Annotated in this window: 212 protein-coding genes and 4 tRNA genes (2 of these 216 running past the window's edge); 122 read left to right on the top strand and 94 right to left on the bottom strand. The window is 72.0% G+C overall.

Annotation, left to right across the window (positions count from 1 at the left end; genetic code table 11):
* Together ACIRQF_RS21880 and ACIRQF_RS21875 are read right to left on the bottom strand one after the other, a co-directional pair.
* On the bottom strand, positions 1–485 hold the start of the coding sequence (locus tag ACIRQF_RS21880; protein ID WP_404094205.1) for an AAA family ATPase. 805 nt of this gene lie to the left of the window's left edge; 485 of the gene's 1,290 nt are visible here — the first part of the coding sequence; the start codon lies at positions 483–485; its stop codon lies off the left edge, out of view.
* A gap of 112 nt (positions 486–597) precedes the next feature.
* Positions 598–2,160 carry a hypothetical protein gene (locus ACIRQF_RS21875; RefSeq protein ID WP_404094202.1) on the bottom strand — a complete coding sequence of 521 codons (1,563 nt, stop codon included), beginning with the start codon at positions 2,158–2,160 and terminating at the stop codon, positions 598–600.
* A 311-nt stretch (positions 2,161–2,471) separates the two neighbouring features.
* Here ACIRQF_RS21875 and ACIRQF_RS21870 point away from each other — a divergent pair, with 311 nt between their 5' ends.
* The 5 genes from ACIRQF_RS21870 (at position 2,472) to ACIRQF_RS21850 (ending at position 6,848) form a co-directional block, all read left to right on the top strand.
* Positions 2,472–4,058, top strand: a complete 1,587-nt coding sequence (locus tag ACIRQF_RS21870; RefSeq protein ID WP_404094199.1) for a 4-coumarate--CoA ligase family protein — start codon at positions 2,472–2,474, stop codon at positions 4,056–4,058.
* A complete protein-coding gene (locus ACIRQF_RS21865) occupies positions 4,055–4,789 on the top strand; it encodes an enoyl-CoA hydratase family protein (RefSeq protein WP_376633007.1) in 735 nt (244 codons plus the stop codon). Before ACIRQF_RS21870 ends, ACIRQF_RS21865 begins: the two co-directional genes overlap by 4 nt.
* Positions 4,777–5,355, top strand: coding sequence for a TetR/AcrR family transcriptional regulator (locus ACIRQF_RS21860; RefSeq protein ID WP_376633009.1), 579 nt, complete (start codon positions 4,777–4,779; stop codon positions 5,353–5,355). The genes ACIRQF_RS21865 and ACIRQF_RS21860 overlap by 13 nt, the downstream gene beginning before the upstream one ends.
* A 333-nt stretch (positions 5,356–5,688) precedes the next feature.
* Positions 5,689–5,763, top strand: a complete 75-nt coding sequence (locus ACIRQF_RS21855) for a putative leader peptide (RefSeq protein ID WP_376633250.1) — start codon at positions 5,689–5,691, stop codon at positions 5,761–5,763.
* A gap of 44 nt (positions 5,764–5,807) precedes the next feature.
* Entirely contained in the window at positions 5,808–6,848 is a 1,041-nt protein-coding gene (locus ACIRQF_RS21850) for an isopenicillin N synthase family dioxygenase (protein ID WP_376633011.1), read from the top strand.
* Here the strand turns inward: ACIRQF_RS21850 and ACIRQF_RS21845 are convergent.
* Entirely contained in the window at positions 6,818–7,927 is a 1,110-nt protein-coding gene (locus ACIRQF_RS21845) for a citrate synthase 2 (protein WP_376633012.1), read from the bottom strand. The two genes, ACIRQF_RS21850 and ACIRQF_RS21845, sit on opposite strands and share 31 nt — an antisense overlap.
* 237 nt (positions 7,928–8,164) lie before the next feature.
* Here ACIRQF_RS21845 and pdxH point away from each other — a divergent pair, with 237 nt between their 5' ends.
* From pdxH to griH, 4 genes are all read left to right on the top strand, one after another.
* Positions 8,165–8,791 carry a pyridoxamine 5'-phosphate oxidase gene (pdxH, locus tag ACIRQF_RS21840; RefSeq protein WP_376633252.1) on the top strand — a complete coding sequence of 209 codons (627 nt, stop codon included), beginning with the start codon at positions 8,165–8,167 and terminating at the stop codon, positions 8,789–8,791.
* A 398-nt stretch (positions 8,792–9,189) separates the two neighbouring features.
* Entirely contained in the window at positions 9,190–10,452 is a 1,263-nt protein-coding gene (locus tag ACIRQF_RS21835; protein ID WP_376633014.1) for an aspartate kinase, read from the top strand.
* 67 nt (positions 10,453–10,519) lie between these two features.
* On the top strand, positions 10,520–11,350 hold the full coding sequence (locus ACIRQF_RS21830) for a 2-amino-3,7-dideoxy-D-threo-hept-6-ulosonate synthase (RefSeq protein WP_376633016.1): 831 nt from the start codon (positions 10,520–10,522) through the stop codon (positions 11,348–11,350).
* A gap of 33 nt (positions 11,351–11,383) precedes the next feature.
* Positions 11,384–12,490, top strand: a complete 1,107-nt coding sequence (gene griH / locus ACIRQF_RS21825) for a 3-amino-4-hydroxybenzoic acid synthase (RefSeq protein ID WP_376633017.1) — start codon at positions 11,384–11,386, stop codon at positions 12,488–12,490.
* A 59-nt stretch (positions 12,491–12,549) separates the two neighbouring features.
* On the opposite strand, the gene ACIRQF_RS21820 is transcribed toward griH, so the two are convergent.
* From ACIRQF_RS21820 to ACIRQF_RS21780, 9 genes are all read right to left on the bottom strand, one after another.
* Complete coding sequence (locus ACIRQF_RS21820; RefSeq protein ID WP_404094194.1) at positions 12,550–13,803, bottom strand: MFS transporter; 1,254 nt, start codon at positions 13,801–13,803, stop codon at positions 12,550–12,552.
* 81 nt (positions 13,804–13,884) lie between these two features.
* Positions 13,885–14,805, bottom strand: coding sequence for a grixazone synthase (griF, locus tag ACIRQF_RS21815; RefSeq protein ID WP_376633021.1), 921 nt, complete (start codon positions 14,803–14,805; stop codon positions 13,885–13,887).
* A gap of 28 nt (positions 14,806–14,833) precedes the next feature.
* Positions 14,834–15,229: a tyrosinase family oxidase copper chaperone gene (locus ACIRQF_RS21810; protein ID WP_404094190.1), complete on the bottom strand. Its 396-nt coding sequence runs from the start codon at positions 15,227–15,229 to the stop codon at positions 14,834–14,836.
* 67 nt (positions 15,230–15,296) lie between these two features.
* The gene (locus ACIRQF_RS21805; protein WP_404094187.1) at positions 15,297–16,676 is read right to left on the bottom strand and encodes an aldehyde dehydrogenase family protein; all 1,380 of its coding nucleotides are present in this window, start codon (positions 16,674–16,676) and stop codon (positions 15,297–15,299) included.
* Positions 16,676–17,734 carry a phenazine biosynthesis protein gene (locus ACIRQF_RS21800; protein ID WP_404094184.1) on the bottom strand — a complete coding sequence of 353 codons (1,059 nt, stop codon included), beginning with the start codon at positions 17,732–17,734 and terminating at the stop codon, positions 16,676–16,678. Before ACIRQF_RS21800 ends, ACIRQF_RS21805 begins: the two co-directional genes overlap by 1 nt.
* A 146-nt stretch (positions 17,735–17,880) precedes the next feature.
* Positions 17,881–19,245, bottom strand: coding sequence for an MFS transporter (locus tag ACIRQF_RS21795; protein ID WP_404094181.1), 1,365 nt, complete (start codon positions 19,243–19,245; stop codon positions 17,881–17,883).
* A 236-nt stretch (positions 19,246–19,481) separates the two neighbouring features.
* Positions 19,482–20,858 (bottom strand): FAD-binding oxidoreductase, encoded by a 1,377-nt coding sequence (locus ACIRQF_RS21790; RefSeq protein WP_404094179.1) that lies wholly within the window; start codon positions 20,856–20,858, stop codon positions 19,482–19,484.
* 144 nt (positions 20,859–21,002) lie between these two features.
* On the bottom strand, positions 21,003–21,866 hold the full coding sequence (locus ACIRQF_RS21785) for a BTAD domain-containing putative transcriptional regulator (protein WP_382479168.1): 864 nt from the start codon (positions 21,864–21,866) through the stop codon (positions 21,003–21,005).
* A gap of 55 nt (positions 21,867–21,921) precedes the next feature.
* Positions 21,922–22,584 (bottom strand): NAD(P)-binding domain-containing protein, encoded by a 663-nt coding sequence (locus tag ACIRQF_RS21780; RefSeq protein WP_376633033.1) that lies wholly within the window; start codon positions 22,582–22,584, stop codon positions 21,922–21,924.
* Positions 22,585–22,849: 265 nt separating this feature from the next.
* Here ACIRQF_RS21780 and ACIRQF_RS21775 point away from each other — a divergent pair, with 265 nt between their 5' ends.
* The 3 genes from ACIRQF_RS21775 to ACIRQF_RS21765 all read left to right on the top strand — a co-directional run bounded on the left by ACIRQF_RS21775 (position 22,850) and on the right by ACIRQF_RS21765 (position 29,382).
* Entirely contained in the window at positions 22,850–23,989 is a 1,140-nt protein-coding gene (locus tag ACIRQF_RS21775; protein WP_376633034.1) for a LuxR C-terminal-related transcriptional regulator, read from the top strand.
* Positions 23,990–24,090: 101 nt separating this feature from the next.
* Positions 24,091–25,437: a PAS domain-containing protein gene (locus ACIRQF_RS21770; RefSeq protein ID WP_404094175.1), complete on the top strand. Its 1,347-nt coding sequence runs from the start codon at positions 24,091–24,093 to the stop codon at positions 25,435–25,437.
* 93 nt (positions 25,438–25,530) lie between these two features.
* Positions 25,531–29,382, top strand: a complete 3,852-nt coding sequence (locus ACIRQF_RS21765; protein ID WP_404094173.1) for a hypothetical protein — start codon at positions 25,531–25,533, stop codon at positions 29,380–29,382.
* A 65-nt stretch (positions 29,383–29,447) separates the two neighbouring features.
* Here ACIRQF_RS21765 and ACIRQF_RS21760 read toward each other — a convergent pair whose 3' ends face one another.
* On the bottom strand, positions 29,448–30,203 hold the full coding sequence (locus ACIRQF_RS21760; protein ID WP_376633041.1) for an SIS domain-containing protein: 756 nt from the start codon (positions 30,201–30,203) through the stop codon (positions 29,448–29,450).
* A 150-nt stretch (positions 30,204–30,353) separates the two neighbouring features.
* On the opposite strand from ACIRQF_RS21760, the gene ACIRQF_RS21755 reads away from it, so the two are divergent.
* Both ACIRQF_RS21755 and ACIRQF_RS21750 read left to right on the top strand, forming a co-directional pair.
* Positions 30,354–31,046 carry a metal-dependent transcriptional regulator gene (locus tag ACIRQF_RS21755; protein WP_376633043.1) on the top strand — a complete coding sequence of 231 codons (693 nt, stop codon included), beginning with the start codon at positions 30,354–30,356 and terminating at the stop codon, positions 31,044–31,046.
* Between the two features lie 430 nt (positions 31,047–31,476).
* Positions 31,477–32,328 carry an alpha/beta fold hydrolase gene (locus ACIRQF_RS21750; protein WP_382487952.1) on the top strand — a complete coding sequence of 284 codons (852 nt, stop codon included), beginning with the start codon at positions 31,477–31,479 and terminating at the stop codon, positions 32,326–32,328.
* A 99-nt stretch (positions 32,329–32,427) separates the two neighbouring features.
* On the opposite strand, the gene ACIRQF_RS21745 is transcribed toward ACIRQF_RS21750, so the two are convergent.
* The 4 genes from ACIRQF_RS21745 to ACIRQF_RS21730 form a co-directional block, all read right to left on the bottom strand.
* Positions 32,428–32,877 carry an SSI family serine proteinase inhibitor gene (locus tag ACIRQF_RS21745; RefSeq protein ID WP_389753672.1) on the bottom strand — a complete coding sequence of 150 codons (450 nt, stop codon included), beginning with the start codon at positions 32,875–32,877 and terminating at the stop codon, positions 32,428–32,430.
* Between the two features lie 409 nt (positions 32,878–33,286).
* Complete coding sequence (locus ACIRQF_RS21740) at positions 33,287–34,924, bottom strand: transporter (RefSeq protein WP_404094169.1); 1,638 nt, start codon at positions 34,922–34,924, stop codon at positions 33,287–33,289.
* A complete protein-coding gene (locus tag ACIRQF_RS21735; protein WP_382478775.1) occupies positions 34,921–35,760 on the bottom strand; it encodes an ABC transporter ATP-binding protein in 840 nt (279 codons plus the stop codon). Before ACIRQF_RS21735 ends, ACIRQF_RS21740 begins: the two co-directional genes overlap by 4 nt.
* Positions 35,761–35,868: 108 nt before the next feature.
* Complete coding sequence (locus ACIRQF_RS21730) at positions 35,869–36,546, bottom strand: bifunctional DNA primase/polymerase (RefSeq protein ID WP_376633051.1); 678 nt, start codon at positions 36,544–36,546, stop codon at positions 35,869–35,871.
* Between the two features lie 314 nt (positions 36,547–36,860).
* Here ACIRQF_RS21730 and ACIRQF_RS21725 point away from each other — a divergent pair, with 314 nt between their 5' ends.
* Together ACIRQF_RS21725 and ACIRQF_RS21720 are read left to right on the top strand one after the other, a co-directional pair.
* Complete coding sequence (locus tag ACIRQF_RS21725) at positions 36,861–38,243, top strand: transcriptional regulator (protein ID WP_376633053.1); 1,383 nt, start codon at positions 36,861–36,863, stop codon at positions 38,241–38,243.
* Between the two features lie 147 nt (positions 38,244–38,390).
* Complete coding sequence (locus tag ACIRQF_RS21720; RefSeq protein WP_404094166.1) at positions 38,391–39,740, top strand: hypothetical protein; 1,350 nt, start codon at positions 38,391–38,393, stop codon at positions 39,738–39,740.
* 41 nt (positions 39,741–39,781) lie between these two features.
* Here ACIRQF_RS21720 and ACIRQF_RS21715 read toward each other — a convergent pair whose 3' ends face one another.
* Complete coding sequence (locus tag ACIRQF_RS21715) at positions 39,782–41,044, bottom strand: ABC transporter substrate-binding protein (RefSeq protein ID WP_382478745.1); 1,263 nt, start codon at positions 41,042–41,044, stop codon at positions 39,782–39,784.
* 133 nt (positions 41,045–41,177) lie between these two features.
* Here ACIRQF_RS21715 and ACIRQF_RS21710 point away from each other — a divergent pair, with 133 nt between their 5' ends.
* Both ACIRQF_RS21710 and purU read left to right on the top strand, forming a co-directional pair.
* Positions 41,178–41,699, top strand: a complete 522-nt coding sequence (locus ACIRQF_RS21710) for a hypothetical protein (protein ID WP_376633059.1) — start codon at positions 41,178–41,180, stop codon at positions 41,697–41,699.
* 193 nt (positions 41,700–41,892) lie between these two features.
* Positions 41,893–42,744, top strand: a complete 852-nt coding sequence (gene purU / locus ACIRQF_RS21705; protein ID WP_376633061.1) for a formyltetrahydrofolate deformylase — start codon at positions 41,893–41,895, stop codon at positions 42,742–42,744.
* Positions 42,745–42,815: 71 nt separating this feature from the next.
* Here purU and ACIRQF_RS21700 read toward each other — a convergent pair whose 3' ends face one another.
* Together ACIRQF_RS21700 and ACIRQF_RS21695 are read right to left on the bottom strand one after the other, a co-directional pair.
* The gene (locus tag ACIRQF_RS21700; protein WP_404094162.1) at positions 42,816–44,198 is read right to left on the bottom strand and encodes a zf-HC2 domain-containing protein; all 1,383 of its coding nucleotides are present in this window, start codon (positions 44,196–44,198) and stop codon (positions 42,816–42,818) included.
* Entirely contained in the window at positions 44,195–44,788 is a 594-nt protein-coding gene (locus ACIRQF_RS21695; RefSeq protein WP_376633065.1) for a sigma-70 family RNA polymerase sigma factor, read from the bottom strand. The genes ACIRQF_RS21700 and ACIRQF_RS21695 overlap by 4 nt, the downstream gene beginning before the upstream one ends.
* 223 nt (positions 44,789–45,011) lie before the next feature.
* On the opposite strand from ACIRQF_RS21695, the gene ACIRQF_RS21690 reads away from it, so the two are divergent.
* The gene (locus ACIRQF_RS21690) at positions 45,012–45,386 is read left to right on the top strand and encodes an STAS domain-containing protein (RefSeq protein WP_376633067.1); all 375 of its coding nucleotides are present in this window, start codon (positions 45,012–45,014) and stop codon (positions 45,384–45,386) included.
* A gap of 111 nt (positions 45,387–45,497) precedes the next feature.
* Here ACIRQF_RS21690 and ACIRQF_RS21685 read toward each other — a convergent pair whose 3' ends face one another.
* Positions 45,498–47,003 (bottom strand): class I adenylate-forming enzyme family protein, encoded by a 1,506-nt coding sequence (locus tag ACIRQF_RS21685; RefSeq protein ID WP_404094557.1) that lies wholly within the window; start codon positions 47,001–47,003, stop codon positions 45,498–45,500.
* Positions 47,004–47,163: 160 nt separating this feature from the next.
* Here ACIRQF_RS21685 and ACIRQF_RS21680 point away from each other — a divergent pair, with 160 nt between their 5' ends.
* The 4 genes from ACIRQF_RS21680 (at position 47,164) to ACIRQF_RS21665 (ending at position 51,171) form a co-directional block, all read left to right on the top strand.
* On the top strand, positions 47,164–48,354 hold the full coding sequence (locus ACIRQF_RS21680; protein WP_404094158.1) for an amidohydrolase family protein: 1,191 nt from the start codon (positions 47,164–47,166) through the stop codon (positions 48,352–48,354).
* A complete protein-coding gene (locus ACIRQF_RS21675; protein ID WP_404094155.1) occupies positions 48,354–49,487 on the top strand; it encodes an acyl-CoA dehydrogenase family protein in 1,134 nt (377 codons plus the stop codon). Before ACIRQF_RS21680 ends, ACIRQF_RS21675 begins: the two co-directional genes overlap by 1 nt.
* 8 nt (positions 49,488–49,495) lie before the next feature.
* A complete protein-coding gene (locus ACIRQF_RS21670) occupies positions 49,496–50,362 on the top strand; it encodes an acyl-CoA dehydrogenase family protein (RefSeq protein ID WP_404094153.1) in 867 nt (288 codons plus the stop codon).
* Between the two features lie 374 nt (positions 50,363–50,736).
* On the top strand, positions 50,737–51,171 hold the full coding sequence (locus tag ACIRQF_RS21665) for an ATP-binding protein (RefSeq protein ID WP_376633075.1): 435 nt from the start codon (positions 50,737–50,739) through the stop codon (positions 51,169–51,171).
* Between the two features lie 175 nt (positions 51,172–51,346).
* Here ACIRQF_RS21665 and ACIRQF_RS21660 read toward each other — a convergent pair whose 3' ends face one another.
* The gene (locus tag ACIRQF_RS21660) at positions 51,347–52,297 is read right to left on the bottom strand and encodes a cyclase family protein (RefSeq protein ID WP_382478737.1); all 951 of its coding nucleotides are present in this window, start codon (positions 52,295–52,297) and stop codon (positions 51,347–51,349) included.
* Positions 52,298–52,399: 102 nt separating this feature from the next.
* On the opposite strand from ACIRQF_RS21660, the gene ACIRQF_RS21655 reads away from it, so the two are divergent.
* Positions 52,400–53,332, top strand: coding sequence for an SDR family oxidoreductase (locus ACIRQF_RS21655; RefSeq protein ID WP_389753654.1), 933 nt, complete (start codon positions 52,400–52,402; stop codon positions 53,330–53,332).
* Positions 53,329–54,378, top strand: coding sequence for a Zn-dependent alcohol dehydrogenase (locus tag ACIRQF_RS21650; RefSeq protein WP_404094148.1), 1,050 nt, complete (start codon positions 53,329–53,331; stop codon positions 54,376–54,378). The genes ACIRQF_RS21655 and ACIRQF_RS21650 overlap by 4 nt, the downstream gene beginning before the upstream one ends.
* Positions 54,379–54,536: 158 nt before the next feature.
* Here the strand turns inward: ACIRQF_RS21650 and ACIRQF_RS21645 are convergent, their stop codons facing one another.
* Positions 54,537–55,514, bottom strand: coding sequence for a GlxA family transcriptional regulator (locus tag ACIRQF_RS21645; protein WP_382478735.1), 978 nt, complete (start codon positions 55,512–55,514; stop codon positions 54,537–54,539).
* A gap of 64 nt (positions 55,515–55,578) precedes the next feature.
* Here ACIRQF_RS21645 and ACIRQF_RS21640 point away from each other — a divergent pair, with 64 nt between their 5' ends.
* Entirely contained in the window at positions 55,579–56,868 is a 1,290-nt protein-coding gene (locus ACIRQF_RS21640) for an MFS transporter (protein WP_404094555.1), read from the top strand.
* 67 nt (positions 56,869–56,935) lie between these two features.
* Complete coding sequence (locus tag ACIRQF_RS21635; RefSeq protein WP_404094145.1) at positions 56,936–58,267, top strand: MFS transporter; 1,332 nt, start codon at positions 56,936–56,938, stop codon at positions 58,265–58,267.
* Between the two features lie 55 nt (positions 58,268–58,322).
* Here ACIRQF_RS21635 and ACIRQF_RS21630 read toward each other — a convergent pair whose 3' ends face one another.
* The 4 genes from ACIRQF_RS21630 to ACIRQF_RS21615 all read right to left on the bottom strand — a co-directional run bounded on the left by ACIRQF_RS21630 (position 58,323) and on the right by ACIRQF_RS21615 (position 63,292).
* Positions 58,323–58,907, bottom strand: coding sequence for a flavin reductase family protein (locus ACIRQF_RS21630; protein WP_404094552.1), 585 nt, complete (start codon positions 58,905–58,907; stop codon positions 58,323–58,325).
* A 133-nt stretch (positions 58,908–59,040) separates the two neighbouring features.
* On the bottom strand, positions 59,041–60,267 hold the full coding sequence (locus tag ACIRQF_RS21625; protein ID WP_404094142.1) for an acyltransferase: 1,227 nt from the start codon (positions 60,265–60,267) through the stop codon (positions 59,041–59,043).
* On the bottom strand, positions 60,264–62,357 hold the full coding sequence (locus ACIRQF_RS21620; RefSeq protein ID WP_389753686.1) for a bifunctional polysaccharide deacetylase/glycosyltransferase family 2 protein: 2,094 nt from the start codon (positions 62,355–62,357) through the stop codon (positions 60,264–60,266). The genes ACIRQF_RS21625 and ACIRQF_RS21620 overlap by 4 nt, the downstream gene beginning before the upstream one ends.
* Before the next feature lie 113 nt (positions 62,358–62,470).
* The gene (locus ACIRQF_RS21615; RefSeq protein WP_404094140.1) at positions 62,471–63,292 is read right to left on the bottom strand and encodes a hypothetical protein; all 822 of its coding nucleotides are present in this window, start codon (positions 63,290–63,292) and stop codon (positions 62,471–62,473) included.
* Positions 63,293–63,955: 663 nt separating this feature from the next.
* On the opposite strand from ACIRQF_RS21615, the gene ACIRQF_RS21610 reads away from it, so the two are divergent.
* Complete coding sequence (locus ACIRQF_RS21610; RefSeq protein WP_404094138.1) at positions 63,956–64,855, top strand: chitosanase; 900 nt, start codon at positions 63,956–63,958, stop codon at positions 64,853–64,855.
* Positions 64,856–64,935: 80 nt separating this feature from the next.
* Here ACIRQF_RS21610 and ACIRQF_RS21605 read toward each other — a convergent pair whose 3' ends face one another.
* Both ACIRQF_RS21605 and ACIRQF_RS21600 read right to left on the bottom strand, forming a co-directional pair.
* The gene (locus ACIRQF_RS21605; protein WP_404094135.1) at positions 64,936–65,727 is read right to left on the bottom strand and encodes an enoyl-CoA hydratase/isomerase family protein; all 792 of its coding nucleotides are present in this window, start codon (positions 65,725–65,727) and stop codon (positions 64,936–64,938) included.
* A 9-nt stretch (positions 65,728–65,736) separates the two neighbouring features.
* Complete coding sequence (locus ACIRQF_RS21600) at positions 65,737–67,962, bottom strand: acetate--CoA ligase family protein (RefSeq protein ID WP_404094133.1); 2,226 nt, start codon at positions 67,960–67,962, stop codon at positions 65,737–65,739.
* Positions 67,963–68,123: 161 nt separating this feature from the next.
* Here ACIRQF_RS21600 and ACIRQF_RS21595 point away from each other — a divergent pair, with 161 nt between their 5' ends.
* Positions 68,124–69,800 (top strand): hypothetical protein, encoded by a 1,677-nt coding sequence (locus tag ACIRQF_RS21595; RefSeq protein ID WP_404094131.1) that lies wholly within the window; start codon positions 68,124–68,126, stop codon positions 69,798–69,800.
* Positions 69,801–69,843: 43 nt separating this feature from the next.
* On the opposite strand, the gene ACIRQF_RS21590 is transcribed toward ACIRQF_RS21595, so the two are convergent.
* Entirely contained in the window at positions 69,844–71,019 is a 1,176-nt protein-coding gene (locus ACIRQF_RS21590; protein ID WP_389753631.1) for a flavin-containing monooxygenase, read from the bottom strand.
* 179 nt (positions 71,020–71,198) lie between these two features.
* On the opposite strand from ACIRQF_RS21590, the gene ACIRQF_RS21585 reads away from it, so the two are divergent.
* Both ACIRQF_RS21585 and ACIRQF_RS21580 read left to right on the top strand, forming a co-directional pair.
* Positions 71,199–71,648: a DoxX family protein gene (locus tag ACIRQF_RS21585; RefSeq protein ID WP_404094128.1), complete on the top strand. Its 450-nt coding sequence runs from the start codon at positions 71,199–71,201 to the stop codon at positions 71,646–71,648.
* On the top strand, positions 71,648–72,061 hold the full coding sequence (locus tag ACIRQF_RS21580) for a Zn-ribbon domain-containing OB-fold protein (protein WP_404094126.1): 414 nt from the start codon (positions 71,648–71,650) through the stop codon (positions 72,059–72,061). The genes ACIRQF_RS21585 and ACIRQF_RS21580 overlap by 1 nt, the downstream gene beginning before the upstream one ends.
* On the opposite strand, the gene ACIRQF_RS21575 is transcribed toward ACIRQF_RS21580, so the two are convergent.
* Positions 72,039–72,932 carry a GyrI-like domain-containing protein gene (locus ACIRQF_RS21575; RefSeq protein ID WP_382478713.1) on the bottom strand — a complete coding sequence of 298 codons (894 nt, stop codon included), beginning with the start codon at positions 72,930–72,932 and terminating at the stop codon, positions 72,039–72,041. The two genes, ACIRQF_RS21580 and ACIRQF_RS21575, sit on opposite strands and share 23 nt — an antisense overlap.
* 282 nt (positions 72,933–73,214) lie before the next feature.
* Here ACIRQF_RS21575 and ACIRQF_RS21570 point away from each other — a divergent pair, with 282 nt between their 5' ends.
* On the top strand, positions 73,215–73,982 hold the full coding sequence (locus ACIRQF_RS21570) for a MerR family transcriptional regulator (RefSeq protein ID WP_376633108.1): 768 nt from the start codon (positions 73,215–73,217) through the stop codon (positions 73,980–73,982).
* A gap of 243 nt (positions 73,983–74,225) precedes the next feature.
* Here ACIRQF_RS21570 and ACIRQF_RS21565 read toward each other — a convergent pair whose 3' ends face one another.
* The gene (locus ACIRQF_RS21565; RefSeq protein ID WP_404094123.1) at positions 74,226–75,362 is read right to left on the bottom strand and encodes an alkene reductase; all 1,137 of its coding nucleotides are present in this window, start codon (positions 75,360–75,362) and stop codon (positions 74,226–74,228) included.
* Between the two features lie 71 nt (positions 75,363–75,433).
* On the opposite strand from ACIRQF_RS21565, the gene ACIRQF_RS21560 reads away from it, so the two are divergent.
* Positions 75,434–75,802, top strand: coding sequence for a MerR family transcriptional regulator (locus tag ACIRQF_RS21560; RefSeq protein WP_376633112.1), 369 nt, complete (start codon positions 75,434–75,436; stop codon positions 75,800–75,802).
* Here the strand turns inward: ACIRQF_RS21560 and ACIRQF_RS21555 are convergent.
* From ACIRQF_RS21555 to ACIRQF_RS21545, 3 genes are read right to left on the bottom strand one after another with little or no spacing between them, the layout of a single operon-like run.
* Positions 75,792–76,418: an HAD family hydrolase gene (locus ACIRQF_RS21555; RefSeq protein WP_404094120.1), complete on the bottom strand. Its 627-nt coding sequence runs from the start codon at positions 76,416–76,418 to the stop codon at positions 75,792–75,794. The genes ACIRQF_RS21560 and ACIRQF_RS21555 overlap by 11 nt on opposite strands.
* Positions 76,415–76,660, bottom strand: coding sequence for a DUF397 domain-containing protein (locus ACIRQF_RS21550; RefSeq protein ID WP_404094117.1), 246 nt, complete (start codon positions 76,658–76,660; stop codon positions 76,415–76,417). The genes ACIRQF_RS21555 and ACIRQF_RS21550 overlap by 4 nt, the downstream gene beginning before the upstream one ends.
* The gene (locus ACIRQF_RS21545) at positions 76,657–77,520 is read right to left on the bottom strand and encodes a helix-turn-helix domain-containing protein (protein WP_404094114.1); all 864 of its coding nucleotides are present in this window, start codon (positions 77,518–77,520) and stop codon (positions 76,657–76,659) included. Before ACIRQF_RS21545 ends, ACIRQF_RS21550 begins: the two co-directional genes overlap by 4 nt.
* A 91-nt stretch (positions 77,521–77,611) precedes the next feature.
* On the opposite strand from ACIRQF_RS21545, the gene ACIRQF_RS21540 reads away from it, so the two are divergent.
* From ACIRQF_RS21540 to ACIRQF_RS21525, 4 genes are all read left to right on the top strand, one after another.
* On the top strand, positions 77,612–78,034 hold the full coding sequence (locus tag ACIRQF_RS21540) for an ATP-binding protein (RefSeq protein WP_404094111.1): 423 nt from the start codon (positions 77,612–77,614) through the stop codon (positions 78,032–78,034).
* A 79-nt stretch (positions 78,035–78,113) separates the two neighbouring features.
* Positions 78,114–78,581, top strand: a complete 468-nt coding sequence (locus tag ACIRQF_RS21535) for a MarR family transcriptional regulator (RefSeq protein WP_404094108.1) — start codon at positions 78,114–78,116, stop codon at positions 78,579–78,581.
* Between the two features lie 319 nt (positions 78,582–78,900).
* Positions 78,901–79,773 carry an oxaloacetate decarboxylase gene (locus ACIRQF_RS21530; RefSeq protein ID WP_389753603.1) on the top strand — a complete coding sequence of 291 codons (873 nt, stop codon included), beginning with the start codon at positions 78,901–78,903 and terminating at the stop codon, positions 79,771–79,773.
* Positions 79,770–80,036, top strand: coding sequence for a hypothetical protein (locus ACIRQF_RS21525; RefSeq protein WP_404094105.1), 267 nt, complete (start codon positions 79,770–79,772; stop codon positions 80,034–80,036). The genes ACIRQF_RS21530 and ACIRQF_RS21525 overlap by 4 nt, the downstream gene beginning before the upstream one ends.
* A gap of 221 nt (positions 80,037–80,257) precedes the next feature.
* Here the strand turns inward: ACIRQF_RS21525 and ACIRQF_RS21520 are convergent, their stop codons facing one another.
* Positions 80,258–80,773, bottom strand: a complete 516-nt coding sequence (locus ACIRQF_RS21520; RefSeq protein WP_376633126.1) for a DUF664 domain-containing protein — start codon at positions 80,771–80,773, stop codon at positions 80,258–80,260.
* 23 nt (positions 80,774–80,796) lie between these two features.
* On the opposite strand from ACIRQF_RS21520, the gene ACIRQF_RS21515 reads away from it, so the two are divergent.
* On the top strand, positions 80,797–81,627 hold the full coding sequence (locus ACIRQF_RS21515) for an alpha/beta fold hydrolase (protein WP_389753597.1): 831 nt from the start codon (positions 80,797–80,799) through the stop codon (positions 81,625–81,627).
* Between the two features lie 16 nt (positions 81,628–81,643).
* Here ACIRQF_RS21515 and ACIRQF_RS21510 read toward each other — a convergent pair whose 3' ends face one another.
* The 4 genes from ACIRQF_RS21510 to ACIRQF_RS21495 form a co-directional block, all read right to left on the bottom strand.
* A complete protein-coding gene (locus ACIRQF_RS21510) occupies positions 81,644–83,593 on the bottom strand; it encodes a serine/threonine protein kinase (RefSeq protein ID WP_404094101.1) in 1,950 nt (649 codons plus the stop codon).
* A 120-nt stretch (positions 83,594–83,713) separates the two neighbouring features.
* Entirely contained in the window at positions 83,714–87,100 is a 3,387-nt protein-coding gene (locus tag ACIRQF_RS21505; protein ID WP_404094098.1) for a hypothetical protein, read from the bottom strand.
* Between the two features lie 112 nt (positions 87,101–87,212).
* Positions 87,213–87,623, bottom strand: a complete 411-nt coding sequence (locus ACIRQF_RS21500; RefSeq protein WP_404094095.1) for a DUF1992 domain-containing protein — start codon at positions 87,621–87,623, stop codon at positions 87,213–87,215.
* A 148-nt stretch (positions 87,624–87,771) separates the two neighbouring features.
* Positions 87,772–87,975, bottom strand: a complete 204-nt coding sequence (locus ACIRQF_RS21495; RefSeq protein WP_046908818.1) for a cold-shock protein — start codon at positions 87,973–87,975, stop codon at positions 87,772–87,774.
* 259 nt (positions 87,976–88,234) lie between these two features.
* Here ACIRQF_RS21495 and ACIRQF_RS21490 point away from each other — a divergent pair, with 259 nt between their 5' ends.
* Entirely contained in the window at positions 88,235–89,101 is an 867-nt protein-coding gene (locus ACIRQF_RS21490) for a menaquinone biosynthetic enzyme MqnA/MqnD family protein (RefSeq protein WP_376633136.1), read from the top strand.
* A gap of 13 nt (positions 89,102–89,114) precedes the next feature.
* On the opposite strand, the gene ACIRQF_RS21485 is transcribed toward ACIRQF_RS21490, so the two are convergent.
* Positions 89,115–90,179: an alpha/beta hydrolase gene (locus tag ACIRQF_RS21485; RefSeq protein WP_376633138.1), complete on the bottom strand. Its 1,065-nt coding sequence runs from the start codon at positions 90,177–90,179 to the stop codon at positions 89,115–89,117.
* 180 nt (positions 90,180–90,359) lie between these two features.
* On the opposite strand from ACIRQF_RS21485, the gene mqnC reads away from it, so the two are divergent.
* The 3 genes from mqnC (at position 90,360) to ACIRQF_RS21470 (ending at position 92,950) form a co-directional block, all read left to right on the top strand.
* The gene (mqnC, locus tag ACIRQF_RS21480) at positions 90,360–91,559 is read left to right on the top strand and encodes a cyclic dehypoxanthinyl futalosine synthase (RefSeq protein WP_376633139.1); all 1,200 of its coding nucleotides are present in this window, start codon (positions 90,360–90,362) and stop codon (positions 91,557–91,559) included.
* A gap of 17 nt (positions 91,560–91,576) precedes the next feature.
* Positions 91,577–92,176: a hypothetical protein gene (locus tag ACIRQF_RS21475; RefSeq protein ID WP_376633140.1), complete on the top strand. Its 600-nt coding sequence runs from the start codon at positions 91,577–91,579 to the stop codon at positions 92,174–92,176.
* 78 nt (positions 92,177–92,254) lie between these two features.
* Positions 92,255–92,950, top strand: a complete 696-nt coding sequence (locus ACIRQF_RS21470; RefSeq protein WP_376633141.1) for a demethylmenaquinone methyltransferase — start codon at positions 92,255–92,257, stop codon at positions 92,948–92,950.
* Positions 92,951–92,966: 16 nt separating this feature from the next.
* On the opposite strand, the gene ACIRQF_RS21465 is transcribed toward ACIRQF_RS21470, so the two are convergent.
* Positions 92,967–94,445: a phosphodiester glycosidase family protein gene (locus tag ACIRQF_RS21465; protein ID WP_404094089.1), complete on the bottom strand. Its 1,479-nt coding sequence runs from the start codon at positions 94,443–94,445 to the stop codon at positions 92,967–92,969.
* Positions 94,442–95,164, bottom strand: coding sequence for a peptidase inhibitor family I36 protein (locus ACIRQF_RS21460; RefSeq protein ID WP_376633144.1), 723 nt, complete (start codon positions 95,162–95,164; stop codon positions 94,442–94,444). The genes ACIRQF_RS21465 and ACIRQF_RS21460 overlap by 4 nt, the downstream gene beginning before the upstream one ends.
* A 144-nt stretch (positions 95,165–95,308) precedes the next feature.
* Here ACIRQF_RS21460 and ACIRQF_RS21455 point away from each other — a divergent pair, with 144 nt between their 5' ends.
* On the top strand, positions 95,309–96,595 hold the full coding sequence (locus ACIRQF_RS21455) for a geranylgeranyl reductase family protein (protein WP_376633146.1): 1,287 nt from the start codon (positions 95,309–95,311) through the stop codon (positions 96,593–96,595).
* Here ACIRQF_RS21455 and ACIRQF_RS21450 read toward each other — a convergent pair.
* Positions 96,561–97,538 carry a GlxA family transcriptional regulator gene (locus ACIRQF_RS21450; RefSeq protein WP_404094085.1) on the bottom strand — a complete coding sequence of 326 codons (978 nt, stop codon included), beginning with the start codon at positions 97,536–97,538 and terminating at the stop codon, positions 96,561–96,563. The two genes, ACIRQF_RS21455 and ACIRQF_RS21450, sit on opposite strands and share 35 nt — an antisense overlap.
* Before the next feature lie 84 nt (positions 97,539–97,622).
* On the opposite strand from ACIRQF_RS21450, the gene ACIRQF_RS21445 reads away from it, so the two are divergent.
* On the top strand, positions 97,623–98,516 hold the full coding sequence (locus tag ACIRQF_RS21445; RefSeq protein WP_404094082.1) for an NAD(P)-dependent oxidoreductase: 894 nt from the start codon (positions 97,623–97,625) through the stop codon (positions 98,514–98,516).
* 78 nt (positions 98,517–98,594) lie between these two features.
* Here the strand turns inward: ACIRQF_RS21445 and ACIRQF_RS21440 are convergent, their stop codons facing one another.
* Both ACIRQF_RS21440 and ACIRQF_RS21435 read right to left on the bottom strand, forming a co-directional pair.
* Complete coding sequence (locus ACIRQF_RS21440) at positions 98,595–99,419, bottom strand: C40 family peptidase (RefSeq protein ID WP_376633152.1); 825 nt, start codon at positions 99,417–99,419, stop codon at positions 98,595–98,597.
* Between the two features lie 330 nt (positions 99,420–99,749).
* Entirely contained in the window at positions 99,750–99,890 is a 141-nt protein-coding gene (locus ACIRQF_RS21435; RefSeq protein WP_404094079.1) for a hypothetical protein, read from the bottom strand.
* Positions 99,891–100,090: 200 nt separating this feature from the next.
* On the opposite strand from ACIRQF_RS21435, the gene ACIRQF_RS21430 reads away from it, so the two are divergent.
* The 16 genes from ACIRQF_RS21430 to ACIRQF_RS21355 all read left to right on the top strand — a co-directional run bounded on the left by ACIRQF_RS21430 (position 100,091) and on the right by ACIRQF_RS21355 (position 117,880).
* Positions 100,091–100,450, top strand: coding sequence for an NADH-quinone oxidoreductase subunit A (locus ACIRQF_RS21430; RefSeq protein ID WP_376633154.1), 360 nt, complete (start codon positions 100,091–100,093; stop codon positions 100,448–100,450).
* A gap of 17 nt (positions 100,451–100,467) precedes the next feature.
* Positions 100,468–101,022, top strand: coding sequence for an NADH-quinone oxidoreductase subunit B family protein (locus ACIRQF_RS21425; protein WP_265863904.1), 555 nt, complete (start codon positions 100,468–100,470; stop codon positions 101,020–101,022).
* Entirely contained in the window at positions 101,019–101,750 is a 732-nt protein-coding gene (locus ACIRQF_RS21420; protein ID WP_404094075.1) for an NADH-quinone oxidoreductase subunit C, read from the top strand. Before ACIRQF_RS21425 ends, ACIRQF_RS21420 begins: the two co-directional genes overlap by 4 nt.
* Entirely contained in the window at positions 101,747–103,072 is a 1,326-nt protein-coding gene (locus tag ACIRQF_RS21415; protein ID WP_376633158.1) for an NADH-quinone oxidoreductase subunit D, read from the top strand. Before ACIRQF_RS21420 ends, ACIRQF_RS21415 begins: the two co-directional genes overlap by 4 nt.
* Complete coding sequence (gene nuoE, locus ACIRQF_RS21410; RefSeq protein ID WP_376633160.1) at positions 103,069–103,812, top strand: NADH-quinone oxidoreductase subunit NuoE; 744 nt, start codon at positions 103,069–103,071, stop codon at positions 103,810–103,812. The genes ACIRQF_RS21415 and nuoE overlap by 4 nt, the downstream gene beginning before the upstream one ends.
* Positions 103,812–105,161, top strand: coding sequence for an NADH-quinone oxidoreductase subunit NuoF (gene nuoF / locus ACIRQF_RS21405; protein ID WP_404094072.1), 1,350 nt, complete (start codon positions 103,812–103,814; stop codon positions 105,159–105,161). Before nuoE ends, nuoF begins: the two co-directional genes overlap by 1 nt.
* Positions 105,158–107,641: an NADH-quinone oxidoreductase subunit G gene (locus ACIRQF_RS21400; RefSeq protein ID WP_376633164.1), complete on the top strand. Its 2,484-nt coding sequence runs from the start codon at positions 105,158–105,160 to the stop codon at positions 107,639–107,641. The genes nuoF and ACIRQF_RS21400 overlap by 4 nt, the downstream gene beginning before the upstream one ends.
* On the top strand, positions 107,638–108,999 hold the full coding sequence (gene nuoH, locus ACIRQF_RS21395) for an NADH-quinone oxidoreductase subunit NuoH (protein WP_404094068.1): 1,362 nt from the start codon (positions 107,638–107,640) through the stop codon (positions 108,997–108,999). Before ACIRQF_RS21400 ends, nuoH begins: the two co-directional genes overlap by 4 nt.
* Positions 108,992–109,606, top strand: a complete 615-nt coding sequence (nuoI, locus tag ACIRQF_RS21390) for an NADH-quinone oxidoreductase subunit NuoI (RefSeq protein ID WP_376633168.1) — start codon at positions 108,992–108,994, stop codon at positions 109,604–109,606. Before nuoH ends, nuoI begins: the two co-directional genes overlap by 8 nt.
* The gene (locus ACIRQF_RS21385) at positions 109,603–110,427 is read left to right on the top strand and encodes an NADH-quinone oxidoreductase subunit J (protein WP_376633170.1); all 825 of its coding nucleotides are present in this window, start codon (positions 109,603–109,605) and stop codon (positions 110,425–110,427) included. The genes nuoI and ACIRQF_RS21385 overlap by 4 nt, the downstream gene beginning before the upstream one ends.
* Complete coding sequence (gene nuoK / locus ACIRQF_RS21380; RefSeq protein WP_376633172.1) at positions 110,424–110,723, top strand: NADH-quinone oxidoreductase subunit NuoK; 300 nt, start codon at positions 110,424–110,426, stop codon at positions 110,721–110,723. The genes ACIRQF_RS21385 and nuoK (ACIRQF_RS21380) overlap by 4 nt, the downstream gene beginning before the upstream one ends.
* Positions 110,724–110,733: 10 nt before the next feature.
* A complete protein-coding gene (gene nuoL, locus ACIRQF_RS21375) occupies positions 110,734–112,629 on the top strand; it encodes an NADH-quinone oxidoreductase subunit L (RefSeq protein WP_404094063.1) in 1,896 nt (631 codons plus the stop codon).
* A gap of 5 nt (positions 112,630–112,634) precedes the next feature.
* Complete coding sequence (locus ACIRQF_RS21370) at positions 112,635–114,242, top strand: NADH-quinone oxidoreductase subunit M (protein WP_376633176.1); 1,608 nt, start codon at positions 112,635–112,637, stop codon at positions 114,240–114,242.
* Positions 114,239–115,903, top strand: coding sequence for an NADH-quinone oxidoreductase subunit NuoN (nuoN, locus tag ACIRQF_RS21365; RefSeq protein ID WP_404094060.1), 1,665 nt, complete (start codon positions 114,239–114,241; stop codon positions 115,901–115,903). Before ACIRQF_RS21370 ends, nuoN begins: the two co-directional genes overlap by 4 nt.
* A 161-nt stretch (positions 115,904–116,064) precedes the next feature.
* On the top strand, positions 116,065–117,009 hold the full coding sequence (locus tag ACIRQF_RS21360) for an AraC family transcriptional regulator (RefSeq protein ID WP_389753562.1): 945 nt from the start codon (positions 116,065–116,067) through the stop codon (positions 117,007–117,009).
* Positions 117,010–117,049: 40 nt separating this feature from the next.
* Positions 117,050–117,880 (top strand): carbohydrate-binding protein, encoded by an 831-nt coding sequence (locus ACIRQF_RS21355; RefSeq protein ID WP_404094056.1) that lies wholly within the window; start codon positions 117,050–117,052, stop codon positions 117,878–117,880.
* A gap of 97 nt (positions 117,881–117,977) precedes the next feature.
* On the opposite strand, the gene fahA is transcribed toward ACIRQF_RS21355, so the two are convergent.
* Entirely contained in the window at positions 117,978–119,210 is a 1,233-nt protein-coding gene (gene fahA, locus ACIRQF_RS21350) for a fumarylacetoacetase (RefSeq protein ID WP_376633184.1), read from the bottom strand.
* A 303-nt stretch (positions 119,211–119,513) separates the two neighbouring features.
* Between fahA and ACIRQF_RS21345 the strand changes: the two genes are divergently transcribed.
* Both ACIRQF_RS21345 and ACIRQF_RS21340 read left to right on the top strand, forming a co-directional pair.
* On the top strand, positions 119,514–120,782 hold the full coding sequence (locus ACIRQF_RS21345; RefSeq protein ID WP_404094053.1) for an LPXTG cell wall anchor domain-containing protein: 1,269 nt from the start codon (positions 119,514–119,516) through the stop codon (positions 120,780–120,782).
* Between the two features lie 87 nt (positions 120,783–120,869).
* Positions 120,870–122,153 (top strand): LPXTG cell wall anchor domain-containing protein, encoded by a 1,284-nt coding sequence (locus ACIRQF_RS21340; protein WP_404094050.1) that lies wholly within the window; start codon positions 120,870–120,872, stop codon positions 122,151–122,153.
* 112 nt (positions 122,154–122,265) lie between these two features.
* On the opposite strand, the gene ACIRQF_RS21335 is transcribed toward ACIRQF_RS21340, so the two are convergent.
* Together ACIRQF_RS21335 and ACIRQF_RS21330 are read right to left on the bottom strand one after the other, a co-directional pair.
* Positions 122,266–124,275 (bottom strand): CocE/NonD family hydrolase, encoded by a 2,010-nt coding sequence (locus tag ACIRQF_RS21335; RefSeq protein ID WP_404094047.1) that lies wholly within the window; start codon positions 124,273–124,275, stop codon positions 122,266–122,268.
* Positions 124,276–124,330: 55 nt separating this feature from the next.
* Entirely contained in the window at positions 124,331–124,507 is a 177-nt protein-coding gene (locus ACIRQF_RS21330; RefSeq protein WP_404094044.1) for a hypothetical protein, read from the bottom strand.
* A 300-nt stretch (positions 124,508–124,807) separates the two neighbouring features.
* Between ACIRQF_RS21330 and ACIRQF_RS21325 the strand changes: the two genes are divergently transcribed.
* Entirely contained in the window at positions 124,808–125,818 is a 1,011-nt protein-coding gene (locus ACIRQF_RS21325) for a polyprenyl synthetase family protein (RefSeq protein WP_376633194.1), read from the top strand.
* A gap of 165 nt (positions 125,819–125,983) precedes the next feature.
* The gene (locus tag ACIRQF_RS21320) at positions 125,984–127,216 is read left to right on the top strand and encodes an outer membrane lipoprotein carrier protein LolA (RefSeq protein WP_382478652.1); all 1,233 of its coding nucleotides are present in this window, start codon (positions 125,984–125,986) and stop codon (positions 127,214–127,216) included.
* A 95-nt stretch (positions 127,217–127,311) separates the two neighbouring features.
* On the opposite strand, the gene ACIRQF_RS21315 is transcribed toward ACIRQF_RS21320, so the two are convergent.
* The 3 genes from ACIRQF_RS21315 to ACIRQF_RS21305 all read right to left on the bottom strand — a co-directional run bounded on the left by ACIRQF_RS21315 (position 127,312) and on the right by ACIRQF_RS21305 (position 130,947).
* A complete protein-coding gene (locus ACIRQF_RS21315; protein ID WP_404094040.1) occupies positions 127,312–128,625 on the bottom strand; it encodes a M28 family metallopeptidase in 1,314 nt (437 codons plus the stop codon).
* A gap of 149 nt (positions 128,626–128,774) precedes the next feature.
* Positions 128,775–130,019 carry a serine hydrolase domain-containing protein gene (locus tag ACIRQF_RS21310; RefSeq protein ID WP_404094037.1) on the bottom strand — a complete coding sequence of 415 codons (1,245 nt, stop codon included), beginning with the start codon at positions 130,017–130,019 and terminating at the stop codon, positions 128,775–128,777.
* 31 nt (positions 130,020–130,050) lie between these two features.
* Entirely contained in the window at positions 130,051–130,947 is an 897-nt protein-coding gene (locus ACIRQF_RS21305) for an alpha/beta hydrolase (protein ID WP_404094034.1), read from the bottom strand.
* A gap of 118 nt (positions 130,948–131,065) precedes the next feature.
* Here ACIRQF_RS21305 and ACIRQF_RS21300 point away from each other — a divergent pair, with 118 nt between their 5' ends.
* The 3 genes from ACIRQF_RS21300 to ACIRQF_RS21290 all read left to right on the top strand — a co-directional run bounded on the left by ACIRQF_RS21300 (position 131,066) and on the right by ACIRQF_RS21290 (position 133,461).
* A complete protein-coding gene (locus tag ACIRQF_RS21300) occupies positions 131,066–132,112 on the top strand; it encodes a helix-turn-helix domain-containing protein (protein ID WP_404094031.1) in 1,047 nt (348 codons plus the stop codon).
* 107 nt (positions 132,113–132,219) lie between these two features.
* Positions 132,220–132,738: a DUF1203 domain-containing protein gene (locus ACIRQF_RS21295; protein WP_376633209.1), complete on the top strand. Its 519-nt coding sequence runs from the start codon at positions 132,220–132,222 to the stop codon at positions 132,736–132,738.
* 30 nt (positions 132,739–132,768) lie between these two features.
* On the top strand, positions 132,769–133,461 hold the full coding sequence (locus ACIRQF_RS21290; protein WP_404094028.1) for a DUF6882 domain-containing protein: 693 nt from the start codon (positions 132,769–132,771) through the stop codon (positions 133,459–133,461).
* 181 nt (positions 133,462–133,642) lie between these two features.
* Here ACIRQF_RS21290 and ACIRQF_RS21285 read toward each other — a convergent pair whose 3' ends face one another.
* The 3 genes from ACIRQF_RS21285 to ACIRQF_RS21275 are packed head-to-tail and all read right to left on the bottom strand — an operon-like array spanning position 133,643 to position 135,463.
* Positions 133,643–134,137: a nuclear transport factor 2 family protein gene (locus ACIRQF_RS21285; RefSeq protein WP_404094026.1), complete on the bottom strand. Its 495-nt coding sequence runs from the start codon at positions 134,135–134,137 to the stop codon at positions 133,643–133,645.
* A gap of 41 nt (positions 134,138–134,178) precedes the next feature.
* A complete protein-coding gene (gene dapB / locus ACIRQF_RS21280) occupies positions 134,179–135,006 on the bottom strand; it encodes a 4-hydroxy-tetrahydrodipicolinate reductase (protein WP_376633215.1) in 828 nt (275 codons plus the stop codon).
* A gap of 4 nt (positions 135,007–135,010) precedes the next feature.
* On the bottom strand, positions 135,011–135,463 hold the full coding sequence (locus ACIRQF_RS21275) for a VOC family protein (RefSeq protein ID WP_389753521.1): 453 nt from the start codon (positions 135,461–135,463) through the stop codon (positions 135,011–135,013).
* Between the two features lie 262 nt (positions 135,464–135,725).
* Here ACIRQF_RS21275 and ACIRQF_RS21270 point away from each other — a divergent pair, with 262 nt between their 5' ends.
* Positions 135,726–136,043, top strand: coding sequence for a DUF6401 family natural product biosynthesis protein (locus ACIRQF_RS21270; protein WP_382478633.1), 318 nt, complete (start codon positions 135,726–135,728; stop codon positions 136,041–136,043).
* Between the two features lie 88 nt (positions 136,044–136,131).
* Here the strand turns inward: ACIRQF_RS21270 and rarD are convergent, their stop codons facing one another.
* Positions 136,132–137,211, bottom strand: a complete 1,080-nt coding sequence (gene rarD, locus ACIRQF_RS21265) for an EamA family transporter RarD (protein WP_382478631.1) — start codon at positions 137,209–137,211, stop codon at positions 136,132–136,134.
* Positions 137,212–137,327: 116 nt separating this feature from the next.
* Complete coding sequence (locus ACIRQF_RS21260; RefSeq protein WP_382478628.1) at positions 137,328–138,194, bottom strand: NAD(P)H-binding protein; 867 nt, start codon at positions 138,192–138,194, stop codon at positions 137,328–137,330.
* A 95-nt stretch (positions 138,195–138,289) separates the two neighbouring features.
* Between ACIRQF_RS21260 and ACIRQF_RS21255 the strand changes: the two genes are divergently transcribed.
* The 4 genes from ACIRQF_RS21255 (at position 138,290) to ACIRQF_RS21240 (ending at position 144,047) form a co-directional block, all read left to right on the top strand.
* Positions 138,290–138,694 carry a winged helix-turn-helix transcriptional regulator gene (locus ACIRQF_RS21255; protein WP_376633225.1) on the top strand — a complete coding sequence of 135 codons (405 nt, stop codon included), beginning with the start codon at positions 138,290–138,292 and terminating at the stop codon, positions 138,692–138,694.
* A gap of 91 nt (positions 138,695–138,785) precedes the next feature.
* Complete coding sequence (locus ACIRQF_RS21250) at positions 138,786–139,613, top strand: hypothetical protein (RefSeq protein ID WP_404094020.1); 828 nt, start codon at positions 138,786–138,788, stop codon at positions 139,611–139,613.
* Positions 139,614–139,618: 5 nt separating this feature from the next.
* Complete coding sequence (locus tag ACIRQF_RS21245; protein ID WP_404094548.1) at positions 139,619–141,871, top strand: bifunctional serine/threonine-protein kinase/ABC transporter substrate-binding protein; 2,253 nt, start codon at positions 139,619–139,621, stop codon at positions 141,869–141,871.
* A 1-nt stretch (position 141,872) separates the two neighbouring features.
* Complete coding sequence (locus ACIRQF_RS21240; RefSeq protein ID WP_404094018.1) at positions 141,873–144,047, top strand: bifunctional serine/threonine-protein kinase/ABC transporter substrate-binding protein; 2,175 nt, start codon at positions 141,873–141,875, stop codon at positions 144,045–144,047.
* Positions 144,048–144,065: 18 nt separating this feature from the next.
* Here ACIRQF_RS21240 and ACIRQF_RS21235 read toward each other — a convergent pair whose 3' ends face one another.
* From ACIRQF_RS21235 to ACIRQF_RS21215, 5 genes are all read right to left on the bottom strand, one after another.
* Entirely contained in the window at positions 144,066–145,118 is a 1,053-nt protein-coding gene (locus tag ACIRQF_RS21235; RefSeq protein WP_404094015.1) for a 2-oxoacid:ferredoxin oxidoreductase subunit beta, read from the bottom strand.
* Entirely contained in the window at positions 145,111–147,048 is a 1,938-nt protein-coding gene (locus tag ACIRQF_RS21230) for a 2-oxoacid:acceptor oxidoreductase subunit alpha (RefSeq protein ID WP_404094012.1), read from the bottom strand. The genes ACIRQF_RS21235 and ACIRQF_RS21230 overlap by 8 nt, the downstream gene beginning before the upstream one ends.
* A gap of 315 nt (positions 147,049–147,363) precedes the next feature.
* On the bottom strand, positions 147,364–148,023 hold the full coding sequence (locus ACIRQF_RS21225) for a LuxR C-terminal-related transcriptional regulator (RefSeq protein ID WP_376635277.1): 660 nt from the start codon (positions 148,021–148,023) through the stop codon (positions 147,364–147,366).
* A 232-nt stretch (positions 148,024–148,255) separates the two neighbouring features.
* Complete coding sequence (locus tag ACIRQF_RS21220) at positions 148,256–149,542, bottom strand: sensor histidine kinase (RefSeq protein WP_382478620.1); 1,287 nt, start codon at positions 149,540–149,542, stop codon at positions 148,256–148,258.
* A gap of 308 nt (positions 149,543–149,850) precedes the next feature.
* A complete protein-coding gene (locus tag ACIRQF_RS21215) occupies positions 149,851–151,029 on the bottom strand; it encodes a sensor histidine kinase (RefSeq protein ID WP_404094007.1) in 1,179 nt (392 codons plus the stop codon).
* A 158-nt stretch (positions 151,030–151,187) separates the two neighbouring features.
* On the opposite strand from ACIRQF_RS21215, the gene ACIRQF_RS21210 reads away from it, so the two are divergent.
* The 13 genes from ACIRQF_RS21210 to ACIRQF_RS21150 all read left to right on the top strand — a co-directional run bounded on the left by ACIRQF_RS21210 (position 151,188) and on the right by ACIRQF_RS21150 (position 163,619).
* The gene (locus ACIRQF_RS21210; protein ID WP_376635283.1) at positions 151,188–151,631 is read left to right on the top strand and encodes an NADH-quinone oxidoreductase subunit A; all 444 of its coding nucleotides are present in this window, start codon (positions 151,188–151,190) and stop codon (positions 151,629–151,631) included.
* Positions 151,622–152,200, top strand: a complete 579-nt coding sequence (locus ACIRQF_RS21205) for an NADH-quinone oxidoreductase subunit B (protein ID WP_376635284.1) — start codon at positions 151,622–151,624, stop codon at positions 152,198–152,200. The genes ACIRQF_RS21210 and ACIRQF_RS21205 overlap by 10 nt, the downstream gene beginning before the upstream one ends.
* Positions 152,197–154,026, top strand: a complete 1,830-nt coding sequence (locus tag ACIRQF_RS21200) for an NADH-quinone oxidoreductase subunit C (protein WP_404094003.1) — start codon at positions 152,197–152,199, stop codon at positions 154,024–154,026. The genes ACIRQF_RS21205 and ACIRQF_RS21200 overlap by 4 nt, the downstream gene beginning before the upstream one ends.
* Positions 154,023–154,991, top strand: a complete 969-nt coding sequence (locus ACIRQF_RS21195; protein WP_382478613.1) for an NADH-quinone oxidoreductase subunit H — start codon at positions 154,023–154,025, stop codon at positions 154,989–154,991. Before ACIRQF_RS21200 ends, ACIRQF_RS21195 begins: the two co-directional genes overlap by 4 nt.
* Positions 154,991–155,587, top strand: a complete 597-nt coding sequence (locus ACIRQF_RS21190) for a NuoI/complex I 23 kDa subunit family protein (RefSeq protein WP_382478611.1) — start codon at positions 154,991–154,993, stop codon at positions 155,585–155,587. The genes ACIRQF_RS21195 and ACIRQF_RS21190 overlap by 1 nt, the downstream gene beginning before the upstream one ends.
* The gene (locus ACIRQF_RS21185) at positions 155,587–156,159 is read left to right on the top strand and encodes an NADH-quinone oxidoreductase subunit J (RefSeq protein ID WP_404094545.1); all 573 of its coding nucleotides are present in this window, start codon (positions 155,587–155,589) and stop codon (positions 156,157–156,159) included. The genes ACIRQF_RS21190 and ACIRQF_RS21185 overlap by 1 nt, the downstream gene beginning before the upstream one ends.
* Positions 156,159–156,530 (top strand): NADH-quinone oxidoreductase subunit NuoK, encoded by a 372-nt coding sequence (gene nuoK / locus ACIRQF_RS21180; protein ID WP_382478608.1) that lies wholly within the window; start codon positions 156,159–156,161, stop codon positions 156,528–156,530. Before ACIRQF_RS21185 ends, nuoK (ACIRQF_RS21180) begins: the two co-directional genes overlap by 1 nt.
* A complete protein-coding gene (locus tag ACIRQF_RS21175; RefSeq protein WP_404093998.1) occupies positions 156,527–158,539 on the top strand; it encodes an NADH-quinone oxidoreductase subunit L in 2,013 nt (670 codons plus the stop codon). Before nuoK (ACIRQF_RS21180) ends, ACIRQF_RS21175 begins: the two co-directional genes overlap by 4 nt.
* Before the next feature lie 27 nt (positions 158,540–158,566).
* Positions 158,567–160,120 (top strand): NuoM family protein, encoded by a 1,554-nt coding sequence (locus ACIRQF_RS21170; protein ID WP_404094542.1) that lies wholly within the window; start codon positions 158,567–158,569, stop codon positions 160,118–160,120.
* Positions 160,117–161,643, top strand: coding sequence for an NADH-quinone oxidoreductase subunit N (locus ACIRQF_RS21165; protein ID WP_404093995.1), 1,527 nt, complete (start codon positions 160,117–160,119; stop codon positions 161,641–161,643). Before ACIRQF_RS21170 ends, ACIRQF_RS21165 begins: the two co-directional genes overlap by 4 nt.
* Positions 161,644–161,682: 39 nt before the next feature.
* Positions 161,683–162,153 carry a large conductance mechanosensitive channel protein MscL gene (mscL, locus tag ACIRQF_RS21160; protein WP_376635297.1) on the top strand — a complete coding sequence of 157 codons (471 nt, stop codon included), beginning with the start codon at positions 161,683–161,685 and terminating at the stop codon, positions 162,151–162,153.
* A gap of 198 nt (positions 162,154–162,351) precedes the next feature.
* A complete protein-coding gene (gene htpX / locus ACIRQF_RS21155; protein ID WP_382478602.1) occupies positions 162,352–163,215 on the top strand; it encodes a zinc metalloprotease HtpX in 864 nt (287 codons plus the stop codon).
* Entirely contained in the window at positions 163,212–163,619 is a 408-nt protein-coding gene (locus ACIRQF_RS21150; protein WP_376635301.1) for a YccF domain-containing protein, read from the top strand. Before htpX ends, ACIRQF_RS21150 begins: the two co-directional genes overlap by 4 nt.
* Before the next feature lie 354 nt (positions 163,620–163,973).
* On the opposite strand, the gene ACIRQF_RS21145 is transcribed toward ACIRQF_RS21150, so the two are convergent.
* Positions 163,974–165,206, bottom strand: a complete 1,233-nt coding sequence (locus ACIRQF_RS21145) for an APC family permease (protein WP_404093991.1) — start codon at positions 165,204–165,206, stop codon at positions 163,974–163,976.
* 57 nt (positions 165,207–165,263) lie between these two features.
* On the opposite strand from ACIRQF_RS21145, the gene ACIRQF_RS21140 reads away from it, so the two are divergent.
* Positions 165,264–165,533 (top strand): GlsB/YeaQ/YmgE family stress response membrane protein, encoded by a 270-nt coding sequence (locus ACIRQF_RS21140; protein ID WP_376635305.1) that lies wholly within the window; start codon positions 165,264–165,266, stop codon positions 165,531–165,533.
* 7 nt (positions 165,534–165,540) lie between these two features.
* Here the strand turns inward: ACIRQF_RS21140 and ACIRQF_RS21135 are convergent, their stop codons facing one another.
* The 3 genes from ACIRQF_RS21135 to ACIRQF_RS21125 all read right to left on the bottom strand — a co-directional run bounded on the left by ACIRQF_RS21135 (position 165,541) and on the right by ACIRQF_RS21125 (position 167,237).
* A complete protein-coding gene (locus tag ACIRQF_RS21135) occupies positions 165,541–166,170 on the bottom strand; it encodes an alpha-ketoglutarate-dependent dioxygenase AlkB family protein (protein WP_404093988.1) in 630 nt (209 codons plus the stop codon).
* Positions 166,167–166,679, bottom strand: coding sequence for a methylated-DNA--[protein]-cysteine S-methyltransferase (locus ACIRQF_RS21130; protein ID WP_404093985.1), 513 nt, complete (start codon positions 166,677–166,679; stop codon positions 166,167–166,169). The genes ACIRQF_RS21135 and ACIRQF_RS21130 overlap by 4 nt, the downstream gene beginning before the upstream one ends.
* A 66-nt stretch (positions 166,680–166,745) precedes the next feature.
* Entirely contained in the window at positions 166,746–167,237 is a 492-nt protein-coding gene (locus ACIRQF_RS21125; RefSeq protein ID WP_376635310.1) for a YajQ family cyclic di-GMP-binding protein, read from the bottom strand.
* Positions 167,238–167,407: 170 nt separating this feature from the next.
* On the opposite strand from ACIRQF_RS21125, the gene ACIRQF_RS21120 reads away from it, so the two are divergent.
* Positions 167,408–167,489: transfer RNA gene (locus ACIRQF_RS21120), tRNA-Tyr, on the top strand.
* 176 nt (positions 167,490–167,665) lie between these two features.
* Here ACIRQF_RS21120 and ACIRQF_RS21115 read toward each other — a convergent pair.
* Positions 167,666–168,322, bottom strand: coding sequence for an NAD(P)H-binding protein (locus ACIRQF_RS21115; RefSeq protein ID WP_404093981.1), 657 nt, complete (start codon positions 168,320–168,322; stop codon positions 167,666–167,668).
* A 2-nt stretch (positions 168,323–168,324) separates the two neighbouring features.
* Positions 168,325–169,596 carry an amidohydrolase family protein gene (locus ACIRQF_RS21110; RefSeq protein WP_389753485.1) on the bottom strand — a complete coding sequence of 424 codons (1,272 nt, stop codon included), beginning with the start codon at positions 169,594–169,596 and terminating at the stop codon, positions 168,325–168,327.
* 196 nt (positions 169,597–169,792) lie between these two features.
* Between ACIRQF_RS21110 and ACIRQF_RS21105 the strand changes: the two genes are divergently transcribed.
* The 6 genes from ACIRQF_RS21105 to ACIRQF_RS21080 all read left to right on the top strand — a co-directional run bounded on the left by ACIRQF_RS21105 (position 169,793) and on the right by ACIRQF_RS21080 (position 172,462).
* Positions 169,793–169,865 (top strand) — tRNA-Thr (locus ACIRQF_RS21105).
* 44 nt (positions 169,866–169,909) lie between these two features.
* A tRNA-Met gene (locus ACIRQF_RS21100) sits at positions 169,910–169,982 on the top strand.
* Between the two features lie 89 nt (positions 169,983–170,071).
* A complete protein-coding gene (rpmG, locus tag ACIRQF_RS21095; protein WP_003956487.1) occupies positions 170,072–170,236 on the top strand; it encodes a 50S ribosomal protein L33 in 165 nt (54 codons plus the stop codon).
* 82 nt (positions 170,237–170,318) lie between these two features.
* Positions 170,319–170,771: a MaoC family dehydratase N-terminal domain-containing protein gene (locus ACIRQF_RS21090; protein ID WP_365337478.1), complete on the top strand. Its 453-nt coding sequence runs from the start codon at positions 170,319–170,321 to the stop codon at positions 170,769–170,771.
* A gap of 2 nt (positions 170,772–170,773) precedes the next feature.
* Entirely contained in the window at positions 170,774–171,202 is a 429-nt protein-coding gene (locus tag ACIRQF_RS21085) for a MaoC family dehydratase (protein ID WP_376635316.1), read from the top strand.
* A 153-nt stretch (positions 171,203–171,355) separates the two neighbouring features.
* A complete protein-coding gene (locus tag ACIRQF_RS21080) occupies positions 171,356–172,462 on the top strand; it encodes a UDP-N-acetylmuramate dehydrogenase (RefSeq protein WP_404093976.1) in 1,107 nt (368 codons plus the stop codon).
* A gap of 109 nt (positions 172,463–172,571) precedes the next feature.
* On the opposite strand, the gene ACIRQF_RS21075 is transcribed toward ACIRQF_RS21080, so the two are convergent.
* Positions 172,572–173,210 (bottom strand): NAD(P)-dependent oxidoreductase, encoded by a 639-nt coding sequence (locus tag ACIRQF_RS21075; RefSeq protein ID WP_404093974.1) that lies wholly within the window; start codon positions 173,208–173,210, stop codon positions 172,572–172,574.
* Between the two features lie 98 nt (positions 173,211–173,308).
* Here ACIRQF_RS21075 and ACIRQF_RS21070 point away from each other — a divergent pair, with 98 nt between their 5' ends.
* Positions 173,309–173,914 carry a TetR/AcrR family transcriptional regulator gene (locus tag ACIRQF_RS21070; protein ID WP_376635322.1) on the top strand — a complete coding sequence of 202 codons (606 nt, stop codon included), beginning with the start codon at positions 173,309–173,311 and terminating at the stop codon, positions 173,912–173,914.
* Positions 173,915–173,952: 38 nt separating this feature from the next.
* Positions 173,953–174,690 (top strand): hypothetical protein, encoded by a 738-nt coding sequence (locus ACIRQF_RS21065; RefSeq protein WP_404093971.1) that lies wholly within the window; start codon positions 173,953–173,955, stop codon positions 174,688–174,690.
* Here the strand turns inward: ACIRQF_RS21065 and ACIRQF_RS21060 are convergent.
* A complete protein-coding gene (locus tag ACIRQF_RS21060) occupies positions 174,635–175,666 on the bottom strand; it encodes an adenosine deaminase (RefSeq protein WP_376635326.1) in 1,032 nt (343 codons plus the stop codon). The genes ACIRQF_RS21065 and ACIRQF_RS21060 overlap by 56 nt on opposite strands.
* Before the next feature lie 123 nt (positions 175,667–175,789).
* On the bottom strand, positions 175,790–177,016 hold the full coding sequence (locus tag ACIRQF_RS21055) for a pyridoxal phosphate-dependent aminotransferase (RefSeq protein WP_376635328.1): 1,227 nt from the start codon (positions 177,014–177,016) through the stop codon (positions 175,790–175,792).
* Between the two features lie 226 nt (positions 177,017–177,242).
* Here ACIRQF_RS21055 and ACIRQF_RS21050 point away from each other — a divergent pair.
* The 9 genes from ACIRQF_RS21050 to ACIRQF_RS21010 all read left to right on the top strand — a co-directional run bounded on the left by ACIRQF_RS21050 (position 177,243) and on the right by ACIRQF_RS21010 (position 189,646).
* Positions 177,243–177,315, top strand: a tRNA-Trp gene (locus ACIRQF_RS21050).
* A gap of 110 nt (positions 177,316–177,425) precedes the next feature.
* Complete coding sequence (gene secE, locus ACIRQF_RS21045; protein WP_376635330.1) at positions 177,426–177,710, top strand: preprotein translocase subunit SecE; 285 nt, start codon at positions 177,426–177,428, stop codon at positions 177,708–177,710.
* A 44-nt stretch (positions 177,711–177,754) separates the two neighbouring features.
* Positions 177,755–178,654, top strand: a complete 900-nt coding sequence (gene nusG, locus ACIRQF_RS21040; protein ID WP_376635332.1) for a transcription termination/antitermination protein NusG — start codon at positions 177,755–177,757, stop codon at positions 178,652–178,654.
* 159 nt (positions 178,655–178,813) lie between these two features.
* A complete protein-coding gene (rplK, locus tag ACIRQF_RS21035) occupies positions 178,814–179,248 on the top strand; it encodes a 50S ribosomal protein L11 (protein ID WP_030494213.1) in 435 nt (144 codons plus the stop codon).
* A 106-nt stretch (positions 179,249–179,354) separates the two neighbouring features.
* Positions 179,355–180,083, top strand: a complete 729-nt coding sequence (rplA, locus tag ACIRQF_RS21030; RefSeq protein ID WP_376635334.1) for a 50S ribosomal protein L1 — start codon at positions 179,355–179,357, stop codon at positions 180,081–180,083.
* A gap of 499 nt (positions 180,084–180,582) precedes the next feature.
* Positions 180,583–181,113 (top strand): 50S ribosomal protein L10, encoded by a 531-nt coding sequence (gene rplJ / locus ACIRQF_RS21025; RefSeq protein WP_376635336.1) that lies wholly within the window; start codon positions 180,583–180,585, stop codon positions 181,111–181,113.
* A gap of 119 nt (positions 181,114–181,232) precedes the next feature.
* Positions 181,233–181,619, top strand: coding sequence for a 50S ribosomal protein L7/L12 (gene rplL / locus ACIRQF_RS21020; protein WP_376635338.1), 387 nt, complete (start codon positions 181,233–181,235; stop codon positions 181,617–181,619).
* Between the two features lie 544 nt (positions 181,620–182,163).
* Positions 182,164–185,646, top strand: a complete 3,483-nt coding sequence (gene rpoB / locus ACIRQF_RS21015) for a DNA-directed RNA polymerase subunit beta (protein ID WP_376635340.1) — start codon at positions 182,164–182,166, stop codon at positions 185,644–185,646.
* A 100-nt stretch (positions 185,647–185,746) separates the two neighbouring features.
* Positions 185,747–189,646, top strand: a complete 3,900-nt coding sequence (locus ACIRQF_RS21010; RefSeq protein ID WP_376635342.1) for a DNA-directed RNA polymerase subunit beta' — start codon at positions 185,747–185,749, stop codon at positions 189,644–189,646.
* Positions 189,647–189,716: 70 nt separating this feature from the next.
* Here ACIRQF_RS21010 and ACIRQF_RS21005 read toward each other — a convergent pair whose 3' ends face one another.
* From ACIRQF_RS21005 to ACIRQF_RS20940, 14 genes are all read right to left on the bottom strand, one after another.
* Positions 189,717–189,980 carry a hypothetical protein gene (locus ACIRQF_RS21005; RefSeq protein ID WP_376635343.1) on the bottom strand — a complete coding sequence of 88 codons (264 nt, stop codon included), beginning with the start codon at positions 189,978–189,980 and terminating at the stop codon, positions 189,717–189,719.
* On the bottom strand, positions 189,967–190,260 hold the full coding sequence (locus tag ACIRQF_RS21000) for a hypothetical protein (RefSeq protein ID WP_404093964.1): 294 nt from the start codon (positions 190,258–190,260) through the stop codon (positions 189,967–189,969). Before ACIRQF_RS21000 ends, ACIRQF_RS21005 begins: the two co-directional genes overlap by 14 nt.
* 42 nt (positions 190,261–190,302) lie before the next feature.
* Positions 190,303–191,211: a peptidoglycan-binding protein gene (locus ACIRQF_RS20995; RefSeq protein WP_404093962.1), complete on the bottom strand. Its 909-nt coding sequence runs from the start codon at positions 191,209–191,211 to the stop codon at positions 190,303–190,305.
* A gap of 133 nt (positions 191,212–191,344) precedes the next feature.
* Complete coding sequence (locus tag ACIRQF_RS20990; protein ID WP_389753461.1) at positions 191,345–191,734, bottom strand: ATP-binding protein; 390 nt, start codon at positions 191,732–191,734, stop codon at positions 191,345–191,347.
* 22 nt (positions 191,735–191,756) lie between these two features.
* Positions 191,757–192,329: a hypothetical protein gene (locus tag ACIRQF_RS20985; protein WP_376635351.1), complete on the bottom strand. Its 573-nt coding sequence runs from the start codon at positions 192,327–192,329 to the stop codon at positions 191,757–191,759.
* Positions 192,329–193,432 carry a hypothetical protein gene (locus ACIRQF_RS20980; RefSeq protein ID WP_404093958.1) on the bottom strand — a complete coding sequence of 368 codons (1,104 nt, stop codon included), beginning with the start codon at positions 193,430–193,432 and terminating at the stop codon, positions 192,329–192,331. Before ACIRQF_RS20980 ends, ACIRQF_RS20985 begins: the two co-directional genes overlap by 1 nt.
* 12 nt (positions 193,433–193,444) lie before the next feature.
* Positions 193,445–194,581, bottom strand: coding sequence for a hypothetical protein (locus ACIRQF_RS20975; RefSeq protein WP_376635355.1), 1,137 nt, complete (start codon positions 194,579–194,581; stop codon positions 193,445–193,447).
* A 46-nt stretch (positions 194,582–194,627) separates the two neighbouring features.
* Positions 194,628–195,842, bottom strand: coding sequence for a hypothetical protein (locus ACIRQF_RS20970; protein WP_404093955.1), 1,215 nt, complete (start codon positions 195,840–195,842; stop codon positions 194,628–194,630).
* 31 nt (positions 195,843–195,873) lie between these two features.
* Positions 195,874–197,070, bottom strand: coding sequence for a hypothetical protein (locus tag ACIRQF_RS20965; RefSeq protein WP_376635359.1), 1,197 nt, complete (start codon positions 197,068–197,070; stop codon positions 195,874–195,876).
* Between the two features lie 56 nt (positions 197,071–197,126).
* Positions 197,127–198,050, bottom strand: coding sequence for a phage distal tail protein (locus ACIRQF_RS20960; protein ID WP_389753454.1), 924 nt, complete (start codon positions 198,048–198,050; stop codon positions 197,127–197,129).
* Between the two features lie 46 nt (positions 198,051–198,096).
* Positions 198,097–199,344 carry a tape-measure protein gene (locus ACIRQF_RS20955; protein WP_404093952.1) on the bottom strand — a complete coding sequence of 416 codons (1,248 nt, stop codon included), beginning with the start codon at positions 199,342–199,344 and terminating at the stop codon, positions 198,097–198,099.
* Positions 199,341–200,537, bottom strand: a complete 1,197-nt coding sequence (locus ACIRQF_RS20950; protein WP_404093949.1) for a phage tail protein — start codon at positions 200,535–200,537, stop codon at positions 199,341–199,343. Before ACIRQF_RS20950 ends, ACIRQF_RS20955 begins: the two co-directional genes overlap by 4 nt.
* A gap of 29 nt (positions 200,538–200,566) precedes the next feature.
* Complete coding sequence (locus tag ACIRQF_RS20945) at positions 200,567–201,613, bottom strand: hypothetical protein (RefSeq protein WP_404093947.1); 1,047 nt, start codon at positions 201,611–201,613, stop codon at positions 200,567–200,569.
* 98 nt (positions 201,614–201,711) lie between these two features.
* Positions 201,712–201,930, bottom strand: a complete 219-nt coding sequence (locus tag ACIRQF_RS20940) for a hypothetical protein (RefSeq protein WP_376635368.1) — start codon at positions 201,928–201,930, stop codon at positions 201,712–201,714.
* A 302-nt stretch (positions 201,931–202,232) separates the two neighbouring features.
* Between ACIRQF_RS20940 and ACIRQF_RS20935 the strand changes: the two genes are divergently transcribed.
* The gene (locus tag ACIRQF_RS20935) at positions 202,233–203,030 is read left to right on the top strand and encodes a hypothetical protein (RefSeq protein ID WP_376635370.1); all 798 of its coding nucleotides are present in this window, start codon (positions 202,233–202,235) and stop codon (positions 203,028–203,030) included.
* 50 nt (positions 203,031–203,080) lie between these two features.
* On the opposite strand, the gene ACIRQF_RS20930 is transcribed toward ACIRQF_RS20935, so the two are convergent.
* The 4 genes from ACIRQF_RS20930 to ACIRQF_RS20915 all read right to left on the bottom strand — a co-directional run bounded on the left by ACIRQF_RS20930 (position 203,081) and on the right by ACIRQF_RS20915 (position 205,119).
* Positions 203,081–203,383, bottom strand: a complete 303-nt coding sequence (locus ACIRQF_RS20930) for a hypothetical protein (RefSeq protein ID WP_404093943.1) — start codon at positions 203,381–203,383, stop codon at positions 203,081–203,083.
* Positions 203,384–203,496: 113 nt separating this feature from the next.
* Positions 203,497–203,787, bottom strand: coding sequence for a hypothetical protein (locus ACIRQF_RS20925; RefSeq protein WP_389753435.1), 291 nt, complete (start codon positions 203,785–203,787; stop codon positions 203,497–203,499).
* Positions 203,788–203,905: 118 nt separating this feature from the next.
* The gene (locus ACIRQF_RS20920) at positions 203,906–204,517 is read right to left on the bottom strand and encodes a phage tail protein (RefSeq protein WP_376635376.1); all 612 of its coding nucleotides are present in this window, start codon (positions 204,515–204,517) and stop codon (positions 203,906–203,908) included.
* 194 nt (positions 204,518–204,711) lie between these two features.
* Positions 204,712–205,119 (bottom strand): hypothetical protein, encoded by a 408-nt coding sequence (locus tag ACIRQF_RS20915; RefSeq protein WP_376635378.1) that lies wholly within the window; start codon positions 205,117–205,119, stop codon positions 204,712–204,714.
* Between the two features lie 311 nt (positions 205,120–205,430).
* Between ACIRQF_RS20915 and ACIRQF_RS20910 the strand changes: the two genes are divergently transcribed.
* Entirely contained in the window at positions 205,431–206,258 is an 828-nt protein-coding gene (locus tag ACIRQF_RS20910) for a hypothetical protein (RefSeq protein ID WP_389753427.1), read from the top strand.
* A 163-nt stretch (positions 206,259–206,421) separates the two neighbouring features.
* On the opposite strand, the gene ACIRQF_RS20905 is transcribed toward ACIRQF_RS20910, so the two are convergent.
* The 3 genes from ACIRQF_RS20905 to ACIRQF_RS20895 are packed head-to-tail and all read right to left on the bottom strand — an operon-like array spanning position 206,422 to position 207,774.
* Positions 206,422–206,631, bottom strand: coding sequence for a hypothetical protein (locus ACIRQF_RS20905; RefSeq protein ID WP_365337547.1), 210 nt, complete (start codon positions 206,629–206,631; stop codon positions 206,422–206,424).
* Complete coding sequence (locus tag ACIRQF_RS20900; RefSeq protein WP_376635382.1) at positions 206,625–207,374, bottom strand: hypothetical protein; 750 nt, start codon at positions 207,372–207,374, stop codon at positions 206,625–206,627. Before ACIRQF_RS20900 ends, ACIRQF_RS20905 begins: the two co-directional genes overlap by 7 nt.
* The gene (locus ACIRQF_RS20895) at positions 207,367–207,774 is read right to left on the bottom strand and encodes a WhiB family transcriptional regulator (protein ID WP_404093937.1); all 408 of its coding nucleotides are present in this window, start codon (positions 207,772–207,774) and stop codon (positions 207,367–207,369) included. The genes ACIRQF_RS20900 and ACIRQF_RS20895 overlap by 8 nt, the downstream gene beginning before the upstream one ends.
* 245 nt (positions 207,775–208,019) lie before the next feature.
* On the opposite strand from ACIRQF_RS20895, the gene ACIRQF_RS20890 reads away from it, so the two are divergent.
* The 6 genes from ACIRQF_RS20890 (at position 208,020) to ACIRQF_RS20865 (ending at position 216,406) form a co-directional block, all read left to right on the top strand.
* Positions 208,020–208,472: a helix-turn-helix domain-containing protein gene (locus ACIRQF_RS20890; RefSeq protein WP_376635386.1), complete on the top strand. Its 453-nt coding sequence runs from the start codon at positions 208,020–208,022 to the stop codon at positions 208,470–208,472.
* A gap of 739 nt (positions 208,473–209,211) precedes the next feature.
* The gene (gene rpsL / locus ACIRQF_RS20885; protein WP_003948652.1) at positions 209,212–209,583 is read left to right on the top strand and encodes a 30S ribosomal protein S12; all 372 of its coding nucleotides are present in this window, start codon (positions 209,212–209,214) and stop codon (positions 209,581–209,583) included.
* A gap of 2 nt (positions 209,584–209,585) precedes the next feature.
* Positions 209,586–210,056 (top strand): 30S ribosomal protein S7, encoded by a 471-nt coding sequence (gene rpsG / locus ACIRQF_RS20880; protein WP_345486254.1) that lies wholly within the window; start codon positions 209,586–209,588, stop codon positions 210,054–210,056.
* 39 nt (positions 210,057–210,095) lie between these two features.
* Entirely contained in the window at positions 210,096–212,222 is a 2,127-nt protein-coding gene (fusA, locus tag ACIRQF_RS20875; protein WP_376635388.1) for an elongation factor G, read from the top strand.
* 150 nt (positions 212,223–212,372) lie between these two features.
* Positions 212,373–213,566: an elongation factor Tu gene (gene tuf / locus ACIRQF_RS20870; protein WP_365337558.1), complete on the top strand. Its 1,194-nt coding sequence runs from the start codon at positions 212,373–212,375 to the stop codon at positions 213,564–213,566.
* 254 nt (positions 213,567–213,820) lie between these two features.
* Positions 213,821–216,406: a peptidoglycan recognition protein gene (locus tag ACIRQF_RS20865; RefSeq protein WP_404093934.1), complete on the top strand. Its 2,586-nt coding sequence runs from the start codon at positions 213,821–213,823 to the stop codon at positions 216,404–216,406.
* A 60-nt stretch (positions 216,407–216,466) separates the two neighbouring features.
* Here the strand turns inward: ACIRQF_RS20865 and ACIRQF_RS20860 are convergent, their stop codons facing one another.
* Both ACIRQF_RS20860 and ACIRQF_RS20855 read right to left on the bottom strand, forming a co-directional pair.
* Positions 216,467–218,452, bottom strand: a complete 1,986-nt coding sequence (locus ACIRQF_RS20860) for a PIG-L family deacetylase (protein ID WP_404093931.1) — start codon at positions 218,450–218,452, stop codon at positions 216,467–216,469.
* A gap of 75 nt (positions 218,453–218,527) precedes the next feature.
* On the bottom strand, positions 218,528–219,319 hold the full coding sequence (locus ACIRQF_RS20855) for an RNA repair domain-containing protein (protein ID WP_389753388.1): 792 nt from the start codon (positions 219,317–219,319) through the stop codon (positions 218,528–218,530).
* 120 nt (positions 219,320–219,439) lie between these two features.
* On the opposite strand from ACIRQF_RS20855, the gene ACIRQF_RS20850 reads away from it, so the two are divergent.
* From ACIRQF_RS20850 to rplP, 10 genes are all read left to right on the top strand, one after another.
* Positions 219,440–220,615, top strand: a complete 1,176-nt coding sequence (locus ACIRQF_RS20850; RefSeq protein ID WP_404093929.1) for a hypothetical protein — start codon at positions 219,440–219,442, stop codon at positions 220,613–220,615.
* A gap of 450 nt (positions 220,616–221,065) precedes the next feature.
* The gene (gene rpsJ / locus ACIRQF_RS20845) at positions 221,066–221,374 is read left to right on the top strand and encodes a 30S ribosomal protein S10 (protein WP_003948644.1); all 309 of its coding nucleotides are present in this window, start codon (positions 221,066–221,068) and stop codon (positions 221,372–221,374) included.
* Positions 221,375–221,387: 13 nt separating this feature from the next.
* Positions 221,388–222,032, top strand: a complete 645-nt coding sequence (rplC, locus tag ACIRQF_RS20840) for a 50S ribosomal protein L3 (protein ID WP_189974766.1) — start codon at positions 221,388–221,390, stop codon at positions 222,030–222,032.
* A 4-nt stretch (positions 222,033–222,036) separates the two neighbouring features.
* A complete protein-coding gene (gene rplD, locus ACIRQF_RS20835; protein ID WP_376635398.1) occupies positions 222,037–222,687 on the top strand; it encodes a 50S ribosomal protein L4 in 651 nt (216 codons plus the stop codon).
* Positions 222,687–223,004: a 50S ribosomal protein L23 gene (gene rplW / locus ACIRQF_RS20830; protein ID WP_282694359.1), complete on the top strand. Its 318-nt coding sequence runs from the start codon at positions 222,687–222,689 to the stop codon at positions 223,002–223,004. Before rplD ends, rplW begins: the two co-directional genes overlap by 1 nt.
* Positions 223,005–223,043: 39 nt before the next feature.
* On the top strand, positions 223,044–223,880 hold the full coding sequence (gene rplB / locus ACIRQF_RS20825) for a 50S ribosomal protein L2 (protein ID WP_376635400.1): 837 nt from the start codon (positions 223,044–223,046) through the stop codon (positions 223,878–223,880).
* 12 nt (positions 223,881–223,892) lie between these two features.
* Positions 223,893–224,174: a 30S ribosomal protein S19 gene (gene rpsS, locus ACIRQF_RS20820; RefSeq protein ID WP_023547380.1), complete on the top strand. Its 282-nt coding sequence runs from the start codon at positions 223,893–223,895 to the stop codon at positions 224,172–224,174.
* 44 nt (positions 224,175–224,218) lie between these two features.
* A complete protein-coding gene (rplV, locus tag ACIRQF_RS20815) occupies positions 224,219–224,566 on the top strand; it encodes a 50S ribosomal protein L22 (RefSeq protein ID WP_030359020.1) in 348 nt (115 codons plus the stop codon).
* Entirely contained in the window at positions 224,566–225,399 is an 834-nt protein-coding gene (gene rpsC, locus ACIRQF_RS20810) for a 30S ribosomal protein S3 (RefSeq protein ID WP_365337568.1), read from the top strand. The genes rplV and rpsC overlap by 1 nt, the downstream gene beginning before the upstream one ends.
* 5 nt (positions 225,400–225,404) lie before the next feature.
* Positions 225,405–225,530 carry the 5' portion of a 50S ribosomal protein L16 gene (gene rplP / locus ACIRQF_RS20805; protein WP_030494257.1) on the top strand. 294 nt of this gene lie beyond the right edge of the window, so the window shows 126 of its 420 coding nt (coding positions 1–126); the start codon lies at positions 225,405–225,407; the stop codon falls past the right edge of the window.

Below are 225,530 nucleotides of genomic sequence, written 5' to 3'. Positions count from 1 at the left end.
AGCGACCCGATGCGTCGCTCCAGGACGAGCCGGAGCAGCGCGGCCTGCACGGCGGGCGTGGCCGTGGACAGCTCGTCCAGGAACAGCAGCCCGCGCCCTTCCCGTACGAGCCGGACGGCCCAGTCCGGCGGCGCCAGCGGCACGCCCTGCGAGGCGGGGTCCTCGCCGACGATCGGCAGCCCGGAGAAGTCCGAGGGTTCGTGCACGCTGGCGATGACGGTGGTGAGCGGCAGGTCGAGCTCCTCGGCCAGCTGCGTCAGCGCGGCCGTCTTGCCGATGCCGGGCTCGCCCCAGAGGAGCACCGGCAGGTCGGCCGCCACCGCCAGGGTCATCGCCTCCAGCTGGTCGTCGGGGCGCGGTTCGGTGGTCGTGTCGCGGAGCAGGGCCAGCAGGTCGGCGGCGACGTCGAGCTGGGCGTGGGGGGCCGGGGCAGCGGCCGCGGGCGTGGACGAGGACGAGAAGACGGAGGGCGCAAAAGTGTTCATAAGGGTCACCTGTGGGTGTGGAGTGGCGGGGCGGTGGGTGTCGGCCGGCGTGCCGGGCGGGCGGTCGGCGGGCGCGCGGGTCATCGCGGACCGCCCGGCGCGCCCGGCCCGGTCAGGGGGCGACGGCGAGGCGTGGGCGGGTGCGGACGGCCTTCTTCTCCGTCGCGCGGACCCGGGGGGCCGAGCGCGGCGGTTCGCTCAGACCGGTCCGGTACAGCCCGTACGCGATCCGCCGCCGGGCGGCGTCCTCCAGGGCGTCCCGGAGCGGGCCGTCGCGGAGGACCGCCTCCGGGCCCAGCAGGCCCTCGACGACCGCCAGGGCCCCGGCGGTGTCGCCGTGGGCCAGGCGGTCGCGGACGCCGTCGAGGGCGTCCGGGCGGCGGTGCGTCGCGTCGATGGCGCGCAGGCAGGGCAGCGGCGGCCCGCCCAGCGCGACCAGCAGTTCCTCCCGCCGGAGTTCGGCGGGCTCGTGGTCCAGCGGCGACAGGACGCCGTCGACGAGCGCGATCCCGTGCAGCGCCCCGCGGCACTCCACGATCCGGGGGCGTCCCGGGTCGTGGGGCGTCGGGGACGGGTGCGCGGGTGGCGTGAAGCCGGGCACGAGCGCGGCGGCGACCAGCGGGTGCAGCCGGTCCGCCTCGATCGCGCCCGCCCGCAGCAGTTCCAGGTCGGGCAGGGCCCGGGTCGCCGCGTCGGGCAGCACGGGCAGCGGGGCGCCGGTGCCGCCGCGTGGCGCGTCGGCGATCCGGACGGCCCCGGGCGCGGGGCCCAGGTCGAGGACGAGGCGCCGGCCCGCGGCCCGTACGCCCACCGGGCCGCACGGCCCTTCGCCCGATGGCCCTTCGCCCGACGGGCCTTCGGCCGCCAGCAGGATCCTGGCCTCGGCCTCCCACCGCTCGACGGCCCAGGGCAGGCCGTAGGCGCGCCGCGGCGCGTTCGTGAACCCCAGCGCGTCCTCCCAGGTGGGATCGGCGCCCTCGGGGCCGGCGCCGCCCAGGGTGGCCGCCACCCGGGCGAACTCCGCCCACGCGGCCTCCGCCGGAGTGGACTCCGCCCGCACCGACGGCAGCTGACCGGGCGGGTCCGGAGCGAGGTCCGCCGGACCCGCGTCCGCCCCCGACCTCGCCCGCAGTTCGCCGGCCCGCCGCGCGTCCCACAGGTGGCGGTGCAGGTCGAGCCGGAAGCGGCGGCTGGGGCGGGGGTGCGGATGGCGCGCGGTCGCGGCCACGCCCAGGGGCGACGCGGTGGCGGCGTCCCAGAGCGCGAGGCCGATCCGCTGGCCGCCGTCCGCCCAGGCCGGTGCCGTCCGCGCCACGAGGTGCAGGTGACCGGGCGGGCCGTCACGATCCGGCAGCTCGTACCGGGCCAGGGGGAGGGTGAGGCCCGGGCGCAGGAGCCCGTCCGGGGCGATCCGCGGCATGTGCCAGCGCAGCAGGTCGGGCGCCAGGTGCCGGAGATCGGACCGGATCCGGGTCGCCGCGTCCCGGCCGTGGGTACGCGCGAGGGACCTGAGGTCCAGGTCGACGTCGAAGCCCGCGGCGGCGCACGCCCCGGCCCAGTCGCCGACGAGGCGGCGGGCGGTCGCGGTTTCGATCATGGAGGCCGGCACGGCGAACTCGCGCACGCGCGGCCAGAAGGAGAAACGGGTCTCACCGTTCGCTTCATGAGTGAGCATCAGCACTCACCTTGAGCGGACGGGACCCCCAATCTGTGAACAGAATGAGTGGTCATCGCTGTGATCGTAGCCCGCCCCGACCGCCGCCGCCAGGCACTTCGGGGCGAGGGTACGGTCGCTGCTCCGGCGCACCGCGGCTGGCCGCTCCCCGTCGGGCGCCGGGCCCTCGCGGCGCTTCCGCCTCCCCACCCCGCGAATCATGCAGGCACGCTTGATTGTTTCCTCCCGTACTGCCAGGGTCTCCCCAAGCCGCACCGGTTCGAGCCATCCTGTCGCCACCGTCGTCACCGTCCGACCTCGAAGGGCCACGCATGGTGTTTCACAGCGAGTTCGCGGATGTTCCGGTCGTCTCCCTCCCCATCCACGACGCCGTCCTCGGCCGGGCCGCCGAGTTCGGCGACCTGCCGGCGCTGATCGACGGCACCGGCGGGGACGGGGCGCTCACCCTCACGTACGGGCAGATCGACGCCTTCCACCGGCGGGTCGCCGCGGGGCTCGCCGAGGCGGGGGTCCGGCAGGGCGACGTGCTCGCGCTGCACAGCCCCAACACCGTGCTGTTCCCGGTCGCGTTCTACGCCGCCACCCGCGCCGGGGCGTCCGTGACCACCGTGCATCCCCTGGCCACGCCCGAGGAGTTCGCCAAGCAGCTGCGCGACTCGGCCGCCCGCTGGGTCGTCACCGTGTCGCCCCTGCTCGCCACCGCCCGCGCGGCGGCCGAACTCGCCGGCGGCGTCGAGGAGATCTTCGTCTGCGACACCGCGCCGGACGGGGACGGGACCCGCTCGCTCCAGGCCTTCCTGGGCTCCACCGCGCCCGAGCCGGAGCTCACCGTGGACCCCGCGACGGACGTCGCGGCGCTGCCGTACTCCTCCGGGACCACCGGAGTCCCCAAGGGCGTGATGCTCACCCACGCCTCCATCGCCACCAACCTCGCCCAGCTCGAACCGTTCATGCCGATGGGCCCCGGCGACCGGATCCTCGCGGTCCTGCCCTTCTTCCACGTGTACGGGCTGACCGCGCTGATGAACGCGCCGTTGCGGCGCGGCGCCACCGTCGTCGTGCTCCCCCGCTTCGAGCTCGACGGCTTCCTCGCCGCCATCGAGCAGCACCGCATCAACGCCCTGTACGTGGCGCCGCCGATCGTCCTCGCGCTCGCCAAGCACCCGGCGGTCGCGCGGTACGACCTGTCGTCCCTGAAGTACATCGTCAGCTCCGCCGCACCGCTCGACGCGGCACTCGCCGAGGCCTGTTCGGCACGGCTCGGGCTGCCGCCGATCCTCCAGGCGTACGGCATGACCGAGCTGTCCCCGGCCACCCATCTGGTGCCGCTCTCCACCGAGAACCCGCCGCCCGGCACGGTCGGCAAGCTGCTGCCGGCCACCGAGATGCGGCTCGTCGCCCTCGACGACCCGGCGAAGGACGCCGGGCCCGGCGCGGAGGGCGAGATCGCCATCCGCGGCCCCCAGGTCATGAAGGGCTACCTCGGCCGGCCGGACGCCACCGCCGCCATGGTCGACGAGGACGGCTGGCTGCACACCGGGGACGTCGGGCGGGTCGACGAGGACGGCTGGCTGTACGTCGTCGACCGGGTGAAGGAGCTCATCAAGTACAAGGGCTTCCAGGTGCCCCCGGCGGAGCTGGAGGCGCTGCTGCTCACCCACGAGGGCATCGCCGACGCCGCCGTCATCGGCGTGACGGACGCGGACGGCACCGAGATACCGAAGGCGTTCGTGGTCCGCCAGCCGACCGCGGCCGGCCTGGGCGGCGAGGACGTCATGGCGTACGTGGCCGAGCGCGTCGCCCCGTACAAGAAGATCCGGCAGGTGGAGTTCATCGACACCGTGCCCCGAGCGGCGTCGGGCAAGATCCTGCGCCGGGAACTGAGGGACCGCGCATGAGTACGGACACGAGCCTCGTCGGCATCGCCACCGAGCGGGGGATCACCACCCTGACCCTGGACTCGCCGGCCAACCGCAACGCGCTCTCGGCGCCCCTGGTGACCGAGCTCGCGGACGCGCTCAGCGCGTGCGGCAAGGATCCCGGCGTCCGGGCGGTGGTCCTCGCCCACACCGGCGCCACCTTCAGCGCGGGCGCCGACCTCAAGGCCCCGCCGGGGCCGTACGCCTTCGTGGACCTGCTCCGGCAGATCGTCGCGCTGCCGAAGCCGGTGGTCGGCGTCGTCGACGGGCACGCGCGGGCCGGCGGCCTGGGGCTCCTCGGCGCCTGCGACATCGTCGTGGCGTCGGAGGGCTCGGACTTCGCGCTCACGGAGGTGCGGATCGGGGTGGCGCCCGCGGTCATCTCGCTGACGCTGCTGCCGAAGCTGGAACCCCGCGCGGCCGCCCGCCACTACCTGACCGGCGAACGGTTCGGTACGGCCCAGGCCCGCGCCATGGGCCTCGTGACGGCGGGCACGGAGGAACTGGACGCGATCCTCGACGGGCTGCGCGCGGCCTCCTCCCAGGGGCTGCGCGAGGCGAAGCGGCTGGTCACGGCTAAAGTCCTGGAGACCTTCGAGCGCGACGCGGAGGAGCTGGTCCAGCTCTCCGCCTCGCTGTTCGCCTCGGCCGAGGCGCGCGAAGGGATGACGGCCTTCCTCGAACGACGGGACCCGACGTGGCGGCTCTGACCGGCCCCAAGCAGGACAGGAGCCGCGCCACCCGGCAGCGGCTCCTGGAGGCGGCGGTGGCCTGCCTGGCCGAACACGGCTGGGCCGGCTCCACCGTCTCGGCGGTCGCCGAACGGGCCGGGGTGTCCCGGGGCGCCGCCCAACACCACTTCCCGACCCGGGAGGACCTCTTCACGGCCGCCGTCGAGTACGTCGCCGAGGAACGCTCCCAGGCCCTGCGCACCCTGCCGACCCAGAACCGCCGGGCGGTCGTCGGGGCCCTGGTCGACCTCTACACCGGCCCCCTCTTCCGCGCCGCCCTCCACCTGTGGGTCGCCGCCTCCAACGAGGACCAGCTCCGCGCCCGGGTCACCGAACTGGAGGCCCGGGTGGGCCGGGAGTCCCACCGGATCGCCGTCGAACTCCTGGGCGCGGACGAGTCCCGCCCGGGTGTGCGCGAATCCGTGCAGGGCCTCCTGGACATGGCCCGCGGTCTCGGCCTCGCCACCCTCCTCACCGACGACCGCGCCCGGCGCGAACGGGTCGTGGCCCAGTGGGCGGCCCTCCTCGACGAGGCCCTGGGCTGACCGCCCGCCCCGCCCCGTCCCCCCGCCCGGCACACCCCCGTCCGGACCCGCCCACCGCGTGGGCGCCCGCCCTTCCGGCGCGGCGGACCCGTGTCCGCCGTAGCGCGGACCGATCTCCTCCGGCGCACCGCCGGCCCGCCCCCGCCGCGCGGCCGACCGGCCTCCGCCGCGCGGCCGGCCGGCCCCTCCGGCACCGCCGGCCCGCCCCTCGCGTACCGCCCCGGCGCCCCGTCCCGCCACGCCCGCCCGCCGGCACGGCGGGGTCCTTCGGCGTGACGGGACAGACACCGCGGGACCGCCGCCGCCCCTCCGGCCCCGCAGTACGCTTGTCGCATGCTTTCGCTCGTACGTCGCCGCCACGTGGATCTCCTCCGCGTCGCGAGCATGGGCTGTCCGGGTTCTCACTGACCCCTCGCCCCACCCCTCTCGTACACCCCCCGCGGACGCACACCATGAGTTATCCCTCGCAGCTCCCCATCGTCGACCTCTCCGCCGCCGACCGAGGCCCCCAGGCCCGGCGTCTGCTGCACGCGCAGCTTCATTCCGCCGCCCATGACGTGGGCTTCTTCCAGCTGGTCGGGCACGGCGTGACCGAGGCCGAGAAGCAGGCGCTGACGTCGGCGATGCGGGCCTTCTTCGAGCTGCCGGAGGCGGAGCGGCTGGCGCTCGACACCACGTACTCGCCGCACTTCCGCGGGTACACCCGGATCGGCGACGAGCGGACCGGCGGGGCCCGGGACTGGCGGGACCAGCTGGACATCGGGGCCGAGCGGCCCGCCCACGTGCCGGCGGCGGGGGAGCCCGCGTACTGGTGGCTGCAGGGCCCGAACCAGTGGCCCGAGTCGCTGCCCGAACTGCGGCTCGCCGCGCTGAACTGGATCGAGCGGCTCTCCGGTGTCGCCGAGCGCCTGCTGCACGAGCTGCTCGCCTCGATCGGCGCCCGGACGGACTACTACGACGCCGACTTCGGCGCGCACGCCCACCCGCACCTGAAGCTGGTCCGCTACCCGGGCAGCAGCGGCGAGGGCGACGACCAGGGCGTCGGCGCGCACAAGGACTACGGCTTCCTGACGCTGCTGCTCCAGGACGACGTGGGCGGTCTCCAGGTGCAGCGGGAGGACGGCCTCTTCCACGACGTGCCGCCGTTGCCCGGGGCGTTCGTGGTGAACCTGGGCGAACTGCTGGAGGTGGCGACGAACGGGTATCTCGTCGCCACCAACCACCGCGTGGTGTCACCGCCCGGGGCGACGAAACGGTTCTCCGTCCCGTTCTTCTACAACCCGCGGCTCGACGCCCGGATCGCCCCGCTGGAGTTCCCGTACGCCGCCGCCGCGCCCGGTGTCACGGCCGACCCGGCGAACCCCCTGTTCGCCGAGTACGGCTTCAACGAGCTGAAGGGCAAGCTGCGCGCCCACCCGCTGGCGGCGGCCCGGCACCACGCGGACCTGCTGGTCAAGGACGGTCAGCCGGCGATGTCCGTGATGTCGGAGTAGCCCTCGATCTCGCGCGGGTTCCGCTGGCCGGGGCCCGTGTAGCGGGCGGACGGACGGACCAGGCGGCCGGTGCGCTTCTGCTCCAGGATGTGCGCCGACCAGCCGGCCGTCCGGGCGCAGGTGAACATCGACGTGAACATGTGCGCCGGGACCTCGGCGAAGTCGAGGACGATGGCCGCCCAGAACTCGACGTTGGTCGCCAGGACCCGGTCGGGGCGCCGGTTGTGCAGCTCCTCCAGGGCCGCCTTCTCCAGGGCCTCCGCCACCTCGAAGCGCGGCGCGGCGAGCTCCTTGGCGGTACGGCGCAGGACGCGGGCGCGGGGGTCCTCGGCGCGGTAGACGCGGTGGCCGAAGCCCATGAGGCGCTCGCCCTTGTCGAGGGCCTGCTTCACGTACGCCGTGGCGTCGCCGGTGCGCTCGATCTCCTCGATCATGCCGAGGACGCGGGACGGCGCGCCGCCGTGCAGCGGGCCGGACATGGCGCCGACGGCGCCGGACAGGGCGGCGGCCACGTCGGCACCGGTGGAGGCGATGACGCGGGCGGTGAACGTGGAGGCGTTCATGCCGTGCTCGGCGGCCGAGGTCCAGTAGGCGTCGACGGCCTTGACGTGCTTCGGGTCCGGCTCGCCGCGCCAGCGGATCATGAAGCGCTCGACGACGGACTGCGCCTTGTCGATCTCGCTCTGCGGCACCATCGCCAGGCCCTGGCCGCGCGCGGACTGGGCGACGTAGGAGAGGGCCATGACGGCGGCGCGGGCGAGGTCCTCGCGGGCCTGCTCGGCGGAGATGTCCAGGAGCGGTTTCAGGCCCCAGACGGGCGCGAGCATGGCGAGCGCGGACTGCACGTCGACGCGGATGTCGCCGGAGTGCACGGGGATCGGGAACGGCTCGGCGGCCGGCAGACCGGGGTTGAAGGCGCCGTCGACGAGCAGGCCCCAGACGTTGCCGAAGGAGACGTGACCGACCAGGTCCTCGATGTCGACCCCGCGGTAGCGGAGGGCGCCGCCCTCCTTGTCGGGTTCGGCGATCTCCGTCTCGAACGCGACGACTCCTTCGAGCCCGGGTACGAAGTCGGACATGAGGCGGCTCCTGATTTCACGAGAACGACTGATCGATGATCAATCATTCGGGCGTTGGCTGGTGGAGGGCAACAGCGATCCAGGGGAAGAGTCTGTACGGTTCCGATGATGCGGGGAAAGGTGACATCCGGCACACTGCGCCGAACCGGCGAGGAAGGATTGGCGCCACGCGATGCGGGGCACACTCCGCCGCTACGGCAGGATGGGCCCGTGACCGACGCTCTCGATCCCGCCGACATGCGCGAGGTGTACCGGACCATGGAGCTGACCCTGGCCGACCTCGCACCCGAACCGATCGAACAGTTCGCGCGCTGGTTCAAGGAGACCGCCGACAGTCCGGCGATCCACGAGCCCAACGCGATGGTCGTCTCCACCGCCACCCCCGACGGCCGCCCGTCCTCCCGCACGGTGCTGCTCAAGCACTACGACGAGGACGGATTCGTCTTCTACACCAACTATGCCTCGCGCAAGGGCGAGGAGCTGGCGGCCAACCCGTACGTCTCCCTGCTCTTCCCCTGGCACCCGCTGGCCCGCCAGGTCATCGTCACCGGCCGCGCCGCCCGAACCGGCCGCGACGAGACGGCCGCCTACTTCCGCACCCGCCCGCACGGCTCGCAGCTGGGGGCGTGGGCCAGCCACCAGTCCTCGGTGATCGAGTCGCGCGCCGAGCTGCTCGCCCGCTACGAGGAGCTGGCCGCCCGCTACCCGGAGCGCGAGCAGGTGCCGGTGCCGCCGGAGTGGGGCGGCTTCCGGGTCGTGCCGGAGACGGTGGAGTTCTGGCAGGGGCACGAGAACCGCCTGCACGACCGGCTGCGGTACGTACGGGAGGGCGGATCCTGGCGCGTGGAGCGCCTCGCGCCCTGACGGGCCGCCCCGCCCCGGGCCCCGGAAACGCAGGCGACCCGTGGGCCTGGGTCCCGTCCGCCTAGGTTCGGACGGGAGCCGGCCGGACTGACCGGCGGCCCACGGGTCGGGTGACTGCGTTGGTGTTCGGCAGAAGGCCTGCCGAGGTGCACAGAGTGCGACGGCAGGCCTTAGCCCGCAGTCACCTCACGAGTCCGAAAAGAAACCATTTTTTCGGATCACCTCCTTTCGCGTGTGACCACACCATAGGAACCGCTCCGCTCCTCCTTCAACCCCTTTTTTTCGGTGTCACGCTCCGATGCGACCCCGATGCGCTCCGGATAGCCCGCGCAATACGGGGCCCGATACGGCGCTCGGGTTGGCTCGGTGGCACGAGTTCACCGACGAGCGGGGGAGTCATGGGCAGCACAGTGGTGCAGAAGTTTGGCGGCAGCTCGCTGGCCACCACCGGACACCTGCGCCGGGTCGCCCGCAGGATCGCCCGCGTCGCCGCGTCCGGCCGGCGCGTCGCCGTCGTCGTCTCGGCGCAGGGCAAGACCACCGACAACCTCCTCGGCACCGCCGGCGAGATCAACCCCGACGCCGACGGCCGCGAGCTCGACCAGCTCCTCGCCACCGGCGAGGCGGCCTCCGCGGCCCTCATGGCCATGGCCCTGCAGCGCCTCGGCACCCCGGCGACCGCCCTCGCGGGCGCCCAGACCGGGATCCTCGCCTCCGGACCACCGGGCGCCGGCGTCATCGTCGCCATCGACACCGAGCGCGCCGTGCGGCTCCTCGACGCCGGCCAGGTCGTGGTCATCGCCGGCTTCCAGGGCGTCGACGCGGCCGGCGACATCATCACGCTGGGCCGCGGCGGCTCCGACACCACCGCCGTCGCCGCCGCGGCCGAACTCGGCGCCACCCACTGCGAGATCTACACCGACGTCCCCGGCGTGCTCACCGCCGACCCCCGCCTGGTCCCCACGGCCCGGCTGATGCCCCGGCTCGACATGGACGTCATGGCGGAAATGGCCTTCGCCGGCGCGAAGGTCATGCACTCCCGAGCGGTCGAACTCGCCGCGCTCTGCGGCCTGGACATCCACGTCGGCCACTCCGCGGCCCCCGAGGTCGGCACCCGTATCCACGCCACGGACGGAGACACCATGCTCGAGACCCAGGCCGCCGTGATGGCGGTCGTCCACGACCAGGACGCGGCCCGCGTCACCGTCCGCACCGCGCGGACGGCGGAGAACCCGGCGCTGACCGTCTTCCGCGCGCTCGGCCAGCAGGCCGTACCGGCGGACATGACCTCGGTGCACGAGGAGCGCGGCGGCGGCCACACCATCGGCCTGACCGTGCCGCACACCCGGGTCGCGGCGGTACGGGAGTTCCTCGCCGCACACGCCGCCGACAGCGCCGACGCGCTCACCGTGGACGACACGGTCGCGAAGGTGTCGATCGTCGGCAAGGGCCTGCTCAGCCGCCCCCAGTACGCGGCCCGGATGCTGTCCGCGCTCACCGACCGCGGTATCAGCGCCGGTGCCTTCTCCGCCTCCCAGCTGCGCATCTCGGTGACCGTGCCGCGCGCCGAGGTGGACCGGGCGGTCCGGCTGCTGCACACCGAGTTCGAGCTCGACGGCTCGCCGGACGACACCCCGCTGACCCTCGCGAGCCGCACGTGAGCCACACCCGCGTGAGCCGCCCGCATCCGAGCCACCCGCACCCCGCCCCCCTCTGGGAGAAGAACCGATGACCGAGCAGTTGTCCTTCGCCCGCCGCTTACGGCTGCGGAGGCTGTACCGCCACGCCCCGGACCGGCTCCTCGTCGTGCCGCTCGACCACTCCGTCACCGACGGCCCCGTGACCGGCGGCAGCCGGGTCGGCGCGCTCGTCGGCGACCTGGCCCGCCACCACGTGGACGCCGTCGTGCTGCACAAGGGCGCGCTGCGGCGGATCGACCCCGAGTGGTTCGCGCACACCTCGCTGATCGTGCACCTGAGCGCCAGCACCGTGCACGCCCCCGACCCCAACGCCAAGTACCTGGTGGCGGGCGTCGAGGAGGCGCTGCGGCTGGGCGCCGACGCGGTCAGCGTGCACGTCAACCTGGGCGCCGACGAGGAACGGCAGCAGGTCGCGGACCTGGCGGCGGTGGGCGACGCCTGCGACCGCTGGAACGTGCCGCTGCTCGCGATGATGTACCCGCGCGGCCCCAAGATCGACAACCCGCGGGACCCCGCCCTGGTCGCCCACGCGATCCAGCTCGCCGCCGACCTCGGCGCGGACATCGTGAAGAGCCCGTACGTCGGCTCCGTCGAGGCGATGCGCGACGTCACCGCCACCGCCGCGGTCCCGGTCATCGTGACCGGCGGCCCCCGCAACGACGACGAGGCGGCCACCCTCGCCTACGTCGAGGACGCCCTCAGCGGCGGTGCCGCCGGCATCGCCATGGGCCGCAACGTCTTCCAGGCCCCGAACCCGGGCGCCCTCACCGACAAGCTTTCCGACCTCGTACACGGACGGCGCACCACCGCCTCCACCCCGCCGCACCACCCGCACCGCGTTGCTCAGACGACTCGCTGAAGCGCAAGCAGACCGACAGATCAGGAGAGTTCCGTGAAGATCAGCTGGCTCGACATCCGTTCGCTCGGCGAGGCCCGTGAGGCGATCCTCCAGGAGGCCCTGCACCACCGTGTGGAGGCGGTCGTCGCCGACGACACCGCGCACCTCAAGGACCTGCCGCCGACCATCACCAAGGTCCTGTTCCCGCAGAACAAGCCGCTGCCGGAGGACTTCGGCGACGCGACCGTCGTCATCGTCGACCCCGCCAAGCACGGCGTGACCCCGGCCGAGCTCGCCCTGAAGCACCCCGAGGTGGAGGTCGGCCGCTTCGTCGAGATCATCGACGCGCCCACCCTGGAGGACGCCTGTGAGTCGGCGCGCACCGAGAAGTGGAGCGTGCTGCTGTTCCGCGACCCCACGAAGATCCCGCTGGAGATCGTGATCGCGGCGGCCGCCCGGTCCACCGGTTCGCTCGTCACCGTCGCGCAGGACGTCGAGGAGGCCGAGATCATCTTCGGCGTCCTGGAGCACGGCTCGGACGGCGTCATGATGGCCCCGGCGAAGGTCGGCGACACCGCCGCCCTGAAGCGGGCCGCCGAGGCCGACGTCCCGAACGTCAACCTCACCGAGCTGCGCATCGTGGAGACCACGCACATCGGCATGGGCGAGCGGGCCTGCGTCGACACCTGCACCCACTTCCGCGAGGACGAGGGCATCCTGGTGGGCTCGCACTCCAAGGGCATGATCCTGTGCGTCAGCGAGACCCACCCGCTGCCGTACATGCCGACCCGCCCGTTCCGGGTGAACGCCGGCGCGATCCACTCGTACACGCTGGGCAAGGACGAGCGCACCAACTACCTCAGCGAGCTCAAGGCCGGCAGCAAGGTCACCGCGGTCGACGTGAAGGGCAACACGCGTCTGGTCACGGTCGGCCGGGTGAAGATCGAGTCCCGTCCGCTGATCTCCATCGACGCCGAGGCCCCCAACGGGCAGCGGGTCAACCTGATCCTCCAGGACGACTGGCACGTCCGGGTCCTCGGCCCCAACGGCGTCGTGCTCAACAGCACGGAGCTGAAGCCGGGTGACGTCGTGCTCGGCTACCTGCCGAGCGAGGACCGCCACGTCGGCTACCCGATCGACGAGTTCTGCCTGGAGAAGTAGTCCCGCGCGGTGAGCTCCCGGCCGTGCCACCCCTCGCGGGTGGCACGGCCGGGGCCGTCTCACACGGTGGCCGAACCGGCCCGCACCTCAGCCGCCGGTACGGCCGGCGAGCGCCGCACCGCCCGGCTGAGGAGCACCGCGACCGCGCCGAGCAGGCCGGCCGCCGCGAAGACGAAGAAGCCCCAGCGCCCGTGGCCGTGGGAGAAGAGATAGCCGCCCAGCCAGGGGCTCAGGACGGCGCCGAGCCGGCCGACCCCGGCCACCCAGCCGAGCCCCGGGGCCCGCAGAGCCGCCGGGTAGAAGCCACCCGCCACCGCGTAGACCATCGTCGAGGCGCTGTAGAGCCAGATCCCGGTCACGGTGACGACGACGTAGGTCACCGGCACCGGCATCCGCACCGAGAGCAGCAGCAGGGAACCGGCCGTGAGCACGAACCAGGTCCCGGCCACCGGTACGGCGCCGAACCGGGAGGCCACCCAGCCGGCCAGCAGCATGCCGACGATGCCGCCCGCGTTGACCGCCATCAGGAAGCCGACCGAGGAACCGAGGCCGTAGCCCGAGACCCGCATCAGCTGCGGCAGCCAGGTGCTCAGGCCGTACACGAGCATCAGACCGCAGGCGGAGGCCAGCCACAGCAGCAGCGTGGACGCGCGGTGCTCGCGGCCGACGAGCGCGGCCACGGCCCGCCGCCGCTCCCCGGACCGCCCCTGCTCCGCCCGGCCCTTGTTCGCCAGGACGGTGGGCGACTCGGGCAGGAAGCGCAGCAGCAGCGGTACGGCGACGAGCGCGGGCAGCACGCCCGCGGCGAAGGCCCAGCGCCAGCCGTACGCGGGGGCCAGCGACAGGCCGACGCCCGTCGCGGTCATGCCGCCCGCGTGGTACGCCGACATGAGGATGCCGGTGGCCAGCGGCACCCGGCGCTCGGGCGTGAACTCGGCGACGACGGCGAGGCACACGGGGATGAGCCCGCCCAGGCCGAGGCCGGTGAGGAAGCGTCCGGCGCCGAACACGCCGATCGAGCCGGCCGCCGCGCAGACGCCGGAGCCGGCGGAGAAGGCGAGGACGCAGCCGACGAGCACCGGGCGGCGGCCGATGCCGTCGGTGAGGCTGCCGCAGCCGAGGGCACCGATCAGCATGCCGAAGGTGGTCCAGCTGCCGATGGTGCCGGCGGTCGCCGCGTCGAGACCGAACGCGGGGTCGTCGAGCATGTACGGCAGGCCTGCGCCGTACACCATGACGTCGAAGCCGTCGAAGAAGACGGCCGCCCAGCACAGGGCGAGGACGGCCACGGGGGAGTGTCTTCGGGCGAGCACGATTACCTCCACAGGGTGGGGAGACACGAAGGCGCCGGACTCCGGCCTCCGGGGAGACCGAGGTCCGGCGCCTGCCGGGTGTCACTTGTCGTAGCGGTACCACTTGGTGTGGTCGATCAGGTCCTTGGGCGTCATGGTGTGCCAGGGACCCAGCGAGGTGTTGAGGTCGGGGACGTCCTGGGTGGGCTGGATCGGCAGGTAGGGCGGGACCTCGGGGTTCCGGGCCTGCCAGAGGGCCCAACAGCGGTCGATCATGCAGTGGTTGAGGAAGAACACCGGGTCGTTGGGCGAGCCGATGTACATCATGTGGCCGCCGACCCACACGTGACCGGCCGCGTGCAGCTTGCCGGCGCTCTCCTCCCAGGCGAACTTGGTGTAGCCCTCCAGGTGGTTGCGGAAGCTCGCGTACGGCGGCTCGCTGCCCGCGGTGTGGTTGAACGGCGCCGAGTCGTACACCTTCAGGTTCAGGGTGTCGTCCAGCTGCTTCGGGGTGGGCAGCTTGTCGGTCAGGGTGCCCATGTCGCGGACCAGGAAGTCCCGGTCGTCATGGGTGTAGTTGCCGTTCAGGGCCGGGTTCTCGTCACCGACGGGGATGACGCTGACGTTGAGGACCCAGCCGTTGTCACGGGCGAACGGGCCGGTCATGACCCGGCGGTCGCCGGGGCGCCCGTTGCCGCCCATGAAGTTGTCGGCCCACAGCGGGGAGTCCACGCCGTGGTCGATGGACCAGTCCCAGTAGGGGAGGGTGACCCGCGGGTCGACCTTCTGCAGCTCCCGCTCGAAGCGCAGCAGGTACTGCCGGTGCCAGGGCAGGAAGCCGGGGTTGATGTGGCCGAGCCGCTTGCCGGTGATCTTGTCCAGGTAGTCCTGGGAGTTGACGCGTATGTGCAGGTCGACGAAGCGGTCGTAGATGCCTCTCCGCTTGATCTCCTTGACCGCGTGGATGAATCGGCGCTTCTCCTCGGCCGTCATGTCGAGGTGGTTCTTGCGTACGTGCACCATGGCGGAGCTCCGTTTCGGGACGGGCGGGTCAGGCGGGCGTCGTGGCGTCCATGACGTGGGCGCCGTGGACGTTCGGGAGCAGGTGGGCGCCGCGGAGCTCCTCGACGGCGCGACGTGCGGCGACCAGCGGGGTCGGCGCCATCTCGTAGTGGCACAGCGAGCTGAGGTAGGCGTCGTCGGCGAACTTCATGAGGTGCAGCGGGCGCCCGTCGATGTACACGCCGCCGCCGGCCGCGGCGGACGCGACCCGGATGGTGCGGCCCTGGTACGTCTCGGTGTACTCGCCCCCGGCGGCGGCGCCGGCGGCCTGGGCGGGGACCTCGTCGGCGCCGACGGCGCCGGTGGCGAAGGGGACCGCGGCGGCGGAGGCGGCGAGGGCCGCGCCGGCGGTCAGTTTGACCATGTCGCGTCGCTTGATGGACACGCGTGATTCCTCTCTGAGGGGGACGGATCCGGAGGGAACGATTCAGCGGGAGCGGTGCGCGGGCGGGTCAGGAGGCCGCGGCCACGACGCCCTTGGGCTCCAGCAGGAACTGCGTGTAGTTGTCGTCGTGCGGGATGCCCGGCACCGCGGTCCACGGCAGGACCGCGCCGCGCGTGACCTTGCGGACGCTCGGCTCGCGCACGGCCGCGTCGACCAGCTCCTCGTCCTCGGTGAGCAGGTTGAGGGCCAGCGACCCGCGCAGCGGGGCGACCCCGTCGGCGGGCGTCCAGGGCGCCACGACCACGAACGGGAACGGCAGCTCGGTGCCGACCGCCGGATGGTCCACCCGGTCGACGGACAGCACCAGCGGCCGCAACAGCTGCGAGCCGTCGGCGAGTTCGACGACGGTGTCCTTGCCCGCCGGGTCGTGGCCCGCGCTGTGGTCGGTCACGCCGGGTGCCGCCCGCAGCTCGTCGACCTGGCGCCGGATCCGCGCCGCCCGCTCCCGGTCGGCGACCAGGAGGGTGGCGCCGGCGGTGGTCACGGGCACGCTGGGCAGGGCGGCCAGCCGCCGGGCGAGCGCGTCGGCGACCTCGTGCACCGGGCGGGTGGTCAGGACCGCCGAGAGGTTGGTGCAGCGGGTGCCGCCGTCGAAGGACGCCGAGAGCGCCAGGTGCGCGACGGTCGGCTCGTCGGCCTCGGCGTCCAGCAGCGCCTTCGTACGGCCCGGGCCGCGCACGGCCACGGACTCGTCGCCCTGCCAGCGGCGTACGGCGCTGTCCCCGCCGTAGACGATGCCGCGGTCGGCCTCCTTGAGCAGGAACTCGCCGGTCTCGTGCGAGGCGGGCAGGAACGCCAGCTTGTGCGCGGGCAGTCCGGCGGTGAGCAGCGCCCTGGTCAGGCGCAGCGGGGTGAACGGGTCGCGGCTGCCGGGCTTCACGGCGACGCTGTAGCCGTGGAAGAGCGCCTGCGCCCACGTGACGTTGGGCGTCGGGTGGTTGCTGGCCATGACGGCGGCGAAGACCCGGCCGCGCGGCACCCAGCGGGTCGCGAAGCCGGCGCCGAAGCCCGTACCGGGCAGCTCGGCGGCGGTCGTCTCGGACAGCTCGCGCAGCTCGTCCACGAGGTCGCGGACGGACTGGGCGACGGCGGCGGCCGTGAGCCCGGTGGCGTACGAGACGCGGTCGGCGTAGGCCTCGGGCGACTCGCCCTCCAGGACGGCCTCCTCGAAGAGCTCGGCCGCCCGGTCGAAGACCTCCTGGGCGACCGGGACGCCGTCGGCGTGGGTACGCAGCTCGCGCAGCGCGGCGAGCGCCATGAGCCGGGGGGCGGCGCCGACGTCGGCGAGGTCGCCGCCGCGCACGTCGGGCAGCCGGCCTCGGTCGGAGCTGGTGACGGACCGGCCGCAGACGAGCGGGTCGACGGCCAGGAGCGGCTCACTTGTCATCAGTAGACCCCCTCGATGACGCGCACGTCGTCGACGGCGCGGTAGGTCTGCACGTCGGCGAGTCCGTCCACGGGGGAGCCGGGGCGCGGGGCGATCCGGATCGCGCTGTCGCGCTCCAGGACGTTGGGCAGGAACATCTCCTCGGCGACCAGGTGCAGCCGGACCCGGCCGCGCTCCCCGTAGGCCACGGGCTCTCCCCGGTCGTCGACGAGTTCCAGGCGGGTGGTGGCCGGGTACGGCTCGAAGACGCACGGGTGGCTGTCGCCGGGGGCGGCCGGGCGCTGCGGGGCGACGCCCATCAGGCTGTTGCCGTAGACGCCGACGACGGCGGCGTCCGGGAAGAACTCCTGGTCGAGCATCCGCAGGCTCTCGGCGCTGATGGAGGTGCCGGCCCAGATGACCGCCTTCACGTTGCTCCGCACCAGCTCGTAGAGCTCGGGGCGGGCGCAGATGGCCTCCAGGAGCGGCGGGGTGGAGCTGAGGACGGCCACCTTCTGGCTGGTGAGGATGGTCTCGGCCTGGTCCAGCAGGTGCTGGACGTAGCGCTCCGCCTCGTCCTCGCGGCCGTCACCGAGCAGCCGCTTCACCCAGCGCGGGTCCAGGTCGACCGTGTGGAAGAGGGCGCCGGACAGGGCGGCGTAGCGGGACACGTCGTAACCGATGACGTGCGGGCCGCTGGGGCCCAGGTGCAGCCAGTCGCCCTCGGCGGGCACCCCGCTCTCGATGAGCCGCTGCCGGGCCCACACGAGGAGTTCGGCGCGGGCGGCGCTGTCGACGATCCGCTTCGGGGAGCCCGTGGTGCCGCCGGAGTCGTACACGCGGAAGACGCGGTCGGAGACCCCGCGCGGGATGAGGTCGCCGACGGGCACCGTGCGCAGCTCGGCGCTGACGTCGGGGAACCGGGTCAGGTCGGCCAGGCCGCCGACGTCGGTGAGCGGGTCGAAGCCGAGGCTGTCGCGCTTGGCGAGCCAGAACGGGGAGCCGGTGTCCGCACCGAAGTGCCAGGACATCAGCTTCCGTATGTGCAGGTCGAATTCCGTGGTCGGGGAGTCGGTCATGACGAGTACTGGTCTCCTTCAACGCGAAGAGGCGCCGACGAGCCCATCCTTCGGTCGGCGCCTATCGCGGCTGTATTGGTGGTGTTTCGGCGCCGGGCCCCGTGAGGGACCCGGCGCCGGGTGGGACGTCGGAGCGGGGCTCCGGATCAGGCCTTGGCCGTGCCGCCCCCGGAGCGCAGGGTGAGCGCGGACACCGCGGCGATCAGCGGGAAGACCGCGACGACCGCGAGCACGGTGGTCAGGTCCATCGACTTGACCAGCGCGCCGGCGGTGGCGCTGCCGACGCCGCCGCCCACGAAGAAGGTCAGGTTGAGCAGGCCCATCGCGCCGCCGCGCAGGGCGGGTTCGACGTGCGCCGACATCAGGGCGGTGGTGATGACCTGGGTGACGGCGAAGCCGGCGAAGCCGAGCGAGGCGCCGACCAGCAGCGGCGTCGGGTTGGTCGTGGCGGCGGTCAGCGCCAGCACCACGGCCATCGCGAGGGCGATCAGGCTGAGCATCACCGCACCGGCCTGCCCGCCGGCGAACTTGCCGGCGAAACGGGACAGCACGGCGCCGACGGCCGCGCCGGGCAGCAGCCAGGAGCCGACGGCGAGGACGCTCCAGCCGTGCCCGCCGACGAGGATCTGCGGCACCAGGTACATGGCGGCGAAGAGGCCCGCGTAGGCGCCGACGCCGGTGATCGAGGCGCGCAGGAACACGCTGTCGGCGACCAGGCGGCGCGGCACGAACGAACCCTCGGTGGTCCGCACCCGCTGGATCAGGCCACCCAGGGACACCAGGAGCGCGGCGGCGAGGGCGATCACGACCGACGTGGTCAGGCCGAGCGAGTACGACTGGATGAGGAGCAGGAAGGACATGGCGGCGACGGTCAGGAGCACCGCGCCGGGCAGGTCGAGCTTGCGCCCGCTGCCGGCCCGGACCGAGGCGGCGCGCAGGCACAGCGGCACCGCGAGCAGCGACAGGGCGGGCAGGACGAGGGCGATCCGCCAGGTCACCCACTGCGTGAACACACCGCCGGCGAGGGTGGCGCTGGCGGAGAAGACCGCCATCGTGGCGCCGAATCCGCCCAACACCTTGGGCCGGTCCTCCGGCGGAGCTCCCGCGGACAGGGCGAGGGCGCCGGAGGTCATGGCGCCGGAACCGGCGGCGAGCACGAAGCGGCCGCCGACGAGGACGCCGATGTTCGGCGCCAGCAGGCAGATCACGGTGCCGACGGCGAGCACCACGGAGCCGATGAGCAGCGAGGTGCGGACGCCCTTCGAGTCGGCGAGCCGTCCGAAGAGGGCGGTGCCGACGCCGAGCGCGAGCGCGTGGGCGGTGAGCACCCAGGCGGCGGTGGCCGGGGTGGCGGACAGGGCCTTGGCGACGTCGGGCAGGGCGACGCCGGCGGCGGTGACGCCGAAGACGGCGGGCCCGAACAGGGCGCCGTAGCGGAGCCCGGCTGACCGGGCGCTGAGGACGGCGGCCGGCTGTCCGGAAGTGGTGGACACGGCCTGGTCGGTGGTCATGGGTCTCCTCCTACGGAGACGAGCGGGGTCGCGGGTCGGTGGACGGGGAAGGGACGGGAACTGCGGGGGAGCAGGGGGAGCCGGTGGTGCGGAGGCGGCAGGGGAAGCCGGGGGAGCCGGTGGTGCGGAGGCGGCAGGGGAAGCCGGGGGAGCAGGGGAAGCAGGGGAGTCACGGGGGAAGGGGGCCGGGGCGGGCCCGTCCGGGGGTGCGGGCCCGGCCCGGCCGGTCGGAGGGCTCAGGCGGCGCCGTCGGGGAGCAGCGCGTGCCCGAGCCGGAACGTGTTGTGCGGGTCGTAGTGCTTCTTGACCTGCAGCAGCCGGGCGAAGGTCGCCCGGTCGAAGCACTCCGGGGCGGAGCCGGAGGTGTCGGCCCCGGCGAGGAAGTTGAGGTAGCGGCGCCCGGTGGACCAGCCGGAGAGCGGCCGCAGCACGACGTCGGGGGAGCCCGGCAGGGAGAGCGTGGACAGGGTGTACGCCCCGTCGCGGCCCACCGCGTTGGCCACGGCCGGCGGCCGGGACAGCGCCCCGCCGAGGTGCCGGAGCTCCACCATCGGGTCGGTGCAGCCGCTGTCCGGGCCGGCCGCGGCGAGCAGGGCGTCCAGGGCGTCCTCGTCGAGGTCCCGCAGCACGATGTTGCGTTCGTGGTACGGCAGCGGCTCGGTCGGGTCCTGGTGGATCTCGGCGACGTCCCGGTAGGGCATCTCGGCGACGGTGTCCGCGAGCAGCGTGCCGGCCTCGCGCAGCGGGCGCAGCAGCTCCTCGCCGTCCTCCTGGGTGCCCGTGAACGCGATCCGGATGTGGACGGCGAGTTCGCCGGCCGGGTGCCCGGGAACCTGGTGCAGTTCGGGCAGCCGGAGCAGGGCCACGGAGGAGGTCAGGGTCTCGGGCACGGTCCGCGTCCAGGTCCGCCAGGCGTCGAGCACGGCCGCGGCCTGCGCGCCGGAGAAGTAGAGGCCGCCGCCGTAGAGCCGGGCGACGGGGACCAGGCGGAACTCCAGGGCGGTGACGATGCCGAAGTTGCCCTTGCCGCCGCGCACCGCCCAGAACAGGTCGCCGTCCGACTCGGGGGTGACCGTGCGGTGCCGGCCGTCGGCGGTGACGAGGTGCACCCGGGTGACGTGGTCGGCGGCGTAGCCGTAGAGCCGGCCGAGCGGGCCGAGGCCGCCGCCGAGGGTGTAGCCGACGACGCCGACCAGGTGCGAGGAGCCGTTGAGCGGCGCGAGGCCGTGGTACGCGGCGGTCGCGATGACCTGGTGCCACTGGGCGCCGGCCTCGACGCGGGCGATCCGGGCGATCGGGTCGACGGCGACGGCGTTCATCCGGTGGGTGGTGACCAGGAGCGCGTCCTCGGCGGGGGCGGCGATGCCGTGGCCGGTGGCCTGCACGCCGACGGGCAGCCCGAGTTCGGTGGCGATGCGGACGGCGGCGACGACGTCCTCGGCGGCGACCGCGCCCACCACGATCGCCGGACGGTGCCGGCCGATCCGGTTGAAGCCGTCGAGCTCGGCCTCGTACCCCGGGTCGTCCGGGAGGAAGACCTCGCCCTTCACCTCGGAGACGAGCCGGTCCACCGCGCTGTCCGGGATGACGGAGTACTGAGGCTGGCGAGCCATGGACGGCCCCTCTCTCTGCGTACGGCCCTTGAGTGCCGTGCCTGGATGCGCCTCCGAGTCTTTCCGGGACGGGCGGGGCGCCCCATCCCCTGCGGAGGAGGGACTTCGCGCCGGCCGCCCCCCTCAGCTGAGGGGGGAAGCCGGTCAGCGGCGGATGCGGCCGGCGGCGGCCGGCTGCCCGAAGAGGAGGGCCTCGTCGGGGTAGGGGTGCTGGGCGGGCCCGTCCAGCAGCCCGCCCCGGTCGGTGGTCGTCTTGTCGGTGGCGCCGAGGATCAGGCTCTCGATCGACTGGAGCCGTTCGCCGGGGACGATGCCGAGCTCGTCGCGGAAGCGCCGGTGGGTGTCGCGGAACAGTGCGAGGGCGTCCGCGGTCCGTCCCGAGCGGTAGAGGGCGATCATCAGCTGGGCGATGAGCGTCTCGCGGAACGGGTGCTCGGAGACGTGGTGGGTGAGCTCGCCGAGGACCCGGCGGTGGTAGCCGAGCCCCAGCTCCAGCTCGTAGCAGTCCTCCAGGGCGGAGTGGTAGTCCTCGTGGTACTTGAGGGCCACCGTGTCGAGCAGCGGGCTGCCGAGCCCTTCGCCGAGAGGCCCCCGCCACAGGGCGAGGGCCTCTCGGTAGAGCAACGCCAGTTCGAGGTCGGGGCGGTCGGCCGCCTCGCCTCTGGCCCGGGATATCAGCTGTCCGAAGCGGTGCAGGTCGATGCCGGACTCCGGGGTGCGCAGCCGGTAGCCGGTCTTGTGGGTCTCGATGGTCGCGGGCACGTCGCCGGACGCGAACTGACGGCGCAGCGAGGACACGCAGATGCGGATCTGGCTCCGGGCGGTGGCGGGCGGCGCGTCCCCCCAGATCGCCCGGATGAGGCGGTCGACGCCGACCACGCGGTTGCCCTCGAGTAACAGCATCGTCAGCAATATGCGCTGCCGGTTTCCGCTGAGCTTCACCTCGCCGTGCGCACCGTGCACGACAAGGGCCCCCAGGGCGTGAAAAGTCGTCGGTTCTCTGGTCATGGATCTTCCCCCAAGATCGGATTGCCAGTGGAATGGACGTTGGTCTGACGGCCGTTCACCAGCTGGGCAGCAACTTTATTGCCCAGCCTTCCGGCGTAGCCAGTCTGTGGCTGATTTCCCTACCCAAAGATGTCAATTCGTCGAGAACCCGTGCGCGGTCGAGCGTTCCGGCGTCCAGCGCCCGCAGGCCCGATCGATTGGCCAGCTCGATCACCCGGATCTTGGCCGGTTCGTCGTCGGCCGCGACGAATATGTCGACGGGATGCCCGTCGATCAGGCCACGGTAGATCGACTCCGCGTCGCCGGCGGCGCAGGCCCGCACCCAGGAGGCGCCGGGCACCGCCGCCATCAGGTCGCACATCTCGGTGCCGTACGGCTCGGAGCCGTACGCCCCGGTCCCGTACGCGTCCGTCCCGTGGGCATCGGTCCGCGGTGCCGTCACCTCCACGAGCACCTTCCCGGCGAGCAGACCGTGGTGGGAGCGCAGGAACTCCAGGGACTCGGCCCGGTCCACGGCCAGGATCACCAGTCCCGGCTGCAGCGCGGCCCGGACGGTGGCGGCCACGACGGACCCCGGGGCGCCGGCGGACGTCTCGCGGGCGACCCGGCGCGCCCGGCCGGCGCTGCCGTCGGCGAGCCGCACGACCGATCCGGCCAGCGCGGCCCGGCGGGCCATGGCCCTGCCCATCGCGCCCGCGCCGATGATGCCCACCCTCATACGTGTACCCACCGCCTGCCGAGAAGTCGCTGTCCGAAAGAGCTTCGTAGAGTCCCGTCGGTGCCCTGCCGGAATGCGTGCCCATGAATTTTCTCGCAGGGGGTCCTCCGTTTCATCCCCCCTTTCGAGGGGGTTGCGCGAGAACCCGTCCGGTCTTCAAATGGACGCCCTTGCGGCGGCTTAATCCCGCGTTAACGCCGGCCCGGTTTCGAACCCCCTCAAGTGAGGGGTTGGCGCTCCGCCCCGGTCCTGTCAGGATCGGGGGGTGACCAGTGCCGGCCGCGTTTCACGCGCCTCCCGAATCGAGATCGGTCGCGCCGAGCTGCTCGCGCGGGCGGCGAAGAGCGACGACGCCCTCGGCATGTTCGCCGAGGCGTCCCAGCACGTCCGCCGGCTCATCCCGTACGACGCCGCCGTCTGGCGCGTCACGGACCCGGAGACCGGCATGATGGCCGCGCCCATCCGCGCGGAGAACCTGGACGAGCACGGCTGCGCCGTCTACTGGGAGACCGAGCTCTTCACCGAGAACGTGAACCTGTTCCGCGACCTCGCCCAGGCCAAGGTGCCGGTCGCGGGCCTGCGCCAGGTCACCGGCGACCTGCCGGCCCGCAGCAGCCTCTACCACTCCTTCATGAAACCCCGCGGTCTGCAGGACGAGTTGAGGGCCGTGCTGCGCATCGGCGGGCGCCCGCACGGTCACATCAGCCTCTTCCGCGCCCACGGCAGGCCCGCCTTCGGCCCCGCCGAGACACGGCTCGTCGAGAGCCTGGTCACCCCGCTCGCCCGCCGGCTGCGCTCCTTCGCCGGCACCGCCCCGCAGCAGCTGCCGGACTCCCCGCACGGCCCCGGCCTGCTGCTCTTCGACGCCTCGGGCGCGCTCCTCTCGGCCAACGACGACGCCCGCGCCCACCTCGCGGACCTCCCCGAGGGCCCGGCCATCGCCGCCGCCGGACTCCGCGTCCCCGCCTGGGTCCAGGCCACCGCGCTCAAGGCCCGCGCCATCTCCCAGGACCGCGACCGCGGCCACGCCCGGGTCCGGGTACGTACCCGGACCGGCCACTGGCTGGTCTGCCACGCCTCCTGCCTGCGCGAGGCGGACGGGCGCCTCGGCCCCTCGGCCGTCGTGATCGAGCCGGCCAAGACCTCCGAGATCGTGCCGCTGATCGTGGACGCCTTCGAACTGACCGAGCGGGAGACCGAGGTGACCCAGTGCATCGCGCGCGGGCTGCCCACCGGGAAGATCGCCGAGCAGCTCCACCTCTCCCCGCACACCGTCCGCGACTACATCAAGGGCGTCTTCGAGAAGGTCGGCGTCTCCAGCCGGGGCGAGCTGGTCGGCAAGCTCTTCACCGAGTACTACGCGCCGTTCGCGGAGAAGGGGATCGTCCGCGTCCACGGCGAATGACGTCGTGCGGCGGGGAGTTGGTCCCCGTTTCCCCTCGGTTTCCCCGAAAGGCCTGTGTCCTGGGTCACGTTCCAGTTGAATGAGGCCCGGGGGGTGCCCGGATGAGTGGCTCTGCGAGTGACACGGCCGATACGGCGAGGGTTCCCGGGGTGCCGGGGGCCGACCTCCTCGCCGCCCTGCTGGACGGGATGGACGCGGCGCTCTGCGCGCTCGACGCCTCCGGGACCGTCACCCACTGGAACCGCGAGGCCGAACGGATCCTCGGCTGGACCGCCCGGGAGGCCGTCGGCCGGCCCGGCTTCGACGGCTGGGCGGCCCGCAGCGCCGACGCCGAGGAGATCCGGGCCCGGCTGCTGCGCGCGATGAGCGCGCCCGGCCGCCAGGTCCACGAGTTCGCGTTGCTGCGCAAGGACGGCGGGCGGGTCCTGGTCCGCACCCAGACCGCCGGCGTCCGCGCCGCGGACGGGCGGCCGGCCGGCGTCTACTGCGCGTTCAGCGAGGTCCACACCCAGATCGACCTGGAACGCTCCCTCGCCCTGAGCGAGGCCCTGTTCACCGACGCCGCCTGGGGCGTCGTCCTCGTCGACGTCGACCTGCGCCCCGCCGTCGTCAACGGCTACGCGGCCCGCGCCCTCGGCACCGCCCGCGGCTCGCTCCTGGGCCGCCCGCTCGGCGAACTCGTCACCCAGGGCGTCGAGGAGCTGGAGAGCGCGCTCCAGCACGTCCTGGCCGCCGGCTCCCCGTCCGAACCGGCCGACATCTGGGTGACCCTGCGCGGCGCCCGCGGCGAACGCCGCCGCTGCTGGCGCTGCGGCTTCGTCCGCCTCGCCTCCCCGCTCGCCGAGGAGCCCGAACCCGTCCCGCTGGGCGTCGGCTGGCTCTTCCAGGACGTCACCGAGGCCCGCCTCGCCGAACAGGACGCCGACCGGCTGCGGTTCCGCTGGAGCCAGCTGCACCGGGCCGGTGCCGCCGCGGCGGAGTGCGAGGACCCGGCGCGGGCCGCCGCCGTCCTCCTCGACTTCGCGCTGGCCGGCTTCGCCGACCACGTCCTCGTCGACCACGCCACCCCCGAGGGGCGCCTGGTCCGAGTGCTCGCCAGCCCCACCGGCGCCCCCGGCCCGGTCGCCCCCGTCGCCAGCGGCGGCATCCCCCTCCGCTACCCGACGACCCACCCCGCCCTCCAGGCCCTGGGCCGTCAGGGCCCCATTCGCGCCAGCGCCACTCCCGGCTCCCCCCGCTGGTCCACCGACCGTCTCTGGCCCTCCGACACGGCCCACGCCCTCTGCCTCCCCCTCCGCGCCCGCGCCCGCACCCTCGGCATCGCCACCTTCCTGCGCACCCCGTCCCGCCCGGCCTTCGAACGCGAGGACGCGGTCTACGCGGAGACGGTCGCGGCCCGGGTCGCGGCGGCGCTGGACGTGGGGGTGGGGTGGGGGGAGGGCGGTTAGCCCGAGGCCGCCGAAAACCGGAGGGGCATGTCGTACGCCTGTGCGATCATCACGGCGAATCAGACGACTCCACCGCTCCGGGGGGACCGGTCCATGTCTCTACCTTCGGCTACGCCGCCCAGATCCGCGCCGTACGCCGCACTTCTCGCAGTCCTCACCCTGCTGTCTTCCCTGCTGCTCCCGGTGTTCTCGGCCGACATCGCGCAAGCCGCGCCCGCCGCCGGGAAGCCGAGCGCCCCGGCCGCCCCGGTGGCGGAGAAGCCCGCCGCTCCCGCGGCCGAGGCGCCCGCAGCCGAGGACTGCGCGCCGCTCGCGCTCGCGCACTTCGGCGACCCGGGCACGGCGGTCGGTACGGCCGCGCTGGCCGGCAACGGCACGGCGTGCTTCACCTTCACCGCCGAGCAGTCCGGCATGCACCGGGTGCTCCTGGGCGCCCACTACAACACCAGCGCCACCGTCTACGACGGCGAGACGGCCCTCGACTGCTACGACTACGACCGGGGCGCGGGCTGGTGCCGGCTGCCGCGCGCCGGTGCGTTCACGCTCCTTCTCGACAACAGCTCGATCGATCCCGACGAGCCGTCGGTGACCGTCACCCCGCTGGTGTCGACCGAGGGGTGCCTCCCCGAGGCCCGCACGTCGTGGGACCAGCAGCCGCTCTCGGGCACCCTCCACGCACTGGGCCTCGTCTGCCAGCCGTTCGCGGCCGAGCCGGGCGAGCGCATCACGCACGACTTCGCGATGGTCGTCTACGGCGACGAGCGGGCCTGGATCACCGACGAGACCGGCGCTCCCGTCTGCGACCTGCGCGCGGAGGGCGAGGGCTGCGTCCTGCCCGGTGACGGCCCCTACCGGATCATCGGCGAGGGCAGCTACGCCTCGGAGGGCTACCCGGCCGCCTACCGGCTCGCGATCCGTCGCCTCTCGGACCCCGAGGGCTGCGCGACCGTGGCGCCGAACACCTACGGCGCGGCCCCCACGGCCGTGTCGCCGCCGACGGGCTGCAAGACCTTCACCGTGCCGAAGGCGGCCACGTACGACGTCTACGGGGTCGGGCAGGAGGGCCAGCGCTCGCACCTGAGGGTGTACGACCGCGCGGGCACGATCGTCTGCCAGACCTACGACCCCTGCGTGCTGACGGACGGCGTCACGTACACGGTGACCACGGACGGCCCGACCCTGATCCTGGCCCGCGCCGCCACGGACGGCTGCGTGACCGCCGGCCTCGGCCCGGTCGACGGCTCGTTCGCCGCGCCCGGCGAGATCGACTGCCTGACGCTACCGCTGCCCGAGAACGCCCACGTGGCGCTCCTCAAGCCCCTCGGCGGCCCCGAGCCCCGGCCGGACGTCGTGGTTCGCAACAGGGACGACGGCTACGTCTGCGGCGAGGAGAAGCTGCTCGACGGCAGCTGCGTCCTTACCGGCCCCGCGCCGTACCGCGCGATCGTGTCGACCGACGACACCCAGCCCCCGACCGGCGCCTACCGGATGATGCTGTACCGCACGGACGCCGCCAACGACTGCCTGGTGTTCACCGCGGGCGACTTCACCGACGCCGGCGCCGTCGCCCGCCTGACCACCGGCGGCGGGGTCTTCTCCCACTGCCTCACCATCCCCGCCGACGCGCACTCCGCCAACGAGAACCTGCAGATCAGGGCGGGCGCGGCGCCCGCCGCCCAGTACGCGGTCCTCGACTCGACCGGCAAATCGATCTGCAACGGCTGGTCCAACTACGGCAGTTGGACCACCTGCGCGCTGACGCCGGGCCTCGCCCACACCGTGCTCTTCGTGGGCCGCGACACCCCGGCGGCGTACACCCTCGCCCGCCGGGACGTCACCGCGACGGCGAAGGGCTGCCCGGCGACCCCGGCCACCGCGGTCGGCGGTCCCTCCTCCGGCGGCGACCTCGGCGCCCCGGGCGTGCTGACCTGCCGTCAGGTGACGACCGACGCCGCGGGCGACGTGCTGCACCTCAACGTCCGCGACGCACTCGGGACGGCGAACATCCTGGCGTACGACGCGACGGGCGTCGCCGTCCCCACCTGTGGCTACCGCAACAAGTCCTGCTCGGTCACCGGCTCGACCGCCTACCAGGTGGTGCTGTACGTGCCGGCGAACCTGAAGGCCGCCACGGCCTACCGCCTCGATGCGCTGCGCATCGGCACGGCCGCCGGCCCGGCCCCGGAGTGCACCAGGGTCCCCAACATCACCTACGGGTACGGGCCGATCGCCGGCCGGCTCGACGAGCAGCACACGGCGGTCTGCCTGACGCTGCCCACCGCCGCCAAGGACCGGTTCGACCTCACGGTCGCCGACACCGCCGGCCGGCCGGACACCGCGGTGCCCGCGCTGTACGACGCGAGCGGTGACACCTGGTGCACGGGCACGGGCGCGGCGACGTACCAGTGCTACCTGCAGGAGCCGGGGTACGACGCCGCCTCGCCCAGCACCTTCGTCCTCGGCCTGCCCGAGAAGGCGTCGGTGACGGACTACAGCACCCGGCTCGACTGCACCTTCGGCCGTTGCGGAACCGAGAAGCTCTCCCTCGGGACGGTCTCCCCGACGTCCGCCGCGAGCGGCAAGGCCACCACTCTCACGGTGACCGGCACGGCCCTCGGCATGAAGGACTACGTCAAGCTGTACAACGGCTCACGGCAACTGACCGCCACCACGGTGTCCGTCTCGCCGGACGCGAGGACCCTGACGGCGACGCTGGACCTCAGGTCGGCCGTCGAGGGAACCTGGAGCCTCAGCGTGATCGCGCAGGGCGTCGAGTACAGCCGCGGCACCTTCACTGTCACGCCTGCGGAGGCCGTGGCCGGCCTCGGCCGCTACGTACCGCTGGCCCCCACCCGCCTGATGGACACACGCAGCGGGATCGGCGTGGCACCGGGCAAGGTCGGCCCGAGCGGCACCGTCACCCTCCAGGTGACCGGCGCGAAGGGCATCCCCGCCACCGGTGTCGGCGCCGTCGTCCTCAACGTCACCGCGACCTCGCCCACCGCCGCCGGCTTCGTCTCCGTGTACCCGGACGGGACCACGCGCACGTCCGCCTCGAACCTCAACTTCACGGCGGGGCAGACCATCCCGAACCTGGTGGTCGTGCCGGTGGTCAACGGCAAGGTGACCTTCTACAACAGGGCGGGCTCCGTCGACCTGATCGCCGACGCGGCCGGCTATTACGCCACGGACGGCTCGGGTGCCACGTACCGGCCCGTGACGCCGACCCGGCTGATGGACACGCGGGCCGGCCTCGGCGTGCCCAAGGCCCAGGTCGGGGCCCAGAAGTCGGTGACCCTCAAGGTGGCCGGCAGCGGCGGGCTTCCCGCCACAGGTGTCACGGCCGTGGTCCTGAACGTGACGGCGACGGCGCCCACGGCCGCGAGCTTCGTCTTGGTCCATCCGGCCGACAAGCCGCGCACCTCCGCGTCGAACCTCAACTTCACGGCCGGGCAGACGATCCCGAACCTCGTGTTCGTCCCGGTCTCGGCCAACGGTGAGGTGACCTTCTACAACCACGCCGGGTCGGTGGACCTGATCGCCGACGTGGCCGGATTCTTCACCATGGACGGGACGGGCTCCGCCTACCACCCGATGACCCCCACCCGCCTGATGGACACCCGGTCCGGGACCGGCGTGGCCCAGGCGAAGGTCGGGGCGGGGCAGACGGTGACCCTCCAGGTCGCCGGGCGGGCCGGCATCCCGGACACCGGGGTCACGGCCGTCGTGCTGAACGTGACGGCGGTCGCGCCCACGGCGGGTGGGTTCGTGTCCGTCTTCCCGGCCGGAACCGTCCGCACCTCCGCGTCGAACCTGAACTTCACCGCCGGGACCACCATCCCCAACCTGGTCGTGGTGCCCGTGGTGAACGGCAAGGTGAGTTTCTACAACCACGCGGGGTCCGTGGACCTGCTGGCGGACGTCGCCGGCTACTACGTCTCCTAGGACCTGACAGAGAACGTGGGGGCCGCGGCGAGTGCTCGCCGCGGCCCCCACGTCGTTTTCCGGCCTCAGTGGCGGAAGAAGATCCGGTCGCGGTACTCCGTCATCACGCGGCCGTTCCACTCGTGCCCGCCGTCGACGTTCCCCGAGCGCAGCAGCGGCGGCTCGATGCCGCGCCGCACGAGTTCCTCGGCCGCCGCCGCCATCGTGGCCTGCATCAGGGCGCTGGTGACGACCGTCGACGCGGGCGCGAAGGGGGCCTCGATGCCCTCGTGGGTGAGCTCCGCGTCGCCGATGGCGATCCGGGAGTCGAGGACGATGTCGCAGTGGTCCTTCAGGTACGTGCCCGAGGCGTGCCGGGACTTCGTCTCCGTCGCGTACGCCACCGAGGTCACGCCGATCACGGTGAGGCCCAGGGCGCGCGCGTTCATCGCCATCTCGACCGGCAGGGCGTTGCGCCCGGACAGGGAGACGATGATCAGGACGTCGCCGGCCTTGGCGGGGGAGGAGTCCAGGACCGCGCTCGCCAGGCCGTCCACGCGCTCCAGCGCGGAGCCGAGGGTCGCGGGCATCACGTCGACGCCGACCACCCCGGGGACCGCGAGCAGGTTCATCAGGGCGAGGCCGCCCGCGCGGTAGACCACGTCCTGCGCCGCGAGCGAGGAATGCCCGGCGCCGAACGCGAACAGCCGGTTGCCGTTCGCGACCGCCTCGGCGATGGCGGTCCCGGCGGCCGCGATCTCTTCCGCGTCCTCGTCCCGCACCTTCTGGAGCAGGCCGATCGCGGCGTCGAAGAACTGTCCGGCCAGCTTGCTCTCGCCCATGGCGGCGGCTCCTTCTCGTCGTGGTCGCGGATCACGGTGCGGTCTGGACCATTGCTCTGTCAATACCACCTCGCCCCGGCGCGCCCCGGTTGTCGGTGGGATGCGCAAGAATTGGTGCAGGGCCAGCGCACGACTCATCGAGGGGCACGTATGTCCGGACTGATCGACACCACGGAGATGTATCTCCGCACCATCCTTGAGCTCGAAGAGGAAGGTGTGGTCCCCATGCGTGCCCGGATCGCCGAACGGCTGGACCAGAGCGGTCCGACCGTGAGCCAGACCGTGGCCCGCATGGAGCGCGACGGTCTGGTGGCCGTCGCGAGCGACCGCCACCTGGAGCTCACGGAGGAGGGCCGCCGTCTGGCCACGCGCGTGATGCGCAAGCACCGGCTCGCCGAGTGCCTGCTCGTGGACGTGATCGGTCTGGAGTGGGAGCAGGTCCACGCCGAGGCCTGCCGCTGGGAGCACGTGATGAGCGAGGCCGTGGAGCGCCGTGTCCTGGAGCTCCTGCGGCACCCGACGGAGTCGCCGTACGGCAACCCGATCCCGGGCCTGGAGGAGCTGGGCGAGAAGGCCGAGGCGGAGTCCTTCCTCGACGACTCGATGGTCTCGCTCGCCGACCTGGAGGCGGGGGGCGAGGGCAAGACCGTGATCGTCCGCCGGATCGGCGAGCCGATCCAGACGGACGCCCAGCTGATGTACACGCTGCGCCGTGCGGGCGTGCAGCCCGGCTCGGTGGTGTCGGTGACCGAGTCCCCCGGCGGTGTCCTGGTGGGCAGCAGCGGCGAGGCGGCGGAGCTGGACTCCGAGGTCGCGGCGCACGTCTTCGTCGCCAAGCGCTAGGCAGGAGGCGGCGACGCCGCGCCCGGCGGGCTTCCCGGCCCGTTTTACGGCGGAATCGCCACGCCCGCGCCCCCTCCCGTGCCACGCTGGGGGGATGAGGGCCACCCTTCATACGGAGAACCCCGGCGCCTCCCGGCGCCGGGGTCCGTCCTCCCCTGTGCTGACCCGGAGCCCCGAGCTCCCAGGGTCGTTCCCCTCGGACCGTCTTCCCCGAGCGGTCCGCCTCCCGCTGAAGATCTCCCCTCGGCAGCAGCCGTCAATCCTTGAGCGCCGTCACTCGAACGTGGGGTGTTGAGTGGCAGAAGCGCATTTTCGAATACAGGTTCGATAGTCTGGCGCAGTTCGTACGAGGCAGTTCCACGAGGCAGTTCCACGAGGCAGTTCCACGGGGTCAACCACGGGGCCATGGAAAGAGGGGGTGCCGAGCAGCATGGTGCGACGACTCGACGTCACGGGAGCCGACGGCGTACGCCTGGCGGCCTGGGACTTCACGGAACAGACCGCCCCGCAGGCCGGGCCCGGTGTCTTACTGCTCCACGGCCTGATGGGCAGCGCCTCGCACTGGGCGCCCGCCGCCCGCCGGCTCGCTCCGCGCCACCGCTCTGTGGCCCTGGACCAGCGCGGGCACGGCCACAGCGAGAAGCCCGCCGCCGGCCCCTTCACGCGCGAGGCGTACGTGGCCGACGCGATCGCCGTCGTCGAGCGGCTCGGCCTCGGACCCGTCACCCTCGTCGGGCACTCCATGGGCGCGCTCACCGCCTGGCAGCTCGCCGCCGAGCGTCCCGACCTGGTCCGCGCCCTCGTCATCTGCGACATGCGGGCCTCCGCGCTCGGCGCCGCCTCCCAGCGCGAGTGGCAGGACTGGTTCGGCCGCTGGCCCGTCCCCTTCGCCTCGCTGGACGCCGTCCGGCAGTGGTTCGGCGAGGACGACCCCTGGGTGGAGCGCCCCCGCCCCGCGCGCGGTGCGTTCTTCGCCGAGGTGATGTCCGAGCGGCCGGACGGCTGGCGGCCCGTCTTCGACCCGGACCAGATGCTGACCTCCCGCGAGACCTGGGTCCACGACGCCCACTGGGACTCGCTCGCCCAGGTCCGCTGCCCCACCCTCGTGGTCCGCGGCCTCGACGGCGAACTGGGCCGCGCCGAGGCCCAGGAGATGGTCCGGGTCCTCCCGCACGGCGCGTACGCGGAGATCCCGGACGCCGGCCACCTCCTCCACTACGAGCACGCGGACGCCTGGTGGGAGGCGGTGGAGCCGTTCCTGAACGGCGTCCTCACCTCCTGACCGGCCCGCCGGACGCGCGCGTGGCCCCGTCCGGTCCGGACGGGGCCACAAGGGCATGCCGGGTGGGCCCGTGAGCCGTCGGGTCCACCGTGGGCGGCGTCAGAACGAGAAGACCGCGCTCTCGCCCGTACGCGCCCGCAGCTCGCAGGTGTTGCCGTACGTGGCCGACCAGCGCACGCGCTTGCCCTGCCAGACGCCCTCGCTCGTGACCGTGACGGGGTTCCACTCGCGGGTACAGGGGCGGCTGTCCTCCGGTAAGGCCGTCAGGCGGGCGAAGTCGCCGTCGACGGAGGACAGTTCGGCGCACGCCGAGGCCGGGTCGGGGTGGCTGCCGGTGGTGGCGGGGCCGCAGGTGAGGGTGACCGCGCGGACGATCGTGGCCGTGGCGGGACGCTGGCCCTTGCCGAGGGTGAGGACCAGCGCCGAGGGCGCGTAGAGGCCCGTCGGTGCGGCCTGGGCGGTGCCGGTGCCGGCGATCGCGGTGCCGAGGAGGGCGAGGCCGCTCGCGGTGGCGAGCGCGGTGGCGCCGAATGCGCGGAAGTAGCGCACGGGGGAAATCCCTTCGTGTGGCTGCGGGTGCAGATGTGCACGCAGATGCGGGTGTGCACGGTTGTGCACGAGTTGTGGATGCGGACTGGAGTCTTGTCGACGCGGAGGGTGATCGCACATCCGTACGCCGCTTTTCGGCCGATCCGTCCCCCGCGAACCGACCGACTGGTCGTTCGGGCAGCTGAGGCGGGGAACGACAGCTTCCGGGGCGCTCCCCGGGCCCTTGGCCGTCCAGGCGGTTCAAGCCCGAACGACCCTCTGACCTGCGCCGATCCGAAACTGGTTCGGCCTTGTAGGACATCTGACCCGCTGGGCTCGACCGGAACACGCCGAAGGGCCGGACTCCCGCGGGAGCCCGGCCCTTCCACCGTCCGGGCCTCGGTGGGGCCGGTCGGCCCCCGCCGGGGCGTCAGCCCTTGCTCACCGCCGCCAGGATCTCCGGCAGGCGTCCCGACACGCGCGGCGCCGCCAGCTTCAGGCCGCCCCAGACGAGCAGGACGCCGTAGAGCGTGCCGCCCGGGAACAGCAGCCACAGCAGGGACTCGTGGTCCGCGAGGTGGAGGAAGAGGGTCAGGCCGATCACCGGGAGGCACAGCAGCGCCGAGGCGAGCATGCCGCCGAAGATGGAGATCCAGGCGAGCCCGCCCTGCCCCGGCGCCACGTTCTTGTAGCCGCTGTCCTGCGGGATCGAGTACGGGAAGTTCGCCGAGGCCACCGCGCCGCTCGCCACCATCGCGCCGAGCAGCGAGAAGGCGATGCCCAGGGCCTCCGGCAGACGGTCCCACTGACCGAGGAGCCCGGCCGTCACCGCCGTCACCAGGGCCGTGAACGGCACCGTGATCATCAGCAGGGCGAGGGCCCGGGCCCGGAGTTCGGCGTAGGCGTCGGCAGCCGTCGAGATGGTCTGCGCCACCATCCAGAAGGCGGAGGTGTCCTGGCCGAACTGGTTGTACATCTGCATGCCGAGCATGCCCGAGGCGAAGCAGGCGAAGTAGATCGAGCCCGTGCCCTGCAGGGCGTTGAAGAGCGGGACGATCGCGCCGATGGCGAGCGAGGTCACCCACGCCGCCTTCGTCTTCGGGTCACGCCAGATGTAGCGCAGACTCCGCTCCATCACCGTGCCCGTGCGCCCGCCCGGGAGCAGCCGGCCCAGCCGCCCGGACGAGGCCGACTTGTCCTTGGCGCCCGCGTCCGGGGACGCGCCGATGGTGGACCCGTCCGGCTCGGTCATCAGGCGGACCAGGCTGCGCTGCCACCAGTACAGCAGCCCGGCGACCGCGGCCACGGTGAGCAGCAGTTTGACCGCGGCGATCGCGTAGTCACCGTGGCCCGCCGCGTCGATCGCGGAGACCGCGGAGGCCGGCGGCAGCCAGCCCACCACCTCGGCGGCCGGCTCCAGCGAGGAGACCCCGCCGGCCCGGCCGAGCCGCTGCGCGCCGAAGTTGACGAACTGCATGCCCACGGCGATCACCAGGCCCGACAGGACGGCCAGGTCGCGGCCCTTGCGGGAGGTGAGCAGCCGCACGTTGGCGGCGGCCACCGAACGTGAGAGCGCCACGCACGTCACCACGACGAGCGGCACGGCGAGGACGGCGACGACCGTTCCGGCGGCGCCCACGGCGAGCGACAGGCCCGCGCCGACCGCCAGGATCGTGGTGAGGAGCGGGGCGATGCCGACCAGGGAGGCCACGAGCAGCGCCCGGACCAGCGGGCGGGGCCGCAGCGGCAGCATCACGAGCCGCGTCGGGTCGAGGGTCTCGTCGCCGCTCGGCACGAACAGCGGCATGACCGTCCACGAGAGCGCGATCACGCCGGCCAGCAGGACGGTGACGATCGGCGCGGCCGCGTGCCCGCGCATCAGGACGAAGGCGAAGAGCATGCCGAGGGCGAAGAGTATGCCGACGACGATGGAGAACACGAAGGCGGCGGTGCGGCCGCCCGACTGTTTCAGGCCGTTCCTCAGCAGCGACAGCTTGAGCCGTACGAAGACGGAGGTGAGGGAGGGGACGGCGGCCGCGGCCGGGGCCGGCGGGTTGGCGGTGGTCATCGGGGCCGACCGCCCAGCCAGTCCAGGGAGTCGCCGTTGTCCTGCCGGTGCGCGCCGACCAGTTCCAGGAACGCGGCCTGCAGGGACGGCGCCGAGCCCCGCACCTGCTCCAGCGGGCCCTGCGCGCGGATCTGGCCGGCCGCCATCACGGCGACCCAGTCGCACAGCGACTCCACGAGCTCCATGACGTGGCTGGAGAAGACGACGGTCGCGCCGGAGGACGTGTAGCGCTCCAGGACACCGCGGATGGTCTGCGCGGAGACCGGGTCGACCCCCTCGAACGGCTCGTCCAGGAAGAGGACTTCGGGGTTGTGCAGCAGCGCGGCGGCGAGGCCGATCTTCTTGCGCATACCGGTCGAGTAGTCCACGACCAGCTTGTGCTGCGAGCCGGCGAGGTCGAGCACGTCGAGCAGCTGGGTCGCCCGCTTGTCGACCTCGGCGCCCGGCAGCCCCCGCAGCCGGCCGCTGTACGCGAGGAGTTCACGCCCCGAGAGGCGCTCGAAGAGGCGCAGTCCCTCGGGCAGGATGCCGATCCGCGCCTTGACCTGGGCGACGGACTCGGGGTCGGCCCACACGTCGTGCCCGGCGACCCGGATGCGGCCGGCGTCGGGGCGGAGCAGACCCGTGATCATCGACAGAGTGGTGGTCTTGCCTGCCCCGTTGGGGCCGACCAGGCCGATGAACTTGCCCGCGGGCAGGACCAGATCGATCCCGTTCACCGCGATCTGCTGGCCGAAACGCTTCCACAGCCCCTCGACATGAACGGCGGGCACGGCAGGGGATCCCAAGCCGTCGCCCGCCGTTTCGAACACTCCGTCAAATGCCTGGTCAGGCATCATGTTGCGTCAACCCTTCGGTTGTCCCCGTTGTGACGGGCACCACCTTACGGCTGAGCTCCTTCCGGCCACCTGGCCGAAGGCCCCTGCCGCCCGGGCTCCAGCGCCTCAGGCCCGCCGCGCCCGCGCGTCCGCCGCCTCCCGCCCGCAGGCGTACGCGAGCGGGCTGATCAGCTCCTCGGCGTCCGGCAGCCAGCGGTTGGCCGCGGTGGGCTTGCGGGCCCACTGCACCGCGCCGAAGGCTCCGACCCGGGTCGGCGGCGCGGCCACGTAGTGCCCCTCGCCGCGTGTGGTGAGGTCGATCGAGGACGGCACCCAGCCCAGCTTGCGCACCAGGTCGGGGACCTTGACCGCGGCGCCGGGCAGCACGAAGAAGAACATGCGGCGGTCGGGCGTGCAGGTCACCGGGCCGAGCGTCAGCTCCATGCGCTCCATGCGGGCCAGGGCGAGGAAGCCGGCCGACTCGGGCACCTCGATCGCGTCGAAGGTGCGGCCGGTGGGCAGCAGGATCGACGCCTTCGGCTGCTTCGACCACATCCGCCGGGCCCCGACGGCACTGCCCGTCGCCTGGGTCGACCAGTCGGGCCTGGCCGGGTGCGCGCCGGGCGCCGGACAGGCGTCGGCGCCGCAGGAGCAGCGCTCCCCGCCCTCGACCGCCTCCAGCCAGGTCCCGGGGAACACGTCCCAGTGCCGCTCTTCCGCGTACCGCACGGCGCTGTCCAGGAGCAGCTCGCCTCGCTGCTTGGGGATCTGTGCGGCTTCGGTGACTCCGATGGTCTCTTCCACGTCGAACTCAACTCCCGCCGTCACCTGGGGTTACGGGCGTGGCCGAGAGCGGGGTGGCGCATCGATCCTGCATGTGGGGCGCACGGGTGCACGGGCGGGGGCGCGCGTGGGGCCGGTGAGCGGCGGCCGGGTACCCATCGGTGGGGGCGTCGGTGCGCGCCGTACCGGAGGCGGCGGCCGACGTGTCCGGTTTCGCGTGTTCACATCTGCATTGACCGGATATCCGCCGGGCAGTGATCAACAGTCCCGTCGATCAACGGCCGTTGACCGGCGGGTCCGACGTGATCACGCACCGGCCTCAGGGGGTAGTCATCATGGCAGCCAGGCCACTCGTCGCCCGCCAGCCCAACGAACGGCTGCAGGCGCTCATCCAGGAGGCCGGGTGCTCCAACGCCGGCCTCGCCCGCAGGGTCAACATGGTCGGCACGGAGCGCGGCCTCGACCTGCGGTACGACAAGACCTCGGTCGCGCGCTGGCTCCGCGGGCAGCAGCCGCGCGGCCGGGCGCCCGGCATCATCGCCGAGGCGCTGGGCCGCAAGCTCGGCCGTGCGGTCACCATCGACGAGGTCGGCATGGCCAACGGCCGCAACCTCGCCTCGGGCGTCGGGCTCCAGTTCGCGCCGACCGTGCTCGGGGCCATCGAGCAGGTCTGCGAGCTCTGGCGCAGCGACGTGGGCCGGCGGGACTTCCTGTCCGGCTCGACGGTCGCCGCCTCCGCGCTCGTCGAGCCGAGCCGGGACTGGCTGATCACCGCGGCCGACCCGCAGGTGGCGCGGGCCGCCGGGGCGCGGGTGGGTGCCTCGGACGTCGCGGCGGTACGGGCGATGACCACCGCCCTGGTCGACCTGGACCGGCGGTTCGGCAGCGGGCACGTGCGGCCCGTGGTCGTCCACTACCTCAACAGCGTGGTGTCGGGCATGCTCTCCGGCTCGTACCGGGAGACGGTGGGCCGGGAGCTCTTCGCGGCGGTCGCCCGGCTGACCGAGCTCGCCGGCTACATGGCCGTCGACACCGGCCAGGCCGGGCTCGCCCAGCGCTACTACATCCAGGCCCTGCGGCTCGCGCAGGCCGCGGGCGACCGGGCCTACGGCGGCTATGTGCTGGCCGCGTCCATGAGCCACCTGGCCGCCCAGCTCGGCAACCCGCGGGAGATCGCGCAGCTCGCCCGGGCCGCGCAGGAGGGGGCCCGGGGGCAGGTGCCGCCGCGGGCCGAGGCGATGTTCCTCGCGGCGGAGGCCCGCGGCCACGCGCTGCTCGGCGACGCGCACACCTTCGCGCGGGTCGCCGGACTCGCCGAGGAGGCCCTGGCGCAGGCCGACCCGGAGGCGGGCGACGACCCCACCTGGATCGGCCACTTCGACGAGGCGTATCTCGCGGACGAGCTGGCGCACTGCCACCGCGACCTCGGGCAGGCGCGGGAGGCGGCCCGTGCGGCCGAGCGCTCGCTGGCCGGCCACCCCGAGACCCGGGCCCGGCGGCGGGCGATCGGTCTGGCCCTGCTCGCCTCGGCGCAGCTCCAGCAGCGCGAGGTCGAGCAGGCCTGCCACACCGGCACCCGGGCCCTGGACCTGCTCGCCACGCTGCGTTCCTCGCGCGGTGCGGAGTACCTGGGCGACCTGCGGGAGCGCCTGGAACCGTACGCGGGGGAGACGGTGGTGCGGGAGTTCGGGGCGCGGCTCGACCTCTACGCGGCATAGGCCGCTCCGGCGGATCGGGGCCCGATCCGAAAGGCACGACCTACGTCACACCTCTGTCACACACGTGTGCGGGGCGCTGTGCGCACCGGGTAGCGTGGGCCGACGATTCCGTAGGTTCGGTCCAGCAGTCCATCAACAGGAGTCCCGGTGACGCACAGCGGACAGGGGCCGGAGCAGCAGTATCCGGCCGCTCAGCCCCTCCCCCCTGAGGTGACCCCTGGTGGCCCCTCGGACGCCCATGCGACGCAGTACCTGCCGCCGGTCCCGGCCCAGCCTCCGGTGGCGCCGCCGCAGCCCGGGTACGGCTACCCGCAGGCCCCCCAGGCCCCACAGCCCGGTTACGGCTACCCGCAGCAGGCCGCCCAGCCGCCGCAGCCCGGGTACGGCTACCCGGGCCCGGACGCGCAGGCGACGCAGTACATCGCGCCGGTGCCGCCGCAGGCCCCGCAGCCCGCGCCGGACGCCCAGGCCACGCAGTACATAGCCCCCGTGGCCCCGCAGGCCCCGCAGGACGCCCAGGCGACGCAGTACCTGCCGCCGGTCGCCGGCGGCCCGGCGCCCGTGGGCGGCCCGGACGCCCAGGCGACGCAGTACATCGCGCCGGTGCCGCCGCAGGCCCCGGCCCCGCAGGCCCCCGCGCCGCAGGCCCCGCACCTGCAGCAGGAGCGGCCGCCGCTCGCCGACTTCGACAACCTGTTCCGCAGCGAGACCCCGCAGCCGGCCCCGGTGCCTCCGGTCGCGCCGCAGCAGCAGTACCAGCCGCCGCAGCCGCCCCCGCAGCAGTACGGCTACCAGGACGCGTACCAGCAGGACGCCTACCAGGACGCGTACTACGACGACGAGCCCGAGCCGCAGCGCCGCCGGTCCCCGGCGGTGCTGATCGCGGCCGTGGTCGCCGGCTGCGCCGTGATCGGCCTCGGCGCCGGTGCCCTGCTCAGCGGCGGCGACGACGACAAGAAGAACGACACGGCCAAGGGCGGACAGAACGTGGCCGCCAGCTCCGCCGCACCCTCCGGGGAGGCGACCCAGAAGGCCGCCGACCCGGCGGAGGGGCAGGCGAAGGCGCTGGACAAGCTGCTCGCCGACAGCAACAACAGCCGCGGCGCGGTGATCCGCTCCGTCGAGGCGATCAAGAGCTGTGACAACCTCGACCAGGCGGCGAGCGATCTGCGCGGCGCCGCCGAGCAGCGCCGGGGCCTGGTCAAGCGGCTGGAGGGCCTCTCCGTCGACCAGTTGCCGAACAGCTCGGCGCTGACCGGTGCGCTCACCCGGGCCTGGCAGGCCTCGGCCTCCGCCGACGACCACTACGCGGCCTGGGCGGAGCAGGCGAAGAGCAAGAAGGTCTGCAAGGGCGGCCACGCCCGGTCGACCTCGCAGACGGTCGAGGCCACCAAGAAGAGCGGCGAGGCGACGACCGCCAAGAGAGAGGCGGCCGGGCTGTGGAACCCGACCGCCGAGAAGTACGGACTGACGAAGCGCGAGCCCACGCAGCTGTAGTCGCGAGCCCACCCAGCTGTGGCGAGGGGCGGTCCGGGCTGCTACGGCGCGGCCAGGACCGTACTGCCGACGTCGACGAAGCCGGGCTTCTGCGCCACCAGCCGCCCGTTCCGCACCACCTGGAACGTCACGTCGCGGTTGACGATCCGGGGGAAGTCGCGGGCGCCGAGGAGGTTGTCGTAGCGCCAGCGCAGCGGAGGCGTCAGACCGCCGGTGTCGATCTCGGCGCCCTGGTCGAGGGCGTGGCTGATCTGCAGGGCGGTGACCTTGTCGCCGTCCAGCGACTCGATCACCTGCTTGAGGACGGTGTACGCGATCCAGGTCGTCTGCACGCCCGCGTCGTTGGGGTCGACCCGGTTGTCCGCGAAGGCCTGCTCCTTGATCACCTTCCGCATCGGCTGCCAGGCCGAGCTCTCGGCGTCCGGGTACCAGCCGGTGACGTAGGCGCCCTCGAAGGGGCTGTGCGGGCCGCCGGTGCGGTCGATGAGCGGCTGCCCGACGCTGCCGAGGACGGAGGAGATGCGGACGGACTCGCTGTCCTCGCCCTCGCGCGCCGGGAGGCGCCGGAAGGAGTCGAAGAAGGTCTGGGTGCGCTCGCCGAGGACGGCGGTGACGCAGCCGTTCTCGCGGCCGGCCCGGGTGCGGGCCTTGTCGGCCTGATCCGTGTACTCGGCGGCGTCCTCGACGGCCGGGATGTCGACGGCCCCCCGGTGGCTGGCGTCGCGCAGGCCGGAGTTGAGCAGGTCCGGCAGCTTGTCGCCGGCGATGGTGTCGGGGCGGACCAGGGAGACCTTGCGGCAGCTCGCGGCGAGCTGCATGCCGTGGCCGGCGATGAGGGAGGCCTGGCCGCCGTTGACGGGATAGGAGAGCGGGCTGGTGAACTCGTCCTCGGAGATGCCGTAGCCGCCGATGTACGGGATGCCGGCGCCTTCCAGCGGGGCCATGAAGGCGCGCCCGTGCTGGCTGTAGGAGCCGACGACGGCGACGGCGCCCTCCTGGACGGCCCGGCGCGCGCAGGCCGCGGCGCCGGAGTTGCTGTTCTGCTCGTTGCAGGTGAGGACGCGGAGCTCGTGGCCGTCGATGCCGCCGTTGTCGTTGACCCAGCGGGCGTAGGCCTGGGCCATGGCGGGCATTCCGGGCATGTTGGTGGCGCGGGTCTGGTCGGGGGCCCACGTCATGACGGTGACGGGCTCCCTGGAGCCCCCCGTGGCACCAGGGAGTACGCCGCAGCCGGTGAGCAGCGACGCTGCGGCCGCCGCTGTCGGGACGTACGCGAGAAGTGGGGTCAGTCGCCTACCGGTCATGACCATGCACAATTCCGCCTCATGGGTAACGCGGGAGTGAGCAAGGTTCAACGCCGAGTGACGTGAAGGTGAATTACGGGGGTCGGCCGGGGCCGGGACCGGCGCTGTCAGTGGGGAAACGTACGATCGAACGATGTCCGGTACCCCGTCCACCCCGACCTCCGGTTCGGTGAACTCTTCCCGTCGCGGCCGTCGCTCCTCCACCATGGGCGGCATGCCGCTCAACGACATGCCGTGGTGGCGCTGGCGCGCCAATGTGCGCTCGGCGCTGCACATGCTCTCGGACCCGGAGTTCCACGAGACGACCTGGCTGGCCGGCCAGGACGGGTTCGGCGACGTCACCGACGCCGTCTACCGACTGGTCGAGGACACCTGGCTGGACAGCTGGTCAGCCGAGAAGTACGTGGGGACGATCTTCCGCGACTCCGGCGAGGCCGCGCTCGTCGACGTGGCCGTGCTGCGGGTGCTGCGCATCATGCACCAGGTCGGCGCGGACGCCCCGGTCTCCGCGTACCTGGAGCACCACGCCTGGCCGGAGGCGGTACGGGCGGCCCGCGAGGCGCACGTACGGCTCGCGACGGCGGACGAGGAGGACCCGGACGCGCCGCCGCGTTCGCTGGAGGTCCTGCGCATCATGACGACGGGCGGAGCCTGAGCTTCGTCCGGCGTCCGCCCGCCCGGGCCCCGGAGCCCGAGTGCGCCGTCCGCCCGCCGGGCACGCGGAGCCCCTGCGCCGTCCGCCCGCCCGGGCCCCGGAGCCCGTGTGCGCCGTCCGCCAGGCGTCCGCGCGACGTCCGTCAGACGGACGACGGGGCGGCCGGGCCCGCCCGGTGTGGCAGGCTGTCCGGATGACCGACCAGTACGTCCTGACCCTCTCGTGCCCGGACAAGCAGGGCATCGTGCACGCCGTGTCGAGCTACCTCTTCATCACGGGATGCAACATCGAGGACAGTCAGCAGTTCGGAGACCGTGACACGGGTCTCTTCTTCATGCGGGTCCACTTCTCGGGCGAGTCCCCGGTCACGGTGGAGAAGCTGCGGGCGAGCTTCGCGGCGGTCGGCGACGCCTTCCAGATGGACTGGCACATCGACCGGGCCGACGAGCCGATGCGAGTCGTGCTGATGGTGTCGAAGTTCGGCCACTGCCTGAACGACCTCCTCTTCCGCTCCCGGATCGGCGCGCTGCCGGTCGAGATCGTCGCGGTCGTCTCCAACCACACCGACTTCGCCGAGCTGGTCGCCTCCTACGGCATCCCCTTCCGCCACATCCCGGTGACGAAGGAGACCAAGCCGGCGGCGGAGGCGGAGCTGCTGGCCCTGGTCGAGGAGCAGAACGTCGAGCTGGTCGTCCTCGCCCGCTACATGCAGGTCCTCTCCGACGACCTGTGCAAGCGGCTCTCGGGACGGATCATCAACATCCACCACTCCTTCCTCCCGAGCTTCAAGGGCGCCAAGCCCTACCACCAGGCGCACACCCGCGGGGTGAAGCTGATCGGCGCGACGGCCCACTACGTGACGGCCGACCTCGACGAGGGCCCGATCATCGAGCAGGAGGTCGAGCGCGTCGGCCACGAGGTGACCCCGGACCAGCTGGTCGCCGTCGGCCGCGACGTCGAGTGCCAGGCGCTGGCCCGCGCGGTCAAGTGGCACGCGGAGCGCCGCATTCTCCTCAACGGACGCCGCACCGTCGTCTTCGCCTAGGTACGGCCCCGGCCCGGCCCCGGCCCGGCCCCGGCCCCGGCCCCGGCCCCGGCGGCCCTGCCGGGCCCGCCTCAGAGCCGGCTCAGCGAGGCCGCCGCGAACAGCACGTCCCGGATCGCCTCGCGGTCGCCGTCCTGGCCCGCCGCGGCCTCCTCCGGCGGGACGTGGCCCGCGACCAGCTGACAGAACTCGACCGCGTCCATCGCCACCTGGGCCACCGCGTGGTCACGCGAGCCGAGGGCCGCCGGGGAGTCCAGCGCGATGTACCAGTGGCCGCCGCCCGCGCCCTCGATCTCCAGATGGAGCGAGCGGCCGGGCGAGCCGGCCGTCACGAGCTCGCGGGCCGGGGAGGCCAGGCCCGCGCGGCGCCGGCCGGCCAGGGCCGCCGGGAGCAGCCGGGCCGCCAGGTCGATCATGCCGTGCATGTGGGCGCCGGCCGGCGGGTCGTACGGATACGCCACCGCCTGCGCGATGTCCTCCGCGTGCACCCAGCACTCGAAGGCCCGCTCCAGGAGCGAGTCCCGCAGCGGCAGGGCGAAGTCCCCGTACGTCACCGTGAGGTCCGCCACCCCGCGGCCCGCGAACGAGACGGTGCGGATCAGGGTGTGGCTCTGCTCCCGCCACGGCTCGCGGACGGTGCGGGTCGGCGGACGGCTCGCGGAGCCCCAGTAGACGTCCGTCCGCCGGGCCGGCGACAGCTCCTCCGTGCCGGCGCCCAGCGGGTCGTCCAGACCGAGGGAGGCGGCCACCAGGCCGTCCACGGCGAGCAGGTGTCCGATCACGCCGGCGACCGTCGTCTTCCGGTGCAGCCGGCGCTCGCCCTCGAACCACTTGAGCCGCACCGGCGCGTGCCACTCCGACTCGCCGATGTCCCGCAGCAGCGCGTCGAGCCGCGCGGTCTCGGCGTCGTACGGCGTCGCCCAGGTCGGCACGGGGATCCGGGCCGGGCGGCGCCCCAGACAGTTCTCCAGGACCCGGGAGCGCAGCAGCGGGTCGAGGTCCAGATCGCGCTCGGCGTGCAGCAGCCCGACGGCGTCGCGCAGCCGCAGCGCCTCGTCCGCGCAGGGCGCGCACTCGGTGAGGTGGTCCTCGACGGCCCGTGTCTCCTCGGCCGAGCAGGCCGACAGCGCCCACGCCCCGAGCAGCGACTTGAGCACGCGGTGGGGGAGTTCCAGGACCGGCTCGGGGGCCTCGGCCGGCGGTCCGGCGGGCGCACCGGCGTCCGCGACGTCCGGAAGTCCTCGGCCGTCCCCGGCGCCGTGGGCGTCGAGTTCGTCGCGTCCGTCCCGGGCGTCGCGTACCTCCTGGGCGTCCCGGCCGCTCCGGGCGTCCTGTATGCCCTGGATGTCCCGCGGCGGGGACGTCAGGTCGGCGTGGTCGTCCGCGGCCGGCCGCGGGCCCGGTATCCAGGGGGCGCGTGCGATCTCCTCGGGATCGTCGTTCGCCCCGGTCACAGTGCCCGTCCAAGGCCGCCGGTGCCGGGCGGCGAAGAGCCCTCCAGGGGACGGGTGTTGGCCGTCGAGAGCAGCTGCAGTCCGAGCCGCAGCCGACGCCGTGCCTCGTCCTCGGTCACCCCGAGGTCCGCCGCCGTCTGCCGGTAGTCCCGGCGCTGGAAGTAGGCCAGCTCCAGGGCCTGGCGCAGCGGGGTCGGCATGGACGTCACGATGTAGTCGGCGCGGGCCGCGACCGAGGCGCGGCGCACCTTCTGCTCCAGTTCCTCCGCCGAGCCCTCGCCGCGCTCCGCGTACGCCACGGCCTCGGCCTGCCGCAGCCGGTACACGGCCTGCCGCTGGGTCAGCCGGGCCACCCACGAGCGCAGGTTGCCCTGCTTGGGGTCGTACGCGTCGGGGTTCTCCCAGATGTAGCCGAAGACCTCGCGGGTGATCTGGTCGGCGGCCTCGTCGTCGTCGAGGACCCGGTGCGCGAGGCTGTGGACGAGGGAGGCGAAGCGGTCGTAGAGCTCGCCGAGGGCGGCCGCCTCACCGCGCGCCAACCGCTGCTGCATTCTGCGGTCCCAGCGCGGTGGTGTGTCCTTCGCCGCCATTCGAAGCCCCTCCCGACAGCCCTCCCGACCCGAGTTCACGTTCCAAAGTAATGCGCCCGGACCCGGCGCACCTCTCTTTGCCGCAAGTGCGCCCTTGACGGATCGCCCAATGGTAAGGAAAGCGTCAACCGCCGCGGCGGGGGTTTCGATCAGGTCGCAGCGGGCAGCGGGAGGGGGCAGGAAGCACTGCCTCCGCTTGCCCCCCGCTTGAAAGGCGCCGCTCGTGACGATCCGGGTCGACGAGGACGAGCAGGAAACGTGGACCGTGCTGCGGATCAGCGGGGAGGTGGACCTGGTCTCCTCCCCGCTGATCCGCAGACGTGTCCACGCGGCGGTGGCCGGCGGGCGCCACGACGTGGTCCTCGACCTGTCCGCGGTCCACTTCTGCGACTCCAGCGGCGTCGGCGTCCTCGTCGCCGCCCGGCGTCTCATGCGCTCCTGCGGCGGCCGTCTCCGGCTGATCCTCCCCGCCCGCGGTGCCGAGGACGGCGCGCACGTGAACCGCGTCCTCGCCGCGCTCGGCGTCCGCCGCCTCTTCGAGGTGTACGCGGACGTGCCGGCCGCCCTCGACGACACGGCCCCGCCCCTCTCGGCCTGACCCGCCGGCCCCGCCCCGGCCCTGTCGGCCCGACCCGCCGGCCCCGACCCGCCGACCCCGACCCGCCGACCTTGACCGGCCGACCCTGACCCGCCGGCCCGGACGCGCCCCCTAGGAGTCCGCGAACCGCTCGCGCAGCCGGTACTTGAGCACCTTGCGCAGGGTGTCGTTCCGCGGCAGCGCGTCCACGACCTCCAGCTGTTCGGGCAGTTTGAAGACGGACAGGCCGGCCGCGCGCAGGAAGGCGGTCACCGTCTCCAGGGTCAGCGGTGCCGCGCCCGGGGGCTGTTCGACCACCGCGCAGACGCGTTCGCCGCGCTCGGCGTCGGGCAGGCCGATGACGGCGGCGTCTCCGACGCCGGGGTGCTCGTGGAGGAGGTCCTCGATCTCCTTGGCCGAGATGTTCTCGCCCTTGCGGATGATGATGTCCTTGACCCGCCCGGTCAGCACCAGATGTCCGCTCGCGGTCAGGTGCCCCACGTCCCCGGTGACGAGGAAGCCGTCCTCGTCGAAGGCCGCGGCCGTCTGGGCCGGGTCGAGGTAGCCGCGGCAGACCGCCTCGCCGCGCAGCCGGACCTCGCCGCCCTCCGTGATGCGGATCTCCATGCCGGCGGGCGGGCGGCCCTCGGTCGTGGCGAGGTTCTCGGGGGTGTCACCGGGGTCGCCCATGGTGATCATGGGGACCTCGGTCATGCCGTAGCCGTGGGTGAGCTGGCAGCCCATCTCCCGGACGACGGCGTGGTAGATCTCCGGCGGCTTGGGCGCGCCGCCGCCCGCCAGCAGTCGCAGGGTGGGGATGACCGGCTCGTCCGGCTGCTTGCGCTGCTCGGCGAGGAACATCGAGTAGAAGGCGGTGGACCCGCCGGCGACGGTGACCCCGTGCTTGCGGTACTCGTCCAGGGCGTCCGGCAGCGCGAAGTGTTCGAACATGACGGCGGGAAATCCGTACAGCAGCAGCATGACCGTGTAGTCGGGGCCCGCGATGTGGGCGTAGGGGAAGGCCATCGAGCCGACGTCGGCCTCGCTCAGGTGCAGGGCGTGGGCCAGGCAGGAGCCGCCGGCGATCAGCGAACGGTCGGTGTGCAGGACGCCCTTGGGGTCGGAGGTCGTCCCGGAGGTCCAGTAGATCCAGCGCACGGAGGTCCCGTCGGCCGGCGGGGGCGGCAGGACGGCCGGGTCGCCCTCGGGCAGGGTCCCGTACGCCTCGAAGATCCCGCGCGCGCCGAGCCGGCGGGCCATCTCCGTGTGGTCGAAGCCGCGCCAGACCCCGGGCACCGCGAAGAACTCGGCACCGGACTCGCGCAGCGCGAAACCGACCTCCTTGTCCCGGTAGAAGGGGATGACCGGCGACTGCACGGCACCGAGCCGGGCCAGTGCGAAGGAGAGCACCGCGGTCTCGATCCGGGTGGGCAGCTGCCAGGCGACGACGCTGCCGGGCCGCACCCCCCTCGCGTGGAGCCCGGCGGCGCAGCGCTCGGCGCGGTCGCGGAGTTCGCCGAAGGTGAGGGTGCGGTCGCCCTGGAGCAGGACGGGCCGGTCCGGGGTGAGGGCGGCCCGGCGCTCGACGAGCTCCCAGAGCGTCCGGGACGCGCCCAGGGCCTGTGCGGTTTCGGTCACGACTTCGGTCACGACGGCTCCCCTAGCTGACGACTCCCGTAACTGACTGTCCGTCAGGTCGTGTGGAGAGCGTAGAGGGCCGGTCCTTGTCGGTCCAGGGGTGCGGGGCTAGCCTGATGCCGAGCCCGTATCTGACGGGTCATCAGAAACCGGAGGGGTCATGACGGAACTGCCCCGCATCATCAGCGTCGACGACCACGTGATCGAGCCCGCGCATCTCTTCGAGACCTGGCTGCCGGCCAGGTACCGGGACCGGGGTCCCCGGCCGCTGACCGCCGGGATCGGTGAGCTCGCGTACGTCGGCGGCAAGTACCGGATCACGATGGACCCCGACGGCCCGCCCACCGACTGGTGGATCTACGAGGACCTCATGTTCCCGTACAAGCGGAACATCGCCGCCGTCGGCTTCGACCGCGACGACATGACCCTGGAGGGCATCACCCGCGAGGAGATGCGCCGCGGCTGCTGGGACCCGAAGGCGCGGCTCGCCGACATGGACCTCAACCACGTCGAGGCCTCGCTCTGCTTCCCCACCTTCCCGCGCTTCTGCGGCCAGACCTTCGCGGAGGCGCACGACAAGGAAGTCGCCCTCGCCTGCGTCCGCGCCTACAACGACTGGATGGTCGAGGAGTGGTGCGGCGACAGCGGCGGCCGGCTCATCCCGCTGTGCATCATCCCGCTGTGGGACATCGACCTGGCGGTGGCCGAGATCCGGCGCAACGCGGCCCGCGGGGTGAAGGCGGTGACCTTCTCCGAGATCCCCACCCACCTCGGCCTGCCGTCGATCCACTCCGGCTACTGGGACCCCTTCTTCGCGGTCTGCCAGGAGACCGGGACCGTGGTCAACATGCACATCGGCTCGTCCAGCCAGATGCCCGCCGCCTCTCCCGACGCCCCGCCCGCCGTCCAGGCCTCGCTCAGCTTCAACAACGCGATGGCCTCGATGATGGACTTCCTCTTCAGCGGTGTGCTGGTGAGGTTCCCGCGCCTGAAGCTGGCCTACAGCGAGGGGCAGATGGGCTGGATCCCGTACGCCCTGGAACGCGCCGACGACGTGTGGGAGGAGCACCGCGCCTGGGGCGGCGTGCGCGACCTGATCCCCGAACCGCCGTCCACGTACTACTACCGGCAGATCTTCTGCTGCTTCTTCCGCGACAAGCACGGCATCGCCTCGCTCGACGTCGTCGGCCGCGACAACGCCACCTTCGAGACCGACTACCCGCACGTCGACTCGACCTTCCCGCACACCAAGGAGGTCGCCCTCGACCATGTGAAGGGCCTCGACGACGAGACGGTCTACAAGCTGATGCGCGGCAACGCCATCCGCATGCTCGACCTCGGCATCGTCTGATGGAGCTCGCGTACACGGAGGAAGAGGAGGAGTTCCGGGCCCGGCTGCGGGAGTGGCTGGCCGCCGAGCTGTCGGCCCTGCCGGCCCGGCCCGACCCGCTCGACTGGCCGGGCCGGCGCGCCTACGACTGCGGCTGGCAGCGGCGGCTGTACGACGCCGGGTACGGACACGTCCACTGGGACGCCTCCCCGACCCAGCGGCTGATCTTCCTGGAGGAGACCGAACGCGCCGGCGCGCCGTACGTCGGCGCCAACTTCGTCGGCCTCCTGCACGCCGGACCCACGATCGCCGCCGAGGGGACGCCCGCGCAGCGGGAGCGCTGGCTGGAGCCGGTGCTGCGCGGCGACGAGGTGTGGTGCCAGGGCTTCAGCGAGCCCGAGGCCGGCTCCGACCTGGCCTCGCTGCGGACCCGGGCGGTACGGGACGGGGACGCGTACGTCGTCACCGGCCAGAAGATCTGGACCTCGCACGCCGAGGTCGCCGACTGGTGCGAACTCCTCGTCCGCACCGACCCGGACGCGCCGAAGCACCGCGGCATTACCTGGCTCGCGATGCCCATGGACGCCCCCGGGATCACCGTCCGGCCGCTGCGGACCCTCGCCGGGTCGGCGGAGTTCGCCGAGATGTTCCTCGACGAGGTGCGGGTGCCGGTCGCCGACCGGGTGGGGGAGGAGAACGACGGCTGGCGGGTCACCATGGTGACCCTGTCCTTCGAGCGCGGCACCGCCTTCGTCGGCGAGGTCGTCGCCTGCCGCCGCGTCCTCGGCGAACTCGCCCGCGCTGCCCGCGAGAACGGGCGCTGGGACGACCCCGTACTGCGCCGCCGGCTCGGCCGGCTCGGTGCCGAGTTCCAGGCCCTGTGGCGGCTCACCCAGTGGAACGTCAGCGAGGCGCAGGCGACCGGCGGGGTCCCCGGCGTCGGCGGCTCGGTCTTCAAGCTGCGCTACTCGCACGCCCGCCAGGAGCTGTACGCCGCGGCCGCCGCGATCCTCGGGCCCGACGCGCTCGACCTGGGGCGCGACTGGAACCTGGACCGGCTGTCCTCGCTGTCGTACACCATCGCCGCGGGCACCTCGCAGATCCAGCAGAACATCGTCGCCGAGCGCATCCTCGGCCTGCCGAAGGGCCGGTGAACCGCCGCATGGACTTCCGACTCACCGAGGACCAGCGGGCCTTGCGGCGCGGAGTGCGGGAGCTGCTCGACCGCCGCTTCGACCGGGAGGCGCTGCGGGCCGCCGTCGACGCGGACGGGGTGCTCGACCGCTCCCTGTGGCGCGAGCTCGGCGCGGCCGGTTTCTTCGCGCTGCGGCTGCCGGAGGACGAGGGCGGGGTGGGGCTCGGCCTGCCCGAGGCGGTGCTCCTCTTCGAGGAGGCGGGCCGGGCCCTGCTGCCGGGACCGCTGATCGCGACGCACCTCGCGGCGGGCCGGGTGGCCGGGGCCGCGGAGGGCGAGGTCGTGGTCGCCGCGGCCGACGGGGAGCTCGTCGAGTGGCTGGACGCGGCGGACGTGGCACTCGGCCCGGTCGGCGGGGCCGCCCCGATCCGGTCGGTGGATCCGCTGACGCCCCTGCACCGGCTGCCCGCCGCGGCCGCTCCGCCGGGGGACGAGGCGTCCCTGCTCACCGCCGCCGAGCAGCTCGGCAGCGCCGCACGGACCACCGAACTGGCCGTCGGACACGCCCGGAGCCGCGAGCAGTTCGGACAGGCGATCGGCGCCTTCCAGGCCGTCAAGCACCTGTGCGCGCAGATGCTCGTACGAACGGAAGTCGCCCGGGCCGCGGTCTACGCGGCGGCCGTCACGGCCGATCCGGTCGAGATCGCCGGGGCCCGGCTGCTCGCGGACGAGGCGGCGGTGGACTGTGCCCGGGACTGCCTGCAGGTGCACGGGGGGATGGGCTTCACCTGGGAGGCGGACGTGCACCTGCATCTCAAGCGCGCGTGGGTGCGGGCCGAGCGCGGGGGGTCGGGCGCGGTGGCGGAGGAGTCGGTGGCGGCCGCGCTGCGGTGACCGGGTAGCCGCGGGGTCACGCAGCGTCGATATCGGGTTGTGTCCTTCGGCGGGGTCGTCACGGGCCGGAGTCGCCCCCCGGCTCGGGTACGCTCCCTGAGATGCGAGTGATTGCGTGTCCGGATCGCGCCGGTGCCGCCCCTGCGGCGGCTCCGCGGTCGGGAATGCCCGCCGCTCGCACCCCCTGGCGGCCTGCCGCGCGCCTCTGTTCGACTCCCCGCAACGCGCGTCGCACAGTATGGACCATGCGTACTCCTTCGCGCTGGAATATGCCCGAAGCGCTTGTTGCGGTGACTGTACGTCAACCATGCTGTCTCACAAGGGAATCACGTTCCGTTAGGTCGTCGAGGACGCCGGTTCGGATGGTGTGAACGGTGCAGGTGCTTCAGGTTCAGTTGGAGGTCGGGCCGGACCCGGCAGAGGTGGGACGCGCCCGGCGGTGGGCGCGGTCACGGCTGGCCGGCTCGGGGATACAGGACGACGAGCCGCTGGCGGAGACGCTGGTGCTGCTCATCTCCGAGCTCGTGACGAACGCCGTGGTGCACACGGGCTGCCCGGCCGTGCTGCGGATGCTCTTCGGCGGTGGCGGGGTGCGGGTCGAGGTCGCCGACACGAGCGACCGCCCGCCGCGGCCACGGCACGCCGGCGGCGGGGACACCAACGGACGCGGCCTGGAGCTGGTGGACGGCCTCGCGGACCGCTGGGGCTGGCAGCGTGAGGGCGCGGGCAAGAGCATCTGGTGCGAGGTGGACCGCGCCCCGGGCGCCGGGCCGGTTCCGCAGGTGTCACCCAGCCGGGTGCACTGTTGACGGTTCGTGGTGAATTGATCACCCTTGGGTGAGCGATTCGTTCTGCGAGGGGAGTCGAGGGGCCCGTCCCCTCGACGAGCGCGGGTCGTGACGGGTGGCGGCGGTCGTGCCGTGCTCGGGGCGCGCGCGAGTGCGCCGCCACCCGCCCTCCTTTCCGGCGCCGAGGGGCGCGCGGTCAGAAGACCGCTACCGGGGCCACCGGTGTGCCCGTGCCGCCCACGAAGGGTTCGGGCATCGCGGAGAGCAGGAAGGCGTGGCGCCGTTCCTGTGCACAGGTTGTGGACAACGTTTCCAGGTTCCAGTTCTGACCCTGGAGCATGCCCATCTCGACGAGGTCGAGGGCGTGTACCGGAAGCCACAGGTTCTCGATCTCGGGCGGGAAGATCTCGAAGGTGAGCGTGTCGTTGGCGACGGCCGCCACGTCCCGGGCGTGGAACCACTCGGGCGTACGGACGGACAGGCCGGGTGACGGGAAGGCGTAACCGTGCCGGTCGCCGGCCAGATAGGCCTGGATCTGCCCGGTCCGTACGAGCACGATGTCCCCGGCCCGTACGGTGACCCCGCCGAACTCGGCTGCCTCGTCGAGGTCTTCGGGGGTGACGGCGTGGTCGCCGGGCAGCCGGTCGACGCCCTTGGCCGCCGCCACGTCGAGCAGGACGCCGCGGCTCACGACGTGCCGTGCGGTGTGGATGCCACTGAACTCGGATCGCCCGTGCGGGGTGATGGTCGCGGCGGGGCGCCCGTTGTAGATCCGGCCCGAGTGCGAGACATGGGTGAGGGCGTCCCAGTGGGTGCCCGCCTGGAGGCCGAGGGTCACGGCGTCGTCGCTGGTGGCGACGGTACCGGGGCCGAAGAGTTCCTGGTTGATCTGCACCATGACGTGCAGCGGGTTGACCCGGCCGGGGATCATGCCGGTCTGTACGCCGTCCTGTTTGAGGTCGACGGCGAGCGGGACCCGCAGTCCGGTGCGGACGGTCGCGGCGGCCTCCCGCACCACCTCGTCGGTGATCAGGTTGAGGGTGCCGATCTCGTCGTCCTGACCCCAGCGCCCCCAGTTGTTCACCCGCTTGGCGATGTCGTGGAACGCGGGAGGGAGGGCCGGGGGGTGAGGGGTCGGGAAGGACATCGGGCGCCTCCGAGGTCTTGTTTTCCGGTATCTGACGGACCGTAGAATCCTGTCGACACCTGAATCTAACGGACCGTCAGAAATTGCGGGAAGGGGCCGGGCGTGGGGAACTTCTTGGCAGGAAAGGTCGTCGCCGTGACGGGGGCGGGCCGGGGGATCGGCCGTGCGGTCGCCCTCGCCTGTGCGGCGGAGGGCGCGAAGGTCGTCGTCAACGACTACGGCGTCTCCATCGAGGGCGGCGAACCGACGAGCGAGATAGCCGAGTCCGTCGTCAAGGAGATCGAGGCGGCGGGCGGCGCGGCCGTGGCCGTCGCCGACGACATCTCGACGATGGCGGGCGGGCAGCGCGTGGTGGACGTGGCGCTCGCCGAGTACGGACGGATCGACGGGGTGGTCTGCGTCGCGGGCATCCTGCGCGAGCGCATGCTCTTCAACATGTCCGAGGAGGAGTGGGACCCCGTGGTCGCCACCCATCTGAAGGGCACCTTCACCCTCTTCCGGGCCGCGTCCGCCGTGATGCGGCGACAGGGCTCCGGGGCGCTCATCGGCTTCACCAGCGGCAACCACCAGGGCTCGGTGGCCCAGGCCAACTACTCCGCGGCCAAGGGCGGCATCATCTCCCTGGTCCGCAGTGCCGCGCTCGGGCTGCACAAGTACGGCGTGACGGCCAACGCCGTCGCCCCGGTGGCCCGCACCCGGATGTCGGCCAACGTGCCCATGGAGCTCAAGGAGATCGGCGAGCCCGAGGACGTCGCCGCGCTCGTCGTCTACCTGCTCTCCGACCGCGCCCGGGCCGAGCGCGTCACCGGTCAGGTCTACACGATCGCCGGGCCCAAGATCGCGGTCTGGGCGCAGCCGCGCGAGCTGCGCGCCGGCTACGCCGAGGGCGGTGCCTGGACACCGGAGCGGATCGCCGACTTCCTGCCGGGGACGGTGGGGATCGACCCCATGCCGATGCTCCAGCAGCTGGAGGAGATGGCCCGCGCGGCGGCCGCCGGCGGCCGCCCCAACTCCGGTAAGGAGAACGGATCATGAGAGGAGTCGTCTTCGACGGCAAGCAGGTCCGGGTCGTCGACGACCTGGAGGTCCGTGACCCCGGTCCGGGCGAGGTGCTCGTCGGCGTCGCCGCGGCGGGGCTCTGCCACAGCGATCTGTCCGTCGTCGACGGCACGATCCCCTTCCCGCCGCCCGTGGTCCTCGGGCACGAGGGCGCCGGTGTCGTCGAGGCCGTCGGGCCCGGTGTCACCCACGTCGCCCCCGGCGACCACGTCGCCCTGTCCACGCTCGCGAACTGCGGCGCCTGCGCCGACTGCGACCGCGGCCGCCCCACCATGTGCCGCAAGGCGATCGGCATGCCGGGGCAGCCGTTCTCCCGGGCCGGCACCCCGCTGTTCCAGTTCGCCTCCAACTCCGCCTTCGCCGAGCGGACCGTCGTCAAGGCCGTCCAGGCCGTGCGGATCCCCGACACCGTTCCCCTCACCTCCGCCGCCCTCATGGGCTGCGGCGTCCTCACCGGCGTCGGCGCCGTCCTCAACCGCGCGAAGGTCGACCGGGGCGAGAGCGTCGTCGTCCTCGGCACCGGCGGCATCGGCCTCAACGTCCTCCAGGGCGCCCGGATCGCCGGCGCGACCACGATCGTCGCCGTCGACACCAACCCGGCCAAGGAGGGACCGGCCCGGCAGTTCGGCGCCACGCACTTCCTGACGTCCACCGACGCCGTACGGGAGATCCTGCCCACCGGGGCCGACCACGTCTTCGAGTGCGTCGGGCACACCGCGCTCGTCCGCGCCGCGGTCGATCTTCTCGACCGCCACGGGCAGGCGATCCTGCTCGGCATGACGGCGCCGAAGGCCGAGGCGACGTTCCTGCCCGCCGCGATGTTCCTGGACAAGTCCATCCTGGGCTGCCGCTACGGATCCTCCCGGCCCCAGAAGGACATCGCCCTGTACGCCGAGTTGTACGGCACGGGTCGCCTCCTGCTCGACGAACTGGTCACCACCACCTACCCGGTGGAGGACTTCGCCCGGGCGGTGGAGGACATGGAGCAGGGGAAGGTGGCGCGGGGCGTGCTCATCTTCTGAGGGCCCGCGCCCGGGCGGCCGGCCTGTGGGGCGGGTTCCGGATCACGCCGGACGTCCGCGCACCGGCCGCTCCGCCGGCCGTGGGGCGGGAACGTCCGCGGACCCTGGACTCCGACCGGTGACCGGCCCCGCTCACCACGGCGCGGGGGCGGTCCGCATCAGGCCGGTGAGCCCGCCGCACGGAAGGTGCGCCGGTAGGCCGTCGGGGTCACGCCGATGGCCGTCTGCAGGTGCACGCGCAACGACTGGGCGGTGCCGAAGCCGGCGTCGTGGGCGATCTGGTCGACCGGCAGGTCCGTGGACTCCAGCAGGTGGCGGGCGCGTTCCACCCGCTGCTGGGTGAGCCACTGGCCGGGGCTGACGCCGACCTCGTCGCGGAAGCGGCGGGTGAAGGTCCGTACGCTCATCGACTCCCGTACGGCCAGGTCCCGCAGCTGGATGGGCTCGTGGAGGTGGGCGAGCGCCCAGGCCCGGGCCGCGGTCGTGGTCGAGGTCCCCGGCTCGGGCACCGGCCGCGCGATGTACTGCGCCTGCCCGCCGTCCCGGTGCGGGGGCACGACGGTGCGCCGGGCCACCTCGTTGGCGACGGCCGTGCCGTGGTCGCGGCGCACGATGTGCAGGCACAGGTCGATGCCCGCGGCGACGCCGGCCGAGGTGAGCACGTCCCCGTCGTCCACGAACAGCACGTCCGCGTCCACCCGCACCTTCGGGAAGAGCCGCTGGAAGTGGTCGGCGGAGGCCCAGTGGGTGGTGGCCGGGCGCCCGTCGAGGAGCCCGGCGGCGGCGAGCACGTAGCCGCCGGTGCAGATGGAGACGAGCCGCGTGCCGGGCCGGACGTGCGCGAGGGCCGCCGCCAGCTCGGGGCCGAGCCGGCCCTCCTCGTACACCGGGCCGAGCTCGTACGAGGCGGGTACGACGACCGTGTCGGCGGTGGCCAGGATCTCGGGACCGTGCTCGACGTGCACGGCGAAGTCGGCGTCCGTCGGGACCGGCCCGGGGGCGGTCGCGCAGGTCAGGATCTCGTACAGCGGCCGGCCCGAGGGGTCCTTGGCGCGTCCGAAGATCCGGTGGGGAATGCCCAGTTCGAAGGGGAGGAGGCCGGGGAGGGCGAGGACGGCGACGCGATGGGGCCGCATGGGTCGCACAGTGAGATCCCTCCGTAAAAGAGTGGTGGTCCAGACCACGTCCTGGTACGTGTGTCTGTTCGTGACGGACAACACGTACAAGTCTGAGGCCACCGAGCGGATTCCCGTACCGGGGTCGGCCCCCGAAGCCGGACGGGACGGGCCGCCCGCCCTGTGGAACCGTAACTTCCGGCTCTTCTTCGTCGCCCGCGCGGTCGCCGTCCTCGGCGAGGGCATGGTCCCGGTCGCCTTCGCCGCCGGGCTCATCGGAGCCGGGCACTCCGGCTCCTCCGTCGGCTACGCGCTCGGTCTGTGGACCGCCGCCTTCGCGTGTTTCGTGCTCTTCGGCGGGGTGCTCGCGGACCGGTTCACCGCCCGCCGGATGATGATCACGGCGGATCTGGTCCGGCTGCCCGGCACCGTGCTCCTCGCGGTGACCTTCGCGCTCGGCAGCCCGCCGCTGTGGGCCGTGTACGCGCTGTCCGTGGTCAGCGGCGTCGGTGCCGCGCTCTTCCAGCCCGGCGTCGCCTCCACGATCCCCCGCATCGCCCCCGACGTGCAGCGCGCCAACGCGGTGCTGCGGGTCGTCGAGGCCCTGATGACCATGGCGGGACCGGCCCTCGCCGGTCTGCTCGTCGCCCTGTGGAACGCGGGCGCGGCCTGGGCCGTCAACGCCTCCGTCTTCGCGGTCAGCGCGGTCTGCTTCCTCCTCATGCGGATCGCCCCCGTTCCCTCCGACGCCGTCCGGCGCGGCTCGATGGCCTCGGAACTGGCCCTCGGCTGGCGTGAGTTCCGCTCCCGCAGCTGGCTGTGGGGCGTCATCGCCATCTGGACCGTCTACGGGCTGACCGTCGCCGGCCCGATGGTGCCGCTCACCGCGAGCCTGGTGACCGAGGACCACGGCTCGGCGACGTACGGCGTGCTGATGGCGGTCAACGGCGCGGGCAGCGCCGTCGGCGGCCTGCTCGCCCTGCGGCTCCGCCCGGTCCGCCCGCTCGCCGCCGGGGCGGTCGCGTTGCTCGGCCTGCCGGTCAACCTCCTGCTGCTCGGTACGGGCGCGCCGGTGCCGCTGCTCGGCGCGGGGCAGTTCATCGGCGGCGCGGCCTTCGCCTTCTGGCTGGTCATGTGGTCGACCTCGGTCCAGACCCACGTCCCGCAGGACGCGCTGAACCGCATGCACGCGTACGACGTGGCCGGATCCCTGCTGATGATGGGCGTCGGCCGGGCCCTGTCGGGTCCGGTGGCGGCCGTGGTGGGCACGCGGGAGGTGCTGCTCTCGGGGGCGGGCATCGCGGTGCTCGTGGTGACGGCGCTGCTGGTGGTGCGCCCGATCAGGACGCTGCCGAGGGCGACGCCGCGCGGGTGACCGGGGATGGCCCGATTCTTTGGAAAGCTGTCGTTCGGGCCAATGGTGGGGGTGGGGAGGGCTCGGGATGCTGGGTGACGTGACCCAGACAACCGAGACCCCCGCCGCCTCCGGCCCTTCCTCCCTCCGCACTCCCGGCGGTCCCGTCCGCGCGCCCCGCGTGCACCGGGCGTGGTTCGTCGCCGCCGTCACCTTCGTCACGATCATCGGCGCGGCGGCCTTCGCCTCCCTGCCCGGGCTGCTCATCGAGCCGCTGCACGGGGAGTTCCACTGGTCGCGCGGCGCGATCGGCTTCGCGGTCTCGGTGAACCTGGCCCTCTACGGCCTGACGGCGCCGTTCGCGGCCGCGCTCATGGACCGCTTCGGCATCCGCCGGGTCGTCGCGGGGGCGCTGAGCGTGATCGCGCTCGGCTCGCTCCTTACCGTGTGGATGACGGCCACCTGGCAGCTGGTCCTCTACTGGGGCGTCCTCGTCGGCCTCGGCAGCGGTTCCATGGCCCTCGCCTTCGCGGCGACCGTCACCAACCGCTGGTTCGTGGCGAGGCGGGGCCTGGTCACCGGCATCCTCACGGCGGCCGGCGCCTCCGGCCAGCTGGTCTTCCTGCCGCTGCTGTCCTGGCTGGTCGAGCACCACGGCTGGCGCCCGGCCGCCGTGACCGTCGCCCTCGCGGCGCTCGCCGTCGTCCCCTTCGTGTGGCTGCTGCTGCGCGACCATCCGGCCGACGCGGGCCTCGCCCCGTACGGCGGGGAGTACGCCGAGAAGCCCGCGCCCGTCACCGGTGCCGCGCGCCGCGCGGTCACCGTCCTCCTCAAGGCGGCCCGCACCGGCCCGTTCTGGCTGCTCGCCGGCACCTTCGCGATCTGCGGCGCCTCGACGAACGGCCTGGTCAAGACCCACTTCGTGCCCGCAGCCCACGACCACGGCATGCCCGTCCAGGCGGCGGCCGGACTCCTCGCGGTCATCGGCGTCTTCGACGTCGTCGGCACGATCGCCTCCGGCTGGTTCACCGACCGCTTCTCACCGCGCCGCCTGCTCGCCGTCTACTACGCCCTGCGCGGCATCTCGCTCCTCTTCCTCCCGATCCTCCTGGCCCCCTCGGTGCACCCGCCGATGCTCTTCTTCATCGTCTTCTACGGTCTCGACTGGGTCGCCACGGTCCCGCCCACCATCGCCCTGTGCCGCGAGCACTACGGTGAGGACAGCGCCATCGTCTTCGGCTGGGTCCTCGCCTCCCACCAGGTCGGCGCCGCCGTCATCGCCTTCGCGGGCGGCGTCGCCCGCGACGTCTTCGGCTCGTACGACCTCGTCTGGTACGCCTCGGGCGCCCTGTGCGCGGCGGCGGCCCTGATGGCCCTGGTGATCCGGCGTCCAGGGTCGCGGACGCTCCCGGCGGCCTGACCCTGCTCCCGGCGGCCGGTTCCGGGCCGTGGACGCGCGTTCCCGCGGGCCGGCGTCAGCCCTCGAAGCGTCCGAACCGGCCCCGGTGGAACAGCAGCGGGTCCCCGCCCCCGGCGGTGGCGCCCAGTGCCTCCACGCGGCCCACCACGATGAGGTGGTCGCCGCCCGTGTGGACCGTCGCGATCGTGCAGTCCACCCAGGCCGGGGCGTCCGGCAGGAGGGGCGAGCCGGTCGACGGGGCCGGGGTCCAGTCCACGCCCGCGAACTTGTCCGCCCCGCTCACCGCGAACGCCCGGCACAGCCCGCCCTGTCGCGCTCCCAGGATGTTGACGCAGAAGCGCCCGGCGCGGGCGATCCGCGGCCAGGTCGTCGACGTGCGGGCGACCATGAAGGCGATCAGCGGCGGGTCGAGCGACAGCGAGGCGAAGGACTGGCAGGCGAAGCCGGCCGGGCCGTCGGCGTCGAGCGCGGTCACGATCGTGACGCCGCTCGCGAAGTGTCCCAGCACGCGCCGGAACTCGGCCGGATCGACGGGCAGCCGCTCGTCGTCCCGTACCGCCCGGAGCGCGGGGCGGGGCAGGGGTTCCGCGGCCGTGGGCGCTCCGGCCGACCTGAGGTATCGGACGGCGGTGGCCGCCATCCCAGCATGTCCCATCACATCCGCCATTGAAGCTGACGGTGTGTCAGATGAGAAGGCTCGTGCGGGACCGCCGTGGGATCGGGACGGGCCGGCACCGGCAGGTCGCCGGTGTCGGCCGTCCCCCCGGCACCGACTAGGCGCGCCGGGCGCGGCGCGCGGCGGGGCGGGCGGCCCCGTTCGGCCACAGCCGCGGTCGCCGCCGCGCCGCGACGTCCTCGATCCAGCCGAACGCCAGGATCGCGAGCGCGATCAAGGGCCAGACCAGGACGAAGCTCCACAGCAGGTACGTCGCGTCGAGGGCCGCGTTCCCCCGGTCGCTGTCCAGGAACGGCAGCTCGTACCCCAGGTTGACGATCACCTCGGCCAGGCCGATGAGCAGGTTGTGCCACAGGTAGATGGTGACCGCGCGGTTGTTGGACAGGGTGACGAGCCCGTCCCACTTCGCCAGCCGCCCCGGCAGGCTCTGCCAGGAGGGGGCGTACTGGAGCAGGATCACCACGAAGCCGAACGACCAGGTCGCCTGCGCCAGCGGGATCTCGTTGAGGTCCCAGCCCTCGGCGGTCAGATGGCCCGACGCCCACCACAGGCCGAAGGCCATCACCAGGAAGGCCCAGGACACCGCGGCGTACCGCGGGATCCGCTGCAGCACGCCGTCGTGGTGCGCGAAGCCGAGCATCCAGCAGGAGGCGTAGACCGCGAAGTCGGTGACGCCCTCGCCGGTCTCGCCGGGAATGGTGACCAGGCCGGTCCCGATGAGCGCCGTCAGCCCCAGCGGGGCCAGGAGCATCGCCCACGGCACGCGGCGGAACGCCCGCAGCAGCAGGGGCGAGGCCACCACGAACCACAGGTAGGTGCGCAGGTACCAGAGCGGGCCCGCCGCCTGCATCGCCCAGTCGTCGTCGGACGGATAGGGCGGGGCGCCGACCGGCACCAGGTACGTCAGCAGCCGGACCAGGCCCCAGGTGCCGCCCTCGTCCGGGTCCTTCAGCGGATGCCAGCCGTCGACGAGGAGCAGGACCAGGGTCACCGCGCTGAACGCCCACAGGGGCGGCAGGAGACGCCGCACCCGGCTCATGATCACCTGGCGCGCCGGGCGGTCGAGGGAACGGGCCATCAGCATGCCCGCCAGCGCGAACATCACGCCCATGGAGGGGAAGACGACCGACAGCCAGCCCCAGCCGAAGATGTGGTACGCCACCACGCGGACCAGCGCGACGGAGCGCAGCAGGTCCAGGTAGCGGTCCCGGCCCGGCTTCGGGGCCGCCGGGACCGGGCCGGACCCGGCGACCGGGCGGCCCTGCTCCGGGAGGGACGCCGGCGCGGTCCGCGGCGGTGTCACCGCCCGCTCGTGCGTCGTCATCGGACCGCCCCCCGATCGCCCGCCGTGGTCCCCGCGGACTGCTGCTGCGGCACCGCACCCGGTGCCGCCTCCACCACTCCCGTGCGCCGCAGCTTCTGCCAGCGCAGCCGGCCGCCGGTGAGAGCGGTGATCCAGGACTGGAGCAGGACGACGTACATGAGCTGCCGGTAGAGGATCTGCTGGAGGGGCAGGGAGATGAGGTGGGTCATCTTCTCCCGGTCCAGCCTGAAGGCGTAGGCGGCGCAGACCGCCTGGACGGCCAGGACACCCAGCCAGGCGGTGACGGTCTTCCCGGTGGGGCCGAAGACGAGGCCGTACAGGAGGAACACGTCGATGAGCGGCGCCAGGAGCGGCGCCACGACCATGAACAGCGAGACCAGCGGCAGTCCCACGCGGCCGAAGCGGCCCGAGGGACCCCGGTCCACCACGGCACGGCGGTGCTTCCAGATCGCCTGCATCGTGCCGTACGACCAGCGGTAGCGCTGGGACCACAGCTGCTGCACGGTCTCCGGCGCCTCGGTCCAGGCCCGCGCGTTCTCCGAGTACACGACCCGCCAGCCGTCGCGGTGCAGGGCCATGGTGATGTCGGTGTCCTCGGCGAGCGTGTCGTCGCTCATGCCGCCGACCCGCTCCAGCGCCGTGCGCCGGAAGGCCCCGACCGCGCCGGGGATCGTCGGCATGCAGCCCAGCACGTCGTACATCCGGCGGTCCAGGTTGAAGCCCATCACGTACTCGATGTGCTGCCAGGCGCCGATCATCGAGTCCTTGTTGCCGACCTTGGCGTTGCCGGCGACCGCGCCGACCCGGGGGTCGGCGAAGGGCTGGACGAGTTCGCGCACGGTGGACGGCTCGAAGACGGTGTCGCCGTCCATCATCACGATCAGGTCGTGACGGGCGTTCGCCACGCCCCGGTTGAGCGCGGCCGGCTTGCCCGCGTTCAGCTGGCGCACGACGCGCACGTTCGGCAGCCGCATGTCCTCGACGATGCGGGCGGTTCCGTCCCCGGAGCCGTCGTCGATGACGACGATCTCGATGGGGTGCTCGCTCGTCATGAGGGAACGCACGGTGTTCTCGATGCACTTGGCCTCGTTGTACGCCGGCACCAGCACGGAGACGGGCTCGGTGACCGGTTGCGGACCCCAGCGGAAGCCCTTGCGGCGCACCCGGTGCGCATGGGCGCCGGACAGCACCAGCATCAGGCCGAAGCGGGTGAAGACCAGCACGCCGATGACCGCCAGCGCGACGACCAGCCCGTCGGTGAGGTCGTCCGAGGCCTGCACCATGCCGACCCAGGCCTTGCCCTTCCACAGCTCCACGCCCGTGACGGGGGTGTTGGCGCTGGGTGCGTCGAGCGCCTCGGTGAGGTTCTGGAAGCGGTAGCCCTCGTCCTGCATCCGGGGCAGGAACGTGTCCAGCGCCCGTACCGTCTGGCTGCGGTCGCCGCCGGAGTCGTGCATGAGGACGATCGCGCCCTCGCCGTGCTTCGGGGTCGCGTTGCGGATGATCCGGGCGACGCCGGGCCGCCGCCAGTCCTCGCTGTCGGTGTTGTTGACGACGGTGAGGTAGCCGCGGGTGCCGACGTACTCGGTCACCGGCCAGGAGGCGTCGTCCATGGCGTCGGCGAAGGAGGAGTACGGCGGCCGGAAGAGGGACGAGCGGATGCCGGCCGACCCGACGAGCGCCAGCTGGTTCTGGGACAGCTCCCAGTCGATGCGGCGCTTGGACTGGTACGAGAGGTCGGGGTGGTTGAAGGTGTGCAGGCCGACCTCGTGCCCCTCGGCCACCATGCGGCGGACGAGTTCGGGGTGCCGGGACGCCATGGTGCCGGTGACGAAGAAGACCGCGTGGGCCCGGTGCTTCTTCAGCACGTCGAGCACCCGGGGGGTCCAGGTGGGGTCCGGCCCGTCGTCGAAGGTGAGGACGAGGCTGTGGTCGGGCACGCTCAGGCTGGTCGGCCGGCCGCCGTCACGGGTGTCGATGACCGGTCCGCCCTCGAGCACCTCCTCGGGCACCGTGTCGGCGGCGGCTTCGCCACGGACGCGGTGGTCGGCGAGGATCTCGCTGTGCACGTAGCCGCGCAGCATCAGCATGGTCACCACGGCGACCAGGACCAGTGAGGGAAGGACGAAGCGGAGGGGCAGCGAGCGGCGCGGGCCGCCCCGGGCGGCGGCGCGGGGACGGCGTCTTCGGTTGCGCGGTGGGGTCACAGGATGTTCTCGGAGGGGGTGGGGGCGACGGCGTTGCCGTACCGGGTGGGTGCCGGGCGGCCGAGGCCGAGGGTCATGGGCGCGCCGTCGGCGGGGGACGCGGAGGTGTCGGGGGTGCCGAGGCCGGTGGGGGCGGTGGTCGGCGGGGTGGTCGCCGTGCGGGTGGACCCGGGACGCGGGCCCGGGGAGGTGCGGTCCGGGGTGGGGGCCGTGGCGCTCCTGGAGGGCGCGGCGGTGGTCGGACCGGGGGTGCGCGACGGGGAGGGCGCCCGGGTGGGGGTCGCGGAGCGCGTGCCGTCGGGGGTGGTGCTCGGCGTGGGGGCGCTGCTCAGGGAGGGGGACGGGGACGCCGTGTCGGTCGCCGACGGTGAGGCCCCGTCCTCCCCGGCGGGCAGGACCTTCTCCTGCTCCGGGACGGGTACCCAGGGCGCGGAGGAGTTGCCGGTCAGCAGCGTGACCACGATGACCACGGCGTAGACGGCGCAGACGATCCCGACCAGGGTGCCGATGCGCCGGTAGCGGCGGCTGCGGCGGCCGGACTCGTCGACGAAGACGGGGTTGGGCTCGCTGCGGAGCGCGGGCGCGGCCTCGGCCGGCAGGAGCCGGCCGCCGTCCTGCCCGCCTATCCGGATGGCGTCCATCTGGACCGTGACCTCGTGGGGATCGTGCGCGCGGTCGAACGCGTCGGTGTCCTCGAAGGGGGTCGCGGGGGCGTGCTCGAAGGGGGCCGTGACAGCGTGCTCGAAGGGCGTGACAGCGTGCTCGAAGGGGGCCGTGAGGGCGTGCTCGAAGGGGGCCGTGACCAACGGCGGTGTCATGCGCGTGTCACTTTGCGGCGGTGAAGCGACGGGCCGCGCGGCCGGGAGGACCGACGTCGCGGAGCCCTCACCCTCGAACACGGTGGGTGACGGGGGGAAGCCCGCGTGGAGTTGCGCGCCCGCGACGGCTTCCGGGGGCATGGTCGCGCCCGTCGCGAAGGGCGTACCGCTCCCCCCGGGGAAGAGGGGGTGTCCCTGCCCGTCGCTGACGGGGTCGCTTCCGTGAGCGAAGAATCGTCCGTCAGGTTGACTGTGATCCGGCCACTGTTCCACTGCGTCGCACATCCCCAAGAAACATTTTCGGGCGCACGTACGCTCCCGGGTCGACGTACCTGTTCACAGGATCGAACCCACGTTGGCTCGAACGCCCCCTCTGTCGCACTGTGCCCGGGGGCCATGAGGGTAGCGCATGGATCTGCCGAGGAGATGTTTCCCTCGACTGTGGAGTTCCTGTGAAGGATCGGGATGTGGCCGAAATCAGCCCAACCCGGATCCCTACCCGGCCGTAGCGCCGAGTCGTCATCCCCGTGGACGGCAATTCGCCCGTCCGCGGTTCCGCCGTCCTTCCCGCAGGACGCGGAGCGGGAAGCGGCCCGTTCCGGCCGGGAGGTGCGGCGCCGGACCCTGCCGGAGCCGCGACGGGCCGCGGTTACTCTGTGCGCCATGAAACGCGCCGGATGCCTTCTCGCCGCGGCCCTTCCCGTCGTGGTGACGGCGGTGGCCTACCTCTTCGCACCCGGACATCCGGAAGGTGGCGCACCGGCCGGAGCCGCGGCTCCGCAGTCGCGCCAGGAGGCCAAGGCCGCCGCGGAGAACCCCCCGGACCCGGAGGACGAGGAGGCGGTCGACGCGATGCCGGCCGGGCTGGCCGCCCCGGCGAAGAAGGAGCTGGCGGGGCGGATCGAGGCGAGCGCCGTGCACGCCACCCTCGACTGGCGCCGTACGTACGGCACCGTCAGGGACGTCGGGGACGGGCAGGGTTACACCGCGGGAATCGTCGGATTCTGTACGGGGACCCACGACCTGCTCAGCCTCGTGGAGCACTACACCGAGAAGCATCCGGGCAACGGCCTGGCCCGCTACCTGCCCGCCCTGCGCGCGGTCGACGGCACGGACTCGCACGAGGGCCTGGACCCCGGCTTCACCGCGGCCTGGCAGGCGGAGGCGAAGGTCGAGGCGTTCCGCGAGGCCCAGGACGCGGAGCGGGACCGGGTCTACTTCGAACCCGCCGTCCGCCTGGCCAAGCTCGACGGCCTCGCCACCCTGGGGCAGTTGGTCTACTACGACGCGATGGTCTTCCACGGCCCCGACATCACCGCGAACGGCTTCTACGAACTGCGCGAACGGGCCATGGCCGAGGCGGACACCCCGGCCGAGGGCGGCGACGAGGAGGCCTACCTCCACGCCTTCCTGGACAGGCACCGCGAGGCGATCCGGGCGAAGCGCAACGACAACGACACCAGCAGGGTCGACACGACGCTCCGGCGGTTCCTCGAAGAGGGCCGGCTGGAACTCGACCCTCCGCTCCGGTGGACGGTCTACGGCCGGGAGTACCGCACCTGACGCCCCCCGAGGGCTGTCTCACCGACCGGGCCGCCCGCGCCAGTACCGACCGGGCCGCCCCCGACCGGGCGGGACACCCGCTAACGCCCCTCGTACGTCGGCCTCCGGCGTTCCACGAAGGCCGCCACCCCTTCCTGCGCGTCCCGCGAGGTCATGCAGAGCTCCTGCGCCGCCGCCTCCGCCGCGAAGGCGGTCCTGCGGTCGGACTCCAGGGAGGCGTTCACCAGCTGCTTCGTCAGGGCCAGGGCGCGGGTCGGGCCCTGGGCCAGGCGCTCGGCCCACTCGCGGGCCGTCTTCTCCAGGTCCTCCGCCGGTACGACCCGGTTGACCAGGCCCATCGTCCGCGCCTCGGCCGCCGGCAGGGCGTCGCCGAAGAACATCAGCTCCTTGGCGCGCTGCGGGCCCACCAGGCGCGGCAGCAGATACGCCCCGCCGCCGTCCGGCACGATCCCGCGCCGGACGAAGACCTCCACGAACGTCACGGACTCCGCCGCGAGCACCAGGTCGCAGGCGAACGCCAGGTGCGCCCCGATCCCGGCGGCGGTCCCGTTCACCGCCGCGATCACGGGCTTCTCGCAGTCCAGTACGGCGCCGATGAAGCGCTGCGCCCCCTGCCGGATCATCCGGGCCACGTCGCCCGTGACGCGCTCCCGCGCCGGCGCGGACGGCCCTCCGCGCAGGTCGGCGCCGGCGCAGAAGCCGCGTCCGGTCGCGGTCACGACCACCGCCCGCACCTGCGGGTCGGCGGAGGCGTCCGCGAGCAGCGTGATGATCCGCTCCCGCTGGTCCCACGTCAGCGCGTTCATCGCCTCGGGCCGGTTGAGCGTGATCCACGCGACGCCGTTCTCGACGGTGTGCAGTACCTCGGCCATCGTCGTCTCCTATCGGCACACCGCGAGCGCGTCCAGGGCCACCGCCCCCTGCCCGCGCGGCAGCACCATCAGCGGATTGATGTCCAGTTCGGACAGCTGCCCGTCGAGTTCGAGCGCCATGCGCTGCACCCGCAGGACGACCTCCACGAGCGCGTCGACGTCGGCCGCGGGTGCGCCACGTACGCCGTCGAGCAGGGCCCGGCCGCGCAGTTCGCCGAGCATGTCCCGGGCCTCACGCTCCCCGAAGGGCGGTACGCGCACGGCCGCGTCGTTCAGGACCTCCACGAGGACCCCGCCGAGACCGACGGTGACCGTCGGCCCGAAGAGCGGGTCGCGGGTGACGCCGACCACCATCTCGACCCCGCGCCCCACCATCTGGCAGACCAGGATGCCGTCCAGGTCGATGCCCTCGTAGCGGGCGATGTCGGTCAGCTCCCGGTAGGCGTCCCGGATCTGGCTGGCGGAGGTGAGTCCGACCTTCACCAGGCCCAGCTCCGTCTTGTGGGCGAGCTGCGGACCGGAGGCCTTCATGACGACCGGGTAGCCGACCAGGCCCGCCGCACGTACGGCCGCGGCGGCGCTGGTCACCAACTGCTCGCGCGGCACCCGTATCCCGTACGCGCGCAGCAGCTGTTTGGCCGCGTGCTCGCTGAGCCGGTGGCCGGGCCGCATCAGGGCCTGGGCCTTGCGGAAGGAAGGGGAGGGGGTGCGCGGGGCGTCGTCGAAGGGGGAGCGGTAGCCGGTGGTGAAGCGATGGTGGTCGAGATACGCCTTCACGGCGCCGATGCAGTTGCCGAAGGTGCGGAAGGTGGCGACCCGCGAGGAGCCGAGCAGGGTCGTCCGGTAGGCCTCCTCGGTCCCGACGGGGGAGCCCCAGACCACGCAGATCAGCTTGTCGGTTCGCTCGGCCGCGTCGACGAGGTCCTGGGCGAGCTTGTCGCTCATGGGCGGGAAGGGGCCGGTGATGGGACAGATCAGCACCCCGACCGCCGGGTCGGCGAGGATCGCGTCGATGATCTTCGGGCCGCGCCAGTCGCCCACCGGGTGCCCGCCGTTGTCGACCGGGTTGGCCACGCTCAGGTAGTCGGGGATCCACTGGTGCAGTTCGTCCTGCCGGGCCTGCGAGAGCGTCGGCAGGGTGAGTCCGGCGGCGGTGGCCAGATCGGAGAAGTGGGCGCCGGTGCCGCCGGAGATGGAGTAGACGACGACGCCGTCGGCGACCGGCCGGCGGGCCCGGGCGAGCAGCGCCGCGGTGTCCTGGAGCTGGTCGAGCCCGTCGACCCGGATCACCCCGAACTGCCGCATCGCGGCGTCGACGACCTGGTCGGCGCCGGTGAGCTTTCCGGTGTGCGAGGCGGCCATCCGCGCCCCGGCCTCCGTGCGGCCGACCTTCACGGCGACCACCGGCACCCGGCGGCGGGCGGCCTGGTCGGCGGCGAGCAGGAAGGACCGCCCGTCCTTGAGCCCCTCGACGTAGCAGGCGATGGCGCCGACCTCGGGCCGGTGGGCGAAGTACGAGATGAAGTCGGCGGTCTCCAGGTCGGCCTCGTTGCCGGTGGGCGCCCAGTGGGAGAGGCGGACGCCGAGCTCCTGCATGGTGAAGACGGGCCGGCCCTGGTGGCCGGACTGGGTGATGAGCGCGACGGCGGGCCCGTCGAGGTCCTCGCGGAAGCGCTCGAAGGCGTTGAGGTTGGTGTTGGGGCCGAGCAGCCGGAGGCCGGACCGCTCGACGGCGTCGGCGAGGCGTTCCTGGGCCTGTTCGCCCGCCTCCCCGGTCTCGGCGAAGCCGGAGGCGAAGGCGACCGCGAACCTGACCTTGGACGTGCCCAGTTGCTCGATCACCGGCAGCGGGTCGGCGACGAGCAGGACGGCCAGGTCGACGGACTCGTCGAGGTCGGCCACCGATGCCACGCAGTCGATGCCGAAGACGGCGGTACGGGCCGGGTGCACGGGGACGACGCGCGCCCCCACCCGTTCGGCCCAGTCGATCAGCTGCCGGGTGATCCCGGTGTTGGGCCGTCCCTCGGTGTCCGAGGCGCCGACGACGGCGACGACTTCGGGCCGGAAGAACCGGTCGAGTTCGGGCACCGGCGCGTACAGCGGGCGCCCGCTGACGTCCGTGTCGCCCTCCAGGGCGGCGACGCCGTGCACGACGGCCCGGGCGGGCTGCTCGCCGCAGGCGTCGACGCGGGCGCGGAGGTCCGTGGTGAAGGTGCCGTGAGTGGATCCAAGCATCGTTTCGCTCCGCCCGTCCGTTCCGATTCCCGACCGAATCCCTTCTCTGACGCACAGTCAGATTACAGAACTGACGATGAGTCAGGAATGGGTGTGCGGGCAAAGGAGTGCAACCGAACCGCGTCGCGGAGAGTCATGAAACGGAACGAAAGGGGACGACGATGTCGATCCGTGTCCTGGTGGCCGCCGCCCTGGCGGCCCTGGCGCTGACCTTCGCGGGCTGCCCTGCCCAGGCGGCGCCACGGCCCGTGCCGTGGCCGACCGTGACCGCCGGCCAGATCACCGCCCGGCCGAAGCCGGGCGACGCCGTCGCCGTGCCGTTCACCGTGTCGGCCGGGGCGGGCGGGAACCGGGGCGTGGTGATCTCCTTCGACGGTTCCACGGGTCTGGACACCGCGGACCGCCCCTCCAACTGCTCCTACGGCCGCGCGGTCCACGGCGGCTTCCACGTGTACTGCGTCCTCGAGGGGACGACCCTCGAAGCGGGCGGGGTCTACGCACCGCTCCGTCCGCCGCGCTTCCGGCTCGCCGAGCGCGCCCTCAACGAGCGCGTCGAGATCCGGGCCGACCCGATCGACGGGCTGGAGTACGCGCGGGAGCGGGTCGGCGAGGTCGTCTCGCGGGGCGACGGACCGCCGCTGCGTCTCGTCCGGACCGACCGGCCCGCCGGCCCGGTCGGCCGCGTCCCGGGCACGACCACCGTCGATGTTCTCGCCGACAGTTCCACCGACCACGAGATCGTCCTGGCGGAGCGGACGTTCACGGGCGCCGTCGGGGACACCGTCCTGCTCCGTCCCGAGTGGCGCAAGGGCGGACCGGGGTTCTACCGATCCGGCGTCGATCCGTTCGCGGCGCCTCCGGTGGAGGTCGAGTACGTCGTTCCCGGGGGCATGAGCCCGGTCGAGCGGCGGGACCTGGAGCACTGCCGGACGAGGGACTCCGCGGAGGGCCACCGCTACCGGTGCCTGACGGCGGAACCGCTCGAACTGCGCATCGACAAGGCCCTCGAAGGGGCGCGGGGCAGTGTCTCGGTCGTGCCGGGGGCGAAGGAGGACGGGCTCGCCTTCGAGCGGGACCGGACGAACGACTCCGTCGTGTTCACCGTCACCGCGGCGCCCGCCCGGGGGGCCCTCGGCACGAACCGGTGGGCGGTCGCCGGCGCGGTCCTGCTGACCGCGGCCGTGGTCCTCGTGGGCGGGGTCCTGGTGCTGCGGGTGCGTCGCGGCCGGCCTGCCGCCCTGGCGGGGATCCTGGCCGGCGCCCTCGCCTGTGCGGTGGCGGGGACGGCCGTCCTGGTGGGCCCGGGCCGCCCCGACCGTCCCGCACGGGGGTTCCCGGCGCCCCGCTACCGGCTCGTCGCCTCGAACCTCTGGGACGACAGCCGCATCCACGAGCCCCGTCCCGCCGGGGTGCCGACCGTGACCACCTCGCGTGACGACGCCAACGAGCGCGGCATGACCCCGGTGTCGGCGTTCTTCTCGAGCGCGGCCGCGGGCGGCGGCATCGGCCCGGACCTGTGGATCGCCGTCGACGGCGCCTACGGCAGCATCCGGGACCCGGACCGGGCCCGGAGGCGCATGCTGGAGGAGGCGGCCCGGGCGGAGGGGGTCGTGCTCGTCAGGCCGCCCGTGGAGCGGACGGAGAAGGGCGTGGACGGGCGCAAGGTGACCTTGGCCTGCCAGTCGGTGACCGTACGGGGCGAGGGCTTCGACATGTGCGCCTGGGCGGACGGCAACACCCGGGCGGTCGTCACGACGGCCGCCTCGGCGCGGCAGGGCGGTGCGGCCGTCGCGGTGTCGGTGCGGGACGAGATGCGTCTCGAGTACGGGGTGGGGTGACGGGCCGGCCCGTCACGGCGACGGGCGCGGCCCCCGGCGGCCCTCAGCGCTTCCCGGAGTGGCTGCGGGCGATCCGCCGGGCGATGCGCTCCGCGTCGAGCGCCATCTCGCGGAACATCCCGCTGATCGGGTTGGTGAAGCCGGTGAAGTAGAGCCCGGGGGCCTCGGCGGGGCAGCGGGCACCCCGGGTCACCGGGCGCCCACGGGCGTCCAGGACGCCGAGGTGGCCGATCAGGGGCTCCAGGGCGCGCCGGTAGCCGGTCGCGGCGACGACCGCGTCCGGGGTGATGCGGGAGCCGTCGGCGAGGACGACCTCGGCGCCGTCGAAGGAGTCGACGGCGGCGACCGGTTCGACCTTTCCGGCCCGTACGGCGGCGACGAGGCCCACGTCCTGCACGGGGATCGCGCCCTGCCCCACCCGTGAGTAGAGGCCGCCCTCGGGCCGGGGCAGCCCGTGCTCCGAGAGGTCGGCGGTCATGAAGCGGCCGAGGAGCCCGGTCATCCGGTCCACCAGGCCCACCGGCAGCCGCCGCACGAGGATGCCGTTGCGCTGGGAGGGCCAGCCGAGCGTGGCGCGGCGCACGATGTACGGCGCGGTGCGCACCGCGAGGCGCACCCGCGCGGCGCCGCCCTCGGCGAGGTCCGCCGCTATCTCGGCCCCGGTGTTGCCCGCGCCGACGACGAGCACGTCCAGGCCCTGGTACGGCTCGGGGTTGCGGTACTCGCGGGCGTGCAGGAGAGTGCCGCCGCCGGTGCCGGTGTAGGTGTCGAGGCCGGGCCAGTCGGGGACGCGGGGCGTGTGGTTGTGGCCGGTGGCGACGACGACGGCGCTGCCGACGAGCCGCCGGCCCCCGGTGGCGTGCAGGATCCAGCGGCCCTCGTCCGGGGACTCCGCCCGCTCGACCCGGTCGACCTCCACACCGGTCACGATCTCCAGGTCGTGGAACTCGGCGTACTTCTCCAGGTAGCGCACCACGTCGGCCCGGGCGACCCAGCGCCCGAAGGAGCGGGGGATCTTGAGGCCGGGCAGGGCGGAGAGCCGGCGGGTGGTGTGCAGCCGCAGCCGGTCGTAGTGGTGGCGCCAGGAGTGGCCGACGGCGTCGGACTTCTCCAGGACGACGGCCCGTACGCCCCGCGCGCGCAGGGCGGCGGCGACGGCGAGTCCGCCGGGTCCGCCGCCGATGACGTAGACGGGGTGGGACTGGGGGGTGACGGTCATGACTGCTGAGCGTAATGACGCGTACACGCCGTGGGTCTCGGTCAAGAGGGAGTTCGGTTGCGAATCGATCACGCATGCAGAGGTTCGGCAGAGGTCTTGCGGAGAGGGGTGGCCATCCGCTGAACTGACGACTGAACTGACGGAGTGTCAGATTTTATATCCGAAGGGCGGTCGGGCACATGCAGACGATCTGGCTCACCGGCGCCGAATGGCTCGCCGTCCTCCGCATCGGCCTCGGCCTGTGGTGGCTGGAGAGCTGGCGTCACAAGGACCGCAAGGGCTGGTTCGAGCGCGGCACCGGCATCGCCTGGGCGGCCGACGTCGCCGCCAAGCACCGGTGGGCGGCGGTGAAGAACGGCTTCGACACGGTCGTCGCCCCGCGCCCCAGGCTCATGGCGTACGTGGTCGTCTACGCCGAACTCGCCCTCGGACTCGGCCTGGTCGCCGGTTTCCTCACGCCCGTCGCGCTCGTCGGCGGCCTGCTGCTCAACCTGCTCTACCTCACCCTGATGATCCACGACTGGGCCGAGCAGGGGCAGAACGCGATGATGGCGCTGATCTCCCTCGTCGCCCTCTTCGCGATGTCCTGGCAGACCTGGTCCCTCGACCACGCGATCGGACTCTTCTGATGACGGCAACCCCCGCGAGCCTCCCGGACGTGGACGCCTTCACCCGCCCCTACTGGGACGCCGCCGCCGAGGGGCGCCTCCTGCTGCGCCACTGCACCGCCTGCGACCGGCCCCACCACTATCCGCGCGAGTTCTGCCCGCACTGCTGGAGCGAGGCCGTCGAATGGCGCCCGGCGAGCGGGCTCGCCGTGCTCTACACGTGGTCCGTCGTGCACCGCAACGACCTCCCGCCCTTCGGCGAGCGGGTCCCCTACGTGGCGGCGGTCGTCGACCTGGCCGAAGGCCCGCGGATGATGACCGAGATCGTGGACTGCCCCGAGTCCGCGCTGCGCATCGGGATGGACCTGGACGTCGCCTTCCGGGCGGAAGGCGACGTCCAGGTGCCGGTGTTCACGCCCCGGCGCTCCCGCTGACCCGCTCGACCGGGATCCACAGCTGGGAGTCCGTCTCCGCGCCGATCTCCACCGGCCGGGTCCGCAGCAGCTCGGGGCCCGGCCGGCTCACGTACGGGCTGGACGGGAACCACTGGGTGAACACGTCGCGCCACAGCTCCTGCAGCGCGATCGGATAGGGCCCGTGGTTGTCGAAGACCGCCCAGGTCCCGGCCGGTACGTCGAGGGAGTCGAGCCCTTCGACGGGCTCCCCGGCGCCCGTGACGACACCGATCCAGTAGTCCACCTCGGCGCCCTCCTCCCGGCTGTCGGTCAGGTGCACCACCGCCGACAGGACCCCCTCCGGCTCCCCGTCGGCCAGCTCCTTCATCCGTACGATCGCCCGCTCGTCCAGGCTCTCCACGTGCGCCGCGGCGGCCGCGTTGACCCCCTCGTGCACGAGCGGGACCCGCGCCTTCCTGCCGGCGACACGGAACGCGTCCTTCTCGACGATCCGGTACCGCATGGTCGTACTCCCTTCGACGACGACACGGAAGGACATGCGCGGCTGCGCCGTGAGCGTCGCGCCCGTGCGCCGGGCCTCGCCCGGCCCGATGCCGTGCACCGACCGGAACGCCCGCGCGAACGCCTCGCCCGAGCCGTACCCGTACCGCACGGCCACGTCGAGCAGCGTCCGCTCCCCGCCCAGCACCTCGGCCCCGGCGAGCGTCATGCGCCGCCGCCGTACGTACACGGAGAGCGGCATCCCGGCGAGCGCCGAGAACAGGCGCCGGAAGTGGTACTCCGACGTCATCGCGATCCGCGCCACCTCGGTGACGTCGACCTCCCGGCCGCCGTCCGCGTCGAGGCACCGCTCGATGTGGTCGAGGGCCTGGTTGAGCTGTTCCAGCACGGGTGCGTGTCCTTCCTTCTGACGTCTTCACCGTAGGAACCACCGGCCTCCCGGGACCCGACCGTCGATGCCCGGAACGGTCGGGTGCCCGGACCGGTCCCGTGGCCCGGCCCGCGGCGGGTGACGGATCATTCCCCGCCTGCGTCCCCGGCCCGTCTCCCGTCACCAGTGTCGGTGCCGGAGTGACACGCTCGCGCCGGACTTGCGGTTGCCGCGGCGTCAACTCCTACGGTCTTGGTGTGGGGCCGGAAGGGCCGGCCCCGGCGAGGGAAGGACCCACCGATGACGGCCTGGTCGATCGCGGACGTGGCCCGGATGTCCGGGGTGACGTCCCGGACGCTGCGGCACTACGACGACATCGGCCTGCTGCCGCCCGCGTACGTCGCGGGCAACGGGCACCGCTACTACGAGGAGTCGCAGCTGCTGCGGCTCCAGCAGATCCTGCTCATGCGGGAACTGGACGTGGGACTGCGCGAGATCCAGGCCGTCCTGGACCGTCAGGCCGACCGGGTGTCCGTGCTGCGCGAGCACCACGCACGGCTGCTCGCGGAGCAGGACCGGATCGGGACCCTGGCCCGGACGGTGGCCCGCACCATCGCCGATCTGGAGGAAAGCGAGGACGAGGAGGACATGGTGAGGATCAACCGTCCGGAGAACCTTTTCGAGGGGTTCCAGCCGGACCCCGAGCTGGAGGCGGAGGCCCGGGAGCGCTGGCCCGCCGCGTACGAGGAGTCCCGGCAGGCCGTCGAGGCGCTGGACGAGGCGACCACCGAGGAGTGGCAGCGCGAGGTCACCGCGCAGATGATCCGCTTCGCGGAGTTCATGGCCGCCGGCACCCCGGTCACCGACCCGGCCGTGCAGGCCGAGGTGGACGCCCACTACCAGGGCGTCCGCCGCTTCTGGACCCCGAACGCCGAGGCGTACCGGGGGCTGGCGGCCACGTACGCCGAGGACCCGCGCTTTCGCGAGAACTTCGACAGGATCGCTGCCGGTCTTGCCGAGTATCAGCGTGATGCGATGGCTGTCTACGCGGACACCCGGCTGAGCTGACGCCCACCCGGGGCCGCGCCCGCCGCCGCCTCCTCGCCCGCCGACGGGCTGCAGACCGTCGACGGCGCGGACGGCGCGGACGGCGCGGACGGCGCGGTGCGTGCGTCGGCGTCGCCCCATTCCGGTCACGGCCGTGTCCCTCCCTGTTGGCAGGGTGGTCAACCTGGTGTTGACCACCCTGTCAACAGGGAGGGCTGATTTCCGCCCGTCCGGCGCCGTCGTCGTCGCGGCAGGCGCAGGGCGTCACACCGCCGCCGCGAGCGTGCGCGTCCCGTCGAGCGTGGGGTAGTCGTTGTAGCCCTCCTCCCCGCCCGTGTACATCAGGTACTGCTCCCGTACGGGGTTCAGCGGCGCGCCGGTCCGCAGGCGTTCGACCAGGTCGGGGTTGGCCAGGAAACCGCGGCCGAGGGAGATCAGGTCGGCCCCGGCGGCCAGCAACCGCTCACCGGCCGCGCGGCCGCCGTCGGCGGGCAGCGGCTTGCCCCAGCCCAGGTTCGGGTTGGCGATCAGGGTCCCCGGCCAGGCCTTCCGGACGGCCTGGAACAGCGGCTGCTCCGGGTCGGCGAAGATGATGTGCAGATAGGCGAGGCCCTCGTCGGCCAGCGCGGCGACCAGCGCCGTGTAGATCGCCTCCGTCTCGCCGCCCTCGTCGATGCCGTTGATCGCGATGCCGGGCGACACGCGCAGCCCGACCCGCTCCGGCCCGATCGCGTCGGCCACCGCGCGGACGACCTCGACCACGAAGCGGATCCGGTGGGCGACCGGCCCGCCGTAGGCGTCGGTCCGCCGGTTCGTGTTCGGCGCCAGGAACTGGTGCGGCAGCATGCCGTTGGCGGAGTGCACCTCGACCCCCTCGAAGCCCGCCTCGACCGCCCGCCGCGCGGCGGCTGCGTAGTCGGCGACGGTGGCCCGGACCTCGTCGAGGGTGAGCTCGTGGGGCACGACGGACGGGGTGTGCCCGGCACGGGTGTGGAGCCCGTCGGGGAGCGGCAGCGGTGACGGCGCGACCGGCGTCAGCCCGCTGTTGTCGGGGTGCCCGATCCGGCCCCCGTGCTGCAGCTGCAGGAACATGCGCCCGCCCGCCGCCCGGACGGCACCGGTCACCGCGCGCCACCCGTCCACCTGCTCCGGCGTGTGGATGCCGGGGATGTCGGGGTAGGTCTGGCCGACGGCGTTGGGCGTGGTGCCCTCGGCGATGATCAGTCCGGCGGAGGCGCGCTGGGCGTAGTGCGTGGCCATGAGGGCGGTCGGGACGCCGTCGGACGAGGCCCGGTTACGCGTCAGCGGGGCCATGACCAGCCGGTTCGGCAGGGGGAGCGGGCCGAGGCGGGTGGGCGCGAAGAGGGCGGATTCTGCGGGGGAGTTCACGTTGTTCGTCATGCCGGTACCGTAGAAGTTGACACCGGTGTCAGATTCAAGCGTCTTCGGGCGCCGAACGGGGAGGACGCACCATGCGGATCGGCGAACTGGCCCGACGGAGCGGCGTGAGCGAGCGCTCCCTGCGCTACTACGAGCAGCAGGGCATCCTCCGCTCCGAACGTACCCCCGGCGGCCACCGGGACTACGGCGACTGGGCCGTCGACCGTGTCATCCGCATCCAGTCGCTCTACGCGGCCGGCCTCAACAGCCAGAAGATCGCCCAACTCCTGCCGTGCATGCGGGACGTGGACGCCGGCCCGACCGCGCTGACCGACGGGCAGCTGGTCACCGAGCTGACCGCCGAACGCGCCCGCATCGACCGCCTCATCACCGACCTCGTCCGCTCCCGCGAGGTCCTGGACGAGTTCATCGACACCGCGTCGGCGGCCGTCAGCCGCTGACGCGCGCCAGGATCTCCGGCGCCGCCTCGGCCAGGGAGTCGAAGTGGCGGTGCGAACCATCGGCCGGCGAGGGCGTGTTGACGGTCCACACCGTCATCCCGGCCGCGCGCCCGGACCGTACGCCCGAGGGCGCGTCCTCGATCACGAGGCAGTCGGCCGGATCCGCGCCCAGTTTCTCCGCGGCCAGGAGGTAGGGCACGGGCGACGGCTTGCCCTCGCTGACGGAGGCCGCGTCCACGATCAGGCCGGGCATCGGCAGCCCGGTCCGGTCGAACCGCCCGCGCACCCGGTGCTCGTAGTTCGACGTGACCAGCGCCCAGCGGTCGGCGGGCAGCGCGTGCAGCAGCTCGGCGGCGCCGTCGAAGGCCGCGTACGTGCCCGTCCGCACGTCCTCGTCCTCCAGCTCGTGCAGCAGGGCGAGGCACGCGTCGGGGTCGGCCCCGGGCGCCACCGCCGCGAACGTCTCCACCGGCCGCGTCCGCAGCGCGACGGCGTACACCTCGTCCCCGTCGAGCCCGTGCCGGTCCGCCCAGGCGTGCCAGACGCGCCGCTGGTTCTCGACGGCGTCCATGAGGGTGCCGTCGACGTCGAAGAGTACGAAGTTCTTACTGGTCACGCGCCAGAGGTTACGCCCACGAACACGGCCCAGGCGGAGGGGGTGACGGCGAGCTGGGGGCCGTCGGGGTTCTTGGAGTCACGGATGTGGACGGTGGTGGGGTGGGCGGCGACTTCGACGCACTCGCCGCCTTCGCCGCTGCTGTAGCTGGACTTGCGCCAGTCGTAGGCGACTTCAATGCAGTTGCCGCCTTCGGAGTCGCTGTGACTGCTCTTGAACCAGGCCAGATCCGCGGTGTTCATCGCTCTCCCAGCAGTTTCTCGATCCAGACCAGGGACTCCCGCTTGGTGAGTGCCTGTGACCGCAGGATCCCATACCGCTCGGAGTACAAGCGGACCTCGTCGGGGTCGGTGATCAGCCGAGCGTGCCCGTACATCTCCGTGTACGCCACCTCCCGACGCCCTTTGGGGGTGAGCAGCGTGAAGGCGCCGCCGAGATAGGGGTGTTCCTCACTGTCCTGCGGAAGGATCTGGAGCTCCACGGTGCGGCGCTGGGCAACCTCCAGGATGCGCCGGAGCTGCTCACGGTGAACTTCCGCGCCGCCGAACGGCCGCAGGAGAACCGCCGCCTCCAATACGAAACTGATCGTCGTGACGGGCCACCTGTCAAACAGCGTCTGACGTGAGATCCGATCTGCCACCCGCTTTTCGATCATCGCTTCGTCAAGCATGGGGCGGCGGTGCTCGAAAAGTGTTCGGGCGTAGGAGGGAGTCTGCAGAATGCCCGGCACTGCCTGTACTTCGTAGTAGTGATTGGCGACGGCCTCCGCCTCCTCCTTCGCGAAGCTGCGGAACCAATCCGGATGCCGCACCCGCGCCCGCGCCAACGCCTCCCGCACGTCGTCCACCGCCGCCAGGAGCACCCCGTCCGCCCCCAGCACCGGATCCGCCCGCACCAGGAAGTCCGGCTGCGGGGTCCGTACCCCGCGTTCCAGCGCCGAGATCAGGTCCTCGCTGCAGTGCGTGGCCTCCGCGAGCTCTGCCTGGCTCAGGCCCGCGTTCCTGCGCAGCACTTTGATCATCTTGCCCAGCGCCCTGAACAGGTGCGCCGTGCCGTCGACTTCGGACGGCCGTTCCGGCCGTTCCTCCTCGTTGCCCGACATCCGTACCGCCCTCTTGGCGTGCTCGTACCGCTACGCAGCGTCGTGGTGTCGCCCCTGGTCAGGGTAAGTCCGGCGCCTCAGGCTCGGGGCCATGAAGACGGAAACGACCACCCCAACCGGTGAGTTCGGCGGCGAGTTCGCGCACCGGCTCTCGTCGACGCGCCGGGGCGCACGGCTGGCGCGACTGCTGGCCGTGCAGCAGATGCGCGACTGGGGGCTCACGGACACCGACGCCGCCGAGCTCGTCGTCGCGGAGCTGGCGAACAACGCGGTGACGCACGGACGCGTATCCGGCCGGGACTTCGAGGTACGGCTGGCGCTGGGGGACGGGCACGTCCGCGTCGAGGTCTCCGATGCCCGTGGCGAGCGGGAGCCGCAGCCCGCCCCGGTGGCTGTGCCCGGCCGTCCCGCCGAGAGCGGCCACGGCCTCTTGCTCGTGGCGGCCCTGTCCACCGCGTGGGGCGTGAGGAGCCGTTCGGTCGGCAAGACGGTCTGGGCGACCGTCATCGTCTAGCGCCGCACCTTGACCTCGACTTTGCTTGAGGTTCTACGTTCTCCGTATCCAGTGATCACCGTTCATGGGGAGCAGTCAGATGACGAACCAGCGGATCTCCGATGCCGAACTCGCCGCCCAGCCGGCGGCGTACTGGACCGGGGTCGCCTACGAGGCCCTGATCGCGTTCACCCGGGCCCAGCAGGCCGAACTCGGCTTCACGCAGCCCCAGTACTGGCTGCTCCGCAACCTGTCGGCCGCCGACCTCTCGCCTGACGGCCAGGGCATGACCGTCCCGGAACTCCGGCAGGCGATGAGCTCCTACCTCAGGGCGGAGGACGACCTGGAGAGCGAGGCGGAGGTCCTGCTGGAGCGCGGCTGGCTCACCCGTGACGACGCGGCGCGCCTGTGGATCACGGAGGCGGGGGACGGGGCGCGCGCCGACCTCAAGCGCCACGCCCCGGCCATCCGCGAGCGCATCCATCAGGGCATCGACGACGCCGACTACGTCGTCGCCCTGAAGGTGCTCCGCCAGATGCTCCGGAACACCGGCAGCACCCTGGTCTGACGAGAACCGGCGGAAGACGCGGCCGGCAGGGGGTGGGTCGGCGCCGCGTGGGCCCCCGGAAGTCCGCCGGCGCGGTGTCCTCGTACCTCCCCTGCCCCCGAGGAAGGGATCCCCTGGGGAAGTCCGGCCGCCGTCGTGCCGCACCGGGGGCTCCGGTCCCCGCGCGGGGCGGGGACGCGTCCGTGAGGTGAGACGTATCTGCGGGTGAAAGCCGTCCGCCTGGAGAGTGAGTAAAGCACTCGTATGGCGAAGTTCGCGCTTGTCTCCAGAAATCATCCCGTTTTGGCAAAGTGCCAGCGTGTTGATGAGGAGTCGGACGATGAGCCACACCAGTTACGGCAACGACCTGCGGGCGCGGATCGCCGCGCCCGGAACCACCCCGCTGATCGGGGTCCACGACATGTACTCGGCGTCCGTCGCCGCCGAGCACTACGACGGGATGTTCGTGTCCGGCTTCGGCTTCGCGGCCTCGTACTACGGGCTGCCGGACATCGGCTTCATCGCGTGGCCGGACATGGTGGCGTTCGTGCAGCGTCTGCGCGGGGCGTTCCCGCGCCACCACCTCCTCGTGGACATCGACGACGGCTACGTCGACCCCGAGGTGGCGTGTCACGTGGTGGAGGGCCTGGAGCGGATCGGCGCGTCGGGGGTGATCCTGGAGGACCAGAAGCGGCCCCGCCGCTGCGGGCACGCGGACGGCAAGCAGGTGCTGCCGCTCGACGAGTACCTGGCCAAGCTGGAGATGGTGCTGCAGACGCGGCGGGACCTGGTGGTCGTGGCCCGGACGGACGCGACGGACGGGGACGACATCCTGCGGCGGGCCGAGCGCCTGGCGGCCACCGACGCGGACGTCGTCCTCGTGGACGGCGTACGGAGCGTGGAATGGATCCACCGCATCCGTGAGGTGGTCGACGGCAAGCCGCTGCTCTTCAACCAGATCGCCGGCGGCAAGTCCCCACGCCTCTCCCTCTCCGAACTCGCCGAGCTGGGCGTGGACGTGGCGATCTACTCCACCCCCTGTCTCTTCGCCGCGCACTCGGCGATGGACTCGGCCCTCGCCGAGCTGAAGGCCGCCGACGGACGCCTGCCGTCCTTCGACCCGGAGAGCGGCATCGGCGTCGCCGCCTCGACCCGCCTCCTGGAGCGCAACATCGCGAGGCACCACGACGCCCGCGAGCGGGTAGGCGCGTGACCCCCCTGGTCCCCCGTCAGCGCACGGCCCTCCCGCTGCTGGGGGCGGTCATGCTCGTGGCCGCGGGGGCGGCGCCCGCGGCGGCGGGCGGCAGTCTGGTCACGGTCATCGACAACTCCCACGCGGACTCCGTCGTGGAGGTCGACCGCGCGGCCAACGTCCAGTACGGCAGCAGCGGCACGGCCGGCAGCGACCACGACGGCAGCGCGGTCGACGCGATCCAGGCCCTGCTGGGCGGCGTGGGCGCCCGGGGCCCCGCCTGACACCCCGAGTGCTGCCCCCGCAGCGCACGGCGCCGACCGACAGCGCATGCCGGGGGTCTCCGCGCATCCGAACGGCCGGACACCGCAGCCGTGGTGTCCGGCCGTGCCGGGCGAACGGACAGGCTCGCAGGCCGGCCACGGAGTGTGACACCGGGAGGGGGAGAGGCGCACGCTGCGTGCCCGAGCGCCCTCGGCGGGGAGGGCGGGCGGCGGCGGGCGGACTAGAGCGCCTCTCCGCGTTCCACCACGCCCCGTACGTACGCCGCCTGGCCCGCGTGCTGGTTGTCCTCGGCGATGACACTGACCAGGCGGACGCCCAGGGTGACGTGCGGGGTCCAGCGGGTGTCGACCACGCGGTCGAGGTCGGCGTCGCTCAGCGTGGCGACATGGACGAGGGTGCGGGCGTGGACCGCGTCGTAATAATCGAGGAGGAGGTCCGCGGGGGCGTGGACGGCGGCGACCTGCTTGGCGGTGTGGCCGAAGCCGGTGGCACCCTCGGGGAACGGGAGGCCGAAGCGGCCGGACCAGCCTTCGGACGTCCAGACCTGCTCGGTGCCGAACGCGTCCGCGACGTGGTCGTCCTGAATGCGGGTCAGGTGCCAGACGAGCCAGGCGATCGAGTTCGACCCGGAGTCGACGCGGGCCACCAGCTCCTTCTCCGACAGGCCCTCGACGGCCTGGTGCACGGCCTCCTGCACCCGGGCGAACGCGTCCGTCAGAAGCTCGGCGCTCTTCATGGCCCTCCTCGTAGGCTGGCGACGTGAGAGAGACGGATCTTGCTCTGGCGGACGGACGCTCGCTGCACGTCTACGACAGCGGCGGTGACGGACCCGTCGTCCTCTGGCACCACGGTACGCCGAACATCGGCACCCCGCCCCGTCCGCTGTTCCCCGCGGGCGACCGGCTCGGGGTGCGCTGGGTGGGCTACGACCGCCCCGGCTACGGCGGTTCCGGGGCGCGTCCCGGGCGGTCCGTGGGCTCGGCCGCCGAGGACGTACGGGCGGTCGCGGACGCCCTCGGGATCGGGCGTTTCGGTGTCCTCGGGCACTCCGGCGGCGGGCCGCACGCCCTGGCCTGCGCGGCCCTGCTGCCCGATCGGGTGACCGCCGCCGTCAGCGTCTCCGGCCTCGCGCCCTACGAGCCGGAGGCCGCCCGGGACTGGTTCGCCGGGATGACTCCGTCCGGGGAGGCCGGGCTGCGGGCCGCCGTCCGGGGGAGGGCCGCGAAAGAGGCCCACGAGGCCTCCGCCGGCTACGACCCCGAGATGTTCACCCCGGCCGACCACGCCGCTCTGGCCGGGGACTGGGCCTGGTTCGACGAGGTCGTCGGGCCCGCGCTCGCGGACGGGCCCGGGGGACTGGTCGACGACGACCTCGCCTATGTGGCGCCCTGGGGCTTCCGGCCGGAGGAGGCCGCCGTGCCGGTGCTCCTCCTGCACGGGGAGCGGGACCGCGTCGTGCCCGTCGCGCACGCGCACCGGCTGGCCGCCCGCTGCCCGGCCGCCGAGCTGCGGCTCGGCGCCGGCGACGGGCACCTGTCGGTGCTGCGGGAGGCCGGGGCGGCCCTGGAGTGGCTGGCCGGCCGCGCGTAGGCGGCCGGGGCGCGGCTCAGACCCGGTGGTAGTGGTAGCCCTCGCCGTGCGAGGGGCCCACGTCGTGGATGATCCCGCTCGGTACGGCCAGCTTGAACGCCGACGTGTCGCCGTTCGTGCAGTAGGGATAGGAACCCGAGTGCGCCTGGTCCACGGTGGTGGTGCCCAGGTTGATGCGCCCGCCGCCGTCGGTGATCGAGACCAGCTTGGCCACGTACTCGCAGTGGGCACCGTTGATGTCGGTGATCAGCCGGGCCGCGATCTGGCCGGGGGCCACCCGGTAGATGGAGACGGTCTCGGGCTGGCCGATGTTGTACGCGGCCGTGTACTTCCACGTGCCGACGAAGGCCGACGGGACGCGGTTGTCGCTGGTCGCCGGCGGCTTGGGCGCGGTCGTGGCGGGCGGCTTCGGCGCCGTACCGCCCGAGGACGAGGAACCGCCGCCCGAGGACACCGCCGAGCCGCCGCCCGTGTTCGTGGCCGAGCCGCCGCCCGAGCCCGTACCCCCGCCGGTCGCCGGGAGCCCCCCGCCGGAACCGCCGCCGACGGCCGCACCTCCGGCCGCACCGCCGGCCGCGCCTCCCGGTGGCGGCACGGCGGCCGTCGTCGGCGCCCCGCCGGGGGCCTTGGTGGGCGTGCCGGGCGGGGGCGCGGACGAGGGGCCGGTGACGGGCGGCGTGGTGGTGCCGGCCGTGGCGCCGGGGGCGCCCTGGAGGTCGCGCTCCCGCGCGCCGTCGTCGATCAGCTTCACGACCGTGCCGCTGATGCCGAGGACCATGAAGACGGCGGCCACGATCGCCCACACCCGGGAGGCCCGGCGCGGCTCACGACCGGCGTTCCCCGCGGTGGCCGGAGTCCCCACGGGCGTGGCGGGAGGTGTCCCGGCCGTCGCTCCCTCGCCCCCGGCCGGCGGGCGCAGCCCCATCGTGCCGGAGTCCGGAGCCTTCGCCGCCGTCTCGGCCGCCTCCCGCTCCAGCTCCTCCGACAGCGCCTCCGCGTCGAGCAGCCGGGCCGCCTGCCGTGCCAGCCGCGCCACGAGCTCCGGCGGCAGCCAGGCCCCGGCGGTCGCCCCGCGGCCCGACTCCTCACCCGGCAGGGCGGGATCCGCGAGCAGGGCGGCGATGGCCGGCCGCTCCCCGGGGTCCTTGGTCAGGCAGCGCCCGATGAAGGCACGCAGTTCCTCCGACTCCACCCGGTCGAGCTCCGGCTCGGCCTCCACGATCTGGAACATGATCGCGTGCTGGTTGCTCGCCCCGTGCCCGAACGGCAGCCGCCCGGTCGCCGCGTACATGAGCACGCAGCCGAGCGCGAAGACGTCGGCCGCCGGGCCCAGCGACTCGCCGCGGACCTGCTCGGGGGCCATGAAGCCGGGGGAGCCGACCACCATGCCGGTGCTGGTCAGCAAGGACTCGACGGACGGCTCCAGGGCCCGCGCGATGCCGAAGTCGATCACCCGGGGGCCCTCGACGGTGAGCATCACGTTGGACGGCTTGAGGTCCCGGTGCAGGATCCCGGCACCGTGGATGCCCTGGAGGGCCCGCAGCAGGCCCAGCGCGAGCGCCAGGATCGAGTCGGCGGGCAGCGGCCCGTGCTCCCGGACCACCTGCTCCAGGGAGGGGCCGGGCACGAAGCCGGTCACCACCCAGGGCCGGTCCGCCTCCGGGTCGGCGTCCAGGACGGGCGCCGTGTAGTGCTCGCCCACCTTCCGCACGGCGTCGATCTCCCGGCGGAAGCGGGCCCGGAACTGCGGATCCTGCGCGTGCTCCTCGTGCACGACCTTCACGGCCACGGTGCGCCCGCTCCCGGAGCGGGCCAGGAACACCCGTCCCATGCCGCCGGACCCGAGCCGGCCGAGCAGCCGGTACGGGCCGATCAGCCGTGGGTCGCCGGACCCGAGCGGCTCGAGCCCGCTGCCGCCGGCGCCGCTCCCCTTGCGCTGCCGTTCGTCGTTCCCGCCACCGCTCATGCCGGTCTGGTCCCCCTGGTCGTCCCTGCCCCGTTGGTCGCTCGAACGCGCACAGCGTAGATGAGTGCGCGTCACATGGACGCCCGGGGAAGGGACTTGGGTTCCGCCTCCACCTTCTCCCTACAGGAACCAGCCCTCCAGGTCCGCGATCAGCTGAACGGTGCCGGAGTGGTTGAAGAACGTCACCTTGCCGTCGACGACCGGGACGACGACCTGGTTCGGCACCGTCTGCCCGGCGCGGAAGTTCAGGCTCGACGCGCTGGTGCGCGGGGTGCCCGAGGGGTGCACGGAGACGAAGCCGGCGACCGTGGGCTGGGTCGCGGTGACGTTGAGGACGACGGCCTTGACCCCGGCGGGGACCGCGCCGACGCCCGCGACCGGCAGCGTCACGGACTGCCCGGCCCCGACGGCGCCCTTGCGGACGCCGAGGCCGGTGCGGGTGTCCATGAACCGGCGGCTCTCCGCGCCGGTGAAGGCGGATCCGGTCCCGCTCGTGTAGTAGCCGACGACGTCGCCGACCAGGTCCAGCGAGCCGAAGCGGTTGGTGAAGGCGACCTTGCCGTTGACGACCGGCACGACGACCAGACCCGCGAGGGTCCGGCCCGCGGGGACGTTCAGGTTCGACGTGCCGGGGCGGGCGGTGCCGTCCGGGTAGGCGGTGACGAAGGTCGACGAACTCACGTTGGTGGCGGTCACGTTCATGACGACGGCCGTGACGCCGCTCGCCGGGACGTCCTTGACGCCGGTCACCTGCAGCCGCGCGGTCCCTCCCGCGCCGACCTTGGCGCGGGGGACGCCGGTGCCGTTGCGGGTGTCCATGAAGCGCGTGGGGGTGAGCGGCTGGTACGCGGAGCCGGCGGTGCCGGCGGTGTAGTAGCCGGCGACGTCGGCGACGAGGTCGACGGTCCCGCCGGTGTTGGCCATCAGGTCCACCTTGCCGTCGACCACGGGCACCACCACGAGGTTGGACGTGGTCTGTCCGGCGGTGAAGTTGAGCTGCGAGGAGTGGTAGGAGTCGGCGGTCCCCGGTACCACGGCGATGTGCCCCGGCTTGGCGGCGTTGGTGACCGTCACGTTGAGCACGACGCTCGTGGCCCCGGTGGCCGGGACGCCCCCGGCGCCCGCGACCTTCAGCGAGACCCGCTGCCACGGGCCGACCTTCGCCTTGGGAGCGCCGACGCCGGTGCGGGTGTCGAGGACCCGGTCGGGCTGGAGCGGCAGGAAACCGCCGGGGAGGGTGGTCAGAACGGTGTTCCTGGCCTCGACGGAGCCGGTCGCCTCCGAGAGGAATTCGCCCCCCGCCTTCGGCGCGACGAGCAGCTCGTACTGGTAGGTGTCCGCGAAGACACCACGGCCGGCGTCGTCCTTGCCGTCCCAGCGCGCCGCGACGGTGGCGGCGGGGCCGCCCGCTCCCGTGAGCGTGCGCACGACCCGCCGGGAGCGGTCCCGGATCACGACCTTCCACTCGTCCACCGGGCGGGAGAGGCGGAACAGGGCGTCCCAGGCCGGGTCCTGCGCGGAGGCGGCGTCGAAGCGCTCTTCGGACGAGGCGTGGGTCAGGGTGGGGCTCTGCGGGGCGGCCGGGACGGTCTTCACGCGGATGTTCCGCTGCGCGTCCACGTAGGCGACGCCGCCGCCGTACTTGTCCACCGCCCAGTCGGTGCGCCGGCCCGCGTTTCCGGTGATGACCGGGACGTCGGCGAAGTCGGAGGTCGCGCCGGTGGCCGCGTCGGTGAGCAGCAGCTTTCCGGCCGTGTCGTCGCGCCGTATGACGTAGCCGTCGCCGAGCAACGCCTCGCCCGTCGGCACGGCGACGCTCTTGTGCTGCCAGCGGTCGTACACGCCGGCCTTGCCGTCGGGCCCGCAGACCCAGTAGAGCCAGCGCTCCACGGCCTGGAGCTCGGTGGGCACGCACCCGGAGCCCAGGTCGATGTCGGCCCCGGTCCACTTCCCCACCAGGTCGTAGGCGTTCACCTTGCCGGTGGCCGCGGCGGGCTTCCACAGCTTCGTGCCCCAGAGGGCGGCGGCGGTGCGGGCCCGGGTGAGCAGGACCCCCTCCGTGCCGGGGCGTTCGCCGAGGTCGCCGACGTACTGCTGGTCGCCGGACTCGGCGACGACGAAGCGCCCCGCGGCGTCCGTGAGGCGGTCGGTCGTCGGGAAGTTCACCTGGCGCGAGGTGCCGGGGCCGGACGGTGACACCGCGGAGCTGCCGTGGAAGTAGGTGCTCTGCCCGTCGCCGAGGGCGCGCAGTCCCGCGGCCGAGTAGGGCTCGGCCCGCCGCCTCACCTCGCCCGGTGCGCTGGTGTCGGCCTCGTAGAGGCCGGTCCTCGGCCCGCTGTCGGCGAGGAAGTTCACCCGGCCGCCGGCCATGTCGAGCCCGGCGTAGTTCACGGGCATCCGGGGCAGGTCGCGGAGCTTCGTGAGCCGCGGCGTCCCGTCCTCGCCGAGGGTGATGCGGTGCACGGCCCAGTCGGTCGCGCCGCTGCCCCCGGCGACGAGCACGCTGCCGTCCGCGGCGACGGTCGGCCGTCCCACGGCGGCGGGCAGGAGTTCCCTTGCGGTTCCGCCCCCGACGGGGACGGCGTAGAGCTTCCCGCCCACGTGCTCGGGCGAGGAGCCGTTCACGTCGTGGTGCGTGACGATCCAGTCGCCGATCACGGCGTGGGAGCCCCAGCCGGCCTCGTACGGCGCGGCCGGCGGCAGGGGCGTCGACTCCGGCGTCGCGGCCGGGTCGTTCCGGCGGACGGTCAGGACCTCCTGGTAGCTCTTGGTCACCAGGAGGCGGTCGGCCCCGAGGCGGGCGGCGGCGTACGAGGTCACCGGGAGGGTCGGGGTGAGAGTGGCGGTCTCGTAGTCCAGGAGGAACGAGGTGTACGGCGCGGTGGGCGTCGCCTTGGTGCTCAGGACGGCACCGCGTGCGTCCTGGGTCGCGATCACCAGCGTGGTGGCCTCGCCCAGACCGGCGACGGGCCGCTCGGTGACCTCGCCGTTCCCGGCCGTGCGCAGGTAGAGCCCGGTGATCCTTCCGTCGGCCGCCTTGGTGGAGGTGAGGACGGTGTCGGCGTTGTAGGCCTGCGTCCACTCCTGGTCCGCGGGAACGGGGACGTAGGTCCTGGTACCCGTGGCGATGTCGGTGATCAGCACCTTGCGGCCGGTGGAGAACGTGTGGATATCCGCGTCCAGACCGGAGTGAGCTCGGCCCGAGACTGTGTCGCGCGGCGTGTCGGCGCCGGTGGCGTAGTCCGTCCACACGGGCTTCCCGTCGCCCTCCGGGGTGTGCAGGAACCCGGTGGCGCCCGCGGTGTGGACGGCGTCGGCGCGCGGCTTGAACCGCCCCGCGTCCGGGATCACCACCTCCTCGCCGACCGGCGACGGCGCAGGCTCCTCGGCGAAGACCGGGCCGGTCGTGGCGAGGCTCAGGCCGGTCGTGGCGGCCAGGACGGTGGCGGTGGCGAGTGCGGTGCGCGAGAGCGCGGCACGGCGGACTCGGCGGGCATGACGAAGCATCGGTGGGGTCCCCTCCCTGGTGCACGGGAGGAGACCTCGCCCGGTCACGCCCGTGTGGCGCGCCCGCGGCCCCCGATCGCCCCCCGGATCGGGGGATCCTAGCCGAACGCGTTCAAGACTGCGGAGGGGGATGCGCCCGCCGCCACTCCGCCACCGCCGCCTCCACGTCGAACGGCGTCAGCCGCAGCGGCGGCCCGGCCGGCGGGCGGGCCAGGGCTTCGGCGATCCTCGTGTTGACCTCACCGAGGATGCGGCGCAGCTGGGACTCCGAGACGGCCGTCCGCGCGGCCTCCGCCGCGTCCTCGGCCTCCTTGCGCAGGGTCAGGGCCGGCGGCAGCACCGACGCGCCCTCCCGGTGCATCTTCCGCTTGATCCACCACAGCTCGTCATAGGGAGCGGCCTCGTCCGCGAGCGGCTTGCCGAAGCCCTCCAGGCGGGAGAACTCGCCGCGCTCGGTCGCCTCACGGATCTGTTTGTCGACGAACGACTCGAAGCTCACTCCGGGCGGTTTCCGTTCGGTCATGCGTCCAGCGTACGGAGCCGCTCACCCGAACGGCTGCGGGCGGAACGGGTGGAAAAACGGCAGGAGCCCCGCCCCGTGCGCTCGACACGCACGGAACGGGGCTCCTTGGGTACAGCTTCTAGAGGTCGCGATCGTCGACCCGGGTCACTCAGACCGGGGTGACGTTCTCCGCCTGCGGACCCTTCGGGCCCTGCGTGACGTCGAAGTTCACCTGCTGGTTCTCCTCGAGGGAGCGGAAGCCAGAGGCGTTGATCGCGGAGTAGTGGACGAAGACATCCGGGCCGCCGCCTTCCTGGGCAATGAAGCCAAAGCCCTTTTCAGCGTTGAACCACTTCACGGTTCCGGTAGCCATGAGCCCTCCTATGGGCCAAAGGGTCGCCCTGCTCCAGAACCTGCATACCAAGTCTGAAAACTACAAAAGCCTGCGGGTTACATGCTCCGCAGGCTCTGTACTGCAAGGGAAACCAAACTGCAACTTGCGTCGAGCGTAGCACGCAGCGTGGTCGAAGCGGTAGAGGGAAAGATCACGTCACCCACAGGTTTGATCCGCCCATACACGCTGACGCGCCCCCGGCGATGTCCACCGTACGAGACGGGTCTAGCCTCGCGATGTGGACAATGCAACCGACGACCACCAGCGCACCCGGCCCCGCGTCGGACACATCCAGTTCCTGAACTGCCTGCCCCTCTACTGGGGCCTCGCCAGGACCGGGACGCTTCTCGATCTGGACCTCACGAAGGACACCCCCGAGAAGCTCAGTGAGCGGCTCGTCCGGGGCGATCTCGACATCGGGCCCGTCACCCTCGTCGAATACCTCCGCCATGCCGGCGATCTCGTCGCCCTCCCCGACATCGCCGTCGGCTGCGACGGTCCCGTGATGTCCTGCGTGATCGTCTCCCAGCGCCCGCTGGAGCAGCTCGACGGGGCGCGGGTGGCGCTCGGTTCCACCTCCCGCACGTCCGTGCGGCTGGCGCAGCTGCTGCTCGCCGAGCGGTACGGCGTATCGCCCGAGTACTACACCTGCCCGCCCGACCTCGGCCTGATGATGCAGGAGGCCGAGGCGGCGGTGCTGATCGGCGACGCGGCGCTGCGGGCCTCGCTGCACGACGCGCCCCGGCTCGGGCTGCAGGTCCACGACCTGGGCCTGATGTGGAAGGACTGGACGGGCCTCCCGTTCGTCTTCGCCGTGTGGGCGGCCCGCAAGGACTTCCTGGCCCGCGAGCCGGAGACGGTCCGCGAGGTGCACCAGGCCTTCCTGGCCTCGCGCGACCTGTCCCTGGAGGAGGTCGCCAAGGTGGCCGAGCAGGCGGCGCGCTGGGAGTCCTTCGACGCGGAGCTCCTGGAGCGGTACTTCCGTACGCTCGACTTCCGCTTCGGGCCCGAGCAGCTCGCCGGCGTGCGGGAGTTCGCCCGCAGGACCGGCCCGACCACCGGTTTCCCGGCGGACGTGCGGGTGGAGCTGCTCGGGGCCCGCTGAGGGGCGGAGCCGGTCAGGACGAGGGGATCGGCGCCTGGAGCTGCTTGCTGATCCAGGCGATGGTGCCCTCGTCCATGCCCCTGACGTAGCTGACCGCGTTGTGCCCGCCGTTCTGGATGACCTGCAGATGGGCCTTCACCGGGCCCTTGTTCGTGTACGCCTTCATGAAGGCGTTCATCTTCGCGCGGGTCTTCTCCTTGGTGCCGATCTGGAAGCCGAGGTAGACCCGGTTCCCCGGCGTGTCGGGCTTCTGGTTCAGGGCGGCGGCCAGCCTTTCCGGGTTGTTCGCCTGGAGCTCCTTCCGGTGCCCCTTCCAGAGGGGGGAGTCCGGGACGTAGTCGGGGCCGGAGGCGATGGCGGCCTTGAACTTGTCCGGCTTCTGCAGCACGGACTTGAGCGCGACGAAGCCGCCCGAGGACGAGCCCATGAACGCCCAGCCGTCCCGGGACTTGAAGGTCCGGAAATTGGCCCGGACGAAATCCGGCACGTCCTCGGTCAGCCAGGTGCCCATTCTCGGCTGGCCCGGGATATCACTGCCGTCGTAGTAGTGCTTGTCGTCCGGGTTGAGCACAGGCATCACGAGAATGAACGGAAGGCTCTTTCCCTCCTCCGACCACCGCGCGACGCTCGACTGGAGTTTGAGGTCCGTGCCCATCCAGTAATTCGTCGGATAGCCGACGCCGCCGGGCAGCGAGATGAGGACCGGGAAGCCGCTGTCCGCGTACTTCGGGTCGAAATACTGCTTGGGGGCCCACACCCACACCTTGCCCGTGAACCCGGACTTCTCGCCGTGGAGCTCGGTCACGCCGATCTTCGTGCCGTCCTCGACCGTGCTGGCGGTGACGAAGCTCGCCTTCGGCCCGGTGGGGAAGACGGTCTCGGGCACCTTGGCCCCGCCCTGCCCGCCCTTGCCCCTGTGCTGCTGGGCGACCTGGTGGTTGGCGGTCCGGTTGCCGTGCGGCGTGTCGAAGGAGACCGGCTCGTCCTCGTCCTTCGAGCACCCGGTCACCGCGGCCAGGGTGGTGCCGAGGGCGAGGGCGGCCGCGAGGGTCCGGGCGAGCGGGCTGCGACGTGTCATGACGGGTCTCCGGTGCGGTTCGACGTGCGTTGCGGGGAATACGGCGGATTCCGGTGAGGGAGAGGGATCCCGGCGTCGTTCGGTTGGCTCGGGACCGGGACGAATCCGCGCGGAGGCCCTGGCGTAGGCTGGCTCGGTCCGTTCAGTACGCGTCCGAACCCTCCGAAAGGGACACACCCGGTGACCGAGAAGGCCGAACTCCAGTCCGTTCTCGACCGCGCCGCCGCGGGTGGCCGGATCACTCCCGAGGAGGCGCTCGACCTCTACCGCTCGGCGCCGCTGCACGCCCTCGGCGCAGCCGCCGACGCCGTGCGCCGCCGCCGGTACGCGGGAACCGAGCACATCGCGACGTACATCATCGAGCGCAACATCAACTACACGAACGTCTGTGTGACGGCGTGCAAGTTCTGCGCCTTCTACGCGCCGCCGAAGGACACCAAGAAGGGGTGGACCCGCGACCTCGACGACATCCTGCGCCGCTGCGCGGAGACCGTGGAGCTCGGCGGCACCCAGATCATGTTCCAGGGCGGGCACCACCCGGACTTCGGCGTCGAGTACTACGAGAAGCACTTCGCCGCCATCAAGGCCGAGTTCCCGCAGCTGGTCATCCACTCCCTCGGCGCGTCCGAGGTCGAGCACATGGCCCGCATCTCCGGCGTCTCCGCCGAGGAGGCCATCACCCGGATCCACGCGGCCGGCCTCGACTCCTTCGCCGGCGCCGGCGCGGAGCTGCTCCCCGCGCGCCCCCGCAAGGCCATCGCGCCGCTCAAGGAGTCCGGCGAGCGCTGGCTGGAGATCATGGAGATCGCCCACAAGCTGGGCGTAGAGTCCACCTCCACGATGCTCATGGGCACCGGCGAGACCAACGCCGAGCGCATCGAGCACCTGCGGATGATCCGCGACACGCAGGACCGGACGGGCGGCTTCCGGGCCTTCATCCCGTACCTGTACCAGCCCGAGAACAACCACCTGAAGGGCCGCACGCAGGCCACGATCTTCGAGTACCTGCGCATGATCGCCATCGGCCGCCTCTTCATGGACAACATCGCCCACATCCAGGGCTCCTGGCTGACCACCGGCAAGGAGATCGGCCAGCTCACCCTGCACTACGGCGCCGACGACCTCGGCTCGATCATGCTGGAGGAGAACGTCGTCTCCTCGGCCGGTGCCAAGCACCGCTCCAACCTGCGCGAGATGATCGACATGATCCGCACCGCGGACCGCGTCCCGGCCCAGCGCTCGACCACGTACGAGCACCTGGTCGTCCACGACGACCCGGCGAACGACCCGGTCGACGAGCGCGTGGCCTCCCACATCTCGTCCATCGCGATCGAGGGCGGCACGGCCCACCCCGAGCTGAAGCTGCTCGACGCGAACTGACCGGGAACCGAGGCTCCATGCTGACGCTGCACGTCGCCGACGCGTCGCCCGAGAACGCGGTCCTCGTCGACGGCGCGCTGCTCGCGGCCGTCGGCCCGTACGAGGAACTGGCCGCCGCGCACCAGGACGCGCGGCTGCGCCGGTGGCCCGGCATCCTCACCCCCGGGCTGCTCAACCCGTACGGTCCCGAACTCCTCGAACAGACCTACCATCCCGACCCGCGCGAGGCCGACGTGTACGGCACCGAGCCGATCACGGGGGAGCGGGCGCGGGAGCTCTTCCGCGCCGACCCCGCGCGGCTCGGCGCCAGCGCCCGGCGCGGCGTGCAGCGGCTCCTCGCGCACGGCACGGTCGCCGTCGCCGGCGAGTTGCGCGGACGGCCCGCCCAGGACGCGGTGCGCCGGGCCGGGCTCGCCGTGGGGCAGCGCCCGCCGAACCTGCCGGGCCCGCCCTCCCTCGCGCCGGCCCCGCTGGTGCTGCTGCCCCGCCTCGCGGCGGGCGGCCCGGCCCGGTTCGCCGTCTTCGACGTGCCCGACCGGGCCGCGCTGGTGCGGCGGGGCCCCGCCACCTGTGTGGCCACTGTCGTCGCCGGCCGCCTCGTCTACCGGGCCCGCTGACCGGCGGACCCGGCGCGCCCTGCGACAATGCGGGCGTTACGTCAGCCCGGCAGTACGACACAAGTGAGGCGAACCCCAGTGACCCGCGCCACCCTGGACAAGCAGCCGCACGAAGTCGCGTCGATGTTCGACGACGTGGCGGCGAACTACGACCTCACGAACGACGTGCTCTCCCTCGGGCAGGACCGCCGGTGGCGCAAGGAGGTCGCCAAGGCGGTCGACGCGCGCCCCGCGCAGCGGATCCTGGACCTCGCCGCCGGCACCGCGACCTCCTCGCAGCCGTTCGCGCGGGCCGGGGCCTACGTCGTGCCCTGCGACTTCTCGCTCGGCATGCTCCGGGTCGGCAAGAAGAACCACCCGTGGATGCCGTTCACGGCCGGCGACGGCACCCGGCTGCCCTTCAAGGACGACGTCTTCGACGCCGTCACCATCTCCTTCGGGCTGCGCAACATCCAGGACACCGACCAGGCGCTGCGCGAGCTGTACCGCGTGACGAAGCCCGGCGGCCGGGTCGTCATCTGCGAGTTCTCGCACGCGACGTGGGCGCCCTTCCGCACCGTGTACGAGGAGTACCTGATGCGCGCCCTGCCGCCGGTCGCGCGCGCCGTGTCGTCCAACCCGGACGCGTACGTCTACCTCGCCGAGTCCATCCGGTCCTGGCCCGACCAGCCGGCCCTCGCGGGAATGCTGCAGAAGGCCGGCTGGGAGCGGGTCGCCTGGCGCAACCTGACGGGCGGGATCGTCGCGATGCACCGGGGCTTCAAGCCCGCGTGACGCGGCGCGTTGCGGGCTACTTCCTGTACATGCCGTAGCCGCTGATCCCGGCGTACACGGCGTCGGCGACGGCCCGGTGCACGTACACGCCGTTCACCCGGTCCGTCGGCGGCGTTCGTACGGTGGTGGTGCCCGCGGTGGTGGCGGTGATCAGGGTCGCCGAGCCGCCGCCGTCGAGGTTGAGCGCGTCGATCAGGCCGAGCTCCTCGGAGTCCAGGAGTTCCGCCAGGTCGTGCAGCCAGGCGCCGTCCTCGTGGGTGGTGGCACTGCTCGCCTGGGGCTGCCCGGTCAGGGTGACGAGGACCGTGTGGCCGCGCACGTTCGTGCCGAGGGCCACGCGCGAGTCGGTGCAGATCGGGGTGCCGTCGACGCCGGAGTCCGTGTCGCCGCAGGTGTCGGGCAGTTCGGCCGGGATCTCGCCGTTGCGCAGGAGCTGGTGGAAGGAGCTCACGACGTCGACCGAGGGGTCCAGCGGGATCTCCCGGCCGAACCGGGTGTCGGTCAGCCTCTGGGAGACCTTGAGCGTGGTGCCGAGGAGTGCGTGGTCGCGCAGCCAGGTGGCGCCGGTGCCGACGCCCTGGAGGATGCGGCCGCCGGACGGCACCTTGACCTGGACGGTGCTGCCCTTGCCGCCGCCGCGGCTCGCGCGGGCGGCCGTCACCTTGCCCGTGGCGTCGAGGACGACCTCGAAGCCGGGGTCGTCGTCCGTGACGACGGTCGGGGCCAGGTCGGGCTTGGGCACCGGGTACCTGTAGTCGGAGGTGAACAGGACGATCTCGTCGGGGTCGGTGTAGACGCCCTTCTGCCCGGTGACCGACTCGGCGACGAGCTTGTCCTCGCCGTCACGGGCGCAGCCGCGGGCGCGCCCGGGGTCCCGGTTGACGTCGTCGAGGCGCGCGGGCGCCCCGTCGGCCGCCGTCAGGCCGAGGTCGGTGCGCAGCCTGGTGATGTACGGGACGCCGTACTGGATGACGGCGCCCGACGTGCCCTGGCCGCCGCCCCAGCAGCTGGAGCCGTGCAGGACGCCGTCGGTGACCGAGACGCCCATGTGCTGGAGGGTGACGGGCGCCGCGGCCGCCAGGTCGGGGTGCGGCTTCTCCGATTTGAACAGGCTGCCGTTGACGCCGGCCACGGGGTGCCGGGAGGGCGCGCCGGCCCCGGCGAGCTGGTCGGCGACCGTCTCGGCCAGGCCGTCGCCCGCGCCGACGGTGCCCGACAGGTCCAGCGGGGCGGCCGTGGGGTCGATCTCGACGACCTGGAGGAGACGGGATCTGCTCCGGTTGGCCTTGCTCGGATCCTTCTCGGTCCAGTTGGTGACCGTGATGCCGGCGGGAAGCTCGGTGGCGCCCGGCACCGGAGTCGGCTGCCAGGAGGTGGCGAGCGGGCTCTCCACGACGTCCACCGCCGTGGAGGAGGGGGCGTTCGAGGTGGTCAGGGCGAGGGTCGCGGTGAGGGCGACGGCGACCGCGAGGGCCGGGCGCAGGGGCGTGTTCACTGGCACTCCGAGGTTCCGTCGACGAGCTCGTGGGAGCGGAACGTGCCCGTGAAGGGCGAGGGGACGGTGACGCTCTGGCCGCGCAGCACGACGTACGCGCCGTAGGTCGTGGTGCCCTGGGTCCAGCTGCCGCTGTAGTCGGCGTTCGGGTAGAAGCAGAGGTGCCCGGCCGTCCGGTTGAACACGGAGACGGGGGCGACCTCGGGGCCGTAGCTGCTGCCGTGGTTCCCGGTGGCGGCGTCGAGTCCCGGCGTGTGGACGGTCAGGGCGCCGCGCCCGTTCTTCTCGGCGAAGGTGCAGACCTGACCGTCCTGGCAGCGCTCGTAGCCGGTGAAGCACAGGGCGCGGGTGGGCACCAGCTTGTACGAGCCGACGACCCAGCGGACGCCGGCGGTGACGTACTCGTCGCCGTTGCCCGGCTTGACCGTCTGGAGGCCGCCGCCGTATTCGGGCCTGCCGTACATGCAGGCCCACATGCCGGTGGTGTTCTTCACGGAAAGGACGGTGCCGGCGTCCCGCTCCGCCTTGCCGCCCTCGGCGACGTCCACGCGGGTGCCGGACCCCTGGCTGCCGTCGTAGAGACACAACCGTCCGGTGGGGCAGTCCTCGAAGGGGAGGGGATCGGCGTTGGCGGGCAGGACGAGGAACGCCGAGCAGAGCAGGGCGAGGAGGGCCGCGAGCAGCGAGCCCCTCCTTATTTGTGTACGAGTGATGGTCACACCGGATGATCTTGCACGTACGGTCCGTGGGCGGCGAGCCGTTTACGCCCGGGGCGGACGGTCTGCGCCCGGCGACGACGGGCGGAACCGGCCCCCATAGACTGCGAAGCGTCCTGAATCGCCGCATCCCCGGGAGCCTCCGCCGTGACCGAGCAGCCTCTCTCCGAGCACACCGCAGATGTGATCGTCGTCGGGGCGGGCCCGGCGGGCTCGACCACCGCGTACTACCTCGCCAAGGCCGGACTCGACGTCCTGCTCCTGGAGAAGACCGCCTTCCCCCGCGAGAAGGTCTGCGGTGACGGTCTGACCCCGCGCGCCACCAAGCAGCTCGTCGCCATGGGCATCGACATCTCCGAAGAGGCCGGCTGGCTGCGCAACAAGGGCCTGCGGATCATCGGCGGCGGCGTCCGGCTCCAGCTGGACTGGCCGGATCTCGCCTCGTACCCGGACTACGGCCTGGTCCGCAAGCGGGACGACTTCGACGAGATGCTGGCCCGCCAGGCGCAGAAGGCCGGCGCGCGCCTCTACGAGCGCTGCAACGTCGGCGCACCGATCGTCGACGACCGCACCGGGCGGATCACCGGCGTCCACGCCAAGCTCGGCGAGGACAAGCGCGAGGTCACCTTCCACGCCCCGCTCGTCGTCGCCGCCGACGGCAACTCCACCCGCCTCTCCCTGGCGATGGGCCTGCACCGGCGTGAGGACCGGCCGATGGGCGTCGCCGTCCGGACGTACTTCACCACGCCGCGGCACGACGACGACTACCTGGAGTCCTGGCTGGAGCTGTGGGACCGGCGCGGCCCGCAGGACCGGCTGCTGCCCGGCTACGGCTGGATCTTCGGCATGGGCGACGGCACCTCCAACGTCGGCCTCGGCATCCTGAACTCCTCGAAGGCCTTCCGCGAGCTGGACTGGCGCGAGGTCCTCAAGGCCTGGTGCGCGTCCATGCCGGAGGACTGGGGCTTCACCCCGGAGAACATGACGACGCCGATCCGCGGCGCCGCCCTCCCGATGGCCTTCAACCGCCAGCCGCACTACACCAAGGGCCTGCTGCTCGTCGGCGACGCCGGCGGCCTGGTCAACCCGTTCAACGGCGAGGGCATCGCCTACGCGATGGAGTCCGGCCAGATCGCGGCCGACGTCATCGTCCAGGCCCACGCCCGTCAGACCCCCGCCCAGCGCGAACTGGCCCTCCACCACTACCCGAAGATCCTCAAGGACACCTACGGCGGCTACTACACGCTGGGCCGCGCCTTCGTGAAGATCATCGGCAATCCGAAGATCATGAAGATCGCCACGCAGCGCGGACTGTCCCACCCGGTCCTGATGAAGTTCACCCTGAAGATGCTGGCCAACCTCACCGACCCGACGGGCGGCGACGCGATGGACCGCGTCATCAACGGCCTCTCGAAGGTGGCCCCGAAGGCCTGAACCCCGCCCGGTAGGCGGTCGGGGACACCCCGACCGCCCGGGTGAAGTGGCGGCGCAGATTGGCCGAGGTGCCCAGCCCGCTGCGCTCGCCGATCTGCTCGACGGGCAGGTCGGTGGACTCCAGCAGCGCCTGGGCCCGCGCCACGCGCTGCCCGAGCAGCCACTGGAGCGGTGTCGTGCCCTGCGTCTCGCGCACCCGCCGGTGGAAGGTCCGCGGGCTCATGTGGGCCCGGCGGGCCAGCTCGTCGACGCTCAGCGGCTCGTGCAGGTGCTCCAGGGCCCACTGGAGGGCCGGGCCGAGCGTGTCGGGCTCCTCGGCCGGCGACAGCGGGGCGGCCAGGGACTGCGGCCGGTCGCCCGCCCGGTGGGCCGGCACCACGAGCCGGCTCGCGAGCGCGCCCGCGACCCCGGCGCCCAGGTCCTTCCGTACGAGATGCAGACACAGGTCCAGGCCGGCCGCGGCGCCCGCGCCCGTCAGCACCGTCTCCTCGTCCGTGTAGAGGACGGACGCGTCGACCGTCACCTCCGGATGCCGGGCCGCGAGCTCGGCCGCGTACGCGTGGTGCAGCGTCGTCCGGCGCCCGTCGAGCACCCCCGCCGCGGCGAGCGCGAACGCCCCGCTGCACATCGACACCATCCGCGCTCCGGCCTCCGCCGCCGCGCGCAGCGCCCCGACCAGGTCGGCCGGCAGCTCCTGGCGGCCCTCGACCACCGCGTCCGGCACCGACGGCACGACGACGGTGTCCGCGCCCGCGATTCCGGCCAGGCCGTGGGTGCCGTGCGGGGCCGGGCCGCAGACCCGCAGGGTGTACCAGGGGTCGGCCAGATCGGTGTGCGGGATGCCGAAGACCATGGACGCGACGGAGAGTTCGTACAGGTCCCAGGGGGAGATCCCGGCCCGCTCGTCGGGCACGAGGACGACGGCCACGGTTCCTGCGCTCATGTCCGCGACCCTATGGCAGGAATCGTGCGCCGGGCGGCAGTCCTTCCGCTGTCGGCCGGATCCCGCCGCTGCGAGCGTGGAGCCATGACCACGAACCAGCCCGCCCCCCGGCCCGTCACCGTCATCGGCCTCGGCCAGATGGGGACCGCCCTCGCGGCCGCCTTCCTCGACGCCGGCCACCCCACCACCGTCTTCAACCGCAGCCCCGAGAAGGCCCGCCCGCTCGTCGAACGCGGAGCCGTCCACGCCGCCACCGTCGCCGAGGCGGTCACGGCGAGCGAACTCGTGGTGGTCTGCGTCCTCGACTACCCGGCGGTCCGCACCCTCCTCGACCCCGTCGCCGCGGACCTGCGCGGCCGGACCCTGGTCAACCTCACCTCCGGCTCGCCGGAGCAGGCCCGCGCGGAGGCCGCGTGGGCCGCCGGGCACGGCATCGGCTACCTCGACGGCGGCGTCATGACCACCCCGCCCGGCATCGGCGACAGCGCCCACATGATCCTCTACGCGGGCGGCCCCGAGCTCCTGGCCGCGCACCGCCCGGCCCTCGCCGTCCTCGGCGACCCGGTGGACCTGGGCGCGGACGCAGGCCTCGCCTCGCTGTACGACGCCGGGCTGCTCGGCCTGATGTGGTCGGTCTTCGGCGGCTGGCTGCACGCCACCGCCGTGACGGGCGCCGACGGGGTGCCGGCCAAGGAGTTCACCGGCGTCGCGGTGCGCTGGCTGCGCACAGTCGCCTGGTTCATGACCGCGTACGCGGACCAGGTCGACGCGGGGGAGTACCCGGGCGACGACGCCACCATCGACGTCCAGGTCGCCGCCATCGGACACCTGCTGCACGCGGGCGAGGAGCGCGGGATCGACGACCGGCTGCCGCGGCTCCACCTGGAGCTGATGCGGGAGGCGGTGGCGGCGGGACACGGGGGCGACAGCTACGCCCGGATCATCGAGGGCTTCCGAAAGGGTGCGTTCCGGAAGTAGGTCGCTTTCGGTACGGAAACACCGAAGGGCCGTCGCTCCCCCGAGGAGTGACGGCCCTTCCGTGGGTACGGGGTGGGATCAGAGGATCCGCACGGCGCCCGACGGCGGGTCCCAGTCCAGGTCGCGCTCGACGACACCGGTGGACGGGTTCTGCGCGCCGACGTACTTGCCGCCGCCGACGTAGATCGCGACGTGGTACGAGCCGCTGCGGCTGCCCCAGTAGAGGACGTCGCCCGGCTGGAGGTCGCTCAGGGAGACGGACGTGCCCATGCTCGACTGGTCGTACGAGATGCGCGGCAGGTCGATGCCGGCCTGGGCGTAGGCGGCCTGCACGAGGCCCGAGCAGTCCCAGGAGTTGGGACCGGTGCCGCCGGAGATGTAGGCGTCGCCGATCTGGGCCTTGGCGAAGGCCACGATCGCGGCGGCGGAGCCGGTGGCGACCTGCGAGCTGCTGGAGGAGCCGCTGTCGGAGGCGCTGAAGGACGAGGTGCCGGAGAGCGAGGTGCGCGCGGCGGTGCGGGAGGCGCGCTCCCGGGCCTCGGCGCGGGCCTTCTCGGCCTTCTCGGCCTCGGCCTTGCGGTCCGCCTCGGCCTTGGCCTTCTTGGCGTCCTTGGCGGCCTTCTGCAGGGCCGCGTTCTCCTGGGCGGCGAGGCTCTGGTCGAGGGCCTCCTGCTGGCTCGCCTCGGCGGAGGCGGAGACGGCGCTCGCGAGGTCGGCGTCGAGGGAGCCCAGCGTGGGCATCTCGAGGGTCTTCTCGGTCACCGGTTCGGCGTTCGCCGGCGCGGCGGCGCCGGCCACCGCGATGGTGCTGAGGACGCCACCGGCAACTCCGGCCCGGAACGCGAGCTTCGAGGCGCTGCGGCGGGGCTTCCGGTGGCTGGGTATGTGAGCGGTCTGGGACATGAGAACAACCGCTATCAGGGCTTCACGGTTCCCTTCAAGAAACGTGGGTTGCGCCACAGTTACGTTCGGAACCTTCGAATCCGCTTCTTCTGCGCCCTTATTGACGCCGTAACGGGCAAAACGGGCGCGGCTCATTCCGGCCTTGATCACGGGTTTTCAATGAAAGGTCCGAATTGCCCGTCGCTTACCACCTCTTCACCTCGATGGCCAAGCCCCGTTCTTTCATCCCCCTCTCATGTGTGGCGCAGGTCACAGTCGGGCTCGTGAATGCGTGCACGTGTCCACCTCGGTACGCCGGACCCCTCGACCGGGCGATGGCCGGTTCCTTTATCACCCGTACGCATCCATCGCCAATTTGCCTGTAGCGCCCATGGCTTGATAGAGCGACACCCCTTCCGACCAGCGTTTTCCGGTGCGGATGTCACATCTGGTGATCACCTGGGCGCTTCGAGTGGCAAGATCACCGCTCATCCGACTTCATGATCCTTCGTCAGGTGGTGGAGATCACAAAGTCCTTGGCGTACCCCGTGTCGCAGATCACAGAGGGGCGGGCTTAAGATACGCGGCAGTCGGGCTTGTGAACTGCCTCACATGTTGGCGATCTTTCGCGAGGCCCCCACGAGCCGACGGTGCGGTCCAACGGTCAAGGACGACTGGAAGGAGCGAGGAGCGTGAATGCGTACGCGCCCATCCTCGTGCTCGGTGCCCTGGGAGCGGGGTTTGCGATCTTCTCCGTGGTCATGGCCACGCTGATCGGGCCAAAGCGGTACAACAGGGCAAAACTTGAGGCGTACGAGTGCGGCATCGAGCCGACGCCGACGCCGACCGGAGGCGGTCGCTTCCCGATCAAGTACTACCTGACGGCGATGCTCTTCATCGTCTTCGACATCGAGATCGTCTTCCTCTACCCCTGGGCCGTCACCTTCGACGCCCTGGGGCTTTTCGGGCTCGTGGAGATGCTGCTCTTCGTGCTCACCGTCTTCGTCGCCTACGCGTACGTGTGGCGGCGCGGCGGCCTGGAATGGGACTGAGGGGCTGAGGAGCACCCATGGGACTCGAAGAGAAGCTGCCGAGCGGTTTTCTGCTGACGACGGTCGAACAGGCCGCGGGCTGGGTCCGGAAGGCCTCCGTCTTCCCCGCGACCTTCGGCCTCGCGTGCTGCGCCATCGAGATGATGACCACCGGCGCGGGCCGCTACGACCTGGCGCGCTTCGGCATGGAGGTCTTCCGCGGCTCTCCGCGCCAGGCCGATCTGATGATCGTGGCCGGCCGCGTCAGCCAGAAGATGGCGCCCGTCCTGCGGCAGGTCTACGACCAGATGCCGAACCCCAAGTGGGTCATCTCCATGGGGGTTTGTGCGTCCTCGGGCGGAATGTTCAATAATTACGCGATTGTGCAGGGAGTCGACCACATCGTGCCGGTCGACATCTATCTGCCGGGTTGCCCGCCGCGCCCGGAGATGCTGATGGACGCGATTCTCAAGCTCCACCAGAAGATCCAGGGCTCCAAGCTCGGCGTGAACGCGAAGGAAGCGGCCCGCGAGGCGGAGGAGGCGGCCCTCAAGGCGCTGCCGACCATCGAGATGAAGGGTCTGCTCCGGTGAGCGACGAAACCCCGAACCCCGAGAAGGAGCTCAGCGAGCAGAACCTCCCGGGCCAGCGCGGCGACCACGGGGAGGAGGTCCGCGTCCAGCGCGGCATGTTCGGCGCCGACAAGGGCGGCGACACCTCCGGCTACGGCGGCCTGGTCCGCTCCGTGCGCCTGCCCGGGCCGGCCACCCGCCCCTACGGCGGATGGTTCGACGAGGTGGCCGACGAGCTGGAAGGGGCCCTGGAGGAGCAGGGGCTGCTCCCCGAGAACGCCATCGAGAAGACCGTGGTCGACCGCGGGGAGCTCACCTTCCACGTCGAGCGCGAGCACCTCCTCCGGGTCGCCCGCACCCTGCGCGACGACCCCGCCCTGCGCTTCGAGCTCTGCACCGGCGTCTCCGGCGTCCACTACCCGGGCGACAAGGGCCGCGAGCTGCACGCCGTCTACCACCTGCGCTCGCTCACCCACGGGCGGCTGATCCGCCTGGAGGTCTCGGCCCCCGACGCCGACCCGCGCATCCCGTCGCTGGTCCCGGTCTATCCGACCAACGACTGGCACGAGCGCGAGACCTACGACTTCTTCGGCATCGTCTTCGACGGCCACCCCGCTCTCACCCGGATCATGATGCCGGACGACTGGCAGGGCCACCCGCAGCGCAAGGACTACCCCCTCGGCGGCATCGCCGTCGAGTACAAGGGCGCCCAGATCCCGGCTCCGGACCAGCGGAGGTCGTACTCGTGACCAGTCCCAACGCATCGTCTTCCCGCGAGACGACCGAAGGCACCGTCTACACGGTCACCGGCGGCGACTGGGACGAGGTCGTCCAGTCCGCCGCCAAGGCCGACGACGAGCGCATCGTCGTCAACATGGGCCCCCAGCACCCGTCCACCCACGGCGTGCTCCGGCTCATCCTGGAGATCGACGGCGAGACCGTCACCGAGGCCCGCTGCGGCATCGGCTACCTCCACACCGGCATCGAGAAGAACCTCGAGTACCGGACCTGGACGCAGGGCACCACCTTCGTCACGCGCATGGACTACCTCACCTCGTTCTACAACGAGACGGCGTACTGCCTGGGCGTGGAGAAGCTGCTCGGCATCACCGAGCAGGTCCCGGACCGGGCGAGCATCATCCGGGTGCTCCTCATGGAGCTCAACCGGCTCTCCTCGCACCTGGTCTGCATCGCCACCGGCGGCATGGAGCTCGGCGCCACCACGATCATGATCTACGGCTTCCGGGACCGCGAGATGATCCTGGACCTGTACGAGCTGATCACCGGCCTGCGCATGAACCACGCGTTCATCCGGCCCGGCGGCCTCGCCCAGGACCTCCCGCCCGGCGGCGTCGACGCCGTGCGCGAGTTCGTGAAGACCATGAAGAAGAACCTGCCGGAGTACGACAAGCTCGCCACCGGCAACCCGATCTTCAAGGCCCGCATGCAGGACGTCGGCTACCTCGACCTCACCGGCTGCATGGCGCTCGGCGCCACCGGACCGATCCTGCGCTCCGCGGGCCTCCCGCACGACCTGCGCAAGACCGACCCGTACTGCGGCTACGAGACCTACGACTTCGAGGTCCCCACCGCGGACAGCTGCGACTCCTACGGGCGCTTCCTGGTCCGCCTGGAGGAGATGCGCCAGTCGCTGCGGATCGTCGAGCAGTGCCTCGACCGCCTGGAGCCAGGCCCGGTCATGGTCGGCGACAAGAAGATCGCCTGGCCCGCCCAGCTGGCCCTCGGCCCCGACGGCCTCGGCAACTCCCTCGACCACATCAAGAAGATCATGGGCACCTCGATGGAGGCCCTGATCCACCACTTCAAGCTGGTCACCGAGGGCTTCCGGGTCCCCGCCGGACAGGCCTACGCGGCGGTCGAGTCCCCCAAGGGCGAACTCGGCGTCCACGTCGTCTCCGACGGCGGCACCCGCCCGTACCGGGTCCACTTCCGCGACCCGTCCTTCACCAACCTCCAGGCCATGGCCGCGATGTGCGAAGGCGGCCAGGTCGCCGACGTCATCGTCGCCGTCGCGTCCATCGACCCCGTGATGGGAGGCGTCGACCGATGACGGACGGACACACCAGTCTCGGGATGCCCCAGCTGCCCGCGCCCGACTACCCGGCCGACGTACGGGCCCGGCTGACGGCGGACGCGCAGGAGATCATCGCCCGCTACCCGGGATCCCGCTCCGCGCTGCTGCCGATGCTGCACCTCGTGCAGGCGGAGGAGGGCCACGTGACCCGGACGGGCATGCGGTTCTGCGCCGACCTGCTCGGCCTCACCACCGCCGAGGTCACCGCGGTCGCCACCTTCTACACGATGTACCGGCGCAAGCCGTCCGGCGACTACCAGGTCGGCGTCTGCACCAACACCCTGTGCGCGGTCATGGGCGGCGACGCCATCTTCGAGGAGCTCAAGGAGCACCTCGGCGTCGGCAACGACCAGACGACCGAGGACGGCAAGGTCACCCTCGAGCACATCGAGTGCAACGCGGCCTGCGACTTCGCGCCCGTCGTGATGGTCAACTGGGAGTTCTTCGACAACCAGACGCCCGAGTCCGCCAAGCGGCTCGTCGACGACCTGGTCGCCGGACGCCCCGTCTCGCCCACCCGCGGCGCGCCCCTGTGCACCTTCAAGGAGACCGCGCGCATCCTTGCCGGCTTCCCCGACGAGCGCGAGGGCGCCGTCGAGGCCACCGGCGGTGCCGGACCGGCCTCGCTCGTCGGGCTGCGGCTGGCCAAGGGAGAGACCCCGCACCACAAGATCGTCCACCCGCGCGGCGAATCGGCCAGTGGGGAGGGGGAGTGATGACCTTGGCAGCCGAGATCAACAACAGCAGCCCCGAAAAGCTGCTCTCACCCGTCCTGTCGGCCTTCTGGGACCAGCCCGAATCCTGGACCCTGGAGACCTACCGGCGGCACGACGGCTACGAGGGCCTGCGCAAGGCCCTCGCGATGTCGCCCGACGACCTCATCGCGTACGTCAAGGACTCGGGCCTCCGCGGCCGCGGCGGCGCCGGGTTCCCCACCGGGATGAAGTGGCAGTTCATTCCCCAGGGCGACGGCAAGCCGCACTACCTCGTCGTCAACGCCGACGAGTCGGAGCCCGGCACCTGCAAGGACATCCCCCTCCTCTTCGCCAACCCGCACTCGCTCATCGAGGGCATCGTGATCGCCTGCTACGCGATCCGCTCCTCGCACGCCTTCATCTACCTGCGCGGCGAGGTCGTCCCGGTGCTGCGCCGACTGCACCACGCGGTGCGGGAGGCGTACGAGGCGGGCTACCTCGGCCGGAACATCCTGGGCAGCGGTCTCGACCTGGAACTCACCGTGCACGCCGGCGCCGGCGCGTACATCTGCGGTGAGGAGACCGCCCTGCTCGACTCGCTCGAAGGGCGCCGCGGCCAGCCCCGGCTGCGGCCCCCCTTCCCCGCGGTCGCCGGTCTGTACGCCTGCCCCACCGTCGTGAACAACGTCGAGTCCATCGCCTCGGTTCCCGCGATCCTGCACAAGGGAAAGGACTGGTTCACGTCCATGGGGACCGAGAAGTCCCCCGGCTTCACGCTCTACTCGCTCAGCGGCCACGTCGCCTCGCCCGGCCAGTACGAGGCCCCGCTCGGCATCACGCTGCGCCAGCTCCTCGACATGAGCGGCGGGATGCGGGCCGGCCACCGGCTCAAGTTCTGGACCCCGGGCGGCTCCTCGACCCCGATGTTCACCGACGAGCACCTGGACGTCCCGCTCGACTACGAGGGCGTCGGCGCCGCCGGCTCCATGCTCGGCACCAAGGCGCTCCAGTGCTTCGACGAGACCACCTGCGTCGTGCGGGCCGTCACCCGCTGGACCGAGTTCTACGCCCACGAGTCCTGCGGCAAGTGCACCCCCTGCCGCGAGGGCACCTACTGGCTGGTCCAGCTGCTCCGCGACATCGAGGCCGGCAAGGGCGTCATGGCCGACCTGGACAAGCTGAACGACATCGCCGACAACATCAACGGCAAGTCGTTCTGCGCCCTCGGTGACGGCGCCGCCTCGCCGATCTTCTCGTCCCTGAAGTACTTCCGCGACGAGTACGAGCAGCACATCACGGGCAAGGGCTGCCCCTTCGACCCCGCCAAGTCGACGGCCTGGGCCGACAAGCACCGGGAGGTGAACGCATGACCGTCACCACGTCCGCCCCCGGAGGGGGAGGAGCGGCGGTGCCGCCGGAGGACCTCGTGACGCTGACGATCGACGGCGTCGAGGTCTCCGTCCCCAAGGGGACCCTGGTGATCCGGGCCGCCGAACAGCTCGGCATCGAGATCCCCCGCTTCTGCGACCACCCGCTCCTCGACCCGGCCGGCGCCTGCCGGCAGTGCATCGTCGAGGTCGAGGGCCAGCGCAAGCCGATGGCCTCCTGCACCATCACCTGCACCGACGGCATGGTCGTGAAGTCGCAGCTGACCTCGCAGGTCGCCGAGAAGGCCCAGCACGGCGTGATGGAGCTGCTGCTCATCAACCACCCGCTGGACTGCCCGGTCTGCGACAAGGGCGGCGAGTGCCCGCTGCAGAACCAGGCCATGTCCCACGGGCAGGCCGAGTCCCGCTTCGAGGGCAGCAAGCGGACCTACGAGAAGCCGATCCCGCTGTCCACGCAGGTGCTCCTGGACCGCGAGCGGTGCGTGCTGTGCGCGCGCTGCACCCGCTTCTCCAACCAGGTGGCCGGCGACCCGATGATCGAGCTGATCGAGCGCGGCGCGCTCCAGCAGGTCGGCCTCGGCAACAGCGACCCCTTCGAGTCGTACTTCTCCGGCAACACCATCCAGATCTGCCCGGTCGGCGCGCTCACCTCGGCCGCCTACCGCTTCCGCTCCCGCCCCTTCGACCTGGTGTCGTCGCCGAGCGTCTGCGAACACTGCGCGGGCGGCTGCGCGACCCGCACCGACCACCGGCGCGGCAAGGTCATGCGGCGGCTCGCCGCCGACGACCCCGAGGTCAACGAGGAGTGGATCTGCGACAAGGGGCGGTTCGGGTTCCGGTACGCGCAGCAGCGCGACCGGCTCACCACCCCGCTGGTCCGCGACCAGGAGACCGGCCGCCTGGAGCCGGCCTCCTGGCCGGAGGCCCTGGAGGCCGCCGCCCGCGGACTGGTCCGCGGCCGCACCGGCGTCCTGGCCGGCGGCCGGCTGACCGTCGAGGACGCCTACGCGTACGCCAAGTTCGCCCGGGTCGCCCTCGACACCAACGACGTCGACTTCCGAGCCCGCGTCCACTCCGGCGAGGAGGCCGACTTCCTGGCCTCCGCCGTCGCCGGCCGCGGCCGCGACCTGGACGGCCGAGGCGTCACGTACACCTCGCTGGAAGCCGCCCCGGCCGTGCTCCTCGTCGGCCTGGAGTCGGAGGAGGAGGCCCCCGGCGTCTTCCTGCGGCTGCGCAAGGCCTGGCGCAAGAAGGGCCAGCGGACGTACGCGGTCGCCGCGTTCGCCACCCGCGGCCTGGAGAAGACCGGCGGCACCCTGCTGCCCGCCGCGCCCGGCACCGAGAGCGAGTGGCTCGACGCCCTCACCTCCCGTGTCGGCCTCTCGGCGGACGGACTGGCCGCGGCCGAGGCGCTCCGCCAGGACGGCGCCGTCATCGCCGTCGGGGAGCGGCTCGCCGGGGTGCCCGGCGCGCTCACCGCCGCCATCCGGGCCGCGACCGCCACCGGCGCCCAGCTGGTGTGGATCCCGCGCCGGGCCGGAGAGCGCGGCGCCGTCGAGGCGGGTGCCATCCCGGCGCTGCTGCCCGGCGGGCGGCCGGTCACCGATCCGCGCGCGCGGGAAGAGGTCGCCGCCGTCTGGGGCGTCCGCGAACTCCCGCACGGCTACGGCCGCGACACCGGCCAGATCGTCGAGGCCGCCGCCACCGGCGAACTCGCCGCGCTGCTCGTCGGCGGCGTCGACGTCGACGACCTGCCGGACCCGGCACGCGCGCGTGAGGCGCTCGACGCGGCCTTCGTGGTCTCCCTGGAGCTGCGCCCCGGCGCGGTCACCGAGCGGGCCGACGTGATCCTGCCGGTCGCCGCGGTCGCCGAGAAGCCCGGCACCTTCCTCAACTGGGAAGGCAGAGCACGGCTGTTCGAGGCCGCGCTCAAGCCGGAGCAGATGACCCGGCCCCTGGCCCCGGCCGACGCCCGCGTGCTGCACATGCTGGCCGACGCCATGGACGCCCACCTGGGCCTGCCCGACCTGCGGTCCGTCCGGCGCGAGCTGGACCGGCTCGGCGGCTGGACCGGCGAGCGGGCCTCCGAGCCGGCCGAGCCCGGCCAGGCCGCGGCCCGCCCCGGCGACGGCGAGGCCGTGCTCGCGGGGCACCGGCTGCTGCTCGACCTGGGCCGTCTCCAGGAGGGCGACGAGGCCCTGGCCGGCACCCGGCACGCCGCCGTGGCCCGGCTGTCGGCGACCACCGCCGCCGACACCGGCGTCAAGGACGGCGACCTGCTCGACGTCACCGGCCCCGCCGGCTCGGTCGCCCTCCCGCTGGCCGTCACCGAGATGCCCGACCGGGTGGTCTGGCTCCCGCTGAACTCCACGGGGCACGGCGTCCTCGCCGGCACCGGCGCCCGCCCCGGCGACCTGGTCCGCATCGGCCCGGCCACCCCTTCGACGGAGGTGCAGGCGTGAACACGCTGCTCGCCGCGGAAGACCTCTCCCTGTTCGGGCGCGACCCCTGGTGGCTCGTCGCGATCAAGGCGGTGTTCTGCTTCGCGTTCCTCATGGTGACCGTGCTCTTCTCCATCGTGTGGGAGCGCAAGGTCGTCGCCTGGATGCAGCTGCGCGTCGGACCCAACCGGCACGGGCCCTGGGGCATGCTCCAGTCGCTCGCCGACGGCATCAAGCTGATGCTGAAGGAGGACGTGATCGTCCGCCGGGCCGACAAGGTCGTCTACGTGCTCGCCCCGATCATCGCCGCCATCCCGGCGTTCATGGCGATCGCGGTGATCCCCTTCGGCCCGGCCGGCAACGAGGTGTCGATCTTCGGCCAGCGCACCACGATGCAGCTGACCGACCTGCCGATCGCGATGCTGTACGTCCTCGCGGTCGCCTCCGTCGGCATCTACGGCATCGTCCTCGCCGGCTGGTCCTCCGGCTCGACGTACCCGCTCCTCGGCGGACTGCGCTCCTGCGCGCAGATGATCTCCTACGAGATCGCCATGGGCGCCGCCTTCGCGTCGGTCTTCCTCTACTCCGGGTCGATGTCGACCTCGAAGATCGTGGAGGCGCAGGCCGACCGCTGGTACATCGTGCTGCTGCCGGTCTCCTTCATCATCTACATCGTCACCATGGTGGGCGAGACCAACCGCGCCCCCTTCGACATGCCGGAGTCCGAGGGCGACCTGGTCGGCGGTTTCAACACCGAGTACTCGTCCATCAAGTTCGCGATGTTCATGCTCGCCGAGTACGTGAACATGGTGACGGTCTCGGCCGTGTCGGTGACCCTGTTCCTCGGCGGCTGGCGCGCCCCGTGGCCGATCTCGGGCTTCTGGGAGGGCGCGAACCACGGCTGGTGGCCGATGCTCTGGTTCATCCTCAAGGTCCAGGTGCTGCTGTTCTTCTTCATCTGGCTGCGCGGCACGCTGCCCCGGGTCCGCTACGACCAGCTGATGAAGCTGGGCTGGAAGGTGCTCATCCCGGTCTCGGTGGTCTGGCTGATGCTGGTCGCCACGGTCCGGGCACTGCGCAACGAGAACTACGACTTCCAGACCATCGTGCTCTACGTCGCCGGAGCCGTCCTCGCGGTGCTCCTGCTCTCCTTCGTCGCGGACGTCTTCCGCGACAAGAAGGCGAAGACGCGGGCGCCCTCGGCCGAGGACACCCGCGCCTTCGACCCGATGTCCGGCGGCTTCCCCGTACCGCCCAAGCCCGGACAGACCCTGCCGCCCGTACCGCGGCGCCGGCCCCGCGGCGAGCGGGAGCTGATCGTCAGTGGTGGCCCCGATTCCGCTACGGCGACTGATGGAAAGGAGACGGACGGTGTCTGATTTCCAGAATCCGGTGGCCGGCTTCGGCGTGACCTTCAAGGCCATGTTCAAGAAGCGGCTGACCGAGCAGTACCCGGAGCAACAGAAGACGACGGCGCCCCGCTTCCACGGCCGGCACCAGCTCAACCGTCACCCCGACGGTCTGGAGAAGTGCGTCGGCTGCGAGCTGTGCGCCTGGGCCTGCCCCGCCGACGCCATCTACGTGGAAGGCGCCGACAACACCGACGAGGAGCGCTACTCGCCGGGCGAGCGGTACGGCCGCGTCTACCAGATCAACTACGCCCGCTGCATCCTGTGCGGGCTGTGCATCGAGGCCTGCCCCACCCGCGCGCTGACGATGACCAACGAGTTCGAACTGGCCGACTCCTCCCGCGAGAACCTGATCTACACCAAGGAGCAGCTGCTCGCGGGCCTGAACGAGGGCATGGTCGACACCCCGCACGCCATCTTCCCGGGCACGGACGAGCAGGACTACTACAACGGCCGGGTCACCGAGGCGGCGCCCGGGACCGTCCGTCAGGCCGCCGTCTCCCAGGGAGAGCCCCAGGAGGGTGAGTCGGTCTTCGGCGAGTCCGAGCCGGCGTCCGGGAAGGTGGTGGGCCGATGAGCGCGCTCGCCGCCTACACCACCTCCACCGGTGAGGCGTTCCAGTTCTGGGTGCTCGGCACCGTCGCCGTCATCGGCGCGCTGTGCACGATCCTCATGAGGAGGGCCGTCCATTCCGCGCTCTGCCTCGCCGGGACCATGATCGTCCTGGCGGTCTTCTACCTCGCGAACGGCGCGTACTTCCTCGGCATCGTCCAGATCGTCGTCTACACCGGCGCGATCATGATGCTGTTCCTGTTCGTCGTCATGCTGGTCGGCGTCACCGCCGCCGACTCGCTGAAGGAGACCATCAAGGGCCAGCGCTGGTGGGCCGCCGCCTGCGGGCTGGGCTTCGGCGTGCTGCTGGTCGCCGGTATCGGACACGCCTCGCTGACCCGGTTCAACGGCCTCGGCACGGCCAACTCGGCCAACGGCGGAAACGTGGAGGGCCTCGCCGCCCTCATCTTCACCAAGTACGTCTTCGCCTTCGAGATCACCGGCGCGCTGCTCATCACCGCGGCCGTCGGCGCGATGGTCCTCACCCACCGCGAGCGCACCGAACGCGCCCGCACCCAGCGCGAGCTGGCCGAGCAGCGCGTACGGGAAGGCACGCACGTCCCGCCGCTCCCGGCGCCCGGCGTCTACGCCCGGCACAACGCCGTGGACATCGCCGGCCTGCTGCCCGACGGCACCCCGGCCGAGCTGACCGTCATCTCGACCCTGCGCAAGCGGGGCCAGATCCGGGACGTGTCCGGTGAGGCGCTCGCGGACCTCAAGGCCCTGGAACAGCGCTCCGAGGAGCGCCTGGGCCGTAAGCGGGACGAAGAGGAGGCCTCCCGGTGAATCCCGTCAACTACCTGTACCTCGCCGCCCTGCTGTTCACCATCGGCGCGGTCGGTGTGCTCATCCGGCGGAACGCGATCGTGCTCTTCATGTGCGTCGAGCTGATGCTCAACGCCTGCAACCTCGCGTTCGTGACCTTCTCCCGTATGCACGGCAACCTCGACGGCCAGGTCATCGCCTTCTTCACGATGGTCGTGGCCGCCGCCGAGGTCGTCGTCGGACTCGCGATCATCGTGTCCGTCTTCCGTGCCCGCCACTCGGCCTCGGTCGACGACGCCAGCCTGATGAAGCTGTGAGGGGCTGACCGTGGACAACCTCATTGCGCTGCTCATCGCGGCGCCCCTGCTCGGAGCGGCCGTCCTGCTGTGCGGCGGACGGCGCCTCGACAAGACCGGGCACTGGCTCGGCACCCTGCTCGCCGGCTCCTCCTTCGTGATCGGTCTCGTCCTGTTCGCCGACATGCTCTCCAAGAGCGCCGACGACCGGGCCCTGCACCAGCACCTCTTCACCTGGATCCCGGTGGAGGGCTTCCAGGCGGAAATGGCCTTCCAGCTCGACCAGCTGTCGATGACCTTCGTGCTCCTGATCACCGGCGTCGGCACGCTCATCCACCTGTACTCCGTCGGCTACATGGAGCACGACGAGCGGCGCCGCCGCTTCTTCGGCTACCTCAACCTGTTCGTCGCGGCGATGCTGCTGCTCGTCCTCGCCGACAACTACCTGCTGCTCTACTTCGGCTGGGAGGGCGTCGGCCTCGCCTCGTACCTCCTGATCGGCTTCTGGCAGCACAAGCCCAGCGCGGCGACCGCCGCCAAGAAGGCCTTCCTGGTCAACCGGGTCGGCGACATGGGCCTGTCGATCGCGATCATGCTGATGTTCACCACCTTCGGCACCTTCGCCTTCGGCCCGGTCCTGGAGTCCACCGGCCAGGCCTCCGAGGGCAAGCTGACCGCGATCGGTCTGATGCTGCTCCTCGCGGCCTGCGGAAAGTCGGCCCAGGTGCCGCTGCAGTCCTGGCTCGGGGACGCGATGGAGGGTCCGACCCCGGTCTCGGCCCTCATCCACGCGGCCACCATGGTGACCGCCGGTGTCTATCTGATCGTCCGCTCCGGCGCGATCTTCAACGCCGCCCCCGACGCGCAGCTCGTCGTCACCGTGGTCGGCACCGTCACGCTCCTCTTCGGTGCGATCGTCGGTTGCGCGAAGGACGACATCAAGAAGGCGCTGGCCGGTTCGACGATGTCGCAGATCGGCTACATGGTCCTCGCGGCCGGCCTCGGCCCGATCGGCTACGCCTTCGCGATCATGCACCTGGTCACCCACGGCTTCTTCAAGGCCGGGCTGTTCCTCGGCGCCGGATCGGTCATGCACGGCATGAACGACGAGGTCGACATGCGGCACTACGGCGGGCTGCGGAAGTACCTGCCCGTCACCTTCGTCACCTTCGGCCTCGGCTACCTCGCGATCATCGGCTTCCCCGGCCTGTCCGGCTTCTTCTCCAAGGACAAGATCATCGAGGCGGCCTTCGCCAAGGGCGGCACGGAGGGCTGGATCCTCGGCGGCTGCGCCCTCCTCGGCGCCGCCATCACCGCCTTCTACATGACCCGCGTGATGCTGATGACCTTCTTCGGCGAGAAGCGCTGGCAGCCCGACGCCGAAGGCGAACTGCCGCACCCGCACGAGTCGCCGAAGACGATGACGATCCCGATGGTCCTGCTGGCCTTCGGCTCGGTCTTCGCGGGCGCCCTGTTCGGCATCGGCGACCGGTTCGTGAAGTGGCTGGAGCCGGTCACCAGCTTCGAGCACGGGCACCCGCCCATCGGCGCCGGCGCGATCACCACCGCCACCGTCGTGGTCATGCTCCTCGGCGTCGGGCTCGCGTACCTCCAGTACGGGCGCCGCCCGGTGCCGGTGGTCGCTCCGCGCGGCTCGCTGCTCACCCGGGCCGCCCGCCGCGACCTGCTCCAGGACGACTTCAACCACGTCGTCTTCGTCCGCGGCGGCACCCACCTGACCCGCTCCCTCGTCTACGTCGACCACAGCCTCGTCGACGGGGTGGTCAACGGCACCGCGGCCTCGGTCGGCGGGCTCTCCGGCCGGCTGCGCAAGCTCCAGAACGGCTACGCCCGGTCGTACGCGGTCTCCATGTTCGGAGGTACGGCGGTGCTCATCGCCGCGACCCTGCTGATGAGGGCGGTGTGACTCCCATGTCCCAAGTGGTCAACGCGGGTTTCCCGCTCCTTACCGTGACGGCCGGGGTCCCGGCGGTGGGTGCCATCCTCACCGCCGCCGTCCCCGCCGCCCGGCGCACCGCCGCCAAGTGGCTCGCGCTGCTCGTCTCGCTCGTCACCCTCGTACTCGCGGCGGTCGTCTTCGTCCGCTTCGAGCCCGGCGGCGACCGCTACCAGCTCGTCGAATCACACGCCTGGATCCGGGACTTCGGCGTCAGCTACGAGCTCGGCGTGGACGGCATCGGGGTGGCGCTCATCGCGCTCACCGCGCTGCTGATCCCGTTCATCGTGCTGGCCGGCTGGCACGACGCCGACCCTTCCGCGAGCTCTTCGCCTAGTGACCGCGTCGACAAGCGGTGGCGGCCCACGCAGGGCTTCTTCGCCCTGATCCTCATGGTCGAGGCGATGGTGATCCTCTCCTTCGAGGCCACCGACGTCTTCCTCTTCTACGTCCTGTTCGAAGCCATGCTCATCCCGATGTACTTCCTCATCGGCGGCTTCGGCGACCGTGCCCACTCCGGCACCGACGAGAACGCGGCCGCGCAGCGCTCCTACGCGGCGGTCAAGTTCCTGCTCTACAACCTGGTCGGCGGTCTGATCATGCTGGCCGCGGTCATCGGCCTCTACGTCGTCGCCGGCGACTTCTCGCTCACCGAGATCACCGCGGCGCGGGCGGACGGCTCGCTGGAGATGGCCACCGGCACCGAACGGTGGCTGTTCCTCGGCTTCTTCTTCGCCTTCGCCGTGAAGGCGCCGCTGTGGCCGCTGCACACCTGGCTGCCCAACGCGATGGGGGAGGCCACCGCCCCGGTCGCCGTCCTCATCACCGCCGTCGTCGACAAGGTCGGCACCTTCGCGATGCTCCGCTTCTGCCTCGGACTCTTCCCCGAGGCCTCGAAGTGGGCCACCCCCGCGATCGTCGTCCTCGCCCTCATCAGCATCGTCTACGGGGCGCTGCTCGCGGTCGGCCAGCGGGACATCAAGCGCCTGGTCGCGTACGCGTCGATCTCCCACTTCGGCTTCATCATCATGGGCATCTTCGCGATGACCAGCCAGGGCCAGTCCGGCGCCACGCTCTACATGGTCAACCACGGGATCTCGACGGCCGCGCTGATGCTGGTCGCCGGTTTCCTGATCTCCCGGCGCGGCTCGCGGCTCATCGCCGACTACGGCGGGGTGCAGAAGGTCGCACCGGTGCTCGCCGGCACCTTCCTGATCGGCGGTCTCGCCACCCTGTCGCTGCCCGGGCTCGCCCCCTTCGTGAGCGAGTTCCTGGTCCTGGTCGGCACCTTCTCGCGCTATCCGGTGGCGGGGATCGTCGCCACCACCGGCATCGTCCTCGCCGCGCTCTACGTCCTCGTCCTCTACCAGCGGACGATGACCGGCCCGGTGAAGGAGGAGGTGCGCGAGCTGCCCGACCTGCGGGTGCGCGAGCTCGCGGTGGTGGCCCCGCTGATCGCGGTGCTGATCTTCCTCGGGGTCTTCCCGAAGCCGCTGACGGACGTCGTCAACCCGGCGGTGCAGTACACCATGTCCGATGTCCAGCAGAAGGACCCGAGCCCCGAAGTGGAGGCGGCCAAGTGAGTGCTTCAGCCGTCGCACCCGCTGTCCACAGCCTGTGGACGACGGCGGCCGCCGGGCCGATCGACAAGATCCCGGCACCCCACATCGAGTACACCCAGCTGTCGCCCGTGCTCATCGTGGTGGGCGCGGCCGTCGTCGGCGTCCTCGTCGAGGCCTTCGTGCCGCGCAAGGCCCGCCACTACACCCAGGTGTTCCTGACCGTCCTGGCCCTCGCCGCCGCCTTCGCCGCGGTCGTCGGCCTCGCCGCCGGCGGCTACGGCTCCACCAAGGCCCACATCGCGGCCATGGGCGCCATCGCCGTCGACGGGCCCGCCCTGTTCCTCCAGGGCACCATCCTGCTCGCCGCGATCGTCTCGATCCTCACGTTCGCGGAGCGCAGGCTCGACCCGGCCGACCACGGCCACCGGGTCGACTCCTTCGCCGCCGAGGCCGCAGCCGTCCCCGGCAGCGAGCAGGAGAGGGCGGCGGTCAAGGCCGGCTTCACCACCACCGAGGTCTTCCCGCTGGCCCTGTTCGCGGTCGCCGGCATGCTGGTCTTCCCCGCCGCCAACGACCTGCTGACGCTGTTCGTGGCGCTGGAGGTCTTCTCGCTCCCGCTCTACCTGCTGTGCGCCGTGGCCCGCCGCAAGCGCCTGCTGTCGCAGGAGGCCGCGGTCAAGTACTTCCTGCTCGGCGCCTTCTCCTCGGCCTTCCTGCTCTTCGGGATCGCCCTCCTCTACGGCTACGCTGGCTCCGTCTCGTACGCCGTCATCGCCGACGTCGTCGGCGGCGACGTCACCGCGATCGACCCGGCGCTCGCCGACACCATGGGCAACGACGTGCTGCTCCTCATCGGCTTCGCCCTGGTCATGATGGGCCTGCTGTTCAAGGTCGGCGCCGTCCCCTTCCACATGTGGACCCCGGACGTCTACGAGGGCGCCCCGACCCCCGTCACCGGCTTCATGGCCGCCGCGACGAAGGTCGCCGCCTTCGGCGCGATGCTGCGCCTCCTCTACGTGGTGCTGCCGGGCCTCACGTGGGACTGGCGGCCGGTCATGTGGGCCGTCGCCATCGTCACCATGCTGGGCGGTGCGATCGTCGCCATCACCCAGACCGACGTCAAACGGCTGCTCGCCTACTCGTCGATCGCGCACGCCGGCTTCATCCTCGCCGGTGTCATCGCGGCCACGCCCAGCGGCGTCTCGTCGGTGCTGTTCTACCTGGGGGCCTACTCCTTCGTGACCATCGGCGCCTTCGCCGTCGTCACGCTGGTGCGGGACGCGGGCGGCGAGGCCACGCACCTGTCCAAGTGGGCCGGTCTGGGCCGGCGTTCGCCGCTCGTCGCGGCGGTCTTCGCGGTCTTCCTGCTCGCCTTCGCCGGCATCCCGCTGACCTCGGGGTTCTCCGGGAAGTTCGCGGTCTTCAAGGCGGCGGCGGAGGGCGGCGCGGGCGCGCTGGTCGTGGTCGGTGTGATCTCGTCCGCGGTCGCCGCGTTCTTCTACATCCGGGTGATCGTGCTGATGTTCTTCAGCGAGCCGAAGGCGGACGGCCCCACGGTCGCCGTGCCCTCGGGCCTCACCTCGATCGCCATCACGGCCGGTGTGGTGGTCACGCTGGTGCTCGGCTTCGCGCCGCAGTACTTCCTGGACCTGGCCGGCCAGGCGGGCGTGTTCGTCCGCTAGACGTCCCCACGGCCCCGAGGGCCCGGTCCCCGCAGTCGCGGGACCGGGCCCTCGGCGTGTGCGCGGGACCGGGCGGCGCACGCGGGGGTGACCCGTCCCGGGGTGGCATGTCATCGTGAGTCACCGCCGGATTGGTCTCGACCATTGAGGAGGGCCGCCCCATGCGCGGTACCACCGCGTCGCCCGACACCCCCTGCGCCGCGTCCCGGCGAGGGGAACCGCCCGTGCACCGGCTGGAGTTACGGCTCCCCGACGACGTGCCGTTCGCCGTCGGCACCTTCGACACCATCGGCCCCATGTCCCGGGCCGCCTTCCCCCACCGCCACACCTTCTACGAGATCGTGCACGTCACCCATGGCGCCGGCACGCACGTCGTGGACATGGAACGCTGGGAGCTCCGCCCGCCGCACCTCGGCCTGATCCTGCCCGGACAGCTCCACCACTGGGAGGACGTCCACGGACTCGACGGCTCGGTCGTCCTGTTCACACCCGAGTTCCTCCTCGACCACCCCGGCGACCAGGACCTGCTGCGCCGCATCGCCGCCCGCCCCTGGCTGCGCCTCGACCCGGCCGCGCACCGCCGCACCGCGCACCTGATCGCCGAACTCGGTGAGGAGTACGGGCACGGGGACGCCGGATTCGCCACCGTGCTGCGCTCGCTGCTGCACGTGCTGCTCGTCCGGACGGCCCGGCTCGGCGCCCCGCCGGAGCCGCCGGCGCCGTCCGGGCGGCCCGCCTCCGTCGCCGACGCGTTCGCCCGGCTGATCGCCCGTACCGACGCGGACGGCGCGGCCGCCGGGCCCCGGTCCGTGCGGGAGTGCGCCGAGCGGCTCGGGGTCACCCCCGGCTATCTCACCGAGGCCGTACGGGCCGCCCTCGGCCGCACCCCGGCCGGCCTGCTCCGCGAGGCCCGCACCCGCGAGGCCCAACGCCTGCTCGCGCACACCTCTCTGTCGGTACGTCAGGTGGCGTCGAGGACGGGCTTCGACGACCCCGCGTACTTCTGCCGCTTCTTCCGCCGCGAGACCGGCATGAGCCCCGGCGACTTCCGAAAGCACCACGACCACCGGCTTGCGTCCATCGAAGCGGACCCCGGGCCCGCCTAGGTTTCTGGTCGATCGTTCCGCCCCCCACAGAGGAGCAGGCATGGACCGAGAGACCTCGACCGGACACGTCACCCGCAAGACGGTGCTGCGCGCCGCGCTCGCGGCCGGCATGGCCGCCCCCGCGGTGCTCATGGGCGTCCCCGCGCTCGCCCGTACGCTCGACGCCGGCACCGTCGCGCCCGAGCTCACCCCCGCGTGCGACGACGGGGACGACCCCACCCCGGCGCAGATCGAAGGCCCCTACTTCAAGCCCAACTCGCCCCTGAGGAACACCCTGTCCGAGCCGGGCACCCCCGGCGTGCGGCTGACCGTGAGCGGCTACGTCTTCGGGCGCGCCTGCCGACCGGTCGTCGGCGCCCTGCTCGACTTCTGGCAGGCCGACACCAACGGCGCCTACGACAACACCGGGTTCCGCTTCCGCGGGCACCAGTTCACCGGCGCGGACGGCGCCTTCGCGCTCACCACGATCGTGCCGGGCCTGTATCCCGGACGCACCCGGCACCTCCACGTGAAGGTGCAGGCGCCGGGCCGGCCGGTGCTCACCACCCAGCTGTACTTCCCGGGCGAGCCCCGCAACAACACCGACTCGATCTTCGACGCCCGGTTGCTGATGAGCGTCCGGGACGCGGGCGGGGCGAAGGAGGCGGCCTTCGACTTCGTGCTCGACGTGCCGCAGGATCCGGGTCCGAGCCCGACCCCGACGCCGACGCCCACGGCGACGGCCCCGGGCGGCACCTGGGCCGCCGGGACCGCGTACCGGGCCGGGGACGCGGTCACCCACGCCGGGCGGCGCTACGTGTGCCTCCAGGCCCACACGGCCCAGCCCGGCTGGGAGCCGCCCGCCGTTCCCGCCCTGTGGCGGGCGGTCTGAGCCGCCGGAACGGCCGCAGCGGCCGGGCCGCCGGGGCCTGCTGAGCCTCGGGGGCCCGGCCGGGCTCGTTGAGCCGCCGGGCCCGGCCCGGGGCGGCTCAGGCGGCGCTGTTCGGCGCGATCCGGCCGGTGACCTCGCCCAGGGCGACCCGGACGCCGTCCGGGCCCGGGGCCCAGGCGGTCAGCGTGACCTCGTCGCCGTCCTCCAGGAACGTGCGCTTGCCGTCGGCGAGCTCCAGCGCGTCGCGCCCGTTCCAGGTGAGTTCGAGCAGCGAGCCGCGCTGACCGACCTCGGGTCCGGAGACCGTGCCGGAGCCGTACAGGTCACCGGTGCGCAGCGAGGCGCCGTTGACGGTCATGTGGGCGAGCTGCTGCGCGGCCGTCCAGTACATGGTGGAGAACGGCGGCTCGGCCACCACCTCGCCGTTGATGGTGACGGTGATCCGCAGGTCGAAGCCGCCGGGCTCCTCCTCGCCGGAGTCCTCCAGGTACGGCAGCAACGGGAAGTCCCGCGCGGGCGGGGCGACCCGGGCCGCGTCCAGGGCCTCCAGAGGCGTCACCCAGGCCGAGACGGAGGTCTGGAAGGACTTGCCGAGGAAGGGCCCGAGCGGCACGTACTCCCAGGCCTGGATGTCCCGCGCCGACCAGTCGTTGAGCAGCGTCAGACCGAAGACGTGCTCGCGGAAGTCGGCCAGCGGTACCGGGGTGCCGAGCGTGGACGGGGTGCCGACCAGGAAGCCGACCTCCGCCTCGATGTCCAGCTTGACCGAGGGCCCGAAGACCGGCGTCGCGTCGGCCGGGGTCTTGCGCTGGCCGGCCGGGCGGACCACGTCCGTGCCGGAGACCACGACGGTGCCCGAGCGCCCGTGGTAGCCGATCGGCAGGTGCTTCCAGTTCGGCGTGAGCGGCTCGCCGTCCGGGCGGAAGATGTGCCCGACGTTGGTCGCGTGGTGCTCGCTCGCGTAGAAGTCGACGTAGTCGGCGACCTCGTACGGCAGGTGCAGGGTGACCGCGTCCAGCGGGTGCAGCAGCGGCTCCACGACCGGGCGGTGCGCGGGCACGGTCAGCCAGCCGGTCAGCGCGCGGCGCACGTCGCGCCAGGCGGTGCGGCCGGCCGCGAGCAGCGGGTTCAGGCTGGGCTGCGCGAGCAGCGCGGCGTACGGCGAACCGAGCGCGTGCGCCGCGGCCCCCGCGTCGAGCACGTGCCCGCCGATCCGGACGCCGAGCCGACGCCGGTCGGGCTCGTCGGCGGTGGAGAAGACGCCGTACGGGAGGTTGTGCGGGCCGAAGGGATCGCCTTCGGCCAGGTCGAGCGGGCTCTGCTCGGGCATCGGTGCTTGCCTCGCTTTCCAGGTGTGTGGGGGACACGTTACGGGGCGGGCGCCGAGCGGCGGATGACATGTGTCACACAGAAAGTGCGGCCTCCGTGGGCAACTGTCCGTATTCGCGGGCTATGTGACAGCTGTGAGGCGCCCGTGTCGACAAAGCGCCTGTCACGGACTCGTCAATCCGGCTATTCCCCGGCCTTATTCCGGTCATACGATCACCGCTATGTCGCGCCGCGTGAGGTATCCGCGGGCGCGGCCCCACAACTCTGTTTGTTCTCATCTTCGTCCGACCAGAAAAGGTCCATCTTGAAGATTCGCCGCATTGTGGCGACCGCCGTGGCCGCCGCCGTGACCACCCCGGTCGTGCTCCTTTCCGCCGTGCCCGCGTTCGCCGACACGAAGCCGGGTACCACGCAGACGCAGGACGACCAGCCGACGATCGAGGAGTTGAAGCTCGCGGTCGCCGCCGCGCAGAAGGCACTCGACGCCGCCAAGGCAGCCCGTGCTGAGGGCAGCAAGCAGCTGGACGTCGCCTTCGCCACGCTGGCGCCGGGCGGGACCCATGCCCTCGCCGTCACGCTTACCGACGCCATGGCGAAGGCCAAGACCGCCGGCGACGCGAAGACCGCGGCGGACGAGAAGCTCGCCACGGCCGAGAAGGCCCTGAAGGCGCTGCCCGACACTGCCACGCAGGAGGAGAGGGACACGGCTCAGCAGGCCGTGACCGAGGCCAAGACCGCCGCTGAAGCGGCCACGGCGGCCAAGACCGCCGCCGACACGAAGGTCGACGAGGCCGCCGATGCCATCGACGACGAGCGTGTGCGCCTCTCTCGTGAGTACAACCTGAAGTACGTGAAGCCCGAGCAGGAGGCCCAGAACGCTCTCGACGCGGCCGAGAAGGCGCTGAAGGAGGCCGAGGAGGAGCCTGACGGCTGCAAGGACGTCGAGAAGACTCTCACCGTCCGTCTGACCGGTCCCAAGCAGATCGCCGCGGGCTCCAGCGGCGACTTCTCGCTGCGCCTCACCAACGCGACGGGTGCCACCCTGGACGCGCCTGGCGCCGAGATCAACCTGGTCAACGCGGCCACCGGCGACAGCAACCTGAACAAGTGGCTGGACCTCAAGGCCTCGGTCGACGGCTCCTGGCAGGACGTCGACGAGGACTTCGCGGTAGTCGACCTCAAGCCCATGAAGGCGGGGGCCACCGCAGACGTCAAGCTGCGCGTCACCGTCAACGCCAAGGCCCCCAAGGCCTTCGCATCGCTCCTTGCCGCGTCCGGGTACGACAACAAGGACGGCTCCTGTGGCTGGGGTGGTGGCGCCGCCGCTGACTTCACGATCACCAAGGCTTCCAAGCCCGGCTCCACCGGCGGCAACGGCAACACCACCCAGCAGGGCGGCCAGTCGAACACCCCGGTGACCAACGGCACCTCCGGCTCCACCGGCGGCACGCTCGCCAAGACCGGTGCCGGCTCCTCCACGATGCCGATCGCCCTCGCGGGCGCAGCGGCCGTGGCCCTGGGCGCCGGCGCGATGGTCGTGGTCCGCCGCCGCAAGGCCGGCGCGGACGCGTAACCGCACCGCACCACCGCTTTCCGAAGGAAGGGCCCCGATCCGCTGTCTCGGGATCGGGGCCCTTCCGTTTCCCGAGGGGGGATGTCCATGAAGATGCGCCGATTTCTCGCGACGGCCGTCGCGGCCGCCGTCACCACTCCGGTGGTGTTCCTGGCCGCGGCGCCCGCGTTCGCGGACGGCAAGCCGGCCGGAGCGGCCGCGCGGCAGGACAAGAAGCAGACGATCGGGGCGCTGCGGGAGGCGGTCGCCGCCGCGCAGAAGGCGTTCGACGAGGCCGGCGCCGCCCGCGAGGCGGGCGAGCGGCAGCTCGACGCCGACCTCGACAAGCTGTCGGTCTCGCAGGGCGGCACCCATCCGCTCGTCATCGCGTACGACGAGGCCAGGAAGGCCGCCGACGCCGCCGCCGCGGCGAAGAAGGAGGCGGACGGGAAGCTGGCCGCCGCCGAGAAGGCGCTGGCCGAGCTGCCCGCCGAGGCGACGCAGGAGCAGAAGGACGCGGCGCACAACGCCGTGGACGACGCCCGCAAGGCCGCCGGCGAGGCCGCCACCGCCAAGACCGCGGCCGACACGAAGGCCTCGGAGGCCGGGAAGGCCCTCTCCGACGAGCGGGTGCGGCTCGTGCAGGTCTTCTGGAAGGACTACCAGAAGCCCCACGAGGACGCGCAGAAGGCCCTCGACGCCGCCAAGAAGGCGCTCGCCGACGCCCTCGCGGAGGCGACGGCCGCGACCTGCACGGACGGCACGAAGAACCCGGACCTCGTCAGCTCGTTGACCGGCCCGAAGAAGATCGCGGCCGGTGGCAGCGGTGTCTTCACCTTCCGCGTCACCAACCAGGGCACGGCCCGGCTGGAGGAGGTGGCCGTCGACGCGCTGGTCTTCGGGATGGAGCGGATCGAGCAGGACCACAAGAACTTCACGGTGACCTCGTCCTCGCCCGCCGACACCTCCCTGGCCCCGGGCAAGTCGATCGACTTCAAGCTGAAGGTCGCCGTCGGTGCCGCGGCGAAGGCGGACACGGGCGTGCTGCCCGTCGTCGCCCGGTACGTCGACAAGGGCGTGTCCTGCGGTATCGCCGAGAAGGGCCATCAGGTCACCTTCACCGTCACCAAGCCCCACAAGCCCGGCAAGCCCGGGAAGCCCGGCTCCGGCTCCACCGGCGGTTCCACCGGTGGCAACGGCACCTCCCAGCAGGGTGGTCAGTCCGACACCCCGGTGACCGACGGCACCTCCGGCTCCACCGGCGGCACGCTCGCCAGGACCGGTGCCGGCTCCTCCACGATGCCGATCGCCCTCGCGGGCGCCGCGGCCGTGGCCCTGGGCGCCGGCGCGATGGTCGTGGTCCGCCGCCGCAGGGCCGGCGCGGACGCGTAACCCTACGACCCGGCGCCTCCGGCGTCCGATAACGCAGTGCGGTAAAGGGCCTGCATTCCGTGGCGGAATGCAGGCCCTTTACACAGTGGATTCCGCCCGCACGAGCGCCCGTTCACCCCGCCGTGCGCGGAATGCGTTTCTCCCAGGTGCGGTGGAAGACGACCTCCCCGCCTTCCTTGCAGACGACTTCGTCCGACGTCAGAAACGCGTCCGCGTCGCACGAGATCTCCGAGCGGGTGGTGATGGTGACGTCCCAGGCGATTTCGGGGCGGTGCAGCCGGATCGACCAGTCCGAGCGGGTGTGCGCGGAGAGCGGGTCGGACTCGGCGATCGTGTAGGTCTCCAGGGCGTCCTCGGTGAACTCCAGGCCGTCCGGATAGACCCGGGTGCCGCCGTAGCGGGGGTCGACCTCCAGCTTCCACTCGCCCTTCGCCACGTCCCGCACCACGATCCGCTCCGGCCGCGGCTCCTCCAGGGTGCCGGGGTGGCTGACGCCCAGCGGCGCGGACTGTTCCGGCTCCCCGAACTCGACGGCGTCGGTGGTGGGGGTGCGGACCGGAAGGGTCAGGGAGGAGCCGGCCGGGTCCAGGGTGAAGCCGGCCGCGTCGGGCTGGGGCCAGATCCAGGGCCAGTACGCGGAGGAGACGGCCAGCCGGACCCGGTGGCCGGGAGGGAAGCGGTGGCCGATGCCGTTCAGTTCGAGGTCGTACGTCTCCCACTCGCCGATCTGCGCCTCGACCGCCCGGTCGCGCCCGTAGCGGGCGGAGAAGTTCAGCACGCCCCGGGTGACCAGGGTGGAGGAGCCGTCCGGGGCGATGTCGCAGAGCCGGGCGATCACCTGGCCGGTGGGCGCGGGCGTCATCAGGTGGAGGCGCACGGCGGGCCTGCCCAGGATCTCGATGGGTCCGGCGTCCTCGGGGACGGGGAAGTCGAAGCAGGCCGAGTGGGCGTCCTCGTCGCGCTGGTCGGGCGGCAGGTCGGCGTCGTTGCCGAAGGGGAGGAAGCGGCCCGCGTCGAGGCCGGTCTGCTGCGGCGAGTCGACGACGACCGGCGCGCCCTGGAAGCCGTACGTGACGGGGGCGACGTGCGGCGAGGGCCAGGCGGGGTCGGTGACCCAGCGGCCCGGCAGCTCCGGGTACACCGTGGCGGGCGGATGCGACCCGCTGATCCAGGAGCGCAGCAGCGGCTCGGCCATCACGTCGTTCTCGTGCCCCTTGAGGTGGTGGTCCCACCAGCGCAGGGTCTCCTGGAGGAAGCCGATCGCGGGGCCCGGCGGGAGCCCGCGGTCCGGGTACTGGTGCGACCAGGGGCCGATGATGCCGCGGATCCGGTCCTGGGGGAGGTGCTCGGCGAGCCGCAGCACGGTGTCCCGGTACGGGTCGTGCCAGCCGCCCACGGCGAGCACGGCGGCGCGGACGGCCCCGTAGTCCTCGCAGACGCTGCCGTGCCGCCAGTACGCGTCGCGGGTCTGGTGGGCCAGCCAGGTGTGGACGAAGGGCTCCACCGCCTCCAGGCGCTTGAGCCACGTCGTCCGCCACTCCTCGCCCGCGTACCGGGGGTCGGGCGGGCGGCACACGAAGGCGAGCATGGTCGCCGCCCACGCGTGCATGTCGACGGCGAGGACGGAGCCGCCCCTGTAGTGCACGTCGTTGTCGTAGCGGTCGTCGGTGGAGCAGACGGTGACGACGGCCTTCAGCGGTTCGGGGGCGAGCGCGGCGATCTGGAGGGCGTTGCAGCCGCCCCAGGAGATGCCGAACATGCCGACCCCGCCGGTGCACCAGGGCTGTTCCGCGAGCCAGTGCACGACGGCCACGCCGTCGGCGAGCTCGGTGGCGTCGTACTCGTCGCCGGGCAGGCCCTCGCTGTTGCCGTGACCGCGGACGTCGACGCGTACGGAGGCGTAGCCGTGGCCCGCGTACCAGGGATGCCGCTGCCAGTCGCGGGGCGCCGTCCAATCGGTCAGCCGGTGGGGCAGGTACTCGAGGAGCGCGGGGACGGGCTCGTCGGTGAGCGGGCGCCAGATCCGGGCGTAGAGCCGCGTCCCGTCCGGCATGGGGATGCGGACGTCCTCGTGGCGGGTCTCGTACGGGAACTCGGTGCGGATCTTCGGCTTCGGGTCCATCGGTCACCTCAGTGGACGGGGTGCGTGGTGCGGCGCGGCCACGGCGCCAGGGCGATCACGGAGACCAAGCGATCAAGGGGACCAGGGCGATCACGGAGACCAGGGCGATCACGGAAACCAGAGCGATCACGGAGACCAGTTGAGTGAGCGCGGGGACCAGGGTGAGCAGGTCGAGGTCGCGGACCGGGATGGCCCGCACGACGAGGAAGGAGAACCGCTGCCGGACCCCCACGCCCGGGAGAGTGAGCAACCCCCGGCCGGCCGAAGAGGGCGCGGTCGTCTTCGGGCGGCGGCCGCTCGCCGTTCGTGCCGGTGGCGATCGTTGTTCGGGACAAAACGCCTACTCCTGGTCGTATGGGCTGATCACGAACATACCGGGGGTGACGGGAAGGCGCCCACGGTGATCGAAACGTGACCGGATACGCTGGCTTGAGTGCGTGGACCGACACATCGACAATCCGAGTGATCGGCGTGCGGTCCGGACAGCGTCAAGGACAGCGTCAGTAGGCGTCAGCAGACAGGAGATCCCCTCGTGACCGTCGTCGGGCCGTTCGGTCTTAGCGTGCGGGACCAGGCTCTCGAAGCCGATGTCCAGACCGGCCTCGCCGCCGTGGAGGCGGGCCTCCTCGACGCCACCAAGAGCGACGTACCGTTCATCACGGAGGCCGCCCAGCACCTGGTGCTCGCCGGCGGCAAGCGGTTCCGGCCGCTGCTGGTGATGCTCGCCGCCCAGTTCGGCGACCCGTACGCGCCGGGCGTCGTGCCCTCGGCCGTCGTCGTCGAACTCACGCACCTCGCCACGCTCTACCACGACGACGTCATGGACGAGGCGGCCGTGCGGCGCGGCGTCGACAGCGCGAACACCCGCTGGGGCAACTCGCTCGCCGTTCTCACGGGTGACTTCCTCTTCGCCCGCGCCTCGCACACGCTGGCGGACCTCGGGCCCGAGGCCGTACGCATCCAGTCCGAGGCGTTCGAACGGCTCGTCACCGGCCAGATCCTGGAGACCGCCGGTCCCCAGGAGGGCCGCGACCCCGTCGACCACTACCTCGACGTCCTCGGCGGCAAGACCGGCTCCCTCGTCGCCGTCTCCTGCCGCTTCGGCGCCATGATGTCCGGCGCCGACGAGTCCGTCGTCGACACCCTCACCCAGTACGGGGAGCGGCTCGGCGTCGCCTTCCAGCTCGCCGACGACGTCCTCGACATCGCCTCCGACTCCCACGAGTCCGGCAAGACCCCGGGCACCGACCTCCGCGAGGGCGTCCCCACCCTTCCCGTGCTCTACCTCCGGGCCGCCGCGGCCGCCCACGGGCGCCCCGAGGACCTGGAGCTGCTCGCCCTCGTCGACGGCGACCTGAGCGACGACGCCCGCCACGCCGAGGCCCTGCGCCGGCTGCGCGTCCACCCCGCCCTGGAGCAGGCCCGGCGGGAGACGGTCCGCTACGCGGAGGAGGCCCGCGCGATGCTGGCCCCGCTCGCCGACGGCTACGCGAAGTCGGCCCTGCAGGAACTGTGCGACGCGGTGGTGCACCGCGCGGGTTAGCGGACGGGGCGCGCCGTCCGGCGTGCCCGTCGTCCCGTCCCTCGCCGCGCCCCTCCCGGGCACCTGACGGCCGATCGGGTGACGCGCCCTAGGGGTGGGTCATCCCCGAGAGGTACGCGAGTTTGATCCCGGGGGCTGACGATCCGGTCCCGCCTTCTTGATGAGATGGATCCATCAAGCACGGTCCACGAGGGCACGGAGGGAACGCAGACCATGGCAGGACAGCGCAAGGCGAGCCGATACATCGTCCCGGTCGCGGTGGCCGGTGTGGCCGCGGCGACCATCGGGCTTGTCCCGGCACTCGCCGCGTCGGGCGACCCGGATCTGCCGGAGATCACGGCGCAGCAGCTCATCGAGAAGATCGCCGCGTCGGACACCCAGACCCTGTCCGGCACCTTCAAGATCGACACCGACCTGGGCCTGCCGTCCTTCGCGGGCCTGCTCCCGGCGGCCCCGGGCGGCGGCTCCTCCTCGGCCGACCCGGCGGAGAAGCTGACCCAGCTCGTCTCCGGCTCTCACACCCTGCGGGTGGCGGCCGACGGGCCCGACCGGCAGAAGCTCACGCTGCTGGACGGCTCGGACGAGTACAGCCTGATCCACAACGGCGCCGACGTCTGGGGCTACGACAGCAAGTCCGACGAGGTCTTCCACGAGAAGGACGCCCAGGGCCGGGCGCCCGAGGAGAAGGAGCTGCCGGCCACGCCGAAGCAGCTCGCGGACGAGGTCCTCAAGGCGGCCGGCGACACGACCTCCGTCACCGTCGGCGGCACCGCCAAGGTGGCGGGCCGGGACGCGTACCAGCTCGTCATCAAGCCCAAGCAGGCCGGCTCGACGGTCGAGTCGGTCAAGATCGCGGTGGACGCGGCCAACGGCACCCCGCTGAAGTTCACGCTGGCTTCCACCAGCGGCGGCAAGCCGGTCGTCGACGCGGGCTTCACCAAGGTCGACTTCGGCAAGCCGGACGCCGGCACCTTCGACTTCAAGGCCCCGAAGGGCGCCAAGGTGACGGAGGGCGCCGCCGAGAAGGAGGCCGGCAAGGCTCCGAAGGGGCTGGACGGGCTGTTCGGCGGTCTCGGCGGCCTGAACGGCCTGGGCGACCCGGAGGAGGGTGCGAAGGGCGGCCACGGCGCGGAGGGCGGCGGCTTCGCCGTCATCGGCGAGGGCTGGACCACCATCGCCAAGCTGGACTCCGGCGCCCCGGCGCCGAAGACCGACGAGGCGCCGCAGGAGGTCCAGGGCTTCCTGGACGCCCTCGGCGACAAGGTGAGCGGGAAGTTCGGATCGGGCACCGTCTTCAAGACGAAGATCGTCAACGCTCTGATGACGGACGACGGCAAGGTCTACGTCGGCGCGGTCACCCCGCAGGCCCTCGTGGACGCGGCGAACTCCGGCAAGTGACACCGTAGTTGGGACCCCGGGTGGGTCGGGGCGATGGTCACCGACCCACCCGGGCGTTTCGGAGGGCGCGTGCCGTGCGGCGCGCGCCCTTCCCTTTACGGGAAGGTCAGCTTGAAGCTGTTGATGTAGCCGGTGTCGACGGACGCCTTGTCCTGGACACGGAGCTTCCAGACGCCGTTGGCGACCTCGGAGGAGGCGTTCACGGTGTAGGTCTGGTTGATGTTGTCGGCGCTGCCGCCGGAGCGGTTGTGCAGGTTGTAGACCGAGCCGTCGGGGGCGATGAGGTCGACGACGAGGTCACCGATGTAGGTGTGGACGATGTTCACACCGACCGAGAGGTTGCTCGGGGCGTTGCCGGTGACACCGGAGACGGTCACCGAGGAGGTCACCGCGGCGCCGTTGTCCGGGACGGACACGTCGGCGGTGTTCTCGAAGACCTTGCCGGTCGGCGGGGTGGTGGTGCCGCTCGACAGGTTCCAGATCGCGTACGCGATGGCGTCGGAGTTGCGGTCCAGGGCGGTGTCGTTGATGTTCGCCGTGGTGTCGCACGAGGAGTGGTAGCACCGGTCGAAGGCCTGACCGGACGTGCCGCCCCACTTCTGCGCCTGCGCTGCGGTCTTGGTGTAGTCGGCGCCGGTGAAGAGTCCGCCGACGGGGACGCCGACGTTCTTGAACGGGGCGTGGTCCGAGCGGCCGTCGCCCTCGGTCTCGATCTCCGTCTGGATGCCGAGCCCGGCGAAGTAGGTCTTGAAGGTCTGCTCGATGGTCGGGTCGTCGTCATAGACGAAGTAGCCCGGGTTCGGCGAGCCGATCATGTCGAAGTTCAGATAGCCGCTGATCTTCGAACGCTCGGTGGTCGGAAGGTTGTTGACGTAGTACTTCGAGCCGACCAGACCCAGCTCCTCCGCGCCCCACCAGGCGAAGCGCAGGTGCTTCGTGGGCTGGAACTGGGTGCGGGAGACGGTGAGCGCGGTCTCCAGGATCGCGGCGGACCCGGAGCCGTTGTCGTTGATGCCGGGCCCGGCGGAGACCGAGTCGAGGTGCGAACCGGCCATGACGACCTGGTTGGGGTCGCCGCCCGGCCAGTCGGCTATCAGGTTGTAGCCGGTGGCGCCGCTGGACGTGAAGGTCTGCAGCGTGGTGGTGTACCCGGCCGCGTCGAGCTTGGCCTTCACGAAGTCGATGGACGCCTTGTAGCCGGTACGGCCGTGGGCGCGGTTGCCGCCGTTGCTGGTGGCGATCGACTGGAGGTCGGTGAGGTGCTGCTTGACGTTGGTCACCGAGATGTCGGGCGGGGTGACGGCGGCGGCGGTGCCCGGCGCGGCGTTGGCCGGGACGGCGCCGGCGAAGGCACCGACGACGAGCGCCGAGGCGCCGGCTATGGCGGACAGTCTCGCGGAGAGTTTCATGTGGGGGCTCCGGATTCCGAACTGGGGATGGGACGGAACGTGCGAGCGCCTCGCACCGTGGGTGGTGCGAGGCGTTGGAGCTGTGCGGCTGCGCTGTGTGTGACGAATGTTCAGTGAGAGTTTGACTTCCCGTCAAGAGCAGAAACCGGTCACGGGTGTTCGCTCATCGAACATCCGAGTGCCCGCCCCTTCAGCGTCGCCAGCGCGCCGTCGACCGGATGGGGCTGCGGCCGCCCCGGGCCGTTCCACCGCATGAGGTTGATCGCGAAGGAGAACTGGCGCCCGCCGTCCTCCCGGGTCATCGAGACCGTGCCGGCCCCCCAGACCGTGCCCTCGTTCCCCCAGAAGGTGCCGCAGCCCGGGATCTCGACCCGGTGCAGCCCGAGGCCGTACTCGATGGTCGACCCGTCGAGCGCGACCACCGGGACCGTGCGCCGCATCTCCGCCAGCGACGACGGCGCGACGACCCGGCCCGCGAGAAGACGCCCGTAGAACCGGTTCAGATCCTCCATGGTGGACACCAGCCCGGCCCCGGCCATCACCCACGACATGTCGTAGACGCTGTAGTCGCGCGGCGGGTCGAGCACGCCCCACAGCGCCTCGTACATCTTCGAATGCGGGCCCTCGACGCGCGGCCCGGCGGGGAACGAGGTGTGCCGCAGTCCGGCGGGCACGATGACGTTCCGGGTGATGTGGTCCACGGCGGAGGTGCCGGTCACCCGCTCCAACAGCGCGCCGAGCAGCAGGTAGTTGGTGTTGGAGTACGCCCCCGGGGTGGCGCCGGGCGTGCCGGACGGCGGAGCCGCGAGCCCCAGCGCGATCAGCTCGGCCGGCCGGAACCGCCGGAACCGGTTGTCGTCCAGACTCTGCGCGGATACGCCCGAAGGGCCGCCCTGGATGGACGGAAAGGCGTAGGGGATGTACTCGGCGATGCCGCTGGTGTGGTTGAGCAGCATGCGCACCGTGACCGTGCGGCCGCGCTCTCCCGGCACGAGATCCGGCAGATGATCACCGATCGGATCGTCCAGGCGTAGCCGGCCCGCCTCGACCTGCTGCAGGACGGCGGCGGCGACGAAGGTCTTGGTGATGCTGCCGACCCGGTGCCGCAGGCCGGGCGTGACGGGCCGCCCCGTGGCCAGGTCCGCGACCCCGGCGGCGCCGCGCCAGGTCCGCCCGGAGTCCCGCACCTCGGCGAACACGCCGGGCACGCCCGCCTCGTGGAGACCGTCCAGCGCGGACTGCAGCCCCGCGCCGTCGAGCCGGGTCGCGGGGCGGCCCGTGCCGCCTACCGGGGGTGTCGCACCGGCCCCGCCGGGTGCGGCGGCCGCCGTCACCGTGCCGGTGCCGATGGTCAGCGCGGCCATGCCGCCGCACAGTGCCCTGCGCATCCTCATGGGTTCGTCCTCTCGTGGGTGGTGGAAGGCCTCAGCCGGCGAGGGCGCGCCGGAGCACCGCGCCGAGCTCGGCGTTCTGCCGCTGCGAGACGTCGGCGGAGACGATCGCCTGCGAGCCGTGGAAGGTGCCGGGCCACTGGTGCAGCTCCACCGACACGCCCGCCCGCAGGAGGCGCAGCGCGTAGTGGATGTCCTCGTCCCGGTTCGGACACAGCTCCGCGGTGGCGACGTACGCGGGCGGCAGCCCGGACAGGTCCTCCGCCCGTGCGGGCGCCGCGTACGGGGTGGCGGGCCGGCCGCCGAGGTAGTGCCGCCAGGACGCGGCGGCCTTGTCGCGGTCGATCCACGGCGTGTCGGTGAAGTTCCGCTGCGACCAGGTCTCCTGCCGGTCGTCCAGCTGCGGCTGGTTGAGCAGCTGGAAGCGGATCGCGGGCCCCTGCTCGTCCCGCGCGCGCAGGGCCACCGCCGCCGCGAGTCCGCCCCCGGCGCTGTGCCCGCCGACCGCGATCCGCCCGGGATCGACGCCGAGTTCGGCCGCGTGCGCGGCGGTCCACTCCAGGACGGCGTACGCGTCGTCCAGGGCGGCCGGGAACGGGTCCTCGGGGGCCAGCCGGTACCCGACCGAGACGACGACCGCTCCCGAGCCGGCGGCGATCCGGGTCGCCCACGGGTGCTCGGTGCGCACGTCGCCCGTCACGAACCCGCCGCCGTGCAGCCAGACGAGGGCGCCGTACGCCCCCCGCGGGCGGTAGACGCGCACCGGCACGTCCGGGTCGCCCGGCACCGTGAGGTCCTCGACCTCCAGGCCGGGCGTCTCGGGTGACGGGATCGCGGCGGCCAGCGCGGCGAGACCCTCACGGGCGGCGGCCGGGTCGCCGAGCTCCGCCCGGGGGAACAGCGGTACGAACACTTCGAGTTCGGGGTCCATGCGGCCCATCCTCCGGCCCGGAGTCCCGGCGGATCATCCGCCGGACGTCGCGAACGGGCCGGTCCGTACGCGCCGTTCGGCGCCCCGGCCGCCGGCCGGCCCTCCGTATCCTGCTGCCATGGAGGCACTGGCCCTGCGCCTGTCGGGACTCGATCCGTACGTGGACGGCGCGATCCGCATCGTCGCGTTCTACGACACCCTGATGCGCCGGCGCGTGGACCTCCCGGCCCTCGCCCGCGCCTCCGCGGGCCTCGCCGAGTGCGTGACCGGGATCCGCCTCCACGGCACCGGCCGCACCGTCCGCGTGTCACCGCTCGGCACGGAGGCGACCACGGAGCCGCTCCCGGCCTCGACCACGGCCCCGATCACCCTCGACGACGAGGAGATCGGCGCCGTCTGGCTGGAACGCCCCGGCCCCCCGAACGCCCTCGACGACATCCTCCTCGACCGGCTCGCCCTCGCCGTGGCGGCGGCCGTGGAACGCTACGGCCCGGCCCGCACGACGATGGCGGACCCGGCGCTCGTCGAACTCGCCGTCGCCGACGGCACCGACGAGGCGGCCCGCGCCCGCGCCCTGCGCCTCCTGGGCTTCGCCGCGGGCCGCCCGGTCCACGTCGTCGCCGTTCGCTCCGAGCTCCCGCTCGACCGCGTCGGCGCCCTCGTCTCCCCTTCCGACCTGGTCAAGGCGGCGCCGCTCGACGACGTGGGCGTCCTCCTGACGGCCGAACCGGTGGACCCGGGCCGCTTCCCGCCCGGCACCCGGGCGGGCCTCGCCGCCGCCGACCGCCCCGACCGCTCCTGGCGCCGCGCCCGCACCGCCCTGCGCTTCACCACCCCGCGCGCACCCGTGGTCCACCACGCCGACCTGGGCGCCCTGGCCCTCCTGGCGGAGGTCCCACCGGAGGCGGCCCGCACCAATCCGGACGTGGCGGCCCTCGCCCGCGTCGCCGGCACCCCGGAGGACCTGGCCACCCTCGACGCCTACTGCGCCACCGGCTCCCTCCGCCGCGCGGCCGACCTGCTCCACCTCCACCACAGCAGCGTCTCCCGCCGCCTGGAGCACCTCGGCAAGGCCCTGTCCCTCGACCTCACGGACCCGACGGGCCTGACGAGGGCACGGCTGGCGCTGGCGGTGTGGCGGCTGCTGGAGGGGCGAGGGGACTAGGGGTATCGGGGCAGGCCGTCGGTGGGCGCGAGGAGGCCGGCCGGGTTCGTCAGTTCCGCGTCCGAATAGCGCCAGCGTGCGCCTCGCGCGCGCGTGAGGGTGGGGGCATGGACACCACCTACACCGCACTGCCCATCCCGCCCGCCGCCCTCGCCGAGCTGCGGCTCCGTGACGACGCCGGCCGGCCGTGTCTCGCGTACGCCGCGACCGAGGAGACCGGGGTCGGGAGCCCGCTGCGCTGCTGTCTGCGGGTCGTCGCGCCGGGGGAGCGGATCGCGCTCGTGACGTACGCGCCGCTGCGGCGCTGGGCCGCCGAGAGCGGCGCCGAGCCCGGGGCGTACGACGAGCAGGGGCCCGTGTTCGTCCACGCCGAGGAGTGCGGCGGGCCGGACGGCGGCGAGCCGGGGCGCTACCCCTTCGACCGGCCCGGCGCGCTGCGCACCCTGCGCCGTTACGACGCCGCCGGGCGGATCGTCGGCGGGCGGCTCCTGGAGATCCCCGAGGCCGCGACCGAGGGCTTCGACCGGGCCTTGGACGAGGCCTTCGCGGACCCGGACGTCGCCCTCGTGCACGTCAGGGCCGTCGAGTACGGCTGCTTCCAGTTCGAGGTACGGCGCCCGAACTAGCGTGTGGGGACGGGCGCTAGGGTCGAGGCCATGGTGAGCTCATTCAGCGACGCGTTCCTTCTCGAGGCCGAACGGCATGCCGCCTGGGGAGCGGCCCAGCTCGAAGCCCTGATGGCGTTCCTGCCCGACGGGGACTGGACCGCCGACCTCCCGGCCTGCCGCTACCGCCAGGGCGGGCTCGATCTGCGGGTCGCCGTCCTCGGCACGTACGACATGGACGAGCGGTCCTGGATGTGGGGCTGGGCGAACCCCGGGCTGCGCGGCACCGAGGTGGTCGCCCTGACCGCCGCCGTCGAGCGGTACGGGAGGGCGCACGGCATCGCCGAACTCACCGACGAGATCGTGGACCTGTCCGGCTTCGACGACCCCCGGCGGGCCGCCGAGACGCTTGCGTTCACGGGCATGGGGGTCGCCGAGGCGCCCGGCTACATCGGTGTGCCTGCGGGCCCCGCCACCCAGGTGTACTTCCTGCCCGACGACCCGCAGGTGCCGCGCGCCGCCCTGGACCCGGTCTCCCTGCCGCGCACCCTGCTCACCGGCGCCGGCCTCATCGGCCACTCGCCCCGGCAGGTGGTCGACGGCTACCTCGACCACCACCAGCTGCCCCGCCGCACCGAGGGCGGCGACCGGATCGTCGCCGAACTCCCCGGCGGCAGCACGGTCGAGATCGCCTTCGACCGGCTGGGTCGCATCGCGGGGGTCCAGCTCACGGCGCTGCCCTAGGGCCGGTCCGACCGTTCCCGCCGGGTCGGGCCCGCCCGGCACGCACACTCGGCGCACGGCCGAAATCAGGTCGGCAATTGTGCGGCGTCCGGGGGGCCCTGCCGCAAGACCCCCTGTGCGCTATGCCCTGATCATGGAAAGGGTGGGTATTCCTCCTTCCCGGCCGGGCGCCGTCTCCCGCCTACGACACCGGTGTGCTCTCCTGGTCCTCGTCGGCCGCCCGCAGTCGGTCCGTCGGTCCCGCGAACGCCAGGAACAGGGTCCGGGAGTCGAGGAGCCACCGGCCGTCGACCTTCCGGAACGTGTCCTCGTAGTGGCCGACCTGCGTCGGGGCCCGTGGCGGCACGTAGCCGCCCGTGTATCCGTCGACGCGGTAGGTCGTGAAGTACGTGGTGGCCGTCGCGGTGGTCGCGGAGGTGACCGTGACCAGGATGTTCGTGCACATCCGGCGTGAGAGCCGGTCCGCGGGGCGGCCGGCGAAATAGCCTCGGAGGGCGTCACGGCCCTGGATACGACGGTCGCCTTCCGGCCAGTCCCAGTACCCGTCCTCCGTGAACAGCTCGGCCACGTCGCCCGGTTCGCCGAGGTCGAGCCTGTGCACGAAGTCGACGACCAGGCGCTCGCAGGCCCGCTCGGCGATCCATCGGTCCGTCTCGTCAAGGTGTTCGGTGTCCATCCCTCTTTCCTAGCAGGGGTGGTGGGGCCGTCCCTTCCGGATCACGCCGGCTCGACCTGGCCGTCGAAGAGCAGGGAGTCCAGTCCGCGGCGCACGCCCACCGTCCCGCCCACCCGCCGTACGGCGAGCAGCGTGCCCGCCGTGTACGGGTCGGGGGTGGCGCCCGCGTCGTGGCGGAGGGTGAGCCGCTCGCCGTCGCCGCCGAAGACGACCTCGGTGCTGACGACGAAGCTCGGCAGGCGCACCGAGTGCACCCGGCCGCCGGCCACTTCCGCGCCGCGTGCCTCGGGCGGGCCGATCAGTTCTGCTTCCGGGACGCCCTGTTCGGGCGCACGGATCGCGCCCAGGGACTCGGCGAGCTCGCGGGCGGTGCCGCTCGGCACGTCCGGCTTGGTCGCGCTCGCGTAGTCGATGATCTCCCAGTGCTCCAGGTGCTCCGCCGCGAGCGCCGCCGCGCGGGAGAGGACCGCGGCCATGACGGAGAAGTTGCCCGCCGCGATCACCCCGACGCCCCGCTCCCGGGCGAGCGCGTCCAGTACGGCGTAGTCCTCGGCGGTCAGGCCGCTGGAGCCGACCACGACGTGGACGCCCGCCTCGATCGCCGCCCGGACGTGCGGCCCGACGGCGGCCGCGCTCGTGTAGTCGACGAGCACGTCCGCCGGCTCGGCCGCGAGTGCCTCCTCGACCGAGCCGTACACCTGCCCCTCCGCCCGGGACCCGACCGCCTCGGTCAGGGACCGGCCTGCGGAGGAGCGGGAGACCCCGGAGACCAGGGTCAGGTCCTCGGCCCGGTCGAGGGCGGCGACGATCGGCGGCGCGGTCCAGCCGGTGATCCCGGCGAAGCAGACTCGGATCTTGCTGGGCGTCATGCGGTCAATGTACGCAGAACTCGTTCCCTTCCGGGTCCGCCATGACCGTCCACGAGCCGCCCGGTTCCGCCACCTGGCGGAGGGCCTTCGCGCCCAGCCCTTCGAGCCGCGCCACCTCGGCCTCGCGGGTGCCCGGGGCGGGGTGGAGGTCCAGGTGGAGCCGGTTCTTTCCCGCCTTCGGCTCGGGTACCCGCTGGAAGAGGATGCGGCGCCCCAGCCCCGTGTCGGAGGCCGGGTCGAAGGGTTCGTCCGGGTGCCGGACGGCCGCCAGGTCCCGCCAGGCCGGTCGACCGTCGACGGTCAGGGTGGCCTCGGGCGGGGCGGCGCCGGCGGCGAGCAGCCGCTCGACGAGGGCGCTGTGGTCCTCCCGCCGGTAGTGGAGGGCGGCGGCCCAGAAGGCGGCCTGGGCGTGCGGATCCGCCGCGTCGATGACGAGCTTCCAGTGGAGTGCGGTCATCGCCCCTTTATAGGGGGCGCCACGGACAACGTCCGTCAGGCCACGCCCCTCGCCCGCTCCGCCGCCTCGCGCGCGTCGCAGGCCTCGCGGGCTCGTTCCGGTGCTCCTCCGCGGCGCGGTGATCACGGCCCCGGGGGTACGGGGAGAGCGGGGTCGGGAGCGGGAGCGGCCGCGTGCCCCCTGGGGAGACGTCCCCGGAGGTCCCCGGGCCTGCGACCAAGGTCACGGCCTGAGTCGCGCGTTCCGCGCCTAATGTGGAGGGATGAACGATTCGCCCGACTGCCCCCTGGTCGGTGTCGCCGCCACGTACATGCCCCGGCTCTCGGAGTTCTCCTTCGAGCCCGGGCTGGTGGCCGCCGTCGACCAGCACGCGGCGGCCGTGTGCGACGCGCTCCCGGCCGCCCGGCGGGGCCCGCAGGCCCGCACCGTCCACCGCGAGGAACTCGCGGACTACGTCCTGGGCTTCACCGACCGGCTGACCGAGTCCGACTGGGTCGAGCCCGTCGGCCACGACTTCGCCACACTGCGGCTGACCGCAGTCTGCTGGCTGATCCGGGAGCACGACCTGCTGGCCGCCTGAGCCCGGGGCGGCGGGGTCCGCGCCCCGCACACCGATCGCCCGCACCGAACGGACCCGGTCTGATCCGGCGCGAATCGACAGGCGGGCCCTACGGCGCCGGAAGCGGTGCGCTGTCGGTGTCCCCGTCGCCGGGTCCGGCCGCGGTGACGAGACCGGCGGCCGCCGCCGCACCTGCCGCCACCGCACCCGTCGCCGGCGCCCCGGCCGTCGAGGCCGTGGCGGCGGTGGCCGCAGCCGCGGCCGCCGTCGTCGCCGCGACGGCCGCCGCGGCCAGTGCCTCCCGGCTGCGCCGGGCCGTCCTCAGGCCGTCCCAGGTCAGGACCGACAGGGCCAGCCACACCAGCGAGAAGCCCGCCCAGCGCTCCGGCGGCATCGCCTCGTGGAAGTACAAGACGCCCAGCAGGAACTGGAAGACCGGCGCCAGGTACTGGAGCAGGCCGAGCGTGGAGAGCGGGACGCGGATGGCCGCGGCGCCGAAGGCGACCAGCGGCACCGCCGTGATCACACCGGTCGTCGCGAGCAGCGCGGCGTGGCCGCCCCCTCCCGAGGTGAACGTGGACTCGCCCTGCGCCCCGAGCCAGACGAGGTACCCCATCGCCGGCAGGAACTGGACGGCGGTCTCGGCGGCGAGCGACTCCAGGCCGCCGATGTTCACCTTCTTCTTCACCAGGCCGTACGTGCCGAAGGAGCAGGCCAGGACGAGCGAGATCCACGGCAGCCGCCCGTAGCCGACCGCGAGCACGACGACGGCCGCGAGGGCGATCCCGACGGCCGCCCACTGCGCGGGCCGAAGCCGCTCCTTGAGGACGAGCACGCCGAGGGCGATGCTGACGAGCGGGTTGATGAAGTAGCCGAGCGAGGACTCGACGACGTGGCCGGCGTTCACGGCCCAGATGTAGACGCCCCAGTTGACCGTGATCAGGCCCGCCGCGAGGGCGATCAGGGCCAGTCGGCGCGGGGTGCGGAAGAGCTCGCCCACCCAGGCCCAGCGGCGCAGGGCCAGCAGGGCGAGGGCGACCACGGCGAGCGACCAGACCATCCGGTGGGCGAGGATCTCGACCGCTCCGGCGGGCTGGAGGAGGGGCCAGTAGAGGGGGAACAGGCCCCAGATGCCGTAGGCGGCGATTCCGTAGATCAGTCCTGATCGTTCGTCGTGCTCCGTCTTCACCGGACCTCCAGCCCCTGCCGGCCCTGCGCCGCGCGTCCAGTCGAAAGGTAGCGCCGCGAGGGGCCGGCTGTCATGCCCGTATCGCCATACGGTCCTGACGGATCAAGCGCCTCGTGTCACGCGCCGGCGAGCGCCGCCCGGATCGTCTCCGCGATCGGCGTCGTCGGGCGCCCGATCAGGCGCGAGAGGTCGTCACCGCGTGCGGCCAGCGCGCCACGCGCCACCGCCTCGTCCACCTCCACGAGGATCTCGGCGAAGAAGGCCGGGACGCCGGCGCCCACGAGGATCTCCCGGTGGGTGGCGGCGGGCACGTTCGTGTACGTGATCTCCTGGCCGGACGCCTGCGCCACCTCTGCCGCGTACTCGGCGAACGACCACGACGCGTCGCCGCTCAGCTCGTAGGCGCGGCCCAGGTGCTCGTCGAGCGGGCCGGTGAGCACGGCCGCGGCCGCGGCGGCGTAGTCGGCGCGGGGGGCGGAGGCGACCCGGCCCTCGCCGGCGTTCGCGACGACGGCGCCGTGGGCGAGGACGGGCGCCAGGTTGGCGGTGTAGTTCTCGGTGTACCAGCCGTTGCGGAGGAAGGTGTACGGCAGGCCGGAGTCGAGGATCGCCTGCTCGGTCGCCTTGTGCTCGTCGGCCAGGCCGAAGTCGGCCTCCGGGCCGCCGAGGATGCCGGTGTAGGCGAGCTGGGCGACGCCGGCGGCCTTGGCGGCGGCGATGACGGCGGTGTGCTGGGCCACCCGCTGCCCGACCTCGCTGCCGGAGATCAGCAGCACCCGGTCGCCGGCCGCGAACGCGCCCGCGAGCGTCTCGGGGCTGCTGTAGTCGGCGATCCGCAGCTCGACCCCGCGCTCCGCGAGGCCGGCGGCCTTGTCCTTGTCGCGGACGACGGCGGCGACGGACTCGGCGGGGACCCGGTCCAGCAGCTCGTCGATGACGAGGCGGCCGAGCTGACCGGTGGCTCCGGTGACGACGATGCTCATGACGGTGATCTCCTCTGTGCTTCGCGGGGTGATGCACTCACCGTATGGGCAGCGCTATCTATTCGTAAGTACCCACTTTGAAGTAAGGTACTGATATGGGAGTAAGCGAGAGTGCGGTGGCCGGCGCGCCCCCGCGGCCGGACATCAACGACGCGATGTGCCCCTCGCGGCTGGTCCTGGAGCACGTCACCAGCCGGTGGGGCGTCCTGATCCTCATCGCGCTCCTGGAGCGCTCCTACCGCTTCAGCGAGCTGCGCCGGCACATCGGCGGCGTCAGCGAGAAGATGCTCGCCCAGACCCTGCAGACCCTGGAGCGCGACGGCTTCGTGCACCGCGACGCCAAGCCGGTCATCCCGCCCCGCGTCGACTACAGCCTCACCGAACTGGGCACCGAGGCCGCCCACCTGGTCGCGGAGCTCGGGCGCTGGACCGAGCGCCGGCTCGGCCCGGTCCAGGAGGCCCGCGTCCGCTACGACTCCGTACGCGGATCGTCCCAATGATGTTGTAGCCAGGGTCCGTTGGAGGCGCTCGGCGTACGATCGCTCACCTACGGGGGTTCCGTGACCGTTTGTAGGGGGAATCGTGGCGCACGTGAGGCGAAGACTGCTGCGCGCTTGCGGGGTGATGACGGCGGGCGCGGCGCTGCTCCTGGCCGGCTGCTCCGGGAGCGACGGAGGAACCGGCGAGGTCGAGGGCGCCGGAAGGACCGACGGCAAGGGCGGTACGAGCACGAGCGCGCCGGCGCCCGCGAGCCCGACCCCGACCCCGACCGGCATCGGCTTCACCCCGGACCCGTCGCGCGCGCCGAGGACCGCGGCCGACGCCGAACGGATCGCCCTCGCGATCGTCGCCGGACCCGACGGCTGGGGCCCGGACTACGTCAAGCGCACCCCGTACCTGAGCACCCCCGGCTCCTGGCCGGTGCTCGACGAGGACTGCACCTGGGAGGGCGGCGAGCGCCCCGGCACCGTCCTTTCCAGCGTCACCGCCTACAGCGAGATCCCGGCCGCCGGCGGCAAGAGCGTGCTGCGGGTCGCCGCGACCGTCACCGTGCACCGCACCGAGTCCGACGCCGACTGGGAGATGGCCGAGACGCTGGAGGAGGCGCTGCGCTGCCCCGGCCAGCGGCTGCGCGAGGGCGAACGCATCACCGACCTGATGTCCCTCGGCACCCCCTACGGCATCGGCGGCAACGTCACCACGACCGACTCCGTCCTGGAGCGCGGCTTCTACCTCAACGACGCCTTCAAGGGACGCCAGTTCTACACCTGGTACCAGACCCGCATCGGGCAGGTCACCGTCGCCACCGTCGTCAAGGGAGCCCCCGGCTACACCGAAGCCGACATCAACCCCGACCAGGTCCGGGCCAACGTGACGATGCAGGAGCGCGTGAAGGCGCAGTTGGGAGCCCAGTCGTGAGCCCGATGGCCCAGTCCGCCGCCGCTTCCGGAGCCCCCGAGCCCGGCGCCCTCCAGCCCCTGCTCCCCTCCGACCCCTCCCAGCTCGCCGGCTACCGGCTCCTCGGCCGCCTCGGCGCCGGTGGCATGGGCGTCGTCTACCTCGGCCGCACCGGCAACGGCGAACTCGCCGCCGTCAAGGTCACCCACTCCGAGCAGGCCGACCAGGCCGACTTCCGGGCCCGCTTCCGCCGCGAGGTCGAGGCGGCCCGGCGGGTCGTCAGCCCCTGGGCGGTCCCGGTGCTCGGCGCCGACCCCGACGCGCCCGAGCCGTGGATGGCCACCGCCTTCGTGCCGGGCCCGTCCCTCGGCGAGGCCGTCCGCGGGCACGGACCGCTGCCCGAGCGGAGCGTACGCATCCTCGGCGGAGCCGTGGCCCGTGCGCTCGCCGCCGTGCACACGGCCGGACTCGTCCACCGGGACGTGAAGCCCGGCAACATCCTGCTCGCCGTCGACGGCCCGCGGCTGATCGACTTCGGCATCGCCCGCGTGACCGGGGAGACCGGGCTGACCTCGGCCGACATGGTCGTCGGCACCCCCGGCTTCCTCGCTCCCGAGCAGGCCGAGGCCCGCGCCGCCGAGATCGGGCCGGCCGCCGACGTCTTCGCCCTCGGCTGCCTCCTCGCCTTCGCGGCCACCGGCCGCCCGCCGTTCGGCAGCGGCAGCATGGACGCCCTGCTCTACCGGACCGTGCACGACGAGCCCGACCTCGCCGGCGTGCCGGAAGGCCTGCTCGACCTCGTACGGCAGTGCCTCGCCAAGCGGCCGGCCGAGCGGCCCACGGCCGAGGAGGTCGCAGCCCGGCTCACCGAGGACGCGCCGGGCGCCGCCGCCGACTGGCTGCCCGCCCCGGTCGTCACCACCATCGCCACCCGCTCGGCCGCGATGCTCGCCCTCCCCGCCATCGACGCGACCGCACCCGGCATCGACCCGGCCGCGGCGCAGAAGCCCAGCAGACGCGGCTTCCTGCTGCTCGGCGCCGCGGCGGCCGTGCTCGCGGCCGGCGGCGGCGCCTACGCGCTGGTCGACGCGCGGCGAGACGACGACACCAAGGGCGACGCCAAGGCCCCCGCACCGAAGCGGAACACCTGGGCGATCGGTCTCCTCGCCGACCTGTCCGGACCCGCCAAGGAGATCGGGCAGGCCCAGGAACGCGGCGCCCGCCTCGCCGTCGAGCAGTTCAACGCGCTGCACAAGGGCAAGCCCTTCACCCTCGAACTCAAGGTGTCCGACGACCGCGGGGACCGCGGCGGCGCCCTCGCCGCCGCCCGCCGACTGACCACCGACCCGTCCGTCGTCGCCGTCCTCGGCCCCACCTCCGACGACACCGGCCAGGCCGCGCTGCCCGCCTTCGAGGAGGCCGGTCTGCCGCTCCTCACCGTGTCGGCGGGCTACAACATGCTCGCCCTGCGCGCCGCGCCCAGCCCGCCGAACACCACCGTGCTGCGCGCCATCCCGAACCACATCATGGCGGGCACCTACCTCGCCTGGACCGCCACGCTGCTGCCGCAGGTCCGGCGCCCCGGCGTCCTCCAGGAGCGCACCGACGACCAGTACAGCTGGCAGTACACCGGCGGCGTCCGCTTCGGCTTCAAGTACGCCGGCATCACCCCCCACTTCCGGGTGGTCCCCGGCCGGGCCACCGACTACCGCAAGATCATCGGGGAGATGATCGACGCCGGCATCGACGCGTACATCCACTGCGGCGTTCGCTCCACGGCCGTCCGCGCCGCCCGCGCCCTCAAGGAACTCGGCTTCACCGGACCCAAGTTCGCCGGTCAGCACGTCTTCGGCTCCGCCTTCCTCAAGGAGGCCGGGGCCGACGCCGAGGGCTGGTTCGTCTGCGCTCCGGTCGTCGACCCCGTCGCGCGGGCCGCCGACGCGAAGCAGAAGCCCGCCGACCACAAGGCCGTGCAGGACTTCCTCACCGCCCACCGCAAGCGCTACGGCACCGACCCCGCCTTCTACACGGGCGAGTCCTTCGACGTCGTCAACATGGTGACCTCCTGGCTCTTCACCAGCGCCGCCAAGGGCCCGCTCTCCCGCAAGGGCCTCTGGCAGGCCCTGCGCGCGCAGACCTACGCCGGCGCCATGGGCGGCTACCAGTTCGACGACCACGGCGAGCTCAAGGGGGTCGGCACCTTCGTCTACGGCGTGGAGAACGGGGCGTACAAGACCATCGGCGCCGCTCCGTCCACCCCCGCCAACAAGAAGAGCTGACGTGCAGCCGCTCAAGAAGGCCGATCCGTCCACGATCGCCGGGTACCGGCTGCTCGGACGGCTCGGCGCCGGCGGCATGGGCGTGGTCTACCTCGCCCGTTCCGCCGGCGGCGCCCTCGCCGCGCTCAAGCTCATCCGGGCCGAGCACGCGGCCGACACCGGCTTCCGGGCCCGCTTCCGCCGCGAGGCGGCCACCGCCGAGCGCATCACCGGCCGCTGGGTCGTCCGGGTGCTCGGCTCCGACCCGGAGGCCCGCGAGCCGTGGCTGGCCACCGAGTTCGTGCCCGGGCCCTCGCTCGCCGAGGCCGTCGAACTGCACGGCGCCCTGCCCGAGCAGACCGTCCGGGCGCTCGGCGCCCGGCTCGCCGACGCCCTCCACGACATGCACGGCGCCGGGCTGGTCCACCGCGACGTCAAACCCGGCAACGTCCTCCTCGCCCTCGACGGGCCCCGGCTGATCGACTTCGGCATCGCCCGCGTCACCGGGGCCACCGCGCTCACCGCCACCGACGCCATGATCGGCACCCCCGGCTTCCTCGCCCCCGAACAGGCCCGGGTCATGGGCGCGGGCGAGGTCGGCCCGGCCGCCGACGTCTTCTCGCTCGGCTGCGTCCTCGCCTACGCGCTGACCGGCCGCCGCCCCTTCGGGACCGGCGGGGTGGCCGCCGTGGTCTACCGCACCGTCCACGAGGAGCCCGACCTCGACGAGCTGCCGGAGACCCTGCTGCCCCTGGTCACGGCCTGCCTCGCCAAGGACGCCGCCGACCGGCCCACCGCCGCCGAGGTACGCAGCGCCCTGGGCGCCGCCGACGGTCCGGCGGGGGACTGGCTGCCGCCCGGCCTGCCCGCGCTGATCGCCCGGAGTTCCTCCCGGGTCCTCGATCTGCCGGTCGCCGACCCCACGATGCTGAACCCGGAGGAACCGCAGGGGACTTCGCGCCGCAGACTGCTCGTCCTCGGCTCGGCCGGGGCCGTCGTCGCGGCCGGCGGCCTCACCGCCTGGCTGCTCGGCCGCGACCCGGCCGGCGGCACGGGCGGCGGGACCGGCGGCGCCCCGCGGTCCACGTACACGCTCGGCGTGCTCACCGACCTCAGCGGCCCGAGAAAGGCGGACGGGCGCGCCCAGGAACGCGGGGCGCGCCTCGCGGCGGAGACCTTCAACGCCCGTGAGGAGCGGCCCTTCGACCTGAGGCTCACGACCGTGGACCACGGGGGCGACCGCGTGCGGGCCGCCGCCGCGGCCCGCACCCTGCTCAAGGACCCGTCCCTGGTCGCCGTCCTCGGCCCGACGACCCAGGAGACGGCCCTGGCGGCGGCGGACGTGCTCGTCGACGCGAAGGTGCCGATGCTGAGCATGGTGGCGTCGGTCCCCAACGGGATGATCCGGGGGCAGACGCCGGAGTCCCGCACCTACTTCGAACCGCGGCCGGTCCCGGACGTGATGATCGTGCCCTTCGCCCGCTACCTCTCCGAGCACCAGCTCGGCCGCACCGCGGTCATCCACGACCGGGCGGCCGGCACCTACAGCTGGTTCGCCGTCCGGAGCATGAAGAACTCGCCCCCTGCCCGCGGCACCGTCACCTCCCACGAGGTCGCCGCCGACAGCGAGGACTTCGGGCCCGCGGTGCGAGCCGCCCTCGCCACCTCCCCGCAGGGCGTGATGTACGCCGGGAACTCGCCGCGCCGGGGCGCCCTGTGCGCCAAGGCCCTGCACGAGCAGGGGTACCGGGGCCCGCGCGGAAGCGTCGAGTACGTGCTCGAACCCGAGTTCCTGAGCGTGGCGGGCCCCGCCGCCGAGGGCTGGTACTTCGGCACGAGCTACACCGACCCCGACACGGTCCCCTCGGCCAAGGAGTTCGCGGCCGCGTACCGCAAGCACTGGCACCTCGCCGCCACCGACCGGATCGACCGGTACGCGGTGGAGGCCTACGACGCCCTGTACTGGCTGGGGCAGGCACTGCGCACCGCGATCGGCAGGAACGCCGGCATCAAGGGCTCGGCGATCGCCAACGCGCTCATGACGGACAACGTGGTGTTCCAGGGGGTGGCGAGGGCCTACAACGCCCGGGCCGGCGACGACTCGAAGTCCACCCTCAAAGGCCTCTACCTGTGGCAGATCCGGTCCGGAACGCCGCGCTGCCTCGGCCCGTTCGCCGAGGCGGCGCAGCGACGCTGACGGAGGGCGGCGCCCCCGTCAGCCCACCACCGTCCAGGTGTCCCTGCCGGTGAGCAGCTGGGACAGGTCCCCCTTGCCCTGCTGCTCCACGGCCTTCTCCAACTGCTCGGCCATCAGCGTGTCGTACACCGGCCGCTCCACGGACCGGAACACTCCGATGGGCGTCTGGTGCAGCGTGTCCGGGTCGGCGAGCCGGGACAGGGCGAAGGCGGTGGTCGGCGACGCGGAGTGGGCGTCGTGGACGAGTACCCGGCCCTCGTTCTCGGGCGTGACCGTGACGACCCTGAGGTCGCCGGTGGCCGGGTCGCGGACGACGCCCTTGTCGAGCGCGGCGCCGAAGCGGATCGGCTGCCCGTGCTCCAGGCGGATGACGGCCTCCTTGGCCTGCTCGTTGTCCTTGAGGACCTCGAAGGCGCCGTCGTTGAAGATGTTGCAGTTCTGGTAGATCTCGACGAGTGCCGTGCCGTTGTGCGCGGAGGCCTGTCGGAGCACCTCGGTGAGGTGCTTGCGGTCGGAGTCGACCGTCCGGGCCACGAAGCTCGCCTCGGCGCCGAGTGCCAGCGACACCGGGTTGAAGGGGGCGTCGAGCGAGCCCATCGGGGTCGACTTGGTGATCTTGCCGACCTCGGAGGTGGGGCTGTACTGGCCCTTGGTCAGCCCGTAGATCCGGTTGTTGAAGAGCAGGATCTTCAGGTTGACGTTGCGGCGCAGGGCGTGGATGAGGTGGTTGCCGCCGATGGACAGCGCGTCGCCGTCGCCCGTGACGACCCAGACGGACAGGTCGCGGCGTGAGGTGGCGAGACCGGTGGCGATGGCCGGGGCGCGCCCGTGGATGGAGTGCATCCCGTAGGTGTTCATGTAGTACGGGAAGCGGGAGGAGCAGCCGATGCCCGAGACGAAGACGATGTTCTCCTTCGCCAGTCCGAGTTCGGGCATGAATCCCTGCACGGCGGCGAGGACCGCGTAGTCACCGCAGCCGGGACACCAGCGGACCTCCTGGTCCGACTTGAAGTCCTTCATGGACTGCGCGGCCTCGGCCTTGGGCACCAGGTGCAGCAGGGGCTCAGCCATCGATGGCCTCCTTGAGAACGGCGGCGAGCTGCTCGGCCTTGAAGGGCATTCCGTTGACCTGGGTGTGGCTGCGGGCGTCGACGAGGTACTTCGCCCGGACGAGGGTGGCGAGCTGGCCCAGGTTCATCTCGGGCACCACGACCTTCTCGTAGCGCGCGAGGACCTCGCCGAGGTTCTTCGGGAAGGGGTTGAGGTGGCGCAGATGGGCCTGGGCGATGGGGAGGCCGGCCGCCCGCAGCCGGCGTACGGCGGCGGTGATCGGTCCGTACGTGGAGCCCCAGCCGAGCACGAGGGTCCTCGCGCCGTCCGGGTCGTCGGCCTCGACGTCGGGCACCTCGATGCCGTCGATCTTGGCCTGCCGGGTGCGGACCATGAAGTCGTGGTTGGCCGGGTCGTAGGAGATGTTGCCGCTGCCGTCCTGCTTCTCGATGCCGCCGATGCGGTGTTCGAGGCCGGGAGTGCCGGGCAGGGCCCAGGGCCGGGCGAGGGTCTCGGGGTCGCGCTTGTACGGCCAGAAGACCTCGGTGCCGTCGGCCAGGGTGTGGTTCGGGCCGGTGGCGAACGTCGTGGTGAGGTCGGGCAGTTCGTCGACGTCCGGGATCCGCCAGGGCTCGGAGCCGTTGGCGAGGTAGCCGTCGGACAGCAGCAGGACCGGGGTGCGGTAGGTGAGCGCGATCCGGGCCGCGTCGAGCGCCGCGTCGAAGCAGTCGGCGGGCGTGCGCGGGGCGACGATCGGCACGGGGGCCTCGCCGTTGCGCCCGTACATCGCCTGCAGCAGGTCGGCCTGCTCGGTCTTGGTGGGCAGCCCGGTGGACGGGCCGCCGCGCTGGATGTCCACGACGAGCAGCGGCAGTTCGAGGGAGACGGCGAGGCCGATGGTCTCGGACTTGAGCGCCACGCCCGGGCCGGAGGTCGTCGTCACGGCGAGCGAGCCGCCGAAGGCGGCGCCCAGCGCGGCGCCGATGCCGGCGATCTCGTCCTCGGCCTGGAAGGTGCGCACGCCGAAGTTCTTGTGCTTGCTCAGCTCGTGCAGGATGTCCGAGGCCGGGGTGATCGGGTACGAGCCGAGGTAGAGCGGCAGGTCCGCCTGGCGGGAGGCGGCGACCAGGCCGTACGAGAGGGCCAGGTTCCCGGAGATGTTGCGGTACGTGCCGGGCGGGAAGGCCCGGGTCGCCGGGGCGACCTCGTAGGAGACGGCGAAGTCCTCGGTGGTCTCGCCGAAGTTCCAGCCGGCCCGGAACGCGGCCACGTTCGCCTCGGCGATCTGCGGCTTCTTCGCGAACTTCTGGCGCAGGAAGGTCTCGGTGCCCTCAGTGGGCCGGTGGTACATCCAGGACAGCAGTCCGAGCGCGAACATGTTCTTGCTCCGCTCGGCCTCCTTGCGGGACAGGCCGAAGTCCTTCAGGGCCTCGACCGTGAGCGTCGTCAGCGGCACCGGATGCACGTGGTACCCGGCGAGCGAGCCGTCCTCCAGGGGGGAGGTCGCGTAGCCGACCTTGGCCATGGCGCGCTTGGCGAACTCGTCCGTGTTGACGATGATCTCGCCGCCACGCGGCACGTCCCCGATGTTCGCCTTCAGCGCGGCCGGGTTCATCGCGACCAGCACGTTCGGAGCGTCGCCCGGGGTCAGGATGTCGTGGTCGGCGAAGTGGAGCTGGAACGAGGACACGCCCGGCAGGGTGCCGGCGGGCGCCCGGATCTCCGCCGGGAAGTTCGGCAGCGTCGACAGGTCGTTCCCGAAGGACGCCGTCTCCGACGTGAAGCGGTCACCCGTGAGCTGCATGCCGTCACCGGAGTCGCCCGCGAAGCGGATGATCACCCGGTCGAGCCGGCGGACTTCCTTCGCGGAGCCGTCGTCGGCCGTCGCCGGGGCACTGCGCTGCTCCCCGACCAGGGCCTCACCGGCCTCGCTGCTGACCTGGCTGGTCACTGAACTGGACCTCCCTCGCGGCAAGGGTCTCTCCGACGAGGCTGTCACCTGCGGAGAAGGCTCGGGAGACGACCGGCGTACCGGCCGTCCCGTGGCCCACCCTACGTCCGTGAGGGGGGCCGTCCCGGGACTTCTCGCATCGTGGACCCCGTTTTGAGACGCCCAAGACGCCCTTTTATTGTCAATTGTCGCTCTCTGAGAACCCCCGAGTCCAACCGGGGGTGACGCACCGTTCATTGTCGGTCACGGAGCGGGTTTTCCGCCTCGCTCCGTGCCTCACGTCGGCCGAAACCTATCTGACAGGGTGTCAGCTCATCAGGAATTGAGGTAGGTGAGCACCGCGAGGACGCGGCGGTGATCCCCGTCACTGGGCGACAGGCCCAGCTTCAGGAAGATGTTGCTGATGTGCTTCTCCACGGCGCCGTCGCTCACCACGAGCTGCTTCGCGATGGCCGAATTCGTGCGTCCCTCGGCCATCAGCCCCAGGACCTCGCGCTCGCGCGGGGTCAGCCCCGCGAGCACGTCCTGCTTGCGGCTGCGGCCCAGCAGCTGCGCCACCACCTCCGGATCGAGCGCCGTACCGCCGCGGGCCACCCGCACGACCGCGTCCACGAACTCCCGGACCTCGGCGACCCGGTCCTTCAGGAGGTAGCCGACGCCCGTGCTGGACCCGGCCAGCAGCTCCGTGGCGTACTGCTCCTCCACGTACTGCGACAGCACCAGCACCCCGATCCCGGGATGCTCCTTGCGCAGCCGCACCGCGGCCCGGACCCCTTCGTCGGTGTGCGTCGGAGGCATCCGTACGTCCGCCACGACCACGTCCGGCAGGGCGCCCTCGCCCGCGAGGTCGGCCACGGTCTTCACCAGCGCCTCACCGTCGCCGACCCCGGCGACCACCTCGTGCCCGAGGTCGGTGAGCAGACGGGTCAGACCCTCGCGCAGCAGCACCGAGTCCTCGGCGATGACCACTCGCACTCCCCCTGGGGCCGCGCCCCCGGGAGCCCCCCTGTCCGTCCCCAAGTCCGTCACGTTCCTGCCTCTCTGATCGCGCTGAGCGATCCCCAGCATCGCAGCAGAAAGGACGCCGTGGGCGGCAGAGGGGTTCAACTGGGCCAGAGGTCCCGGTCGGTGTCGGTCGGAGGATGTACGGCGGGCGCCCCGGGGTCACGCCCGCCGGGGCGGCTCCCCGCCGGGGCGGTGCCCGGGGTCACGCCCGCCAGGGCAGCTCCGCCGTGACCGTCGTCGGACCCCCGGACGGGGAGTCGACCGCGAGGACGCCGTCGACGGCGTCGAGACGGTCCGCCAGACCCGCGAGGCCGCGCCCGGCCGCCGGGTCCGCGCCGCCGACGCCGTCGTCGCGGACCTGGAGCATCAGGCGGTCGTCCGTCCGCCACACGTCCACCCAGGCCCGGCGGGCCCTCGCGTGCTTGGAGACGTTCTGGAGCAGCTCGGAGACCGTGAAGTACGCGATGCCCTCGATGGCCGCCGCCGGCCGGGCCGGCAGGTCCACGACCACCGAGACCGGCACCGTGCAGCGGGCGGAGACCGCCGACAGGGCGGCGTCCAGGCCGCGGTCGGTCAGGACGGCCGGGTGGATGCCGCGGGCCAGGTCGCGCAGCTCCTGGAGGGCGAGCTTCACCTCGCCGTGCGCCTCGTCCACCATGGTCGCCGCGGCCTGGGGATCCGTCGCCAGCCGGTCCTTCGCCAGGCCCAGGTCCATCGCGAGGGCCACGAGCCGCGCCTGCGCGCCGTCGTGGAGGTCGCGCTCGATGCGCCGCAGGTCGGCGGCGGCCGTGTCCACGACCACGCCCCGGTCCGACTCCAGCTCCGTCACGCGCGAGGCCAGCCGGGACGGCCCCAGCAGCCCCGACACCATCAGCCGGTCGACCGCGACCAGGCCGCGCAGGACCCACGGACCGACGAGGACGAAGACCAGGCCCACCGCCGACGTGAACGCGATCTCGAACGTCGAGTCGAGGTAGAGGCTGTGGGTGTCGTCGCCGTACAGCTGGAGCCCGGCCTGGCCGGCGTACATCGGGAAGACCCACTGCCACAGCGGATACGTGAACAGGCCCCAGCCCCACCCCCACAGCGCGACGGCCACGGAGAAGGAGAAGACCGCCCACGGCATGTGCAGCAGGGCGTACAGCAGGTGCCGCCAGGACGCCCCGCTCTTCAGCGTCGCCCCCATCCACGACAGCGCACCGCCGGTCCGCCCCCGGGCCGGCAGCGGAGCCCGCACGTCCAGTCCGAGCATCCCGCGCGCCCGGGCCCGCTCCACCGCGCCGAACCCCCGGCACAGCGCGAGCGCGCCGGCCAGCACCGGGATGCCGAGGAAGGTGACGAGCAGACCGGCACCGGCCGACACCAGGGCGACGGCGAAGCAGAAGTACACGACGCTCAGCGGCAGACCGGTCAGGACGTAGCCGAGCTCGCGCCAGGTGCGCCCTTCGAGCGGCGCGCGGACGGCGGCGGGGAGGCGGTGGGAGGCCATCGGGGGTCCGTTTCTCAGGCGGTGGTGGTCGCTTCCACCCTCCCGGTCGGGGAGGGGGCGGGACCATGAGGCGAGTGGGCGTCTGCGGAGGGGGGATTTCCCTACCGACGGCGAGGGGAGGGCCCCTGCCGGGCTCCGGCACGGCGTCACCGGCCGGACGGCACAGGTCGCTCCCGGCCGGACGGCTCGGGGCGCTCCCGGTCCGGATGTCGCAGGTCGCTCCCGGTCCGGATGTCGCCAGCCGCTCCCCGCGTCCCCGGCCGGGCGCCGGGGCGCGTCCCCGGCCGGGCGCCGGGGCGGGTGCCCGGTCAGGGCCGGGCGGGCCGGGCGGTGTCATGGGCGCGGTCGCGCCAGGGCAGTTCCGCCGTGACCACGGTCGGCCCGCCCTCGGGCGAGTCCACGACGAAGACGCCGTCGACCGCCCCGAGCCGTTCGGCGAGGCCCGCCATGCCCGTACCACCGCCGTCCACGCGGGCGCCGCCCACCCCGTCGTCCCCGACCCGGAGCATGAGGCGGTCCTCCGACCGCCACACCTCCACCGAGGCGGCACGGGCGCGGGAGTGCTTGGAGACGTTCTGGAGCAGCTCCGAGACGGTGAAGTACGCGATGCCCTCGATGGCCTCGGCGGGCCGCTCGGCCAGGTCGACCGAGACCTTCACGGGCACGGTGCAGCGGGCCGCGACCGAGGAGAGCGCGGCGTCGAGGCCGCGGTCGGTCAGGACGGCCGGGTGGATGCCCCGGGCCAGGTCGCGCAGCTCCTGGAGGGCGAGCTTCACCTCGCCGTGCGCCTCGCCGACCATGGCCGCCGCGGCCTCGGGGTCCTCGAGCAGCTTCTCCTTCGCGAGCCCGAGCCCCATGGCGAGCGCGACCAGCCGCGCCTGGGCGCCGTCGTGCAGGTCGCGTTCGATACGCCGCAGGTCGGCGGCCGCGGTGTCCACGACCACGCCCCGGTCCGACTCCAGCTCGGCGATCCGCCGCTCCAGCTCGTCGGAGGGCGAGAGCAGCCCGCGCACCATGGCCCGGTCGGCGTTGCCGAGCCCGCGGGCGATGAACGGCAGCACCGGCCAGAGCACGATCAGCGACACCAGCGTCAGGGCGAAGGCCAGGACGCCCCACGGCAGCCGGACGAACCCGTACAGCTGGCTGCGCCACGCCACCGGGTCCTTCAGCTGCGCCCACAGCCAGGCGAAGAACCCGTCGCGACGCGGCAGCCGGCTCGGCTCGTCCACCCGCACCCCGAGCAGCCTCCGGGCCCGTGCCCGCTCCGCCCGCCCCATGCCGCGCGCCCCGGCGAGCCCGAGGGCCAGCAGCGGGAGGCCGATGACGGTGACGGCCAGGCCGACGCCGAGCGCGACGGTCACGACGGCATAGACGAAACCGGCGAGCGCGCACGGCAGATCGGCCAGGAGGTGGGCGACCTCTTTCCAGGTGTGCCGGCCGTAGGCGAGGCGTGCGGGCGGCGGCGGGGTGTCGGTGTGGTCGCTCATGAGCGCAAGCCTGCCGGGCGGGGCCCCTGACACGCCATGGGGGAGGTGGGTGAGACGCAGGGGGGATATCCCCACCGGGCGGCGCTCCTCACCTCACCCGCGACTGCTTACACCCCCTTTAACAGGGCCTAGACTCGCGTGCGTAAGCGACGTGAAAGATGAGACACCGAGACCGAGGGGCGGACGTGCGGGAACCGACCGTTGTCGCGGCGGACCAAGCGGCGGGTCACGCGGCGGACTATTTCCAGACGTATTCCGTCGTCGGACTGCTCGCCGTCCTCGGCGTGCTCTTCGTGGCGGTCGCGTTCGGCGCGGCCAGACTGCTGCGGCCCGTCGTACCGACCCCGGAGAAGCTCCTCACCTACGAGTGCGGTGTCGACCCGGTGGGGGAGGGCTGGGCCCACACACAGGTCCGCTACTACGTGTACGCCTTCCTCTACGTGATCTTCGCCGTCGACTCGATCTTCCTCTTCCCCTGGGCGACGGTCTTCGCCGCGCCCGGCTTCGGGGCGACGACGCTGGTCGAGATGTTCGTCTTCCTCGGCTTCCTCGCCGTGGGACTGCTCTACGCGTACAAGAAGGGCGTTCTGGCATGGACGTAACACCCCTGCCGGCCCCGAAGCTGGGCCCGCTCGCCCGCCTGGCCCCCGAGCCGATGAAGGTGGTCCTGAACTGGGGCCGCCGCTACAGCCTGTGGGTCTTCAACTTCGGCCTCGCCTGCTGCGCGATCGAGTTCATCGCCGCGTCGATGGCCCGCCACGACTTCATCCGGCTCGGCGTGATCCCCTTCGCGCCCGGCCCGCGCCAGGCCGACCTGATGATCGTCTCCGGCACGGTGACCGACAAGATGGCGCCGGCCGTGAAGCGCCTCTACGAGCAGATGCCCGAGCCGAAGTACGTCATCTCCTTCGGCGCCTGCTCGAACTGCGGCGGCCCGTACTGGGACTCGTACTCGGTGACGAAGGGCGTGGACCAGATCATCCCGGTCGACGTCTACGTGCCGGGCTGCCCGCCGCGCCCGGAAGCCCTGCTCCAGGGCATCCTCAAGCTCCAGGAGAAGATCGCCGCGGAGAGCCTCGGCGAGCGGTACGGCGCGGGCGACCCGTCCGTGGCGCAGCTGACCAGCGGTCTCGTCGAGCCCCCGAAGCCGGCGGGGGGCGAGGTCCGGTGAACGAGTACGACACGAACGCCTACGACGCGCTGCCGGACTCCGTCACGGAGGTCTTCGGCGAGGAGGCGACGGCGGAGCGGGCCTACGACCTGCTGACCGTCGACGTCCCGTCCGCCTCGTGGATCGCCGCGCTGGAGATCGCCCGGGACAAGCTCGGGCTGACGTACTTCGACTGGCTGAGCGCGGTCGACGAGCCGGGCACGGGCTTCCGCGTGTGCGCGCACGTGGCGTCGGTGGACCGGGGCAACGTGCGCCGTCTCCTGCTCCGCACCACCGTCCCGCACGCGGCCGCGACCCTGCCCACGGCGGTGGAGGTGTACGCGGGCGCCGCGTGGCACGAGCGCGAGACGTACGAGATGTTCGGCGTGACCTTCACGGACCACCCGCACCTGGTGCACCTGCTCCTCCCGGAGAACTTCGAGGGCCACCCGCTGCGCAAGGACTTCGTCCTCGCCGCCCGCGTGGCCAAGGCGTGGCCGGGCGCGAAGGAGCCGGGGGAGTCGCACGACCCCAACGCCCCGAAGCGCCGCCAGATGCTCCCGCCGGGCGTCCCCGACCCGAACGAATGGGGCCCTCTGAAGGGCCGGCTCCCTGCCGCCCCCGCCCGTCCCGCCCGAGCCGCCGCCGGCGACCGCCCGGTCCGCCGCGCCCGCACGGCGGCCGAGGGCTCGGCCGGCCAGACGGACCCGTCGGCGCCGGTGCGGCGGGCGCGTACGGCGGGGGAGGGCTCGGCGAGTCAGGCCTCGGCGGACCCGTCGGCGCCGGTGCGGCGGGCGCGTACGGCGGGGGAGGGTTCGGCGAGTCAGGCGTCGGCGGACCCGTCGGCTCCCGTGCGCCGCGCCCGTACGGCGAGCGCGGGCTCGGCGAGCCAGCGCGCGGAGTCTCCGGCGGAGCCGGGCGCCGCCGAGGCTCCCACGTCTCCGGCCACCGGCCCCGAACCCACGGGCGGGCCCGCACCCGCGGCCGGTCCGCGTCGCAGCCGCAGCGCGAGCGCGGGTTCAGCGAGCCAGCGCGCGGAGTCTCCGGCGGAGCCGGGCGCCGCCGAGGCTTCCACGTCTCCGGCTACCGCTCCCGAACCCACGGGCGGGCCCGCACCCGCGGCCGGTCCGCGTCGCAGCCGCAGCGCGAGCGCGGGCTCGGCGAGCCAGCGCGAGGGCGCCGCCGACGCGGCGGCGCCGCAGACGCCCGCCGCCCCACCCCGCACGCGCAGCTCGGACGCCCCCTGGCACCACGCCCGCCCGGCCTTCGACGAGGAGCCCACGGCGCCGAAGGCTCCTCCGGCCGAGGCGGCAGAGGCCGCGGAAGCCCCGGCCGCGGAAGCCCCGACCGCGGAAGCCTCGGGCGCGGAAGCCCCGACCGCGGGAGCCTCGGGCGCGGAAGCCCCGACCGTGGGAGCCTCGGGCCCGGAAGCCTCGACCGCGGGATCCCCGGCCTCCGAGTCCCCGGCCCCGGCAGCCTCGGGCCCGGAAGCCCCGACCGAGGGTTCCCCGGCCTCCGAGTCCCCGGCCCCGGAAGCCTCGACCTCCGAATCCCCGGCTTCCGGCTCCCCGGCCTCCGAGGCCGAGGGCGCCCGCTCGGACTCATCGGCCACGCCGGACGCGTCGGCGACGCCGGACTCCTCGGCCACGCCGGACACCTCGGCGACGCCGCACGCGCCGCCCGCCGAGGGCGACGCCGACTCCGCGGCCGAGCCCCCGCCCGCCGAGTGCGAAGCCGACGCCGAGGCCGGCGCGCCCCCCGCCGAGGGCGAAGGACCCCCCGCCGAATCCGCCCGGTCCACCGACCCGACCGACCCGACCGACCCCGCCGGAGGCGATCCCGCGTGAACGACGTACTCGACGTCGCCCTCCGGCTGATCGTCGTCTTCGTGTGCTTCCTCGTGCTCCCGCTCGTCGTCGGGCAGACCGAGCACAAGGTCATGGCCCACATGCAGGGCCGGCTCGGGCCCATGTACGCCGGTGGGTTCCACGGGTGGGCGCAGCTCGTCGCGGACGGGGTGAAGTTCGTACAGAAGGAGGACGTCGTACCGAAGGACGCCGACCGGCGGGTGTTCCAGCTCGCGCCGGCCGTCGCGCTCCTGCCGTACCTCCTCGTCCTCCTCGCGATCCCCATCGGCCCCGGTGAGGGCGCCGTCGGGCAGGTCGTCGACGCCGGCGTGTTCTTCGTGCTCGCCGTGATGGGCGTCGGCGTGCTCGGCTCGCTCATGGCGGGCTGGGCGTCCGCCAACAAGTTCTCGCTGCTCGGCGCGCTCCGTACCGCCGCCCAGCTCCTCGCGTACGAGCTGCCCATGCTGCTCGCCGCCGCGTCCGTCGCGATGGCGGCCGGGACCGTCTCGATCCCCGGCATCCTGGACGCCTTCGCGTGGTGGTGGGTGCCCTGGCAGATCGTCGGCGCGCTCGTCTTCTTCGTCGCCGGGCTCGCCGAGCTCCAGCGGCCCCCGTTCGACATGCCCGTCGCCGACTCGGAGATCATCTTCGGCGCGTACACCGAGTACACCGGTCTCCGCTTCGCGCTGTTCCTGCTCGCCGAGTACGCCGGCATCGTCGTCCTCTGCGGCCTCACCACCGTCCTCTTCCTCGGCGGCTGGCACGGCCCCTTCGGCGCCGACGGGCTCGGCTGGGTCTGGACCCTGCTCAAGGTCGCCGTCCTCGCCTTCGTCGTGATCTGGCTCCGGGTGAGCTACCCGCGGCTGCGCGAGGACCAGCTGCAGAAGCTGGCCTGGACGACCCTCGTCCCGCTCGCCCTCGCGCAGATCGCGCTCACCGGCATCGTGAAGGTGGCGATCCAGTAATGGCTCCTCTTCTCCCGCCCTCCCGACCCGGCATCCCCGGCTCCGGCCTCGCCAAGGGCCTCGCCGTCACCCTCCGCACGATGACCCGCAAGAGCGTCACCGCGCAGTACCCGGAGGCCCAGCCCGAGCTGCCGCCCCGCACCCGCGGGGTCATCGGGCTGTTCGAGGAGAACTGCACGGTCTGCATGCTGTGCGCCCGCGAGTGCCCCGACTGGTGCATCTACATCGACTCCCACAAGGAGACGGTCCCGCCGGCCGCCCCCGGCGGCCGCGAGCGCAGCCGGAACGTCCTCGACCGCTTCGCGATCGACTTCTCGCTCTGCATGTACTGCGGCATCTGCATCGAGGTGTGCCCCTTCGACGCCCTCTTCTGGTCGCCGGAGTTCGAGTACGCCGAGACGGACATCCACGAGCTCACCCACGAGCGCGACAAGCTCCGCGAGTGGATGTGGACCGTCCCGGAGCCGCCCGCGCTCGACCCGCGCGCGGAGGAGCCGAAGGAGTTCGCCGCAGCCCGCAAGGCGGCCGAGAAGGCCGCCGCCCAGGAGCATGCCGCCCAGGAGACCGCCACCGGGGAAGGGGGCTCGCAGCAGTGATCCTCGCCGCTCAGCTCGCCGCCGCGGACGGCCACGGCTTCCTCTCGCCCACCGGCGTCGAGATCGCCTTCCTCCTGGTCGGCCTCGCCACCCTCGGCGCCGCCCTCGTCAGCGTCACCACCAGGCAGCTCGTGCACGCCGCCCTCTGGCTGGTGGTCGCGCTCGGCGGGCTCGCCGTCGAGTACCTCCTCCTCACCGCCGAGTTCATCGCCTGGGTCCAGGTGCTGATCTACGTCGGCTCGGTGGTCGTCCTCCTCCTCTTCGGCCTCATGCTGACCAGGGCCCCGATCGGCCGGTCCCCGGACTCCGACTCGGGCAACCGGCCGGTCGCCGTCGCCGTGGCGCTGGTCGCCGCGGCGGCCCTGGTCTGGGTGGTCGTGGACGCGTTCCGTACGACCTGGATCGACCTCGACGGGCCCGCCCAGGGCTCCACCGAGGTGTCCGGCGAGATCCTCTTCCGGCACTGGGTGCTGCCCTTCGAGGCGCTGTCGGTGCTGCTGCTCGCCGCCCTGGTCGGGGCGATCGTCCTGTCCCGCAAGAAGGCCCCCGAGGACGCGGAGGAAACGCGCTGATGCACCTCGCCTACCCCGCCGTCCTCGCCGCGCTCCTCTTCTCCGTCGGCCTGTACGGCGTCCTCGCCCGCCGCAACGCGATCCTGGTCCTGATGTCCGTCGAGCTCATGCTCAACGCCGTCAACCTCAACCTGGTCGCCTTCGACGTCTGGCTCCGCGACACCCTGCACGCCGGCCAGGCACTCACCCTCTTCACCATCGCCATCGCCGCCGCGGAGATCGGCATCGGTCTCGCGATCGTCCTGATGGTCTACCGCAACCGCGGCAGCTCGGACGTCGACCGCCTCCGTGACACCAAGGAAGCGCCCGCCGCGGACGAGACGCCCGCGGACGGGCCGTCCGCCGACGAGAAGGCCGAGGCCACCGCGTGACCACGACGACCCTGGCCGTCCTCGTCCCCCTCCTCCCCTTCCTCGGCTCCGCCGCCGGTCTGCTCCTCGGCCGGACCGCGCCGGGCTTCGTGCGCCCGCTCGCGGTGCTGCCCACACTCGCCGCCGCCGTCCTGGCCGCGGTCGTGGCCTCCCGGCAGGGCGGCGGGAAGGCGATCGACGCCTCCACCCAGCTCACCCCGACCGGCTCGGTCCCGATCGACCTGGCCCTGCACATCGACGGCTTCGCCGCCCTCGTCGCGGTCCTGGTCGGCGTGGTCGCCACCTGCGTGCAGGTCTACTCGACCGGCTACCTGCGTCACGACCCGCGCTACCCCTCGTACGCTGCGCTGGTCTCCCTCTTCACCGCCGCGATGCTGCTGGTCGTCTACTCCGGCGACCTGATGGTGCTCCTGGTCGGCTGGGAGATCATGGGCATCTGCTCGTACTTCCTGGTCGGGCACTACTGGGAGACCCCCGAGGCCCGCTCGGCCTCCCTCAAGGCCTTCCTCGTCACCAAGCTCGGTGACGTGCCCTTCCTGATCGGCCTCTTCGCACTGGCCACCGACGCGGGCACCTTCCGCATCACCGGCGTCCTCGGCGCCGTCGCGAGCGGCGGCCTCGACCACCCCACCCTGGTGGCGCTGCTGCTGCTCGCCGGTGTGGCCGGCAAGTCCGCGCAGTTCCCGCTGCACACCTGGCTCCCGGACGCGATGGCCGGCCCCACCCCGGTCTCCGCGCTCATCCACGCCGCGACGATGGTCGCCGCCGGCATCTACTTCGTGGCCCGGCTGCTGCCCGTCTTCGCCGCCTCCGCCGCCGCCCTGACGGTGCTCGCCGTGATGGCCGGCGTCACCATGGTCGGCTCGGGACTCGCCGCCCTCGCCCAGGACGACATCAAGCGGGTCCTCGCCTACTCGACGATCGGCCAGCTCGGCTACATGGCCGGTGCCCTCGCCGTCGGCGACCGCGGGGCCGCCGTCTTCCACCTCATGTCGCACGGCGCCTTCAAGGCGCTGCTGTTCCTCGCCGCCGGCGCGGTCATCCACGCCGCCGGCACCAACTCGCTCTCGGCCATGTCCCGCATGAGCGGACTGACCAGGCGCGTCCCGGACGCCTACTGGACGATGACCGTCGGCCTGCTCGCGCTCGCCGCGATCCCGCCCTTCGCCGGCTTCTTCTCCAAGGAGGCCGTCCTCGTCGCCGCCGAGCACACCGCGACCGGCGAGCGGACCCTGGCCCCCGCCGGGGCCGGCTGGATCGTGCTCGTCGCCGGACTGCTCACGGCGCTGCTCACCGCCGCGTACGCGATGCGCCTGTGGCTGCTCGCCTTCCGCGGCCGCGGCGCCGAGGCACCCGACCACGGACGCCAGCCGATCGCCATGACCACGGTCCTGTGGGTGCTCGCGATCCCGTCGCTCGGCTTCGGTCTGAGCGCCGCCTACCTCGACGACTGGTTCGACGGGCACCCGCTGACCCCGACCCTCACCACGGCCGTCCTCGGTACGGGCCTCGCCGTCGTCGGCGCCGTCGTCACCTACGCGGTCCGCCGCTCGCTCACCGCGAGGCTCGCCGCCCCGGCACCCCTCCCGGCCGTCGCCGGGGCCGTCACCGGGACGGCCCCGCACGTCGCCCACCCCGACGCCGAGGCCGGGCAGGTCGAGGCCGAGGCGCTGGACCTGCCGCACCCCGGGGCGGACCCGGCCGACCCTGGCCGCGCCCTGCTGGGCCCGCTGCACCGCCCCGCGGCCGCCGGCTTCCACCTCGACGCCGTCTACCGCGCCGCCTTCGTCCGGCCCGTGCTCGCCGCCGCCTCCCTGGTCCGGTTCCTGGACCGCGAGGTCGTCGACACCTACGTACGCGGCGCAGGCGACAGCGCCAAGGGCCTCGGCTGGCTCGTCCGCCGCGCCCAGACCGGCAACGTGCAGACCTATCTCAGCGCGCTGCTCGCCGGCTCCGTCGTCCTGGCGATCGTCGCCGTCGTCCTCGCCAACGCCGCCGCCGGAGCGTGACCCGTGATCGATATCAGCCACACCGTGATGCAGGTCCTGCTGCTGCTGATCGTCGGCGGGCCGCTCGTCGGCGCCGCGGCCGCACTGCTGCCCGCCCCGCCCGGGCTGCGGGGGAAGTCGCCCGACCAGGCCGTGCTCCGCCACGGCGTGACCGTGACCGGCGTGATCCTGCTCGCCACGATCGTCCTCGCGCTCGGCTTCGACCCCGACCACCCCTCGACGATGCAGGCGACCACGGACGTCACCTGGATCCAGGCGCTGGACGTGCGGATCCACCTCGGTGTCGACGGCATCTCCCTCCCCCTCGTGGTCCTGACCGCGCTGCTCACCTTCCTCTGCGCGCTCCACAGCTACTTCAAGATGCCCTCGGGCCCGTCCCCGAAGGCCTTCGTCGCCCTGCTGCTCGTCCTGGAGTCCGGCACCCTGGCGACCTTCGCCGTCCTCGACCTGGTCCTGTTCTTCCTGGCCTTCGAGACGGTCCTCGTCCCGATGTACTTCCTGATCGCCCGCTGGGGCGGCGCCGGCCGGCAGGCCGCCGCCTGGAAGTTCATCCTCTACACGCTGCTCGGCTCCGTCGTGATGCTGCTCGGCCTCCTCCTCGTGGGGGTGCAGGCGGGCACGTTCGACATGGTGGCGCTGGCCGCCCAGAACGGTCGCGGGCTCACCACGTCCGTCCAGATCACGGCCGTTCTCGCGATCGGCCTCGGGCTCGCCGTGAAGACCCCGATGTGGCCGCTGCACAGCTGGCTCCCGGACGCCCACACCGCCGCACCGACCGTCGGCTCGGTGCTCCTCGCCGGCGTCCTGCTGAAGATGGGCACGTACGGCTTCGTCCGCATCGTGCTGCCGATCACGCCCGACGGCATGCGCGTCTTCGCCCCGTACTTCGCCGCCTTCGCCGTCGCCGGGATCATCTACGGATCGCTCGCCTGCCTCGCCCTCGCGAAGCCGGGCGGCAAGGGCGACCTCAAGCGCCTGATCGCGTACTCGTCCGTCGGGCACATGGGCTTCGTCCTCCTCGGCATCGCGACCATGACCCCCACCGGGGTCAACGGCGCCCTCTTCGCCAACATCGCCCACGGCCTCATCACCGGCCTCCTCTTCTTCCTGGTCGGCGCCCTCAAGGACCGCTACGGCACCGCCGACCTGGACACCCTCGCCGGGGCCACCGGCGCCGCCCTCTACGGCCGCGCCCCCCGCCTCGGCGGCCTCCTCGCCTTCGCCGCCGTCGCCTCCCTCGGCCTGCCCGGCCTCGCCGGGTTCTGGGGGGAGATGCTGGCCCTGTTCGGCGCCTTCGAACCGGCCGCGGGGCTCAGCCGGCCCGCGTTCCTCACCTTCATGGCGATCGGCGCCTTCGGCACCCTCCTCACCGCCGGCTACCTGCTCGTCGTCGTCCGCCGCGTCTGCATGGGCGGCCCCCGCCCGGCCGGCGAGGCCGGCCTCGCCGACGTCCAGGGCTACGAGCTGGCCGCCTGGACCCCGCTCGTCGCCCTCACCGTCCTCGCCGGACTGTGGCCCGCGGTCCTCCTCGGCCTCACCGACCCGGCCGTCCAGCAGCTCCTCGCGGGAGGCACCCAGTGACCGCCACGGCCGCAGCGCCCAGCCTCGTCCAGTCCGTCGACTGGCTCGCGATCGCGCCGCCCACCCTCACCGCGGCGGTCGCCGTCGCCGTGCTCGTCGCCGACCTGTTCGTCCCGGCCGCGCGCAGGCAGCTCCTCGGCTGGACCTCCGTCGCCGGCCTGGCCGCCTCGCTGCTGCTGCTCCTGCCGCTGCGCGCCGGCGACCGCTCGACCTTCTGCCTCACCGCCGACACCCAGGTGCGGGCCTGCAGCTACACCGCCGACCAGTTCACCCTCGTCATCCAGTTCCTGGTGCTGGCGGGCGCGCTGGTCACCGCGCTGCTGTCGCTCGCCGACACCCGCGACCGGCTGCCCGCCGGCGAGTACTGGTTCCTGCTGCTGTCCTCCGCGGCCGGCGCCGCCCTGCTCCCCGCCTCCCGCGACCTGGCGACCCTGGTGGTCGCCCTCGAAGTGGCCTCGCTGCCCGCCTTCGCGCTCGTCGGCCTCAGGCGCGGCGACCGCATGTCCAGCGAGTCGGCGCTCAAGTTCTTCCTCTCCTCGGTGACCGCCACCGCCGTCACCCTGCTCGGCGTCAGCTTCGTCTACGCGGCCACCGGCACCCTGCACCTCACCGAGGTCGCCCAGCGGCTCGGCGACGTGCCGGGCCAGCTGCAGACCCTCGCCCAGGCGGGCGTGGTGCTCACCCTGGTCGGCTTCGCCTTCAAGACGGCCGCCGTCCCCTTCCACTTCTGGGTGCCCGACACGTATGTCGGCGCCCCGCTGCCCGTCGCCGCCTACCTGTCCGTGGTGGGCAAGGCCGTCGGCTTCACCGGTCTCATCCTGGTGACGGTCGTCGCCTTCCCCTCCTACGCGGACGTGTGGGGCCCGGCGCTCGCCGTGCTCGCCGCGCTCACCATGACCGGCGGGAACGTGGCCGCCCTGCGACAGGTCTCCACGCGCGCGTGGAGCGCGGTACGCCTCCTCGCCTGGTCGTCCGTCGCCCAGGCCGGCTACCTCCTGGTGCCGATCGCGGCCGCCGCCTATTCCAGCGACGACCAGATCGGCGCGACCGTCGCGTACGCCCTGATGTACGCCGTCGTGAACCTCGGCGCCTTCGCCGTCGTCGCCGTGGTCGCCCGTACCCACCCGGAGGTCCGGATCTCCGACTCCCGCGGGCTGTACGCCACGAGCCCGGCCGCCGCGCTCGCCCTCGGCTTCTTCCTGCTCAATCTGGCGGGGCTGCCCCCGGGTATCATCGGCCTCTTCGCCAAGGTGACCGTCTTCTCGACGGCCGTCGACGCGGGCCTCGGCTGGCTCGCCGTGATCATGGGCGTCAACGTCGTGATCGCCCTCTACTACTACCTGCGGTGGACGGCGCTGCTCTTCCGCGCGCCGCGCACCGCGCCCGAGGGCGAGCCGCGCACGGTCCGCGCCGGGGTCCCCGCCCCGATCACGCTGGCCGTGGCGCTCACCGCCGTCGCGGGCGTCGTGCTGTCGGGCTATCCGCAGTTCGCCCTCCGCTTCGCGGCGAACAGCCTCTTCTGATCCCCCCACACAGCAAACCCCTCAAGGAGCGGAACCACCGTGCTGAACGGTTTCAAGGACTTCATACTTCGCGGGAACGTCGTCACCATGGCCATCGGTCTGGCCGTCGGCTCCGCGTTCACGGCGGTGGTCACCGGCTTCAGCAAGGCGTTCATCACCCCGCTCATCGGTCTGGCCACCGGCACGGTCGGCGACTTCAGCGAGGCCCAGTTCACCGTCGGCAAGACCGTCTTCCCGTACGGCCTGGCGATCGCCGCCGCCATAGCCTTCATGATCACGGCCGCCGTCCTCTACTTCCTGATCGTCGTCCCCATGACGAAGATCCAGGCGAAGTTCGCCCGGGTGGAGGCGGCCGACCCGAAGTCGGAGAAGCGTGACTGCCCCCGCTGCTTCACCGAGATCCCGGCCATCGCCTCGCGCTGCGGCCACTGCACCAGCGAGGTCGAGCCGATCGCCGGGGCCCTGGAGAAGGCCGGCCTGGACAAGATCGTGATCCCGGCGGCCCGCTAGGCCGGTCCGGCGGATCGGGCCGGTCCGGCCCCCGTCGCCCGCCCTCACCCGTACGGCCCACACGGCACCCCCCGCCACCTGGGGAACCCGAGCTTCCCGCCTGGCGTTGACCAGGAGGGAAGGGTCCACTGGACGCGTAGCACCGTGGATCCCGACAGAGCGAAGGGTTCCCCTGCCGCACCACTTGGAGGGCGTACCGTGCACCGCCGGCACAACGGGCTGAGGACCGCGGTCCTCCTCGGAGGGCTCTCGGCCCTCATCATCGTCATCGGCAGCTTCTTCGGCCGTACGGGTCTGATCGTCGCGCTCGTCGTCGCGCTCGGCACCAACGCGTACGCGTACTGGAACAGCGACAAGCTGGCGCTCCGTGCCATGCGCGCCCGCCCGGTGAGCGAGTTCGAGGCCCCGGCCCTCTACCGGATGGTCCGCGAGCTCTCCACCCAGGCCCGCCAGCCCATGCCGCGGCTCTACATCTCGCCCACCCAGGCGCCCAACGCCTTCGCCACCGGACGCAATCCCCGCAACGCCGCCGTGTGCTGCACCGAGGGCATCCTCGCGATCCTCGACGAGCGCGAGCTGCGCGGGGTCATCGGGCACGAGCTGAGCCACGTCTACAACCGGGACATCCTGATCTCCTCGGTCGCCGGCGCGCTCGCCTCGGTGATCATGTTCCTGGTGAACTTCGCCTGGCTGATCCCGGTCGGCCGGTCCAACGACGACGAGGGCCCCGGGCTCCTCGGCTATCTGCTCGTCCTGATCCTCGGCCCCATCGCCGCCTCGGTCATCCAGCTCGCCATCTCCCGCTCACGCGAGTACGAGGCGGACGCCTCGGGAGCGCAGCTCACCGGCGACCCGCTGGCCCTCGCCAGCGCCCTGCGCAAGCTGGAGGCGGGCACGAAGCAGCTCCCGCTGCCGCCCGAGCCCAAGATCGAGACCGCGAGCCACATGATGATCGCGAACCCCTTCCGTCCCGGACAGGGGCTCTCGAAGATGTTCTCCACCCACCCGCCGATGGCCGAGCGCATCGCCCGGCTCGAACAGATGGCAGGTCGACGCCCGTGAAAACGATCCTGAACGTCATTTGGCTGATCCTCTGCGGACTCTGGATGTTCCTCGCCTACATGGTGGCCGGCCTCCTGCTCTGCATCACGATCATCGGCATCCCCTTCGGCCTCGCCGCCTTCCGCATCGGCGTCTACGCCCTCTGGCCCTTCGGGCACACGGTCGTCGACCGCCATGACGCGGGCGCGCCGTCCTGCGTCGGCAACGTGCTGTGGCTGATCCTGGCCGGCTGGTGGCTGGCCCTCGGCCACATCACCACCGGCATCGCCCTCTGCATCACGATCATCGGCATCCCGCTGGGCATCGCGAACTTCAAGCTGATCCCGGTCTCGCTGCTGCCGCTGGGCAAGGAGATCGTCCGCACGGACGACGCCCGTGCCATGTACGGCTACCAGGGCCGCTGACGCGTGGACCGGGCTCCGTGGCACGGACCCGCCCCGGCGCCCTCCGCGCGGACGTGACCGGCCTCTCCGCGGATCCCGCCCCGGCGCCCCGGCAGGTCCACGAGCTCCGCGGACACGAGCCGCGCGCGGGGCTCGCCCGCGCCGGCACCGGGCCGTCCACGGCCCCGGCCGCAGCGTCTCCACCGCCGACGCCACGGGCACCACGCTGAGCCGGCTGATCCGGCACCACGCCCGTCCGGCAGCACACCGCCGCGGTCCACGCCGCCCGCCGGGGCGTCCGGCCGCTCACGGAGCGCCTCCCCACCGCCGGCCAGGAGCGCGGCGAGCGCCTCAGGAGCGGGGTGACGCGGGGCGTCAGGAGCGGGGGGACGCGGGGCGTCCCCGACTGACCGCGTACGCCACCACGCCGACCGCCAGGACCCCGGTCCCGGCCACCACGGCGGCCGGCGGCAGCGAGAACGCGAGCGCCGCGCAGCCGACCAGCCCGAGGAGCGCCAGCGGCCGCTCCCGACGGCCCAGGGTCCAGGCGGAGGCGTTGGCGATCGCGTAGTAGACCAGCACACCGAAGGACGAGAAGCCGATCGCGCCCCGCACGTCCGCCGTGGCCGCCACCACCGCCACCACGGCGCCCACCGCGAGCTCCGCGCGGTGCGGCACCCGGAAACGCGGGTGCACGACCGCCAGCGGGGCCGGCAGATAGCCGTCCCTGGCCATCGCGAGGGTGGTCCGGGACACCCCGAGGACCAGCGACAGCAGCGAGCCGAGCGCCGCCACGGCCGCGCCCACGGTGACGACCGGCACCAGCCAGTTCGCGTCCGCGGCCCGCGCCGCGTCCGCGAGCGGGGCGGGCGAGGCGGCCAGGCCGGCGGGCCCGAGGACCCCCAGCACGCACACGGCGACGGCCGCGTACACGACGAGCGCGATGCCGAGGGCGAGGGGCACGGCCCGTGGGATGGTCCGCTCCGGGTCGCGGACCTCCTCGCCGAGCGTCGCGATCCGCGCGTACCCGGCGAAGGCGAAGAACAACAGCCCCGCCGCCTGCAGCACCCCGCCCGCCGGGACGTCCCCGGCGAGCCCGAGCCGGTCCACCTGCCCGGCCCCGGCGGTCACGACCACGACGGCGGCCAGCACGGCCAGGACGACGGCCACGATCACCCGGGTGAGCAGCGCCGACTTCTGCACACCGCCGTAGTTGACGGCCGTCAGCGCCACGACGGCGGCGACCGCCACCGCGTGCGCGTGCGCCGGCCACACGTAGGCCCCCACGGTCAGCGCCATCGCCGCGCACGAGGCCGTCTTGCCGACGACGAAGGCCCAGCCCGCCAAATGCCCCCAGAACGAGCCCAGACGCTCCCTGCCGTACACGTAGGTGCCGCCGGAGGCCGGGTAGCGTGCGGCGAGCCGCGCCGACGCCATCGCGTTGCAGTAGGCGACGACCGCGGCCACCCCGAGCGCCGGCAGCAGGCCGGCCCCGGCCGCTTCGGCGGCGGGACCGAGCGCCGCGAAGATCCCTGCGCCGACCATCGAGCCGAGCCCGATCACGACGGCGTCGAACACCCCGAGAGTGCGGCGCAGTTCCTGTGTCATGTGCCGCACATTAAGGGGTCCGGCAACCGGGCGGGACCGCCGGGCGTCCTCCAGGGCATGAGCATCATCGGATGGATCGTTCTCGGCCTGCTCGCCGGCGTCATCGCCAAGATCCTGCTGCCGGGCCGCGACCCGGGCGGCCTGATCGGCACGACGGTCATCGGCGTCGTCGGCGCGTTCCTGGGCGGCTGGCTGTCGGCCCGCTTCCTGGACCGGCCGGTCACGGCGGACTTCTACGACGGGGCCACGTGGCTGTCGGCGATCGGCGGCTCCCTGGTGCTGCTGATCGCGTACCGCATAGTTTTCGGCCACTCGCGCGAACGCTGAGACCGGGTCAGAGACCCGTCTCCCGCAGGGTGATGTTCAGCCGCCCGCCGAGTCCGAGACCGGGCTCGGCGGTACCCGCGTACACCCTCGGCACCCCGTGGAAGGCCAGGCGCGACGGCCCGCCGAAGACGAACAGGTCCCCGGAGGCCAACTCCACGTCGGTGTAGGGCCGTCCGCGGTTCTCGGTGTTCCCGAGCCGGAAGACGCAGGTGTCGCCGAGGCTCAGCGACACGACGGGCGCGGGTGACCGCTCCTCGCGGTCCTGGTGCATGCCCATCCGGGCGCCGCCCGCGTAGAAGTTCACGAGCGCGGTGTCCGGCGCGAAACCGCCGTGCTCCCCGTAGGCCTCGACGAGCGCCGCGCGCCCGAGTTCGGCCAGCCAGGAGGGCAGTTCGGTACGGATCTCGTCCTCGCCCAGATAGCGGTACGGCTCCCAGCGCCGCCCCAGACAGAGCGAGCGCACCGACATCACGCCGCCGCCCGGCAGCACGGTGTGCTCGTACGCGACCGGGCCGTGCGCGAACCCCCGGCAGGCGGCGACCAGTTCCCGCTGCCGCTCGAACGGCAGCCACCCGGGCACGTGCACCGCGCCCGGCGCCGGCGTGGACCGCTCGCGCGGGAAGAGCCCCTCGGTCACCCGGGGACTCCCCCCAGGGCCCCTTCGAGCCCGAGCAGCCGCTCCTTGCGGTCGAGGCCGGCCGCGTAGCCGCGCAGGCTCCCGTCGGCCCCGATCACCCGGTGGCAGGGCCGCACCACGAGCAGCGGATTGCGTCCGATGGCGGTGCCCACGGCCCGCACCCCGGCGCCCGGGGAACCGACCCGGCGGGCGATGTCCCCGTACGAGACGGTCGTGCCGTAGGGGATCTCCTCCAGCGCGCGCCAGACCTTGCGCTGGAAGTCCGTGCCGGTCTCCGCGAACGGGATGTCGAATTCCGTACGCCGCCCGGCGAAGTACGCGTCGAGCTGCCCGGCGACCCCGGCGAAGGCCGCGTCCGCGCGGACCCAGCCCTCCCCGACGACGGCGCCGCCCTTCTGGCCCTCCAGGGACAGCGACCGCAGCACGACGTGACCCCCGTCGGCAGCCTGCCCCACCAGGAGCAGGGCGCCGAGGGGGCTGTTCACGTGGGTGTAGAGAGTGCGCGTCATGCGTTCCAGTGTGCGAGCCCGGAGGGGGGCGGGGCTGGCGGTTTTCGGACGCGGGGTTCGACGGTCCTAGCGGTAGTTCACGAACTGCAGCGCGAAGTCGAAGTCCTTGCCCTTGAGCAGCGCGATGATCTCCTGCAGGTCGTCCCGGCTCTTCGAGCTGACCCGCAGCTCGTCGCCCTGCACCTGCGCCTTGACGCCCTTGGGGCCCTCGTCGCGGATGACCTTGGCGACCTTCTTCGCGTTCTCCTGGGAGATGCCCTCCTGGATGGACGCGAAGAGCTTGTACTCCTTGCCGGACAGCTGCGGCTCGCCCTCCACGTCCAGCACCTTCAGCGAGATGCCCCGCTTGATCAGCTTGGACTGGAAGATGTCGAGGATCGCCTTGACCCGCTCCTCGCCGCTCGCCTGCATGAGGATCTTCTCGCCCGACCAGGCGATGGAGGCGTTGGTGCCCTTGAAGTCGTAGCGCTGCGTGATCTCCTTGGCGGCCTGGTTGAGGGCGTTGTCGACCTCCTGCCGCTCGACCTTGGAGACGATGTCGAAACTGGAGTCGGCCATGAGGTGAGGCTCCTTGCTCGGATCCGTATGGGTGCAGCACAAAGCGTAGCCACCCGCACCGCCGCCGACCCGTGATCAATCCGGTGGCGGAGCACCCCTCGGGATCAGGTATTGTTTACGTCGTTGCCAGGGAGCACCGCCGAAAAGCGGCTCCGAGGCAGCGATCCCATGGCGGTGTGCCCGAGTGGCCAATGGGAGCGGACTGTAAATCCGTCGGCTTAGCCTACCCAGGTTCGAATCCTGGCGCCGCCACGCGATGAGAACGGCCCCTGATCTGCGGAAACGCGATCAGGGGCCGTTTTGTTGAGTTTGGACCAGAGCGGCGAACCGTCTCGGCGCCGGTTCGGGCGGGCGGTGGCCTCGGCGGCGGCCCCCGGGCGTTCGCGCCGGGGGCCGCCTCCCATGTCCGGATCGGGCTGCGGGCCTGGTCAGTTGCCCGCCACGGCCCTCACCGCGACCGAGACCGGGGTCGAGCCCTCGATCACTTCCAGGGTCAGGCCGGCCGTCGCCGGCGTGTCCAGGAGTTCGGCGAGGACCGCGGCTACGTCGTCGCGGGGGATCGGGCCGCGGCCCGTTTCGGCCTCCAGGCGGACCAGGCCCTTGCCCGCGTCGTCGGTGAGCATGCCGGGGCGCAGGATCGTCCAGTCGAGGCCCGGGTGGGCCCGTACGGCGTCGTCCGCGGCGCCCTTGGCCCGGAGGTAGACGTCGAAGACGTCGTCGCCCTGGTGCCGCGCGTCGGCGCCCATCGAGGACACGATAAGGAAGCGCCGTACGCCGGCCGCCTCCGCCGCGTCCGCGAAGAGCACGGCCGCCGCACGGTCCACCGTGTCCTTGCGGTCCGCCCCGCTTCCGGGGCCCGCGCCGGCCGCGAAGACGGCCGCGTCGGCGCCCTCCAGGGCCGCCGCGACCTCGCCGACCGAGGCCGACTCCAGGTCCAGGACGACCGCGCGGGCGCCGGCCGCCCGTAGGTCCGCCTCCTGTTCCGGCCGGCGGATGATGCCCACCGGTTCGTGTCCGCCCGCGGCGAGCAGCCGCTCCAGCCGCAGGGCGATCCGTCCGTGTCCTCCAGCGATGACTACGCGCATACTCACGACCGTACGGCCCCGGGCCCGGCCGGGCCTCCCGAGTCCGGGCGCGCCTGCCGGGGCAGGTCCAGGGCCGCCGCCGAGTCGCAGTACTCCCGCACCGCGCTCGTCCGGGCCACCACCCGGCCCCGGTGCACCACGATCCGGCTGTACGCCAGGGAGAGCGCGCCCGCGAGGCGTTCGCCCCGTACCGCGAGCAGCTCCGCCGGGAAGCCGGCCTCGACCCGTACCTCCGGAAGACCCATCGCGGCCCGCGCGTCCGCGCTCACCGCGCCGTACGCCTCCTCGGGCGACAGGCCGGACAGCGAGGCCAGCAGGTAGGCGGCCTCCAACGGGTCGCCGCGCCCCACCGGGTGGGACACGTCCCGCAGCGCCCCGCCGCCCGCCGCGACCCGCACCCCGGCGGCCCGCAGCAGCCGCACCGGCGCCGTGCCGCGCAGTTCGGTGGCCGCGCAGCCGCCCTGCGGCAGGCAGACCACGGTCACCCCGGCCGCCGCCAGCTGGTCCGCGGCCCGGCGGGCCTGGTCGGAGGGCAGCCGGGAGAGGCCCGCGCAGGGCCCGATCGTCACCCCGGGCCGCAGCCCCCCGGCCATCGCCGCGAGCCGCGCCAGCCGGGCCGGGTCGTCCCCGTCGGTGTGCAGGTCCACGGGGCAGCCGTGCTCGCCGGCGACCTCCAGGACCGCCTCCACGTACCCGGTGGGGTCCGGGTCCAGGTCGGGGCAGCCGCCGACCACCCCGGCACCCATCTTCACCGCGTCCCGCAGCATCGCGAGCCCGTCGGCGCCGGCCGCGCCGGTGAGCAGCCGGGGCGCCGCCACGGCCGTCAGGTCGGCCAGGCCGCGGAGCGAACGCCGGGCCTGCAGCACGGCTTCGAGCGGGCCGAGGCCGTGCACGTCCCCGATCCGCACCTGCGCGCGCAGCGCGGTCGCGCCGTGGCCGAGCTGGAGCAGCGCCGCCTCGGTGGCCCGGCGCTGGACCTCCTCGGTCGTGTACGCGACGGGCCCGGGGGAGTCGGCGGTGAGCGCGCTGTCGGCGTGCGCGTGGGGCTCGGCGGGGGCGGGCAGCAGCAGATAGCCGGCGAGGTCGACGCGGGCCCCCCGGGCGGCGAGGCTGCCGGCGGTGCCGACGGCCTCGATCCGGCCGCCGCCGAGCCGCACGTCCACCGCGCGCCCGTCGGTGAGCCGCGCGTTCGAGAGCAGCAGCGACGTGGTGTCGGCGGGTGCCGCGGCCCGGTCGTCGGGCGGCGGCTGGGGCTGCTTGCTGTCGGCGGACATCGGGCTCCTCACGGCTCGCCAGGACCAAGATCACGCAGCGTGGGCCCCGAGCCTAGGGGTGCCCGCACCGGGCTTCGAGGAGGAGCGCAATAGTCGTACCGATGAGGGCACGAGTGGCCTAGGAGGGGCCTGGGGCGAGCACCCGGGAAACGGATTTGGGTGATGGGCGGAGGACCGTGTAATGTCTTCCTCGCTCGCCCCAATAGCTCAGTCGGCAGAGCGTCTCCATGGTAAGGAGAAGGTCTACGGTTCGATTCCGTATTGGGGCTCTGGTGAGAGGGAACCCGCCTTCGGGCGGGAACCTGAACATCAAAGCGGTGTAGCTCAGTCGGTAGAGCAAGCGGCTCATAATCGCTGTGTCACCGGTTCAAGTCCGGTCACCGCTACACACAGTAGCCGATTGTGGGGTCGGTCCTGCGATCGGCTACTCTTTCATGCGTTCATCCGTTAATCAGTCCGTCCAAGGAGCACTCACGTGGCTGCCACCGACGTCCGCCCGAAGATCACGCTGGCCTGCGTGGAGTGCAAGGAGCGGAACTACATCACCAAGAAGAACCGGCGTAACAACCCGGACCGTCTTGAGATGAAGAAGCACTGCCCCCGCTGCAACTCGCACACCGCGCACCGCGAGACGCGCTAAACAGGCTCGAACACGAGGCCGTCCCCCACCGGGGACGGCCTCGCGTCGTTTGTACGCAAGAGATCCAGGAGGTATCGAGGCCATGGCGCTCGACCAGTCCTTCGTGGGCCGGACCTATCCGCCCACCGCGCCGTACGAGGTCGGCCGCGAGAAGATCCGCGAATTCGCCGAGGCGATCGGGGACGCCAATCCCGCGTACACCGACCAGGAGGCCGCCAAGGCCCTCGGTCACCCCGACGTCGTCGCGCCGCCGACCTTCGTCTTCGCGATCACCTTCAAGGCCGCGGGCCAGGTCGTCGAGGACCCGCAGCTCGGCCTGGACTACAGCCGCGTCGTGCACGGCGACCAGAAGTTCGCCTACACCCGCCCGGTGCGCGCCGGCGACCGCCTCTCGGTCACCAGCACCATCGAGGCGATCAAGTCGCTCGCCGGCAACGACATCCTGGACATCCGCGGTGAGGTCCACGACGAGAGCGGCGAGCACGTCGTGACCGCCTGGACCAAGCTCGTGTCCCGCGCCCCCGAGGAGGCCTGACCGTGACCGCGAAGATCGCCTACGACGAGGTCGAGGTCGGCACCGAGCTGCCCGCGCAGACCTTCCCCGTGACCCGCGCCACGCTGGTCCGGTACGCCGGTGCCTCCGGTGACTTCAACCCCATCCACTGGAACGAGAAGTTCGCCAAGGAGGTCGGCCTCCCCGACGTCATCGCCCACGGCATGTTCACCATGGCCGAGGCGATCCGCGTGGTGACCGACTGGGCCGGCGACCCGGCCGCCGTCGTCGAGTACGGCGTCCGCTTCACCAAGCCGGTCGTCGTCCCCAACGACGCCGACGGCGCCGTCGTCGAGGTCGCCGCGAAGGTGGCCGCCAAGCTGGACGACGGCCGGGTGCGCGTGGACCTCACCGCGACCAGCGCCGGGCAGAAGGTGCTCGGCATGTCCCGGGCCGTCGTGCAGCTCGCCTGACGCGTACGACCCGAGCCCCGGTGCCCCACGGCGCCGGGGCTCCGTCGTTCCCGCGGCGGACCGGGCGGCGCGGACCGGGCGGCTGCCGTGCGACGACCGGGCGGCTCCCGTGCGACGACCGGGCGGCTGCCGTGCGACGACCGGGCGGCTGCCGTGCGACGCGGACCGGGCGGCTGCCGTGCGGAACGTACTCTTGAGCCCGTGCACGTACTCCAGGACGCTCCCCTCGCCCCCTTGACCACCTTCCGGCTCGGCGGGCCCGCCGCCCGGCTCGTCACGGCCACCACCGACGACGAGGTGGTCGCCGCGGTCCGCGAGGCGGACGCTGCCGGGACCCCGCTGCTCGTCATCGGCGGCGGCTCCAACCTGGTCATCGGCGACAAGGGCTTCGACGGCACCGCCCTGCACATCGCCACCCGGGGCTTCTCCCTCGACGGGACCCGCCTGGAGCTCGCCGCCGGCGAGGTCTGGACGGACGCCGTCGCGCGGACCGTCGAGGCCGGGCTCGCGGGGATCGAGTGCCTGGCCGGCATCCCGGGCTCGGCGGGTGCCACCCCGATCCAGAACGTCGGCGCCTACGGCCAGGACGTGTCCGCCACCATCACCGAGGTCGTCGCGTACGACCGCCGGGCCGAGGAGACGGTCACGCTCACGAACGCCGAGTGCGCCTTCTCGTACCGGCACAGCCTCTTCAAGGACCAGCCGGACCGTTACGTCGTGCTCCGCGTCCGCTTCGGGCTGGCGGACGCCGGCGGGATGTCGGCGCCGATCGCGTATCCGGAGACGGCCCGGGCCCTCGGCGTCGAGGCGGGTGACCGGGTGCCGCTCGCGCGGGCGCGGGAGACCGTCCTCGGGCTGCGGGCCGGCAAGGGCATGGTCCTGGACCCGGAGGACCACGACACGTGGTCGGCGGGCTCCTTCTTCACCAACCCGATCCTGACGGCGGGGGAGTACACGGCCTTCCTCGGGCGCGTGGCCGAGCGGCTCGGCCCGGACACCCCCGCGCCCGCCTACCCGGCGGGCGCGGACGGCTCGATGAAGACCTCCGCGGCCTGGCTGATCGACAAGGCCGGCTTCGTGAAGGGGTACGGCTCCGGGCCCGCCCGGATCTCCACCAAGCACACCCTCGCCCTGACCAACCGGGGCGAGGCGACCACCGAGGACCTGCTCGCGCTCGCGCGCGAGGTCGTCGCCGGGGTCCGGGAGGCCTTCGGGATCACCCTGGTCAACGAGCCGGTGACCGTCGGCGTCGAGCTCTGATACCCGGCAGCCGGACCCGGTCGGGCGCCCGTCGAGGAAGGCCCGTGCCGCGTGGCTCCCTGCCGATGGGCCACCGCCCCGGCAGGCCCCGCGTCGGGTGGGTCCCGTCTCAGTAGGCGACGCCCACGCCCTGCTTCACCGTCGAGGGGTCGTCGATCATCGCCAGCATCGCGTGCGCCACGTCGGCGCGCGCGAGCGAGCGGCCGCGCGGCGGGTTGCCGCCCACCACGGTCCGGTAGCGTCCGGTGACCGGCTTGTTTGTGAGCTTGGGCGGGCGGACGGAGGTCCAGTCGGTCGCGCTCGCGGCGAGCTCCCGCTCCATCACCCGCAGGTCCGCGTAGACGTCCTTCAGGACGGAGTTGACGATCGCCAGCACCGCCCTGTCGGCCACGCCCTGACCCGGCGGCACCGGGCCGAGCGGCGCGGCGCTGACGACGAGGAGCCGGCGGACGCCCTCGGCGTCCATCGCCGAGAGCACCGGGCGCGTCAGCCGGGCCGCGATGCCCGTGGCCGCGACCGCCCGGTTGCGGGCGCCCAGGCCCGAGAGGACCGCGTGCCGGCCGGCCACCGCGCCGCGCAGGGCCTCGGGGTCGGTGAGGTCGGCGCGGAAGACCTCCAGCCGCTCCCCGGTGACGGTGAACCGCGCGGGGTCGCGCACGACCGCCGTCACCTCGTGGCCCGCGTCCAGGGCCTGGCGGACGACCTCCCGGCCGATACCGCCGGTCGCACCGAAGACAGTGAGCTTCATGTCGCACTCTCCAGGCTCTTCAGGGGTGAGTGAGTATTCACTTACCTCTAGGGTGGGTGGGTACTCACTCACCCGTCAAGCCCTTCCCGGGAGTTCCTGTGGACCAGAAGCCGACCCGCACCCGGATCATCGACGCCGCCCGCGACCTCATGCGGACCGCCGGCCTGGCCCGCACCACCACCAAGGAGATCGCGAAGGCCGCCGGCTGCTCGGAGGCCGCGCTGTACAAGTACTTCCCGAGCAAGGAGGAGCTGTTCGTCACGGTCCTCAACGAACGGCTGCCCAAGCTCGGCGACCTCCTCGGCACCCTCGCCGTCGACCCCCAGGGCCGCGGAGTCGAGGAGAACCTCGCCGAGATCGCCCGCCGGGCCGCCCTCTTCTACGAGCAGACGTTCCCGATGGCCGCGTCCCTCTACGCCGAGCCCCAGCTCAAGGCCCGCCACGAGGAGGTCATGCGGGAGCTCGGCGCAGGCCCCCACAAGCCCATCGAAGGCCTGGCCGGCTACCTCCGCGCCGAGCAGGAACACGGCCGCATCGACGCCGGGGCCGACACCCGGGCGGCCGCGGCCCTGCTCCTGGGGGCCTGCGTTCAGCGCGCCTTCGCCTACGAGATGACCCCGGACCGCAGGCCGCCGGAGTCCCTCGACGACTTCGCGCGCTCGATCGCCCGCACCCTCATGCGCGGGATCGCCGTACGGAATTGAGTTGCCCCGCGTCAGGCGGCGTGGTCACGCTGGCGCCCATGCGCGTGAAGGCCCGCGAGTTCCGGCCCCGGACGGGGACCGTCACCCACCGGATAGTCCAGCCCTGGGAGCCGCTGCGGCACACCACCGTCAACTCCCCGTTCCACGACCGCTGGGGCTACCTCGTCGGCGACCACGACGGGCTGTCCCGGCTCGCCGCCCTGTTCTCCTTCGCCGCCTTCTCCCGGCACACGCTCGTGCACGTCCCGCTGCGCACGAGCCTGCCCCGCGCCTTCGCCCCGGGCACCCCGGTCGACCTCGTCCTGGCCCACCGGGCGACCGGCGGCCTGCGCCCCTCCGCCTGGCCCGCGCTACGGGCCCGGCTGCGGGCCGGCCGGCCGCTCACCGTCCGCACGGACGAGCGGCGCACCGCCGACCGGGCGGCCGTCTGGAACGCGGCCCGGGAACGGCGGGACCGGCAGCGGCGCTGGTCGGAGGCCGAGCGGATCCGCCCCGTGGTGCACGCCCGCACCCTCTTCCTCTTCGGCGGGCGGGACGTCTTCTGCGCCGCCGCCGAGGAGTTCTCGACCGCGGCGGGCCACGGCCCGCACCAGAGGCGCGCCCTCCAGGGCCACGACGCCCTGCTCGCCTCCCTCACCCCGTACTTCGACCAGTGCACCGCGGGACCGGACGGCACCGAGCTCGACATCGGCTTCCAGGCCCACCCGCCGCTGCACCGGTTCAGGCCGCCGGCGCCGCCAGCCAGTCGTCGACCCCCGAGAGCAGCTTCTCCCTGACGTCCTCCGGGGCCGCCGAGCCCCGCACGGACTGCCGGGCCAGCTCGGCCAGCTCCGCGTCCGAGAAGCCGTGGTGCCTGCGGGCGATCTCGTACTGCGCCGCGAGCCGGGAGCCGAAGAGCAACGGGTCGTCCGCCCCCAGGGCCATCGGGACGCCCGCGTCGAAGAGCGTGCGCAGCGGCACGTCCTCGGGCTTCTCGTAGACGCCGAGCGCCACGTTGGACGCCGGGCACACCTCGCAGGTCACCCCGCGCTCCGCCAGCTTGCGCAGCAGCCGCGGGTCCTCCGCGGCCCGTACGCCGTGGCCGACCCGGGCCGCCCGCAGGTCGTCCAGGCAGTCCCGGACGGACGAGGGGCCGGTCAGCTCACCGCCGTGCGGGGCCGCGAGCAGACCGCCCTCGCGGGCGATGGCGAAGGCCCGGTCGAAGTCGCGGGCCATGCCCCGGCGCTCGTCGTTGGACAGCCCGAAGCCCACCACGCCCCGGTCCGCGTACCGCACCGCGAGCCGGGCCAGGGTGCGCGCCTCCAGGGGGTGCTTCATCCGGTTCGCCGCGACCACGACCCGCATCCCGAGCCCGGTGTCGCGGGCGGCCGTGTCCACGGCGTCCAGGATGATCTCCAGGGCCGGGATCAGACCACCGAGCAGCGGCGCGTACGAGGTGGGGTCGACCTGGATCTCCAGCCAGCCGGAGCCGTCCCGTACGTCCTCCTGGGCGGCCTCGCGCACCAGGCGCTGGATGTCCTCCGGTTCGCGCAGGCAGGAGCGGGCCATGTCGTAGAGCCGCTGGAAGCGGAACCAGCCGCGCTCGTCCGTGGCCCGGAGCTTCGGCGGCGTACCGCTCTTGAGCGCCTCGGGGAGGTGCACCCCGTACTTGTCGGCGAGTTCGATCAGGGTCGAGGGCCGCATCGAGCCGGTGAAGTGCAGGTGCAGGTGGGCCTTCGGCAGGGCGCTGAGATCGCGGTGAACGTGCTCCATTGGCCGATCCTGCCGCACCCGAATGGACGAATACAGTCCGTTTCCCCGATCGGGACCTTGCTAGAACGTAAAAACGGGCCCCCGCCTCCGGAGAGGCAGGGGCCCGTAGGGCCGGTGACCCGGTCAGTCGCGCGCCTCGGCGAGGAGCTTCTGGATCCGGGACACGCCCTCCACCAGGTCCTCGTCGCCCAGCGCGTACGACAGGCGCAGGTAGCCAGGCGTGCCGAAGGCCTCGCCCGGGACGACCGCGACCTCGGCCTCGTCCAGGATCAGCGCGGCCAGCTCGACCGAGCTCTGCGGGCGCTTGCCGCGGATCTCCTTGCCGATCAGGTCCTTCACCGACGGGTACGCGTAGAACGCGCCCTCGGGGGTCGGGCAGTACACGCCCTCGATCTCGTTGAGCATCCGCACGATCGTCTGGCGGCGCCGGTCGAAGGCGGTGCGCATCTCGGCGACCGCGTCCAGGTTGCCGGAGACGGCGGCGAGCGCGGCGACCTGCGCCACGTTGCTCACGTTGGAGGTGGCGTGCGACTGCAGGTTGGTCGCGGCCTTCACGACGTCCTTCGGGCCGACGATCCAGCCCACGCGCCAGCCGGTCATGGCGTACGTCTTGGCGACGCCGTTGACGACGATGCACTTGTCGCGCAGCTCGGGCACCAGCGTCGGCAGCGAGGTGAACTTCGCGTCGCCGTAGACCAGGTGCTCGTAGATCTCGTCGGTGAGGACCCACAGGCCGTGCTCGACGGCCCAGCGGCCGATGGCCTCGGCGTCGGCCTCGCTGTAGACGGCGCCGGTCGGGTTCGAGGGGGAGACGAAGAGGACGACCTTGGTCCGCTCGGTGCGGGCCGCCTCCAGCTGCTCCACCGAGACCCGGTAGCCGGTGGTCTCGTCGGCCACGACCTCCACCGGGACACCGCCGGCGAGGCGGATCGACTCGGGGTACGTGGTCCAGTACGGAGCCGGGACGATGACCTCGTCGCCCGGGTCGAGGATCGCGGCGAACGCCTCGTAGATGGCCTGCTTGCCGCCGTTGGTCACCAGGATCTGGGAGGCGTCGACCTCGTAGCCGGAGTCGCGGAGCGTCTTCGCGGCGATGGCGGCCTTGAGCTCGGGCAGGCCGCCGGCCGGCGTGTAGCGGTGGTACTTCGGGTTCTTGCAGGCCTCGACGGCCGCCTCGACGATGTAGTCGGGCGTCGGGAAATCGGGCTCACCCGCGCCGAAACCGATCACCGGACGGCCGGCGGCCTTGAGGGCCTTGGCCTTGGCGTCGACGGCGAGGGTGGCGGACTCGGAGATCGCACCGATCCGGGCGGAGACCCGTCGCTCGGTGGGAGGGGTAGCAGCGCTCATGCGGCCATGGTCCCAGACCCCGTCAGGGCCCGGTACACGGGTTTCACGGAGCGGACAGGAACGGTCATTCCCGGTCGTACGCGGTGATCTTCAGGGGCGCCCGGCGGGTGACCGGCAGGTCGGAGCGTTACCTGTTCGACGGGAGGGCCCATGACCACGTACACTCACTGCTCGTTGGCCCCGCACCGACCACATCTCACGATGCGGTAGGTTGGGGAAGCCACGAAGGGTCGTAGCTCAATTGGTAGAGCACCGGTCTCCAAAACCGGCGGTTGGGGGTTCAAGTCCCTCCGGCCCTGCTACACACACCGCCAGGTTGTGTGCGCATGTACGTACTTCATTGCACCGCCGTGCGGCTCCACCCACCCCGGGCGCGGCACGGCCACGACCCGGAATCAGGTGAGACATCGTGACGGATGCCGTAGGCTCCATCGACATGCCTGATGCCGAGGACGCCGCTCCGGAGTCGAAGAAGACCCGCAAGGGCGGCAAGCGCGGGAAGAAGGGCCCTCTGGGCCGTCTCGCCCTTTTCTACCGCCAGGTCATCGCGGAGCTCCGCAAGGTCGTCTGGCCCACTCGTAGCCAGCTGACGTCGTACACCACTGTGGTGATTGTCTTCGTTGTCATCATGATCGGCCTTGTGACCGTGATTGACTATGGCTTCCAGGAAGCAGTCAAGTACGTCTTCGGCTGACTTTTTGTTCCACCCCATCTGTATCGCAGGAAGAAGCAGCCACCGTGTCTGACGCGAACCTGAACGACGCCTTCGAGACCGAGTCCGTCGAGGACGAGCTCGACATCGTCGAGGCGGCCGACGAGGACCAGGCCGAGGCTGCGGACGCCGAGGCCGGCGAGCTCGACGAGGTCGAGGCCGACGCCGAGCCGGACGTCGAGGACGAGGACACCGAGGACGACGGCACCGAGGTCGCCGACGTCGAGGCCGCCGAGGAAGAGGCCGACGAGGCCGAGGAGGCCGTCGAGGCCGCCGGCGAGGCGGAGGACGCCGAGCCCGCCGCTCCGGTCGACCCCATCGCCGCGCTCCGCGAGGAGCTGCGCACCCTGCCCGGCGAGTGGTACGTGATCCACACCTACGCGGGCTACGAGAAGCGCGTGAAGGCCAACCTCGAGCAGCGTGCCGTCTCGCTGAACGTCGAGGAGTTCATCTACCAGGCCGAGGTCCCCGAGGAAGAGATCGTCCAGATCAAGAACGGCGAGCGCAAGAACGTCCGGCAGAACAAGCTGCCCGGTTACGTGCTCGTCCGCATGGACCTGACGAACGAGTCCTGGGGCGTCGTCCGCAACACGCCCGGCGTCACCGGCTTCGTGGGCAACGCCTACGACCCGTACCCGCTGACCCTGGACGAGATCGTCAAGATGCTCGCCCCGGAGGCCGAGGAGAAGGCCGCCCGTGAGGCCGCCGAGGCCGAGGGCAAGCCGGCGCCGGCCCGCAAGGTCACCGTCGAGGTCCTCGACTTCGAGGTGGGCGACTCGGTCACCGTCACCGACGGCCCCTTCGCCACCCTCCAGGCCACGATCAACGAGATCAACGCCGACTCGAAGAAGGTCAAGGGCCTCGTCGAGATCTTCGGTCGCGAGACCCCGGTCGAGCTCAGCTTCGACCAGATCCAGAAGAACTGACGACTCAAGTTTCCGGACAGGTCAGAGGGGCTGTGACAGCCGCTCTGACCTGCTCGGTTTTTGGACGCGCAGCTATACCCGTTATCGTTGTGCGGTATGCCTCCATCCGGATGACCGGATGGATCGGCTGAAAACTCTCACTAGGACCCGGAGAGAGCAATGCCTCCCAAGAAGAAGAAGGTCACGGGGCTTATCAAGCTCCAGATCAACGCCGGTGCGGCGAACCCGGCCCCGCCGGTCGGCCCCGCGCTCGGTCAGCACGGCGTCAACATCATGGAGTTCTGCAAGGCCTACAACGCCGCGACCGAGTCGCAGCGCGGTTGGGTCATCCCGGTGGAGATCACGGTCTACGAGGACCGTTCCTTCACCTTCATCACCAAGACTCCGCCGGCCGCCAAGATGATCCTCAAGGCCGCGGGTGTGGAGAAGGGCTCCGGCGAGCCGCACAAGACCAAGGTCGCCAAGATCACCGAGGCGCAGGTCCGCGAGATCGCCACCACCAAGATGCCCGACCTCAACGCCAATGACCTGGACGCCGCGTCCAAGATCATCGCCGGCACCGCCCGCTCCATGGGCATCACGGTCGAGGGCTGATCACCCCCCTGTAGTCCTTCAGTGGTAGGGCCCGCGCCGGCCCGCACCACGACTCCATACCTGCCACGCGGCGACAGCCGCATGGTGTAACTGCACAGGAGTAGCAGTGAAGCGCAGCAAGTCCCTCCGCGCTGCGGACGCGAAGATCGACCGGGAGAAGCTCTACGCCCCGCTCGAGGCCGTCCGTCTCGCCAAGGAGACCTCCACCACCAAGTTCGACAGCACCGTCGAGGTGGCCTTCCGTCTGGGTGTCGACCCGCGCAAGGCCGACCAGATGGTCCGTGGCACCGTGAACCTTCCGCACGGCACCGGCAAGACCGCCCGGGTCCTGGTCTTCGCGACCGGTGACCGTGCCGAGGCCGCGATCGCCGCGGGCGCCGACATCGTCGGCTCCGACGAGCTCATCGACGAGATCTCCAAGGGCAACCGCCTGAACGAGTTCGACGCCGTCGTCGCCACCCCGGACCTCATGGGCAAGGTCGGCCGCCTCGGCCGCGTCCTCGGCCCGCGTGGTCTCATGCCGAACCCGAAGACCGGCACCGTCACCCCCGATGTCGCCAAGGCTGTCAACGACATCAAGGGCGGCAAGATCGAGTTCCGCGTCGACAAGCACTCGAACCTGCACTTCATCATCGGCAAGGTGTCCTTCGACGACACCAAGCTGGTGGAGAACTACGGCGCGGCCCTGGAGGAGATCCTCCGTCTGAAGCCGTCCGCCGCCAAGGGTCGCTACATCAAGAAGGCCGCCATCAGCACCACGATGGGCCCCGGCATTCCGGTCGACTCGAACCGCACCCGCAACCTCCTCGTCGAGGAGGACCCGGCCGCGGTCTGAGCCTGACGGCTCAGGAGCCCTCGTAGGGCTCCAGCGTCCTTGAAGCCGCCCCTCGTGCCTCTCCGGAGGCGCGGGGGGCGGTTCCGCGTCCGTGGGGCGGGCCGGCCCTCCTGGCCCGCACGGGGGCGATGTGTACCCCGCGCCTCCGGGGTGTCGCCCGGCGGCCCTCTGGCCCGCACGGGGGCGATGCGCACACACCGCGGCCCTGGGGCGTCGTCGGACGGCCCTCTGGTCCGCCCGGGGGCGATTTGCACCCCGCCCGGGGTGTCGCGTACTCTTTCGACGAAGCCAAAGACCGCTGGTCGTCGCTGCGCCCGTCAGGGTTCGGTGACCGAAGGATTCGCTGCATATGCGAACGACCCGCGCAGGTGACTGTGGATGAGTTCCCGGGTCCTTCGAGATTCGGTCGAGCTGAGCCCCGTGCGCCTGCGCCCGGGGCGTTCTGTTTTGTTCAGCCCCTTCCGAGCGGTCCCATCACCCGGAAGGAGGCCGACGCTCTATGGCAAGGCCCGACAAGGCTGCCTCGGTGGCCGAGCTCGCGGACCAGTTCCGTGGCTCGAACGCCGCTGTGCTGACCGAGTACCGGGGTCTCACCGTGGCGCAGCTCAAGACGCTGCGTCGTTCGCTCGGTGAGAACGCCCAGTACGCCGTGGTGAAGAACACGCTGACCAAGATTGCGGCCAACGAGGCCGGGATCACCGCACTGGACGAGCACTTCGCTGGTCCGACCGCGGTCGCCTTCGTCACCGGTGACCCGGTGGAGTCGGCGAAGGCTCTGCGTGACTTCGCCAAGGAGAACCCGAACCTCATCATCAAGGCCGGTGTCCTTGACGGTAAGGCTCTCTCCGCCGACGACATCAAGAAGCTTGCGGACCTCGAGTCCCGCGAGGTTCTGCTCAGCAAGCTGGCCGGTGCCTTCAAGGGCAAGCAGTCTCAGGCTGCTCAGCTCTTCCAGGCGCTGCCGTCGAAGCTCGTCCGCACCGTGGACGCGCTTCGCGCCAAGCAGGCCGAGCAGGGCGGTGCCGAGTAACTCGGCTCGCGCAATGATCCGACCGCCCACAGGGGCGGCGCGGGTCGCAGCGGGCCGAACGTACGCCCGCCTCACATGTACATCCGGCACCTGCCGAATTAGTGGAAGGATCGCCCATCATGGCGAAGCTCTCTCAGGATGACCTGCTCGCGCAGTTCGAGGAGATGACCCTCATCGAGCTCTCCGAGTTCGTGAAGGCGTTCGAGGAGAAGTTCGACGTCACCGCCGCCGCGGCCGTCGCCGTTGCCGCCCCGGGTGCCCCGGGCGCCGGTGCCGCCGAGGCCGTCGAGGAGAAGGACGAGTTCGACGTCATCCTCACCGGCGCCGGCGACAAGAAGATCCAGGTCATCAAGGTCGTGCGTGAGCTGACCTCCCTGGGTCTGAAGGAGGCCAAGGACCTCGTCGACGGCACCCCGAAGCCGGTCCTCGAGAAGGTTGCCAAGGACGCCGCCGAGAAGGCCGCCGAGGCCCTCAAGGGCGCCGGCGCCTCCGTCGAGGTCAAGTAACACCTCGTCGCGTCAGCGACTCCTCTGTTGAGCGTGTAACGCTTGCAGCGTGAAAGGCGATCATCCATCTGGGTGGTCGCCTTTCGGCGTTCCCGGACCCGCGTGGCGGCGGTCGTCCGGGCCTCCGGAAGCGGAGTATGGTGATCTTCGCCGTGCGCCGCGCAGAGGCTGGGGCCTTGACGAACCGCACGCAGCGCGCAATTCTCAGGACGCGTCGTCACAACGATCCGTTTCCGAGGCATGGATCGACGACCGAACGGGCAGTATCGAGGTGCGCCGCACGGCGCGAGGTACAGCGGAGTTGAGAACAACGAGGGTCGCGAAGAACTCGCCCTGGACATCAGTGGGCCAAGTGGCTACACTGACCCTTTGCGCTGCCTGTTAGCTGCCCCCTGCCCGTCACCAGGGGCATCCCCTCGCATCCGCTTCGCTGGTCGACCCACTCTGACCTGGTCCTTTGGCCATATCGGGAATCGTCTTCCACGGGGCTCAGCAAGGGACCGGTACGCGCGTAGTGAGTCCGAGCCCTCGGAAGGACCCCCTCTTGGCCGCCTCGCGCAACGCCTCGACCAATACGAACAACGGCGCCAGCACCGCCCCGCTGCGCATCTCCTTTGCAAAGATCAAGGAGCCCCTCGAGGTTCCGAACCTCCTCGCGCTCCAGACCGAGAGCTTCGACTGGCTGCTCGGCAACGCCGCGTGGAAGGCTCGCGTCGAGGCCGCCCTTGAGTCGGGACAGGACGTCCCCACGAAGTCGGGTCTGGAGGAGATCTTCGAGGAGATCTCCCCGATCGAGGACTTCTCCGGGTCGATGTCGCTGACCTTCCGCGACCACCGCTTCGAGCCGCCGAAGAACTCGATCGACGAGTGCAAGGACCGTGACTTCACCTACGGTGCCCCGCTCTTCGTGACCGCGGAGTTCACGAACAACGAGACCGGCGAGATCAAGTCCCAGACGGTCTTCATGGGCGACTTCCCGCTCATGACGAACAAGGGCACCTTCGTCATCAACGGCACCGAGCGTGTCGTCGTGTCGCAGCTGGTCCGTTCCCCTGGTGTCTACTTCGACTCCTCCATCGACAAGACGTCCGACAAGGACATCTTCTCCGCCAAGATCATCCCGTCCCGGGGTGCCTGGCTGGAGATGGAGATCGACAAGCGCGACATGGTCGGTGTGCGCATCGACCGCAAGCGCAAGCAGTCCGTCACCGTCCTCCTCAAGGCGCTCGGCTGGACCACCGAGCAGATCCTGCAGGAGTTCGGCGAGTACGAGTCCATGCGCGCCACCCTGGAGAAGGACCACACCCAGGGCCAGGACGACGCGCTGCTCGACATCTACCGCAAGCTCCGTCCGGGCGAGCCGCCGACGCGCGAGGCCGCCCAGACGCTGCTCGAGAACCTCTACTTCAACCCGAAGCGCTACGACCTCGCGAAGGTCGGCCGCTACAAGGTGAACAAGAAGCTCGGCGCGGACGAGCCGCTGGACGCGGGTGTCCTCACCACCGACGACATCATCGCCACGATCAAGTACCTCGTGAAGCTCCACGCGGGCGAGACCGAGACGATCGGCGAGTCGGGCCGGGAGATCGTCGTCGAGACCGACGACATCGACCACTTCGGCAACCGTCGTCTGCGCAACGTCGGCGAGCTCATCCAGAACCAGGTCCGCACGGGTCTGGCTCGTATGGAGCGCGTCGTGCGCGAGCGCATGACCACCCAGGACGTCGAGGCGATCACGCCGCAGACCCTGATCAACATCCGGCCGGTCGTCGCCTCCATCAAGGAGTTCTTCGGCACCAGCCAGCTGTCGCAGTTCATGGACCAGAACAACCCGCTGTCGGGTCTGACGCACAAGCGTCGTCTCTCGGCGCTGGGTCCCGGTGGTCTGTCCCGTGAGCGGGCCGGCTTCGAGGTCCGAGACGTGCACCCGTCCCACTACGGACGCATGTGCCCGATCGAGACCCCCGAAGGCCCGAACATCGGTCTGATCGGTTCGCTCGCCTCGTACGGCCGCGTCAACGCGTTCGGCTTCATCGAGACGCCGTACCGCAAGGTCGTCGACGGCCAGGTCACCGACGAGGTCGACTACATCACGGCCGACGAGGAGGACCGCTTCGTCATCGCCCAGGCGAACGCGACCCTGAACGACGAGCTCCAGTTCACCGAGCCCCGCGTTCTGGTCCGCCGCCGTGGTGGCGAGGTCGACTACGTCCCGCCGACCGACGTCGACTACATGGACGTCTCGCCGCGCCAGATGGTGTCGGTCGCGACCGCCATGATCCCGTTCCTCGAGCACGACGACGCCAACCGTGCCCTCATGGGCGCGAACATGATGCGTCAGGCCGTTCCGCTGATTAAGTCGGAGGCCCCGCTCGTCGGCACCGGCATGGAGTACCGCTGCGCCACCGACGCCGGCGACGTGCTCAAGGCCGACAAGGCCGGCGTGGTCCAGGAGCTGTCCGCCGACTACGTCACGGTGGCCAACGACGACGGCACGTACAACACGTACCGCCTGCACAAGTTCTCCCGCTCGAACCAGGGCACCTCGGTCAACCAGAAGGTCGTCGTCGACGAGGGCGACCGCGTCATCGAGGGCCAGGTCCTCGCCGACGGTCCGGCGACCGAAGAGGGCGAGATGGCCCTCGGCAAGAACCTGCTCGTGGCGTTCATGCCGTGGGAGGGTCACAACTACGAGGACGCGATCATCCTGTCGCAGCGCCTCGTGCAGGACGACGTCCTCTCCTCGATCCACATCGAGGAGCACGAGGTCGACGCCCGTGACACCAAGCTCGGCCCCGAGGAGATCACCCGGGACATCCCGAACGTCTCCGAGGAGGTCCTGGCCGACCTCGACGAGCGCGGCATCATCCGCATCGGTGCCGAGGTCGTCGCCGGCGACATCCTGGTCGGCAAGGTCACCCCGAAGGGTGAGACCGAGCTGACCCCGGAGGAGCGCCTGCTCCGCGCGATCTTCGGTGAGAAGGCCCGTGAGGTCCGTGACACCTCGCTGAAGGTCCCGCACGGCGAGACCGGCAAGGTCATCGGCGTCCGCGTCTTCGACCGCGAGGAGGGCGACGAGCTTCCCCCGGGCGTGAACCAGCTGGTCCGCGTCTACGTCGCCCAGAAGCGCAAGATCACCGATGGTGACAAGCTCGCCGGCCGTCACGGCAACAAGGGTGTCATCTCCAAGATCCTCCCGATCGAGGACATGCCCTTCCTCGAGGACGGCACCCCGGTCGACATCATCCTCAACCCGCTCGGCGTCCCGTCCCGAATGAACCCGGGACAGGTCCTGGAGATCCACCTCGGCTGGCTCGCCAGCCGCGGCTGGGACGTCTCCGGCCTCGCCGACGAGTGGGCGCAGCGCCTCCAGGCCATCGGTGCCGACCAGGTCGCCCCCGGCACCAACGTCGCCACCCCGGTCTTCGACGGTGCGCGTGAGGACGAGCTCGCGGGTCTGCTCCAGCACACCATCCCGAACCGGGACGGCGAGCGCATGGTGCTCCCCTCCGGCAAGGCGCGCCTGTTCGACGGCCGCTCCGGCGAGCCGTTCCCGGACCCGATCTCGGTCGGGTACATGTACATCCTCAAGCTCCACCACCTGGTCGACGACAAGCTCCACGCCCGTTCGACCGGTCCGTACTCGATGATCACCCAGCAGCCGCTGGGTGGTAAGGCCCAGTTCGGTGGCCAGCGCTTCGGTGAGATGGAGGTGTGGGCGCTCGAGGCTTACGGCGCCGCCTACGCCCTCCAGGAGCTGCTGACGATCAAGTCCGACGACGTGACCGGCCGCGTGAAGGTCTACGAGGCCATCGTCAAGGGCGAGAACATCCCTGAGCCCGGCATCCCCGAGTCCTTCAAGGTGCTCATCAAGGAGATGCAGTCCCTGTGCCTCAACGTGGAGGTGCTGTCCTCGGACGGCATGTCCATCGAGATGCGCGACACCGACGAGGACGTCTTCCGCGCAGCGGAGGAGCTCGGCATCGACCTGTCCCGGCGCGAGCCGAGCAGCGTCGAAGAGGTCTGACGGGAGTCCGGTCGGGGGCTCAGCGAATGAGCCCCCGGCCGGCCCCAGGACCCCCGTATCAGACCCACAGCCTTACAACCCTGAGAGGGATTGACGCATAGTGCTCGACGTCAACTTCTTCGACGAGCTCCGGATCGGTCTGGCCACCGCTGACGACATCCGTCAGTGGAGCCACGGCGAGGTCAAGAAGCCGGAGACCATCAACTACCGCACCCTGAAGCCCGAGAAGGACGGACTCTTCTGCGAGAAGATCTTCGGTCCGACCCGGGACTGGGAGTGCTACTGCGGCAAGTACAAGCGTGTCCGCTTCAAGGGCATCATCTGTGAGCGGTGTGGCGTCGAGGTCACCCGCGCCAAGGTGCGCCGTGAGCGGATGGGCCACATCGAGCTCGCCGCTCCCGTCACCCACATCTGGTACTTCAAGGGCGTTCCGTCGCGTCTTGGCTACCTGCTCGACCTCGCCCCGAAGGACCTCGAGAAGGTCATCTACTTCGCGGCGTACATGATCACGTACGTCGACGACGAGCGCCGTACGCGTGACCTGCCCTCGCTGGAGGCGCACGTCTCCGTCGAGCGTCAGCAGATCGAGAACCGTCGCGACTCCGACCTGGAGAACCGCGCCAAGAAGCTCGAGTCCGACCTGGCCGAGCTCGAGGCCGAGGGCGCCAAGGCCGACGTGCGCCGCAAGGTGCGCGAGGGTGCCGAGCGCGAGATGAAGCAGCTGCGCGACCGTGCGCAGCGCGAGATCGACCGCCTCGACGAGGTGTGGACCCGCTTCAAGAACCTCAAGGTCCAGGACCTGGAGGGCGACGAGCTCCTCTACCGCGAGCTGCGTGACCGCTTCGGCACGTACTTCGACGGCTCGATGGGTGCCGCGGCGCTGCAGAAGCGCCTGGAGTCCTTCGACCTCGAGGAGGAGGCCGAGAAGCTCCGCGAGATCATCCGCACCGGCAAGGGCCAGAAGAAGACCCGCGCGCTCAAGCGCCTCAAGGTCGTCTCCGCGTTCCTGCAGACCGCGAACAGCCCCAAGGGCATGGTTCTCGACTGCGTGCCGGTCATCCCGCCGGACCTGCGTCCGATGGTGCAGCTCGACGGTGGCCGCTTCGCGACCTCCGACCTGAACGACCTGTACCGCCGCGTGATCAACCGCAACAACCGTCTGAAGCGTCTGCTCGACCTCGGTGCCCCCGAGATCATCGTGAACAACGAGAAGCGGATGCTCCAGGAGGCGGTCGACGCCCTCTTCGACAACGGCCGTCGTGGTCGCCCGGTCACGGGCCCCGGCAACCGTCCGCTGAAGTCCCTCAGCGACATGCTGAAGGGTAAGCAGGGTCGATTCCGTCAGAACCTGCTCGGCAAGCGTGTGGACTACTCCGCGCGTTCCGTCATCGTCGTCGGCCCGCAGCTCAAGCTGCACCAGTGCGGTCTGCCGAAGGCCATGGCGCTGGAGCTCTTCAAGCCGTTCGTGATGAAGCGCCTGGTCGACCTGAACCACGCGCAGAACATCAAGTCGGCGAAGCGGATGGTCGAGCGCGGCCGCACGGTCGTGTACGACGTCCTCGAAGAGGTCATCGCCGAGCACCCGGTTCTGCTGAACCGTGCGCCCACGCTGCACCGCCTCGGCATCCAGGCCTTCGAGCCGCAGCTGGTCGAGGGCAAGGCCATCCAGATCCACCCGCTCGTCTGCACCGCCTTCAACGCGGACTTCGACGGTGACCAGATGGCCGTGCACCTGCCGCTCTCCGCGGAGGCGCAGGCCGAGGCCCGCATCCTGATGCTGTCCTCGAACAACATCCTCAAGCCCGCCGACGGCCGTCCGGTGACGATGCCGACCCAGGACATGGTCCTCGGTCTGTTCTTCCTCACCACCGACGGCGAGCTGCGTGACACCAAGGGCGAGGGCCGCGCGTTCGGCTCCACGGCCGAGGCGATCATGGCGTTCGACGCCGGCGAGCTGGCGCTGCAGTCCCCGATCGACATCCGCTTCCCGATCGGCACCGTCCCGCCGCGCGGCTGGGTTCCCCCGGTCGCCGAGGAGGGCGAGCCGGAGTGGCAGCAGGGTGACTCGTTCCGCGTCCGGACGACCCTGGGCCGCGCGCTCTTCAACGAGCTGCTGCCCGAGGACTACCCGTTCGTCGACTACTCCGTCGGCAAGAAGCAGCTCTCCGAGATCGTCAACGACCTCGCCGAGCGCTACCCCAAGGTCATCGTGGCGGCGACGCTCGACAACCTGAAGGCGGCCGGCTTCTACTGGGCGACCCGTTCCGGTGTCACCGTGGCCATCTCCGACGTCGTCGTTCCCGAGGCGAAGAAGGAGATCGTCAAGGGCTACGAGGCGCAGGACGAGAAGGTCCAGAAGCAGTACGAGCGCGGTCTGATCACCAAGGAAGAGCGCACGCAGGAGCTCATCGCGATCTGGACCAAGGCGACCAACGAGGTCGCCGAGGCGATGAACGCGAACTTCCCCAAGACGAACCCCATCTTCATGATGGTTGACTCGGGTGCCCGAGGAAACATGATGCAGATGCGGCAGATCGCCGGTATGCGTGGTCTGGTGTCGAACGCCAAGAACGAGACCATCCCGCGTCCGATCAAGGCGTCCTTCCGTGAGGGCCTCTCCGTCCTCGAGTACTTCATCTCGACGCACGGTGCCCGTAAGGGTCTCGCCGACACCGCCCTGCGTACCGCCGACTCGGGTTACCTGACCCGTCGTCTGGTGGACGTCTCGCAGGACGTGATCATCCGCGAGGAGGACTGCGGCACCGAGCGCGGTCTGAAGCTGAAGATCGCCGAGCGCGGTGCGGACGGCTCCCTGCGCAAGACGGACGACGTCGAGACCTCCGTGTACGCGCGGATGCTCGCCGAGGACGTCGTCGTGGACGGCAAGGTCATCGCGCCGGCCAACGTCGACCTGGGTGACGTGCTCATCGACGCCCTGGTCAACGCGGGCGTCGAGGAGGTCAAGACCCGCTCGGTCCTGACCTGTGAGTCGGCCGTCGGCACCTGTGCCTTCTGCTACGGCCGCTCGCTGGCCACGGGCAAGCTGGTCGACATCGGTGAGGCGGTCGGCATCATCGCCGCCCAGTCCATCGGTGAGCCCGGTACCCAGCTGACGATGCGTACCTTCCACACCGGTGGTGTGGCCGGTGACGACATCACCCAGGGTCTGCCGCGTGTCGTCGAGCTCTTCGAGGCCCGTCAGCCCAAGGGTGTCGCCCCGATCTCCGAGGCGGCCGGTCGCGTCCGCATCGAGGAGACCGAGAAGACCAAGAAGATCGTCGTCACCCCGGACGACGGCACCGACGAGACGGCGTTCCCGATCTCGAAGCGTGCCCGTCTGCTCGTGGGCGAGGGCGACCACGTCGAGGTGGGCCAGAAGCTCACCGTGGGTGCCACCAACCCGCACGACGTGCTGCGCATCCTCGGCCAGCGTGCGGTCCAGGTGCACCTGGTCGGCGAGGTCCAGAAGGTCTACAACTCGCAGGGCGTGTCGATCCACGACAAGCACATCGAGATCATCATCCGGCAGATGCTGCGCCGCGTGACGATCATCGAGTCCGGCGACGCGGAGCTGCTGCCGGGCGAGCTCGTCGAGCGCTCGAAGTTCGAGACCGAGAACCGTCGTGTGGTCCAGGAAGGCGGCCACCCGGCCTCCGGCCGTCCGCAGCTGATGGGTATCACCAAGGCCTCGCTGGCGACGGAGTCCTGGCTGTCGGCCGCCTCCTTCCAGGAGACGACCCGAGTCCTGACGGATGCGGCGATCAACGCCAAGTCCGACAGCCTCATCGGCCTCAAGGAGAACGTCATCATCGGTAAGCTCATCCCGGCCGGTACGGGTCTGTCCCGCTACCGCAACATCCGGGTCGAGCCCACCGAGGAGGCCAAGGCCGCGATGTACTCGGCCGTCGGCTACGACGACATCGACTACTCGCCGTTCGGCACCGGCTCCGGCCAGGCCGTTCCGCTGGAGGACTACGACTACGGTCCGTACAACCAGTAAGGCGTAGTAACGCGAAAGAAGGGCGGCACCCCCGCGGGGGTGCCGCCCTTCGGCGTTCTCGGAAGAGGGATCAGCGCGCGGTCAGTTCCCAGGCGGCGACCACGACGGTCGCGATCGCGGCCAGGGCGCCGATGCTGGCCAGCGGCCAGCGGGAGCGCTCCAGCTCGTCGAGCCGGGCCTCGTGGTCGGCGAGCTGCTTGTCGGTCTGGTCGCTGCGCTGCACGAGCAGGGCGAGCGAGCCGTCGACCCGGGCGAAGCCGGCCTCCAGGGTGCCCCGGAGCCGCTCCAGTTCGAGGGCGACGGCGACCGGGTCGTTCGGGTCAGACTCGGTCATCGGCCGCCGCCTCCGGGAGGTCCGCCGGGTCGAGGTCCGGGACCGGGGCGAGCACCGGGGGCTGGGCCTCCGGGGTGGTGCGCAGCCACGAGGGCAGCAGCGCCTGGAAGCCCGGGAAGGCCATGACCCGGGCGAGGGCGCCGGCGACGGCGAGGGCCCCCGCGACCCAGGGGAGGGTCGCGGGGACGCCGGAGGCGTCGACGAGCGCAGGCAGCACGACGGCGATGCCGACGGCGGTCTGCAGCACGGTGCGGGCCGTGCGCTTGGCGGCTTCGGACATGGGTGGTTCTCCTTGCGTGGGGGAGCTGTTGCGAGGGTGGTGCTACTGCACGAACGGCACCTTGAGCGCGTTCCAGGACGCGGCGCCCGGCCAGCCGTCGGCGTCGGAGCCGCGGAAGCCGAGCTTGTGCTGCCAGGCGGCGTACGACTGGCGGTCGGCCTCGGACCAGCGCGGACCCGGCCCGACCTGGTAGCGGCCGCAGCCCTCGGCGACCAGCCGGCGGCCCATCGCGGTGACGACGGCGGAGCTCGGGGTGGTGCGGAAGAAGGCGGTCCCGGGGAACGGCTGGTAGCGCGGGGCGGCCGGCTTCGGCGCGGTGGGCTTGGCGACGGGCGCGGAGCCGAGGCGCTTCTGCACCCGGTCCCGCATGCCCGGCATGCCGAAGCCGCGCGGGTCGTTCTTCCAGTCGGACCACTCGGAGTGGCCGATCACGGACTTGGCGCCCCAGCCGTGCGCGCGGCACAGCGCCGCGGACACCCGCTCGATGGCGTCGAGCTGGGCGGCCGGCCAGGGGTCGCTGCCGTTGCCGAGGTTGATGCACTCGAAGCCGTAGAAGCGGGAGTTTCCGTCGACGGCGCCCGCGCTGCCCTGGTGCTCGCGGGGGACGGGCGGCCGCACCCCGTAGGTCTCGCTGATCACGGCCTGGAGGACGGACGGGTCCCCGCCGCCGGCGTGGTTGGCACGGCCGCTGGAGACCAGGTGGACCGTGCCGTCCTTGGCGATGACGCCGTGGCACAGCGGGCCCGGCAGACCCTCGTAGCCGTTGTAGCAGAGCTCGACGGTGTTGGCGGTGCCGCTGGAGACCGTGTGGTGGATCACCACACCGACCACGGGGCCCCAGGCGCCGTGGCCGTTGCGGTTGTGGTTGCGCCAGCCGTCGTGCTCGACGACGGTGACGCCTTCGGCGCGGAGCGCGGCGACCAACCGGTCCGCGGAGAGGGGAGTGGCCATCTGTGTCCTCCGGGCAGGGGTTCCGGGATCCGGGGCTCCGTTGGTCCGGGGCTCCGGGATCCCGGGATTTCGGGCATGAGAAAACCCCGGCCGGTCGGTCGGCTCGGGGCGGGCTACGGGGTGGGGCGGGGCGTTACGGGGCGGGGGTCTCCGGCGGCTGCGGGGCCGGGGCCCAGGTGGCGCAGAGCACCGCGTAGGCGGCGCGGCGGGCCTCGAAGTCGGTGAGGGCGGCCGCGACCGCCCGCTGGACTGCGGTCGGGTCGGGGACGACCGGGTTGCCGTTCTGGCCGTTCACCACGATGAAGCCGCTGCCGCGCAGTGCGGCGTCACCGCCGCCGCTCTCGGCGAAGGAGGCGTTGACGAAGACCGGCGGGTACTGGCCGGTCACCGGGTCCTTCTCCACCGTGCCGCCGAAGCTGTTGTCGTAGACGCGGATGTTGAGGGTGTGGCCGTTCTCGGTGACGGTGGCGCGGCCCGCGTAGTCGATGGCCACGCCCCAGGGCTGGTTCGGGTCGATGTTCATGCTGTGCTCCTCGGTGGCCGGATCAGGTCTGGGTGCCGTAGATGAGGGTGGGCTGGGCGTAGACCGTGCCGCCGCTGGCCAGTGCCTGGATCTCGATCTTCATCGTGGTGCCGAACTTCGTCTTCATGTCGCCGGGGATCAGCGCGAGGTGGTCGAAGGTGTTGCCGGCGGTGACGGTGGGACCGAACTGGACGTCGTCGACCATGACCCGCACCTGGCCGGTGGCGTTGACGGACGCCGCCGTGCTGAGGGCCAGGCGCAGCTTCGGCTGCCAGACGGGGTTGAAGGACCGGGCGATGGTGGTGAAGCTCGCGCTCGTGGTGGAGGGCCACCTGGAGGGGTCGGTCGGAACCGGCGGCATCAGATGCAGCCAGGGCCGGGCGAGACCGCCCGTCATGATGTCGTCGGCGAAGATCTCGTGGTCGTAGCCGTCGAAGATCCGGAAGAGCGGCCGGGCGTTGGTGACGGTGCCGCTCTGCTTGGGCGGGCGGATCTCGTTCACGGCGGGCCGGACGTTGACGGCCGTCGACAGGGCCTTGATCCGGCGTTCCATCTGGTTGAGCCGGTCGATGATGTCCTCGGGCAGCTGGGGCATCAGGCCTCCTCAAGGTAGAGCTCGGCGGTGTCGGGACGGCCGCGTTCCGGCGGGGTGATCTTGATGCCGATGATGCGGTAGCGGGCGTCGAGCCCGCCGGAGAACCACTCGTCGGTGATCCGGACCCGGGCCACCCGTCCGATCAGTGCGGGCGGGACGATCCCGCCGAGGTGGATGCTGATGGCCGGGATCACGACGGGGCCGCGGGCCGCGTCGAGTTCCGCCTTGGCCAGTGCGTTCAGCGTCAGCTGGTCACTGATCTCGTTGTGGTCCGAGGAGAGGTCGATCAACGGCCAGCCGTCGCTGAGCAGTTCGGTCGCCAGCTCCTGCGGGGTGGAGATCAGCGGCCGGGACTCCTGGCCGGCGTTGCCGCCGGCGGAGGCCCCGCGGGCCACGGCCGTGGTGCCGCCGCGGGTCGCGTCGTACGGGAAGGAGTACGACAGGATCACGCCGGGCCGGTCGAAGAGCAGGTCGGTGGCGCCGGTACGGATCTTCGGGTGGCCGAGCCGCAGCTGCCGGACGCGCTCGCCGGTGGCCGGGTCGCGGTAGACCAGGAACTGGTACTCGAAGCCGTCCTGGAGGCCGGCCAGCTGGTCCAGGGCCTCCAGGTAGACCGTCTCGTCGCCGTCGCGCCAGCTCATCGTCCGCAGGACGTCGGACTGCTCCTCGCCGAAGGAGACCTTGAAGCACCGGGCGTTCTTGGTGGTCATCTCCCGCCACAGACCGCGGGCGATCTCCAGCTGGTCGGTGTCGGTGTAGGACAGGTCGGCCCGGATCCGGCGACGGCCGGCGTACGAGTCGAAGGTCGCGGCCTGGATGCCGAGGGTCAGCACCCCGCGGCCGCTGGACTGCAGCGTGGTGGTCCAGATGATGCCGCCCCACCACAGGTCGCCGCCGCGCTCCAGGTAGACCGCGGTGCGGCCCTCGCGGACCTTCTTGACCCGGTCGGCGATCTCCTTGTTGGGGATGGGGATGGTGCCGGACAGGGAGCCGGCCTTGCCGATGTAGTCGTCGAACGAGACGTCCCGCAGCGGCAGGATGTCGATGGTCTGATCGGTGATCAGGTCACAGAAGATGGCCCGGTAGGGCGTGTCGATGGCCATGGGCGGGCCTCCTTACAGGACGAAGGTGGCGGAGACGCGGATGTTCCGCCCGGCGGCGAGCGCGCCGTTGGAGGACCAGGTGCGCAGGTCGATCTGCCCGTTGGCGCTGACGTAGGCGGCGCCCGAGCCGAAGCCGTCGCAGGCGACCGCCTCCATGGAGATGGCGGGGCGCCAGCCGGAGGGCAGGACGACCAGCGGCTCGTCGCCGATGTTGCCGGCGCTGTCGGCGTTGACCTGGGCGCCGGTACGGGTGACCGTGACGGACAGGCTGCACAGCCCGGTCTTGGTCCGGCGGGCGGAGAACGACACCAGCGACCAGTTGGGGAGGGCCGTCGCACCGGCGGTGGTGGTCTCGACCTCGGTCGAGGCGTAGTTCACCCAGGCGCTGCCGTTCCAGCGCTGCAGGTTCCCGCCGTTGTCGCGGTACTGGCCGCTGTAACTGCCGGTGGCGACGGTGCCGCTGGGCGCGATGCCGCCGATCTCCTTCGGGTAGGCGACCCAGGCGGTGCCGTCCCAGCGCTGCAGGAAGTGGGCGTTGTCGTTGTCCTGGTACTGGCCCGGGTAGGAGCCGGCGACACCGGCGTTGTTGTAGACGGGCAGGATGCCGCCGGCGGAGACCACGGTGGTGCGCAGGTCCGTGGAGGCGCCGCCGGCCCAGTCGATGCCGCCGGTGCCGGCCGACGCGCCCTTCTTGACCAGCACGGAGAACAGCGTCAGCGAGCGTGCGGGCGCGGCCGGCGCCTCCGGGACGGCCTTCGGCGTTCCCTTCACGATCTCGATCGCGGCCTCGTACTTGCCCAGGGTGTCGATGTCGTTGTCGTACACGCGCAGCACGACCAGGTCGATGCGCGGGTTGAGCGGGTCGCCGTCGCCGAAGGTGATGGTGATGTCCTCGTCGAGGGCGACCGGGTAGGCCCCGTCGGTGGTGTTGCCCTGGACGATGGCCTTGCCGTGGTAGACGGTGGCCGTCATCGGGCCGGAGCCGGTCATCCACAGGCCGCCGACGCGGAACTTGCCGTCGTACGTGCCGGGCAGGATGCCGGAGCGGGAGGCGAGGGGGTTCGCGGGGGTGGTGGCCCCGAGGGCGGTGATACGGGTGTTCTGGCGGGTCTGACCGGTGGGCAGCAGCCAGCCGGAGCGTACGGGCATGGAGATCTCCTGGGAAAAGGGGCGGTCGGGCGGCGGCCTCGCCGGCTCAGTACTGCGGGGTGACCTGGATGAAGGTGTTGTCGAACCAGGCCTTCACGTTCGCGTTGGTGCTGCGGTAGTACGCGGTGACCGTGTAGGTGGCGCCCGCCGTCAGGCTGTGCAGACGCTGGGTCGTCGAGGAGGAGAACGCGTCCGTCGGATCGGCCGACTTGGAGGCGACGGCGGCCAGCTCGTCGTCCAGGTCACGGTGGACGGTGGTGCCCTGCATGATCCGGACGCACATGTAGGCCGAGCTGGCGATGCCCGTGGTGCCGGATGCCAGGCTCAGCTCCATCCGGGATCCGAAGGTGAGGATCGCCTGCCGCGACTCGGGGGCCACGAAGGTCACCGACAGCGGGTTCTCGGCCCGCTCCAGCAGCGTGGTCACGTACGTGGTGGAAGTGGTGTAGCCGGCGTCGAGCGAGTCGTTGAAGTACGGACCCGGGTACGCGGGAGCCCACTTGGCACCGTCCCAGCGCTGCAGCGGGCCGGGCGCGGTGGCCCGGTACTGGCCGGTGTAGCTGGCCTGGGTCGTGGCGGCGGAGGCCGGGATGACGCCGCCGACCGCCGCCGGGTACGCCACCCACTTGCCGCCGTCCCAGCGCTGGAACTGGGCGTCCGCGGTGTCCTGGTACTGGCCCGGGTGGGCACCCGGCAGCACCGCGCCCTCGACCGGGAGGATGCCGCCGACCGAGACGACCGGGGTGCGCAGGTCCTTCAGGGCGGTGGCCCACGGGATGCCGCCGTTGCCCGCGCTGGCGCCGGCCGGCACCGTTACCTGGTACAGCGGGAGGCTGCGCGCCGGGGTCGGCGGGGCCTTCGGGGTCTGCTCCGGGATGCCCTTGACGATCTCGATGACGGCCTCGTTGCGGGTGCCGCCGTCGTAGAGCTTGTCGTAGACCTTGAGGACGACCAGGTCGATGCGGGCGTAGCCCTCGCCCGCGGCGAAGGTGACCTGCTCCGAGACCGGCAGGGACACCGGGAAGACGCCCTGCGAGATGTCGCCCTGGATGACCGCGCGGCCCTCCGAGACGGTGGCGGTCATGGCGGAGGCGCCGTCCATCCAGAAGCCGGACAGCCGGTACTTGCCGTCGTAGGAGCCGGGCAGGATGCCGGAGCGGACCTGCACCGGGTTGATCATGGTGGTCGCGCCGACCTGGTTGAGGCGGGTGTCCTCGCGGGTCTGGCCGGTCTCGGCGACCCAGCTGCTGCGCAGGTTCATGGAGTTCTCCTATCGGGGGAGTCGAGGGGCGTCAGGGCTTGATCCACTCGGCGGACAGGTTGCAGGCGTAGCCCGAACCGCCGAGCGTCTTCACCGTCGCCGTGTGGGAGTGGTAGGCGGCGAGCTGCAGCGTGCTGCCCGCGGTGAGCCGGATCAGGCCGCTGCCGCCGACGGTGACGGCGCCGTTGCCGGCCGGCACGAGCCAGGTCGTGCGGTTCACTCCGGCGCCGTTGACGAGGATGCGGGCGCCCCGCATGCCCGTCTGGGCGTCGTTGACCCAGGCCACGAGTCCGGAGACCCGCCACCAGCCGGTGCGCGGGACGACGTAGGTGGTGGTCCCGTTGAAGCCGTTGGCGTCGTCCACGTCGACGGTCGGCAGGTTGACGTTGGTCCAGGTGGTGGGACTGATGCTCTGCTGGTGGGTCGTCAGCAGCTGGGAGGCGCTGAACAGGACGGTCGCCGCGCCCTGTGCGTACTGCCAGGCCGAGCCGTCCCAGCGCTGCAGGGCGCTGCCGTCGTCCCGGTACTGGCCGGTGTAGCTGCCGACCGTGACGAAGCTGGGGGCGATGCCGCCGAGCGCCTTGGGATACGACACCCAGGTCGTCCCGTCCCAGCGCTGGATGAAGCTCCCGGCGTCGCGGTACTGGCCGGCGTAGGCGCCCTTGAAGCCGGTGGTCGGCATGATGCCGCCGAGTGCCACCACCGGCCAGTGCAGCGTGGTCGCGCCGCCGGAGGTCCAGGCGATGCCGCCGGTGCCGGCGGAGGTGCCCTTCGGGACGCGGACCGAGTACAGCGGCATGCTGCTGCCCGGGCCGCTCGCCGGCACGACGGGCGTCGCGGCGGGCGTTCCCTTGACCAGGCGCACCAGGGCGGTGGTGGTGCCGGTCTTGTCGTAGTCGTCGTCGACGACGGCCAGTTCGATCAGGTCGATCCGGTCGTACTGGGGGTCGCCGTCGGTGATGGTGACGGTCTCGGGCGCGATCGCGCTCACCAGGTAGGCGCCCTGACGGGTGTCGTTGCCCTGGACGATCGCGCGCCCGGTGCCGATCGTGCACTGCATGGGGGCGGTCCCGGTCAGGACGAAGCCGCCCGGCACGATGCCCGGCCGGGAACGCAGGGGGGTCTCCTCCGGGCTCTGGCCGCTCGGGGTGAGCAGAGCGGCCAGGGTGAGACGGGTGTCCTCGCGGGTCTGGCCCGTGGGCGTGAGCCAGGCGGCCCGTACGGTCATGGGTTCACCTCTTCTGGGAGTGGGTGGGGAACCGGTTCACCGGGCAGGGGCCCGGGTCACCATTCGGCGCTGCGCCAGCGGACCGTCATCAGGGCGTCCGGGGTCGACGCGTCGGCCCGGAAGGACAGCTCGGTGCGCCCCGGTTCGAGCAGGAACAGCTCCTCGGGGCTGGAGTCGGCCATCGCGGTGTGCCGACGGGACGCGCTGTTGTTGAGCATCACCGTGCCGTTGGCGGTGTCGACGACGAGTTCGTCGCCGGCGGCCAGGTCGATCGCGTACCGCAGCCGCCGCCTGCTGACCCGCTCGGTGACGGTCGGCATGGAGCACGGGCCGCGGAAGACGATCACCGGGTGGGTGGGGGCGGAGCCGGTGTTCTCGGCGACGGCGTCACCGGTGGACTTGGCCTGGCCCCAGTTGAGCGGCCAGGTCAGCGGCCAGACCAGGCCGGACTCGGGCTGCGGCGGGCTGGTCGTGGCGATCTGCTCGTTGACGCCGTAGCGGCGCGGGTCGGAGGCCAGCCACTGGATCGACATCTTCGAGCTGCCCTGGGTGGCGAAGCCCTGGTCGGCCGGGACCACCCGCTGGGAGATCCGGGCGCGTACGGCGAGCAGCTCGCCGTGCAGCCGCACGGTGAGCCAGCGCTCCTCGTCCAGCAGGGCGAGCGACTGCCGCAGCGCGCGGACGGCCTCGGGCACGCCGTTGAACTCCGGCATCAGCACGATCGTGCCGCCGATCTTGCGCGGCTTGGCGTACCGGGAGCCGGGCCAGGCGCCGTGCGAGGTGGGCCGCTCGGCATCGGAGGCGTCGTACTCCGGCAGGTCCTCCCAGCCGGTCAGGCCGGACTTGTCGATGTTGAACGGCGTGCCGGTGCCGATGAGAAGCCCGGCCCACTGGATCTGCCCGTCCTGGGTGATCAGCGAGCCGGGCGCGAGGTCGGCGGTGTAGGTGTTTCCGGCGTATGCGGTTGTGGTCTCGGCCATGGGGCCGTCACCTCACTTCTGAGGAGGGCGGGTTGGCGGGGTGCGGTCAGGCGTGGGCGGCCATGAGGAAGAGCAGGTCCTCGGCGGTCGACCGGGGGCCGGCGCCCTGCTCCTCGTGGAAGTCCCGGATGCGGTGGGGCGCCGGGGGAGCCTCGGTGAGGGCCGGGATGCGGCGGGACTCCAGCACGGTGAGCGGGTCGATGCGCGGCGCGTCGTCGGCGCCGGGGAAGACGACGCCGCCCTCGGCGAGCATCGGGATCTTGTCGAGGTCGACGCCGAAGTGCTTGCCGAGGAAGTCGAAGCTCAGCTTGTTGAGGCCGTCGATGATCCAGTTGGCGAAGGCGATGAGGCCGTTGATGGGGCCTTTGACGACGCCGATGACTGCGGTCAGTGCGCCCTTCACCAACTCGCCCATGCCGCGCATGGCGTTGCCGACGGCGTCCTTGGCGTGGTGGAAGAAGCCGGGGATCTTGTCGGTGATGAAGGACAGGATCGGCTGGACCGCGCTCCTGATCCCGCCGAAGGCGCCGGAGGCGATGCCGCGGAGGGCGTGGGAGGCGGAGCTGACGGCGCTGCCGGCCTTGGAGAGGCCGCTGATGCCGGCGCCGATGATCTTCAGGGCCGTCGTGAAGAGGGTGAGGTAGCCCTTGAAGTAGGTCATGACGGCATTGCCGATGAGCTTCAGGACCGGCTGCAGGAACTTGTAGACCTGCTGGAAGCCCTTCAGGGCCGCCTGGAAGACCTGCTTCATGATCCGTTGGCCGGTCTCCGTCTGCATCGCGTACTCGATGAACCAGGCGGCGACGGGTACGAGGATGCCGAGGATGAAGCCGAGCGGGTTGCCGCGCATCGCGAGGTTGACCCCGGTCATGGCGATCGATGCGACCTCCATGACCAGCCCGTACGTGTCCATCAGCTTGGTGACGGTGTCGGCGATGGGGAGCAGCGGCAGCAGGATCGACACGATGACGCCGAGCGCGGGCCCGATCTTCCCCGCCGCGGTACGGATCTTGCCGGCCGCGACGCCGAGCTTCTGGATGCCGGCGGCCGCCTTGGACCGCTGGATGCGGCCGAGAGAGCCGGCCGTGCCGGAGGCGGTGCTGCCGAGGGTGCGGACCGAGGTGCCCGCCGTCTTCAGATCGGCGGCGAACCTGGCGACGCCGCCGTCCGCCGACTGGACGTCCTGCTTGAGCCGCTTGAGCGTGTCGGCGGACCCCTCGGCGCCCTGGCGCAGGGACCGCATCACCGGCGTGACGCGTCCGAACGCCGGCATGCGGACTGCGGCGGCACTCATCCGCGTGCCTTCGCCAGGTACATCAGTGCGTCCGCGGTGGACTGCGGGTCACTGTTGCGGGCCGCGTGGTAGTGCTCGATGTGCAGTCCGCCGCCTCCACCCGCCTGCATCTGCGCGGAGAGGCGGGCGCGGCGGGCGGTGTTGGCGAGCAGCCGGTCCAGCTTGGAGAGCGGGAGCACGGCCTCGGCCTCGCCGGCCTCGGCGATGATCGCCGGGACGCCGCCGCTGCGGGGCATGACGACACCACCGGTGGCGAGCATCGGGATGGTCGGGATGTGCACGCCGAAGGTCTTGCCGCCGACGAGCGGCACCCAGCCGGGGACGCTGACCTTGACGCCGTTGACGGCGTTGATCATGCGGTTGATCAGGCCGATGACGGAGTTGATCGGGCCGGACACACCGCTCTTGATGCCGTTGAACGCCCGGGACGCGATGTCCTTGAGGCCGTTCCAGATGGACGACATCTTGTCCTTGACGGCGGAGAAGGCGCTCGGGATGGCGCTCTTGATCCAGTTCACCACCGGGGTGATGACGGCCTTGATGCCGTTCCAGACGGTACTGATGACCGCCTTGATCGCCTTCATGACGGTCGTGATGACCGTCTTCCAGATGTTCACGTAGGTCTTGATGACGGTGGCGACCGCCTTGACCACGGTGGAGATGGCGCTCTTGATGCCGTTCCAGACGGTCTTGATGAGGGCGCCGGCCTGCTTCATGATCGGGCCGACGGCCTTCATGACCGTGCTGATGACGACCTTGATGGCGTCGAAGGCCTTCTTCAGGATCTTCTGCATCGTCTTCGACTGCATCGCCATCTCGACGATCTTCTCGATGAGAGGCATGAAGAGCTCGATGAGGCGGGCGAGCAGGTTGCCCTTCATCGACTTGTTGAGCTTGTCCTGACCCTTGGCGGCCTTGCCGGCGCCGGACTCGTACTTGCCCATCTTCTTGCCGGCGGACTCTGCGGTCTGGCCGGCCTTCGACATGGACTTCTCGGCCTGGTCGGAGGCCGTCTTCAGGTTCTTGAGCTGGGTCTTGGAGCCCTGGGCGTTGGTCTTCAGGGTCTTGAGCTGACCGGACGCCGACTTGCCGGAGTCGCCGACCTTCTTGACCGAGGTACCGGCACCGGAGGCCTGCGTCTTGAGGTTGCGCAGGGCGTCGGACGCGCTTTTGAGGGACTTGGTGAGTGCCATGGGTTACCTCCTTTCGGGGTGGGGTGGGGTCAGCCGGCGGTGGCGCCGATCTGCTGGTCGAGGGAGTGGATCGTTCCCCTGAGGTCGTTGAGCTTCGTGCGCAGGGTTCCGGTCTCCGAGGCGAGGTTCTTCATCGCGTCCGCCGAGGCCTGCAGCTTGGGACCGTCGGGAATCTTGGTCGGCTGGAAGCCGAGCATGGAGTCCTTGAGCTTCCCCACGGCCTTGGCGACCTTCTCGACCTTCTTGGGCTCGGCGTTCCGCATCGAGTTGTTGATCTTGTTGACGCCCTCGGCGACCGGCTGCATCTGCGAGTGGTCGATGCCCGTGACGGCGTCGGCGATCTTCTTGATGTTGTCCGCAGCCTTCTTGGCCTTGCTGTCGGTCGGCAGCTTGCGGAACCCCTGGAAGAACGCGGTGGACCGGTTGTTGAACTTCAGTACCTGCGCGTTCAGATCTACGAGCTGCGCGGTCAGGGGGGCGATGCGCGCGGTGTCCGCGCTGCTCGGGAGATCGGCGAGGCTGGTGCCGCCGTTGGCGACCCGGCGCTCGCGCGCTTCGACGTCCGTACGGCTCTGCGGGCGGATGTTGCCGTCCGCGTCGTAGGCGCGGATGAGGCGGTTTGGGTCGCCCAACTGCTGGATGGACCGCTGGATGCTGGTCAGCTTGCCGGCCAGGTAGACGCCGAGGGCGGGGATGAGGAGGCTCCCGAAGGCCGCGAGGGCGTACTTCCACGCCTCCGCGCTCTTCTCGTGGAACTTCTCGAGGGCGGCGCCGAAGGTGTCCAGGCCCAGGGTCTCAAGGATCTCGGACGACAGCTCCTTGTGGAGCTCCTGGTAGTTGTCGCCGATCTGCTTGATCCACGGGGCGGCGGCTTCCTCCGTGAGGATCTTGGGGGCGTCGCCGATGAGGTGCTTCTTGAGCTTGGAGAGCAATGCCTCCTTTTCGACTTCGACCTCGTTGTCCTTGTCCTTCGGGTCGGGCTCCTTCTCCTTCCACTTGTGCAGCTCGGTGCCCTTGACCAGGGCTTCCCTGAGTTGGGTGACCTCGTTCGAGAGGTCGTCGATGGTCTTTGCCATGAGTTGCTCCGCTTCCGGCCGGTGACGGCCATGCGCCGAAAAGCCCCTGCCGGCATGGAGGTTCGGCAGGGGCTCGTGCGTGGGGCGGGGCGGAAGGGCTAGGTGACGGCGCCCTGGCGGGGGACGCGCCGCACCGTCGCGAGGGCGTCGTTCCAGCCGGCCGCGTAGGCGACGGCCTCGCGGCGGTTGACCTCGGCGTACAGAATGCCGAGCAACGCTCTCCTGTCGAGGGCCGCGGGCCCGTCCAGCAGCTGGGCGAGGCGGTCGTGGAGCGGGATGTGCGGTTGCGATGCCTCGGCCTCGGCCTGCTGGGTCATGGACGCCTGCCTTCCGGTTTGCTTGCCCTTGCGTGCGTGGCGGCGCCGCGGAGTGAGGCGGGGGCACCACGATATCGAACGTCTGTACGAACAGAGTGTGGAACATCTGTTCGAGGTTTGTCGAGCGCGAAACGCCTGACGGTGTGTCTTCTTGTCAACTCCCCGTGGGGGTTGAGGCCCGATCGGATCTGGTGTTCGACCGGGGTACTCTGGATGGCGCGTTCCCGAACCTGACACAGTCGGGGGCGGGGGGCGCGAGGGGCGCGCGGGGACCCCAGGGGGTTGGAAGGCAGTGCGGACACATGGACACGGAGCCGGGCGCTAGCCGGCGGGAGCGGGTCGTCGACTGGCTCGAATCCCACCCGGACCTGCCCCATCTCTTCGCGAGGCTGGCCGAGCTCGTCCACGTCGCCGGGTACGCGCCCGAAGACCTCGTCGTGCTGCCCAGGGCCGAGGTGGACCGCCGCGAGACCGCCGCGTTCACCGCCGGCTGGGCCGAGGCCGTCTCCGACGAACTCCCGCGCATCCGCCGCGAGTACGAGAAGCGCGTTGCTGATGCATACGCCAAGGGGCAGGGTGACGCGCGTGGAATCCGGCGCCCCCAGCGGCGTACGGACGTCTCCCCGGACGGTGCCCGGGTCATCGCGCTGCCCTTCGCGCGGCTCCTGGAACCGCCGGCCGTGGTCGTCCAGGCCGAGGAGCGGGTCCGCAGGGAACGTGAGCTGTTCGAGCAGCGCCCCGAGCCGGAGCCGGTGCACGAGCAGGAGCCCGCGCCCGAACCGGAGCCGGTGCACGAGCCCGAACCCGCTCCCGAACCGGAGACCGACGTCCTGGTGACCGCCCAGGAGAGCCGCACCCGCCGGAACACCCAGCGGGTGCGGAAGGTCGTCCGCGGCAAGGGCGGCCGCCCGATCGTGCCGCCGCTCGCAGGGGTTCCGGTCCAGGGCGGCACCGGGCCCGAGCGGCGCGGCGCCGACTCCGGAGAGGCGGACGCGCGCGCGAGCGCGCGTGGCCGCCGGCTCTCCGACCGGGCCAAGGCCCTGGAGGAGGAGTTGGCCGCCGAGCGAGCACAGCAAGCGCCCCCGGAGCCCGCCCCCTGACGGGAACGGGCTCCGGGGGCCGTGGGGGTGTGACGTCAGCGGCTGGGACGTCAGCCGAAGAACCGGGCCAGCGCCGCGGGGGAGATCGTGTCGGCGGTGTCTCCCGCTGCCATGGAGTCCTCGTTCGACTCCTCGCCGTCCGCGTCCTTGACGCCCGGACGCGGGACGGGCTTCGGCTGCTCGGGCTGGTCGTCGTCCTCGCCGATGTTGACGCACTGGAACATCCAGTTGGCGACGGCCAGATTGTCCACCACCGCGGCGAGCAGGTGGTCGGTCAGTGACCACTCCGCGGACTCGCCGTGCAACTCCCGCTGCACCGCGCTGTCCCGCGGAAGGTTCGTGATGAGGACCATCAGCCGCCGACTGGAGAGATCGCCCCGGTGCCAGTCCAGGAGATCGGTGCCGTAATGGCGGAGGAGATCCGCCTCAAGGGCCTCGGCGTGTTCGTCGACGAACTCGACGAGGCTCAGTCTTCCCCCAGGCCGAGCCCGGTCTCCTTGCCGTAGGCCTCCAGGATGGCGGCGATGTCCTGCATCGTGAGGTCGTGCTCCTCGAAGCGGACGTACTGCTCCTCACCCATCAGGAGTTCGAGCAGACCGTCCACGTCGTTGTCGTCGAGCTTCCGCAGCGCCTTGGCGGTCTTGCGGGAGAGCTCGGTGGGCAGCGTGTAGGACTCGCCGTCCAGCTCGAAGGACCAGGTGCGACCGTGGGCCTCCATGCGCTGGGCGCGAGCGGCGTTGACGTCGAAACGGGCCATGGTGTGCGTACTCCTTGTTCGCGTGTTTCGCGTGGATGAAGAGCAGAAGGGGCGGGGCGGGACGGCGGTGTGCCGTCCCGCCCCGGGGGTCGAGGACCGGACGGCCCTCAGACCGTCATCAGACGGTCGCGGAGTACTGGTTGTCCTTCATGAGGAAGGTCGCCAGCGGCTTGCCGTCGCCCTTCGACATCGCCGTGAAGGTGATGCCGAGCTGGGAGGCGGCCTTGCGGCCGAGCTTGATGTCGTCCGTGGCGGTGACCTGGCCGCGCGGGATGATGAAGCGGTACTTCACCGGAGTGGTGCCGCCGGCCTTGACGTCGGTGAACTCGAGGCCGAGGGCGCGGACGTCCGCGAACGGACGCTCGGCGATCTCGTAGCGGTAGATGTCGACCGCCGGGGTCGGCTCGGCCTTGACCGCGTCGCCGCCCATGAAGAAGGGCAGGGTGTCCTCGTTGAACTGCAGCAGCGAGAACTTCAGCGAAAGGTCGCGGGCCGAGTAGATGTAGTGGACCGGGGAGACCGACTGCCACGAGTCGATGGCCTCCAGCTTGTCCTTCTTCGAGAAGGTGACGCCGTCGCCGGAGGTGAAGCCGAGGTCCTTCCAGCCCGCGCCGGACCAGTCGGTGGCGGAGTCCGTGCCGAAGGCGGCAGGGAGGGCGGTGCCGGCGTCGGCGACGTAGATCTTGCCGGTGCCTGCGACGCGGATCTCGGCAGAGTTGTTTCCAGCCATGGTGGGTTTTCTCCTTGATGAGAGGGGGTGAGGGCACCGCCCCGGGGTCGGACTGTTCCGGCTCCGGGTACGGCAAAGGCCCCGCCGGACGGCGAGGCCTGGTCTGTGGGGACGTCGCGGGGACGTCGGGTGGGACGGTCGCGAGGGCGCGTCCGGGAGGGGCGCTACAGGGAGGCGCTTCCGGACGGGGGCGCCTAGAAGACGTTCAGCGAGAGCTGGATGACGCAGACGTAGCGGTTGGCGCCGCGGTACAGGTAGTCGGGCATCCAGCGCGGTCCGTCCTGCTCCTCGACGTCGCTGACGTGGTTCGCGCCGAGCTGCTTCCCGATCGTGGCGAGCAGCACCTTGCGGGCGGCGTTGGCGAGGACGTGGGCCGCGGTCTTCGTCGGCCCGTATACCTCGAACTCGATCAGCGGTTTGTCGACGTGCAGGTCGCCGATCCAGGCGCCGCCGCGGCGGTTCACCAGGACGGCGTTCTGCGTGCCGTCGAAACCGGCGGGCGCCTGGGCGGCGACCGTGATGCCGGCCATCGCCGGGTCGGCCTTGAGGACGTCGACGACCAGCTTCTCGACGTCCGGGAACGCACTCGGGGGAGTGGTCATGACGGTGCTCCTCAGGAGACGGGGACTTGAGTGGCGGGGTGCCGTCCGGGGCGCTCGACGCGGGCGAAGGGGGAAGGGCGCGGAGCGCACCCGGACGGCGAACGGCGGAGTCTGCGGCCCGTCTCGCGGGCACAGCTCCGCCGCTGCACCAACTGTGACAGAGAGCGTGCGCGCACGCAACTAGTTCGGGCGGTGGATCCGCAGATCCCACAAAAGTGCAGGTGGGAGGAGTGATGCGAGGGCTGTGCGGTCCGCCGCACGACGGATAGGTTGTCGATCCGAGCCGCAACAGCAGCCCCAGGAGTCGCCCCATGCCCCCCGCCCGCCCCCGCCTCCTCCACGTCACCGACCTCGCCTACCCCGCCCGCGGGCGGCGCTACTGCGACGAGGACATCGACCTCACCGCCCGGCTGCGCGCCCACTTCGACATCGCGCTGTGCCATCCCCTCGACGCCGCCGCGCTCATGGACTCCTTCGACGCCGTGGTCGTCCGCAACAGCGGCCCCGTCCTCCACTACCAGGAGGCCTACGACGCCTTCCGCGCCCGCGCCCGGGCCGCCGGTACCCGCGTCTACAACCCGCTCCACGGGCGCGGTGACATGGCCGGCAAGCAGTACCTGCTCGACCTGACCGCCGCCGGGTACCCCGTCATCCCCACCGTGGACCGCGCCGCCGACCTCGACCGGCTCCCCGAGGCGGCGGAGTACGTCGTCAAGCCCAGGGCCGGCGCCGACTCCATAGGTCTGGAGTTCGTGCCGTACGAGCGCCTCGCCGGGCTCTCGTACGGCGACGTCCTTGTCCAGCCGCGCGTCGACTTCCTGTACGAGGTGTCCTTCTACTTCGTCGACGACCGCTGCCAGTACGCCCTGTACGCCCCCGACCCCGAGCGCCGCTGGGTCCTGGAGCCGTACGAGCCCACCGACGCCGACCTCGCCTTCGCCCGCCGCTTCGTCGACTGGAACACCCTCGACCACGGCATCCAGCGCGTCGACGCCTGCCGCACCCGCGAGGGCGAGCTGCTCCTCGTCGAGCTGGAGGACCTCAACCCCTACCTCTCCCTCGACCGCGTCCCGGAGGCCGTCCGCGACCGCTTCGTCGAGGCCATGACCGCTTCCCTGCACGCCTTCCTGCGTGCCTGACGCGGCACGCGTCGCGGGGTGGGACGTGCAGTGCGTGGCGCAGCGCACGGCCCGGGGCGGGACGCCGTACGCGGCGCAGCGCACGGCCCGGGCATGAAGAAGCGCCCCGTGTCCCTCTCGTGGGAGAGACACGGGGCGCTTCCGTTCCGGTCGTGTGAGCGGCTCAGGCCGTACGGGGCCTCCGCCGCGTGGCGCGTTCCGCCGCGAAGACGTCCTCCAGGCGGAAGAGCTGCGCCCGGCCGGCCTTCCCCGCCGCCCGCAGGTGGCCCAGCTGGACCCACTTGCGGATCGTCGCCGGGGCGACCCCCGCCTCCTCGGCGGCGAGCGGTCCCGGGATCAGTGCGGGCAGGGAAAGCGCGGTCGAGCTCAGCATGAGGTCTCCTTCGTGTCGTCCATCGCCGCTTCGATCTCCTCCGTACGCGTCCCCGACGCGTCCGCGAGTTCCGACCACTGCTCCTCCGGCCACAGGTGCCGGTAGGACGGGTCGTCCTGGCAGCCGCACGCCCCGTCCGTGCACACGCACGCGGGGTTCACGCACAGCACCGCGCGCCGGTCCGGGAAGGCCCGCAGCGACACCGAGTCGCACCAGGGGCAGCGGCCGGACACGCGGACGACCGTCTCGGCGTCGCCCAGGGTGCGTGCGCAGCGGCGCGCCATGCGGCGGATCTCGTCCCGCACGTGCCGGGTGAGCACGGGGTACGCGGCGATCTCGTCGAGCAGCCCGACGACCCGCCGGAGCCGCTCGACGACCCCGGCCCGGCGCGGCCGCGCCAGCCCGAGCCGGGCGCAGACCGCCTCCTCCAGCTCCACCACGCCGTCGGTGATGTCGCGGATGGCGTCGGAGATGTGCAGCCGGATCGGCGCGGCGCCGTGTCCGGGCACGGCCAGGCCGTGCTGCTGTTCGAGCAGCAGGGCCTCGCGGCGCTCGGCCCGGATCAGCTCGTCCCGGCCCGGGTGCGGCTTGGTCGGCGCGCTTCCGGCGGGTCCGCGCCGGCCGGGCGCGAGCTCCTCGGCGAGCTCGGGGAACTGGCGTACGAGGGAGGCGGCCCAGAGGACGACGTCCCGCGCGACGCGCTCGTCGGCAACGGCTCCCGGTGCGTGCTGCTGCTCAGCCACGGGTGCTCCCGGCGAGTGCGGCGGCCGGCGTGGCGGGCGCGGACGGCGCGAGGACGGCTCCGGCGGCGTCCAGTGCGGTCGCGTCCAGTGCGGTCGTGCCCAGGGCGGACGCGTCCGGTGCGGACGCCTCCAGGGAGGTGGCGAGTTCCGAGGCGGCGTCGCCGCGGCGGCGGCGGGGCTTCACGGGGCGCCCGTTGCGCCACAGGCGGCCCGCGCAGACGCCGTCGAACCAGCTCTCGGCGGGGGCGACGGCCGCCTCGCACTCGCGGCTGACGGGGCAGACGGCGCAGGCGCGCAGGGCGGGGGCCGCCTCCTTGCCGCGCCGGGAGAAGACGACGGACGGGGAGAGGTCGGCGCACGCGGCGGCGGCCTGCCAGGGGGAAGTGTCGGGCTGGTGCAAGGTGGATCTCCACGGTCCGGGGCCCATGGGGCCCCCGGGGCATGTGGGGCCCTTGGGACTCATGAGGCCGACGAGTGCGGCGGCGAGCAACATAGACATGTTGCGTGCGAGCTCGCAACTACCTTCGTGGAGACACCTTCACCGATTCGACACGATTGCGTGCCCGAAAGCACGTAATTCCGTGCGCGCAAGCACGCTAAAGTAAGGGGCCCGAAGGGTGGGGGAGTAAAGGGAGCGGTACACACATGAGCACTCATGGGCTCGACGAGTTCGCGGGATGGGTCGAGGGCCTGATGCGAGCACGCGGCTACGACATCGACAGCCCCCGCGGCGGAGGGAAGTCCCGCATCGCAGACGAGGCCGGCGTGCACCGGGCGGCCGTCACGCGCCTGCTGCAGCGGCAGAGCATGCCCGACCTGGAGACCATGCGCAGGATCGCCCCACTCCTGGGGGTCTCGGTCCGCGACATGCTCATCCGGTCCGGGCGGGTGACCCCGGAGGAGCTTCCGCTCGCCGCGGACCTGCTGCCGCCGGGCGACTGGCAGCCGACCATGGAGGACTTCGCGCGCTGGCTCGGGGTCCCCGACGAGCGGATGGACGTCTTCGTCAAGGTCGTCACGCAGTTCCTGGTGGAGCCCGAGGCGGCGGACGGCGACGTCCGGCCCGCGGGCGAGTCCCGGCGCGCCGCCCAGGACTGACCCGGGTCCCGGACCTCGTCCGGGACCGTGGTCGTGCCCTCGGGTCGGGCCCGGCCCGAACCGGAACACGACCACGGCCCGCACCGGGCCGCCGGCGGTCCCGCCATCCGTAGGCCCGCACCGGGCCGTGGGGCGGTCCCGCCACCTGCCCGTTCGCACCGGGCCGCCGGCGGTCTCGATCCGTCGGCCTGTACAGGGCTGCCGGCGGTCCCGACCCGTCGGCCCGCACCGGGCTGCCGGCGGTCCCGCCATCCGTAGGCCCGCACCGGGCCGTCGGGCGGTCCCGCCACCCGCCCGTTCGCACCGGCCTGTCGGCGGTCCCGACCCGTCGGCCCGCGCCGGGCTGTCGGCGGCCCCGCCCCCTGTCGGCCCGCACGGGCCGCCGGGCGGTCCCGATCCGGCCGCCACCGGCGCGCGCGGGCCGTTCCGTGGCCCCCAGGGGCCCGTAATCCGGCCCCGGTCCACCCCGGGCGGGGTTCTCGCACGTCGCCCGGCGGCCTTGCGCGTGGGCATTTGTTTTGACCGGAGTCCGTGCGGTAGGTACGCTCATGCCTTGTGCCTGGGGTGTGCCCGGAGCCGTGTGCGTGTCCTCAACCGCACGTGGAGTTCCGATACCGGCCACCGCAATCCACGTCCTTTCCGCCTTCGGCGGGGGTCCGCAGGATTCGACACACCCGACCGCGTGGGTCGGTGACGTTCCAGGTTAGTTTGACGACGGCACACAGAAACCGGAGAAGTAGTGCCTACGATCCAGCAGCTGGTCCGGAAGGGCCGGCAGGACAAGGTCGAGAAGAACAAGACGCCCGCACTCGAGGGTTCCCCTCAGCGCCGTGGCGTCTGCACGCGTGTGTTCACGACCACCCCGAAGAAGCCGAACTCGGCCCTCCGTAAGGTCGCGCGTGTGCGTCTGACCTCGGGCATCGAGGTCACGGCCTACATTCCGGGTGAGGGTCACAACCTGCAGGAGCACTCCATCGTGCTCGTGCGTGGTGGCCGTGTGAAGGACCTTCCGGGTGTTCGCTACAAGATCATCCGCGGTTCCCTCGACACGCAGGGCGTCAAGAACCGTAAGCAGGCTCGCAGCCGCTACGGCGCCAAGAAGGAGAAGTAAGAATGCCTCGTAAGGGCCCCGCCCCGAAGCGCCCGGTCATCATCGACCCGGTCTACAGCTCTCCTCTTGTCACCTCGCTGATCAACAAGATCCTGCTTGACGGCAAGCGTTCCACCGCCGAGCGCATCGTGTACGGCGCCATGGAGGGTCTTCGTGAGAAGACCGGCCAGGACCCGGTCATCACGCTGAAGCGCGCTCTCGAGAACGTCAAGCCGTCCCTCGAGGTCAAGTCCCGCCGTGTCGGTGGCGCCACCTACCAGGTGCCGATCGAGGTCAAGCCCGGTCGTGCCTCCACCCTCGCGCTGCGCTGGCTGGTCGGTTACTCCCGCGCCCGCCGCGAGAAGACCATGACCGAGCGCCTCATGAACGAGCTCCTCGACGCCTCGAACGGCCTCGGTGCTTCGGTCAAGAAGCGCGAGGACACGCACAAGATGGCCGAGTCCAACAAGGCCTTCGCGCACTACCGCTGGTAGTCGCAACCCACATCGAGACCGAGAGAAGACTGAAGCCTTATGGCTACCACTTCGCTTGACCTGGCCAAGGTGCGCAACATCGGCATCATGGCCCACATCGACGCGGGCAAGACGACCACCACCGAGCGGATCCTGTTCTACACCGGCGTTTCGTACAAGATCGGTGAGGTCCACGACGGCGCCGCCACGATGGACTGGATGGAGCAGGAGCAGGAGCGTGGCATCACGATCACCTCTGCTGCCACCACCTGCCACTGGCCGCTCGAGAACGTCGACCACACCATCAACATCATCGACACGCCGGGTCACGTCGACTTCACCGTCGAGGTGGAGCGTTCGCTGCGCGTGCTCGACGGTGCTGTGACGGTGTTCGACGGCGTGGCCGGCGTCGAGCCGCAGTCCGAGACCGTTTGGCGTCAGGCGGACCGCTACGGCGTCCCGCGTATCTGCTTCGTCAACAAGCTCGACCGCACCGGTGCCGAGTTCTTCCGCTGCGTCGACATGATCGTGGACCGCCTCGGCGCGACCCCGATCGTCATGCAGCTCCCGATCGGCGCCGAGGCCGACTTCCAGGGCGTCGTCGACCTCGTCCGCATGAAGGCTCTTGTCTGGTCCGCCGAGGCCACCAAGGGCGAGATGTACGACATCGTCGACATCCCGGACACCCACACCGAGCTCGCCGAGGAATGGCGCGGCAAGCTCGTCGAGGCTGTCGCCGAGAACGACGAAGAGATCATGGAGCTCTTCCTCGAGGGCGTCGAGCCCACCGAGGAGCAGCTGTACGCCGCGATCCGTCGCATCACCATTGCCTCCGGCAAGGGTGGCGAGACCACGGTCACCCCGGTGTTCTGTGGCACCGCGTTCAAGAACAAGGGCGTTCAGCCCCTGCTCGACGCCGTCGTGCGCTACCTCCCCTCCCCCCTGGACGTCGAGGCCATCGAGGGCCACGACGTCAAGGACGCGGAGCTGGTCGTCAAGCGCAAGCCGTCCGACGACGAGCCGCTGGCCGCCCTCGCGTTCAAGATCGCGAGCGACCCGCACCTCGGTAAGCTCACCTTCGTCCGGATCTACTCCGGTCGCCTGGAGGCCGGCACCTCGGTGCTGAACTCCGTCAAGGGCAAGAAGGAGCGCATCGGCAAGATCTACCGCATGCACGCGAACAAGCGTGAGGAGATCGACTCGGTGGGCGCCGGCGACATCGTCGCCGTCATGGGCCTGAAGCAGACCACCACCGGTGAGACGCTGTGCGACGAGAAGAACCCGGTCATCCTGGAGTCCATGGACTTCCCGGCGCCGGTCATCCAGGTCGCGATCGAGCCCAAGTCCAAGGGTGACCAGGAGAAGCTGGGTGTCGCCATCCAGCGTCTCGCGGAGGAGGACCCCTCCTTCCAGGTTCACTCGGACGAGGAGACCGGCCAGACCATCATCGGTGGTATGGGCGAGCTTCACCTCGACATCCTCGTCGACCGTATGCGTCGCGAGTTCAAGGTCGAGGCGAACGTCGGCAAGCCGCAGGTCGCGTACCGTGAGACGATCCGCAAGGCCGTCGAGCGCGTGGACTACACCCACAAGAAGCAGACCGGTGGTACCGGTCAGTTCGCCAAGGTGCAGATCGCGATCGAGCCCATCGAGGGCGGCGACGCCTCGTACGAGTTCGTGAACAAGGTCACCGGTGGCCGCATCCCGAAGGAGTACATCCCTTCGGTGGACGCCGGTGCGCAGGAGGCCATGCAGTTCGGCATCCTGGCCGGCTACGAGATGACTGGCGTCCGCGTCATTCTTCTCGACGGTGCCTACCACGAGGTCGACTCCTCCGAGCTCGCCTTCAAGATCGCCGGTTCGCAGGCCTTCAAGGAGGCCGCGCGCAAGGCTTCTCCCGTCATCCTTGAGCCGATGATGGCCGTCGAGGTCGTCACGCCCGAGGACTACATGGGCGAGGTCATCGGTGACATCAACTCCCGCCGTGGCCAGATCCAGGCCATGGAGGAGCGCAGCGGCGCTCGCGTCGTGAAGGGCCTCGTGCCCCTCTCGGAGATGTTCGGCTACGTCGGAGACCTCCGCAGCAAGACCTCGGGTCGCGCAAGCTACTCGATGCAGTTCGACTCCTACGCCGAGGTTCCGCGGAACGTCGCCGAGGAGATCATCGCGAAGGCCAAGGGCGAGTAACTCTCCCGAGTACACGCTTTAGGCTTGACACCGTCCGCCGGGGCTCGATCTTCGAACCCGAGGCGAGAGCCCCCGGCGGACGGCATCCCAGCAAAGATCACCTGGCGCCGATGAGTAAGGCGTACAGAACCACTCCACAGGAGGACCCCAGTGGCGAAGGCGAAGTTCGAGCGGACTAAGCCGCACGTCAACATCGGCACCATCGGTCACATTGACCACGGTAAGACGACCCTCACGGCCGCCATTACCAAGGTGCTGCATGACGCGTACCCGGACCTGAACGAGGCCTCGGCCTTCGACCAGATCGACAAGGCTCCCGAGGAGCGCCAGCGCGGTATCACGATCTCGATCGCGCACGTCGAGTACCAGACCGAGTCGCGTCACTACGCGCACGTCGACTGCCCCGGTCACGCGGACTACATCAAGAACATGATCACGGGTGCCGCGCAGATGGACGGCGCCATCCTCGTGGTCGCCGCCACCGACGGCCCGATGCCGCAGACCAAGGAGCACGTGCTCCTGGCCCGCCAGGTCGGCGTTCCGTACATCGTCGTCGCCCTGAACAAGGCCGACATGGTGGACGACGAGGAGATCCTGGAGCTCGTCGAGCTCGAGGTTCGTGAGCTCCTCTCCGAGTACGAGTTCCCGGGCGACGACCTGCCGGTCGTCCGCGTCTCGGCGCTCAAGGCGCTCGAGGGCGACAAGGAGTGGGGCGAGAAGCTTCTCGGCCTCATGCACGCGGTGGACGAGTCCATCCCGCAGCCCGAGCGTGACGTCGACAAGCCGTTCCTGATGCCGATCGAGGACGTCTTCACGATCACCGGTCGTGGCACCGTCGTCACCGGTCGTATCGAGCGTGGTGTCCTCAAGGTCAACGAGACCGTCGACATCATCGGCATCAAGACCGAGAAGACCACCACCACGGTCACCGGCATCGAGATGTTCCGCAAGCTGCTCGACGAGGGCCAGGCCGGTGAGAACGTCGGTCTGCTCCTCCGTGGCATCAAGCGCGAGGACGTCGAGCGCGGCCAGGTCATCATCAAGCCGGGTTCGGTCACGCCGCACACGAACTTCGAGGCCCAGGCCTACATCCTGTCGAAGGACGAGGGTGGCCGTCACACCCCGTTCTTCAACAACTACCGCCCGCAGTTCTACTTCCGTACCACGGACGTGACCGGCGTCGTGACCCTCCCCGAGGGCACCGAGATGGTCATGCCGGGCGACAACACCGCCATGAGCGTTGAGCTGATCCAGCCCATCGCCATGGAGGAGGGCCTGAAGTTCGCCATCCGTGAGGGTGGCCGGACCGTCGGCGCCGGCCAGGTCGTCAAGATCACCAAGTAAGTTCTCACGAACTTCGGTGGTATGACCTGGTAGCTCGACTGAGCTCCAGTGAGGACCCCGCACCGCTTCGGCGGTGCGGGGTCCTCCGCTTTACCCCCCGGTGGCAGACGCAAACCTGACGTCCCGTAGCATGCGGCCGGTCAGGCGTGTCATGACCAATCAGGGGTGGAGACAACTTGAAATCGGGACGTCGAGCGCGTCGTAGAACGGCTACGCGAATACGTAGAACGGCGATAGGCGCCGCCCTCGCGGGCGTGACGGTCCTCGCCTTCCAGGCGGCGGCGAACGGGGCGGTCTTCGGGACCGAGGGGGAGTCGCCGACCGCCCCGGCGGACGTGTACAGCGCGAACGGGGAGGAGAGCGGCCCCGTCAAGAGCGAGGTCCACAAGCTCGCCCTGTCCGACAAGGGTCACGGCGAAGCGGTCCTCTCGCAGCGGGACACCGCCCGCTTCGGCCTCCTGGGTGTGTCCTGGACGGACCCCGAGGCCAAGATCAAGGGGACGATCCAGGCCAGGACCCGGAGCGCCGAGACCGGCGAGTGGACCGAGTGGATGGACCTGGTGCCCTACCCGGCCCTGCTCGACGGCAAGCGGGCAGGTGCCCGCGGTTCCACCGAGCCGATCTGGGTCGGCGCCTCCGACGGCGCCGAGGTGCGCGTGTCCGACGGCGCCGCCGACGGCAAGCTGCCCGCCGGCCTGCGCCTTGACCTCGTCGACCCGGGTGCCAGCACCACCGCCGACAAGACGTCCGGCGAGCTGAACGCGGACCCCGCCGCGTTCACCGTCGAGGTGCCGCCGACGACGCCCGGACCGGCGTCGACCGCGCCGACGCCGCCGATCGTCTCGCGCGCCGAGTGGGGCGCCGACGAGTCGCTGAACAACGAGGGCCCGACCTACCTGCCCGGCGGGAAGATCAAGGCCGTCTTCGTGCACCACACCACGGACGCCGACTACAGCTGCGCGGATTCCGCGGCCGTCGTCCGGGCCATTCACGTCTACCACGTGAAGACCAACGGCTGGCGCGACCTCGGCTACAACTTCCTGGTCGACAAGTGCGGCACGATCTTCGAGGGGCGCCAGGGAGGCGTCGACCAGCCGGTGATGGGTGCGCACACCTACGGCTGGAACTCCGAGTCGACGAGCGTGTCGTTCATCGGTGACTACACCGCCCAGACCGCTCCGCAGGCCGCGCTGATCTCCGCCTCGCGGGTCGTCGCGTACAAGCTCGGGCAGTACGGGGTGGACCCGAACGGCACGGCTCAGCTGACGGCCGGCGTCACGCAGAAGAACTACTTCGGCGAGTCCTTCGAGGCCACCAAGGTCTACCCGTTCGCGGCCGTCTCCGGACACCGCAACGGCTTCAACACGCAGTGCCCCGGCAACAGCCTCTACCCGCAGCTGCCGCAGATCCGCAGCTACGCCACCGGCTCCGTGGCCGGCCTCAAGATCGACTCGCTGGGCGGGGGTGCCACCCAGGCCGGCACCGGCTACGAGACGCCCGGTCCGGTGACCGTGAACTGGTCCACGACCACCGCCCCGAACAGCCTCATCAACAAGTTCGAGGTGCTCGTCGACGGCCAGGTCGCCACCTGGAGCTGGGGCCACATGCGGGCGGCCTCGGTCAACGTCAGCGGCTACGGCGACCACACCGTCGCCGTCCGCGCCACGCATATCTCCGGCAAGGTGACCACCAGCCCGGCCGTCACCGTGACCGTCCCCGGGCCGAAGACCTTCAAGCCGGTCACCCCGACGCGTCTGATGGACACCCGTAGCGGTCTCGGTGTGCCGAAGGCCAAGGTCGGAGCGGCCGGCGAGGTCGTGCTGACCGTCGCCGGCAAGGCCGGGATCCCGACCTCCGGCGTCGGCGCCGTCGTGCTCAACGTGACGGCGACCAACCCGACCTCCGCGGGCTTCGTCTCCGTGTACCCGAACGGGACCGTGCGGAGCAGCGCGTCGAACCTGAACTTCACGGCCGGGAAGACCATCCCGAACCTGGTCACCGTGCCCGTGGTCGATGGCAAGGTGCGGTTCTACAACCACTCCGGCTCGGTCGACCTGCTCGCCGACGTCACCGGCTACTACGTCAAGGACACCAGCGGTTCGACCCACGTCAACCTGGGTCCGCTGCGTCTGATGGACACCCGCTCGGGCCTCGGCGTCCCGAAGGCCAAGGTCGGCCAGGACAGCACCGTCGACCTCCAGGTCACCGGCGCCAACGGCGTCCCGGCCGACAAGGTCACCGCGGTGGTCCTGAACGTGACCGCGACCAACCCGACCTCGGGCAGCTTCGTCTCGGTCTACCCGCACGGCACCACGCGCACCAGCGCGTCGAACCTGAACTTCACCGCCGGCCAGACGATCCCGAACCTCGTGATCGTCCCCGTCGTCGACGGAAAGGTCAGCTTCTACAACAAGTTCGGTGCGGTGGACCTGCTCGCCGACATCACGGGCTACTTCACCTCCGACACCGTCGGCGCCTCCCACATCAACCTGGGCCCGAAGCGCCTGATGGACACCCGCTCCGGCCTCGGCGTGCGCAAGGGCAGCGTCGGACCGGACAGCTACGTCACGCTGGACGTGGCCGGGGTGCAGGGCGTCCCGGCGACCGGCGTCACGGCCGTGGTACTGAACGTGACCGCGACCAACCCGACCGTGGGCAGCTTCGTCTCCGTCTACCCGGACGGCACCACGCGCACCAGCGCGTCGAACCTGAACTTCACCCCCGGCCTGACCATCCCCAACCTGGTGGTCGTGCCCGTCGTCAACGGCAAGGTGAACTTCTACAACAAGGGCGGCAACGTCGACCTGCTCGCCGACATCACCGGTTACTTCGTGAAGTGACCTGATCCGTAAGCGAGTTCGGGGCCCGCCTCCCTCCCGGGAGGCGGGCCCTCGGCGTTCCTACGGCCGCCACACCCAGGGGCGGGCGTCCGCCCCCATGCCGATCACCGCGCCGCCCCCGTGCAGCACCGGCGCCCCCACCGCGACCGCTCCCCGGGTGCGCACGGACAGCCGGCCGGCGCGGTGGAGCTGCACGCGCCCGCGGAGGTCGCGGCCCAGGAGGGTCGGGCCCGGGGCGGCGGCGAGCGGGCCGTAGCCCTCGAAGGCGGGAGCCTGCCCGCCCGTCGCGCGCAGCCGCCCCTCGGCGGGGGCGCGGTAGAAGACCCGGACGCCGTCGGGGCCGGGGGCCGGGAGCGCGGCGACCGGGTCGCCGGCCAGGGGGAGGGGGGCGGCGGGGGAGCCGTCGACCCAGCGGCGTACGGCCGTACGGCCCGCCGCCAGCAGGCTCACCCGGCCCGTGGCGTCGATCAGCGCCGTCAGGCCGTCCTGCAGCTCTCCCTGGGCCGGCAGCCGCCGCCACGGCCCCCAGGTGCCGTCGGGCGTCCGCACCCGCGTCGAGACGCCCTTGTCCGCGTCGCGCACGAACAGGTGGACCCGCCCGTCGGGGGCGGTGACGGCCACCGGGGCGCCGATGCGGCGGCCCCGGTCGTCGCCGCGCTCGGGGTTGCCGAGGCCGCGCCAGGCGCGGAACGGGCCGCCGGGGGAGCGCTGCTCCAGGACGACGAGCTCGCGCCGGTTGGCACCTCCGCGGCCGGAGAGCGCGGAGAAGCGCACGCCGAAGAGGAGCAGGCGCCCGTCGGGGAGGGCCGCGGAGGCGAGGGCGGGGGCCAGCGGGCCGCCGCCCAGGTCCTCCGGCTCGCCCCACCGGCCGGTCGCCCGGTCCGTCTCGCGCCAGCGGACCGCGCGCAGGCCTAGCACGCCGTACGCGGCGAGCCGCCCGTCCGGCTCCTCGGCGACGGCGGGTCCGGGGGCGGGCCAGCGGTAGTGGGTCGCGCGCACCCAGCCCTTCCAGTTGGTCAGCGGACGGTCGCCGCCGACGCCGTAGTCGCCGCAGCCGGAGGGGTTGCCGCAGTCCCAGGAGGGGTCGCCGCCGTACGGCACCAGGTGGGCGGCCTTCTCGGCGAGGACGCCCGGCGGGAGGTTCTTCGGCCAGTGCCGGTTGTAGTAGCCGCGGAAGGCGTTCACCGTGAACGCCGGCACCGGCCCGCCGTCCGCGGTCGCGTCGGCGACCCAGCGCAGCAGCGCAGCCCAGGTGAAGGAGGCGACCGCGGTGTGGTCGCCGTGGTCGGAGTAGCCGGGCTGCTCGCTGTTGCGGCTCGCGGTGGCCGCGTCACCGGTCTGTATGTCCGGGTCGGGGTCGAGGGTGTGCACGACGGTCGGCCGATAGGAGGCGAGGAGCCCGGCGAGGACCTCGACGAGCCGCTGGTGGTCGTAGCCGTCGGAGCGGGTCACGGGGGAGCCGGCGGTCAGGTGGGTGCGCAGTTCGACGGCGCGGTCCTCCCACAGCGCGGGCACCGCCATGTAGCGGCGGAGCGTGTGCATGGGGAGGTTGAGGAAGACGAGTTCGACCCGGCGCCCGGCGTGCGTGAGGGTGTCGACCTCGGCGCTGCGCCCGCCGGCGAGCGGGGCCGCCCGCCGCTCCCAGGCGGTGAACTTGTCGACGCCGAGCGCGTCCGCGTACGCCTGGCGCAGGCCCTGGTGGCGGGCGGAGGAGTACGCGGCCCGGTCGGGCGGGGTCTCCGGCATGCCCTTGACCCGGTTCTTGCCGGTGTGTTCGCCGGCGGTCACGTACACGGAGACGACGGGGACCCCGGCGTCGAGCAGCCGTTGTGTGTCGGGGTTCATGAAGTAGAGGTCGTCGTCCGGGTGCGCGGCGAACTGCATGAGCAGCGCGCGCCCGCCCGTCGCGACGGGCCGGCCCGGTGCCGGGTCCGCGGAGACCGCGCTGCCGGGCCGTTCGGGTACGGAACATCCGGCGACGCCGGCCGCGGCGAGCCCCGCCGCTCCCGCGAGCAGACTGCGCCGGGCCACTCTTCTGCTGTCCACCGGTCGTGCGTCCCCCGTGCGTGTGGGCTGGTCGTGCGTGGGCGACTGGCTAGACGGGTTTTCGGGCCCCGGGGTTCAACCGGAGGGGGTGTCCGTTCCGAGTGGCACGGTGGCCCGCACCCGCATGGGCCCGTCGCCGCGCCGGGCGAGCAGGACCAGCTCGGTGACCCGGACGCTCATGGTCCCGAGCCGTTCCTCGCACTGGGCGGCGAGGAAGGCCGGGTCCTGGCTGCGGCCCAGGGAAAGGTGCGGGGTGAAGCCCCGCGGGTCGAGGCACAGCGGGAAGCGGTCCTCCAGCGCCTCCCGCAGCCGCAGCCACGGCTCCTCGCCCGCCGCGGCCGGGTCGAGCCAGACGGTGGCGTCGGTACGGTGCCGGAACCAGCGCACGCCCTGGAGCCGGGCCCGGAACGGCGGGACGGTCCGCAGGGCGTCCGCGGCCAGGGGGATCGCCCGGAGGAAGTCGGACTCGGGCACGAAGCCGTAGACGACGTTCACGTGCGGGGGCCAGCGGCGGATCTGCCGGTCGTGGACGCGCCGGATCTCCTGGATCGGCTCCCGGAGCGCGTCGGGCGGGAGCCAGGCGACGGCGGTGCGGTACGTGGGCTCCACGGCGAGCACGTCGGCGTGCGCGTGGCCCGCGGGCGACGCGTCGAGCCGGTCCACGCCGGTCGCCCGGTCCCAGACGCGCTCGCCGTCCGCCTCGAAGAACAGCACCCGGTGCCAGGGGATCTCCCCGCCGGGGACGAAGTCGACCAGATCCATCCGCTTCGGCGGGGCGCCGCGCTCGGCGATGCCCATGACGAAGCGCTCGGCGTCGAGGCGCGCGTCCCACACCACCCGGTGGTAGACCTCGTCGCTCGTACGCATACACCGCCTGTGCCCCCATATGCCCGGTCACGAACCGATGAAGACTCTGACCTGGCTTTTCCGCCCGTGCGGCGGCGTGAGACCGTCCGGAGCGCAGCACGCAGCACAGGGGTGGGGAACATGAGTGAGAAGCCGTCGGTCTCCGACGAGGAGTGGGCCGCGTTCGTCGAGGCGGCGCGGGAGCAGGGACTCGGCACCGAGGAGCAGGAACGGGCCCTGCGCAAGGTCAGGCCGGTGAAGCCGCCCAAGGCGCCCAAGGCGCCGAAGCGGCCGAAGCGCCAGGAGCCCGCGGGCTGGCGCACGGGCCCGGCCTGGCAGGAGATGAACGGCGGCGCCGCCCGCAGGCGCCGGGCCAAGGCGGTCCTCGGCGTCACCCTCGCGGCCGCGCTCGGGCTGGTCGCCGTGCGGCCGCAGCTGGTCACGGGCCTCCTCCCGGAGAGCATGACCTCCGCCCTGCCGGACAGCTGGACCGAGCGCCCCGAGGACGCCACTCCGCTCGCCGCCGAGACGGGCAGGCCGACCGCGGCGCCGGAGGCGGCCGACCCGAACCGTCCGACCCTGGAGGAGCCCTTCCGCGGCTCCCCGGCGCTGCGCTGGGCCGACGGCGCGGCGGGCATCGAGGCGCCCGCGGCGAAGGCGACCGGCTGGATGTCGAAGGCGCAGGTCGCGAAGGCCCTGTCGACCGCCAGGGACTTCCTCGTGTCGGCGAACCTGGACCCGGCGGTGATCAGGGGCGGCCGCCCGGCGCACGCGCTCGGACTGCTCGACCCGAAGCAGCCGGACCTGCGGTCGGGCATGGAGAAGGCGCTCGCCGAGCCCTCGGACCGGGACGACCCCACCCTGCTCTTCAGCCGCTTCTCCCCGGACCAGGTGCGGCCCGTCGGCACGGTCGTCAAGGTCCGCGGGCGGATGAGCCTCGAGAACGGCAAGGGCAAGGACGCGGGGACGGTGCTGATCCGCACCGACTACACCTTCGTCTACCCGGTGGTGAAGGCCCGGCCGGGCGCCGACGAGGTGGCCCGCACGATCGTCCGCCGGCAGATCACCTTCTCCGTGGCCGACCCCGCGAGGTTCGAGACCACCCAGGGGAAGCTCGGCGTGAGCGCGTGGCGCTCGAACGTCGGCAACGACGACTGCAACCGGCCCGAGGACGGCTTCTTCCACCCCTGGTTCGCCGAGGACCGGGCTGCCGGCCAGGCCTCGCCGGAACCCTCCGGGCCCGCCGTGGACCCGTACGACCGCAGCAAGGACCTCGACGAGCTCCCCCAGGAGTGTGGCCGGGTCTCGCGCACCTGACCGCCGCCGGCAGGGGCGGGTCCGGGGCCCGGCGCGCCCCTGTGCGTACCCCGACGTGACGTGGGGTACAGTCTTCCGCCCCGATTGGCGGCCGGTAGGTCACGTATGGCAGACTGTCGGGGTTGCTCGGTTGAGTGCCGATGCTGCGCGCCTCCCGCCGGGAGGACCGGAAGCGAGTCCCACAGTACTCGTCGCCCCTGCTCAGGGGCGGACGTACGGGAATCTTCCGGGAAGTGTCAGCGGGGTACCGGCCAGGCACCCGGTGGGTGTTCCACCCCCGTCTCGCGGTCCATGGGCCCGCACCCCCTTGGTTGGGAATTCCTCAGGGAGTTCTTCGTAGAGGGAGTGCGACACGCCCGACCGCGTGGGTCGGAGGAAGGGGCCGCGCTTCACGGAAGCGCAGCCGACCGGGTTCCAGAGCGTTTCGAGAGACAGGACTACTGAGTAGCCATGGCGGGACAGAAGATCCGCATCCGGCTCAAGGCCTACGACCACGAGGTCATCGACTCCTCGGCGAAGAAGATCGTCGAGACGGTGACCCGCACTGGTGCGTCGGTCGCGGGCCCGGTGCCGCTGCCCACTGAGAAGAACGTGTACTGCGTCATCAAGTCGCCGCACAAGTACAAGGACTCGCGCGAGCACTTCGAGATGCGCACGCACAAGCGCCTCATCGACATCCTCGACCCCACGCCGAAGACGGTTGACTCGCTGATGCGTCTCGACCTCCCGGCGGGCGTCGACATCGAGATCAAGCTCTGAGGTGACGCGCGAGATGGCTAAGAACATCAAGGGCATCCTGGGCGAGAAGCTCGGCATGACGCAGGTCTGGGACGAGAACAACCGGGTCGTCCCGGTGACCGTCGTCAAGGCCGGCCCGAACGTCGTGACCCAGGTGCGTACGAACGACAACGACGGCTACGAGTCGGTCCAGATCGCCTTCGGCGAGATCGACCCGCGCAAGGTGAACAAGCCCCTCAAGGGCCACTTCGCCAAGGCCGACGTCACCCCGCGCCGTCACCTCGTCGAGATCCGTACCGCTGACGCCAGCGAGTACACCCTCGGCCAGGAGATCACCGCCGAGGTCTTCGAGGCGGGCATCAAGGTCGACGTCACCGGCAAGAGCAAGGGCAAGGGCTTCGCCGGTGCCATGAAGCGCCACAACTTCCGTGGTGGCAAGGCCTCCCACGGTGCCCACCGCGTGCACCGCAAGCCCGGTTCGATCGGTGGCTGCGCCACCCCGGGCCGCGTCTTCAAGGGCATGCGCATGGCCGGCCGCATGGGTAACGAGCGCGTGACCACCCAGAACCTGACCGTTCACGCCGTTGACGCGGAGAAGGGCCTGCTCCTGATCAAGGGCGCGGTTCCTGGTCCGAACGGCGGCCTCGTCCTGGTCCGCACCGCGGCCAAGGGGGCCTGAGGATATGAGCACCATTGACATTCTGTCGCCCTCCGGCGACAAGACCGGGACCGTCGAGCTCCCGGCCGAGATCTTCGAGGCCAAGATCAGCATCCCGCTGATCCACCAGGTCGTCGTCGCGCAGCTTGCGGCCGCCCGCCAGGGCACCCACAAGACCAAGACGCGTGGCGAGGTCCGCGGTGGTGGCAAGAAGCCGTACCGCCAGAAGGGCACCGGCCGCGCCCGTCAGGGTTCGACCCGCGCCCCGCAGTTCGCCGGTGGTGGCGTCGTGCACGGTCCCGTGCCGCGTGACTACTCGCAGCGGACCCCGAAGAAGATGAAGGCCGCCGCCCTCCGCGGTGCCCTCTCCGACCGGGCGAACCACTCCCGCATCCACGTCGTCTCCGGCGTGGTCGAGGGTGACATCTCCACCAAGGCCGCCAAGTCGCTGTTCGGCAAGATCTCGGAGCGCAAGAACCTGCTCCTGGTCGTCGAGCGTTCCGACGAGGCCGCGTGGCTGTCCGCCCGCAACCTGCCCCAGGTCCACATCCTGGAGCCGGGCCAGCTGAACACGTACGACGTGATGCGATCCGACGACGTGGTCTTCACCCAGGCCGCCCTCGAGTCCTTCGTGTCTGGCCCCAAGGCCGATGACAACGAGGGGAACGAAGCCTGATGGCCGAGATCACCAGCAAGACCTTCACGGACCCGCGCGACATCCTCGTCAAGCCGGTCGTCTCCGAGAAGAGCTACGCGCTGCTCGACGAGAACAAGTACACGTTCATCGTCGCGCCCACCGCCAACAAGACCCAGATCAAGCAGGCCGTCGAGGCGGTCTTCTCGGTCAAGGTCGCCGGGGTCAACACGATCAACCGCCAGGGCAAGCGCAAGCGCACCCGCACCGGTTTCGGCAAGCGCGCCAACACCAAGCGCGCCATCGTGACCCTTGCTGAGGGCAACCGAATCGACATCTTCGGCGGCCCGACCGCCTAACGGCGGTCGAGTCGTCCGATATCGGACGAGGACTGAGAAATGGGTATCCGCAAGTACAAGCCGACGACGCCGGGCCGCCGTGGCTCCTCCGTCGCCGACTTCGTCGAGATCACGCGGTCCACGCCGGAGAAGTCGCTGGTCCGCCCGCTGCACAGCAAGGGTGGCCGTAACAACACCGGTCGTGTGACCGTCCGTCACCAGGGCGGTGGCCACAAGCGCGCCTACCGTGTGATCGACTTCCGTCGTCACGACAAGGACGGCGTGCCGGCCAAGGTCGCTCACATCGAGTACGACCCCAACCGCACCGCGCGCATCGCGCTGCTCCACTACGCGGACGGCGAGAAGCGCTACATCATCGCCCCGCGTGGTCTCACGCAGGGCGACCGGGTGGAGAACGGCCCCACGGCCGACATCAAGCCCGGCAACAACCTGGCCCTCCGCAACATCCCGGTCGGTACCACGATCCACGCGATCGAGCTCCGTCCCGGCGGTGGCGCCAAGTTCGCCCGCTCCGCAGGTGCCTCCGTGCAGCTGCTCGCGAAGGAGGGCACGATGGCCCACCTCCGCATGCCTTCCGGCGAGATCCGTCTGGTCGACGCCCGCTGCCGCGCCACCATCGGCGAGGTCGGCAACGCCGAGCAGTCGAACATCAACTGGGGTAAGGCCGGCCGTAAGCGCTGGCTCGGCGTCCGCCCGACCGTTCGCGGTGTGGCGATGAACCCGGTTGACCACCCGCACGGTGGTGGTGAGGGCAAGACCTCCGGTGGTCGTCACCCGGTCTCCCCGTGGGGTCAGAAGGAGGGTCGTACTCGTTCGCCGAAGAAGGCTTCGAACAAGTACATCGTCCGCCGCCGCAAGACGAACAAGAAGCGCTAGGAGCGGGTTTAGATGCCGCGCAGTCTCAAGAAGGGGCCCTTCGTCGACGACCACCTCATCAAGAAGGTGGACGCCCAGAACGAAGCCGGCACCAAGAACGTCATCAAGACCTGGTCCCGTCGCTCCATGATCGTGCCGGCCATGCTCGGCCACACGCTCGCGGTGCACAACGGCAAGACCCACATCCCGGTGTTCGTCACCGAGTCGATGGTCGGCCACAAGCTCGGCGAGTTCTCGCCGACGCGCACCTTCCGGGGTCACGTCAAGGAAGACCGGAAGTCGAAGCGCCGCTAGTAGCGGATCGCATTCAGACACGTAAGTAACTGAGAGGGACAACCATGGAAGCCAGGGCCCAGGCGCGGTACATCCGCGTCACGCCCATGAAGGCCCGCCGCGTGGTGGACCTGATCCGTGGCATGGATGCCACGGAGGCTCAGGCTGTTCTGCGATTCGCTCCGCAGGCAGCCTCCGTGCCGGTCGGCAAGGTGCTCGACAGCGCCATTGCCAACGCCGCGCACAACTACGACCACACGGACGCCTCTTCGCTGTTCATCAGCGAGGCGTTCGTCGACGAGGGTCCGACCCTGAAGCGGTTCCGTCCGCGTGCCCAGGGCCGTGCCTACCGGATCCGCAAGCGGACCAGCCACATCACCGTGGTCGTCAGCAGCAAGGAAGGAACCCGGTAATGGGCCAGAAGGTAAACCCGCACGGGTTCCGGCTCGGCATCACCACCGACTTCAAGTCGCGTTGGTACGCCGACAAGCTGTACAAGGACTACGTCAAGGAAGACGTCGCCATCCGTCGGATGCTGACGTCCGGCATGGAGCGCGCCGGCATCTCGAAGGTTGAGATCGAGCGCACCCGTGACCGTGTCCGCGTGGACATCCACACCGCTCGCCCGGGCATTGTCATCGGTCGCCGTGGCGCCGAGGCCGACAAGATCCGCGGCCAGCTGGAGAAGCTGACCGGCAAGCAGGTTCAGCTGAACATCCTCGAGGTCAAGAACCCCGAGGTCGACGCTCAGCTGGTGGCCCAGGCCGTCGCCGAGCAGCTGTCCTCCCGCGTCTCCTTCCGTCGGGCCATGCGCAAGAGCATGCAGTCCGCCATGAAGGCCGGCGCCAAGGGCATCAAGATCCAGTGTGGTGGCCGTCTCGGCGGCGCCGAGATGTCCCGCTCGGAGTTCTACCGCGAGGGTCGTGTGCCGCTGCACACGCTGCGCGCGAACGTCGAGTACGGCTTCTTCGAGGCCAAGACGACCTTCGGCCGCATCGGCGTGAAGGTCTGGATCTACAAGGGCGACGTCAAGAACATCGCCGAGGTCCGCGCCGAGAACGCTGCCGCCCGTGCCGGCAACCGTCCGGCCCGTGGCGGCGCTGACCGCCCGGCCGGTCGCGGTGGCCGTGGTGGCGAGCGTGGCGGTCGCGGTCGCAAGCCGCAGCAGGCTCAGGCTGCCGAGGCCCCCAAGGCCGACGCTCCCGCCGCCGCTCCGGCTGCTGAGAGCACCGGAACGGAGGCCTGACCGAAATGCTGATCCCCCGTAGGGTCAAGCACCGCAAGCAGCACCACCCGAAGCGCAACGGTATGTCCAAGGGTGGCACGCAGGTTGCGTTCGGCGAGTACGGCATTCAGGCCCTCACCCCGGCCTACGTG

Origin of the sequence: Streptomyces sp. NPDC101191 (genome assembly GCF_044767915.1) — a bacterium.
Lineage (GTDB): Bacteria > Actinomycetota > Actinomycetes > Streptomycetales > Streptomycetaceae > Streptomyces.
This window is presented reverse-complemented; position numbering and strand designations above follow the sequence as displayed.

Coding starts and splice junctions, on each gene's coding strand:
- ACIRQF_RS21875 (WP_404094202.1), bottom strand. CDS start 2,160: ATGCTCACTCATGAAGCGAACGGTGAGACCCGTTTCTCCTTCTGGCCG.
- ACIRQF_RS21870 (WP_404094199.1), top strand. CDS start 2,472: ATGGTGTTTCACAGCGAGTTCGCGGATGTTCCGGTCGTCTCCCTCCCC.
- ACIRQF_RS21865 (WP_376633007.1), top strand. CDS start 4,055: ATGAGTACGGACACGAGCCTCGTCGGCATCGCCACCGAGCGGGGGATC.
- ACIRQF_RS21850 (WP_376633011.1), top strand. CDS start 5,808: ATGAGTTATCCCTCGCAGCTCCCCATCGTCGACCTCTCCGCCGCCGAC.
- ACIRQF_RS21845 (WP_376633012.1), bottom strand. CDS start 7,927: ATGTCCGACTTCGTACCCGGGCTCGAAGGAGTCGTCGCGTTCGAGACG.
- pdxH (WP_376633252.1), top strand. CDS start 8,165: ATGCGCGAGGTGTACCGGACCATGGAGCTGACCCTGGCCGACCTCGCA.
- ACIRQF_RS21835 (WP_376633014.1), top strand. CDS start 9,190: ATGGGCAGCACAGTGGTGCAGAAGTTTGGCGGCAGCTCGCTGGCCACC.
- ACIRQF_RS21830 (WP_376633016.1), top strand. CDS start 10,520: ATGACCGAGCAGTTGTCCTTCGCCCGCCGCTTACGGCTGCGGAGGCTG.
- griF (WP_376633021.1), bottom strand. CDS start 14,805: ATGGTGCACGTACGCAAGAACCACCTCGACATGACGGCCGAGGAGAAG.
- ACIRQF_RS21805 (WP_404094187.1), bottom strand. CDS start 16,676: ATGACAAGTGAGCCGCTCCTGGCCGTCGACCCGCTCGTCTGCGGCCGG.
- ACIRQF_RS21800 (WP_404094184.1), bottom strand. CDS start 17,734: ATGACCGACTCCCCGACCACGGAATTCGACCTGCACATACGGAAGCTG.
- ACIRQF_RS21795 (WP_404094181.1), bottom strand. CDS start 19,245: ATGACCACCGACCAGGCCGTGTCCACCACTTCCGGACAGCCGGCCGCC.
- ACIRQF_RS21790 (WP_404094179.1), bottom strand. CDS start 20,858: ATGGCTCGCCAGCCTCAGTACTCCGTCATCCCGGACAGCGCGGTGGAC.
- ACIRQF_RS21785 (WP_382479168.1), bottom strand. CDS start 21,866: ATGACCAGAGAACCGACGACTTTTCACGCCCTGGGGGCCCTTGTCGTG.
- ACIRQF_RS21780 (WP_376633033.1), bottom strand. CDS start 22,584: ATGAGGGTGGGCATCATCGGCGCGGGCGCGATGGGCAGGGCCATGGCC.
- ACIRQF_RS21770 (WP_404094175.1), top strand. CDS start 24,091: ATGAGTGGCTCTGCGAGTGACACGGCCGATACGGCGAGGGTTCCCGGG.
- ACIRQF_RS21765 (WP_404094173.1), top strand. CDS start 25,531: ATGTCTCTACCTTCGGCTACGCCGCCCAGATCCGCGCCGTACGCCGCA.
- ACIRQF_RS21760 (WP_376633041.1), bottom strand. CDS start 30,203: ATGGGCGAGAGCAAGCTGGCCGGACAGTTCTTCGACGCCGCGATCGGC.
- ACIRQF_RS21755 (WP_376633043.1), top strand. CDS start 30,354: ATGTCCGGACTGATCGACACCACGGAGATGTATCTCCGCACCATCCTT.
- ACIRQF_RS21750 (WP_382487952.1), top strand. CDS start 31,477: ATGGTGCGACGACTCGACGTCACGGGAGCCGACGGCGTACGCCTGGCG.
- ACIRQF_RS21740 (WP_404094169.1), bottom strand. CDS start 34,924: ATGACCACCGCCAACCCGCCGGCCCCGGCCGCGGCCGCCGTCCCCTCC.
- ACIRQF_RS21735 (WP_382478775.1), bottom strand. CDS start 35,760: ATGCCTGACCAGGCATTTGACGGAGTGTTCGAAACGGCGGGCGACGGC.
- ACIRQF_RS21725 (WP_376633053.1), top strand. CDS start 36,861: ATGGCAGCCAGGCCACTCGTCGCCCGCCAGCCCAACGAACGGCTGCAG.
- ACIRQF_RS21715 (WP_382478745.1), bottom strand. CDS start 41,044: ATGACCGGTAGGCGACTGACCCCACTTCTCGCGTACGTCCCGACAGCG.
- ACIRQF_RS21710 (WP_376633059.1), top strand. CDS start 41,178: ATGTCCGGTACCCCGTCCACCCCGACCTCCGGTTCGGTGAACTCTTCC.
- purU (WP_376633061.1), top strand. CDS start 41,893: ATGACCGACCAGTACGTCCTGACCCTCTCGTGCCCGGACAAGCAGGGC.
- ACIRQF_RS21695 (WP_376633065.1), bottom strand. CDS start 44,788: ATGGCGGCGAAGGACACACCACCGCGCTGGGACCGCAGAATGCAGCAG.
- ACIRQF_RS21680 (WP_404094158.1), top strand. CDS start 47,164: ATGACGGAACTGCCCCGCATCATCAGCGTCGACGACCACGTGATCGAG.
- ACIRQF_RS21675 (WP_404094155.1), top strand. CDS start 48,354: ATGGAGCTCGCGTACACGGAGGAAGAGGAGGAGTTCCGGGCCCGGCTG.
- ACIRQF_RS21670 (WP_404094153.1), top strand. CDS start 49,496: ATGGACTTCCGACTCACCGAGGACCAGCGGGCCTTGCGGCGCGGAGTG.
- ACIRQF_RS21660 (WP_382478737.1), bottom strand. CDS start 52,297: ATGTCCTTCCCGACCCCTCACCCCCCGGCCCTCCCTCCCGCGTTCCAC.
- ACIRQF_RS21650 (WP_404094148.1), top strand. CDS start 53,329: ATGAGAGGAGTCGTCTTCGACGGCAAGCAGGTCCGGGTCGTCGACGAC.
- ACIRQF_RS21645 (WP_382478735.1), bottom strand. CDS start 55,514: ATGCGGCCCCATCGCGTCGCCGTCCTCGCCCTCCCCGGCCTCCTCCCC.
- ACIRQF_RS21635 (WP_404094145.1), top strand. CDS start 56,936: ATGCTGGGTGACGTGACCCAGACAACCGAGACCCCCGCCGCCTCCGGC.
- ACIRQF_RS21630 (WP_404094552.1), bottom strand. CDS start 58,907: ATGGCGGCCACCGCCGTCCGATACCTCAGGTCGGCCGGAGCGCCCACG.
- ACIRQF_RS21625 (WP_404094142.1), bottom strand. CDS start 60,267: ATGACGACGCACGAGCGGGCGGTGACACCGCCGCGGACCGCGCCGGCG.
- ACIRQF_RS21620 (WP_389753686.1), bottom strand. CDS start 62,357: ATGCTGATGCTGCGCGGCTACGTGCACAGCGAGATCCTCGCCGACCAC.
- ACIRQF_RS21615 (WP_404094140.1), bottom strand. CDS start 63,292: ATGACACCGCCGTTGGTCACGGCCCCCTTCGAGCACGCCCTCACGGCC.
- ACIRQF_RS21610 (WP_404094138.1), top strand. CDS start 63,956: ATGAAACGCGCCGGATGCCTTCTCGCCGCGGCCCTTCCCGTCGTGGTG.
- ACIRQF_RS21605 (WP_404094135.1), bottom strand. CDS start 65,727: ATGGCCGAGGTACTGCACACCGTCGAGAACGGCGTCGCGTGGATCACG.
- ACIRQF_RS21600 (WP_404094133.1), bottom strand. CDS start 67,962: ATGCTTGGATCCACTCACGGCACCTTCACCACGGACCTCCGCGCCCGC.
- ACIRQF_RS21595 (WP_404094131.1), top strand. CDS start 68,124: ATGTCGATCCGTGTCCTGGTGGCCGCCGCCCTGGCGGCCCTGGCGCTG.
- ACIRQF_RS21590 (WP_389753631.1), bottom strand. CDS start 71,019: ATGACCGTCACCCCCCAGTCCCACCCCGTCTACGTCATCGGCGGCGGA.
- ACIRQF_RS21585 (WP_404094128.1), top strand. CDS start 71,199: ATGCAGACGATCTGGCTCACCGGCGCCGAATGGCTCGCCGTCCTCCGC.
- ACIRQF_RS21580 (WP_404094126.1), top strand. CDS start 71,648: ATGACGGCAACCCCCGCGAGCCTCCCGGACGTGGACGCCTTCACCCGC.
- ACIRQF_RS21570 (WP_376633108.1), top strand. CDS start 73,215: ATGACGGCCTGGTCGATCGCGGACGTGGCCCGGATGTCCGGGGTGACG.
- ACIRQF_RS21565 (WP_404094123.1), bottom strand. CDS start 75,362: ATGACGAACAACGTGAACTCCCCCGCAGAATCCGCCCTCTTCGCGCCC.
- ACIRQF_RS21560 (WP_376633112.1), top strand. CDS start 75,434: ATGCGGATCGGCGAACTGGCCCGACGGAGCGGCGTGAGCGAGCGCTCC.
- ACIRQF_RS21550 (WP_404094117.1), bottom strand. CDS start 76,660: ATGAACACCGCGGATCTGGCCTGGTTCAAGAGCAGTCACAGCGACTCC.
- ACIRQF_RS21545 (WP_404094114.1), bottom strand. CDS start 77,520: ATGTCGGGCAACGAGGAGGAACGGCCGGAACGGCCGTCCGAAGTCGAC.
- ACIRQF_RS21540 (WP_404094111.1), top strand. CDS start 77,612: ATGAAGACGGAAACGACCACCCCAACCGGTGAGTTCGGCGGCGAGTTC.
- ACIRQF_RS21535 (WP_404094108.1), top strand. CDS start 78,114: ATGACGAACCAGCGGATCTCCGATGCCGAACTCGCCGCCCAGCCGGCG.
- ACIRQF_RS21530 (WP_389753603.1), top strand. CDS start 78,901: ATGAGCCACACCAGTTACGGCAACGACCTGCGGGCGCGGATCGCCGCG.
- ACIRQF_RS21520 (WP_376633126.1), bottom strand. CDS start 80,773: ATGAAGAGCGCCGAGCTTCTGACGGACGCGTTCGCCCGGGTGCAGGAG.
- ACIRQF_RS21510 (WP_404094101.1), bottom strand. CDS start 83,593: ATGAGCGGTGGCGGGAACGACGAACGGCAGCGCAAGGGGAGCGGCGCC.
- ACIRQF_RS21505 (WP_404094098.1), bottom strand. CDS start 87,100: ATGCTTCGTCATGCCCGCCGAGTCCGCCGTGCCGCGCTCTCGCGCACC.
- ACIRQF_RS21500 (WP_404094095.1), bottom strand. CDS start 87,623: ATGACCGAACGGAAACCGCCCGGAGTGAGCTTCGAGTCGTTCGTCGAC.
- ACIRQF_RS21495 (WP_046908818.1), bottom strand. CDS start 87,975: ATGGCTACCGGAACCGTGAAGTGGTTCAACGCTGAAAAGGGCTTTGGC.
- ACIRQF_RS21485 (WP_376633138.1), bottom strand. CDS start 90,179: ATGACACGTCGCAGCCCGCTCGCCCGGACCCTCGCGGCCGCCCTCGCC.
- ACIRQF_RS21475 (WP_376633140.1), top strand. CDS start 91,577: ATGCTGACGCTGCACGTCGCCGACGCGTCGCCCGAGAACGCGGTCCTC.
- ACIRQF_RS21450 (WP_404094085.1), bottom strand. CDS start 97,538: ATGAGCGCAGGAACCGTGGCCGTCGTCCTCGTGCCCGACGAGCGGGCC.
- ACIRQF_RS21445 (WP_404094082.1), top strand. CDS start 97,623: ATGACCACGAACCAGCCCGCCCCCCGGCCCGTCACCGTCATCGGCCTC.
- ACIRQF_RS21440 (WP_376633152.1), bottom strand. CDS start 99,419: ATGTCCCAGACCGCTCACATACCCAGCCACCGGAAGCCCCGCCGCAGC.
- ACIRQF_RS21435 (WP_404094079.1), bottom strand. CDS start 99,890: ATGAGCGGTGATCTTGCCACTCGAAGCGCCCAGGTGATCACCAGATGT.
- ACIRQF_RS21425 (WP_265863904.1), top strand. CDS start 100,468: ATGGGACTCGAAGAGAAGCTGCCGAGCGGTTTTCTGCTGACGACGGTC.
- nuoE (WP_376633160.1), top strand. CDS start 103,069: ATGACGGACGGACACACCAGTCTCGGGATGCCCCAGCTGCCCGCGCCC.
- nuoF (WP_404094072.1), top strand. CDS start 103,812: ATGACCTTGGCAGCCGAGATCAACAACAGCAGCCCCGAAAAGCTGCTC.
- ACIRQF_RS21400 (WP_376633164.1), top strand. CDS start 105,158: ATGACCGTCACCACGTCCGCCCCCGGAGGGGGAGGAGCGGCGGTGCCG.
- ACIRQF_RS21385 (WP_376633170.1), top strand. CDS start 109,603: ATGAGCGCGCTCGCCGCCTACACCACCTCCACCGGTGAGGCGTTCCAG.
- ACIRQF_RS21370 (WP_376633176.1), top strand. CDS start 112,635: ATGTCCCAAGTGGTCAACGCGGGTTTCCCGCTCCTTACCGTGACGGCC.
- ACIRQF_RS21360 (WP_389753562.1), top strand. CDS start 116,065: ATGCGCGGTACCACCGCGTCGCCCGACACCCCCTGCGCCGCGTCCCGG.
- ACIRQF_RS21355 (WP_404094056.1), top strand. CDS start 117,050: ATGGACCGAGAGACCTCGACCGGACACGTCACCCGCAAGACGGTGCTG.
- fahA (WP_376633184.1), bottom strand. CDS start 119,210: ATGCCCGAGCAGAGCCCGCTCGACCTGGCCGAAGGCGATCCCTTCGGC.
- ACIRQF_RS21340 (WP_404094050.1), top strand. CDS start 120,870: ATGAAGATGCGCCGATTTCTCGCGACGGCCGTCGCGGCCGCCGTCACC.
- ACIRQF_RS21335 (WP_404094047.1), bottom strand. CDS start 124,275: ATGGACCCGAAGCCGAAGATCCGCACCGAGTTCCCGTACGAGACCCGC.
- ACIRQF_RS21320 (WP_382478652.1), top strand. CDS start 125,984: ATGGATCCATCAAGCACGGTCCACGAGGGCACGGAGGGAACGCAGACC.
- ACIRQF_RS21315 (WP_404094040.1), bottom strand. CDS start 128,625: ATGAAACTCTCCGCGAGACTGTCCGCCATAGCCGGCGCCTCGGCGCTC.
- ACIRQF_RS21310 (WP_404094037.1), bottom strand. CDS start 130,019: ATGAGGATGCGCAGGGCACTGTGCGGCGGCATGGCCGCGCTGACCATC.
- ACIRQF_RS21305 (WP_404094034.1), bottom strand. CDS start 130,947: ATGGACCCCGAACTCGAAGTGTTCGTACCGCTGTTCCCCCGGGCGGAG.
- ACIRQF_RS21300 (WP_404094031.1), top strand. CDS start 131,066: ATGGAGGCACTGGCCCTGCGCCTGTCGGGACTCGATCCGTACGTGGAC.
- ACIRQF_RS21295 (WP_376633209.1), top strand. CDS start 132,220: ATGGACACCACCTACACCGCACTGCCCATCCCGCCCGCCGCCCTCGCC.
- ACIRQF_RS21290 (WP_404094028.1), top strand. CDS start 132,769: ATGGTGAGCTCATTCAGCGACGCGTTCCTTCTCGAGGCCGAACGGCAT.
- ACIRQF_RS21285 (WP_404094026.1), bottom strand. CDS start 134,137: ATGGACACCGAACACCTTGACGAGACGGACCGATGGATCGCCGAGCGG.
- dapB (WP_376633215.1), bottom strand. CDS start 135,006: ATGACGCCCAGCAAGATCCGAGTCTGCTTCGCCGGGATCACCGGCTGG.
- ACIRQF_RS21275 (WP_389753521.1), bottom strand. CDS start 135,463: ATGACCGCACTCCACTGGAAGCTCGTCATCGACGCGGCGGATCCGCAC.
- ACIRQF_RS21270 (WP_382478633.1), top strand. CDS start 135,726: ATGAACGATTCGCCCGACTGCCCCCTGGTCGGTGTCGCCGCCACGTAC.
- ACIRQF_RS21260 (WP_382478628.1), bottom strand. CDS start 138,194: ATGAGCATCGTCGTCACCGGAGCCACCGGTCAGCTCGGCCGCCTCGTC.
- ACIRQF_RS21255 (WP_376633225.1), top strand. CDS start 138,290: ATGGGAGTAAGCGAGAGTGCGGTGGCCGGCGCGCCCCCGCGGCCGGAC.
- ACIRQF_RS21245 (WP_404094548.1), top strand. CDS start 139,619: ATGGCCCAGTCCGCCGCCGCTTCCGGAGCCCCCGAGCCCGGCGCCCTC.
- ACIRQF_RS21235 (WP_404094015.1), bottom strand. CDS start 145,118: ATGGCTGAGCCCCTGCTGCACCTGGTGCCCAAGGCCGAGGCCGCGCAG.
- ACIRQF_RS21220 (WP_382478620.1), bottom strand. CDS start 149,542: ATGGCCTCCCACCGCCTCCCCGCCGCCGTCCGCGCGCCGCTCGAAGGG.
- ACIRQF_RS21215 (WP_404094007.1), bottom strand. CDS start 151,029: ATGAGCGACCACACCGACACCCCGCCGCCGCCCGCACGCCTCGCCTAC.
- ACIRQF_RS21210 (WP_376635283.1), top strand. CDS start 151,188: ATGAGACACCGAGACCGAGGGGCGGACGTGCGGGAACCGACCGTTGTC.
- ACIRQF_RS21205 (WP_376635284.1), top strand. CDS start 151,622: ATGGACGTAACACCCCTGCCGGCCCCGAAGCTGGGCCCGCTCGCCCGC.
- ACIRQF_RS21190 (WP_382478611.1), top strand. CDS start 154,991: ATGGCTCCTCTTCTCCCGCCCTCCCGACCCGGCATCCCCGGCTCCGGC.
- nuoK (WP_382478608.1), top strand. CDS start 156,159: ATGCACCTCGCCTACCCCGCCGTCCTCGCCGCGCTCCTCTTCTCCGTC.
- ACIRQF_RS21170 (WP_404094542.1), top strand. CDS start 158,567: ATGCAGGTCCTGCTGCTGCTGATCGTCGGCGGGCCGCTCGTCGGCGCC.
- ACIRQF_RS21145 (WP_404093991.1), bottom strand. CDS start 165,206: ATGACACAGGAACTGCGCCGCACTCTCGGGGTGTTCGACGCCGTCGTG.
- ACIRQF_RS21140 (WP_376635305.1), top strand. CDS start 165,264: ATGAGCATCATCGGATGGATCGTTCTCGGCCTGCTCGCCGGCGTCATC.
- ACIRQF_RS21130 (WP_404093985.1), bottom strand. CDS start 166,679: ATGACGCGCACTCTCTACACCCACGTGAACAGCCCCCTCGGCGCCCTG.
- ACIRQF_RS21125 (WP_376635310.1), bottom strand. CDS start 167,237: ATGGCCGACTCCAGTTTCGACATCGTCTCCAAGGTCGAGCGGCAGGAG.
- ACIRQF_RS21115 (WP_404093981.1), bottom strand. CDS start 168,322: ATGCGCGTAGTCATCGCTGGAGGACACGGACGGATCGCCCTGCGGCTG.
- ACIRQF_RS21110 (WP_389753485.1), bottom strand. CDS start 169,596: ATGTCCGCCGACAGCAAGCAGCCCCAGCCGCCGCCCGACGACCGGGCC.
- ACIRQF_RS21090 (WP_365337478.1), top strand. CDS start 170,319: ATGGCGCTCGACCAGTCCTTCGTGGGCCGGACCTATCCGCCCACCGCG.
- ACIRQF_RS21075 (WP_404093974.1), bottom strand. CDS start 173,210: ATGAAGCTCACTGTCTTCGGTGCGACCGGCGGTATCGGCCGGGAGGTC.
- ACIRQF_RS21065 (WP_404093971.1), top strand. CDS start 173,953: ATGCGCGTGAAGGCCCGCGAGTTCCGGCCCCGGACGGGGACCGTCACC.
- ACIRQF_RS21060 (WP_376635326.1), bottom strand. CDS start 175,666: ATGGAGCACGTTCACCGCGATCTCAGCGCCCTGCCGAAGGCCCACCTG.
- ACIRQF_RS21055 (WP_376635328.1), bottom strand. CDS start 177,016: ATGAGCGCTGCTACCCCTCCCACCGAGCGACGGGTCTCCGCCCGGATC.
- rplK (WP_030494213.1), top strand. CDS start 178,814: ATGCCTCCCAAGAAGAAGAAGGTCACGGGGCTTATCAAGCTCCAGATC.
- rplJ (WP_376635336.1), top strand. CDS start 180,583: ATGGCAAGGCCCGACAAGGCTGCCTCGGTGGCCGAGCTCGCGGACCAG.
- rplL (WP_376635338.1), top strand. CDS start 181,233: ATGGCGAAGCTCTCTCAGGATGACCTGCTCGCGCAGTTCGAGGAGATG.
- ACIRQF_RS21005 (WP_376635343.1), bottom strand. CDS start 189,980: ATGACCGAGTCTGACCCGAACGACCCGGTCGCCGTCGCCCTCGAACTG.
- ACIRQF_RS21000 (WP_404093964.1), bottom strand. CDS start 190,260: ATGTCCGAAGCCGCCAAGCGCACGGCCCGCACCGTGCTGCAGACCGCC.
- ACIRQF_RS20995 (WP_404093962.1), bottom strand. CDS start 191,211: ATGGCCACTCCCCTCTCCGCGGACCGGTTGGTCGCCGCGCTCCGCGCC.
- ACIRQF_RS20990 (WP_389753461.1), bottom strand. CDS start 191,734: ATGAACATCGACCCGAACCAGCCCTGGGGCGTGGCCATCGACTACGCG.
- ACIRQF_RS20985 (WP_376635351.1), bottom strand. CDS start 192,329: ATGCCCCAGCTGCCCGAGGACATCATCGACCGGCTCAACCAGATGGAA.
- ACIRQF_RS20980 (WP_404093958.1), bottom strand. CDS start 193,432: ATGGCCATCGACACGCCCTACCGGGCCATCTTCTGTGACCTGATCACC.
- ACIRQF_RS20975 (WP_376635355.1), bottom strand. CDS start 194,581: ATGCCCGTACGCTCCGGCTGGCTGCTGCCCACCGGTCAGACCCGCCAG.
- ACIRQF_RS20970 (WP_404093955.1), bottom strand. CDS start 195,842: ATGAACCTGCGCAGCAGCTGGGTCGCCGAGACCGGCCAGACCCGCGAG.
- ACIRQF_RS20965 (WP_376635359.1), bottom strand. CDS start 197,070: ATGACCGTACGGGCCGCCTGGCTCACGCCCACGGGCCAGACCCGCGAG.
- ACIRQF_RS20960 (WP_389753454.1), bottom strand. CDS start 198,050: ATGGCCGAGACCACAACCGCATACGCCGGAAACACCTACACCGCCGAC.
- ACIRQF_RS20955 (WP_404093952.1), bottom strand. CDS start 199,344: ATGAGTGCCGCCGCAGTCCGCATGCCGGCGTTCGGACGCGTCACGCCG.
- ACIRQF_RS20950 (WP_404093949.1), bottom strand. CDS start 200,537: ATGGCACTCACCAAGTCCCTCAAAAGCGCGTCCGACGCCCTGCGCAAC.
- ACIRQF_RS20945 (WP_404093947.1), bottom strand. CDS start 201,613: ATGGCAAAGACCATCGACGACCTCTCGAACGAGGTCACCCAACTCAGG.
- ACIRQF_RS20940 (WP_376635368.1), bottom strand. CDS start 201,930: ATGACCCAGCAGGCCGAGGCCGAGGCATCGCAACCGCACATCCCGCTC.
- ACIRQF_RS20935 (WP_376635370.1), top strand. CDS start 202,233: ATGGACACGGAGCCGGGCGCTAGCCGGCGGGAGCGGGTCGTCGACTGG.
- ACIRQF_RS20930 (WP_404093943.1), bottom strand. CDS start 203,383: ATGGTCCTCATCACGAACCTTCCGCGGGACAGCGCGGTGCAGCGGGAG.
- ACIRQF_RS20925 (WP_389753435.1), bottom strand. CDS start 203,787: ATGGCCCGTTTCGACGTCAACGCCGCTCGCGCCCAGCGCATGGAGGCC.
- ACIRQF_RS20920 (WP_376635376.1), bottom strand. CDS start 204,517: ATGGCTGGAAACAACTCTGCCGAGATCCGCGTCGCAGGCACCGGCAAG.
- ACIRQF_RS20915 (WP_376635378.1), bottom strand. CDS start 205,119: ATGACCACTCCCCCGAGTGCGTTCCCGGACGTCGAGAAGCTGGTCGTC.
- ACIRQF_RS20910 (WP_389753427.1), top strand. CDS start 205,431: ATGCCCCCCGCCCGCCCCCGCCTCCTCCACGTCACCGACCTCGCCTAC.
- ACIRQF_RS20905 (WP_365337547.1), bottom strand. CDS start 206,631: ATGCTGAGCTCGACCGCGCTTTCCCTGCCCGCACTGATCCCGGGACCG.
- ACIRQF_RS20890 (WP_376635386.1), top strand. CDS start 208,020: ATGAGCACTCATGGGCTCGACGAGTTCGCGGGATGGGTCGAGGGCCTG.
- rpsG (WP_345486254.1), top strand. CDS start 209,586: ATGCCTCGTAAGGGCCCCGCCCCGAAGCGCCCGGTCATCATCGACCCG.
- fusA (WP_376635388.1), top strand. CDS start 210,096: ATGGCTACCACTTCGCTTGACCTGGCCAAGGTGCGCAACATCGGCATC.
- ACIRQF_RS20855 (WP_389753388.1), bottom strand. CDS start 219,319: ATGCGTACGAGCGACGAGGTCTACCACCGGGTGGTGTGGGACGCGCGC.
- ACIRQF_RS20850 (WP_404093929.1), top strand. CDS start 219,440: ATGAGTGAGAAGCCGTCGGTCTCCGACGAGGAGTGGGCCGCGTTCGTC.
- rpsJ (WP_003948644.1), top strand. CDS start 221,066: ATGGCGGGACAGAAGATCCGCATCCGGCTCAAGGCCTACGACCACGAG.
- rplC (WP_189974766.1), top strand. CDS start 221,388: ATGGCTAAGAACATCAAGGGCATCCTGGGCGAGAAGCTCGGCATGACG.
- rplD (WP_376635398.1), top strand. CDS start 222,037: ATGAGCACCATTGACATTCTGTCGCCCTCCGGCGACAAGACCGGGACC.
- rplW (WP_282694359.1), top strand. CDS start 222,687: ATGGCCGAGATCACCAGCAAGACCTTCACGGACCCGCGCGACATCCTC.
- rplB (WP_376635400.1), top strand. CDS start 223,044: ATGGGTATCCGCAAGTACAAGCCGACGACGCCGGGCCGCCGTGGCTCC.
- rpsS (WP_023547380.1), top strand. CDS start 223,893: ATGCCGCGCAGTCTCAAGAAGGGGCCCTTCGTCGACGACCACCTCATC.
- rplV (WP_030359020.1), top strand. CDS start 224,219: ATGGAAGCCAGGGCCCAGGCGCGGTACATCCGCGTCACGCCCATGAAG.
- rpsC (WP_365337568.1), top strand. CDS start 224,566: ATGGGCCAGAAGGTAAACCCGCACGGGTTCCGGCTCGGCATCACCACC.